Annotated in this window: 169 protein-coding genes, 1 tRNA gene and 3 other annotated features (1 of these 173 only partly in view); of the genes, 118 read left to right on the plus strand and 52 right to left on the minus strand. The window is 35.4% G+C overall.

From position 1 onward, the window contains the following. The 3 genes in view from ACZYT4_RS00295 to ACZYT4_RS00305 are tightly spaced (at most 11 nt apart) and all read right to left on the minus strand, a layout consistent with a single transcriptional unit that may run on beyond the window. A protein-coding gene (locus ACZYT4_RS00295; protein ID WP_303829217.1) for a DUF6361 family protein crosses the window boundary here: on the minus strand, nucleotides 1-889 show its 5' portion. It extends 329 nt beyond the left edge of the window; only the first 889 of its 1,218 coding nucleotides appear in the window; it begins with the start codon at nucleotides 887-889; the stop codon falls past the left edge of the window. Between the two features lie 11 nt (nucleotides 890-900). Then, on the minus strand, nucleotides 901-4,041 hold the full coding sequence (locus ACZYT4_RS00300; RefSeq protein ID WP_463781645.1) for a type I restriction endonuclease subunit R: 3,141 nt from the start codon (nucleotides 4,039-4,041) through the stop codon (nucleotides 901-903). Between the two features lie 5 nt (nucleotides 4,042-4,046). Then, the gene (locus ACZYT4_RS00305; protein WP_303829214.1) at nucleotides 4,047-4,877 is read right to left on the minus strand and encodes an AbiU2 domain-containing protein; all 831 of its coding nucleotides are present in this window, start codon (nucleotides 4,875-4,877) and stop codon (nucleotides 4,047-4,049) included. Nucleotides 4,878-4,939: 62 nt separating this feature from the next. Between ACZYT4_RS00305 and ACZYT4_RS00310 the strand changes: the two genes are divergently transcribed. Beyond that, complete coding sequence (locus ACZYT4_RS00310; RefSeq protein ID WP_303829208.1) at nucleotides 4,940-5,536, plus strand: restriction endonuclease subunit S; 597 nt, start codon at nucleotides 4,940-4,942, stop codon at nucleotides 5,534-5,536. Here ACZYT4_RS00310 and ACZYT4_RS00315 read toward each other — a convergent pair. From ACZYT4_RS00315 to ACZYT4_RS00345, 7 genes are all read right to left on the minus strand, one after another. Continuing rightward, the gene (locus ACZYT4_RS00315; protein WP_463781647.1) at nucleotides 5,525-6,046 is read right to left on the minus strand and encodes a restriction endonuclease subunit S; all 522 of its coding nucleotides are present in this window, start codon (nucleotides 6,044-6,046) and stop codon (nucleotides 5,525-5,527) included. The genes ACZYT4_RS00310 and ACZYT4_RS00315 overlap by 12 nt on opposite strands. A gap of 11 nt (nucleotides 6,047-6,057) precedes the next feature. After that, nucleotides 6,058-7,041, minus strand: coding sequence for a site-specific tyrosine recombinase/integron integrase (gene xerA / locus ACZYT4_RS00320; RefSeq protein WP_303829210.1), 984 nt, complete (start codon nucleotides 7,039-7,041; stop codon nucleotides 6,058-6,060). A gap of 105 nt (nucleotides 7,042-7,146) precedes the next feature. Continuing rightward, nucleotides 7,147-8,274, minus strand: coding sequence for a restriction endonuclease subunit S (locus tag ACZYT4_RS00325; RefSeq protein WP_463781648.1), 1,128 nt, complete (start codon nucleotides 8,272-8,274; stop codon nucleotides 7,147-7,149). Next, complete coding sequence (locus tag ACZYT4_RS00330; protein WP_303829205.1) at nucleotides 8,258-9,829, minus strand: type I restriction-modification system subunit M; 1,572 nt, start codon at nucleotides 9,827-9,829, stop codon at nucleotides 8,258-8,260. The genes ACZYT4_RS00325 and ACZYT4_RS00330 overlap by 17 nt, the downstream gene beginning before the upstream one ends. A gap of 19 nt (nucleotides 9,830-9,848) precedes the next feature. Further along, nucleotides 9,849-10,058 carry a helix-turn-helix domain-containing protein gene (locus ACZYT4_RS00335; protein ID WP_002587820.1) on the minus strand — a complete coding sequence of 70 codons (210 nt, stop codon included), beginning with the start codon at nucleotides 10,056-10,058 and terminating at the stop codon, nucleotides 9,849-9,851. A 186-nt stretch (nucleotides 10,059-10,244) separates the two neighbouring features. Then, entirely contained in the window at nucleotides 10,245-10,460 is a 216-nt protein-coding gene (locus tag ACZYT4_RS00340) for a hypothetical protein (RefSeq protein WP_303829200.1), read from the minus strand. Between the two features lie 155 nt (nucleotides 10,461-10,615). Beyond that, nucleotides 10,616-10,951, minus strand: a complete 336-nt coding sequence (locus ACZYT4_RS00345; protein ID WP_178309776.1) for a helix-turn-helix domain-containing protein — start codon at nucleotides 10,949-10,951, stop codon at nucleotides 10,616-10,618. Nucleotides 10,952-11,177: 226 nt separating this feature from the next. Between ACZYT4_RS00345 and ACZYT4_RS00350 the strand changes: the two genes are divergently transcribed. Beyond that, on the plus strand, nucleotides 11,178-11,630 hold the full coding sequence (locus ACZYT4_RS00350) for a hypothetical protein (protein ID WP_303829198.1): 453 nt from the start codon (nucleotides 11,178-11,180) through the stop codon (nucleotides 11,628-11,630). 64 nt (nucleotides 11,631-11,694) lie between these two features. On the opposite strand, the gene ACZYT4_RS00355 is transcribed toward ACZYT4_RS00350, so the two are convergent. The 26 genes from ACZYT4_RS00355 to ACZYT4_RS00480 all read right to left on the minus strand — a co-directional run bounded on the left by ACZYT4_RS00355 (nucleotide 11,695) and on the right by ACZYT4_RS00480 (nucleotide 42,350). After that, nucleotides 11,695-13,434, minus strand: a complete 1,740-nt coding sequence (locus ACZYT4_RS00355; protein WP_303829196.1) for a lysozyme family protein — start codon at nucleotides 13,432-13,434, stop codon at nucleotides 11,695-11,697. Between the two features lie 14 nt (nucleotides 13,435-13,448). Then, the gene (locus ACZYT4_RS00360) at nucleotides 13,449-13,943 is read right to left on the minus strand and encodes a hypothetical protein (RefSeq protein WP_055288760.1); all 495 of its coding nucleotides are present in this window, start codon (nucleotides 13,941-13,943) and stop codon (nucleotides 13,449-13,451) included. 17 nt (nucleotides 13,944-13,960) lie between these two features. After that, entirely contained in the window at nucleotides 13,961-14,728 is a 768-nt protein-coding gene (gene srtB / locus ACZYT4_RS00365) for a class B sortase (RefSeq protein ID WP_303829194.1), read from the minus strand. Nucleotides 14,729-14,740: 12 nt separating this feature from the next. Further along, nucleotides 14,741-15,142, minus strand: a complete 402-nt coding sequence (locus ACZYT4_RS00370) for a DUF6075 family protein (RefSeq protein WP_303829193.1) — start codon at nucleotides 15,140-15,142, stop codon at nucleotides 14,741-14,743. A 13-nt stretch (nucleotides 15,143-15,155) separates the two neighbouring features. Then, nucleotides 15,156-17,489 carry a VirB4-like conjugal transfer ATPase, CD1110 family gene (locus ACZYT4_RS00375; protein WP_055288757.1) on the minus strand — a complete coding sequence of 778 codons (2,334 nt, stop codon included), beginning with the start codon at nucleotides 17,487-17,489 and terminating at the stop codon, nucleotides 15,156-15,158. After that, complete coding sequence (locus ACZYT4_RS00380; protein ID WP_002587811.1) at nucleotides 17,482-17,847, minus strand: PrgI family protein; 366 nt, start codon at nucleotides 17,845-17,847, stop codon at nucleotides 17,482-17,484. Before ACZYT4_RS00380 ends, ACZYT4_RS00375 begins: the two co-directional genes overlap by 8 nt. Further along, complete coding sequence (locus ACZYT4_RS00385; protein WP_089135569.1) at nucleotides 17,831-18,118, minus strand: hypothetical protein; 288 nt, start codon at nucleotides 18,116-18,118, stop codon at nucleotides 17,831-17,833. The genes ACZYT4_RS00380 and ACZYT4_RS00385 overlap by 17 nt, the downstream gene beginning before the upstream one ends. Before the next feature lie 182 nt (nucleotides 18,119-18,300). Then, nucleotides 18,301-19,137: a VirB6/TrbL-like conjugal transfer protein, CD1112 family gene (locus tag ACZYT4_RS00390; protein WP_303829191.1), complete on the minus strand. Its 837-nt coding sequence runs from the start codon at nucleotides 19,135-19,137 to the stop codon at nucleotides 18,301-18,303. Between the two features lie 72 nt (nucleotides 19,138-19,209). Further along, entirely contained in the window at nucleotides 19,210-19,575 is a 366-nt protein-coding gene (locus tag ACZYT4_RS00395; protein WP_463781650.1) for a glutamyl-tRNA amidotransferase, read from the minus strand. Nucleotides 19,576-19,587: 12 nt separating this feature from the next. Next, a complete protein-coding gene (locus tag ACZYT4_RS00400; RefSeq protein WP_303829189.1) occupies nucleotides 19,588-21,378 on the minus strand; it encodes a VirD4-like conjugal transfer protein, CD1115 family in 1,791 nt (596 codons plus the stop codon). Then, nucleotides 21,368-21,571, minus strand: coding sequence for a hypothetical protein (locus ACZYT4_RS00405; protein ID WP_002587806.1), 204 nt, complete (start codon nucleotides 21,569-21,571; stop codon nucleotides 21,368-21,370). Before ACZYT4_RS00405 ends, ACZYT4_RS00400 begins: the two co-directional genes overlap by 11 nt. Before the next feature lie 11 nt (nucleotides 21,572-21,582). Then, on the minus strand, nucleotides 21,583-22,467 hold the full coding sequence (locus ACZYT4_RS00410; protein WP_303829187.1) for an LtrC-like protein: 885 nt from the start codon (nucleotides 22,465-22,467) through the stop codon (nucleotides 21,583-21,585). A gap of 5 nt (nucleotides 22,468-22,472) precedes the next feature. After that, on the minus strand, nucleotides 22,473-23,279 hold the full coding sequence (locus tag ACZYT4_RS00415; protein ID WP_303829185.1) for a PcfB family protein: 807 nt from the start codon (nucleotides 23,277-23,279) through the stop codon (nucleotides 22,473-22,475). Next, nucleotides 23,263-24,627: a relaxase/mobilization nuclease domain-containing protein gene (locus ACZYT4_RS00420; protein ID WP_303829183.1), complete on the minus strand. Its 1,365-nt coding sequence runs from the start codon at nucleotides 24,625-24,627 to the stop codon at nucleotides 23,263-23,265. The genes ACZYT4_RS00415 and ACZYT4_RS00420 overlap by 17 nt, the downstream gene beginning before the upstream one ends. Continuing rightward, a complete protein-coding gene (locus ACZYT4_RS00425; protein WP_002587802.1) occupies nucleotides 24,618-24,959 on the minus strand; it encodes a plasmid mobilization protein in 342 nt (113 codons plus the stop codon). Before ACZYT4_RS00425 ends, ACZYT4_RS00420 begins: the two co-directional genes overlap by 10 nt. Beyond that, complete coding sequence (locus ACZYT4_RS00430) at nucleotides 24,928-25,086, minus strand: DUF3789 domain-containing protein (protein ID WP_002587801.1); 159 nt, start codon at nucleotides 25,084-25,086, stop codon at nucleotides 24,928-24,930. Before ACZYT4_RS00430 ends, ACZYT4_RS00425 begins: the two co-directional genes overlap by 32 nt. A 124-nt stretch (nucleotides 25,087-25,210) precedes the next feature. Next, complete coding sequence (locus ACZYT4_RS00435; RefSeq protein ID WP_055288748.1) at nucleotides 25,211-25,615, minus strand: DUF3846 domain-containing protein; 405 nt, start codon at nucleotides 25,613-25,615, stop codon at nucleotides 25,211-25,213. Continuing rightward, entirely contained in the window at nucleotides 25,612-26,568 is a 957-nt protein-coding gene (locus ACZYT4_RS00440) for a DUF3991 domain-containing protein (RefSeq protein WP_463781651.1), read from the minus strand. The genes ACZYT4_RS00435 and ACZYT4_RS00440 overlap by 4 nt, the downstream gene beginning before the upstream one ends. 23 nt (nucleotides 26,569-26,591) lie before the next feature. Beyond that, nucleotides 26,592-34,433 carry a DEAD/DEAH box helicase family protein gene (locus ACZYT4_RS00445; protein WP_303829178.1) on the minus strand — a complete coding sequence of 2,614 codons (7,842 nt, stop codon included), beginning with the start codon at nucleotides 34,431-34,433 and terminating at the stop codon, nucleotides 26,592-26,594. Nucleotides 34,434-34,447: 14 nt separating this feature from the next. Beyond that, the gene (locus tag ACZYT4_RS00450) at nucleotides 34,448-34,729 is read right to left on the minus strand and encodes a hypothetical protein (RefSeq protein ID WP_055288745.1); all 282 of its coding nucleotides are present in this window, start codon (nucleotides 34,727-34,729) and stop codon (nucleotides 34,448-34,450) included. Next, nucleotides 34,710-34,937: a hypothetical protein gene (locus ACZYT4_RS00455; RefSeq protein ID WP_055288744.1), complete on the minus strand. Its 228-nt coding sequence runs from the start codon at nucleotides 34,935-34,937 to the stop codon at nucleotides 34,710-34,712. The genes ACZYT4_RS00450 and ACZYT4_RS00455 overlap by 20 nt, the downstream gene beginning before the upstream one ends. Nucleotides 34,938-34,950: 13 nt before the next feature. Next, nucleotides 34,951-35,241: a hypothetical protein gene (locus ACZYT4_RS00460; RefSeq protein ID WP_101069770.1), complete on the minus strand. Its 291-nt coding sequence runs from the start codon at nucleotides 35,239-35,241 to the stop codon at nucleotides 34,951-34,953. 149 nt (nucleotides 35,242-35,390) lie between these two features. Then, complete coding sequence (locus tag ACZYT4_RS00465; RefSeq protein WP_463781652.1) at nucleotides 35,391-39,641, minus strand: SpaA isopeptide-forming pilin-related protein; 4,251 nt, start codon at nucleotides 39,639-39,641, stop codon at nucleotides 35,391-35,393. Nucleotides 39,642-39,715: 74 nt separating this feature from the next. Then, on the minus strand, nucleotides 39,716-40,396 hold the full coding sequence (locus tag ACZYT4_RS00470; RefSeq protein ID WP_101069772.1) for a hypothetical protein: 681 nt from the start codon (nucleotides 40,394-40,396) through the stop codon (nucleotides 39,716-39,718). Nucleotides 40,397-40,636: 240 nt separating this feature from the next. Continuing rightward, nucleotides 40,637-41,569: a ParB/RepB/Spo0J family partition protein gene (locus ACZYT4_RS00475; RefSeq protein WP_417115279.1), complete on the minus strand. Its 933-nt coding sequence runs from the start codon at nucleotides 41,567-41,569 to the stop codon at nucleotides 40,637-40,639. Next, nucleotides 41,526-42,350, minus strand: coding sequence for a ParA family protein (locus ACZYT4_RS00480; RefSeq protein ID WP_055157031.1), 825 nt, complete (start codon nucleotides 42,348-42,350; stop codon nucleotides 41,526-41,528). Before ACZYT4_RS00480 ends, ACZYT4_RS00475 begins: the two co-directional genes overlap by 44 nt. 626 nt (nucleotides 42,351-42,976) lie before the next feature. On the opposite strand from ACZYT4_RS00480, the gene ACZYT4_RS00485 reads away from it, so the two are divergent. Together ACZYT4_RS00485 and ACZYT4_RS00490 are read left to right on the plus strand one after the other, a co-directional pair. Then, nucleotides 42,977-43,600 (plus strand): class I SAM-dependent methyltransferase, encoded by a 624-nt coding sequence (locus ACZYT4_RS00485; RefSeq protein ID WP_055157033.1) that lies wholly within the window; start codon nucleotides 42,977-42,979, stop codon nucleotides 43,598-43,600. Nucleotides 43,601-43,691: 91 nt separating this feature from the next. Beyond that, nucleotides 43,692-44,501, plus strand: coding sequence for a class I SAM-dependent methyltransferase (locus tag ACZYT4_RS00490; protein ID WP_055233345.1), 810 nt, complete (start codon nucleotides 43,692-43,694; stop codon nucleotides 44,499-44,501). A gap of 87 nt (nucleotides 44,502-44,588) precedes the next feature. Here ACZYT4_RS00490 and ACZYT4_RS00495 read toward each other — a convergent pair whose 3' ends face one another. From ACZYT4_RS00495 to lysS, 4 genes are all read right to left on the minus strand, one after another. Next, nucleotides 44,589-44,759 (minus strand): hypothetical protein, encoded by a 171-nt coding sequence (locus tag ACZYT4_RS00495; RefSeq protein ID WP_463781653.1) that lies wholly within the window; start codon nucleotides 44,757-44,759, stop codon nucleotides 44,589-44,591. Continuing rightward, nucleotides 44,756-46,144 (minus strand): zinc-ribbon domain-containing protein, encoded by a 1,389-nt coding sequence (locus ACZYT4_RS00500; RefSeq protein ID WP_329965654.1) that lies wholly within the window; start codon nucleotides 46,142-46,144, stop codon nucleotides 44,756-44,758. Before ACZYT4_RS00500 ends, ACZYT4_RS00495 begins: the two co-directional genes overlap by 4 nt. A 137-nt stretch (nucleotides 46,145-46,281) precedes the next feature. After that, complete coding sequence (locus ACZYT4_RS00505) at nucleotides 46,282-46,725, minus strand: GNAT family N-acetyltransferase (RefSeq protein ID WP_446489453.1); 444 nt, start codon at nucleotides 46,723-46,725, stop codon at nucleotides 46,282-46,284. A 217-nt stretch (nucleotides 46,726-46,942) separates the two neighbouring features. Next, a complete protein-coding gene (gene lysS / locus ACZYT4_RS00510; RefSeq protein ID WP_463781654.1) occupies nucleotides 46,943-48,871 on the minus strand; it encodes a lysine--tRNA ligase in 1,929 nt (642 codons plus the stop codon). Between the two features lie 33 nt (nucleotides 48,872-48,904). Next, nucleotides 48,905-49,137, minus strand: a binding site (T-box leader). A gap of 161 nt (nucleotides 49,138-49,298) precedes the next feature. Here lysS and ACZYT4_RS00515 point away from each other — a divergent pair. The 11 genes from ACZYT4_RS00515 (at nucleotide 49,299) to ACZYT4_RS00565 (ending at nucleotide 60,108) form a co-directional block, all read left to right on the plus strand. Continuing rightward, nucleotides 49,299-49,829: a methylated-DNA--[protein]-cysteine S-methyltransferase gene (locus tag ACZYT4_RS00515; protein WP_463781655.1), complete on the plus strand. Its 531-nt coding sequence runs from the start codon at nucleotides 49,299-49,301 to the stop codon at nucleotides 49,827-49,829. 161 nt (nucleotides 49,830-49,990) lie between these two features. Then, a complete protein-coding gene (locus tag ACZYT4_RS00520; RefSeq protein ID WP_463781656.1) occupies nucleotides 49,991-53,065 on the plus strand; it encodes an ABC transporter ATP-binding protein/permease in 3,075 nt (1,024 codons plus the stop codon). A gap of 105 nt (nucleotides 53,066-53,170) precedes the next feature. Next, nucleotides 53,171-53,980 (plus strand): HAD family hydrolase, encoded by an 810-nt coding sequence (locus tag ACZYT4_RS00525; RefSeq protein ID WP_463781657.1) that lies wholly within the window; start codon nucleotides 53,171-53,173, stop codon nucleotides 53,978-53,980. A 2-nt stretch (nucleotides 53,981-53,982) separates the two neighbouring features. Then, nucleotides 53,983-54,927, plus strand: a complete 945-nt coding sequence (locus ACZYT4_RS00530; RefSeq protein ID WP_463781658.1) for an AEC family transporter — start codon at nucleotides 53,983-53,985, stop codon at nucleotides 54,925-54,927. A 39-nt stretch (nucleotides 54,928-54,966) separates the two neighbouring features. After that, entirely contained in the window at nucleotides 54,967-55,512 is a 546-nt protein-coding gene (locus ACZYT4_RS00535; RefSeq protein WP_463781659.1) for an NUDIX hydrolase, read from the plus strand. After that, nucleotides 55,509-56,240 (plus strand): HAD-IIB family hydrolase, encoded by a 732-nt coding sequence (locus ACZYT4_RS00540; protein ID WP_463781660.1) that lies wholly within the window; start codon nucleotides 55,509-55,511, stop codon nucleotides 56,238-56,240. Before ACZYT4_RS00535 ends, ACZYT4_RS00540 begins: the two co-directional genes overlap by 4 nt. Before the next feature lies 1 nt (nucleotide 56,241). Further along, nucleotides 56,242-56,604, plus strand: coding sequence for a VOC family protein (locus ACZYT4_RS00545; RefSeq protein ID WP_463781661.1), 363 nt, complete (start codon nucleotides 56,242-56,244; stop codon nucleotides 56,602-56,604). Then, entirely contained in the window at nucleotides 56,601-57,587 is a 987-nt protein-coding gene (locus tag ACZYT4_RS00550) for an ROK family transcriptional regulator (protein WP_463781662.1), read from the plus strand. Before ACZYT4_RS00545 ends, ACZYT4_RS00550 begins: the two co-directional genes overlap by 4 nt. A 73-nt stretch (nucleotides 57,588-57,660) precedes the next feature. Then, the gene (locus ACZYT4_RS00555) at nucleotides 57,661-58,131 is read left to right on the plus strand and encodes an RbsD/FucU domain-containing protein (RefSeq protein ID WP_463781664.1); all 471 of its coding nucleotides are present in this window, start codon (nucleotides 57,661-57,663) and stop codon (nucleotides 58,129-58,131) included. Next, entirely contained in the window at nucleotides 58,128-58,706 is a 579-nt protein-coding gene (locus ACZYT4_RS00560; RefSeq protein WP_463781665.1) for a sugar O-acetyltransferase, read from the plus strand. Before ACZYT4_RS00555 ends, ACZYT4_RS00560 begins: the two co-directional genes overlap by 4 nt. Before the next feature lie 73 nt (nucleotides 58,707-58,779). Further along, entirely contained in the window at nucleotides 58,780-60,108 is a 1,329-nt protein-coding gene (locus ACZYT4_RS00565) for a putative ABC transporter permease (RefSeq protein WP_463781666.1), read from the plus strand. Nucleotides 60,109-60,220: 112 nt separating this feature from the next. On the opposite strand, the gene pdxR is transcribed toward ACZYT4_RS00565, so the two are convergent. Further along, nucleotides 60,221-61,600 (minus strand): MocR-like pyridoxine biosynthesis transcription factor PdxR, encoded by a 1,380-nt coding sequence (pdxR, locus tag ACZYT4_RS00570; protein WP_463781667.1) that lies wholly within the window; start codon nucleotides 61,598-61,600, stop codon nucleotides 60,221-60,223. Between the two features lie 117 nt (nucleotides 61,601-61,717). Here pdxR and ACZYT4_RS00575 point away from each other — a divergent pair, with 117 nt between their 5' ends. The 4 genes from ACZYT4_RS00575 to ACZYT4_RS00590 all read left to right on the plus strand — a co-directional run bounded on the left by ACZYT4_RS00575 (nucleotide 61,718) and on the right by ACZYT4_RS00590 (nucleotide 64,263). Continuing rightward, on the plus strand, nucleotides 61,718-62,305 hold the full coding sequence (locus ACZYT4_RS00575; RefSeq protein ID WP_463781668.1) for an ECF transporter S component: 588 nt from the start codon (nucleotides 61,718-61,720) through the stop codon (nucleotides 62,303-62,305). Nucleotides 62,306-62,345: 40 nt separating this feature from the next. Then, nucleotides 62,346-62,422: transfer RNA gene (locus ACZYT4_RS00580), tRNA-Thr, on the plus strand. Nucleotides 62,423-62,526: 104 nt separating this feature from the next. Next, a complete protein-coding gene (locus ACZYT4_RS00585) occupies nucleotides 62,527-63,396 on the plus strand; it encodes a YitT family protein (RefSeq protein ID WP_463781669.1) in 870 nt (289 codons plus the stop codon). Nucleotides 63,397-63,420: 24 nt separating this feature from the next. Then, entirely contained in the window at nucleotides 63,421-64,263 is an 843-nt protein-coding gene (locus ACZYT4_RS00590) for an HAD family hydrolase (protein WP_463781670.1), read from the plus strand. A 17-nt stretch (nucleotides 64,264-64,280) separates the two neighbouring features. Here the strand turns inward: ACZYT4_RS00590 and ACZYT4_RS00595 are convergent, their stop codons facing one another. Together ACZYT4_RS00595 and ACZYT4_RS00600 are read right to left on the minus strand one after the other, a co-directional pair. Further along, nucleotides 64,281-65,120: a MerR family transcriptional regulator gene (locus tag ACZYT4_RS00595; protein ID WP_463781671.1), complete on the minus strand. Its 840-nt coding sequence runs from the start codon at nucleotides 65,118-65,120 to the stop codon at nucleotides 64,281-64,283. A 401-nt stretch (nucleotides 65,121-65,521) separates the two neighbouring features. Then, the gene (locus ACZYT4_RS00600; RefSeq protein ID WP_463781672.1) at nucleotides 65,522-66,736 is read right to left on the minus strand and encodes an O-antigen ligase family protein; all 1,215 of its coding nucleotides are present in this window, start codon (nucleotides 66,734-66,736) and stop codon (nucleotides 65,522-65,524) included. Between the two features lie 90 nt (nucleotides 66,737-66,826). On the opposite strand from ACZYT4_RS00600, the gene ACZYT4_RS00605 reads away from it, so the two are divergent. After that, nucleotides 66,827-67,765 (plus strand): TRM11 family SAM-dependent methyltransferase, encoded by a 939-nt coding sequence (locus ACZYT4_RS00605; protein ID WP_463781673.1) that lies wholly within the window; start codon nucleotides 66,827-66,829, stop codon nucleotides 67,763-67,765. After that, nucleotides 67,762-68,631, plus strand: a complete 870-nt coding sequence (locus ACZYT4_RS00610) for a diacylglycerol/lipid kinase family protein (RefSeq protein ID WP_463781674.1) — start codon at nucleotides 67,762-67,764, stop codon at nucleotides 68,629-68,631. The genes ACZYT4_RS00605 and ACZYT4_RS00610 overlap by 4 nt, the downstream gene beginning before the upstream one ends. Here ACZYT4_RS00610 and asnB read toward each other — a convergent pair. Further along, on the minus strand, nucleotides 68,628-70,460 hold the full coding sequence (gene asnB, locus ACZYT4_RS00615) for an asparagine synthase (glutamine-hydrolyzing) (protein WP_463781675.1): 1,833 nt from the start codon (nucleotides 70,458-70,460) through the stop codon (nucleotides 68,628-68,630). The two genes, ACZYT4_RS00610 and asnB, sit on opposite strands and share 4 nt — an antisense overlap. A gap of 77 nt (nucleotides 70,461-70,537) precedes the next feature. Then, nucleotides 70,538-70,729 (minus strand): hypothetical protein, encoded by a 192-nt coding sequence (locus ACZYT4_RS00620; RefSeq protein WP_463781676.1) that lies wholly within the window; start codon nucleotides 70,727-70,729, stop codon nucleotides 70,538-70,540. A 159-nt stretch (nucleotides 70,730-70,888) separates the two neighbouring features. Here ACZYT4_RS00620 and ftsE point away from each other — a divergent pair, with 159 nt between their 5' ends. The 48 genes from ftsE (at nucleotide 70,889) to ACZYT4_RS00860 (ending at nucleotide 122,601) form a co-directional block, all read left to right on the plus strand. After that, nucleotides 70,889-71,581 (plus strand): cell division ATP-binding protein FtsE, encoded by a 693-nt coding sequence (gene ftsE / locus ACZYT4_RS00625; protein WP_463781677.1) that lies wholly within the window; start codon nucleotides 70,889-70,891, stop codon nucleotides 71,579-71,581. Then, entirely contained in the window at nucleotides 71,568-72,473 is a 906-nt protein-coding gene (gene ftsX / locus ACZYT4_RS00630) for a permease-like cell division protein FtsX (RefSeq protein ID WP_463781678.1), read from the plus strand. Before ftsE ends, ftsX begins: the two co-directional genes overlap by 14 nt. Nucleotides 72,474-72,514: 41 nt before the next feature. Continuing rightward, entirely contained in the window at nucleotides 72,515-73,018 is a 504-nt protein-coding gene (locus ACZYT4_RS00635; protein ID WP_463781679.1) for an AAA family ATPase, read from the plus strand. A gap of 65 nt (nucleotides 73,019-73,083) precedes the next feature. Then, nucleotides 73,084-73,650, plus strand: coding sequence for a CDP-alcohol phosphatidyltransferase family protein (locus tag ACZYT4_RS00640; RefSeq protein ID WP_463781680.1), 567 nt, complete (start codon nucleotides 73,084-73,086; stop codon nucleotides 73,648-73,650). Between the two features lie 60 nt (nucleotides 73,651-73,710). Then, entirely contained in the window at nucleotides 73,711-74,112 is a 402-nt protein-coding gene (locus ACZYT4_RS00645) for a hypothetical protein (protein ID WP_463781681.1), read from the plus strand. A gap of 29 nt (nucleotides 74,113-74,141) precedes the next feature. Further along, nucleotides 74,142-74,324, plus strand: a complete 183-nt coding sequence (locus ACZYT4_RS00650) for a hypothetical protein (RefSeq protein ID WP_463781682.1) — start codon at nucleotides 74,142-74,144, stop codon at nucleotides 74,322-74,324. An 81-nt stretch (nucleotides 74,325-74,405) separates the two neighbouring features. Beyond that, nucleotides 74,406-75,923, plus strand: a complete 1,518-nt coding sequence (gpmI, locus tag ACZYT4_RS00655) for a 2,3-bisphosphoglycerate-independent phosphoglycerate mutase (RefSeq protein WP_463781683.1) — start codon at nucleotides 74,406-74,408, stop codon at nucleotides 75,921-75,923. A gap of 104 nt (nucleotides 75,924-76,027) precedes the next feature. Then, complete coding sequence (locus tag ACZYT4_RS00660; protein WP_463781684.1) at nucleotides 76,028-76,639, plus strand: hypothetical protein; 612 nt, start codon at nucleotides 76,028-76,030, stop codon at nucleotides 76,637-76,639. Next, on the plus strand, nucleotides 76,636-78,030 hold the full coding sequence (locus ACZYT4_RS00665; protein WP_463781685.1) for a hypothetical protein: 1,395 nt from the start codon (nucleotides 76,636-76,638) through the stop codon (nucleotides 78,028-78,030). Before ACZYT4_RS00660 ends, ACZYT4_RS00665 begins: the two co-directional genes overlap by 4 nt. A 235-nt stretch (nucleotides 78,031-78,265) precedes the next feature. Continuing rightward, nucleotides 78,266-79,975 (plus strand): vWA domain-containing protein, encoded by a 1,710-nt coding sequence (locus tag ACZYT4_RS00670; protein WP_463781686.1) that lies wholly within the window; start codon nucleotides 78,266-78,268, stop codon nucleotides 79,973-79,975. A gap of 121 nt (nucleotides 79,976-80,096) precedes the next feature. Next, nucleotides 80,097-80,606, plus strand: coding sequence for a DUF6568 family protein (locus ACZYT4_RS00675; RefSeq protein ID WP_463781687.1), 510 nt, complete (start codon nucleotides 80,097-80,099; stop codon nucleotides 80,604-80,606). Nucleotides 80,607-80,609: 3 nt separating this feature from the next. Continuing rightward, the gene (locus ACZYT4_RS00680; RefSeq protein ID WP_463781688.1) at nucleotides 80,610-81,413 is read left to right on the plus strand and encodes a zinc ribbon domain-containing protein; all 804 of its coding nucleotides are present in this window, start codon (nucleotides 80,610-80,612) and stop codon (nucleotides 81,411-81,413) included. Between the two features lie 70 nt (nucleotides 81,414-81,483). Further along, complete coding sequence (locus ACZYT4_RS00685) at nucleotides 81,484-82,287, plus strand: HAD-IIB family hydrolase (protein ID WP_463781689.1); 804 nt, start codon at nucleotides 81,484-81,486, stop codon at nucleotides 82,285-82,287. Further along, complete coding sequence (gene hisC, locus ACZYT4_RS00690) at nucleotides 82,271-83,332, plus strand: histidinol-phosphate transaminase (protein ID WP_463781690.1); 1,062 nt, start codon at nucleotides 82,271-82,273, stop codon at nucleotides 83,330-83,332. The genes ACZYT4_RS00685 and hisC overlap by 17 nt, the downstream gene beginning before the upstream one ends. A 111-nt stretch (nucleotides 83,333-83,443) precedes the next feature. After that, nucleotides 83,444-84,757 (plus strand): PTS sugar transporter subunit IIC, encoded by a 1,314-nt coding sequence (locus ACZYT4_RS00695; RefSeq protein ID WP_463781691.1) that lies wholly within the window; start codon nucleotides 83,444-83,446, stop codon nucleotides 84,755-84,757. A gap of 136 nt (nucleotides 84,758-84,893) precedes the next feature. Continuing rightward, a complete protein-coding gene (gene ppaX / locus ACZYT4_RS00700; RefSeq protein WP_463781692.1) occupies nucleotides 84,894-85,547 on the plus strand; it encodes a pyrophosphatase PpaX in 654 nt (217 codons plus the stop codon). Continuing rightward, nucleotides 85,544-86,446, plus strand: a complete 903-nt coding sequence (gene trxB, locus ACZYT4_RS00705; protein ID WP_463781693.1) for a thioredoxin-disulfide reductase — start codon at nucleotides 85,544-85,546, stop codon at nucleotides 86,444-86,446. The genes ppaX and trxB overlap by 4 nt, the downstream gene beginning before the upstream one ends. A gap of 100 nt (nucleotides 86,447-86,546) precedes the next feature. Further along, nucleotides 86,547-87,395, plus strand: coding sequence for an RNase adapter RapZ (gene rapZ / locus ACZYT4_RS00710; RefSeq protein ID WP_463781694.1), 849 nt, complete (start codon nucleotides 86,547-86,549; stop codon nucleotides 87,393-87,395). Nucleotides 87,396-87,407: 12 nt separating this feature from the next. After that, nucleotides 87,408-88,355: a DNA-binding protein WhiA gene (gene whiA / locus ACZYT4_RS00715; RefSeq protein ID WP_463781695.1), complete on the plus strand. Its 948-nt coding sequence runs from the start codon at nucleotides 87,408-87,410 to the stop codon at nucleotides 88,353-88,355. Between the two features lie 2 nt (nucleotides 88,356-88,357). Next, nucleotides 88,358-88,594 carry a helix-turn-helix domain-containing protein gene (locus tag ACZYT4_RS00720; protein ID WP_463781696.1) on the plus strand — a complete coding sequence of 79 codons (237 nt, stop codon included), beginning with the start codon at nucleotides 88,358-88,360 and terminating at the stop codon, nucleotides 88,592-88,594. A 43-nt stretch (nucleotides 88,595-88,637) separates the two neighbouring features. Further along, the gene (locus tag ACZYT4_RS00725; RefSeq protein ID WP_463781697.1) at nucleotides 88,638-88,910 is read left to right on the plus strand and encodes a DUF4834 domain-containing protein; all 273 of its coding nucleotides are present in this window, start codon (nucleotides 88,638-88,640) and stop codon (nucleotides 88,908-88,910) included. Between the two features lie 24 nt (nucleotides 88,911-88,934). After that, on the plus strand, nucleotides 88,935-90,188 hold the full coding sequence (locus ACZYT4_RS00730) for a DUF5050 domain-containing protein (RefSeq protein WP_463781699.1): 1,254 nt from the start codon (nucleotides 88,935-88,937) through the stop codon (nucleotides 90,186-90,188). Next, a complete protein-coding gene (locus ACZYT4_RS00735; protein ID WP_463781701.1) occupies nucleotides 90,188-90,523 on the plus strand; it encodes a hypothetical protein in 336 nt (111 codons plus the stop codon). The genes ACZYT4_RS00730 and ACZYT4_RS00735 overlap by 1 nt, the downstream gene beginning before the upstream one ends. Nucleotides 90,524-90,628: 105 nt before the next feature. Further along, nucleotides 90,629-91,981 carry a UDP-N-acetylmuramoyl-tripeptide--D-alanyl-D-alanine ligase gene (locus ACZYT4_RS00740; protein ID WP_463781702.1) on the plus strand — a complete coding sequence of 451 codons (1,353 nt, stop codon included), beginning with the start codon at nucleotides 90,629-90,631 and terminating at the stop codon, nucleotides 91,979-91,981. Beyond that, nucleotides 91,978-93,015 (plus strand): D-alanine--D-alanine ligase family protein, encoded by a 1,038-nt coding sequence (locus ACZYT4_RS00745; RefSeq protein ID WP_463781703.1) that lies wholly within the window; start codon nucleotides 91,978-91,980, stop codon nucleotides 93,013-93,015. The genes ACZYT4_RS00740 and ACZYT4_RS00745 overlap by 4 nt, the downstream gene beginning before the upstream one ends. Before the next feature lie 215 nt (nucleotides 93,016-93,230). Next, nucleotides 93,231-93,483, plus strand: a binding site (T-box leader). A gap of 58 nt (nucleotides 93,484-93,541) precedes the next feature. After that, on the plus strand, nucleotides 93,542-95,227 hold the full coding sequence (gene leuA / locus ACZYT4_RS00750) for a 2-isopropylmalate synthase (protein ID WP_463781704.1): 1,686 nt from the start codon (nucleotides 93,542-93,544) through the stop codon (nucleotides 95,225-95,227). A gap of 3 nt (nucleotides 95,228-95,230) precedes the next feature. Then, complete coding sequence (ilvN, locus tag ACZYT4_RS00755) at nucleotides 95,231-95,746, plus strand: acetolactate synthase small subunit (protein ID WP_463781705.1); 516 nt, start codon at nucleotides 95,231-95,233, stop codon at nucleotides 95,744-95,746. A 5-nt stretch (nucleotides 95,747-95,751) separates the two neighbouring features. Then, nucleotides 95,752-96,768 carry a ketol-acid reductoisomerase gene (ilvC, locus tag ACZYT4_RS00760; RefSeq protein ID WP_463781706.1) on the plus strand — a complete coding sequence of 339 codons (1,017 nt, stop codon included), beginning with the start codon at nucleotides 95,752-95,754 and terminating at the stop codon, nucleotides 96,766-96,768. A gap of 84 nt (nucleotides 96,769-96,852) precedes the next feature. After that, nucleotides 96,853-98,124: a 3-isopropylmalate dehydratase large subunit gene (leuC, locus tag ACZYT4_RS00765; RefSeq protein ID WP_463781707.1), complete on the plus strand. Its 1,272-nt coding sequence runs from the start codon at nucleotides 96,853-96,855 to the stop codon at nucleotides 98,122-98,124. A gap of 1 nt (nucleotide 98,125) precedes the next feature. Beyond that, nucleotides 98,126-98,620, plus strand: a complete 495-nt coding sequence (gene leuD / locus ACZYT4_RS00770) for a 3-isopropylmalate dehydratase small subunit (RefSeq protein WP_463781708.1) — start codon at nucleotides 98,126-98,128, stop codon at nucleotides 98,618-98,620. A gap of 3 nt (nucleotides 98,621-98,623) precedes the next feature. Continuing rightward, a complete protein-coding gene (leuB, locus tag ACZYT4_RS00775) occupies nucleotides 98,624-99,706 on the plus strand; it encodes a 3-isopropylmalate dehydrogenase (RefSeq protein WP_463781709.1) in 1,083 nt (360 codons plus the stop codon). Between the two features lie 15 nt (nucleotides 99,707-99,721). After that, nucleotides 99,722-101,389, plus strand: coding sequence for a dihydroxy-acid dehydratase (ilvD, locus tag ACZYT4_RS00780; RefSeq protein ID WP_463781710.1), 1,668 nt, complete (start codon nucleotides 99,722-99,724; stop codon nucleotides 101,387-101,389). 10 nt (nucleotides 101,390-101,399) lie between these two features. Continuing rightward, entirely contained in the window at nucleotides 101,400-103,076 is a 1,677-nt protein-coding gene (gene ilvB / locus ACZYT4_RS00785) for a biosynthetic-type acetolactate synthase large subunit (RefSeq protein ID WP_463781711.1), read from the plus strand. Between the two features lie 109 nt (nucleotides 103,077-103,185). Further along, nucleotides 103,186-105,507, plus strand: a complete 2,322-nt coding sequence (locus tag ACZYT4_RS00790; protein WP_463781712.1) for an HAD-IC family P-type ATPase — start codon at nucleotides 103,186-103,188, stop codon at nucleotides 105,505-105,507. 85 nt (nucleotides 105,508-105,592) lie between these two features. Further along, nucleotides 105,593-106,288, plus strand: a complete 696-nt coding sequence (locus ACZYT4_RS00795; RefSeq protein WP_463781713.1) for a LytR/AlgR family response regulator transcription factor — start codon at nucleotides 105,593-105,595, stop codon at nucleotides 106,286-106,288. Continuing rightward, the gene (locus ACZYT4_RS00800) at nucleotides 106,276-107,484 is read left to right on the plus strand and encodes a GHKL domain-containing protein (protein ID WP_463781714.1); all 1,209 of its coding nucleotides are present in this window, start codon (nucleotides 106,276-106,278) and stop codon (nucleotides 107,482-107,484) included. The genes ACZYT4_RS00795 and ACZYT4_RS00800 overlap by 13 nt, the downstream gene beginning before the upstream one ends. Nucleotides 107,485-107,700: 216 nt before the next feature. Beyond that, a complete protein-coding gene (locus tag ACZYT4_RS00805) occupies nucleotides 107,701-108,111 on the plus strand; it encodes a hypothetical protein (RefSeq protein ID WP_463781715.1) in 411 nt (136 codons plus the stop codon). Nucleotides 108,112-108,188: 77 nt separating this feature from the next. Beyond that, nucleotides 108,189-110,183, plus strand: a complete 1,995-nt coding sequence (locus ACZYT4_RS00810; RefSeq protein WP_463781716.1) for an ATP-binding cassette domain-containing protein — start codon at nucleotides 108,189-108,191, stop codon at nucleotides 110,181-110,183. Further along, on the plus strand, nucleotides 110,180-111,994 hold the full coding sequence (locus ACZYT4_RS00815) for an ABC transporter ATP-binding protein/permease (RefSeq protein WP_463781717.1): 1,815 nt from the start codon (nucleotides 110,180-110,182) through the stop codon (nucleotides 111,992-111,994). Before ACZYT4_RS00810 ends, ACZYT4_RS00815 begins: the two co-directional genes overlap by 4 nt. A 55-nt stretch (nucleotides 111,995-112,049) precedes the next feature. Then, entirely contained in the window at nucleotides 112,050-112,943 is an 894-nt protein-coding gene (locus ACZYT4_RS00820; protein WP_463781718.1) for a DUF7916 family protein, read from the plus strand. 106 nt (nucleotides 112,944-113,049) lie between these two features. Further along, nucleotides 113,050-114,639, plus strand: a complete 1,590-nt coding sequence (pckA, locus tag ACZYT4_RS00825) for a phosphoenolpyruvate carboxykinase (ATP) (RefSeq protein WP_463781719.1) — start codon at nucleotides 113,050-113,052, stop codon at nucleotides 114,637-114,639. A 194-nt stretch (nucleotides 114,640-114,833) separates the two neighbouring features. Then, nucleotides 114,834-116,126, plus strand: a complete 1,293-nt coding sequence (gene eno, locus ACZYT4_RS00830; protein WP_463781720.1) for a phosphopyruvate hydratase — start codon at nucleotides 114,834-114,836, stop codon at nucleotides 116,124-116,126. A gap of 120 nt (nucleotides 116,127-116,246) precedes the next feature. After that, nucleotides 116,247-118,337 carry a PTS sugar transporter subunit IIABC gene (locus ACZYT4_RS00835; RefSeq protein ID WP_463781721.1) on the plus strand — a complete coding sequence of 697 codons (2,091 nt, stop codon included), beginning with the start codon at nucleotides 116,247-116,249 and terminating at the stop codon, nucleotides 118,335-118,337. Between the two features lie 12 nt (nucleotides 118,338-118,349). Further along, the gene (locus ACZYT4_RS00840) at nucleotides 118,350-119,180 is read left to right on the plus strand and encodes a PRD domain-containing protein (RefSeq protein WP_463781722.1); all 831 of its coding nucleotides are present in this window, start codon (nucleotides 118,350-118,352) and stop codon (nucleotides 119,178-119,180) included. A 211-nt stretch (nucleotides 119,181-119,391) separates the two neighbouring features. Beyond that, entirely contained in the window at nucleotides 119,392-120,381 is a 990-nt protein-coding gene (locus tag ACZYT4_RS00845; protein ID WP_129736073.1) for a PTS sugar transporter subunit IIB, read from the plus strand. An 18-nt stretch (nucleotides 120,382-120,399) separates the two neighbouring features. Further along, nucleotides 120,400-121,215, plus strand: a complete 816-nt coding sequence (locus tag ACZYT4_RS00850; protein WP_463781723.1) for a PTS mannose/fructose/sorbose transporter subunit IIC — start codon at nucleotides 120,400-120,402, stop codon at nucleotides 121,213-121,215. Between the two features lie 20 nt (nucleotides 121,216-121,235). Then, on the plus strand, nucleotides 121,236-122,153 hold the full coding sequence (locus tag ACZYT4_RS00855; protein ID WP_463781724.1) for a PTS system mannose/fructose/sorbose family transporter subunit IID: 918 nt from the start codon (nucleotides 121,236-121,238) through the stop codon (nucleotides 122,151-122,153). A gap of 67 nt (nucleotides 122,154-122,220) precedes the next feature. Beyond that, nucleotides 122,221-122,601, plus strand: a complete 381-nt coding sequence (locus tag ACZYT4_RS00860) for a DUF956 family protein (RefSeq protein ID WP_463781725.1) — start codon at nucleotides 122,221-122,223, stop codon at nucleotides 122,599-122,601. A 41-nt stretch (nucleotides 122,602-122,642) separates the two neighbouring features. Here ACZYT4_RS00860 and ACZYT4_RS00865 read toward each other — a convergent pair whose 3' ends face one another. Next, entirely contained in the window at nucleotides 122,643-122,936 is a 294-nt protein-coding gene (locus ACZYT4_RS00865; RefSeq protein WP_463781726.1) for a rhodanese-like domain-containing protein, read from the minus strand. 146 nt (nucleotides 122,937-123,082) lie between these two features. On the opposite strand from ACZYT4_RS00865, the gene ACZYT4_RS00870 reads away from it, so the two are divergent. The 5 genes from ACZYT4_RS00870 (at nucleotide 123,083) to ACZYT4_RS00890 (ending at nucleotide 130,235) form a co-directional block, all read left to right on the plus strand. Next, nucleotides 123,083-123,592 (plus strand): CarD family transcriptional regulator, encoded by a 510-nt coding sequence (locus ACZYT4_RS00870; protein ID WP_463781727.1) that lies wholly within the window; start codon nucleotides 123,083-123,085, stop codon nucleotides 123,590-123,592. Nucleotides 123,593-123,833: 241 nt separating this feature from the next. Further along, nucleotides 123,834-125,018, plus strand: a complete 1,185-nt coding sequence (locus ACZYT4_RS00875) for a phosphoglycerate kinase (protein WP_463781728.1) — start codon at nucleotides 123,834-123,836, stop codon at nucleotides 125,016-125,018. A 16-nt stretch (nucleotides 125,019-125,034) separates the two neighbouring features. Next, complete coding sequence (tpiA, locus tag ACZYT4_RS00880; protein ID WP_463781729.1) at nucleotides 125,035-125,778, plus strand: triose-phosphate isomerase; 744 nt, start codon at nucleotides 125,035-125,037, stop codon at nucleotides 125,776-125,778. A gap of 221 nt (nucleotides 125,779-125,999) precedes the next feature. Continuing rightward, nucleotides 126,000-128,675: a bifunctional acetaldehyde-CoA/alcohol dehydrogenase gene (gene adhE / locus ACZYT4_RS00885; protein WP_463781730.1), complete on the plus strand. Its 2,676-nt coding sequence runs from the start codon at nucleotides 126,000-126,002 to the stop codon at nucleotides 128,673-128,675. Between the two features lie 90 nt (nucleotides 128,676-128,765). Then, nucleotides 128,766-130,235, plus strand: coding sequence for a glycoside hydrolase family 1 protein (locus ACZYT4_RS00890; RefSeq protein WP_463781731.1), 1,470 nt, complete (start codon nucleotides 128,766-128,768; stop codon nucleotides 130,233-130,235). A gap of 36 nt (nucleotides 130,236-130,271) precedes the next feature. On the opposite strand, the gene ACZYT4_RS00895 is transcribed toward ACZYT4_RS00890, so the two are convergent. After that, complete coding sequence (locus ACZYT4_RS00895; RefSeq protein WP_463781732.1) at nucleotides 130,272-130,595, minus strand: PTS sugar transporter subunit IIB; 324 nt, start codon at nucleotides 130,593-130,595, stop codon at nucleotides 130,272-130,274. Nucleotides 130,596-130,752: 157 nt separating this feature from the next. On the opposite strand from ACZYT4_RS00895, the gene ACZYT4_RS00900 reads away from it, so the two are divergent. Further along, complete coding sequence (locus ACZYT4_RS00900) at nucleotides 130,753-131,100, plus strand: NusG domain II-containing protein (protein ID WP_463781733.1); 348 nt, start codon at nucleotides 130,753-130,755, stop codon at nucleotides 131,098-131,100. 347 nt (nucleotides 131,101-131,447) lie between these two features. Here the strand turns inward: ACZYT4_RS00900 and ACZYT4_RS00905 are convergent, their stop codons facing one another. Next, nucleotides 131,448-132,236, minus strand: coding sequence for a Cof-type HAD-IIB family hydrolase (locus ACZYT4_RS00905; RefSeq protein WP_463781734.1), 789 nt, complete (start codon nucleotides 132,234-132,236; stop codon nucleotides 131,448-131,450). 129 nt (nucleotides 132,237-132,365) lie between these two features. Between ACZYT4_RS00905 and ACZYT4_RS00910 the strand changes: the two genes are divergently transcribed. The 3 genes from ACZYT4_RS00910 to ACZYT4_RS00920 all read left to right on the plus strand — a co-directional run bounded on the left by ACZYT4_RS00910 (nucleotide 132,366) and on the right by ACZYT4_RS00920 (nucleotide 135,373). Continuing rightward, the gene (locus ACZYT4_RS00910) at nucleotides 132,366-133,214 is read left to right on the plus strand and encodes a sulfide/dihydroorotate dehydrogenase-like FAD/NAD-binding protein (protein WP_463781735.1); all 849 of its coding nucleotides are present in this window, start codon (nucleotides 132,366-132,368) and stop codon (nucleotides 133,212-133,214) included. Then, a complete protein-coding gene (gltA, locus tag ACZYT4_RS00915; protein WP_463781736.1) occupies nucleotides 133,214-134,602 on the plus strand; it encodes an NADPH-dependent glutamate synthase in 1,389 nt (462 codons plus the stop codon). The genes ACZYT4_RS00910 and gltA overlap by 1 nt, the downstream gene beginning before the upstream one ends. Before the next feature lie 153 nt (nucleotides 134,603-134,755). Further along, nucleotides 134,756-135,373, plus strand: coding sequence for a flavodoxin family protein (locus ACZYT4_RS00920; RefSeq protein WP_463781737.1), 618 nt, complete (start codon nucleotides 134,756-134,758; stop codon nucleotides 135,371-135,373). 428 nt (nucleotides 135,374-135,801) lie between these two features. Here the strand turns inward: ACZYT4_RS00920 and ACZYT4_RS00925 are convergent, their stop codons facing one another. Beyond that, entirely contained in the window at nucleotides 135,802-136,797 is a 996-nt protein-coding gene (locus tag ACZYT4_RS00925) for a LacI family DNA-binding transcriptional regulator (RefSeq protein ID WP_463781738.1), read from the minus strand. Between the two features lie 164 nt (nucleotides 136,798-136,961). Between ACZYT4_RS00925 and ACZYT4_RS00930 the strand changes: the two genes are divergently transcribed. The 5 genes from ACZYT4_RS00930 (at nucleotide 136,962) to ACZYT4_RS00950 (ending at nucleotide 143,213) form a co-directional block, all read left to right on the plus strand. Continuing rightward, on the plus strand, nucleotides 136,962-138,470 hold the full coding sequence (locus ACZYT4_RS00930) for a UDP-glucose--hexose-1-phosphate uridylyltransferase (RefSeq protein ID WP_463781739.1): 1,509 nt from the start codon (nucleotides 136,962-136,964) through the stop codon (nucleotides 138,468-138,470). Beyond that, nucleotides 138,463-139,479 (plus strand): aldose epimerase family protein, encoded by a 1,017-nt coding sequence (locus ACZYT4_RS00935; protein ID WP_463781740.1) that lies wholly within the window; start codon nucleotides 138,463-138,465, stop codon nucleotides 139,477-139,479. Before ACZYT4_RS00930 ends, ACZYT4_RS00935 begins: the two co-directional genes overlap by 8 nt. After that, nucleotides 139,476-140,756 (plus strand): galactokinase, encoded by a 1,281-nt coding sequence (locus tag ACZYT4_RS00940; protein WP_463781741.1) that lies wholly within the window; start codon nucleotides 139,476-139,478, stop codon nucleotides 140,754-140,756. Before ACZYT4_RS00935 ends, ACZYT4_RS00940 begins: the two co-directional genes overlap by 4 nt. 141 nt (nucleotides 140,757-140,897) lie before the next feature. Continuing rightward, nucleotides 140,898-141,557 carry a helix-turn-helix transcriptional regulator gene (locus tag ACZYT4_RS00945; protein ID WP_463781742.1) on the plus strand — a complete coding sequence of 220 codons (660 nt, stop codon included), beginning with the start codon at nucleotides 140,898-140,900 and terminating at the stop codon, nucleotides 141,555-141,557. 15 nt (nucleotides 141,558-141,572) lie between these two features. Then, on the plus strand, nucleotides 141,573-143,213 hold the full coding sequence (locus tag ACZYT4_RS00950; protein WP_463781743.1) for a putative manganese-dependent inorganic diphosphatase: 1,641 nt from the start codon (nucleotides 141,573-141,575) through the stop codon (nucleotides 143,211-143,213). A gap of 12 nt (nucleotides 143,214-143,225) precedes the next feature. Here the strand turns inward: ACZYT4_RS00950 and ACZYT4_RS00955 are convergent, their stop codons facing one another. Then, complete coding sequence (locus tag ACZYT4_RS00955; protein ID WP_463781744.1) at nucleotides 143,226-144,011, minus strand: Cof-type HAD-IIB family hydrolase; 786 nt, start codon at nucleotides 144,009-144,011, stop codon at nucleotides 143,226-143,228. Between the two features lie 56 nt (nucleotides 144,012-144,067). Between ACZYT4_RS00955 and ACZYT4_RS00960 the strand changes: the two genes are divergently transcribed. Genes ACZYT4_RS00960 through ACZYT4_RS01010 form a run of 11 tightly spaced genes read left to right on the plus strand, consistent with a single transcriptional unit; the run spans nucleotide 144,068 to nucleotide 150,905 of the window. Then, nucleotides 144,068-144,757 (plus strand): glycerophosphodiester phosphodiesterase, encoded by a 690-nt coding sequence (locus tag ACZYT4_RS00960; protein ID WP_463781745.1) that lies wholly within the window; start codon nucleotides 144,068-144,070, stop codon nucleotides 144,755-144,757. A 7-nt stretch (nucleotides 144,758-144,764) separates the two neighbouring features. Next, complete coding sequence (locus tag ACZYT4_RS00965) at nucleotides 144,765-145,283, plus strand: AbrB/MazE/SpoVT family DNA-binding domain-containing protein (RefSeq protein ID WP_463781746.1); 519 nt, start codon at nucleotides 144,765-144,767, stop codon at nucleotides 145,281-145,283. Next, a complete protein-coding gene (locus ACZYT4_RS00970) occupies nucleotides 145,274-145,543 on the plus strand; it encodes an RNA-binding S4 domain-containing protein (RefSeq protein WP_463781747.1) in 270 nt (89 codons plus the stop codon). The genes ACZYT4_RS00965 and ACZYT4_RS00970 overlap by 10 nt, the downstream gene beginning before the upstream one ends. Nucleotides 145,544-145,600: 57 nt before the next feature. Then, the gene (gene yabP, locus ACZYT4_RS00975; protein WP_463781748.1) at nucleotides 145,601-145,897 is read left to right on the plus strand and encodes a sporulation protein YabP; all 297 of its coding nucleotides are present in this window, start codon (nucleotides 145,601-145,603) and stop codon (nucleotides 145,895-145,897) included. Then, on the plus strand, nucleotides 145,897-146,319 hold the full coding sequence (gene yabQ / locus ACZYT4_RS00980) for a spore cortex biosynthesis protein YabQ (protein ID WP_463781749.1): 423 nt from the start codon (nucleotides 145,897-145,899) through the stop codon (nucleotides 146,317-146,319). The genes yabP and yabQ overlap by 1 nt, the downstream gene beginning before the upstream one ends. After that, the gene (locus ACZYT4_RS00985) at nucleotides 146,280-146,573 is read left to right on the plus strand and encodes an FtsB family cell division protein (RefSeq protein ID WP_463781750.1); all 294 of its coding nucleotides are present in this window, start codon (nucleotides 146,280-146,282) and stop codon (nucleotides 146,571-146,573) included. The genes yabQ and ACZYT4_RS00985 overlap by 40 nt, the downstream gene beginning before the upstream one ends. Nucleotides 146,574-146,615: 42 nt before the next feature. Next, nucleotides 146,616-147,398, plus strand: coding sequence for an alpha/beta hydrolase (locus ACZYT4_RS00990; RefSeq protein ID WP_463781751.1), 783 nt, complete (start codon nucleotides 146,616-146,618; stop codon nucleotides 147,396-147,398). A gap of 1 nt (nucleotide 147,399) precedes the next feature. Then, nucleotides 147,400-148,230, plus strand: a complete 831-nt coding sequence (locus ACZYT4_RS00995; protein WP_463781752.1) for an HAD family hydrolase — start codon at nucleotides 147,400-147,402, stop codon at nucleotides 148,228-148,230. Continuing rightward, entirely contained in the window at nucleotides 148,220-149,038 is an 819-nt protein-coding gene (locus tag ACZYT4_RS01000) for a Cof-type HAD-IIB family hydrolase (RefSeq protein ID WP_463781753.1), read from the plus strand. Before ACZYT4_RS00995 ends, ACZYT4_RS01000 begins: the two co-directional genes overlap by 11 nt. Continuing rightward, the gene (locus ACZYT4_RS01005) at nucleotides 149,038-149,691 is read left to right on the plus strand and encodes a uracil-DNA glycosylase (protein ID WP_463781754.1); all 654 of its coding nucleotides are present in this window, start codon (nucleotides 149,038-149,040) and stop codon (nucleotides 149,689-149,691) included. Before ACZYT4_RS01000 ends, ACZYT4_RS01005 begins: the two co-directional genes overlap by 1 nt. Further along, nucleotides 149,691-150,905, plus strand: coding sequence for a bifunctional folylpolyglutamate synthase/dihydrofolate synthase (locus ACZYT4_RS01010; RefSeq protein WP_463781755.1), 1,215 nt, complete (start codon nucleotides 149,691-149,693; stop codon nucleotides 150,903-150,905). Before ACZYT4_RS01005 ends, ACZYT4_RS01010 begins: the two co-directional genes overlap by 1 nt. A 31-nt stretch (nucleotides 150,906-150,936) precedes the next feature. Here ACZYT4_RS01010 and ACZYT4_RS01015 read toward each other — a convergent pair whose 3' ends face one another. Both ACZYT4_RS01015 and ACZYT4_RS01020 read right to left on the minus strand, forming a co-directional pair. Next, nucleotides 150,937-151,239, minus strand: coding sequence for a spore coat protein GerQ (locus tag ACZYT4_RS01015; RefSeq protein WP_463781756.1), 303 nt, complete (start codon nucleotides 151,237-151,239; stop codon nucleotides 150,937-150,939). Between the two features lie 9 nt (nucleotides 151,240-151,248). Next, nucleotides 151,249-151,671, minus strand: coding sequence for a cell wall hydrolase (locus tag ACZYT4_RS01020; protein WP_463781757.1), 423 nt, complete (start codon nucleotides 151,669-151,671; stop codon nucleotides 151,249-151,251). Nucleotides 151,672-151,881: 210 nt separating this feature from the next. Here ACZYT4_RS01020 and ACZYT4_RS01025 point away from each other — a divergent pair, with 210 nt between their 5' ends. From ACZYT4_RS01025 to ACZYT4_RS01140, 24 genes are all read left to right on the plus strand, one after another. Beyond that, complete coding sequence (locus ACZYT4_RS01025; RefSeq protein ID WP_463781758.1) at nucleotides 151,882-153,006, plus strand: glucose-1-phosphate adenylyltransferase; 1,125 nt, start codon at nucleotides 151,882-151,884, stop codon at nucleotides 153,004-153,006. A gap of 18 nt (nucleotides 153,007-153,024) precedes the next feature. Continuing rightward, nucleotides 153,025-154,131 carry a glucose-1-phosphate adenylyltransferase subunit GlgD gene (gene glgD, locus ACZYT4_RS01030; RefSeq protein ID WP_463781759.1) on the plus strand — a complete coding sequence of 369 codons (1,107 nt, stop codon included), beginning with the start codon at nucleotides 153,025-153,027 and terminating at the stop codon, nucleotides 154,129-154,131. After that, the gene (glgA, locus tag ACZYT4_RS01035) at nucleotides 154,131-155,558 is read left to right on the plus strand and encodes a glycogen synthase GlgA (RefSeq protein WP_463781760.1); all 1,428 of its coding nucleotides are present in this window, start codon (nucleotides 154,131-154,133) and stop codon (nucleotides 155,556-155,558) included. The genes glgD and glgA overlap by 1 nt, the downstream gene beginning before the upstream one ends. Before the next feature lie 100 nt (nucleotides 155,559-155,658). Beyond that, complete coding sequence (locus tag ACZYT4_RS01040; RefSeq protein WP_463781761.1) at nucleotides 155,659-156,174, plus strand: hypothetical protein; 516 nt, start codon at nucleotides 155,659-155,661, stop codon at nucleotides 156,172-156,174. 128 nt (nucleotides 156,175-156,302) lie between these two features. Then, nucleotides 156,303-157,640 carry a cysteine--tRNA ligase gene (cysS, locus tag ACZYT4_RS01045; protein WP_463781762.1) on the plus strand — a complete coding sequence of 446 codons (1,338 nt, stop codon included), beginning with the start codon at nucleotides 156,303-156,305 and terminating at the stop codon, nucleotides 157,638-157,640. Beyond that, the gene (locus tag ACZYT4_RS01050; protein WP_463781763.1) at nucleotides 157,640-158,050 is read left to right on the plus strand and encodes a Mini-ribonuclease 3; all 411 of its coding nucleotides are present in this window, start codon (nucleotides 157,640-157,642) and stop codon (nucleotides 158,048-158,050) included. The genes cysS and ACZYT4_RS01050 overlap by 1 nt, the downstream gene beginning before the upstream one ends. A 20-nt stretch (nucleotides 158,051-158,070) precedes the next feature. After that, nucleotides 158,071-158,802, plus strand: coding sequence for a 23S rRNA (guanosine(2251)-2'-O)-methyltransferase RlmB (gene rlmB, locus ACZYT4_RS01055; protein WP_463781764.1), 732 nt, complete (start codon nucleotides 158,071-158,073; stop codon nucleotides 158,800-158,802). Nucleotides 158,803-158,814: 12 nt separating this feature from the next. Continuing rightward, entirely contained in the window at nucleotides 158,815-159,429 is a 615-nt protein-coding gene (locus ACZYT4_RS01060; protein ID WP_463781765.1) for a sigma-70 family RNA polymerase sigma factor, read from the plus strand. Between the two features lie 37 nt (nucleotides 159,430-159,466). Beyond that, nucleotides 159,467-159,616, plus strand: coding sequence for a 50S ribosomal protein L33 (gene rpmG / locus ACZYT4_RS01065; protein WP_463781767.1), 150 nt, complete (start codon nucleotides 159,467-159,469; stop codon nucleotides 159,614-159,616). A gap of 10 nt (nucleotides 159,617-159,626) precedes the next feature. Continuing rightward, the gene (secE, locus tag ACZYT4_RS01070) at nucleotides 159,627-159,815 is read left to right on the plus strand and encodes a preprotein translocase subunit SecE (protein ID WP_463781768.1); all 189 of its coding nucleotides are present in this window, start codon (nucleotides 159,627-159,629) and stop codon (nucleotides 159,813-159,815) included. 1 nt (nucleotide 159,816) lies between these two features. Further along, nucleotides 159,817-160,374 (plus strand): transcription termination/antitermination protein NusG, encoded by a 558-nt coding sequence (nusG, locus tag ACZYT4_RS01075; protein WP_463781769.1) that lies wholly within the window; start codon nucleotides 159,817-159,819, stop codon nucleotides 160,372-160,374. Between the two features lie 180 nt (nucleotides 160,375-160,554). Then, a complete protein-coding gene (gene rplK / locus ACZYT4_RS01080; protein ID WP_087244295.1) occupies nucleotides 160,555-160,974 on the plus strand; it encodes a 50S ribosomal protein L11 in 420 nt (139 codons plus the stop codon). A 23-nt stretch (nucleotides 160,975-160,997) separates the two neighbouring features. Continuing rightward, nucleotides 160,998-161,681, plus strand: a complete 684-nt coding sequence (gene rplA / locus ACZYT4_RS01085) for a 50S ribosomal protein L1 (protein WP_463781770.1) — start codon at nucleotides 160,998-161,000, stop codon at nucleotides 161,679-161,681. 10 nt (nucleotides 161,682-161,691) lie between these two features. Next, nucleotides 161,692-161,811: a sequence feature (ribosomal protein L10 leader region), on the plus strand. Nucleotides 161,812-161,846: 35 nt separating this feature from the next. Further along, nucleotides 161,847-162,362 (plus strand): 50S ribosomal protein L10, encoded by a 516-nt coding sequence (rplJ, locus tag ACZYT4_RS01090; protein WP_463781772.1) that lies wholly within the window; start codon nucleotides 161,847-161,849, stop codon nucleotides 162,360-162,362. A gap of 25 nt (nucleotides 162,363-162,387) precedes the next feature. After that, on the plus strand, nucleotides 162,388-162,762 hold the full coding sequence (gene rplL, locus ACZYT4_RS01095) for a 50S ribosomal protein L7/L12 (RefSeq protein ID WP_463781773.1): 375 nt from the start codon (nucleotides 162,388-162,390) through the stop codon (nucleotides 162,760-162,762). Between the two features lie 57 nt (nucleotides 162,763-162,819). Then, entirely contained in the window at nucleotides 162,820-163,413 is a 594-nt protein-coding gene (locus tag ACZYT4_RS01100; protein ID WP_463781774.1) for a class I SAM-dependent methyltransferase, read from the plus strand. 166 nt (nucleotides 163,414-163,579) lie between these two features. Next, nucleotides 163,580-167,239: a DNA-directed RNA polymerase subunit beta gene (rpoB, locus tag ACZYT4_RS01105; RefSeq protein ID WP_463781775.1), complete on the plus strand. Its 3,660-nt coding sequence runs from the start codon at nucleotides 163,580-163,582 to the stop codon at nucleotides 167,237-167,239. Nucleotides 167,240-167,252: 13 nt separating this feature from the next. Next, entirely contained in the window at nucleotides 167,253-170,948 is a 3,696-nt protein-coding gene (rpoC, locus tag ACZYT4_RS01110) for a DNA-directed RNA polymerase subunit beta' (protein ID WP_463781777.1), read from the plus strand. A 190-nt stretch (nucleotides 170,949-171,138) separates the two neighbouring features. Then, entirely contained in the window at nucleotides 171,139-171,552 is a 414-nt protein-coding gene (gene rpsL / locus ACZYT4_RS01115; protein WP_087244288.1) for a 30S ribosomal protein S12, read from the plus strand. Nucleotides 171,553-171,571: 19 nt separating this feature from the next. Beyond that, a complete protein-coding gene (gene rpsG / locus ACZYT4_RS01120; RefSeq protein WP_463781778.1) occupies nucleotides 171,572-172,042 on the plus strand; it encodes a 30S ribosomal protein S7 in 471 nt (156 codons plus the stop codon). 39 nt (nucleotides 172,043-172,081) lie between these two features. Beyond that, complete coding sequence (fusA, locus tag ACZYT4_RS01125) at nucleotides 172,082-174,157, plus strand: elongation factor G (RefSeq protein WP_463781779.1); 2,076 nt, start codon at nucleotides 172,082-172,084, stop codon at nucleotides 174,155-174,157. Between the two features lie 86 nt (nucleotides 174,158-174,243). Further along, the gene (gene tuf, locus ACZYT4_RS01130) at nucleotides 174,244-175,428 is read left to right on the plus strand and encodes an elongation factor Tu (protein ID WP_463781780.1); all 1,185 of its coding nucleotides are present in this window, start codon (nucleotides 174,244-174,246) and stop codon (nucleotides 175,426-175,428) included. A gap of 86 nt (nucleotides 175,429-175,514) precedes the next feature. Then, nucleotides 175,515-176,306, plus strand: a complete 792-nt coding sequence (locus ACZYT4_RS01135; protein ID WP_463781781.1) for a Cof-type HAD-IIB family hydrolase — start codon at nucleotides 175,515-175,517, stop codon at nucleotides 176,304-176,306. A gap of 86 nt (nucleotides 176,307-176,392) precedes the next feature. Continuing rightward, on the plus strand, nucleotides 176,393-176,701 hold the full coding sequence (locus tag ACZYT4_RS01140; protein WP_463781782.1) for a PTS lactose/cellobiose transporter subunit IIA: 309 nt from the start codon (nucleotides 176,393-176,395) through the stop codon (nucleotides 176,699-176,701). Nucleotides 176,702-176,807: the final 106 nt, after the last annotated feature.

Here is a 176,807-nt window from a genome sequence, read left to right on the forward strand (position 1 = left end):
ACCTTTCCAATTCATCATTGGCTGCTTCATTCTGTCCATACGAAATGATAATGTTATAAACGGTACGAATTACATAAATGAAGTCCGAAAAGGCAAGGGCAAGCCAATAATCCTGCTGCACAGCTTCAGGGAATTTATCTATAATCGCCCCTAAATCTCTGAATGATTCACAATCAAGAAATTCAGTTATACCCATTTCAAGAACACAAGCAAGCAAACTGCCCTTGCAATTTTCTATAATCTGTTCTTGCAAGAACTCCGCTTCAGCTTTTGTGAGGTTGATAGACAGATTCTCCATCCACTTATCGGAATACAAGGGCATTTTCCAAAACTGCATTTTGAATAAGTCGCCAGCGTTTTTATCATCGCACTCATTTTCTTCTGCATTATCATTTCTGTTTCCGAGCTTTTTGAGAGTAGTCTTTTTGTCTTTCATAGCACAGGAAATCCTTATGTACTCCGAAAGTGATAAGCTACCTCCGGTAAAAATACCATACCGTTTCAGACCTGCCCAATAAATATCCGCAGGAGTTCTCTTAACCCATCCACCGGACTGTAATGAACGCTTTCCGATAATACCGTTTTCATTACTGTTCTGTTCAAGGAATGTCTGTCCGCAGGTCTTTTCAATAGCGTCCAATGCTTTGAAAACTCGGTTCGGATTTGTTTCTGAGCTTCGTTCTAACTGCTTCAAAGCATACGGAACAATAAAGAAGTATTTGGCTCTCGTTTGGATGGTAGTTGTACCCGGAAAGAAAAGGTTGGAAAAGCCATCTCTAACAGGTGCAATACCAAGCTCATCCAAAGTACCGCTTTCTGAAAGCAAATCTAAAACGCTAAGTATTTTGCTTCGTTCTGTTTTTGAAAAGTCTATCCAACCTAATTCCATATCCTTGTCTCCTAATTTGCGTATTTCTTGAAATTCTCTGCTTGCTCAAGAACTTCCTTGTAAACATCATCAATGGTTACTGGTGGATAGTCGAACTCATCAAGCAGCAATATCAAATCCACTTGCAAGTTTGCCTTAATATCATCACGGGCTGACCAATCGGTATAGCGTGACTTATCATCAACAATCAGCTTTATCCGCTTGGATAGTTCAATCATTTTATCGTCCGGATATTCAAACTCAAACTTTTTGGAAACTGCTTTCAAAATATCATAGAAAGCTTTTTCTTCATAATTTATTCCCATATTCTTGAAGGAGTTTTTTTCTGTTTTCAGCTCAGACAACAACTGTGCAAGCTGCTCCGCAACATCATCAAGGACTTCGTTGGCATACGCTTCATCACGACGTCGGTTATTATACTCATCAACAACTTTCTTGAGTCTGTCTGCAAATTCCACACCCATAATCTTATTGACTTTCTTAAACTCGTCAATCGCCTGAGAAAGAAGTCTTTGAAGTATCTTGATTTTCGTATTCGGCAACTGAATAGCATTTATTTTATCCATATACTCATCGCTGAAAATATCAACTGATATATGCTTTCCGGTTTCAAATAATTCCTCAATGCCATCAGACTGAATTGCACCCTCAAGCATTTTGCGGACACGAGCGTTCATCTGCTCAATATCCGGTGCATCGCCTTTTGTCAACTTGAAAAGGATAGAACGGACAGCACAATAAAAATGGATATAATCCTTATCTTCATCAGAGAATTTCTCACTTGAACTACAAAGATTAAATGCCTGCTTCATTCTCTTGACTGCTGCCATAAATCTTCTTTCCAGTTCTTCAGACAACTGCACATACTCAACTGCACGATTCAGGCAGGCAAGCTGTTCAGTAGGAGAACCGTTGAAGAAATCACTACTGTTAAAGTTGTGGAACATCTGACCAAGAACTTCTAACTGGTCTTTTACAATCGTGATAGACTGCTCCACACCTTCAAATTCTTCGCTCTCAAAATTCGTATATTTCTTGAGGGCAGTGTTCATATTTTTCTTAATACCTATGTAGTCAACAATTAAACCTTTATCTTTGCCCTCGCATACACGATTTACACGAGAAATCGTCTGAATAAGGGTATGCTGCTGAATAGGCTTATCAATGTAAATCGTATCAAGCTCCGGCACATCAAAACCAGTCAGCCACATATCTACAACAATGGCAATCTTAAAGTTTGATTTCGGATTTTTGAACTGACGGTCAAATTCTTTCCTATCCTCTTTTGTGCCAAGCATATCAAATAGGTCTTTTTCATCATCTTTATTACGAGTCATAACCAACTTGATTTTTTCCATTGGCTTCAACTCTTTTTTATCTTTCTCACTCAGAACAACACCATCATCACAAATCTTCTTTTCTGTCCATTTCGGTCTGAGTTCCTTTACTATCTTATAGAAATCGTATGCTATATTTCGGTTGGAACATACAAACATTGCTTTGCCTGCTACGGTTGCACCTTCTGCCACACGGGTTTCATAATGCTTGATAAAGTCCTCTGCAACAGCACGAAGTCTATCAGGGTCGCCAATAATAACTTCCATTTTGGCAACTGCTTTCTGACTTTCTTCTACTTGATGTTCATTTGCTCCCTCAAGCTCACACTGTGCATAATATTCTTCAATCTGTCTTACCTTGTCCTGATTAAGCATAACCTTAGCTGCACGACCATCGTAAACAAGATTAACTGTAATACCGTCCTTAACAGCTTCCGTCATTGTATATGCGTCTACAACACCACCAAAGACTTCGATTGTTCCATCAACCGGAGTTCCGGTAAATCCAACATAAGTTGCATTTGGTAAGGAGTCGTGCAAATACTTGGCAAAGCCATAGGTTTTCTGAACACCTGACTCTGTAATCTTAACCTTTTGGTCGAGATTGATTTGGCTTCTGTGTGCTTCATCAGAAATACAAATAACGTTCGTTCTGTCTGTAAGAAGCTGCAAATCCTCTGTGAATTTCTGAATGGTAGTCAGATAAACGCCGCCACTCTCTCGTCCTTGAAGCTCCTCACGAAGTTTCTCACGGGACTCAATACTTACAACCGTTTCATCCCCGATATATTTCTTTGAACCTACAAACTGTTTGGAAAGCTGGTCGTCAAGGTCTGTTCTGTCCGTAATAATAAGAATAGTCGGAGAAGAAAAGTATTTGCTTTTCATCAGCATACGGGTAAGAAAAAGCATTGTATAACTCTTGCCGCAGCCTGTCGCTCCAAAGTATGTACCACCTTTACCATCTCCTTCGGGGCGAAGATGAGCCTTGATATTCTCATACAATTTATTTGCCGCAAAGAACTGTGGATAACGACACACTATCTTCAAATCCTTATCTGAGTTATCCGGAAAATAAATAAAATCTTTAATAACTTCAAGCAAACGGTCTTTTCGGAAAAGTCCTTTTATCATTGTTACAAGAGAATTGATACCGTCCAGTTCTTTATCGTCTGAGTTTATCTTTCTCCACGCATAGAAGAAATCATATGGGCTGAAGAAAGAACCATATTTATTATTTGCTCCATCACTGATAACAACAAACGCATTGTATTTGAAAATCTCTGGAATATCTCTACGGTAACGGATTGTAAGTTGCTTATATGCGTCCATTATGGTCGTATTCTCTTGTACTGCACTCTTAAATTCAAGAACAACAACAGGAATACCATTTACGAACACAATGCCATCAGGAATACGCAACTGATTATTTACGCCTTCAATTTCAAACTGATTAACCGCTTTGAAAATATTGTTTTCGGGAGTGTCGAAATCAATAAGTTCAATATAGAGGTCTTTCTGCGTTCTATCCTCACGGTTAAGAATAAATCCATCGCAGAGCAACTTAAATACAGCTTTGTTTGCTTCATAAATTGTACCAGAAATATTACGCAGCATTAGAATGACACTATCCACCTCACTCGGTGTGATACCATCTTTCGCATAGCGATTATAGAGGTATTGCTTCAGGTCGTCCGTAAGCAGAACCTCCGTCCTTTCTCTGTGTATCTGGTCGCCACTGACATAGGTGTACCCCTCGTCTTTGAACAACTCCATTATTGACATTTCCAATGCGTGTTCATTAAAATTTGCCATTGCGTTCACTCCTTTTTATCAGCATATATCTCTTTCAATATTTGCCTATGTCGCTGTTCCATTTCATAATCCTGATATTTCAGTCCCAATTTTGCAAGCATTAGCGTTCCCTCAATATCATCTATGTTTCCATAACTTACTGCACGACTTACTCCAGTCAATGCCCCAAGTATTAGCCTCGTGCAATCAAGAGCAAAATCTATCAACTCCTGAATATCAGGATATGTAACCGGATTTTTATCCCATACGTTTTCTTCTGCTAAAATATGTTTCTCGTCATTATGAGCATATATTTTGTTTCTTTGAACACGAATATTCTCTTGTTTTTTGCTTAGAGAGCAAAAACGCTTTTGATACAATCCTAAAAGTTCTGAAAAAGTCAGATTAACTTGTATTGGTACTTTTTCAAAATCAGGTGTATCAAATAATTTTAAAATTTCTCTTTGGCTTTTCACTTCATTTTCATAGAAACATTCTTCTGTTGGTTTCAAATGATGCTGATATGGCACTTGGAAAGAATATTCTCTGCCATCTTCCTTAATTGTTACTATATCTCTGTATTCAGGAAATAAGTCCAAATTATCTCTGCAATACTTTAAGAGCAAACCAACTGAAACAACGTCCTTTGTTTTATCATACAATTTTGCAATTTCCATAAAACAAGCCTTTTGCAACGCCCCATACACTACTTGATAAAAAGCAGGCGAAAGATTCATTTCATTGTTATATTTCTTGCTCATTTCTCTATACTGCATCATAATTGCATAATACGCATTAGCGTCAAATGCACTTTGATATAAATCCTCTGCAAGTTTGATTAACTTTTCTTTATCCATTTTTCACACTCCTTGCAGTAAATGATAATTTAGCGGCAACCTTAGACGCTTTATTCTCTGAGTTGTATGGGCAGCTAAATGATGACGATAGTGTTTCATTAGATACCGTTTGTTCTTTAGCTTCAAGCAAGCGTGTATTTGCCGATGATTATTCTGATATGGGCGTTCCTTTTTATAGAGGTAAGGAAATAACCTTGAAACAAGCAGGACAGCCAATTATAGAACCTTTATATATTGAAAAAGAACATTTTACTTCTTTGAAGGAGAAATATGGTATCCCGATGAAAGGCGATATTCTTATTACCGCTGTCGGAACAATCGGTAACAGTTACCTTGTTCGAGATGAGGAATTCTATTTCAAAGATGGAAATATCATTTGGCTAAAAGATTTCAAGGGAAATCTAAACTACTATGTTTACGACTTTATGCAAACAAAGATTTTCAAGCAAATGCTTGATGGTATTTGTATTGGCTCAACTCAAACTGCTTTAACCATTGTGGCTTTATCAAATCTTCAAATTAAGATACCTGATAGCCGCCTTTTGAATGAATACACGAAACAAAGTATGGTAGTGAGAACTCAAATTGAACTGAATACGGATGAAATTTCACATCTGTATGAGCTTCAAGCTATTTTGCTTGCAGAATTAAGCCGCTAAATTATCATTTATCTGCTTTTTAAGTTGAATTCTGTTTTGTAGGACTTCATATTGTCTAACGATGATATTTTGTTTTTCTATACTTGGTAACTCGATTTTTAGTTTTTGAAATGTAGACCACAAAAAAACAATAGTCGAACTTCCCATTGCATAATAATTAGTTTCTCTATCCCATTCACTACGAAGAAAATACATCCACAAATACATTGGATTAACAATTTGTTTTGCTTCTTCTTTGACTTTGAAAGCCACATTATTCCACGAAGTAATATAGGTACACTCGGTATCGTTATATCCCATACCTATGCGAACACCGTGTGTACGGGGATTATATATGAAGGTCCCTGGCTTTACAATATAAAATTTATCAAGTGCAGTTTGGGATAAATTAGCTATTGTAGGAATTATCCCTTTCTCTATTGTTACGCCGACTATATCCTCTATTCCATATTTGAGACTCGTGTTTTTTTCGTTGACTTCTTCAATCAGTTCCGAAAAACTGTATTGCATATTCGCTCACCTCATCCTATATATTTTCTATGAGCAATTTTCACATTGCTCTGCTTAACCATTGCATATTGCAATGTCGTATCTATTCTTCTATGCCCCAAGAGCTGCTGAAGCTGTTCTATCGGCATCCCTTTGTCTATTGCCATTGTTGCAAGTGTTCGCCTGAATTTATGAGGGTGTACCTTATTTAGTCCCAATCGTTTTCCAAGCTGCCGTAATCTTACTTCAATACCTCCGATATTCATTCGATTATACGGAGATTGCAATGATACAAAAAGTGCCGGATTATCGTCCTTGCGACTATTCAAGTAATTCTGCAAATGTATCTTTGTTCTTGCATCAAAATATACTATTCGCTCCTTATCGCCTTTGCCGAAAACAACACATTCTCTTTCGTTAAAATCTATGTCCTCACGATTGAGTAACACCATTTCTCCGACACGCATACCCGTTGAAGCAAGCATATCAATCATTGCCAAGTCCCGAAGTTCTGTGCAGCTATCTCTCATCAACTCAAGAGCTTCATCTGAGTAAGTTTCTTTGATATTCGTTCCGGTCTTAACCTTATGTATTCGCCTGACCGGACTTTTCAAAATATAATCCTCGTCCTCAAGCCAAGAGAAAAAACTGGAAAGTATTCGTCTTATATTATCTATCGTAACTTTACTGGATTTTTTCTTAGCCTGATACTCGGTCAAATAGCAACGAATATCGTCGGTCACAATATATTTGATACTCTTTCCAATGCCATCAAGCATTGCCTGTATCGTTGCATTATAGTATTTCAAGGTTTTCTCAGAACAGCCCTCAATACGCTTTGCCGATAGGAACAGATCTACTAAGTTCTGTTCTGAAAGTTTCTTCTCTTTTTCTGTCTTTGTTACCTCATAATCAAAAAGTGTATGTTGCAACACCTCTTGCAATCTTTCTGTCTGTGCATTATTCAAGTAAGGTAACATTCCTTGAATAACATCTGTAATTAGGTTCTGTTTCATAGTCAATTCTCCTTTTGTTTTTTAAGAGAACGACTACCAGTGGCAGTCCCTTGTTTTAACTCCCGCCACTGATGGGAGTTCTATTGTAAATGATAATTTAACGGCTTAGATTGCTAATTGTGATAAAAGCATTCTCTGTAATACTAAAAGATGGTCAATCTCCTTTGCGTTTTGAGAAATTAGTTGGGAAATAGTGTATCCCTTCTCTCCAAACTTCTCTAAAGTCGATGTATCAGGAACGACAATCTGAAAGTTATTAAGTAAGTCTTTTCCGACGTTAGGGAATGTAGAGCCAGTAGCAGCAGAAAGGATTTCCTGCAAGCTATTATCAATGATTGCCTTAATGAACCAGTTCAAATTAGTATCGGATATATGACGAATTGCGGCTAATCCTCTGCCAATTACATAGCGTTGGTTTGCCCAATTCATTCTTCCGGTTGTTGAACCACGAACGCAGAATAAAATATCTCCATTGTCACAGTATTTTTTCCCGTTTGTTGTCCATTGAGCAGGGGTAGGCGAATAAAAACCAAACTCGGTTGGTCCATTTAATAATGGTTCTCCTATTCCATCGTTGTTACAGTCATCTCCTTCAGGTGACTGCCCCATTACCACGGTAGCTATTTTGGAAAAAGGAGCTATCTGCCAGCCGGATGGTAGTTCAGAACCTTTATCAAAAGAAAAGTATTCCTTATACAGAGTTCCCAAAGTGGCTTCTAAATTATCATTTATCTTCTGCTTTAAAGCAATTCTCTCCGTAATTGCCTTATAACAGTTCACTATTTCAAGCTGTTTTTCAATAGGTGGGATAGGCAATTCCAGTCTGCAAATATCGTCCCAAGTAATTCCACCACGAACACTTCCGTCAGTATGTAACCAACAAATACGGTCAAATTCCGGTCTGCGAAACCACATCATCAGATAATCTTCATTCAAAATGCTGTTATCTACTACCTCAAACATAAAATACGCCGGAGAAACAATAGCAGGTTCTTCTTCATCATACAATGCAACCGGAAGTCGTTCATCACGACCAACGTGCATTGGATTACACGCAAACTTTCCTTTTGTTATCAGTTTATATTTACTCAAATCCGTACCAATGACATTTGCAACCGACGGCATAAAGAACTTGTCTATGTTAATTCCCAAAACTCTGTCTGTTATGCTTTCTCTGTTCCGAGTATCAATCAGTCGGATATGGTTTCCTAAAATATCATAATTCGATTTCATATCCCAACTCCTTAAATACAGAAAGCAAATCTGATTTAGATTTTTCCTCTTGAGCAAGAAGTTCTTTGAGTTCTCCCTGCAATGATTTCATTTTGGTATCAAAGTCGATGTTCTCATCACGGTTGACAAACTCAATATATCTGCTCGGTACAAGAGTAAATCCTTTTTCTTTTACTTCTTCAAAAGAAGCAGAATAACAAAACTCCGGTACATTCTCATAAGTTTCCTCATAGCCTTCCTGCTGCCAGTTATGATATACACTTGTAACTTTGGCTCTATCCTCCTCTGTCAATTCAATGTACTTCTTCTCATAAGGACTACCCATCTGTCGTAAATCCATAAAAAGTATTTCATCTTCTCGGTCACGATAGCGTTTGAGCTTTCCGTTCTGTTCAACAACACGAGCCTTTTTATTCTTATTGAGTATCCAAAGGGTAACGCTGATGTCAGTGGTGTAGAAAAGGTTTCTCGGAAGAATAATAATCGCTTCTACCAAGTGATTTTCTATAAGCTGCTGCCTGATTTTCAGCTCTGTACCATCATCAGATAATGCACCATTGGCAAGCAGGAAACCTGCCACACCGTTTTGTGAAAGTTTAGAAACAATATTCAGTATCCAACCATAGTTTGCGTTGCTTGTTGGTGGAACTTCATATCCATTCCAACGAGGGTCGTCTACAAGCTCGTTCTCGGCTCTCCACTGCTTCTGATTGAAAGGTGGGTTTGCCATAATGAAATCTGCTTTAAGGTCTTTGTGTTGGTCGTTGGTAAATGTATTGGCTGCCATCTCTCCAAGATTTGCAGAAATACCACGGATAGCTAAGTTCATTTTTGCCAGTTTGAAAGTGGTATTTGTGTATTCCTGACCGTAAATAGACACTTTCTTTTTATTACCGCTATGTGCTTCTACGAACTTGATGGACTGCACAAACATGCCGCCCGAACCGCAACAAGGGTCATAAAGTATTCCATCGTAAGGCTCAAGCATTTCGGCAATCAGGTTTACAATACACTTTGGTGTGTAGAACTCTCCTTTACCTTTTCCTTCTGCAAGAGCGAACTTACTAAGGAAATACTCATATATACGACCTATAATGTCGTTCTCTTTATCATCGGTGTTGATACGATTGATTTCATCAAGCAAAGAAGCCAACTTTGCCGTATCAATATGTAAGCGGGAGTAATAGTTATCCGGCAAAGCACCTTTCAATGATGGGTTGTTTTTTTCAATCGTATAAAGTGCTGTATCTATCTTCAGGGCAATATCGTCCTGCTTTGCGTTTTCAATAATGTACTTCCAACGGCTTTCTTCAGGAAGATAGAATACATTTTCCTGAGTATAAAACGGTTTCATATCCGCATACTTTTCGCCGTGTGTAGCAATAATCTTATTACGGCATTCCTCAAACTTGTCACTAGCAAATTTAAGGAAGAATAAACTCAGAACAACGTGCTTATACTCCGCAGGCTCAACAGAACCTCTCAGTTTATCAGCACTTTTCCAAAGTGCTTCTTCCATTGATATTTCTTTTTTTGGTTTAGCAGCCCTTGCCATCTATAATTACCTCCGTGTTTTAATCTTCGTCTAAAATAACTTCGCATATATCTCCGATGTCACAGTGAAACACCTGACATATCCTCATCAGTACTTCAAGAGATACTGGCTCATTCTTATTTATCTTCGTTGCAGCGTATGATGTGATTTCGGCTGCACGCATTAAATCCTGTCTTTTCATCTGATTATCAATCATAAGTTTTTGAAGTTTGTTATAGCATATCTTCATCAGTAACACCTCTTCATCTTATAATTCTTCTTCGTTACAGTTAGTCATTTAACATTATATATTAAATTTTCAGGCATTTCAAGATTTCGAACAGAAATGTAACCTTTCAGGCACTAAGGTGTCACTTTTTACAAACACCTAATACAACTCTTTTAAAGAATAATAAAAAAGAGATGCCGAAGCACCTCAATTATACATTCTATTATTAACATTCAATGAAATCATTGCTATGACCTTTTCTATCGGCGGCTCTTTTCCATCCGGTGCAACTGCTTTCCAAAAAGCGATTGCTTCCGGTTCAGCACTTTTCATTGCTTCCCGAATGGCAAACTGCATTTCCTCTTTTACTGCTTTTTCGGTTGTTCCATTTTCTTTTGCTATTTTTCTGAAAATGTCGTTCACTTCTACTTCCTCCTATATCTATTAGTATGTGTCTATCACTGACAGTTGTTGTTATAGCATATTCTCTCTGTCGAAGTCCCGAAAAATTTGTCGATAGCAGAAATTTTTTATACTGAAAAAAAGAAAGCTCGTCGATTAGGACGAACTTCTGTGTTTTATGGAAGTATTTGCTTTGATTGCTTTACAAGTGTATCTATGACTTCATAAATTCTGTTTCTATCTTCAGGAGCAAGCTTTTCAAGCTTCTCATTCAGCATAGAGTTCTTGACTGTATATCCCGTTTCCAGGACATCTGTAAGAACCATATCCGATGATACACCTAAAGCATTTAGTATCTTTATGAAAGTTTCGAGTGACGGAATTTTCTCTCCACGCTCAACCATACCAATATAATTTGTTGTCAAATCTGTTTTCTCAGCCAAATCTTCTTGGCGTAATTTCCTCGCAAGTCGGAACTTTCTTATATTCTTGCCGATTGTATCGAGCTTCATCACATCACCTCCCTTAGTGTGTTTTCATAACTGATAGTATAGATTAAGTAGATTCCAAATCACACGCACCAAAAGGAAGTTAAACCAACCATCAGTAATGATTTCCAACTATTTTTATGTTATACTATAAAAGAAGTAATTCACGATTGTTAATGGCGAAAGACAAATCACAACCCAAGAGCCAAGTTAAACAATCTCCATAGAATAAACTTAGGGGTAAAAAAGAATGTACGAACAAAAGATAATATTCAGTAATCGGTTTGAAAAAGAGAAATTTGAGGATTACAAAACAGATTTGGGAACTGGCAACGCAATCACTCCTGACTTTACGGAAGCTGATGATTTTTTGAAATTTATACAGAAGAACCGCAGAAGTGTTCCAAGTAAAGAGCGAGTTGCTGACAAAGATAAATTTATCAAGACAGTTTACGAGTTATCCAACAGCTTTGAAATTGACGCTGACCTGATAGAATTTGCCGAGGGATATATCGCCAACATCTATGTAGATTATGCCTGCTACACTGGATATATCAAGAAGTTATTAGCAATTCTTTTTATCCTTGCCGATGATATTTCCTTTTTAGACGGCAGTAAAGAAAATGCCGATATGCTTTTCAGTTTTACTTATCACACACATCATATTTTCTTGAATAACAGAGAAACAACCGATTTCTCATAATGTACCCGATGGCTACTCAACTGAGCAGCCATCTTTTCGATTTTCCAGACATCGTCTGAAATTTTTAATATGCCGGGATACCGTATCCATAGATATTGCTGCTTCCGACTGCGTACTGTCTTTGCTTGCAGGCATCGCCTGAGTTACCCTCTACGGTATAAACTGTGCCATTCTCGCATTTCTCTACGATACCAACGTGGTCTGTTGTACCGTCGCCTTCCCAATCAAAGAAGATAATATCTCCTGCCTTTGGTTCATAAGTGCGGTTTTGCCATTTTCCATTTGACTTAAACCAATTTGCACCGTCCACACAACCTGCAAATTTCGGAACAAGTCCGCTTTCAATATACCCGCATTGGTCAGCACACCAAGATACAAAGCAGGCACACCATTCCACACGACTGTCAAAACCGTACCAACTCCAGTAAGGTTGTCCGCCCTGATTGCCTACCTGCGTCAAGGCAACCTCAACAATCGCCTGATTACCTCCGGCAGTAAAGGCTCGCCCATACGGATAGTACCTCAGAACGTGAGCCGGGTATTGGGTATCTCCATAACTGTCCCAACCAAGCCTTTGTGCCTGCTGAGTGGAAAACTCCACTGCATTGGCATAGGAATAACCGCCATACTTTGCTTTTGCCCAAGATATATACCCATTACCGAAGTTGTAGCCTTGTAGGGCAAGTTTGATATGCTCCATATCTATCGGACTTTCCACCTCTGCCGAGGTAAGAGCCGCTTTCAATTCCTGAACACCACACTGGATAGAATATTCAGGGTCTTTAATTCCATTAGGTTCGTGCGGATACTTCGTATTGAAACTTCCTTCTGCTGCCTGCATAGGGTCAAGTCCTCTGCCCCCACTTTCCTGCATCATAACCGCCTTGATAAGTTCTACATACTCAGGAATGCCGTACTCCTTGGCATATTTCTGTATGATGGGTTCATAGGCTTCTACCTCTGCACTTACCGGAGTATAGGAATTACTGTCACTTCCTCCTCCAAACATTGCTACGGCAGCACCAAATAATACGACAATCATAATAATCAACACCGCTATCCAACCGCCTGCGGCGATTGCTGCTACAAGTGCTTTTGTCCCTGCAATAATCGCTTTGACTGTAGCAACGGTAGCTTTCGCTGTGGCTTTGACGGTATCTGCTGTAGCTTTTGCCGCTTTCTTTGCCGCCTGAGCTGCTTTCTGTGAAGCCTTAACCGTCGCCTGAGCGGTTTTCTGTGCGGCTTTTGCCGTCTGCTGACTGGTCTTAATGCTTGCCCTTGCGGTATGCTCGGCAGTCTTAACAGACCTCTGCGTTGTTTTTGCCGCTTCCTTACCTGCAAGTTTAATATTCTTCTTTCCTGCGGAAGCCGCAGATTGTTTAACCATTTTCTCCGGCTTTTCAAGTGTCCTGATTGCCGATGTTGTTTGCGTCTGTGCTGAAGAACTACCAACCGTTGTAGGTCTACCTTGCGTTTTCTGAGCGTTCATTGCCTTTTCTGCTCTCTGCTGTTTGAAACGCTGTATGCCCTCTTTGGCAGATTGAATATTCTGCTTTGTTTCCTGAACGCCTTTTCGTCCGGCTTTATCAAAAGCATACGCACCTTTATGTGCGATTTCATCAATTCCGGCTTCCGTCTTATCGGCAGCATATTCCTCCGCAGTATTCTCATTTGTATTTACCGAATGTTCTGCTTTGTCCTTTGTGGCGATATATGCCTGTTTCATTTTCTGACCGGCAATGGCAGCTTTATCCAAGGTCTTTATCGTGCCTTTGACTGTTTCTCTTGTTTTAATATCAGCCACATCAAACCTCCTTCCTAAGCCGGTTGAATAACTCTCTTGAATTTTGTCGAACTGTCGGCAATATACTCGTTAATCAATCGGCTTTCTGCTTTTGTTTCAGGATAAGCAGTAATAGAGATTGTCTTTGCGTTCCAGTCAAGAGTGTAGCTGTCGCTTGCAACATTTGTGATGTGGTGCTGTGCTAGGAAATCTCGTAAATGCTTCATTTCTTCAAGGTCATCGGACATAATCACATTCACATATGTTCTGTCCTTTGACATTTTCTCATTGATAAAGCAGGCGAGAGAACAACCCACACCACCTGCAACGGCAACAACAAGCATTGCAATCTCGTTATTCGCAGAAACAACTCTTTTCGTTATCCAAAAATAAATGAAGTCGGATATGATAACCGCAATGCCTGCAAGTATCCACCGACTTCTTTGTACTAATATTGTTTTTGTGGTACTTAGGGCATTGTCCGCAACTTTCGCTGTGAACAACACCGCTAAATTTATTAAACTAATCATACAAGGCTTATCCCTCCTTACTCAGCCACTTTCTTTGCCACGACAACCATTCTTCCGTTGTTACGGGAATACTCACAGGTAGAAAGCGTAATCAATTTATCTCCATATTCTGCATTGACTCCTGTATCATATATAGCAAGTTCCTTGCACTTGGCAATATACGCATTGAAATCATCTGCCGTATCTGCATTGACAAAATCATAGTATCTGAAGCTATTTGGACTGTCTGTATATACTTCTGTCTTGAAAGCAGCCACTACTTCGTATTTGCCTTTCTCGGTCAGCGAATCAAACTGAATGGTTTTGTGCTTTTTCCAAAAGGATTTATCGGCGTACTTCATCAATCCGGCGAACATCGACTTATCGTTCATATGATGACCGTAGATAACAAGGTTGTCTGACGGAGCATCCACATCGCAGTTTTCCTGCACATACGGGCAACCATAAACTGTGTAGCCTTTATCAAATCCGTGTCTTAGATAGAAATTCGGATTGTCTTTTGACTGCATAACCGGATAGTTGATTTTTGTATCCTCAACTTTTATCCAACCGACCATATCGTTGTTCTGCATATACGGTTCCTGATAGTCTGGCAGAAAGTTCTTTTCTCCGGAATATGACATCGTATCCTTCGTATCGTCTGTATCCTCAACGGTTTCAATCAGGTTATCATAGAGTTCTGCCTGTTTTTTTGAGTCGCAGTAGTCTTTGACCAAGAAGCCAACACTCACAGCAAGTACAACGCTTAATAGCGATATAACCGCAATTCTTAATTTCTTATTCATCGTTTTATACCTTTACCTTTCCATATCTTTTCGTTTGGACGGAGTCAAATCTCTACAATATTCGGGATACCTGAGTTTGATACCCTCCATAAAGTAGGGAGCATATCCGCAACAGAATAATTCATCCGGTGTGAAAAGGTTTTCTTTTCCATCCTCCGTAAAACCGTTCCAAAGATTAAAGGCAAGGTGGCAGACCTTGACTGTTCCACTGGTCTGCCAGCCACCATACATCCCCTCCGGCACAATGCAATCGTTCTTAAAATCAAACATTTTTCCGATATTCATTCTGGTTTCTTCTGAAATGCCCATCACATAGAAAAACGCCTGATGATAGCAGTCATTGTGTCTGCACTTTTCGAGATTTTCAAAGACGAAATCTCTGTGTGCTTTGTTTCTGAATTGAATTTTAGCCATAGAAAACACCTCCTTATAAGCCTTCACCGGGCTTCGTTGTCATCAAGCGGTACAACTTCGTATTCTTCGGGAACTTGTTTGCAAACGGAACAAGAGAACTGCCCACCTTGATAAGTCCGTGTCCTGCGTCAACATTTGTGATATACGAAAGCTGAAGGTCGGAAATATTCAGAAGTTTTGCAAGTTCCAGTCTGTCGGTAGAAGCCTGATTGAGCATAATGATAAACTCGCTGTTCGCAAGCATTGTTCTTGCAGTATGGCTCTGCAAAAGGTCGTCCACATTCTGCGTGATACCGGTTGCGTATGCACCGTACTTTCTTACACGCTTCCAGAGTGTAAAGAGGAAGTTTGCAGAATACTCGTGCTGGAACAAGAGGTAAATCTCATCAATGAAGATAAAGGTATGCTTACCCTTTGCTCGGTTCTGTGTGATTCGGTTCAAAATGCTATCGAGGACGACAAGCATACCGATTGGCATAAGCTGCTTACCAAGGTCGAGAATGTCATAACAGATAAGTCGATTGTGAGTGTCTACATTTGTCTGCTTTGCAAATGTGTTCAGCGAACCGTGGGTAAACAACTCAATAGCAAGAGCGATTTCCTTTGCTTCCGGCTCATCCTGTTTGAGAAGTTCATCTCTGAAATCCTGCAAGGTCGGAACCTGACCGGTGTAATCATTCTGCTGATATGTGCGGTAAACGCTTGCAGTGCAACGGTCAATAATGGACTTCTGCTTTGCTCCGAGATTTGTACCGCCGATAAGCTGTTCGCAAAGGGACATAATAAACTCGGATTTCAAGATAACAGGATTTGCTCCGTCGCCATAGTCCTTGTTCATATCCATTGCATTGATATGGTTATTCGATGTTGCGGAGATATTGATAATCTCGCCACCAAGTGCATTTACAAGATGGGAATACTCCCTCTCAGGGTCGATGATGATTACATCGGCGTCGGAAGAAAGGATAATATTTTCAATCTCCCCCTTAGCCGCAAAAGACTTACCGCCACCGGATACACCGAGGATAAAGGAATTACCGTTAAGAAGCTGTTTTCGGTCGGCAATTATCATATTTTTACTGATAACATTCTGACCGTAGTAAATACCGTTTTCGTGGTAAATATCCTGAACTCTGAACGGAATAAACACTGCAAGGCTCTCGGTTGTAAGGGTTCTGAAAGTATCAATTTTCCTTGTACCGTATGGCATAACGGTATTGAGTCCGTCCATCTGCTGAAATTTAAGAACCGCAAACTGACAAAGATGCTTTCTCGCTGTTGTGAGCAACGCTTCTGTATCATTATCAAGTTGTTCTTTACTATCCGCCGTATGCACCATCGTAAGCACTGCAAACATCATTCTCTGGTCACGAGTAGTAAGGTCGTCAAGGAATTCCTTCATTTCCTTTTTCTGCTGTTCCATATCATAGGGAACGGTAGCCGAAAAGTTGTTGTTCATATTCTGCTTTCTCTGCCAGTTCGTGATGTTGGTTTCTACACCGAGCAATCTGTTTTCGGCTTCTCTGACTGCTTCATCGGTAGGAACAGGTACAATATCAATGGACATCATCAGATTTCGGTTCATATCCGTAAGTTCCGCCACCATACTGTCCTTGATATAGGACGCATATTCACGTAAAAAGATAACTCTGCCATAACGATTGCCGATTTTGAAATAATCACTTTCAAATTCTAAAGAGTCCGGGCAAATATAGTCCTTGAAATCGTGTCCTTTCTTTCGGGTTTCCTTAACATCAAAGTGATACGAGGTTTCCTCTCCCACACGGAAGAAATCGTGAATAATGCGAAGTCGCTCATCTGTTTCAAGTTCCACGCACTTACTGCCAAGTCGTGAAAAGTGTGAAATCAAATCCGCACCTACACGGGCAAAATAAGTTCTTGCGTCGTCTACATTCTTTTTGTTGATGGAAATGGTCACATACTTATCCTGCACCGTTGAATTTGCTCCCGTCGCCTTATCAAGAAGCATTTTATTGTATTCCTCTCGATACTCATCAAGCTCATCTCCGGTTTCAGGAATAAGGATTGTTTTCTCAAAGTCCAAACGGTTCAGTCGTCTGTTGTTGATAGTGAGCTTTGTTGTTGCTCCACTGTCAAGAGAGTTAAGCAGTTCCGAATACTCAAGGAACATCGCTTCCTTATCTTCTCGACTGGCAACCGCATAGTTAATATCCGTAAACTTAAAAGATTTGGAATACTTATCTTTGCCCACTCTGAAGACACCGTCGTCATAGATGGCAGTAACCGGAATACAGTCCTGCACACCCTTCGGCACAACGAATTTTTCCTTATCCTGCTTAAAGATGTTGTTTAATGTCTTAATCATTATTTTTGTAAGCCTCCTTTGTCTTTTTCTCAATGCTCGGTTTCATCAACTCTAAATAGGTGTTTGTGGAGTGAAAGACCAACTTCTTGGGCATAAGAAATTCGGACTTAATCCACGCCCAAATGAATTTCTCTGCTGTCATTCCGTTGTATTTCACAAAACCGAGAGCTGCAAATGGTGCTGCTCCCAAAATACACACCCACGATACTGTTTCTGTTCCAAGATGCGGTTTGAGTAAGAAGTACAACCCTACTGCCACACCACACGCAAGTACAGAAAAAATGAACTGTCTGAGCGACAGTCCGAAAAACATTGATTCTGTGTAATTTCGTATTTCTCTGTTAATCTTCACTTCCACAGTTCTTCACTCTCCTTAACAAGCAAGTATTTGTTTTAAATCGGTCAGGTTCGGCATCAACTCTGACATCTCCGGTTGCAATATACGCAATATTCTTTTTGGGGATATAGCAAGAACCTAAGAGCAAATCGGTAATGAGAAAAATATCCTCATCATCTGCTCTTTGAAAAAGGCTGACGATTGTTTTCTTCCCTTTAAGTTCATAATCTTCAGCCGCCTGAACAACCTCGCCGGTAACGAGGTGTAAGTTATATATCTGTACTGTTTTCATTTGTTTTTCCTTTCTCTGCGAATCGGTCGAATTTTAGAAGGCACGACACAAATATCCGTAAGACAAATACGCTCGCCCCTTCTTTTACCGCCGTTATACACGCAGGCTTTGCATCTACGGTCAGCAGAGAAATATTTCTGCCGACCTGTCCTGTTTCTGTTTTTCATTTTCTTGAACCTCCGTTATAAGCCCATCATTTCTCTGATAATACGGTCACTCATCTTTACTGCACCGACAAGAACAAGCATATTAAATACAAGTTCTCCGATATATGACCATACCTGTGTAACTGCCGCAGCGTCTGGGTTTACCACCGGCGGACTTGACGCAAACAGTGAGAAGATTATGCAGGCAAGTACGATAACCGCACCCTCAAGCAGTACCGCACAGTAACTTTTAATAAAACTCTTTCCCACATTCTGCGTTGGTTCTCCGGCAAAGGTAGATAGCGGTATCGGTGCTAATGCCGTATACATATACAGTTTGAAAAATCTGCCGTAAACCGTCATTATCAGAATGAATGACAACACCGTAATAAAAAGACCGCCTATCAGAGTCACTGCCCATAGCGGAATGCTTTCAAAGAATCCGCAGTCCTCAATGGTTGTTACCATTGAGGATGGGAGCGTCGTTTGATTCGGTGTCCCAAATCCCGATGATGTCATAATGGTTGAAATGATACCTTGAACGATATTGAATAAAGCAAGCATAAGCTCCATACCGTAGGTTATGACACCTTTGGCAATGGCAAAGCGAACAAACAATTTCAATGCGTGTTCCGGCTTTTTCACATCGGTAAAGCTGCCGCAGGTACGGACAACGCCTACCACAAAGAACAGCACTAATAGTGCAAGCCCGATTGCCTGAACTGCTCCGTTAATTGTTACCATCACATTCCATATGCTTCCGCCTTTGAAATCCTGCGGTGTTGTGGTTAAAAGCTGCCATATCTCGCTTAATTTATCGTTCCAAGTTTCAAGAGCGTTTTCGAGGTTTTGAACTACCCAGTTATCGCTCATTCATTCGCACCTCCTTGTAAAAATGGGGGCATACCCGTTTTGGCGAGTATGCCCCGTGATAACTGTTGCTTCTTAGCCTGTGATAAGAGTAAGGATTTCTTTTGCGAAAGTAATGATGATACCTCCGGCAAGAGTAAGAAAACCGTTTGCTCTCTGGGACGGGTCGTGGGACTTCAAAGAAAGTCCGACCTGCACGATACCGAAGCCGAGCAGGATAAGTCCGATTGCACGGATAAGTCCGAAAATGAAATCGGACAGATTGTTTACTACCGTGATAGGGTCGTTTGCCGCAAATGCGGTTACACCTGTGCCGAGTACAATGGTCATTGCCAGTACCGCCACACAATATGCACGGTAGCCTTTCTTAACCTTTCCGGTCATAGGCAGTTTAGAGGTTGCTTTGTTTTCTGTGTTTCTCTTAAAAAATCTCATTGTCATTTCCTCCTGTGATTAAAAATTGTTATCTACTTCAAAATCCTCATCGGACAGAAGTTCATAAGTGGTTTCTCCGTAATTGCTTTCCTCAACCTCATCAGGGTCAATGGCAAGAACGGAAATAGATGAGTGCGGTATCGTTACTTCTCCGTGCTTGTACGGTTTCTCTTTTCCGTCTGTGGTCAGTGCCACATTAGGGTGCTTCAAGATGTCGTACTTAAAATCCATAATTGGTCGCTCCCCTCGGATAAATAAAATCGCATATTGGTTATCCAGCATACGCACTTCATCCGGTGTGAGAAGTTCTCGACCGCTTATCTGATAGTTGGTGGAGTAGTTACCGCTTCGACCGGAACTCTTACCGTAAGTGTTCGTGTCGATAGTTTCTTTGCCGAGTAGTTCCGACACATATTTGTGTGTACTTTGCTCGTTGCCGCCAAGATACAGAAATTCATCGCAGTTGCCCACGATACTTTCCCATTGCTTTTCAAACAAGGCTTTAAGCTGTGCCAAGTTCTGTAATATGATACTGACTGACACACCTCTGGAACGCATTACCGAAAGTATCTTGTCAAAGTCATCCGGCAATGAAACATTGGCAAATTCGTCCATCAGAAAATGGACGGGAACGGGAAGCGAACCTCTGTGGATATGGTCGGCGGCATAGAATAACTGCTGAAACAGTTGGGTATATAAAATCGACACCAGAAAATTGAAACTGGAGTCGTTATCGGGTATCAGGGCAAACAAGGCGACTTTTTTCTCGCCCATAGAGGGCAGGTCTAACTCGTCTGCCGAAGTTAAAGAAGCAAGACTTTCAAGATTGAATTTCTCAAGCCTTGCGGCAAGCGTTATCTGAATGGATTTCAGTGTCTTTGCCGAACCGGAATGATAGGAACGGTAATACTTGAGAGCAATATGGTCGGGATTGTTCATCTCAAGCTCTGCAAATAATTCATCGAGAGGAGATGGTCTTGTATCTTCCTCATCCTCAATCGAACCGGCTCTGAGCATTTCCATAACCATTGCAAAGTTCTGTTCTTCCTCCGGTGCTTCATAGCGTAAATAAAACACCAACGCCAAAAGGAGCATAGAAGCTGAAGTGTCCCAAAACGGGTCTTGGGACTGACTGCCCTTTGGTGTGGTGCTTTTGAATAAGTTAGTTACAAGTTTCTGCACATCGTTGTCGTTCTGAAGATACACAAAAGGATTGTAACAGTGGCTCTTTTCCATAGAGATAAGGTCAAGAACTCTGACCTCATATCCTTTTTTCTCAAGAAGTTTTCCCGTATCTCTCAAGATTTCGCCTTTCGGGTCAAGGATTACAAAAGAGGTATTGCACTGCATAAGGTTGGGCTTACAGTAAAATCTTGTTTTACCTGCACCGGAACCGCCGCATACCAGTGTATTCAGATTTCGTCTGTGCTTTTTCGCATTCAATCCGATACGGACATTCTGCGTCATCAGCTTGTTATCGGAATACGGAGACTGTCTGTACTTCTTATCCACGGCTCTTGCATTGCCCCATTTTGCAGAACCGTGTTCCTCCCGCCTGCGGTAGTTTCTCTGTGTGGAGAAATATATCCCGATACCCATTCCATAGCACAAAAGCAAAATGAGGACAGTTTTTACACTGTCCTCACAAACTTCTATATGAAACGGATTGTTAAATACATTCATCAGGCTCGGCAATATCTCCGGCAATCCGCCTTTAACTGACGGAGCTAAGAGAAGTGCCAGCCACACAACCGGAACAATACCGATGACAGAAAGAATAATCGCAGACTGTCTTTCGTTATCTCGCATCGCCGGAGCGTTCCTTTTCGATAACCTTGAATTTTTTCTTTGGGGCAGTCCCGACCTTGATAATCAGGTCGTCCACAGCATCGGTTGATTTCCCCTCGTTCATTAAATCTGTTTTCTCATCATTAAGAGAACGGATAACGATACCGTGTTCATAATCATCCAACGCTATATGGTAAAGTTCTTCTTTTGCCATATCAGTACCTCTTATCTTTCATAATCTTTTGAGCGTGCCTGCTTTTTCTTATACAGTTCATCTGACACACGGGAATGAATATCTGTCATCGCATTTCTCGTCTTGGATAGTTCAAAACGAATGTCCTTCGGCTCTTTGTTTGCCAACTTATCCGGAATACGGTTGATGGCAAAATTCTGTGTATCAATACCGTACTTTTTGCAAAGCATATATCCGATACATACCGCCTGAAAGCCCATATCGGAACGACTGTAACTGTCGCTGTTGATGGAAAGCTGTGCGTGTCCAAGTTCTTGTGCTACGCACTGAGCAACCGCTACGCTGTCTCCGACATCACGTTTTACATACAAGGTTTGCTCCTCATTGTTGTAAAACGCTGCCATATTCGGATAGGGCAGGTCGTTTGTCGCTTCCACATTCACAGGCGAAGAATCAAGCATTGTGGTAATCAGTGCTTTCGGGTCACGATTAGCTGTCGGTGCCGGCGGTCGTTTCCCATTGGTCTGTGCCACATCAAACACTTTCTTCACATTGTAGGAAATGCCTGTTGTACCGTCACGCTTTGCATATTCTACCGGTTCAAGAATGGATATGCTCTTAGCACCTTTTGTAATTTTAATGTTGTCTTTGCTCCAGTCATCAAAATCTTTAAGCTGTACCGCCTGCGGATACTGCTTGTAAATCAAAAGTGCGTTGACTGCCGAATATCTGTCAAGTCGGCTCTGTGTATCAAGGAACGCTTTGAATTTTTCCGGCGAAGATACAATCTCTTTCGCCGCTTCATCCGCAAGTTGATACACAGCGTCTTTCTCGGCTCGTTTCTTCTCAGCATATTCCTCTTTGGAAAGTCTCGGTCGCTGACCGCCTGCTTTTGCAGGAGTAAAATTTTCTGTCATTGTAATTACCTCTCTTTCGGTTTCTTGGATTTTGTTTTTGGCTGTTGGTGTACCGTCTGCTTCGGTACAGAAGAATGCTTTGCCTTATCTGTTTCCGGCTCTTTGCGTTCTGCTTCTTTTTGCTGTTTTGCCTGAGCCTTATAGCGGTCAAGTTTCTCTTTAACCGATGGCTTCTTCTGCTTGTCAACAGCAATACCCTTATCAGTTTGCATATCTTCCGGCTCTGAGTTTTGCCTTGACGGAGGGTTTTTGTCCGTTTTGGCGGTTGTGGGGTTTGACTGTGCGTTTTCCTCTTTCTGAAGTGGTTTTCGTACAGCTTCCTCCGTGATGATTTCATTCTTGGATTTTGTCGGCTTATCTTTTTCCACGGCTTCTCGTTTTTCAACCGCCTTCTGCGATTCTGTTACGATTGCCGCCTTATCCACCTTACCGAGTTCAAATCTCTCAACGATTCTCTGAATTTTAGAAGCGTCCTCCGCACGTGCGATAATATCAATCGGGACATTATCTCCCCTTGTATTCTTATCTCGGAGAACACAATAGAGAACACCGTAGCGTTTTGCCTGTTCGGTGAATTTCTTCAAGTCCTTATTCGGAATAGAAAACACTTTCAATTCTTTGCCCGATTTAATCATATTGGTAAGACGGGCTTTTCCTCTGGTCTTGTTCGCCTGCGTTGCTTCCTGTTTTAATACGGAAGCAAGAAGAATTGCGATATTCTTTGCAGCTGAACCGGTAAGTCTTGCAGCAACTTCAAAGCCTTCAAGGGATAACCTGACGACCTGTTCGGCTGCGTCACCTGAATTTGTCATTTCGCTTTTGCTCCTTTCGCTGTTGTTTTTCTTCTTCGGCTCTGATTGTTTCAAGGTTCTGCTCCATAACCTTTGACCTCTCGGCAATGTCGTTACAGAGTCGAACCTCTTTGTTCAGTTCCCGAATTTTGTCGCTTACTGTCGAAATCTGTTCTTTGACCTTAGACAGCTCATCGTCACTCATCTTTGTTTTTGCTTTTTTTCGCAGGTGCGTTCTGTCGTCATTCAAAGTTTTAATTTGACCTTTCAGCGACTCTTTATATGAGAAAAGCTGCTCGTCCGTAGAAATATTTTCTCGTCCGAGCAGCCTTGTCTCTGCTGTGATTTTATCCAGCTTCAATAAATCCTCTTTCAAAAGATAGTGAAGCCTTGCTGTATTCTGTTTTTTATATTTTGGCAGATAACCGAGCCTGTAACAGTAATGCAGATACAAGCCATACAGTCCGCCCACTTTTTTGATTTTATTTTCTCTTGTAGGCAATCGGTACTGCCTGATAACCACCGTCTGCTTTGCAAACGGAACTATGCGTACTCTCTGATTTTCCATAAGCCTACGCCTGATTGCTTCCTCGGTATAATCTTCTCCGAGATTTTTAAGTCGTATGGGTTTCGTGTACCCTTTCGGTACAATCGTCCAATACTTCCTGCTCTCGCTTAAACAATGCTCATATCCCATCTGCGTAAGTGCGTAGTCAAGACTTCTGATATTTGTGCTGTGGGCAATCGCTTCATCTATGGCTTCTCGCACCATAGAATATCTGGTCGGCATTCCCGCCTGTTCCTGCTTATAGTAGTAAGAGGATTGCTTACTGCGATTCGGATTCGGATTGTAATATAATCCATATTTCTCACAAATACGGTCGGCAACTTTTCTGAACTTAAACCACGAGGTATCTTGACATCGCTTGCCGTCTTTGAATGAAACAGAGTTAATTACATAGTGGCAATGCAGGTGTTTGGTGTTCAGGTGCGTTGTAACAACAACTTGAAATCTTTTCCCCCACACTTCGTTTGCAAACTCCATTCCAATTTTCTGTGCAAGCTCCGGTGTGATATTTTGTTCCTTAAAACTCAAATATCCGTGATAGGCTTGTATGCCGTCCTCTTTCCCATATGCCTGCTTGACTGAAACAAATTGGTCACGGGCAGTGGTCGGATTACAGTTGATACCTTCCACGAAATATTCCCGTTCGGTTTTTTCTTCGTCCTTTGCATAGGAGAGAACATCTGCAAGTGCCTGATATTGTTCATCGGTATAAATATCTGCCGATGTCTTTTCAGGATTAGCGGCATAATCAATAACCTGACCAAGCCTTGAATTGACTACCCACAACTTGCTTACTGCCATTTCATTTCACTCTTATCGGGTCTTAAATAAGTACGCTCAATATCTGCCTGAAACTTATGCCAACGCTCCGCTTCCTTTTTAAGCTGCGGTGCGTCAACAAAGCCAAGAGCGTTTGCTTTAACTGCAAGTTGATTGATGTTGTTGCCAATAGAAGAAAGCTCACGCATCACATCATAAAATCTTTCATCCGGCTTTTCCCTCGGCTCATATCCTCGAAGAAGCAAACGGATAAGTCCCGCTTCACTCAGGCAAGCCTTTTTTGCCTTCTTCTGCAAATCCTGTGCTTCGTCTCTACTGAACCTAACAATCTTCTGAATGTTTCTTTTCCTCATTTTCTGTGCCATCCTTTCTTGTGATGATATAATGTCTGTCCTTATTTATCTGAAACAGACACATAAAAGTGACTCCGATAAAGCCGCCGGCAATTACACCGACGGCTACCAATGCTATCTCACGCATAGCGTTCTCCTTTCTCTTGGGGTATTAGGGGCAACCCCTAACGAGGTATTTGGTAGTGTGCTATCCAAATACACTGCTCGCTAAGAATATACAGACTCTCCGGGTTGCCCCATCGTCTGTCTTTTTATCGCTCCATATCTTTTGAAATTGGTTTATATGCTTTCGCTTCAATGCCCTTGTCTGTCTGATAAAAACGCTCCGGATACCGGAACTTATCCTCATACTTTTTCATCAAATCCTTTGGCATACTGAGAAAACTCTCCGACTCAATCGGTGCGTATGCGATAAAGAATTTTCCTGCAATAATGTCGAGGATTTCTTTATCATCGGAGTAAATTGCACGGTTTAACTCAGCACCGTTCATCTTCCCTTCCTCGTTACATACGATTGCAATCTCATCGTCAAAAGGCATATATTCCTCAATATACCCGCCTACGGTTTCCTGCATTGCTTCCAGCGTATCCTCAATCTCAATCTGTTTCGGATACTTGCCCGGTTCAATGAGAAGTACATTTATTTTTTCGCTCATCTCTCAAAACTCCTTTCATTTTTTTTGGAAATTCCTAATTTGATACACAAAAAGTCGTTGACATCTTTCCCGCACTTGGGGGGATCGTCAACGACTTCGTATCTGTCTTTTAATTTTATTTTCAGTGCATTTGCCGCCTTTCTTCCGGCAATATCATTGTCAAAATGAAGCACGATACGGTTAATGTTCTTATTCTTTTCAAGCAGATTTTTAAGTGTAACCGGCACTTTGGATTTCTCTGTTTCTCTGTTAGGCGAATACACGCCGGAGAGAGAAACAAGGTTTAATTTGTGCCAATCCCTGCCCGTCATCTTCGCTAATGTGGCATAGGATAGCAGGTCGATAGCACATTCAAATAGGTGTACCTCTGTGCTTTCTTCATTTGTCAGCCTGAAAGAAAACTGCTTCTTGCTACCGGTGCAATCGCCCATAATACGACTGCTGTTTGTTGCCCGAAATGCGGCATACTTTGCTTCTTTTTTCTCGTCATAACCGATAAAAACAACATTGTGATATGGCAGTGATTCAATGATAAGTTCCTTATCAAGGCAGTAATTTATGATTTCATAATCAATCCCTCGACTGAAAAGATACTGCGTAACCACATCGTTATTCGGACTTTTTTGCGGTAAAAGAAGCGGCTGATTTTCATAACTCCGGCTTTCTTTTTCATAGACCGGAGCAGAAACAGCACACTGTCCCATAATGGTTTCAACCGCTTCTACAAAATCAAGTCCTTTGACTTTGATAAGATAGTCAAGGGCAGATTTGCCGCCGATACCTCTCGACCACCACATCCATTTCCCGTTTGAAATTTTCAAACTGTCGTGTTCTCTGGTACAGTAAGTGTTACCACTATAACGGACAAGTTCGCCCGGTTCATAGGTGCGAAGATAGGTCAGCAAATCCATTCTCTTTGCTTCGGTTATGACTTCCGGTGCTATATATGGCATACTGACCACCTCACATTTCTTTCTTATCTTTCATACGACTTCTCCTTTCGCTTCTCGGTCGATTCGCCCTCATCAGGCTCGCCGCCCACAATTTCATTTTCCTTTTTATCCATATTGAGCAGGATATTCAATTCGTCCAAACGGGCAAGTTTTGACTTCAATTCTTCTTCCTGCACAAACGGTTTTTGGACTTCTTTTTGTGCGGTTTCAAACTGATTTTTCGTATCAGCAAGACTGTCCTTTGCTTTTTCAAGGTCGTCTGCAAAACGCTCAACCACATTATCAATACGAGTGATATTACCGAAAACATCATCGCCAAGCGATACCTGTTTGCCGGTTTCTCCTTTGACCGTTACGCAATAAGAACGCTCCGTCGTATCAAAAGAAAGTTCTGTTTCAAATCCTCTATACCTGCCCAGAGGAACAGGTGCAGGACTTGTCATCTCCTTGCAGGCTGCAATGATTGCTTTGCCGGCTTCTGCTTTTTCGGAATAAAAAATACCCTTAACCTCCATCCCGACAAAGCGGTCATCTGTTGGTTTCGGGTGTTGTTTTGCAGTTTCCACATCTGCCGTCAAACCGTTAATTCGGTTTTCAAGAGAAGTGATACGCTGCGGATAATATTTAATTATCTTGTCCTCAAGGCTGTACTTTTCGGATAAGAAATTGGATTTTAAAAGCTTCAATTTCTGTACCTGAATGTCCAAATCCATCTTTTCCTTGATATATGGATTGCCTGTTGCAAGCATTTTAATCTCGGCATAAGACAGTGCGGTTTCATCAATATCTTCTGCACTCCTAACAGGAGATTTGCTCGTCATAATTTGACTTGCAAACTTCTGCTTACCCTCAACAAGCTGATACAAATATGCGTCAAAGGTCTGCTTTGTAACATAACGATAGATTTCCACCTTTGGATTTGAATTGCCCTGACGGATAATTCTACCACTGCGTTGCTCCAAGTCTGCCGGTCTCCAAGGACAATCAACATCGTGAAGTGCGATAAGCCTGTCCTGAACATTCGTACCGGCACCCATCTTTTGTGTTGAACCCATTAGCACTCTGACCTCTCCTTTACGAACTTTCTGAAACAGTTCCTTCTTTTTCACATCGGTTTCTGCTTCGTGGATAAATCGGACTTCGCTTTCGGGAACACCTCGCTCTATGAGCTTCTTTCTGATGTCATTGTAGACAGAAAATGTTCCGTCATTCTTTGGTGTCGATAAGTCGCAGAACACTAATTGTGCTGACTTTTTATCTTTGTTTTCTTCCCATATGCGGTACACATTATCAACGCAGGCATTGATTTTGCTGTTCTCGAAGTCCGGCAGCATAGCATTTAGCATACGCTGGTCAAGTGCAAGTTTTCTTCCATCGTTTGTGATTTTAAGCATATTATCTACGCTTGAATCTACACCTCCGCCACGAACTTTCTCGGCTCGCTCTGCAAGGGAGGCAACCATTTCTTTCTGCATTTCGGACGGTTCAACCGACACATTATGATACTCTGCTTCCGGTACAGGAAGATTAAGCATATCGGCTGTTTTAATGTCTGCAACCTCTTTGAACATCGCCATAAGTTCGGGCAGATTATAGAATTTAGCAAAGCGTGTTTTCGCTCTGTAACCCGTTCCTTCCGGCGTAAGTTCTATTGCTGTTACCGTTTCTCCAAATGTGGAAGCCCAAGCGTCGAAGTGCTGTAATCCGTTTTTTACAAGGGCATTATATTGCAAGTATCGTTGAATGGTGTAAAGTTCTACCATACTGTTTGAGATAGGCGTACCTGTCGCAAATACAGTTCCTCGCCCGCCGGTAATCTCATCAAGGTATCGGCACTTCATAAAGAGGTCGGAAGATTTCTGTGCTTCCGTCTGTGCGATACCTCCTACATTACGCATTTTTGTGTAAAGATAAAGGTTCTTGTAGTAATGGCTTTCGTCAATAAAAAGCCTGTCCACACCTAATTCTTCAAAGGTTACAACATCATCCTTTCTGCTTTGGTCGTTGAGTTTTTGTAGCTTTTGCTTGACGGATTTTCTTGATTTTTCAAGCTGTTTGACAGAGAAGTTTTCCCCTCGATTACGCTTTAGTTCTGCAATTCCTTCCGTCAATTCATTCAACTGCTGTTCAAGAATTGCCCTCTGCCTTTCAATGGACATCGGAATTTTCTCAAATTGAGAATGCCCGATGATAACTGCGTCATAATCTCCTGTTGCAATTCTGCCACAGAACTTTTTACGGTTCTTTGTTTCAAAATCTTTCTTCGTTGCAACCAGTATATTTGCCGACGGATAAAGTTGCAAGTATTCCGCCGCCCACTGTTCCGTCAGATGATTCGGTACAACAAACAGCGATTTATTACATAGTCCGAGTCTTTTCGACTCCTGCGATGCCGCTACCATCTCGAACGTCTTGCCTGCCCCGACTGCGTGTGCAAGCAAGGTATTTCCACCGTAAAGAATGTGAGCTACAGCATTTCTCTGGTGTTCCCTTAATGTGATTTCCGGATTCATACCACTAAATGTGATGTGACTTCCGTCATACTCACGAGGTCTTATGCTGTTGAATTTTTCGTTATACATCTTCGTCAGCTTTTCTCTGCGGTCAGGGTCTGCCCATATCCAATCCTGAAAACCTTGCTTGATAAGTTCCTGCTTTGCCTGTGCGATTGCCGTCTCCTTTTTATTAAGGACAGCCTTTTTCCTGCCCTCATCATCTTCGATATAGTCAAAGATACGGACATCTTTCAGGTTCAGCGTTTCCTCAATTATCTTGTAGGCATTGATACGACCTGTGCCGTATGTGCTATATGCTTTGACATTGGAACGGTCATAGGATTTACCCTCGATATTCCACTCGCCCGTATAGGGAGAGAAGTGAACTTTTATATTCCACTGTGCATATCTCGGTGTATCAAGGAACTCAAACATAAACTGCTGGATTACTTCCTGCGGTAGCCAAGTAGCACCGAGCCTTACAGATATTTCACTTGCAGTCAAGTCTTTCGGCTGAACCTTTTCCAATGCTTCCACATTGATTTTATAATCTTCAGGATACACCTCGGCAGATTTTTTTGCTGTGATAAGTTTCTCCCTGACATTACCAGAGAGATATTCATCTGCCATCAAATACTTTGCCTCGGTTACATTCCCGTACCCGTGAAGAGGATTTAAGAAGATAACACCTTTCAAATCCTGATAGAGTGTTTCTTCATTTTTACCTGTGAGCTTTGACATATATTCCATATCAATTCCGGCTTTTTCTCCCATAGAAACAGCAAGTGCTTCACTGGCGGTATCTACCTTTTCTACCGGCTTATGCGGCTTAATTGTACGCTTGAAGAACATATCTGCCTTGCGTTCCAGTTCTCCGTTTTCGTTAATGACTTCAAGTGCAGAAAGCAAGGCAAAGGAACTGTCATCACTGAAAGCAGAGATATTTGCTCTGCTGTTAATCAGTCCATATTTCTTGGTATAACTGTCATAAAGACTGTTGAGTTTTGACTGCTCGGCTTTGATTTCTTCGTCCGGATAGTCCTCGGTTTGAAGTTCAATCAGATTGCGAACGCTGTCACGAACCGCAATCATACCCTTGATTCTGTTCTCGGCGGTTGCCGACACCTCCACCGGAGTCATACGAGAATTCTCACGGAAATAGATTTTATCGTCCACCACTGTGTAAGAAAAATTCCTTACCGTAGGGTCGGCAGGGATAGAATTATCTTCTTCCTCCAACTCGTCGGTTACTTCGTAATCGTTTATTTCTCCGTGGATATTTGCTACCGCTTCCGATAACAATTCGGATAAATCGGCATTTTCAAACGGTACACAAGTTACTTCTTCTCCAAAGCGTCCACTTACTGTTTTCATCTCGCCCAGTATCATTTCGGAATGTTCCACAAAGTACGAGTTCATCGTGATACCGTCATCGGTTGTGCCAAGTTGTACCCAATTAGGCTCTATATCTATGAGCCTGTCACGCTTTTGCAGGAACAAAATATCCGATACAACCTCTGTACCGGCATTGCCTTTGAAAGTATCATTTGGAAGTCTAATTGCTCCCAACAGGTCGGCTCTTTGTGCGATATATTTTCTGACCGACGAATTGGTTTTATCCATCGTGCCTTTGCTCGTAACAAGTGCCATCACACCGCCGGGTCTTAATTTATCCAAAGACTTGGCAAAGAAATAATCGTGAATAAGGAAGTTATACTTATCGTACCTCTTATCAAGCACCTTGAAATCGCCAAACGGAACATTCCCCACAACTCCGTCAAAGAAACTATCCGGCACATTGACTTCTTCAAATCCCTGTGCTGCTATGGATGATTTCTGATAAAGTTGCTGAGCAATCCCTGCCGAAATCTTATCAAGTTCCACGCCGTAAATCTTTGTGTTTTCCATTGAATTCGGCAGCATACCGATAAAATTACCGATACCGCAGGACGGTTCTAACAGATTGCCCTCACGAAAGCCCATCTGTTCCATTGCCTTGTATATAGCGTCGATAACTTCGGGTGGAGTATAAAAGGCGGTTAATGTGCTTTCTCTTGCGGCGGCATATTCATCGGAAGACAGTGCTGTATATAGCTCAACAAATTCATCTGCCCAAGCAGAATTGTTCTCGTCAAAGGCTTCGGACAAACCTCCCCAGCCGACATATTTAGACAAGATAAGTTGTTCTTCCGGTGTGGCAAATCTGTTTTCAAACTCACACTCTTTCAAAACTTTTATCGCTTCCATATTTCTGCGGAAGCGTTCTTTCTTGCCTGCCGGTTCTACCGGATTGGAACGCAAATCAAAAGTATTTCTCTCTGCCATCGGAATATCCGGGTGCAAATCAAAACTCTTGACCTTGCTCTTTTTATTCTCCCACTGCGGTTTTATCGGTTCAGGCTCTTTATCATAGCCGTTGCCGATACGAATGCCCTCGTTATACATTTCAACGTAGCTGTCGAAGCCATTCTGATTTGCAATGATTTCTCTGTAATCCTCAATCGGAACATTGCCGATATTGGTTACTACCATATCACTTCTTTCGGCATTTTCAATGAGTGCTTCCATTGTGGCTGAAGTACAGTCGGTAAAATCCGGTGTCTGTCTAAAAGCATTATCTGCTTCTTCAAACCATTCTGTACCTACATCGGCAAGAGTTTGATTTGCGATACTGCCGAGGTAATCAAAGAACTCATCTGCCGACTTATTGTCTTGTGCCGCTTTTCTGATTTCATCAAAAGAAAGCGTATTTGTAACATACTGACCGCCGGCATTACTGTCCGGATTAAAGTACATCCAAGTAACGCTTTCCTGTTCTCTGTTAATGAAAAACGCATCCTCATAATCTGTTTTCTGTTCGGTTTCGGTATCACTATGCGTGATATTTTCGTCTGTATCGGCTTTTTCTGCTGCTGGTAATACCGTTACTCTCAAATGGTCATTAAGCGGATTTTCCTGCACCTTACGGTCAAATTCAGCACGCTCAAACTCCTTGTTGAACAATGGCATTTCGGTATCATAAAGCATTACTCTCTCATCATCAAAAGATAAGATTTCATACTCCGCTGCACCGATATATACCGTGTCTCCAAGATGATATTCATATCGGGTATCAGGTAATTGCTGTTCCTGTGTTTGCACTGCAAGCAGACTGCGGACATAATCAATCTTCTCCACACGGTTAATCGGTAAGCCTACGCTGTCCTCAAAAGTGACATCACGCATAGAAACATCGCCACTGATTTTACCGACGCTTTCAATAACAAATCGGCGGTCATCAATCACAATTTTCTTACCGATAATATCGTCATCATTTGCCTGCTCAGCTTCTTCCGGTGGTGCAGTAGAAAGAATTTCCCGATTTCTTTTCTGCTCCTCGATTTCTGCCCGTCTTGCTTCCTGCTTCTCAAGCCACTGCGGATACTGCTCCTTTTCCTTTGGATTTAAGTATCTATCTGCACGGATAAGCTCCCCGATACGCTTTTCCACCTGTGTCCATTTAAGAGTGAGTTTCGGTGCGTCGTTTCCAAATCCTCTTGAAAGAGTTATGCCTTTCCCATCGTGGTTTTCATCAATACCTGCACCGATAATGACAGGATATGAACCTCCCCAACCGTATTCGTTTTTGAGAAAGTCTGCATTTTCTTTTGAAGATAAACTCTTTTGAAACTGCTCGTAGATACGCATTTTACCTTCGTGAATACCGCTTCCACGAGTCAAAACTGCGTCGATAATCTCCTGAGAAAAAGTAAAGGCAGAGGTTTTGTTTTCCTCTGCCTGACCGTCTAATATGAAGCTCATCTGTCCGTCTGCCGACGGTAGTGGTTTCATTCTATCATTTAATTCTCCCAAAAGACGCATTGCTTCAAAGTGCTGTGCAATCACGCTCCAGTTATAGAAACTCTGTGCAGTTCTGCTGTCATAATGACCTTCCCAAAGGTGCAAAACATTTTGAAATGTCTTGTAACCTACGGTTCTGCCATCCTCTAATGTGAGTTCCGTATAGTCGTTATTGAAGATGCTCTTGATATATTCGGTACGGGTATCGCTATCGGTATTTCTCTCATAGAAGTCTTTAATATCTTCGAGAGAAGCCAACAAATGCGGTGTAGTACCGAGTATTTCTCTTATAGTATCATCTCTGCCGAAAAACGGCAGGCTCTTGTCCTCGTTGCTTCTGTCATAATACTCTAAATGAATATTACCTGTGCTTTCACGACTTCCTGTGCCGAGTTCCTGATGTTGTTCATCAAGCGAATCCAATTCATCATATCGTCCGCTTTCATCTGCTCCGTCAGCCCCTCTTGCTGTGCCATCTGCCTGATAAGCGTCTCCTCCAACTCGGTCGCCCTCTGCTGGACTTCCGACAGATGACTGCTCAGTATCCCTTTCGTCAGGAGATTGTAATACTGAACCTTGTGGTGTTCTTTCAGATAAGTTCTCCTCATCTGCGACCATTTGCCCTGAATGACCTCCGGCTGTTCGGGCAGAGTCAGGTTCGGAAGATTGTAATCCCCGACCATCGTGTATGTTATCTCGTTCATAATCGCTGCTCCTTTCGTCTTTGATGTCTTTATTGTATTCCGGTTGCCTGTTTGCTTCAATTATGCGATTTTGACGGTTCAGTGCCATCACTGTTTTTGAGATTTCCGAAAGCCCCATCTCTGCAATATCGCTTGTGGCAAATCCCAGAGCGTTCATCGTATCCTGCGTATTGAAATTGGTAACATCTCGAAAATCATCGGCTTCAAAATATTCGCCGGTATCAATTCCAAGCCTTGTCATCATCATATATGCCACGCTGTTTGTTACAACTTTTTTATACAGACTTGCAATCATCGTTTCGTCAAGTCCTTCAAGGAAACTGTCCTCGGAAGCATAGATGAGGTCATTAAGATAATCCGGCAAATTATCTTCGGCGGCATTTTGTGCGGCACTCATAACTGCTTCGCCCAAAGTGACTTTGTTATCCAGTTCTCCGAATGTGCTTTCAAGCGTTTCAATAACATCGTCAGTGTATTCGTCCCTCATATCCCAAAGCGGAACAGGACGGGAATATCTGCTCTCGTGAGTATCGGAAATATCGAAGTAGTGGGTAAGTCTTTGTCTTGCTCTGTTTTCATCGGCAAATACCGCAATGCCTCTTGCACCTTTATTTACCCATCGTCCAAAACTCCTGTTCCAACGCTCGATTTCAAGAACCGCCGTAGCGTCCGGTCGCTGTGCATAGATAAGCAACTGCTCATCATATCGCAGCTTGTAGTTTCTGCACGCAGACCGCAAGAAATTCTGCCAGTTCTGCGGATTGGAAACAACCGTCTTACAGGTTCTGTCATAGAGTTCGGATATGAGTTCATATTTTCTTGACACTACTTTGCACCTCCTTATCGTTCTTTTTCTTTGCTTTTTGCCGGTTTTATCTTTTCCTTTCCGGCTGGTTCAACGGTATGACCGTTTCTTTCACACAGCTCTGCAAATTCACAGATATGGAAAACATCCGAGCCGATTTGTGTGTGATAGTCGTCGATATATTTACACTCACGCTCCAGTGTTGTTCCGTTTCTTGTGTGAATCAGGATTTTCTCTCCGTCATTTACACGAAATTTTTCGTTGTATCCACTGTCAATAAAGCGGATACTGTTTTCTTTATGTTCCTGACTGCTCATCCGTTCCACCTCCCAAATACGAGAACAACTTGTTGGCTTTGGTTTCTTTCTGAAGTTCGATGATGAGTGCCATATCCGGTATCGTGATACCCGGAATCTTCAAAATACTCTCCATATCAAGCTGTTGTAGTTTCTTTTCTGTATTACAGCCGGAATCAAACAATTTCGCCATTAGCTTTGTTTTCTGTTGAAATGTCGGTTTGCTCATCTTTCCGTCCTCCTTATTCAATTTCTATGACTACACGAATACTGCTGTCGCAGCCACTGCACTGTCTGGAAAGTTCCGGGAACAAAGACTGCACCCTCTGTCTTGACCTGCGGATAGTTTCAAAGCACGGTAAACCGTAGCCCTTATAGTTGTTGACTATATTCTCAAGAGATAAGTCGCCGACTTTCAAATAACTGTATCGGTTGTAATAGCAGAGGATAAGCTGCATATCGTCATACCTTGTTTCAGGGCATTCTCTGAGGATTGCAAGCACCTTGCTGTCAACCGTTCTCTGCTTATTCATAAAGCACCTCCATAAAGTAAATGGACGGAGTTTTTTACGCTCCGCCCACCATTTTGTTTCTTATTTCTTTCTGTTTTTAATCTGTAAGAAGATAAAGCCGCCGATAATAAAGGCGACCAAAACAACTGCTACGATTGTCTTTGCGTCCATTATTCATTGCCCTCCTTTTTCTTCTTTCTCTTGGAAGCAACAACCGTTGCAACAATACCGAGTGCAGAAGCACCTGCAAGTGCTACCCAAAGACCGGTCTTTTTGTCATCACCGGTTTTCGGTGTGTCACGAAGTTCGTTATGCATCTCGATTTCTACCGTTTCGCCGACCTTTACGGTCACTTTCTTATCGGCAGGTAAAATATATCCGGCAGATACATTGTCGCTGACCTCGGACACTGTGTATTCTCCGATACGAAGTCCATCTATGGAGATTTCGCCATTCTTATCGGTTGTAAAGGTGCTGTCATAACCGTTTACACCTGTCACTCTGAAAGTAAATCCTTCCACATTACCGTCGGAAGATGTCTTTTTGATTTTCAGGCTGCCTTTCATCGCTTCGTTGATAAAGCCGACTCCCGCTTTGTTTTCTACCTTGTAGGTGGTTTCATCTTTTTCAATGAATACGGAGTAAACGCCCTTATCAAGCACAAATCCCTCCGGTGCTTTGGTTTCTTGTACAAGATATTTACCGTAGAGAATTTCTTTCATCTCATAGATACCGGTTGCGGTTTCTTCAAGATTTCCGATAAGTTCATCGCCATCGTCCAGTTTACCGTCGCCATTAACATCCTTATACACATCAAAAGTTGCACCTGTCAGTTTGTTATCCGGATAATCAGCGTCCACTTTGGTAAGTTCAATATTACCGTAAATATACTCGTCGGTAATTTCCACTTCGATGACCTGCTCATTCTCCCCGATATTTACTTCGTAAGAAGTATCATCAAGCACAAAGCCTTCAGGAGCTTCAATCTCTCTTACAATCCATTTTCCGTAAGGAACTTTGGCAAAAGAAAAACTGCCGTCCTTTTCAGATGTGGCAGTCATAATAGCGTGTTCTTTTGTATACTCGGTTTCATCTGCTTTGAAAATGCCGATTAAAGCACCGCCCAGTGCTTCTCCGTTCTCGTCAATCTTCTTACCAGATACAGAACCGTAAATGAGTTTGTTCTCAATCGGCTTACCGTCATTTACCTTGATTTCAACCGTTTCGGTATCCTGACCAGCATACTCGAATGTGAACGGGTACTGTGTGTCGGAGAGGATATAATGTTCGTCCGTAGCAATTTCCTTGATATAGTAACTGCCAAACGGAAGGTCTGTATTTGCAGTCGCTGTTCCGTTTTCATCAAGCGTGATAATCTCAATCAAACCGTCAGCCGGAATTACTGTACCGCTCGAAGATACAATGTCTTCTTTTGCGTAAAGACCGAAGCTGATGTTTTTGATTTTATCATTCTTGCCGATACCAAAGGTTTCATTCTGTTCAAGCACCTTTTCAAGGGAAATCTTCACTTTCTGTCGCTCGTTTACGAAGCTGGTTGCGGTTTCTGTTACCGCTACATCCTGTCCAGCATAAGTGAGTTCTACTGAATGTTTTTCTTTATTGATAACCATACCGTTTGGTGCTTTGGTTTCAACAACAGTATATTTACCAAGATAGAGTTCCTTGCTCTTGGCTTTGCCATCCTCATTTGTTGTTACGGTATCTACCACATCGCCCTTGTGATAACGAAGTGTACCGTCCGGTGTGATAACATCTTCGTCGGCAGTGATTTCATAAACCGCACCTGCAAGTCCTTTGACCTTATACACCGGCTGATAAATCACATCTTTATCTTCCTCGCCGGATACATTGACACCAAAGAATACTTCGCCGGTTTTCTCAACGGAAATCGTACCTTTCTGTGCCATATTCGGCTTATCCACCTTAATCAATGTGATACCGCCTTCCTGTGTGGAATTTTCTTCTGTCACATCAAAAGAAACAGGAGTACTGTCGAGTACATATCCATACGGAGCCTGAACCTCAACAAGTGAATATCCCTTGCCATAGTCCAGTTTTTCAGGTGTAACAAGCTGACCGTCTGCGTCGGTATAGAATGTGTCGATGGTTGTCGGTGTAGGATAAGTAAATGTCATACTTACTTTGTTACCGGCAGGGTCATAGATTTGGAAGCCTGCACCTGCATACGGAATTGTCTTGCCTGTTTCTGCATCAACCTTTACGACCTTGATATATGACTCAAAGTTGGCATTGTTGATGAGATAACGGTAAGTCTGACCGTCCTGAGAAATGAAAACATCAAAGTCTTTCATAAGCTCACGACCTTCCCAACCTTTGGTCTGATGAACGGTATATACACCATACGGCATATCCTTTGTCTGAGCAAATCCGTTTTCATCGCAAACAATAGTATCTCTTTCATCTTTGTCGGCTTTTTCAAATGAGCCGGAAGATTTCAGATACACTTCAAATTCAGCACCATTTTCCGGTGTCTCAATCTTGGTTTCCCCATCATCGGTATGTTTGATGATAGCGATATTGCCTTTCATAACCTGCTCTGTCACATCATTTGCCACAAGATTGTGTTCAATCGTAAAGAGTTTTGGCTCTGCACCTACCTTGTGGATTGTCTTATCAAGGAGATAACCCTCGGACGGTGTGATTTCTCTGATTGTCCAATCGCTGTCGCAGACATATTCCTTTGTTGTGAACTGCCCCTCGCTGTCTGTCACATACTTATCCACAAGTGTGTCGCCTTTATAAATTCCGTAAACAGCACCGGAGAGTTTTGCGTCGCCCTGAGCAGTGCCTTCTTCTCGGTCACTCTTTGTTACTGTAACGCTGAACTTTTTAAGAATATTGGTAAAGTCTCGATTTGTAACCTCGTTCCATTTAATCGGTGCAGTCTGCTTTTCAGGAACGACATAACGGATTTCTGTATCCACTTCTTCGAGCGTATATGGTGTGCTTCCGCTGATAAGCACATCTTTGAATGTTGCTACACCATTTTTGTCAGTAACCGCATATTCATCAACGGCAATACCTGCAAGGGAAGTACCGTAAAGGTGGAATTTCACACCCTCAACAAGATTATCTTCCGATGATTTAATGACCTGAAGATTACCTCTTTTGAGAACATTATTGAAGTTTACTGTTGCTACCTGACCGGCAACAACGGTTACTCTGTGAACCTCTTGCGGTACATATTTGTCGATAGATTGCTCTGTTACCGTATATACGCCCGGCATAAGGTTGTCAATCTGGAACTTACCACCGTTTGCTGTGGTAACTGTCTGATTTACTCCGTTGCCTGAAATAGTGAAATTGATACCGTCAACCTTTCCGTCCTCAGATGTTTTCACAATCTGACAAGAACCGTAGCTGACTTTCATCTTTACATATCCGCTTACAGGGTCGCTGACTTCCTGTGCGTAAGTAACAACATCCTGCACACTTGAATTTTGACCGTGCTTTCCCTCAGACCATACGATGACACCTCTGCGGACACCGTTTTTCTTACTTGCGGTAATAGTAAATTCCTTACTCGGTGCTTTATCCATTGACACCGTAAGTTTGTTTCCGCTTGTGGAAAATGTTACACCACTGATATTCGCCTTGAAATCATAATTGGAGAGTACACCGTTTGAGTCTGTAAGAGTCGCAACATATTTGCTTCCGTTCCATTCAAGTTCATTTACTTTCGCTGAACCGCTTGATTTAGTACAGAAGCTCGGCACAACTGTATGATTCTGCACACTGCTGACCATACTGTTGTAGTAATTCATAATCTTACTGCGAAGCGGATGTTTGGCATTGATAACATCTTTCACATTGCTGCAACCACTGGCTGCTTTGTGATTAAAGTTTGCGTCACGCTCTCCTACGACTGTTTCCCAAATAAGAAGCTGTGTTGCATAAGCGTGAGCAATACTGTTTGCCGCACTTTCGTTCTGCGACCTCCAGCTTGTTGAAATCGTTCCTCGATAGCCGTGCTGCAAGATACGACCGATAAAGAGTCTGATTTCATCGCCGGAGATAACTCCGTTTGCTGTGATATTGTTAAAATAATTTTCATCGTATTTGTTCATACTCTGACCGGAGCTGAGTGAAACACCCGGCTCGATACAATAGGCAATATTACCGGAATATGAACCGATTGCCTTTAAGTTAGTGTGGGTAGAACTGCCGGTATGCCAACCGTTCTTCAAAGTAAGGTTACTGTGTCCCCACACACCGTCGTAATTTGCGTCGCCGTCACGAGGAAAATCAACCATATACACTTTGGTCTTTTCTCCGCTTGCAGCAAACGCTGTGCTTGTCCCAATACTCATAAAAGCACTGAGACTGAGAACCGTCGCCATAACAAACGATACGGCTCTCTTGATTTTCGTCTTTACCATCTAAGTTTCCTCCTTAAAATGAAAGAACGCACCGATTATCTCAGTGCGTCCGATACTGTATTTTATTTTGTTTTTTAGCAGTAGCCGATATAGATTTCATATTCCGTATCGGATACCTTTTCTGCCCATACCCACACTGCGGTAAATCCTTCCACATTTTTGTATCTCTTCAGCCTGCTTTGAATATCGTCCTTAATGCCTGTGCGTTTGGCATTGGCGGTTATCGGATTATCCCAACAATCCGTTGCGGTACTGTCCAACTCCAAACCGATACTTTGAGCATAACTCTTGGCGTAACTCAAATAAGGATTAACATCAAAGCTCGGCTTCGCTTCTTCCGTCGGTTTTGGCTTTGTGGGTTTCACTTCTTCCTTAACTGGCGGTGTTTCCGGCTCTGGCTTCGGTTGTTGCTGTGGCTGCTCCTGTTCTTGAATACTGTCAGGCTTTTTCGTTACCTGAACGGATTCATAGCTTTTTGCAGTTTCCGCCCTACTACCTGCCGTAGAAGAAACATCCGACTTTTCCTGCTGACTTGGCTCTGTTGTTGCTTCACTTGATACTGGTTGCTCCGTTTCAGGAACAACACTTGTATCCTCTGCTTTTTCTGTTCCGTTCGTTGTTTCGGTATTACCAGCCGTAAAAGAAATCCTTTTATCCGTGTCATTTCGTGCGGTTTCTTTGGCTGTGTTACCGTTACATCCGGCAAACAAAATCATCAAGCAGGCAATCATACAAACCATCCATTTCTTTCTCATAAGCTATCGCTCCTTTCGCCTTAATCGTAATCAATCAGACAAAAAACAGCAAAGGTGCGAATATCCTAACTTTTTATCGTATCAGACACTTTGTTTACACTTCAAATGTGCGAACCCTTTATTAGACAGCTATAAGTTATGAGAGATAGGTATATTCAAGTGAGATAGAATATATCTTTTCAGCAAGTAAACAGTAGGTATTAGGGGGTAGAGTGTGAGAAGGGGGAGTAACAAAATCGGCTATCTGCTATCACGGTCTGCCCGTTGCCTGAGATACTTGTTGTAATGCTCCAATGCCTTGCACACGAAGTCCTCCGTTTGGCTGATTGGGATATTTTTCGGGATGAGTTGTCGCACTCTGTCGCCCCTTAGCACAATCTTCTCTTTCTGGTTTGGCTTTTCCTCCGACATAATGGCTTGGATAGCTTCGGTTGTCAGTTTGCCCTCATCGAAAAACTTTCGCATACGGATAGTCTGGTCGTGAGAGGGAGTTGCGTCGTTCATATCAATCTCATCAACCACATCACGCTGACAATCTTCGTCAAGATACGAAAGCTCTACCGCCGGTCGCATTTTAATTCGCCCTTCATCGACAAATTCAAGCAGTTCGGGAACAAGGTTTGTAAGGCGAACATAACGCTGGATTTGCGTTTTACTATCAGCAGAATTTTCTGCAATTTGTTCCACCGAGAACTTCTGACCCACTGGGGCAGAAGTTAAATCAGAACGAAATCCTTGCCTTTTCATAGCGTCCAAACGCATTTTGTAGGCAAAGGCTTTTTCAGAGGGAAGTATCTGCGACCTTTGGAAATTACTTTCCACCATTAGAATTGTGGCTTCATCTCGATTAAGGTCAACAACCTCACATCTTAACGTTTCAAAACCGGCAAGTTCGCTTGCTCGTTTTCGTCTGTGACCGGATACGAGTTCATATCTTCCGTCCTCTTTCTGCCTTACCGTTGCCGGAGTAATTACTCCACGTTCCTTGATACTCTCGACAAGCTGCTGCATATCTTCATCGTCCCTGACCTTGAACGGGTGGTCTGGGAAATCGTCAATCAGCTCTAATGGAATATCTCGGATTTTAGAAAGTCTTTCTTCCTCTCTCTGTGCCTGCGTTGTAAAAAGGTCATCGAGCCTCGTGAGAGTGAAGTCGCTCTTTCTTCCTGCCATCGGCTAACACCTCCTTCGTAAATTCGGTGTATGCCTTAGACACCGTACTGTTTGGCTCATATGCAAAAATGCTCTTCCCTTTGGAAGAAGTTTCTGCGGCTTTTACAGCAATCGGAATAGATGTGCGATACAGCTTAATCTGATTTCCGAAATTCTCCCGCAACGCTTCCACCGTACTTTTGGCGAGGTTTGTGCGGTTATCCACCAAAGTAAGAAGCATACCGTCTATCTTAATATCCTGATTGATATACTTCTTGACTTTTGAAATGGTCTGCACAAGCTGGGTCATACCTTTAGCCGGCAAATACTGTGCCTGCACCGGAATAATCACGCTGTCTGCCGCAGATAGAGCATTGAGTGTTACCATACTCAGAGAAGGCATACAGTCAATCAAGACAAAATCGTATCTGTCTTTGACCTGACTCAAATAATTCCTCAAAGTGGTTTCTCTGCTCATAGCGTTCATCAGGTTATATTCCATCGCCGAAAGTTCAAGGTTCGCCGGTAAAAGGTCAACACCTTCCTCGTGGTGCAGAATACCGTCTGTCGGGTCATTCATCGTTTCACTAATCACATCTGTAAGTTTCGTTGCAAGCGTGATACCCAAGTTGTCTGTATCTCTCCAACCGAGACAAGTAGTTAAATCTCCCTGTGGGTCTGCGTCTATGAGCAACACTTTCTTACCCTGCATTGCAAGACCAACACCAAGATTAACCGTTGTCGTTGTCTTTCCGACTCCGCCTTTTTGATTGCATATGGCAATCGTTTTGCAGTTTGACACCCCTTGCGTCCTCCTTTCAATTTATTCATAGCCAATAAAATATGACTATGTACTTGACCGTTTCATTTCCTAAACGGTCGTGGCAATATTTATTCTCAATATCCCTTGCCAAGCATATCGCTTTCGGGAAGTCGTTAAGGAACAGACTGCTTATCTGTATCATAGGAATCTAACCTCTGCCGGGTACTCCGCCAGCTCCGTAGAGAAGTATCATTATCTTTCTGACCGTCATCGCCATATCGGTTGCAATCCGATACTCATAGCAGGAGTTCTCGCTGTTCTGAAATTTTCAGAAGTTTCGGCGTACCTGCTAAAGTGGCTATCATCAGAATTAAAGTCTTAACGACCTGTGTATTCAATTGTCAAAGAACAATTGAAAAGGCTTCCGTTTTCATCATCAGGAATTAACCCCTTCACTCATTGCACAAAAGGCTTCATTTTGGACACCCAAAATCGCTGCTTTTCCGAAAAAATTTCAAAAAATTTTTAGGCGACAAAAAAAGCCGCCTATTTTCCTCACAATCAAGGTCAATAGACGTCGGGTAGAAATTTTAACATTTATGATGTATAATAAAACACAGAGGAATATTTGAAGTTGTATTATTGAATAAAATGGAGATTTTGATATGAAAGACAAGGCAAACAAGGGTTATTGGCAACGACTTGCAAAAATATATGCACCTTTGATGGAGTCAGATAAGAAATTTTATAATGCAATCTGCGGATATATTAGAGATTATCTCAAATCTGATATGAATGTATTAGAATTAGCTTGTGGAACAGGGCAGCTATCTTTCCCATTGTCTGATTGTACTAATAGCTGGACGGCAACCGATTTTTCGGAAAATATGATTAAGCAAGCGAAAAGGAGAGGTACAACAGAAAAACTTAGTTTTTGCGTAGCCGATGCAACGGCACTTTCATATGAGAATGAAAATTTTGATTGTGTAGTAATTTCAAATGCACTGCACATTATGCCAGAGCCTGAAAAAGCAATGCAGGAAATTCGTAGAGTATTAAAAAAAGATGGTATTTTGTACGCACCAACCTTCTTATGGGCAGAGAAAAAATCAAGTGGTTTACGAAAGCGATTGATGTCTATTACAGGATTTAAAGCATACAAAGAATGGAACAAGGAAAATTTTTGTGAGTTTATTGCGGATTATGGCTTTACAGTCGTCAAAGTGAATTTGGTGGATGGCGGTTTAGCTCCTGTTGGAGTTTTGATTGCGAAAAAAACTAATTATTAAATTTGAATTTTTCTAAGTGATAGATACTTTACAAAATAAACTTCATATGTTAGATTGGTCAGCAAAAACTAACTAAAGAAAGAGGTAGATTATGAATAAATTTGATGGTGTTGCAAATACGTTATTTGTTCCGTTAGTGGCAAGAATCAATATCTCTAAAAAATTTCCAGAATATTTTATGGATGAAAAGGCTCTTGAGTTGGAGAAGTATTTACCACAAGGTGTAGATAAAGGTTCTTCTGAATATAGCAATATGGCATCGGTAGCACGTTATTACAATATGGACAAAACAGTTATTGCGTTTGCAAAAAGTTACGCAGAAAGTAATATTGTATATCTTGGTGCAGGATTAGAGACTGCTTATGACCGTTTAAGTGATAAGATTGAAAACAGAACTGTACATTGGTATGAGACTGATTTGCCAGAAGTAATAGAGGCAAGAAAAAAAGTATTTGGTCAGCGAAAAAATGAAACGCTCATTGCAGGCGATATGTTTAAATTGGAATGGGTAAAGGAAATAGACAATTCGCTTCCTACACTGCTAATTGTGTCAGGTGTGTTCCAATATTTCCATGAAGAAGAAATCATAGCATTTATTAAGGGGTGTGGAAAAGCATTTCCAAAAGGTGAGATGTTGTTTGACGCTACAAGTGAGAGTGGATTAAAGTTTACGAACTGGTTTATCAAACGTACAGGAAATGCAAGTGCTATTATGTATTTTGGTATTAACGATAGCAAAGAATTTGCAAACAAATGTAGTATGGAATTATTGGAAGAAAAGACATTCTTTCCAGAAGCATTGAAGATGTTAGGGAAGAAACTTTCTTTTGTTACAAAAGTATCTATGAAGGTTGCAGAGAAGAAGAAACAGGTAATAATTCTTCGTTTGAAATTGAATTAACTACCGTAAAATTTCAGTTTCACGAAGCATAATTAAAGACCGCTTACATTATAAAGGTGTAGGCGGTCTTTTGTGTGTTTAGATATATTAGATTTTGACTTTCTTTTTCTTGGCTGTCAGCACCTTGCAAAGGACATCGTCAACTGCATCAGTGTATCTTCCTTGTACTATGAGGTTATTTTTCAGATTGATAAGCGACTGTATCACTCTGCTTTGCTCATCATCGGTTAGGTAAATGTGATATTTCTTTTCTCTCATCGGCTGTTCCTCCAGTTCTTAAATATTTTCCTGATTATCTTAACATCTTCTTCTGTATCGGAAGATATAAATATATGTACGCTCTGAAATGCCGCTTTGATACGCTGGGCATATTCGGGTTCCACTTCGTTTGGCTTCATCGGCAACTTAATGAGTTTGATTCCACGTTGTTTACAGAGATGTTCCTTTAGTATATCTATCTTCTCCGAGTCCGTATTCACTTGAATGGCAACCTGCTCCAGTGGAATATATACATCAAGTGGAATGCCGAATAACCTATCAGAGCCAAGTTCAACTTTCAATCCTTTCAAATTGGCATAATAACTGATTGCAAGAGCCGGGAACAATGACAGATACTCCTGCTCACATATTCTGCATCCTTTATTGAGAACAGTACGCTCGTTTATCTTCATACTCCAAGAATGACCGTATCTGCATTTCCACCACGCTCTCTTTGCCGAATTTCTTGAAACTTCTGTGGGCTTCAACTTATTTAATTCATAATCCCATTCTTCTAAAACCTGCTTATCTGTCGTTGCAAGGTCATTGTATCCGGCAAGCACTTCTCGCTCTGCACAGACAGGGCAAACCGTTCCTTTCACACGGGCATTGATAACTGATTTCCACTCGTTTCCACATTTTCTGCAATGCCACCATACATTTTTCCTCGACTTTGCATTGACTTCATCCGGTTGCAGAGGATAGTTTTTCTCTGACCATTCTTTGGCTATCTGTGGGTGTGTACTTTTTAGGTCATTCTTGCCTTTTATAAATGTATAGCCACTGCAACAGGGACATTTACTGCCGCCTGAGCGTGTAGAGATAAGAGTATTCCATTCATAACCGCAGGTTCTGCACTTCCACCAAGCCTTGCTGTTTGCAAACGCCATAACTTCTGTTGGGCTATTTTCGTTTCTATCAGACCATTCGTCTGCAACTTCCGGGAACAGGGTTGCAAGGTCATTAAATCCGACAAGCACTTTATTATGAGAGCAATACGGACAGCCTGTTTTGTTGATGGTTCTGCTTTTTACAGTGGCTATCCATTTGTGTCCCAATTTACATTTCCATATCACTTTCTTGTGTGAACCAATAGATACCTCTGTCGGTTTAATTTTATTTTTCTCAGACCATTCAGAAGCCAATTCCGGCTTCAATGTACTTAAATCATTAATGCCAGTGACTACTCTTGCACCTGAACATATCGGGCATTTCTCGCCGTTGGAACGAGCCTTTACGCTTGTTTCCCACTCGTGACCGCAAGCACCTTTCCACCATACTTTCTTATTCGAGCCGAAAGTTATGCTGTCCGGTGTCAGCGGTAAATTCCTATCCGACCACTCGGCAACTAATTCGGGATGTACTGCCGATAAACTGTTACTCATATCAAAACCTCCACTTCCTCTGTGATTAGAGTATATGAGGTTTTGGCTTTTACTTGTAGTTTGCGAATATCTGTATAAATAGAAAAAGCCCTTTGAGAAAAGATTTCTCCTCTCTCAAAGGGCTTGAATGCATTAGTTTATAGGTTTCTTTGAAAAATCACCATATCCACCAACCTGACGCCACATTCAAATATTGGGTGGTCATAATAATCTGTAAAAAAGTTCGGTATGATATAAGAACGAACAAAACCGCACTTTTCATAGAATGGAACTGTCAAAGGACTATCGCCGGTTCCGACCTGTAAAACGGAATAATTGTCGGCATACTCTTTAACAATAAAATCTATCAAGGCTTTGGCATAGCCTTTACCTTGATATTCTGGAACGGTCGCAATATTCTTTATTTCAAGAATACCGTTGCCCTCATCCGTAACAACACATTCAGCTTTCACACCGTTATCATTAAGCACATACATAGTGCCTCTTTCAAGATAGCGGTCTATCATATTTTCCTGTTCATCTGCCAATAGCAGTAATGAAAGGAATTGTTTTTTATTTTCTTTGATTTCCCGAATCTTCATAATTAACCACTCTGTTAAATTTCATTTTAGACTTTTATCATACTTTTGAAAATGGGCAATCCCGATTGGGACTGCCCATATATTTTGAAAATTATGCGATTTTTAAGGCTCTGCACCGTTTCAAGCACCATTTGGTGTAAATTTGGTGTATTTGTGTATTTTCAGAGCTTTTTCACAAATGAAGTACATCTCGTTTTGTAGGGTAAAACGGTACTTCTTAGTAGAGCTTTGCACCTGCCGGAATATGGTCATCTACCATAAGCAGATGGAGCTTTTCTTCGCCTTCTTCTTCGTGTACTGCACTCAGGAGCATACCGCAAGAGTCAATGCCCATCATTGCTCTCGGAGGAAGATTTGTGATTGCAATAAGTGTCTTACCGACAAGTTCTTCCGGCTCATAATATGCGTGAATACCGCTTAAAATGGTTCTATCTGTGCCTGTTCCGTCATCAAGAGTAAACTGCAACAGCTTCTTTGATTTCGGTACTGCTACGCACTCTTTAACCTTAACGGCTCTGAAATCAGACTTTGAGAATGTATCAAAATCAACATCTTCTTCAAACAAAGGCTCAATCTTTACCTTAGAGAAATCAATCTTTTCAGGCTCTGAATTTGGTGTAGAAACTTCTTTATCCTTTACACCATTTTCGGATTTTACACCACCGAGGGTCTTCATTTGTGGGAATAAGATAACTTCCTGGATAGATTCTTGTCCAGTTAATAACATAACAAGTCTATCAATACCCATACCCATTCCACCTGTTGGAGGTAATCCGTATTCCAAAGCTTCTACATAATCTAAATCCATTTCGTTAGCTTCATCATTTCCAAGTTCTTTTTCTTTTAACTGATTTGCAAATCTTTCATATTGATCATCAGGATCATTTAATTCATTGAATGCATTTGCATATTCATTACCACAGATAAATAATTCAAATCTCTGTGTGAAACGAGGATCTTGAGGATTCTTTCTTGCTAGTGGAGAAATTTCTACAGGATGTCCATAAACAAATGTAGGATCAACAATTGTTTCTTCTACATATTTTTCAAAGAATTCGTTAATGATATGACCATATTCAAAATGTGGCTGTAATTCAATACCATGTTCTTCAGCTAATTTTTTGGCATCTTCAAAAGTCATATCTCCCGCAAAATCAATACCAGTTTTTTCTTTAATAGCATCAGTCATGGAAATACGTTTAAATCCAGGTGCTAAAGAGATTTGATGACCTTTATATTCGATATCATATGTACCACAAACATCTTTAGCAACATGAGAAATGATACCTTCAGTTAAGTCCATCATTCCTTCTAAATCGCTGAATGCTTTATAAACTTCAATTGTTGTAAATTCTGGATTATGTGTTCTATCCATACCTTCATTTCTAAATAAACGTCCAATTTCATAAACAGCATCCATACCACCAACAATCAATCTCTTTAAAGATAATTCAGTCGCAATTCTTAAATAATAATTAATATCTAAAGTATTATGATGTGTAATAAATGGACGAGCAGAAGCACCACCTAAGATAGGATTTAAGACAGGTGTTTCTACTTCAGTATATCCTAAACCATCAAGATAATGTTGAATAGAACGAATAATCTTTGGTCTTGTAAAAGCAATCTTTCTTGCTTCTTCATTCATAATTAAATCAACATATCTTCTTCTATATCTTTCTTCAACGTCACTTAAACCATGATATTTTTCAGGTAAAGGACGTAATGCTTTTGTTAAGTGAATATACTCAGAAGCTTTGACAGATAATTCACCAGTATTTGTCACAAAAACAGTTCCAACAATACCGACAATATCTCCAATATCACTTTTTGTTAAAACTTCATAACTGTCTTCACCAATAACATCTTTTCTGACATAAATTTGGATTTGCCCTTCTTTATCTTGAATATGCATGAAACATACTTTACCTTTACGACGTTTTGTCATAATTCTTCCAGCAACTTTGACTTCAATCGCAGCTTCTTCTAATTCTTCATGTGTTTTTCCTGCATATTTTTCTTTGATTTCTGTTGAAAAAGCAGTGACATCAAATCTTTGTCCAAATGGATCAATACCTTTTTCTCTTAAAAAATTTAACTTTTCACGTCTTACTAATTCTTGTTCACTAAAATGTCTTTCTTCCATAATATCTCCTTTCCAATAAAAAAACTCCCATCCGCAAGGGACGAGAGATTATCGTGTTACCACCCTCATTCATTTATGCATCACTGCATAAACCTTTTCAACTCCTATCAGAGTCTAGCCTGTAACGCGGCACACGTTATTTTATCACATACGATCCAAAATACGGCTCCTAGTCTTTATTCATTGTTACTATGATTATCCATTTCCACCATCAGGACTCTCTTGTTATCAATCATAACAATTACTCTTCTATTCATCGCCTTTTTTCTATACGCCTGTATTATATAAATAAACTTTCTTGTTGTCAAGTCCGACATTTTTCATTTTATTCTACATATGATAGACACGAAGAATTTGATTTATACATCAAAAGGAAAGTTGTATAGAAAAATAAGGAATGATAAAATAATAGCAAGGAGTGAGCTTTATGCATTATCAGACATATTATCAATCACCTTTAGGGAAGCTTTTATTGGTAAGTAATGAAGATACCCTCATTGGATTATGGATTGAAGGACAGAAATACTTTTTAGGAAATATCAAAGAAAATATCCTTAAGAAGGATGATCTTCCTATATTGATACAAACAAAAAAATGGTTAGATGATTACTTTCATCAAAAACAACCTTCAATCAATAATTTAAAATTAGCACCCAAAGGCACACATTTCCAGCAGGTGGTATGGAAAATATTGTGTGAGATTCCTTATGGTCAAACAATGACTTATGGGGAAATTGCTAAAAAGGTGGCAAAAGCATTAAATAAAAAAACAATGTCAGCTCAGGCAGTAGGTGGAGCTGTTGGGCATAATCCCATATCTATTATTATTCCATGTCATCGTGTTGTAGGAAAAGATGGAAGCTTAACAGGATATGCGGGTGGTATTGATAATAAAATCAAGCTATTAAAATTAGAAAATGTTGATATGACACGTTTATATGAACCTCGCCAGAGATAAAGAATATATAAGTATGTATATTCTTTTTTTGTGGGAATATATAAAAAGAGGACTATTTCCGGGGAAATATGTCGATATACGATAGAAATATATAAATGTTCATTTTCAATTCAAATAAAAAGGATTTAATAGTATATATTCTATATAAAGGGGATAAGAGAATGCTACAAATTAAAAATATATATAAACAATATAGAACAGGAGATTTGGTTCAAAAAGCATTGGATGGCGTGAGTCTTAATCTCAGAGATAATGAATTTGTTGCGATATTAGGACCAAGTGGAAGTGGAAAGACAACACTTCTTAATATTATTGGTGGATTAGATCGTTATGATAAGGGAGATTTAATCATTAATGGGATTTCTACGAAAAAATATAAAGATAGAGATTGGGATTCCTATCGTAATCATACCATAGGTTTTGTCTTTCAAAGCTATAATCTGATTCCTCATCAGACTGTCCTGGCTAATGTTGAATTGGCTTTGACGATATCTGGTATTTCTAAAGCAGAACGTAAGAAGAGAGCAAAACAGGCTTTGGAACAGGTAGGATTAGGTAATCAAGGGCATAAGAAACCAAATCAGATGTCTGGTGGACAAATGCAGCGTGTCGCTATTGCGAGAGCTTTGGTTAATGATCCAGATATTTTACTGGCAGATGAACCCACTGGTGCATTAGATAGTGATACCAGTGTTCAGGTTATGGAACTGTTAAAAGAAGTTGCAAAAGATCGTCTTGTTGTGATGGTTACACATAATCCAGAACTAGCTGAAGCTTATGCTACACGTATTGTGGAATTAAGAGATGGAACAATCCGTAGTGATTCTGATCCATATGAAGTCAGTGAAAATGAACTGGAGAAACCAAGACATGAAAACATGGGGAAATCTTCAATGTCTTTTTTAACGGCTTTATCTTTGAGTTTTAATAATTTACGTACGAAAAAAGCTCGTACGATTTTAACTTCTTTTGCAGGATCAATTGGTATTATTGGGATTGCGTTGATATTATCGCTTTCTAATGGTGTCAATCAATATATTCAATCGATTGAAGAGGAAACATTATCTGAATATCCACTGCAAATACAAAGCACAGGTTTTGATATGACATCTATGATGGTAGATGTTCAGGATAGTCAAAGTGAGAATAAGAAAGATGGACAGATACAAGTTGTTCAAATGATTACCAATATGTTTTCAAAGATTGGCTCTAATGATTTGGCTTCTTTAAAGGAATATTTAGATAGCCATGATAGCCATATTCAGGATTATACAAATGCAGTAGAATATACGTACAATGTCTCTCCACAAATCTATAGTACAGATACCGAAAACGTTAGACAGGTTCATCCTGATAAATCATTCCAGTCATTAGGTTTAGGTTCTTCAAGTAGTGGTAATAGTATGATGTCAACAATTATGAGCACTGATGTCTTTTATGAAATGCCTAGTGATGAAAGTTTATATACAGATCAATATGATGTGAAAGCAGGACGTTGGCCTAAGGCTTATAATGAGTGTGTTCTGGTTTTAACACAAAATGGGAAAATTAATGATTTGATGTCTTATACTTTGGGATTAAGAGATTTTTCTGAGCTTGATGAGATGGTAGATAAATTCTCTAAAGAAGAAGAGGTTGAAACTCCAGAGAATAATACGACTTATTCATATGATGATGTTCTAGGAAAAGAATTTAAGCTTGTTAATGCTACTGATTATTATGAATATGATGAAGAATATAATCTTTATCGAGATAAGACAGATAATGAAGCCTATATGAAAAAGCTAGTTGAAGATGGTGAAACTATAAAAATTGTGGGGATTGTTCAACCAACAGAAGGAACAACAGCGACAATGCTTCAAACAGGTATTGGTTATCCGCATTCTTTAACAACGCATGTTATTGAACAGGCACAAAATAGTGAAATTGTAAAAAAACAATTAGAAAATAAGACTATTGATGTTTTTACTGGTAATGCCTTTAATGAAGCAAATAATAAGAATTTTGATATGAATTCATTATTTACAATTGATGCTAATAAATTAAAGAGTGCTTTTTCTGTGGATGAAAGCCAATTAACAAAAGGAATGGGAAATCTGGATTTAAGCCAGATTCAATTAGATATGTCTGATATGCCATCTATTGATATGGATGCTATTTTATCACAATTGAAAGTTGAGTTTACTAGAGAACAGATTGAAGCTTTAAGTCAAAGTATAACGACAGACTTTCAAAATTATATGGTTGAAAATCAGCTAATGGATCCAACCCAGATGCAAACATATTTTATGAGCTACATTGAAACATCTCGTGCTCAAAGCTTGATTCAACAAAATGTTATTCAATTACTTCAAGATAGTGGTTTAACAGAGCAGTTTGAAACATTATTAACCAATCAAATTCAAACTATGATGAGTCAATATACAGCTCAAATCACTCAATCTTTGGAAAAACAAATCAGTGCTCAAATGTCTAAACAAATGGGAACTTTAGCACAAAATATGCAATCAGCGATACGAATTGATCCAACTGCATTTGCTGAAGCAATACAAATGAATATGAGTGAAGAAGAATTATCTGAATTGATGGTATCACTCATGACAACAGAAACTTCAACTTATGAAAATAATTTAAAAACATTGGGTTATGCTGATTTTGATCAACCTAGTGGTATTAATATTTATCCAAAAGATTTTGAAACAAAACAAAATGTCATTGATATTTTGGATAATTATAATGAAAAAATGGAAAAAACAGATGAAGATAAAGTGATTTCATATACGGATTATGTTGGAACTTTAATGTCATCAGTAACAGATATTATTAATGTAATTAGTTATGTATTGATTGCCTTTGTTGCGATTTCTTTAGTTGTATCTTCTATTATGATTGGTGTTATTACGTATATCAGTGTCTTAGAACGTCAAAAAGAGATTGGAATTTTACGTGCAATAGGTGCATCAAAACGTAATATTTCACAAGTTTTCAATGCCGAAACATTTATTATAGGATTGCTTGCAGGGGTTTTAGGTATAGTGATTACATTGTTATTGCTGATACCAGGAAACATGATTATTCATTCGATTGCTGGTAACGTGGATGTTAGTGCTTCTTTACCAGTTGCCGGTGGAATTATCTTAGTTGTACTGAGCGTTGTTCTGACTTTGATTGGGGGTATCATTCCTTCCAGCAAAGCAGCTAAGAGTGACCCTGTTTCAGCGTTGCGTAGTGAATAGAGACAAACGACAAGTTTGTCTTTTTCTATTTCCATTCTTGAAAAAAGAAAGCAAAATTTTGAAAAAACCTATATAATAGATATCAAATATGTGAGGGGTGATCATATGCAATCAAGAATATTATTTTTTGACGTTGATGGTACATTATTGGATGCAACGAGAGGTATTTTTCAAATACCTCAGGGGGCTCTTGATCAATTGAAAAGGATTCAGTCTCAAGGACATAAAATTTTGATATCTAGTGGCAGGCCCAAAGCCATGATGAATCAGAATTTATTAAGTGTTGGTTTTGATGGATATATATTAGCTAATGGAGGATATGTGGAAATTGATGGGCAATCCATTTATGAAGATAGAATGGATTATCAGCTATGTGTCAAAACTGTTCAAATGCTGGAGGAATTACAATGTGACTATATGTTAGAAACAGCCGATGCGATTTATATTGATCCCAGTTATCATGAACTTTATGATTTCTTTTCCAAAGCAGGTATGAAAGAGATGTTCCAGTTGGATTTTGATAAAGATGAAGTCTTAAAAAGAACAATCAAGATAGAAGCTAATGTTTTAAATAAAGATAAGGCGAAGATAGAAAATTATATACAGGATAAATTTGGCAGTGTGATTCATCATGATGAACATGGTAGTGAAAATGCTTTTGAATTCTTTTCACCAACGATTTCTAAAGCTGTGGGTATTCAAAAAGTATTGAATTACTATCATGCAAGTCGTCAACAGACATATGCTTTTGGAGATGGCTTGAATGATTTGGAAATGATTGAATATTGTGAAGTGGGTGTTGCAATGGGAAATGCAGTTGAAACACTAAAACAAAAAGCAGATTTAATTTGTTGTTCTATAGAAAATCAAGGCTTAGAACGTATTTTAAAAATATTATTTCCAGAAGAGGTTTAAACATGGATCAGTTATTATTTAGTTTAAATGCAACAGTTCCTGTATTTTTGATGATGGTTTTAGGAATGGTTTTAAAAAAGTTGGGTTGGATCAGTGAAGCATTTGCCAGCCAATTAAATCGTTTTGTTTTTATGCTTCCTTTACCAGTTCTTTTGTTTCAAGATCTGGCAACAGTTGATTTTTTAAAGGTATGGAATTTTTCTTTTGTCGCTTTTTGTTTTGTTGTGACACTTATCAGTATTTTGATTGCGATAATGATGTCAAAACTTTTAAAAGATAAGAGTATTCAAGGTGAATTTATTCAGGCAACTTATCGTAGTAGTGCTGCACTCCTTGGTGTGGCATTGATTCAGAATATATATGGCAGTTCAACAATGGGACCTTTAATGATTATTGGCAGTGTGCCTTTATATAATATATTTGCAGTCATCATACTGTCTTTCTATCAGCCTCAATCGAAAGGAATGAATCGTGAATTATTAAAACAGACATGTTTAGGAATACTCAAGAATCCGATTATTATTGGAATTGCCGTAGGGATTTTATGGTCTTTATGCTCTTTACCAATGCCAGCTATTCTTTCTAAGAGTGTATCCTATGTTGCTAATATGGCGACACCATTAGGTCTGATAGCTATGGGAGCATCATTTCATTTAGATAAAGCCATCAGTCAAATCAAACCGGCCTGTGCAGCTTCTTTCTTTAAGCTCTTTGGATTTTGTCTCCTGTTTTTACCATTTGCGATTATGTTAGGTTTCCGTCAGGAACAGTTAATTGCTATATTGGTTATGTTAGGTTCTGCGTCAACAGTAACATGTTATGTTATGGCAAAGAATATGGGGCATGTTGGTGTTTTAAGCAGTAATGTTGTCATGTTAACAACGTTACTGAGTGGTTTTTCTTTAACGTTTTGGATATGGGTTTTAAGAATTTTATCTTTTATTTAAAATAGGAATTGTAGTAGAATAAAAAGAGGTGATGTGTCAATGGAATATTTAGATGTTGTTGATGAAAATGGAAATCCAACGGGACAAATTGTTGAAAGAGAATATGCTCATCGTCATGGTATTCGTCATCGTACAAGCCATGTCTGGTTATTAAGAAAAAAACAGGATGTAGAAATTCTTTTACAGAAACGAAGCCTTAATAAAGATTCTTATCCAGGATGTTATGATATTTCAAGTGCTGGACATATCCCAGCAGGAAGTGACTTTGAAACGTCGGCATTACGTGAATTAAAAGAAGAATTAGGGGTTACAGCTACAAAAAGTGAACTGCATTATATTGGCACAAGTTACAGCAATAGTCACAATGTATTTCATGAAAAACCATTTCATAATGTCCAAGTTTCACATGTTTATGTCTTGTGGTATGATGGTGATTTTGTCTTACAAAAAGAAGAAGTGGATGAAGTGAGATGGATGCCACTTACCAAATGCCAACAACTTGTTTTACATAAACAAATTCCTCATTGCATTAAAATAGAAGAATTACAAATGATAGATCATTATTTAAAAGGAGATACACAATGAAAGCATTAGCCAGTGATTTTGATGGAACATTATATTTTGAAGATGGCATTAAAGATAGTGATCAACAAGCCATTATTGATTTTCAAAAAGATCATTTATTTGGATTATGTACAGGTAGACCATTGATTGGTGTACAACATTATCTCAAAGATTGTATTCAACCAGATTTTTATATTGTCAGCAGTGGAGCCTGTATTTTAGATAAAGAATGTCATGTGTTATATGAACAGACAATATCCAAAGATATTATGAAAGCTATTTATCAGCAATATCATAATAAAGCTGAAGTTTCTATTCAGGCAGATTTTCGTATTTATACATTAGTGAAAGATTCAAAAATTCCTATTGCACAAACCTATGTAGAATCTGTTGATTGTATAGGAGATGAACATATTTTTGGACTTTCAATCAATGCTATGAGTGAATCACAGGCTAAACAGTGGACACAAGATTTAAATGAAACATATCCAGATATTATGGCTTTTCAAAACAAAGAATATATAGATATTGTCAAAAGAGGATGTTCTAAAGGAGAAGCTATTAAAAAATTAAAGGAATTGCTGCATTTAGATATGGTATATGGCATCGGTGATTCCTATAATGATATTCCTATGTTAGAAAGCGCTGATTGTTCATTTACATTTCATGAGTCACCACAAATTGTTCAAGAAAAGGCTACGCATATTGTTTCATCTATTAGTGAAGCAATTACAATGATTGAGGATTAATATGTTTTGTCGTATCTATTCCATGTATTTATGTGTACATGATATGGCACGTGCTATATCTTTTTATGAACAGTTTTTACAACAATCAGTCACAATTCGTGATGATATTTATAGCATATTTGATATTGGTGGATTTCGTTTAGGTTTATTTGCTTATCAAAAAGTTAACGAAGAACATATTTTTGGAAGTAATTGTCTGCCAAGTTTTGAATTTGAATCATTGGAAGTTTTAAAAAAACAGATGGAAGGAAAAACAATCTGTTTTCCTTTAACACAGATTAAAGATAACTGGGTAGCTGAAATTATAGACAGTGAGGGAAATCCTATTGAATGTAGCACCCCAGTAATAAGGAGTCTATCATGACAAGAATAGGAACAGGAAAATTAAGACAACAAAATGATCATACGCTTTTAAGGTTGTTGATTGAAAATCCACATATGACTAAAAAAGAATTGGCACAGCTTTCTTCTTTGACGGTTGCGACAGTAGGGACTATTTTGAATGATTTTGTTCATAAAGGTATCGTTCAAGTCAGTGATGAAGTTCATTTAGCAATGGGAAGACCTACACAAAGATTTATGATTCATGAAGATTTTTTTCATATTTTGGCTATTTCTATTCAAAGACGAAATCATCAGGACTATCTTTGTTATGAAATCAAAAATACTTTATCACAAACTCTTCAAAAAGATACAATCAAGCTTGATTCACTCAAACATGATATTATCATTCAAGAGATAGTAGATATATATCATCGAGATCCACATATTCAAATGATGGGAATAGGAGTCCCTGCTATTGTCTCTAATGGTGTACTTATTGAATCTGATATTCCCGAACTCAAAGGCTGGACTCTTAAAGAGCAATTAGAACAGAAAGTATCTTGTTCTATCATGATCAAAAATGATATGAATTATACAGCATATGGTTATTATGCTTCACATCAGCTTCATGAAGATATTTGTTTTTTGACTTATCCATTCAATAGTGGACCAGGATGTGGCAGTATTATCAATGGTCAGTTGCTAGAAGGAAGAAATGAAATTGCAGGAGAAATTCTTTATTTGCCTTTTTTTCATTTTCTCTCACAAAAACAACATATTGATTATTCTGTTGAAAATGTGGCTTTATCACTGTGTTGTCTTGCTTCTATTTTAAATCCTTCTATTGTTGTTTTAACAGGTGAAGCTATTTTGGCGAGTGATATAGAGTCTATTGAGAAAATTTGTCTGGAATATATACCAGAAGCTTTTATGCCGAAAATATATTATCAACACAATTATCATGAATATTATATGCAAGGTATTTATTTGTTAAGTTTAAAGGTTTTATTAGATCAAGTTTAGAAAACTTGATTTTTTTATAAGAAGATGGCATAATATACTTATTAAAAGACTTTTAATAAGTGAGGGTGAAATGATGAAAAAAAGAATTTTGAATGCTGAATTAGCTACTATTGTTGCGAAAATACGTCACGGAGAAATGTTGTTTATTGCGGATGCAGGAAGTGGGACAACAAACAAGTCCTTATATCCATTGAGTGAAGATGTTGAATATCTGGATTTAGGTGTTGTCGCTGGTTCTCCATCTTTTCAGGATGTTATTGAAACATTGGTGGAATGTGGTGATTTTGAAGGGGCTATTGTCACAGAAGATATGCTCCAACAAAATCCTCAAGATTATCATGTTGTTGAAAATCTATTTGATGCCAAAAATATTCATGTGATGCATTATATTCCTGAATATTATCAGATGAGAGATCGCTGTAAAGCTGTTGTACAGACAGGAGATTATGGTATTCATGCACAAGCTATTTTGATAGCAGGTTATCCAAGTGCGGATATTCCAATGGAATGGTTAAAAAATGGTTTAAAAGGAGAGAAGTCATGAGTAGTGAATTAGAAAAAATGGAACGTGGAGAATGGTATGATGCTAATAATGATTCGCAATTATTAGAAATGCGTATCCAAGCAAAAGATTTATGTTTTGATTTGGATCATACAAGACCAGGCGATATTGAAAAAAGAAAAGAGATTATAACACAGTTATTAGGTTACTATCCTGATAATCTAGAAATCGTCAGTCCTTTTATGTGTGATTATGGAAATCGTATTCAGTTAGGTCGAAATGTTTTTATTAATAGTAACTGTTATTTTATGGATGGTGGAAGGATTACAATGGGTGACTATGTTTTTGTGGGGCCTTATTGTGGTTTTTATACAGCTAATCACCCTATAGATTATCAAAAACGTAATCAGGGATTAGAAATTGCATTGCCTATACGTGTAGGAAACAATGTCTGGTTTGGTGCTCATGTTTCTGTCATGCCAGGAGTCACGATTGGTGATGATTGCGTGATTGGAGCGGGTAGTGTCGTGACCAAAGATATACCACCACATAGTCTTGCCTATGGGAATCCATGTCGAGTTGTGAAACAATGGGATGAAAATCAGAAATCTTTCTGATTTTTTTCTTTTTTCTTCATGTATTATTCATATATCTATGATAGTATCATATAGACTATGTTGGAGGGAAATGATGGAAAAGTTAATTTATGATCAATTATGGATATTTTTTGTTTATTCTTTTGCCGGTTGGGTCATAGGAACAATTCTTGCGGCATATCGTCGTAAAAAATTTATTGATGTTGGTTTTTTATATGGACCTTATTGTCCATCTTATGGGATTTGTGGAGTTTTATTTTTTATTTTGTTATATGAACTTCATGATCAGTGGTTTTTTATGTTCTTAGGAGGAGCGATTATTTCTTCCTTTGTTGTATATATGACAGGCTTTTTCTTACAGAAAATCTTTCGCCATAAATGGTGGGATTATTCAAGAAAAAGATTTCAGTTTGGTAGTTATGTACACATGCCTTATACAATTCTTTGGGGTTTGATGGCTATTATTTGTGTTGAATTTATTCAACCAACACTTTTAAATGCCATTCATTTCATTCCTTCATCCATTGGAGAAATACTTCTTATTATCATGAGTGGTATTATGGCAGTGGATTTTGTTGGAACAGTCACAGGTATTTTGAGTACACGTTCACGTGTCAAAAGAGGTGTCATTAAAGGGGTATCAGAAAATATGCAAAGAACAGCTGACCGTTTAGGTATGATGATATCTGAATGGACGCTTAAACATTTTGTGAATGCATTTCCTCATCTCGATAAAAAAGAAATTCTTACTGAAGAAAAAGTTAAAAAATCAACTGTTTTTGCTGAGGGATGTTCTTTTTATAAGTTGTTATGGTTATTTTTGATTGGTTCGTTTTTAGGAGACATCGTTGAAACATTATGGTGTCGTTATACAACAGGTATATGGATGAGTCGTAGCAGTGTTATTTATGGGCCTTTTTCAATTGTTTGGGGAATTGGATGTGCTTTATTAACCTTACTATTATATCAATACCGACATAAAAGCGATCGCTTTATTTTCCTTTTTGGAACAGTTGTAGGTGGAGCCTATGAATATGCATGTAGTGTTTTTACAGAAGTCTTTTTTGGAACAGTTTTTTGGGATTATAGCCATCTTCCTTTTAATTTAGGAGGACGTATTAATTTATTATTCTGTTTCTTCTGGGGCATTGTAGCTGTTATTTGGATTAAGGTCATTTATCCAAAATTATCAGATTTGATTGAGAAAATACCAAAGAAAACAGGGACTATTCTTTCATGGTGTTTTGTTGTTTTTATGTCAGTGAATATTGTTCTATCAGGGCTGGCTATTCAAAGATATTCAGAAAGACAAAAAGGATTCGTCAATGCACAAAATTCTGTTGAAGCTTTTATTGATCAGCATTATCCAAACCAGAGAATGGAACGCATTTATCCTAATGCTAAATTTCCACAGAGAAAATAAAAAAGTGAAAGCAATAGATAATAAATATCTTGACTTTCCCTTCTATAAAAATAAATGATTTTTTAAAAATCATATATGGAGATGTTTTCTATATCATAGGAGAACATCTTTTTTATATGATCAATAATTGACATAACAATTGAACAGCTAAAGGAATGTCTTCAATGGAAAGACCAGAATAGTTGATTACAATGGTATGCGAATCAAAAGAATGATCATAAAATTGTGAAAGCATGCTCATGTTAATTCCTAAATCTTGAGCACGTTTTAAAATCAATTCATCGCTATATGGCAAAGAAAAATGAAGCAGGAAATGTAAACCAGAATTTTCTTCAGTTATTCTAATTTGAGGAAAAAGAGGACTTTGTGAAAGTTGCAGAAGAAATTCGTCACGGATTGATTTGTAATTGTTACGCATACGATTAATATGTTTTTCAAAGTGATGTTTTTGAATAAATTCAGCAAGAATCATTTGTTCAAAACTTGAGACACTGCAAGTATAGAAACCTAATTTCTGTTGAAAGATATGAACAAGGTGAGGTGGTAAAATCATATAGCTGATACGAAATGATGGTGCTAATGTTTTAGAAAATGTATTCATATAAATAACATGCTCATTTTGATCAATTTGAAAAAGTGGAGAAAGTGGTTTTCCTCGCATACGAAATTCACTATCATAATCATCTTCAATAATATAACCATGTGACTCTTCGGCCCATTGAAGTAATTCTAAGCGTCTTCGAATAGGCATGGTTATACCAGTTGGAAAATGGTGTGCAGGAGAGATATGGACAATGCGTGCTTGACTTTTTTTTAAAGCGTACATATCAATCCCTTGCTGGTCTAATGGAATATAATGATATTTCACCTGATTGATATAATAGACTTGTGAAATGCTATGATGACCAGGGTTTTCTAAGCCATAAATCTGCTCTCTTCCCAGTAACTGTATAACTAAATTGTAAAGATATTCGCTCCCAGCACCAATAATCACTTGTTCAGGAGAGACATTCATTCCACAAAAGGCATAGAGATGTGAGCAGATAGCACGTCTTAAAGATTCACAACCTTGATTTGGGGAACGAGAAAGGAGTTCTGGTGATTGAGATGACAGCACCTGACGGGCTATTTTAGACCATGTTGAAAATGGAAAATGTGTGGGAGATATAGAATTTGATTTTAAGTCTATGCGATAGTGAGGTTGTTTTGATTTTGTTATAAGAGAAGGATGATTTTTGATATAATGCGGATAATGCAAATCACTGACAAAGTATCCTTTTCTTTCCTGAGAATAGATAAATCCTTCAATCAAAAGCTGATGATAAGCATTTTCAATAGTAATTAGACTGACATTCTGATTTTTTGCAAAGGCACGTTTGGAAGGTAATTTTTCATGTGGTTTGAGTTTTTGATGAATGATATCATTTTTAATGCATTGATATAAATACTCGTACATGGGCATATTTTGATCTTTGAATGTATAAGTTAACATATTTTTCACTCCTTGAGATTATTATACTCAATCTGGTTATATAAAAAAATACAAAACTGGATATTTTCATATGACCAATAGTATTTTATACTTATAAATCATAAGGAAGGGATTTATATGAATAAGAAAATTTTAAAAATCGTGATAGTGGGGTTGATGGCTGGTCTTTGTTATATATCATTTATGTTTTTACAGGTAAAAATACCAACACCTGGAGGATTTACATCTTTTCATTTAGGAAATACTTTTTGTGTTTTGGCAGCTTTATTATTAGGTGGATTACCAGGAGGTGCTGCGGGTGCGATTGGTATGGGGATAGCTGATTTGATGGATCCTACATATGTTGTCGTTGCACCTAAGACAATGATTTTAAAGTTAGGAATGGGGATTGTAACTGGATATGTTGCTCATCGTATTTTTCATATTCAACATTTAAAAGGAAAAGACTTAATGAAAGCTGTGATTCTTTCAACAACGGCAGGTATGTTATTTAATGTTGTCGGTGAACCTATCTTTTCATATTTTTATACAGCATTTATTTTAGGTGCTCCAGAAAATGCGGCTATGACATTGGCTTCATGGAATGCCATAACAACTTGTGTCAATGCTATTTTAGCCATTATCATTGCTTCAGCTATTTATATGAGTATTGCGCCAAGACTACAGAATAATGGTGTTTTAAAGAAAATTGCTCCAAAGGAATAGTAGAAATCTATTCCTTTTTGTATTATAATAATAACATGATGCCGACATAGCTCTAATCGGTAGAGCAGGCCACTCGTAATGGTCAGGTTGCAGGTTCAAGTCCTGTTGTCGGCACCATTTGAATAGAACGCCTTGGGGCGTTTTTTCTTTTTGATCAATAAAATAGATATTTTCAAGATGATTTAATAAATGTATAATAGGAAAAGATGGGGAGTGAAAATATGATAGTTAGGGAAGAAGCAAAGCGATATGGTTTGATTATACTCGGCGCGTTTTTGTTTGCGTTAGGTGTGAATTTGTTTGTTGTGCCAGTGAATCTATATAGTAATGGTGTTTTGGGGATTGCACAGATTTTAAGAACATTGCTTGATCAGTTATCAGGAGGCTATTTATCTCAATATTTAGATATTTCAGGGGTTATTAATTTTCTTATTAATATTCCTTTGTTTATGTTGGCTTATCGTACAATCTCAAAGAAGTTTTTTGTGAGAACGTTGTTGTCAGTTTTATCACAGACAGTCTTTCTAACTTTCATCATGATTCCAGTATCACCTATTATTGATGATATTTTAACGAATTGTATTATTGGTGGTATGATGACTGGTTTTGGTATGGGATTGACTTTACGTTGTTCTGGCAGTGGTGGAGGTTTGGATATATTAGGTGTTTATTTCACTAAAAAACTTCCTCATTTTTCAGTTGGGAAGCTATCTTTGTTGATTAACTTATGTATTTATGTCATTTGTGCAATTTTATTTCGTTTAGAAATAGCGATTTATTCTGCTATTTATACAGCATGTTTTACTCTGGTTCTTGATAAGACACATTATCAGAATATTAATGTGACATGTATTATTTTTACAAAACACTTAGATATTCAAAATAAGGTTTTATCTGAAATGGGTAGAGGTATGACGTTCTGGCAGGGAAAAGGTGCCTATACAAAAGAGGATACATATGTGATGGTCAGTGTTATTAGTAAATATGAAATTAATCAGCTTAAACACATTATTAAGAGTGTCGATCCACAAGCTTTTACAATCTTTTTTGAAGGTATGTCGGTGGATGGACATTTTGAGAAACGTTTATAAACAGTTTTTTAAAGGGGTGACAGTATGGAAAAGAAGATTATTTTTTTAGATGTAGATGGAACGTTGACATTACCTAGTGGAGACGTTTCGCCAAGAGTTGAAAAGGCTATTCAATTGGTGAGAAAACAGGGACATCTTGTTTTTCTATGTACGGGTCGAAGTTATGCAGGTGCAAGACCGTTATTTTCAATCGGATTTGATGGATTGATTTGTAGTGCAGGAGGATATATTGAAGTTCAAGGCCAAAAGATTTTTGAATCAAGCCTTGATGAAGAGGATATTCAACTTGCGAGAGATGTTTTTGATAGAAATCATGTGCTTTATAATTTGGAAACAAATTATATGACTTTTCAGGATGAAAAGATGAATTATGAATTTGTCAGACATCGTGTTAAGGATGGAGAGAATTTCAACTCAGAGTTACAGAGACTATTAAATGAGCAGAAAGAACATTTTAATATCCATCCATTAAAAGAATATGATGAACATCCCATCCCTGTACAAAAAATATGTTTTGTGACAGAAGATGAAAAAAATCTTGAAGAACCTAAAAAGGTTTTACAAGATAAATTCCATTTTATCATTCATGAAATCTTTTCAAAGGATGTTATCAATGGAGAAATCATTATCAAAGGAACAGATAAAGGAACAGCTGTTGAAAAAGTATGTGAATATCTCGATATGCCTTTATCTCAAACGATTGGCTTTGGTGATAGCATGAATGATTATGAAATGATCAAAACTTGTGAGATTGGTGTGGCTATGGGCAATGCTTCTCAGGAATTGAAAGATCATGCTGATGTTATCTGTGAAAGTGTACAGGATGATGGTATCTATCATGAATTAAAACGTTTAGGATTATTTTAAAAACCATAGATCTTTTTCTATGGTTTTGTTTTTTCTTGTGTTTTATGAATTAATTCATCTATTTCATATCCTTCTGGACTATCTATAAGATGATCTTTTTCCCATTGTTTAATATGATAATCTATATATTTAGAAAATTCATAATAATTCTTCTTTGTATCAAATATTGATATGAGATTGATTGCATCATCAATAGGAATATCTTGATTTTGTAATAAATGAAAAATATCAATAAATTGTGAGAAAGATGACTTTAATATAGTTGTGCTTTCAAATTGATAAGTATTATGCTTTGTTATAATATCTATATTGATTGAATATTTATTTGATAATCCTATTCCTCTTATACCAAATAATCCAATAAATCCATAAGTTATAAAGTTGTCAGAAATTTGATTATATAATCTTGAACATAATCTAAGTTTTATACGAAGAATCTGGTTATAGGGAATGGTTTCGTTGTGTGGTACTATTTTGATACAATCATCTAAAAAGAGAAGGCATGCTTCATTTGTGTTTTGGGATTGATATATAAAATCTAACTTTTTTCTTGAAGTCATGTTTTGAATTAATTGAAGCTGCTGATCAAGTTCTTTCATTTTAGCTTGAATATATTTTTCTTTATTTTTTAGACAATCATAAATAGATAGTTCTCCTGCTAAAATATTTTTAATATCTGCAATTGAAATGTCCATTTTGCGATATTCCTGAATTAACATAATTGTTTCTAAATCTTTTTCACTATAATTTCTATAACCATTATCTTCTTTAATAGGATGAATTAAACCTTCTTTTTCATAATATCTTAAAGCATCACGTGTAATAACTGTTTTCTTTTGAATATCATTTGTTTTCATAAACATTTTCCTTTCCTCATTTGATAAATGTTATTATTGTTTTGTGTGCAATCTTATCTTCTACTTTTAATATAAACTATGGTCTAAGACACAAGTCAATATTTTTATGAAAAAAATCTTTTTTATTCCATATAAAATGAAAAAGTTCCTGAATACAAACTTCTATATAGAACAAAGATGCAGATGTAAAAGAGTATAAAATAATGATATTGACATTCAATTGTATTATGAAGGATTATGTTAGAAAAACAATCATAAAAATGGTTATAAAGTCTTTCGATAATATTTTTATGCTTAGCTTTTCTTTAAAAATGTTTATAACGTTGAAATTTTTCTTCAGGGTTTAAAGAATACCAGAATCATTTGCGTATATATTAGATTTTTTTATAACATAAAAAAACCTACTGACGTAGGCTCTTATAAGATTTTAAAGTATGTTTATGAACATCAAAAGAACTTGCTATTAATAGATATAGAAAACCTGTTTGAACAAAGAAGATTGTATAATCCAATAAGCCATGTATGAAAATCATAACTGTAAAGGAAACAATCAAAGCGACTAAAGTTTTATCAATTTTAAGTTTCCATAAATGATAAAGCTGTTTAATATTAGAATAAATATAAGGTAGAATTGTTAAAATACCAATGATTCCAAAGCATAGCAGTGGATCCAAATAAATGCTATGAGCATGTTCAGTTGGATGTCCATGATATAATGGATAAATATGCATATATGTCATAGGCCCTTCTCCAAATAAAGGATGTGTAATAATATTTTGAATAGCAACATCCCAGATATTAGCACGGGTCATAAAATAATCAATAATATTATCAACACGTGGGAACTTTGAAGGGTTAAACAAGAAATAAATACATATACAAATGACTAATGCTAAAATAGTTCCACATGTTTTATAATGTTTATCAACAATCAGCATAATTAATATACCACCCGCTAAAGCAGGCCATGCTGTACGACATCCTGTTAACAATAAGACAAATAAATTTAATCCAATAACTGCAATATAATATAAAAATTTTTTCCATTCTAATTTTATATTTCGAATTTTTAATATTTTATAAAAAGTCATACAGACAAAGAATTCAATCATCATTGCATAATAATTGGCATTGAAAAAAACAGAATTAATACGATCTTGAGGGCGATTGAAAATAAGGATTTCAAACTGATCAATATCATAGGAATTCAAAACACCAATATATTCAATCAAAGCATATAAAGCTGCAAAAATACTTAAAACAATAATACAATTTGAGATGTATTCAAATAATCGTGAATCAATATGAATACGATAATACAAGACAAAAGATAAGATCACCAAAATCCCAATACTACAAACAAAACCATAATAGTTTTGATAAAACAAGGAAACAATAGCGCTTAATAAACAAAAATAAATAATAAAACGACTTTGAGGAATTTGTTTATAAGCTTCTTGAATTTCACCTTTCCATAATAAACGAAGTGTTAAAAAAATTAAAATTCCTCCACACATATAAAAAGGCAAAAACATTGAAAAGATAGCTACAATGATATACCTTTGATGATGTGTAAAATGTGTTTTTAAATACTGAATCCCAAAAATAAAAAACACCTCCCAAACGTATCTCTATTTTACAACATTTCTAAATTTATGTATACTATAAATAATCAAGATAACAAAAATGTAAGAAATGAGGAAACCATGTACAATTATTTATATATTTATAATTATTCACCCCACGAAAAAGACTTATGTGAAATGGAATTTCGACATATCTTTCATCAAGAAATGACTGATAAGTATTATTTGACAACACAAGATTTTGATTACACCAGAAGTGCTTATATACGTGGAAAGTTAACAATATTTTATCAAAGTTCTTCTTTTTTAGAACTTGTTGATTTTGTAAGACAGCAAGATTATTGCTACTATGATTTTAAGGTGATTTATTTAAAAAATGAAATCACTCATGTTCCTTACCAGGAATCAATTGATAAATGTAAACAGATTGCTTTACCAATTGCTGGTTCTGTTAATATGCATCATCCAAAGACAGTGTTTGCAATAACAAAGTTAAAGGATATATGGTACTTTGGGATTTATGAAAATGATATGTGTTGGAACAAGCACTATGATAAGCCATATTCCTACTCACATTCCTTAGCTTTAAGAGATGCCAGAGCAGTTGTGAATATTGCATTAGGTTTAGGTTTATCTAAACGTATTGTTGATCCCTGCTGTGGGATTGGTACAGTTGTTTTAGAAGGACTGGGCATGGGAACCAATATTGTTGGTTATGATATGAATCGTTATGTGGCCTATCAGGCTCGTTTAAATCTTGAGCATTATGGCTATGATCCACTATTGATTCAAAAGAAAGATATGAAAACAATTGAAGAAAGCTATGATGTTTGTATTTTAGATATTCCTTATGGTGTTTATAGTCCTTTCACACATCAGCAACAAGTGGAACTGCTGGAAAAAACAAGAGAACTTGCTAGTGAACTGGTGCTGGTGTCACATCGTTTAATGGATAAAGAACTGAAAACAGTAGAATATCAAATCAAAGATCAGGCAATGATTCAAAAAGGAAGTTTTCAAAGATATATCACACATTGTGTACAGGAGAAGGAAAAATGAAACATATTTTTATGATGCATGATACAAAAAAACATCATGACTTAGAAGAGATGATTCATGAAGTCATGAAAGATTATCAATATGAAATCATCTATACAACATCTATGCTTGATAGTCAAAAATATATTCGTCAATGTTTCAAACCATCTCGTTTTTATGCAGTTGGAGGAGATGGAACGATCAATGGTTTGTTGCAGGCATTGGTACATAGTGATCATGAGTTGGTTATTTTACCTTATGGAACAGGCAATGATTTTTGTAGAAGCATGACAAAAGAAAAAGACCTTCGCAAATTGCTTATCCAATCATTAAATCAACACAGTCAAAAAGTAGATACGATTCAATTGAATGAATATTATTATTTGAATGCAGCATGTTTTGGTTTGGATAGCGTCATTGCTAATAAAGTTCATGATACACCAGATATTCCTTTTATTCCTGAATCACAAAGTTATCTAATTTCTGTTTTACAGCAGGTTTTTCGTTATCATCAACATGTTGTGAAAGTGATGTCTCAAGGGCAATGCCTTTATCAAGGAAAGGTCACATTATGTACATTCAATAATGCCCAATATTATGGTGGGGGATTCCAGATTGTTCCACAGGCCAATATTCAAGATGGATATTTAGATATCTGTATTGTAGATCCTGTATCTAAAATCAAAATTCCTTATTTAGTGACTTATCTTTTATCACATCAATTGCATAAACGTCATGAAGTTCATTATTATAAAGTCAAAGAAGCGACAGTTTATTGTCAACAAAGCTGTAATATGGATGGCGAAGAGATGAAGGCAGAAGAATATCATTTTCAAGTTGTGCCTCAATCATTAAACTTAATCATCTATGAAAAAAATCAAGCCTAGGCTTGATTTTCATATTCTTCCGCAAAGAAAACTTGGTGCCATAAAGAGAAACAATAAACAGTCCATATTTTTTTATAATAGTCATGTTTATGATTTTTATGGTCTTCTAACATTTCTAATAATTTTTGGTGATCAAATAATTGTTTGATAATAGGTGTCTGTAATCCTTCAGATACTTTTTGATAAAGATCATCTTCACGCATCCATTCACGTAAAGGAACTGGGAAACCTAGTTTCTTTTTCTTATACGCTTCATTAGGAATGACTTTTTTAGCAGCCTGTCTTAATAAGACTTTTGTATTTTCTTTTGTGACTTTTTGGTTATCTTTTAATTGACTGGCAACTTTAAAAACTTCTTTATCAGTAAAAGGAACACGGCTTTCGATAGAGTGAGCCATTGTCATCTTATCACCTTTTTGAAGGATATCTTTGATAAACCATGTCTGTAAATCAAAAGCTTGACGTTTTTGAATGTTTGTTGCATTCTTCACATGATCAAAGACATTTCCAACAATATCTTTATGACTATGTAAATGACTTGTATCTTTTAATAAATGTTTACAGTCATTATCAGAGAAGACAGGGTTCACCCCAACATAATAATCTTCAATACGTTCACCATTTCTAATCAGGAATGGAACACCTTTAAAAGTAGGAAGGTGTTTACAGATAGAGGCAATCAAGTGTCTTAGGGCAAATGGCAGTTTTCCATAGAAACCACTATCGATATCACCACGATAAGTATTATAACCACCAAAGAATTCATCAGCACCTTCACCTGATAACACAACTTTCACATCCTGACTGGCAAGCTGACTGACAAAATATAAAGCGACAGCTGCTGGATCAGCAGTTGGTTCATCCAAATGATACATAATCTTTGGTAAAACTTCTAAATATTCTTCTTTGGTAATAATCTTACTTTTGTTTTCAATACCTAATTGTTGTGTTAAGTCTTTAGCATAATTGATTTCATTATATCTTTCATCATTATATCCAACCGTATATGTATGTTGTGGTCTGGCAAGAGAAACAAGATATGAAGAATCAATACCACTACTTAAGAATGATCCAACTTCTACATCAGCAATCAAATGGTGTTGAATAGAATCTTTCATAATCTGATCAATGGCTTGAATCATTTCCTGATCAGTTTTATATTGATCCTTGAATTCAATGTTGTAATAACGTTGGATTTGGATTTTCTGATCTTTATAGATTAAATAATGACCAGGTAATAATTGTTTGACATTTTTAAAGAATGTATCTTCTCCAGCGACATAATTCATCTTTAAATAAATATCTAAAACATCAGTGTTTAATTCCTTTTGAAAATCGGGATGATCAAGAAAACCTTTGATTTCACTGGCAAATAAGAAGTGTTCAGGATTATTATAGTAATAAAAAGGTTTAATACCATAATGATCTCTAGCACAGAATAATTCATGTGTTTTTGTATCATATAAAGCAAAAGCAAACATTCCTCTTAAATAATTCACAACTTCATAATGATATTCTTTAAAACCATGTAAGATGACTTCAGTATCACTATGTGTTTGAAAAACATGTCCTTTTGCTTCTAAATCTTTTTTTAATTCCAAATAATTATATATTTCACCATTAAAAACAATCACCAGATGATCAGAGTGCATTGGTTGCTGACCACCAGCTAAATCTATAATAGATAAACGACGATGACCTAAAGCTACATATTCATCAATGAACTGACCTTCACCATCAGGACCTCTATGAGCAATACGATCCATCATCTTTTTTAATATTTCACTAGCATTTTTATGAGTTGGTGCGAATCCAACAATTCCACACATTTTAATCACTTCCTTCGTGAATGCATTATATCATGCTTTTTATCATAAAAAAATAAAAAAGTATAGAAAAAGAGGAGTTAATCCTCTTTGATATCTACATATAATTCCACATAACCACATGACTTACATAATGCAGCTTTTAATGAATGTTCTTTCTTTTTTAAATTTTCATTCTTTTCAATAATCACAAAATCACTGATTGGTTGTGCTGTATCCTTGATATAGCAATCTTCTTTCATTTCACTATGACATCTTGGACATTTTCTCATGTATACCACCTCTCTCTTTATTATAGCGAATTTTAAATGGAAAACAAAGAGAAAACGAAGAGAATAAAAAGTTTTTAAAAAACGATTTTATAAGAAAACCATTATTTCCCATTTTTTTCAGTAAAATATATGTTATAATATGTCGAGGAGCGTGATAAGATGATAAAACTTGAAAATGTAACCAAAGTTTATAAAACCGGCGTAAGAGCTGTTAATAATATGAATATAGATATTGGAGAAGGAGAATTTGTTTATGTCATAGGACCTACAGGCGCAGGGAAATCAACTTTTATTAAGTTGTTATACCGTGAAGAAAAAGCAAGCTCTGGAAAAGTGATTGTGGCAGGACAGGATGTTTCAAAAATCAAAAACAGAAAAGTTCCCTATTTTAGAAGAAATATTGGTGTTGTTTTCCAAAACTTTAGATTGTTACCAAAGAAAACAGTTTTTGAAAATGTCGCTTTTACATTAGAAGTTACTGATACACCGAAAGTACAGATTCGTAAAAAAGTTAGAAGAACTCTGGAACTTGTTGGTCTGGAAGATAAAGCCAATGCTTTCCCACATGAATTGTCAGGTGGTCAACAGCAGCGTGTTGCGATTGCCAGAGCCATTGTCAATAGTCCTAAAGTTTTGATTGCAGATGAACCAACAGGAAATCTTGATCCTGATACTTCTAATGAAATCATTGCTTTACTAGAAAGAATTAATGAAGTCAATCATACAACGATTCTGGTTGTTACTCATGATAAAGAAATTGTACAGAAACATAAGAAAAGAACAATCTTGATTGAAGATGGTTGTATCAAAACGGACACAAGTGTAGGAGGTTATGTTGATGGAATTCATTAGTTGTATAAGAAACTTACCGAAACATTGTAAAACAGCTTTTCAGAATATCTGGCGAAATGGGGTTATGTCCGTTTCTTCTATTTTTGCTGTAACGATTACTTTATTGTTGATTTCAGTGATTGGAGTTATTGCAATTAATATTCAGGATATGACATATAGTATTGAAGATAGTTTGACAATTTATGTTCAAATGGATCGTGAAATCAGTGATGAAGAAGCTCAAAAACTCTTGCCTGAAATTGAAGCGATTGATGGTGTCAAGACAGCGACTTTTTCATCAAAAGAAGAAGAATTAGATAAACTGATTGAAATGCAGGATGAAGATGGTAAAGCTTTATTTGAAAGTTATCGTGAAAACAATCCTTTAGGTGCTGCTTATGTTGTAGAAGTGAACGATGCACAACAGATTGATGCTGTTACTGAACAAATCAGTACACTAGATCATGTCAATCAGGCAACATCTGGTGGAGAATCTACACATGCCTTGGTGAATAGTTTAGAAACGATTCGAAATGGCGGTGCTATATTTGTTGTTGGATTAACGATTATTGCTTTATTTATGATTGCGAATACTATTAAAATGACAATTACTTCTCGTCAAACAGAAATCGGTATTATGCGTATGGTTGGAGCTAGTAACTGGTATATCCGTTTACCATATATGTTAGAAGGTATTTTCATTGGACTTTTAGGATCTCTTATTCCTATTTTGGTTATCTACTTTGGATATACTTGGCTTTATAGTGGAGCAGTAGATTTATTGCCTGGCATGTTATCATTACGTGAACCATTCCCATTTATTTGGCAATGTTCAGGAATTATGGTTGCCTTAGGATGTGGTGTTGGATTGATTGGAAGTTTTGTTTCAGTTAGAAAATTTTTGAAATTTTAAGAGCTTTGGGATTTTTCCTAAGGCTTTTTTTGGAGGGTCAAATGAAGAAACTTATCATGATTGGTGGAACGATGGGCGTTGGGAAAACAACTATGAGTTCCCTTCTTAAAAAAGAATTGAATGAAAGTGTGATGCTGGATGGAGACTGGTGTTGGGATATGCATCCATTTGTTGTTAATGAGGAAACAAAAACAATGGTGATGAATCATATTGTTTATCAGCTGCAATCTTTTTTGAATTGTTCAGTGATTCAAAATGTGATTTTCTGCTGGGTGATGCATGAACAGTCCATTATTGATGAAATCTGTTCTCGCTTAGACCTTCAGGATTGTCAGGTATATCCCATTTCTCTGATTTGTGATGAGAAAACGTTGAAAGAGCATTTGGAAAAAGATATTGCTTTAGGGTTGAGAGATGAAAGTGTTATAGAAAGAAGTATGGAACGTATGCAACATTATCATCAGCTGATGACACATCACATTGATATTTCTCATAAAAGTCAAAAAGAAATTATTCAGGAGATTATTCAATATATTCAATCATAACATACGTTTGACTTCATTATTTATTTTCCTTATAATAAGGATTATAAAAAAGGCAGGGACATATGATGTTTACAAAAAAAGAAATTTTTAGCATTCCAAATATATTATGTTATTTTCGAATAATATTAGTACCAGTATTTTTATATACATATTTTAACGCAGAAACACAACAGGGTCATATGGCAGCAGCAGGGATATTGATTCTTTCCAGTTTAAGTGATTTCTTTGATGGATTGATTGCCAGAAAATGTCATATGATTACCGAACTTGGAAAACTGATTGATCCTGTGGCTGATAAGTTAACACAATTTGTGGTGGCCTGTACATTGATGTATACTTATCGACCATATATTTGGCTGGTCATTATCATTTTATTAAAAGATGGTATGCTGTTGTTTGGTGGATATTATGTTTATCATAAAACAGGGAAACATTTAGCTCAGGCTGAAATGCCTGGTAAGATTGCGACAGCAGTATTTTTTGTCGTTTCTATTTTGCTGGTGGCTTTCTATATTCCTCATACAATGATTTCATCAATTTTCATTTATTCAACTTTGGTTTTAATGATTATTGCGATGATTTATTATGGTCGAGGATTATATTGTTTATATCATGAAGATGAGTCAGTGTAAGCTGACTTTTTTTGTACAAAGATATGGATTTCATGTATAATGAAATTAAGGTGAGATATTATGGGAAGCAAGAGAGATTTAAAGCGTTTATGTTATTTAGAAGCATTGGAGGATAATGTTGTTGGAGTTGAAATGATTTTAAATCGTTTTAATCAAATTGAGAATCAAAAAGGAGTCTTTGATTCTTATATTCTGACACATGATCGCACGAAAGCAACCTTGGATTTAGAATTGTCATTGGCGACATTATGTATATTATTAAGGAAGATGTCTGAGAATTTAATGATTGTGACACCCTCAGAGCTACGTAAAGATATGAATAGCATTATTCATTCTAATCGTTTTGAATTTAATCGTTTTGAAGTCATTGTTTATTCACAAAAAGGAAGAGAACCGATTGATTTAAAAGGCTTATTGCGTTTTTGTCATTCTATTCTTGATAGTGACAAAGTTCGTAAATAGGGGATGTTAGAATATTCATGGTGATAAACATGGATATAAAAAGGAATATAGGCATTATTCTGATGATGTTGGGAGTCTTGTTGACAATTAATCAAAATGGACAGCAAAATGAGTTTTTAAAACAGATTGAAACAAGCATCAGAGCCTACTGGCCATTAATCATTAGCTTTGTCGGGATTTATCTGATTTCAATGCCAAGAAAAAGAAAGTAGAAATAGCTTATAAAATGTATTTATAACTTTATTTTTTATGATAAATTTTGTATAATGAACGCGTATGGAGGTATAGAGAAAATGAAAAAGAGACCTATAGTTTTATGTATTTTAGATGGGTATGGTTTAACAGATCGTGTTGATGGAAATGCTGTTAAATTAGCAAATACACCTAATTTAGATGATTTGATGGCTATGTATCCAACAACAACTTTAAAAGCTTGTGGAAATGCTGTTGGATTACCTGAAGGACAAATGGGAAATAGTGAAGTTGGACATTTAAATATTGGTGCTGGAAGAATTGTTTATCAATCATTAACATTAATTAATAAAGCTGTTGAAGATGGAACTTTCTTTACCAATGAAGCTTTCTTAAAAGCTATTCAACATGCTAAAGATCATAATTCAAAATTACATATTTGGGGATTGTTATCAAATGGTGGGGTACACTCTTCAAATGAACATATTTACGCATTATTAAAACTTGCTAAAGATCAGGGATTAGAAAAAGTTTACGTTCATGCTTTCTTAGATGGTAGAGATGTGGCACCTGATAGTGGAGCAGATTTTGTAAAAGAATTACAAGATCAGATGAATGAAATCGGTGTTGGACAGATTGCTTCTATTTCTGGTAGATATTATGCTATGGACAGAGATAAGAGAATGGATCGTATTGAGTTAGCTTATAATGCATTAATTGGAAAATCTGGTGAAACATATAGTGATCCAGTTCAATATGTCAAAGATTCATATGCGAAAGAAGTATATGATGAATTCGTCATTCCTGGATATAATCCAGATACAAATGGAGCAATCGAAGATAATGATGCGATTATCTTTGCAAACTTTAGACCAGATAGAGCAATTCAAATGTCTAATGTTTTCACTGCTGATGTTTATGATGATTTCAAACCAGCTGATAAACCAAAAAATATTCACTTTGTTTGTATGATGAGATATGCTGATACTGTTAATGGAGATATCGCATTTCATTCATTAGATTTATCTAATACTTTAGGTGATTATTTATCAGCTCAAGGATTAAAACAATTAAGAATTGCTGAAACTGAAAAATATGCTCACGTTACATTCTTTATGGATGGTGGTGTTGATAAAGAAATTGAAGGAGCAACTCGTGTTTTAATTAATTCACCAAAAGTTGCAACTTACGATTTACAACCAGAAATGAGTGCATATGAAGTGAAAGATGCATTGATTGCTGAATTAGATAAAGATATTTATGATGTTGTAATTGTCAACTTTGCAAACTGTGATATGGTTGGACATACTGGAATTATTCCAGCAGCTATCAAAGCAGTCAGTGTTGTTGATGAATGTGTTGGTGAAGTTTATGAAAAAGTTCTTGAACTTGGTGGGACAATGTTAATCACTGCTGACCATGGAAACAGTGAAAAATTATTGGATGAAGATGGAAATCCATTTACAGCACATACAACAAATCCTGTACCTTTAATTCTTACAAATACACATTTAGAATTAAAAGAAGGTGGAAAATTAGGAGATTTAGCTCCAACAATCTTACAATTATTAGGATTACCAATTCCTAAAGAAATGACAGGAGAAAGTCTTTTAAAATAATAATTATATGAAGAAAGTAACATTTTGTTGCTTTCTTTTCTTTTATGTCAATGTGAGTCTTTTTTTAATAAATATGATATAATAAGTAAAAAAGGGAGGGATTTATGATGAAATCAAAAATGAAATATGCGCCTTTAGCGATTGCTACCTTGATTGTCAGTATCATATCGCTTATTGGAACATATATGATTTATTCACCATTAAGTCGTTTGGCTGGAGGATCAGGTTCATATGATACTTCTGCTTTAACAGGCTTAACAACAGAGTCTATGTCAACAATCTCACTTATCTTTTGTCTGGGTATTGTGGCAACAGCTGTTATTGTTATTTTCTTAGCCGTTTATTTTATTTATGAAGAAAGAAAACTGGCGATTATCATCAGTTGTATTTTAGCGGTTATAGAATTTATCTTGTTTTTAAGATTTTTTGACACCATTGTATCTACGTTGATGAGTGGAATGAGTTCTTTATTTTTAGGAACGAGTGAAGTGGGAGATATCACTGGTTCTATTATGGGAAGTTTACAGCTTGTTTTACTTGTTGCAATTATTGGTGTTATCTTTAATGCCTTGATTCTTTTACAGATGTATCATGTGCTTCATCTTTCTTTTTTACAGCCTTATATGCCAGATATGTCTTATGGAAAGGTTACTGAAACGCCAAAAGAAACAAATTCATCATCTGACAATCATGAAGAAGGAGGGGAATCATCATGAAAAAAACATATGCATTTAAACCTTTATGTTTATTGGTAGTGATCTTTGACTTCATTTTATCAATCAGTTTATGGAGAATCCTCTCTATGTCATCTGATATTTTCAGTTTAATGAGTTCTCTTTCTGGTCTTTTCAATACAATCATTTTCTTTATGGTAGGAATTTTAGGAACTATTATTGTGACAGTGCTTTTATATCTTTACTATTTGAAAAAGGAAAAAGTTCAAAGTCTTTTATGGGATGCTATTTTGCATACGGTTATCTCTGTTTATTTTGTTGTTCAATTAGTGGGGTTGGGAGACTCATTACAGAATTTGACTGGCAGTGATGTTATCGTCACTATCATGGGAATTATTGTTTTTGCTTCTGCACTACTTCATGTCTTTGTCATGTTGCGTTTAGATGGTCTTGTGAAAGTGACGACGTTAGATGCCTATTTGCCTGCTGGAAATGGGGAAGTTTTCCAAAACGAAACACTTCATCAAACACAAGATAATGTGAGTGAGACAACAACGAATGATGAGGCAAAAACTTCACAGACACCTACTGAACCTGTAATAACAAAAGAAAAGACAGTGGCCTTTTTCAAAACTAAAAATGGTAAAATTGTATTTGGTGTTATCGCTGCGATTATTGTCATTTTTGCAGGTTACAAAATCTGGGATACTTTTTTTAATAAGATAGAAATAGATGCTTTTCAAAATATGGTTTTATCTTATGATGGCTATAATGGAGCAGGAGAAGCTTATATTGAAGAATATAATATTGATTATGATATGACAAATGAAAATCTAGCAAGTTTTGTAAATACAATCTCTTTTGATATCGAAAATAATGGTCAGCTTTCTAATGGAGATAAAGTCACTGTGAGAGCCAATTATTCTCAAGAAACAGCAAAACAGTTAAAAGTTGTTTTGAAGGAAGAAACAAAGGAATTTGATGTTTCAGGATTAACAGTGAAATATCAAAGTGCTTCTGAAATAGATCAGGATATTTATAAGAAAGCCTATGATGAAGCTATCTCAGAGGCGACGAATACTTATAACGGTGACCAGACACAACGTCAATTCTATAAAGCCTATTATATTAAGGAGAATAGTGAACAGATCACTTATCAAAGAAATTATCTTGTCTTTGTTTTCCAGGAAACTTATCAGGATTATGATTTTTCATCTCATCAATACGTAGACAGTACAAGATATATGTATTATTATACAAACTTTGATTCAAGTTATGATCCCGATAGTGATTATATGGGACAATCACGTTTATATACTGACTCTTTTGAATATGTAGAAAATGCAGATGATGTTCAATCTACACTTCAAAATTCATCAATAGCTGATTATGGTCAAGCTACTATAGAAGAAGTAAATATATCAGTATCATAAGAAATTCAACATTTTCTTTCATTATAGAGGAAGTAACTGATGTGACTTCCTCTGTTTTGGAAAGAGTCTATTGAAAATTGAAGAATCAATTATATGGTTTATTATTGATATCTTGGTATAGCATCTTTGAATTTAACGTATTTAGGTACGTTTTTTTGTTTGTAAAAATAGCAGTTGAATGATGTTTGATTTATAGAAAAGTGGAAAGACTTGTATATAGGAAAGGAGAAAAGAAATGAAATATACAAGGAAAATGATAACAGCTGCTATGTCATTGATGTTGATATGTTCATCATTGATGAATGTTTATGCTGCAAATTCTATCCAAGATATTAAACTTGATAAAACAGCGACACAACTCAATGAAGATGATGAAACAACTGTTCAATTGAGGATGAGTGGAAATGAAGAAAAGACTTATTCAGATGTTGTCTTTGTATTAGATAAATCAACAAGTGTTGATGTAAGAAACGAAGCTAAAAAGATGCTTGATGAATTATTAGTGCAGGCCAATAAAGGCAATATCATTCAAGTAGGTGTTGTTCTTTTTAATAAGAATGCGACTGATAGTACGAGTCTTGCTTTAACAAAATTGACAGCAGACAATATTGATCGCATGAAAAAAGCAATTGACCAGAAACTGGAAAGTGGGACAAATATTTATGCTGGGCTTAAAAAAGGTGAAGCAATGCTGGATGCAGATACACAGACTTCTTCCAACAATAAACATCTTGTTTTGGTGACGGATGGTGTGACTTATCTGTGGGGTGATGGGCAAAATGAAAATGATATTATGTCTATCTATAGTGAAAGTGCTTTTCCGGGCAATGGTGTCAATACACAGGGCCAGATTCTTGCTGGTAATGATATGATGTCAGCACATCATGCAGGTCGTGATTATATGAATATGACAGAAGCGCAACGAAAAGAAGCAGCTCAGACATATTATGAAGAATTTCAGAACATTGCAACGTGGTATCAGACATATGGTGAAAGCATCACATCAGATATAAAGCAGTATCAGCATGTCTATCAGTTAGGGGCATATACATCGGATGCAGGAACGGTATATACTAACAGCACTTATCAAGAAGCGGGCTTTGAAGAAGGAGAGTATGTCGCAGTTGAAGATTTAAATCAACATGCTTCTGCAAATGATGCAGCCGTTTATCAGGCTGTCACAGCATGGCGTGATATTACAACAAAATATCATGGGTATGCCTATGCCAATACAAGATATTATGATAGTTACGCATGGTGCCGATATGTAGAAAACTTGAGTCAGATTGGAGGACAGTCAGAAGTTATTCCAACAGATGTATCAGGTATGTTTGATAATGTGAAAAGTGATATTTTATATGCTATGAAAGCTGGTAGTATCACAGACATCATTGGTGATGATTTTGATTTAAAGAATTTAAGTACAGTGACATTAAGCGTTGGCGAAAAAGTATTAAAAGGAACAATTCAGGGAAATACAATATCTTTTGAAGACCAATATCAGATTCACTATCAAAGTCATGATCAGGAACAACTTGTTTTAGATATTCAAACACCTCTTCAAAAAGGGCAGGCTCTTGAATTGTCATATGTTTTATCTTTGACTCACAAAGAAACGAATGCAGGCATATATGAAACATATACCAATGAAAAAGCAACCTTGGCTTATGAGTCAAGTGATGGTACCCAGGGAGAAATGGAATTTCCTAAACCTATTGTGTCTTATGAAGTCAAAGAAGAGGTAGAAATAACACCTCCTCATCAGTCAACAGATGATCAGACACCAGAAAATAATCAGGAATCACAACAGACACCTCCTACTTCATCTGTACAATCACAACCTGTTCAAACAGATGATTTGACAGTGATGTGGCCATATCTGGTTCTTTCTCTATTTGCTTTATTGACTTTAGGAATTATGTTCAAAAAGAAAAAAACTTTATAAAAGCTTTTTACGCACTCAGGTGCGTTTTTTTGATGAGAAAATAGGTTCTTTATGTGAGACAAGCATTGTTTCTTTTCATTTGATGAGCTTTATGTTATATTAAACGAAAGTGGTGATGATAATGAAAAAATGGATTTGTTTTTTGATGACATGCTTTTTATTAGTAGGATGTCAAAATACAAAGACAGAAAAATTGAAAATTGAAGGAATTCAGCCTATTGCATATGAAGAGTTAACACAGAATTTAAATTCAGATGTTACATTTTTATTGTATATTGGTAGACCTGACTGTGGAGATTGTCAGGAGTTTTATCCTATTTTAGAGGAATATATCAATCAACATGAGGGAACAGGTATTTATTATCTGAATATTAAGGAATATAGGGATCGTGCACGTGATGAGGATGCCTCACAGGAAGAGAAGGATTTTTATGAAAATCTTTATCAGCGATTGGAGTTTGATTGGACACCTACCATTCATGTTGTGAGAAATGGCGATATGGTCAAAACTTATCAGTATCTTGATGAGGCTTATTTTGAAATAGAAGATAGAGAGAAACAATTAGAAAGAAAGCAAGAATTTTTAGATGAATTTGAACAGTTCATGGATGATTATTTTGAGGAGGAGTAATATATGAGAAAATGCCCAAGATGTGGACATGAGTTAAAGGAGAATGAGAATTTTTGTTCTCATTGTGGATTGGATTTAAGGCAGGGTTATTCAAATAAGAAGCCTAATAATAAGGCAATGACATATTTATTATATGTGATTATCTTTTTTTCCTTTATTACGATACCATTATTATATAGTCGTGTTTTAAATCAAATGGTTAATCGTGAACCTGTGCAACAGGAGACAAAAATAGAACTTCCAGATGTTGTGGATAGTGAAGCAACAGCTTTGATTGATAGTTATGAGACTTTAGCTGATTTTCAGAATCAATTTACAAATGTAGATGATATTGTTGAAGATATTGAAAATTATGAAAAGACATTATCCCAAAAAAATGGTACATGGGAAAAAGAATATCAGATTCAAATTGCTGATAATTATAATATTTATTATGATTTGACTTATCGTTTAGCAATCAATGATGATTTCAGTGTAGAAATTCAACGCTCTTATGATCGTGCTCATACTTATAATGATGAAACAGTTGTATTTGTTAAAAATCATGCAACAACGTTTGATGAACTGTTTTTCACAGAAGAACAACAACAGATTATTCAAACATATACAGGAAATCAGACAACAACAACTCAGCTGATGAATGATTTTAAAGAAAGAAAAGATGAGTTTGAACAAAAGAAAAAAACTTTAGGTCATTATGGTATGGGAAATTATGATGGTCAGTCTTCATTTGTTGTGTATCGTCAAGATCAGACTTATTATTCCAAACTGACTTATACGCATACCCCACAAGATTATATTAGCTAAGAGGCAAGTGCCTCTTTTTTTCTTTGCTTTTGAGAAGAGATTAGATATAATAGGACAAAGGAGTTCAAATATGAAAATACTTATCAGTGATGTAGATGGAACATTGATTCATGATGGTGACAATATCAGTGTATACAATATTGTGAAAATGAAAGAATTACAGGCTCAAGGGCATTTAATTGCATTATGTACAGGTAGACAGTTTTTTGAAATCAAATGGGTACTTGATCAATATCATTTTCCTTTTGATTATCTGATACTTAACAATGGTGCTCAGATTCTAGATAAGCATTATCAAAAAATATATGATTGTGTAATTTCTAGAGATGTTGGACAAGCTATTTTAGATTATACGACTAAGTTTTCTGGGTTATGGTCTTATTATAGTGATGGGAAGTTGAGCTATGGTTACAAAAATGGACAATGTGTTGAACATATGAGCCAACAGGAAAAGGTAGTAAGTGGTTCTTTTCAAGACTGTTATCAAAGTGCCCAACAGTTTGAAATTATTTCTTTTCATCAGGATGATCAAAATATGGATATCACAAAAATGTGTTATGAGTATATTCAGAAGCATTTTCATCAAGAGGTTGAGGCTTATTATAATCTTCATTATGTGGATGTCGTCGCTAAAGGCTGCTCCAAGGGTCAAGGATTGAATACGCTTTGTGAAATGCTGAAAATTCCACGTCACCATATTTATGCCATTGGTGATTCATATAATGATTTATCCATGTTGCAAGAAGTGCAGAATAGTTATACTTTTGTATATGCTCAAGATGAGATTCGAAAGATGATACCACGTCATGTTCGCTATGTTTATGAAGTGATTGAAGAAATGTTAGGAGGAGAAACAAATGAGCTGGCAAGATAAATTAAGACAAGTTCAACCTTATATTGCAGGAGAACAACCACGTATTCAAAATCTGATTAAATTAAATACAAATGAAAATCCTTATCATCCAGGAATAAAAGTCAAAGAAGCCATTCAACGTTTTGATGCTTCAAAACTCTCATTATATCCACGTCCAGATGCTGATGAATTAAGACAGGCCTTAGCGGATTATCATCATGTTTCTGAGCAACAGATATTCATTGGAAATGGTTCCGATGAAGTACTGGCACTCCTTTTTTTAACATGTTTTAATGGTGAAGCACCTGTCTTATTTCCAGATATCAGTTATTCCTTTTATCCTGTTTATTGTGATTTATATCAAATTCCTTATCAAAAAATACCATTAAATGAACAATTTGAAATTGTCAAAGAAGATTACTATCAGGAAAATTCAGGAATTATCTTCCCTAATCCTAATGCACCTACAGGATTGTGTGTTTCATTGCATATGATTGAAGATATCTTAAAACATAATCAGGAAAGTATTGTGGTGATTGATGAGGCTTATGTTGATTTTGGAGGAGAGAGTGCAGTTTCATTAATTGAGCAGTATCCTAATCTTTTGATTACTCAGACATTTTCTAAATTCAGATCATTGGCAGGGATTCGTTTAGGAGTGGCCATTGGTAGTCAGGAAGTGATTGCTAGATTATATGATGTGAAAAATTCTTTTAATTCTTATCCTATTGATAGTCTTGCGCAAGTTATTGGGCTAGCAAGTATGCAGGATAGTGATTATATTCAGGACAATGCTCAAAAGATTATAGCAACCAGAGAATATACAAAAAAGCAATTAAAAAAATTAAGATTTGAAATGCCTGATTCAAAAGCTAACTTTCTTTTTATTAAGCATCCTCATTATGATGCTCAAACACTTTTTGAAAAGTTAAGAGAAAGAGGCATTCTTGTTCGCTATTTTCATCAGCCAAGAATTGAACAGTATCTAAGAGTGACGATTGGAACCCAACAACAGATGGAAATCTTTATTGAAGAAATAAAAAAAATACTTGAAGAAGAGATTTAAAGAATTTCTTCTTTTTTTTACCCAAAGAGAATGTCTTATATTATGTCAAATATCTCGATGGAAAGGGACTTTTTTCAAATATATAATAAAGATAAGATGAGGAGGGAAATTATGAAAAATGCGATGTTTATGAATCATATCATGGAAAAAGTTGATAAAATTGCGCAACCAATGAATCGTTTTTCTAAAATACCCTTTATCAAAGCAATCACCAATGGTATGGTCGCAGCTATTGGTGTGACGATGATTGGGTCCATTTTTTTGATTTTTTATCTTTTGTGTTCTGATGGAAATCTGACAGAAACAGCATTGCTTCCTTTTTTGAAACCTTTTGCGGATGAGATATCCCTTGTCAATAGCTTATCTATGAATATTATGGCTGTTTATATGGTCATTTCCATTGGTAGTGAATATGCCGAAATCAAAGGGATAAATAAAACGACAGGAGCTGTTGGCTCATTCTTTGCATTTATATTGTTAAACTATGCATCTATTGGACAGCTGTTTGTAGAGAGAGTGGAAGCAACGGCTTTACCAAGTGCTGTGCCCATTAATTATTGGGGCGGTGCTGGGGTGATTACAGCACTGGTTGCTTGTGCAATTTCTATCCAAGTGATACAGCTGTGCTATCATTATCATATTCGTATTGCTTTGCCTGATTCTGTTCCGCCAGCAATTGCAGATAGTTTCTCAGCTATTATCCCTTACCTTTTTATCACATTGATCTGTTGGGGAGTCAGGACAATCATGAATATGAATCTTCCTGAACTTGTTGGAGAGATGTTATTGCCAGTCTTATCAGGAGCTGATAATATCTTTGTGTTTAGTTTCGCCCATTTTTTGGCAACGCTTTTTTGGGCGGCTGGATTAAATGGAGATAATATTGTGAATGCTGTGATTACACCATTTACAACTTCCTGGATTATTGAAAATAATGAAGCTTTTCTTAGTGGACAAGCTATTCCTCATGTATGGGTTCCTAGCTTTAATCGTTTATTTTTCTGGGTATCTACCTGCTGGCCTGTATTGTTTTATATGTATAAATCTCAAAATCAATTACCACATTTAAAAACACTCGCAACTGTCTGTTTGCCTTCTTCTATTTTTTGTATCGTAGAGCCCGTCATGTATGGTTTGCCCATTGTTTTAAACTCATTCCTCGTTATCCCATTTGTTTTATCACATACGATTACTGGTGTTTTAACCTATGCTTTAACAGATATGGGAATCATTGGAAAAATGTATCTCAATTTACCATGGGCGACACCATCACCGATATTAGGTTATTTGGCAACAGGGGGATCCATTATGGCAGTAGTCATAGTCTTTGTGAATTTTATGATTGGGATTGTGATTTTTTATCCATTTTGGAAGGCCTATGAAAAATCTGAAGTAGAAAGAATTCAAAGTCAGGAAAATATATAATGTTGAATAAGTCAAAAGAATCATTGTGTTTTTTTGGCTTTTTTTGTGGGATGAGAAAATTGCACATTGCTTTTTTTTGAACTATGTTTATGTTATAATACAAGCGTCTAAAATAATAATATGAAATAGGAGATTTATGAAAAAAGATTTTGCAGTTATTTTTGATTTAGATGGTACATTATTAAATACTGATTTGTTGATTAGGAAGTCGTTTGAACATGTTTTTAAACGCTATAAGCCAGATTATCAAATCAGTGATGAGGAACATCTTTCATTTTTAGGACCAACATTAAAATATACTTTTTCTAGATGTTTTCCAGAATATATGATTGATGAACTGATTGATTATTATCGAGAATATAATCATTCTCATCATCAGGATTATGTAACAATTTATCCACATGTACAGGAAACATTAGCATATTTACATGCTCAGAATTATCCAATGGCTGTTGTCACAACAAAATATTGTCATGCAGCATATATTGGTTTGGATTTATTTAAGATAACACCTTATTTTGATATGGTTTTAGGAATGGACGATGTGAAAGAGGTCAAACCTTCACCGGAAGGAATTCTTCGTGTGATGGAAACGTATCATTGTTCAAAAGGATTATATATAGGTGATAATGTGACAGATATTCAGGCCGGACAAAATGCCGGTATATATACAGCGGGAGTCAAATGGACACCGAAAGGATATCAGAAGATGGAAAGTCTTCATCCGGATATAATGATTGATGATATGTCACAGATTATACCATTTATAGAAAGGATGGAAGAAAAATGATTGATTTGATTGTGATTGGAGCAGGTCCAGCTGGATTAACTGCTGCTTTATATGCAAGTCGAGCAGGAGCCAGTGTTCATGTTTTAGATGGAGGAGCACCAGGCGGAAAAATGAACTTAACGGCTGAGATTGAAAACTACCCAGGTTTAATTACAAAAGGACCGGAATTGGCTTATGCAATGTATGAACAATGCTTGTCTTTTGGGGCTCAATATGAATTTGGTGAAGTTGAACGCATTGAACACTTTGATGACCATCAGGTTGTGCATGTGGGAGACAAAACATATGAAGCACGCTATGTGTTTATTGCGACAGGGACAAAAGAACGTCACATGGGTATTCCTCATGAAGAAGAAATGAGTGGAAGAGGTGTCTCTTATTGTGCAGTTTGCGATGGACCTTTCTTTAAAAACAAAGATGTTTGTGTTGTTGGTGGTGGAAACAGTGCCATTGAAGAAGCGATTTATTTAAGTGATATTGTCAGTCATGTTCATGTTGTTGTGAGACGTGATGTTTTGCGTGCTGATCAATATTTGGCTGATAAACTCCAACAAAAAGAAAATGTCGTAATGCATTATTTAAAGAAACCTCATGCGATTGAAGTGACGGATCAGAAAGTCAGTGGTTTGATTGTTGAGGATTCTCAAACAGGAGAACTTTCAACCATTCAGGCACAGGGAATCTTCCCATTTATTGGGTTGGATCCAATTACAGAATTTGTGAAAGATTTGGGTATTGTTAATGAAAAAGGATATATAGAAGTTGATGAAAATCAACAAACAGCAGTTGCAGGTATTTTTGCTGGGGGAGATGTAACTGAAAAACATTTACGACAGGTTGTCACAGCAGCAAATGATGGAGCAGTTGCTGGACAGTATATTGCATCATTATTGAAATAGAAGGGAAAAGGAAAACTTTTCTCTTTTTCTATAAAGTCATGAGAAAAAGAGTACACTTATAATGTGATTTTTGATATAGTATAAAGAAGAGGGTGAGTTTATGAATAAAATTGAAGTGGTTGTTGTAACAGGAATGTCTGGGGCCGGAAAGACACAGGCAATGGCTATTTTTGAGAACATGGAATATAGCTGTATTGATAATTATCCGATACCTTTGTTGAAAGAATTTGGGGATTTGATGCGTACTTCTACAAAGTATTCGAAAGTGGCTATGGCTATATCTTTGGGAGATGCGATTTTGGCAGTGAGAATTTTATCTAATATGGATTGGGTGGATCTGACAGTTATCTTTTTAGATTGTGAAGATAAAGTTTTACTTTCACGTTATAAACAAACAAGACGTTCTCATCCATTAATGATTAGTAATGTCGCATCATCATTGGTTGAAGCTATAGAATTTGAAAGAGAAATGGCTGATCCAATCAGTCAGCTGGCTAATATTGTTATTGATACGACACTTTTAAAACCATCTAAGCTGCAGGATAAACTTGAAAGTTACTTCCATAAAGGAAACCGAGATACTTTTAGAGTCTCATTTATTTCTTTTGGTTATAAACATGGCATTCCTCGTGATGCGGATTTATTATTGGATGTGCGTTTTTTACCTAATCCTTTCTATATTGAAAGCTTAAGAAAATTGACAGGTAATGATAAAGAGGTTTATGATTATGTGATGTCACAAAGTGAGACACAGGAATTTGTGAAAAGAACGATTGAATACTATGATTATTTGTTGAAGAAATATGAAGAAGAAGGAAAAATGCAAATGATTATTGGAATTGGATGTACCGGAGGTCAACATCGTTCTGTGACATTAACGAATTATTTTGCAGATTATTATTCAAAATATTATCAGGTTTATAAATGGCATCGTGATGCCGATCATTAAGGAGGGTGTGTGATGATTTCTTTTTCAAGAATCGTCAAGGAGGAAATTGTTTTTAATGATTTTGATCAACCATGTGAGAAAGCGATCCTCTGTGCTATGATTAAAATTATTGGAACTTTATCATTAAATCAGTCAGGTTTAACTTTAACATTAAGAACAGAAAATGCAAAAATTGCATCTAAATTACACAAGTTTTTAAAGGATTTATATCAACCACATATAGAGTTTCGTGTTTCACGAAAGATGAAACTCAAGAAGAATAATATTTATACTTTAATGGTATCAAAAGCAAGAGAAATTTTAGAAGATTTGCATTTGATGGAAGGAATAGGCATTCAAAGTTTCCCAGATGATAGAATTCTTGAAACAGATGCCCAAAAGAGGGCTTATCTGGCAGGAGTATTTTTATCTTGTGGAAGTGTTAATAATCCAGATACCTCAAACTATCATCTGGAAATGAGTGTGAATGAACAGGATTATGCGATGTTTATTATGGAGTTGATGAATCGTTATGAGCTAAATGCCAAGATGATTAAACGTCGTAATAAATATGTTGTTTATTTAAAATCAGCAGAAAAAATTGGTGATTTCTTACGTGCGATTGGCGCATCACAGTCAGTTATGAATTTTGAAATGACACGTATTGATCGTTCTATGGCAAATACTGTCAACAGATGGAATAACTGTGATATCGCCAATGAAGTCAAGGCATTGAGTGCTTCATCAGCACAGATTGAAGATATCGCCTATATTATTGATAAAGCCGGTATTGAAATATTAGATGATAAAACACGTACTGTTGCTTTATTGCGCCTAGAAAATCCAGAGTTAACTTTAAATGAATTAGCAAATGCCTATGTCGAACAGACAGGACAGACAATCAGTAAGTCAGGGTTACATCATCGTTTTAAGAAAATCAAAGAAGAGGCTCAAAAGATACGTCAAATGGAGAAGGATTAGTCATGGAAAATATCAATGTCAAATTTGGCAGAAGAATCAAAGAATTGCGTTTAATGCAAAATGTTTCACAGGAAGAACTGGGATTTCGTTGTCAGTTATCTAAAAACTATGTTTCAGATGTGGAAAGAGGACGTCGTAATGTATCTTTAAAAGTTATTGAGAAATTTGCTTTGGGTTTGAAAGTCCCTGTTTATTATTTGTTTGTCTGGCACGAAGAAGATCAGTCAGTTCATTTATAGTTTATATTTATCATATAGACTAAATGGCAAAAGGAGACGTGTTATGGGATATCATTTTATCTATTTATTATGTGTATTAGTATTGATTATGTTGGCATTAAGATTGTTTTTACCAATTCTTGTTGTCCTCATTGGTGTTATTATAGTGATTTGGGGTATAAGAAAACTTTTTTCTTCACGCCATAAACAAACACAGGTCAATGATGATGAAGATCGTCGTTATTATGAATCATACTATCAGGAAACTCAAAATCAGGATAGTGATGTTATAGATGTTGATTATAAAGTTGTTGATGAGGAAGAAAATCCTCGTTAATTCAATCATTGAGGGGGTTGAGACATGTTTTGTCCAAATTGTCAAAACGAAATAAACGAGGATATGAATTATTGTCCTCATTGTGGATATCAGATCAAAAGATGCCCACATTGTCATAGTATCATTAAAGAAGGAGAACAGTATTGTTCAACTTGTGGACATTTGCTTCATCCAAATGAACAGATAGGTGGATATTATCAGCCACTTTTTTATGATGAGGATCCGATTCAAGATGAAAAACCTACATCTTCATTTAAAGATATACCAGTCAATAAAAAAGTGAATAAGATTTTTGTTTTAATTTGTGCTGTTGTGTTGGCTATATTAACAGCTATATCTTATGAATATATTTATCATGGACCATCTTTGAATGCTACCAATTATCAGACTGATTTACCACAGGCGGATATGGTTATATCACAAGAAACAAATACATCAAGTCAAATAGGAAATATCAATCAGAATGGTTTGGCTTATTTTGATGGTGAAAACCTTTATATGAGTAATGATCAGGGTTATCTGGTATCCATGGATAAAAATCTGGATAATCGTCAAACATTAATGACACAGGTTAGTGAGTATATTCAGGTTTATGATAATCATCTTTATTATACTGACAAAAATCATTATCTCTGTCAGGCGTCTTTAAATGGTGAAGATCAGCAGACACTTATCTCTCAAGCTGTTTATTATGTTTATATTGTCAATGACCATATTTATTATCAACGAGATGATGATAATGAATCTATCTATGTCTATGATTTACAAACCAAACAGGAAACCAAACTCAATGATAGAAAGTCTTATCGTCTGAATGTTGTTGATCAAGTTATTTATTATACAAGTACAGATGGTATATATCGTGTACAGACAGATGGAAAAAACGATGAGAAAGTCTTAAGTGGTTCTTATCATAATCTGATTTATCAAAATGGATGGCTTTATTATATGGATGATGAGGGAACAATTTCTTGTTTAGATGTTGAAAATCTTCAAACAGATATTCTTAAAGAAAGAGCAGTCCAATTCCTTAATATCAATGATCAGTATCTTTTCTATCAGTCTATGGATGGTAGTGTTGTGAGATACGAATTATCAACAAAACAGGAGAAAACTGTTTATAATGGACTTGTTGAATCAGGATTTATAGTTGGTGATAAATTGATTTTGAAGACATATACTTCTACATATCAACAGGATAGTTATTTTGTGATAATGGATTTTGATGGTGCACAGCAACAAAGATTGTTTTTTGATGGATCAGGAGATTATATATAATGGTTGTTGTATTGGTTGCAGCCAGATATCAAAAAATATTAGAATGGTTAAAGCAGGCACCTATTCAAGGTATTCAATCCATCACAATAATTAAACAAAAAGGTCCAAAGATATTCTTATATGTCGAAACATCTTTCGATTATCATCAAGTGGTGCAGAGTTTTAAAAAACGTATTCGAGATTGTGGTGGCATTATGTATGTCTATCAGTTTTATGGCATTTTTCAGGGCATGATTGATTATCATGATTATTTATCTGATGAAACAAAATTATCTATGCCATATTATCAATCTTCAAATAGAGATATTTTAGAATCTGAATATTGTAAGAAATAGTTGTTTTCAACAGCTATTTTTTATTATGTGCAATCAAGAAAATTTCATAGCATTCCAAGTCAACTGGTGCTATAATAGTGCATATATTAAAAATGAGGTAAAAATATGTTAATAAAAGAGATTATAGAAGCCACTGGTGGAATGTTATTAAGTGGGAATATCAATGAGGATATCCATGGTTTTACACAGGATACGAGACAGATTCAGCAAGGAGATATGTATATTCCTCTGATTGGTGAAAACAACGATGGGCATCAGTTTATTGAACAGGCTTTTGAAAAAGGTGCTAGGGCAGTCATAACATCACAGGTGATAGATTATCCTAAGAAAAATGTGATCTTGGTTCCAGATACTTTGCAGGCGTTGACAGATATGGCTGCTTATTTAAGAGAGCATCGTCATGTTAAGGTTGTTGGTATTACTGGCAGTGTTGGCAAGACTAGTACGAAAGATATGATTTATGCTGTGGTCTCAACACAGTATCATGCTTTAAAGACTTTAGGAAATTATAATAATCATATTGGATTGCCACTTACGATTTTGAGACATCGTGATGAAGAAGTTATGGTTTTGGAAATGGGGATGAATCATCTTGGAGAGATTCGTCATTTGACAAAAATCGCAAAGCCCGATGTTGCTGTGATCACCAATGTAGGAACAGCGCATATTGGTGAATTGGGATCGCGTGAGAATATCTTAAAGGCCAAGATGGAAATTGTTGAAGGGTTGTCTTCTCAAGGTGTATTGATTATCAATGATGACAATGATCTTTTACATGGTGTAGAAGAAAATGGTTATCGTATGATACGCGTTGGTAAAAATGAAGACTGTCAGTTAAGAGCCCACCATATTCAATTACTTTTGGAAGAATCTTATTTTGATTTGGATTATCAGAATCAGACATATCATGTTCATGTCCCTGTTTCTGGAGAACACTTTGTGACGAATGCTTTGCTGGCGATTGCAGTGGGCTTAAGTTTAAAGATAGATATTAAAAAATGTATTGCGGGTATTGAACAGTTTGAACTGACACAAAAGCGTATGGATGTGATTGAACTTGCGCAGGATATAAAAGTTATTGATGGCACATACAATGCAAATTTAGATTCGATGAAATCAAGTCTTGATGTTTTGGCACAATATCCTCAAAGAAAAATAGCGATTTTAGCTGATATGCTGGAACTGGGAGAATATACTCAAGCCTTTCATGAAGAAGTTGGAGAGTATGTGGCTAAAAAACATATTGATCAATTATGGTGTGTTGGACAGGCCAGTCAGTGGATGGCTTTAAAGGCTCAAGAACATGGCGTAGAGACATATCATTTTGAAAATAATCAACAGTTAATAGATGCATTAAAAAATCATCTTCAAGATCATGATGTGATTCTTTTAAAAGGATCAAATGGTATGCATCTTCAAGAAATTGTAGAGTATTTAAAGGAGACATATAAAAAATGAAAAAATTAATGATTATATGTGGAGGACAATCTACAGAAAATCTGGTATCAAGAATGTCTTGTACATCTGTATTAAAAAATCTTCATAGAGACTATTATGATTTAACTTTGGTTGGTATTGATCAGGATGGTCAATGGTATCTTTTAGATGATACGCAAGATGATCTTGCGACAAAAGGTTGGCTTGATTTGGCAACACCTGTTAAAGATGTCTATCAGCTTATTCAACAACAAGATGTTATTTTCCCAGTTTTACATGGTAAATATGGTGAAGATGGAACCATCCAAGGTTTATTTGAATTGGCTCAGGTGCCTTATGTTGGTTGCCATACTTTAGCTTCAAGTGTTGCGATGGATAAAATATATACGAAAAAAATCTTACAAACAGTAGGGATTCCACAAGTCAAATCTCTCTATGTGAAGAAAAGATATGATGGAAAATATGTTGTTGTCAATCAACAGTTTGAAGAAACAGAAGACGTTTTAAAAACAGTGAAAGAAACACTAGGTTTTCCATGCTTTGTGAAAGCAAGTCGTTCTGGATCAAGTGTAGGATGCTTCCGTGTAGATAGAGAAGAGGACTTTTTAGATATTCTTGAACAGACAGGACAATATGATAGTCATATTGTTGTAGAGGAATATATTGACTGTATTGAATTAGAAACGGCAGTCTTAGGTAATGATGATCCAGTTGTTTCACGTGTAGGACAAATTATGCCTCATGGTGAATTTTATACATTTGAATCAAAATATGAAGATGAAGAAAGTAAGACATGTATTCCAGCTTTGGTTGATGCTGATATTCAGGAAAAGATTAGAGAATATGCATTGAAGGTGTTTAAAGCTATTGATGGACATGGTCTTTCACGTGTTGATTTCTTTTTGGATAAGAAAACAAATCAGGTTTATTTGAATGAAATTAACACAATGCCTGGTTTTACAAAAATTTCGATGTATCCACAATTAATGGCTGATTATGGTCTTTCTTATAGTGATCTTATCGATCGATTAATTGAATTAGCATTTGAACGATAGAATAACTCTTAGTAGTTATTCTTTTTTTGCATATAAAGCGAAAAAAATGCTTTTAAAGCGATGTAGATATAGTTTGTAAAATGCACTTTATTTTTTGAAAAACACTAAAAATAATATATTTATTTTCATAAAAGTGAAAAAAAGAGAACTGAAAAAAAGAAATTATGGTTGACTATGTTTGAGAAAAGGTATATGATATATCCAACAACTCTATAATAAATACAGTGATAGGAAATAGTAAATAATAGGGGAAGCGTAGAGAAATTCTGGCTGGTGAAAAGAATTGTGAGAATATTATTGAACTCGTCCTTGAGTAGAGCACTGAAAGTATAGTAAGCTGCTACGGAATGCGACCGTTATCACGCTAGAGTATGAACTTATAAGATAAGCGTACTTGATAAGGTTATTGTCGTGAGGCAATAATGAATATGAGGTGGAACCACGAAGTCATGAACTCTCGTCCTCTATTATGAATTTTTTCATAATGAGAACGAGATTTTTTATTATAGGAAAGGGGAGGAAGAAGATGAATTATAAAAAATATAAAAAGTTTGAAACAATCAAATTAACAGATCGTACATGGCCAGATCATGAAATTGAACATGCACCTATCTGGTGTTCAGTTGATTTACGTGATGGAAATCAGGCATTGATTACACCAATGAGTATTGATGAAAAAGTAGAAATGTTTCAGCTCCTTGTTCGTTTGGGATTTAAAGAAATTGAAGTTGGTTTTCCATCATCATCACAGATTGAGTATGATTTTTTAAGATTATTAATAGAAAAGAATTTAATACCTGATGATGTTACTGTTCAAGTCTTAACACAGGCTAGAGAACATTTAATTAAAAGAACTTTTGAATCATTAAAGGGATTAAAAAAAGCTGTTGTGCATATTTATAATTCAACATCTATTTTACAAAGGGATGTTGTCTTTCATAAAAGTAAGGAAGAAATTAAACAGATTGCTGTTGATGGGACAAAATTAGTCAAAGATTTATCACAGGATTTTGATGGTGAAGTCATTTTGGAATATTCACCAGAAAGCTTTACTGGAACAGAAGTTGATTATGCGATGGAAGTCTGTGAAGCTGTTTTGGATACATGGGGAGCTTCAAAAGAACGTAAAGTGATTATCAATTTGCCATCTACAGTGGAAATGGATACGCCAAATGTATATGCTGATCAGATTGAATGGATGTGTCGTCATTTCAAAGATCGTGAAAGAGTCATTGTCAGTGTACATCCACATAATGATAGAGGATGTGGCGTTGCAGCGACAGAATTGGCTTTATTGGCTGGTGCTGATCGTGTTGAAGGAACTCTCTTTGGAAATGGAGAAAGAACAGGAAATGTTGATATTATCACATTGGCTTTAAATATGTTTACACATGGTATTGATCCAGAATTGGAACTTGGACAAATGAATCAAATTAAGAATGTTTATGAAAAATGTACCAAAATGGAAGTTCCACCTAGACAACCATACGCTGGAGAACTTGTCTTTACAGCTTTCTCTGGCAGCCATCAGGATGCCATCAATAAAGGTATGTATGCTTATCATCAACGTGGTGATGGTATTTGGGAAGTGCCATATTTGCCAATTGATCCAGCTGATTTAAATCGTCAGTATGAACCAATTGTACGTATTAATTCACAGTCTGGAAAAGGTGGCGTTGCCTTTGTTATGGAAACTGTTTTTGGTTATCATTTACCAAAAGCATTGCAGGTAGATTTTGCGAAATCTATTCAAAATATCAGTGAATTAGAGGGAGAAGTATCTCCAGAACGTATCTATGATACATTTAAGAAAGAATATATTGATATTGAATATCCATACAAATTTATTAAACAAAGACTGATTGATATTAGTGATGAAGATAATGAATATGAAAGACGTGCTGAAGTGACAATCGAAGATCATGGAGAATTAAAAACTTTAATTGGATATGGTAATGGACCAATCGATGCTGTAAAGAATGCATTTAACTCAACAGATGATTTCTTATATACAGAATTGGTTAATTATAGTGAACATGCTTTGACATCAGGTTCTAATTCTAAGGCTGCTGCTTATGTTCAGCTACGCCCATTAGGTGTTGAAGAATGTGAATATGGTGTGGGTGTTCATTTGAATATCACAACGGCAACAATTAAAGCTATGATTTCAGCCATGAATCGTATATATAAAAATATTAAAAAGGAAGGATAGATTATGGAAGAACTCATTTTATCAATACTTGTACACAACAGTGCAGGGGTACTGACACGTGTGAGTAGTCTTTTCTCAAGACGTGGCTACAACATTGATAGTTTAACAGTTGGACCGACAAGCATTGAAGGAATTTCAAGAATGACAGTTGTAGCTCAAGGCAATCAGCAGATCTTAGAACAGATTGAAAAACAGTTAAGAAAACTTGAAGATGTCATTGAAATTTTTGCTTTGCCAAGTGAATCATCTGTTTATCGTGAACTTGTGCTAATCAAAGTAGAGGCAGATCGCAGTACACGTGCTGATATTGTGTCAATTGTTGATATCTTTAGAGCAAAGATTGTGGATGTGTCACCTGATTCAATGGTCATTGAAGTGACAGGAACACATAGTAAAATTAATGGCTTATTGGCTATGTTAGATGGCTTCAATATTGTTGAGATCGTACGTACTGGTTTGGCTGGTATTTCAAGAGGTCTTAATGATTTTGAAATAAATAAAAAAGAAAACAGGGGGTAAAAAAAATGTCAAAAATTTATTATGAATCAGATTGTAATTTAGCTTTGTTGGATGGAAAGACAGTAGCGATTATTGGTTATGGGTCTCAAGGACATGCTCATGCATTGAACTTAAAAGAATCAGGAGTTCATGTTATTGTTGGTTTATACGAAGGGTCTAAATCTTGGGCAAAAGCAGAAGCTCAGGGATTTGAAGTTTATACTTCTGCTGAAGCTGCTAAAAAAGCAGATATCATCATGATTCTTATTAATGATGAATTACAGGCAAAATTATATAAAGAATCTATTGAACCAAACTTGGAAGAAGGAAACATGTTGATGTTTGCTCATGGATTTAATATTCATTTTGGTCAAATTGTTCCACCAAAAAATGTTGATGTGACAATGATTGCACCAAAAGCACCAGGACATACAGTACGTAGTGAATATCAGGCAGGAAAAGGAACACCATGTTTAGTAGCAGTTGAACAAGATGCAACAGGTAGAGCTTTAGACATCGCTTTAGCATATGGTTTAGCTATTGGTGGAGCAAGAGCAGGTATCTTGGAAACAACATTCAGAACTGAAACTGAAACTGACTTATTTGGTGAACAAGCTGTATTATGCGGTGGTGTTTGTGCTTTAATGCAAGCTGGTTTTGAAACTTTGGTAGAAGCAGGATATGATCCAAAGAATGCATACTTTGAATGTATTCATGAAATGAAATTGATTGTTGATTTGATCTATCAATCAGGATTTGAAGGTATGAGATATTCTATTTCAAATACTGCAGAATATGGTGATTATATTACAGGACCAAAGATTATCACTGAAGATACAAAGAAAGCTATGCGTCAAATCTTACAAGATATTCAAGATGGAACATTTGCGAAAGATTTCTTATTGGATATGTCACCAGCTGGAGGACAAGCTCATTTCAAAGCTATGCGTAAATTAGCTAAAGAACATCAAAGTGAAAAAGTTGGAAAAGAAATTAGAAGCTTATATAGCTGGTCTGATGAAGATAAATTAATTAATAATTAAGACACACACACTTTGTGTGTGCTCAGTAAAGAGTGAGAAAGCTCTTTAGTGAGGACATACAAAGTGATAAGGGGGATTAAAAACATGTCAATGACGATGACACAAAAAATATTAGCTGATCATGCTGGATTAAAAGAAGTCACAGCTGGGCAGTTAATTGAAGCAAAATTAGATGTTGTAATGGCGAATGATATTACAGGACCAATGGCTTTGCCAATCTTTAAGCAAATGGCTGACCATGTTTTTGATAAGGATAAGGTTGTTTTGGTTCCTGATCATTTTACGCCTAATAAAGATATGAAATCAGCAGAAAATTCTAAGGCTATTAGAGAATTTTCTAGAGAACAATGTTTAACACATCATATGGAACAGGGAAAATGTGGTGTTGAACATGCGATTTTACCAGAACAGGGAATTGTTGTGGCTGGAGAGTGTATCATTGGAGCTGATTCTCATACTTGTACTTATGGAGCGTTAGGGGCATTTTCAACAGGTGTTGGAACAACAGATATTGCGACAGGTATGGCGACAGGAGAACTATGGTTCAAGGTACCTAGTGCTATCAAGTTTGTATTAAAAGGAAAACTACAGCCTTATGTTAGTGGTAAGGATGTGATTTTACATATTATTGGTCGTATTGGTGTTGATGGGGCTTTATATAAATCAATGGAATTTACTGGCGATGGTGTCGCTTCTTTAACGATGGATGATCGTTTTACCATTTGTAATATGGCCATTGAAGCTGGAGCGAAAAATGGTATTTTCCCAGTAGATGACAAGACTAGAGAATATATGAAAAAACATTCAAAGAAAAGCTATAAAGAATACCAGGCAGATGAAGATGCTGAATATGATGAAGTCATTGAAGTTGATTTGTCAAAGATTACACCAACTGTTGCTTTCCCTCATTTACCAGGAAATGCACATACAATGGAAGAAATCAATGAAAGTGAAAAGATTTATATCGATCAGGTTGTGATTGGTTCATGTACGAATGGTCGCTTAAGTGATTTGCGTAAAGCAGCTGCTATCTTAAAAGGAAAGAAAGTTGCTGATACGCTCAGAGTCATGGTCATTCCTGCAACACAGAAAATCTTTGTGGAATGTATTCGTGAAGGTTTGGCTGAAATCTTTGTTGAAGCAGGATGTGCATTCAATACACCAAGCTGTGGTCCATGTATGGGTGGTCATATGGGTGTTATGGCCAAAGGTGAAAAATGTGTTTCCACAACAAATCGTAACTTTGTAGGAAGAATGGGAGATACAGAATCTTTAATTTATTTAGCGTCTCCTGAAGTTGCGGCAGCGAGTGCAATTGCCGGATATATAGCTGATCCAAGAAAGGTGGGAGAATAACATGAAAGCCAAAGGAAAAGTTTTAAAATATGGGGATAATGTGGATACTGATGTTATTATCCCAGCACGTTATTTAAATTCATTTGATGCACAGGAATTAGCCAGTCATGCGATGGTGGATATTGATCCAACATTTGTGGAAAGATTAAATCCGGGAGATATTATGGTAGCAGGAAAGAACTTTGGATGTGGTTCTTCACGTGAACATGCGCCATTAGCTTTAAAAACAGCTGGAGTCAGCTGCGTGATTGCCCAGTCTTTTGCTCGTATTTTTTATCGTAATTCTATTAATATTGGCTTTGCCATCTTAGAATGTCCTGAAGCTGCTCAAGATATTGATGAAGGAGATCAGGTGGAAGTTGATTTTGATACAGGAATTATTAAGAATCTTACAAAAAATAGAGAGTATCAGGCACAACCATTCCCTGAATTTTTACAAAAAATGATTCAGGCCAATGGATTAGTGAATTATGTGAATGAAAAGAAGAGGGGATAAGTCATGGAAAAAACAATAGCAGTCATTAAAGGTGATGGGATTGGCCCAGAAATTGTGGATGCTTCGTTGCATGTCTTGAATGCTATAGCAGAAAAATGCCATCATACTTTTCATTATCAATATATTTTAATGGGTGGAGCTTCTATCGATGCATATGGTGTTCCATTGACAGATGAAGCTATTCAAGTTGCTCAAAACAGTGATGCTGTTTTGTTAGGGTCTATCGGTGGAGATACGAATACTTCACCATGGTATCAGTTAGAACCATCACTAAGACCAGAAGCTGGTTTATTAAAAATGCGTAAAGCTCTAGGCTTATTTGCAAATTTAAGACCTGCTTATCTGTATAAAGAATTAAAAGGGACCTGTCCTTTAAAAGAAGAATTAAGCCAACAAGGCTTTGATATGATCATTGTTCGTGAATTAACAGGTGGACTTTATTTTGGTGAAAGAGAAACCAAAGAGATTGATGGTCAAATAGTAGCTCATGATAATTTAATTTATAGTGAAGCAGAAATTCGCCGTATTGCCAAACGAGCTTTTGACATTGCCATGAAACGTCGTCATAAAGTGACAAGTGTCGATAAGGCCAATGTTTTGGATACATCACGTTTATGGCGAAAAGTTGTCAATGAAGTCGCCAAAGATTATCCAGATGTTGAATTAGAACATATGCTTGTGGATAACTGTGCGATGCAGTTAGTCAAAGATCCATGTCAGTTTGATGTTATTCTAACAGAAAATATGTTTGGAGATATTTTAAGTGACGAAGCCAGCATGATTACAGGATCTATTGGTATGTTATCTAGTGCATCACTAAGAGAAGATAAACTGGGTATGTATGAACCAAGTCATGGAAGTGCACCGGATATTGCAGGAAAGAATTTAGCCAATCCAATCGCAACGATTCTTTCTGCAGCCATGATGCTTCGTTATTCATTTGATATGGATGCAGAAGCAGATATGATTGAAAAAGCTGTTGAAAAAGTCTTGGAAAAAGGTTATCGAACAGTTGATATTATGTCTCAAGGAAAAACACAAGTCTCTTGTGAAGAGATGGGACAATATATTGTAGAAAACTTGTAATGGGGAGGTATGAACATGAAAAGTGATCAAGTCAAAAAAGGTGTGGAAAGAGCTCCACATCGTTCATTATTTAATGCGTTAGGTATGACTGAAGAGGAATTAGATAGACCACTTATTGGGGTGGTGAATTCTTATAATGAAATTGTTCCAGGTCATATGAATCTAGATAAAATTGCGGAGGCAGTGAAAAAAGGAATTTATTTAGCAGGAGGAACACCTGTTGAAATTCCTGCCATTGCAGTTTGTGATGGTATTGCGATGAATCATACAGGAATGAAATATTCTTTAGTGACAAGAGAATTGATTTGCGATAGCACAGAATGCTTAGCTAATGCTCATCAATTTGATGGTTTGGTTATGATTCCAAACTGTGATAAAAATGTTCCTGGTTTGTTGATGGCAGCAGCAAGAATTAACATCCCAACCATTTTTGTCAGTGGGGGACCAATGCTGGCAGGAAGAAGATTGGATGGTAAACAAACATGTTTATCATCATTATTTGAAGCTGTTGGGCAATTTAATGCAGGAAAAATTACAGCTGAAAAACTCAAAGAATTTGAAGAAAAAGCATGTCCAACATGTGGATCATGTTCTGGTATGTATACAGCAAATTCAATGAACTGTTTAACTGAAGTTTTAGGAATGGGGTTAAAAGGTAATGGAACAATTCCAGCTGTTTATAGTGAAAGAATTAGATTGGCTAAACATGCAGGTATGCAAATTATGGAATTAGTCAAAAAGGATATCAAACCAAGAGATATTATGACAAAAGAAGCTTTCTTAAATGCCTTAACTGTTGATATGGCTTTAGGATGTTCAACAAACTCTATGTTGCATTTACCAGCGATAGCTTATGAAGCAGGCGTTGAGTTAAATTTAGAGATTGCTAATGAAATCAGTCAACATACACCAAACTTATGTCATTTAGCTCCAGCTGGAGATACTTTTATGGAAGATTTAAATGAAGCTGGTGGCGTGTATGCGGTGATGAATGAATTAGATAAATTAGGTATTTTACACACTGATGTTTTGACTTGTACAACAAAAACATTAAAAGAAAATATTGAAGGATGTGTCAATTTAGATCCAAATATTATCCGTCCTGTCGAAAATCCATATATGAAAACAGGTGGTATTGCTGTATTGAAAGGAAATTTAGCACCTGATAGCTGTGTTGTTAAACAAAGTGCAGTGGCACCAGAAATGTTACAACACAAAGGACCAGCTAGAGTCTTTGATTGTGAAGAAGATGCAATAGCTGCTATTCGTGCTGGTAAGATTGTGGCAGGAGATGTTGTTGTCATTCGTTATGAAGGACCAAAAGGTGGACCAGGTATGAGAGAAATGTTATCACCAACATCTGAAATCGCAGGTATGGGATTAGATAAGGATGTGGCTTTAATTACGGATGGTCGTTTCTCTGGCGCAACACGTGGAGCTTCTATTGGACATGTTTCACCAGAAGCAGCAGTAGGAGGACCAATTGGTCTTGTAGAAGAAGGAGATATGATTGATATTGATATTATCAATCATCGTATTGAATTGTTAGTTAGTGATGAAGAGTTAGCAGAAAGAAGAAAGAATTTTAAACCAAAATTACCAGTTGTGAAAGGATATTTGAAAAAATATGCTTCTATGGTGACATCTGCCAATACTGGAGCTGTTTTAAAAGTCAAAGAATAGGAGGAATCATATGTTATTAACAGGAGCCGATATTGTTATTGAATGTTTACTGGAACAGGGTGTTGATACAGTCTTTGGTTATCCAGGAGGAACAATATTGAATGTCTATGATAGTTTATATAATTATCGTGATAAGATTAACCATGTTCTGACATCCCATGAACAGGGTGCCTCACATGCAGCAGATGGCTATGCCAGAGCGACTGGTAAAGTAGGTGTCTGTATGGCAACAAGTGGACCTGGTGCAACAAATCTTGTGACAGGAATTGCGACAGCACATATGGATTCTGTTCCTCTTGTGGCTATTACTGCTAATGTTGCTGTGCCATTACTAGGAAAGGATAGTTTCCAGGAAGTTGATATTGCAGGTGTGACAATGCCCATTACAAAACATAATTATATTGTCAAAAACGTGGAAGATTTGGCACCAACCATTCGCAAAGCTTTTCAAATTGCACAGGAAGGAAGACCTGGACCAGTTTTAGTTGATATTACGAAAGATGTGACAGCCAATAAATGTGAGTATCATCGTCAGAAACCAGAAAAAATTGAAAGACGCAGTTATACTTATCCAACTTCAACATTAAAACAGGCCATTGAAATGATTGAAAAAAGTCAAAAACCATTCGTTTTTGTTGGTGGAGGAGTTGTGCGTTCAAATGCGACTGACGAGTTACGTGAATTTGTAGAAAAAATTGATGCTCCTGTCACTGATTCATTAATGGGAAAAGGAGCTTTTGATGGAACGAATCCACGTTATACAGGAATGTTAGGTATGCATGGAACAAAGACAAGTAATCTAGGAGTTTCCCAATGTGATTTGTTGATTGCAATTGGAGCGAGATTTAGTGATCGTGTCATTGGAAATGCTGCACAATTTGCTAGACATGCTCAAATTATTCATATTGATGTTGATGAAGCAGAAATCAATAAAAATGTGAATGTGGATTTAGGTATTGTTGGAGATGCAAAGAGTGTCTTAAATGCATTGAATCTTTTGTTAAAACAACAAAACCATGCACAATGGCTCAAAGAAATCAGAGCTTTAAAAGAACAATATCCATTATCTTATGATACTGATAAATTAACAGGGCCATATGTTATAGAACAAATTGAAGCCTTAACGGATAATAATGCTATTATCTGCACAGAAGTTGGACAAAATCAGATGTGGGCAGCCCAATACTATCACTTTAAAAGACCACGTCAACTGATTACAAGTGGTGGACTTGGAACAATGGGTTATGGCTTGGGTGCTTCAATTGGCGCAAAATATGGAAAACCTGATCAATATGTTTTTAATATAGCTGGAGATGGATGCTTTAGAATGAATATGAATGAATTAGCTACAGCATCACGTTATAATGTCCCTATTATTGAAGTCATTTTAAATAATCATGTTTTAGGAATGGTACGTCAATGGCAGACATTATTTTATGGAAAACGTTATTCAGCAACAGTGTTGGATGATAAAGTTGATTTCTGTAAAACTGCTGAGGGACTTGGATGTAAAGCTATCAAAGTCACAAAGAAAGAAGAAGTTGCTCCTGCTATTTTGGAAGCTATGGATAGTCAAGGACCAGTAGTGATTGAGTGTATGATTGAAGAAGATGATAAAGTCTTCCCAATGGTTGCTCCAGGAGCACCAATTGATGATGTTTTTGATCAAAATGATATTCAGGAATAGAGAAAGAACTCTATTCTTTTTTTTAGAAAAACTTTAGAAAAAATTCATGGTTTTTCCATATAAATATGATAGAATTAAAAATAGCTATATATGAATAATGGGTGATGAAATGAACGAAGTGAAGGGATTAACGAGTCAACAAGTGAAAGAACAAGTCCGATTAGGACATGTCAATATATCACCAAAACCATTGGTGAAAACAAATTTTCAGATTTTTTGTGAACATGTGTTCACACTTTTTAATGCATATAATTTTGTGATTGCATGTGCTTTGATCTATGTTCAGGCATGGTCAAGCTTATTTTTTGTGCTGATAGTCACTATGAATATAGTCATTCATATTTATCAGGATATACGTTCACGTAATATGGTTGCACGTTTGAATTTGATTATTTCGCCAAAAACAAAGGTTTTACGTGATGGACAGATTCAGGAAATTGAAAACGAGGATATTGTTTTAAATGATGTTGTCTTTTTAGAAACAGGGCAGCAGATTTCATCGGATTGTATTGTTTTAGATACTCAAGTAGAAGTGGATGAATCATTGCTAACAGGGGAAGCTGATCCTGTTTTAAAAGATGTAGGTGATCATTTACTATCAGGAAGTTTTATTGTCTCAGGGGCTTGTCATGCCTGTGTTGAACATGTCGGAATAGATAATTATGCAACTAAAATTGCCAATGAAGCGAGAAACAGAAAACCTGTTACTTCTGAACTGGTGAAAGTCTTTAAAAAAGTCACACGTTTTACGAGTATGCTTGTAATACCGATTAGTATTTGTATGCTTTATCAGGCTATGGGTATAAGAGATGAATCATTAAAAACAACTGTTGTGAACACTTCAACAGCATTGCTAGGAATGTTGCCAGTAGGACTTGTTTTACTAACAAGTGTTTCTCTTGCAACTAGTGTTGTTAGGTTAGGAAAACGTAAAGTTCTTGTACAGGAAATGTATAGTATTGAAACGCTATCTCGTGTTGATGTCTTATGTCTGGATAAAACAGGAACATTAACGCAAGGAAAAATGCAGGTTCAAGATGTTTATACTTTTGATAATCCATGGAACGAACAGTTTTCTTGGATTATGAATTCTTTTGTGAAAGGAAGTCTAGACAACAATGCGACATTTTTAACTTTAAATGATTATTTTCAAGGTGATGCACCTTATTCAACATTAAGAAGAGTTTCTTTTTCTTCGGCTAGAAAATGGAGTGCTTTAGAATTAGAAAATGTAGGAACCATTATTGTTGGTGCACCTGAAGTGATTTTACCTGACTTCGTTTTACCGGAAGCTGTAGAAGAAGCAAAACATCATGGTGCAAGAGTTCTTATGGTTGCTAGACATGATGATTTTGAGACTTTTCAACAAACTCTTAATCAATCTGTTGCTTTAGCGGTTATTGTGATTTTAGATCCATTAAGAGTGGATGCTAGAGAAACCATTCAATTCTTTAAAGATAATGATGTTGATGTCAAAGTTATATCTGGTGATAATCCTATTACAGTGAGTGCACTGGCTATGCAGGCAGGTATCGAAAATGCTGATCATTATATTGATGCATCGACAATCTCTACACCTGAAGAAATAGAGAATGCAATTTTAAATTATCATGTTATTGGTCGAGCTTCACCTTCACAAAAACATGAAATGATACTGTGTTTACAAAAACATAAACAGAAAGTAGCAATGACAGGTGATGGTGTAAATGACGTTTTAGCTTTGAAAGATGCAGATGTGTCTATTGCCATGGGTTCAGGGTCAGATGCAGCTAAACAAATTTCTCAATTTGTTGTTATCAATGGTGAATTATCTACAATGGTAGATGTTGTAAAAGAAGGACGTTTAGATATTAATAATGTGACGCGTTCTGCTTCGATGTACTATTTAAAAACAATTTATACGATTCTGATATCTATCATATGTATTCTTTTAAACATGCCTTATCCATTTATTCCTTTTCAAATGACATTGCTAGATAACTTCGTTGAAGGTTTTCCATCATTTATGATTTTATTTGAAAAGAATATTTCTAAACAAAAAGAAACAATTGGTCGCTATACACTTCGTTATTCATTTCCTAATGCTATAGCGATTGTCCTATGTGTCATCACATTAAGACTCTTAACTCCAAGTTTGTCACTTTCATTAAATCAAATGTTTACAATTCTTTATTATACAACTGCAATTCTTTCAATCCATATGATCTATCGTATCTATAGTCCAATTAATCTTTATCGTAGCGTTGTCTTAATTGTTGATATTGCAGCCTTTGTATTGGTTTCTTATATCACATATGACTTATTACAATTAGCTCCAGTCACAACAATGCTATTCCAATATATTATTATGTCACTTATCTTTGGACTGATTGTTTCAACATGTCTCTCAAAGATTGTGATACATTATTTAGATACACATCCTCAAGACTAGGCTTTATGCCTAGTTTTTCTATGAAAATTATTGTTTTTTGATAATGGGAAACTATGATACAATAAGAATATTAGGAGGATTGTTTATGAAGTGTGTTATTGTAGATGATGATCATATATTTATAGAACAATTAAAAGCACATTTAAATCATACATTTCAAGATATACAAATTGATATGTATGATTCTTTTTGTGATGATATTTACACTAAAGAATATCAATGTATATTTCTTGACGTTATGTTGAAGGAAGGAGAGAGCTTTGAATATGGAATGAATATATCAAAGTTATATCCCCATGCAATCATTGTTTATATATCTAGTGTTGATCACTTTGTTTATGAAAGTTTTCAACAAAATACATTCTTCTTTATCAGAAAATCACATTTTGATGAAGATTATGATCATTTTGTGAATAAATATAAAAAGATAATACTTCAAGACGGAGAACATATTTCTGTAGTTGTGAATGGAATGAGTGTTTCTATCAAGCAGAAAGATATTATTTATATTGAATCATCACGTAATCAAATTCGCATATTGACTCCAACAAAAAGTTATACAACATATCAAACACTCAAACAAACCTATCAACAACTTAATCATTGTAGATTCTATAAATTAAATAGTCACATAATCATTAATTTGGATTCTGTAGTAAAAGTGGAAAAGAAGGATATAATGCTCTCGTATAATATAATCATTCCGTTTACACGTGGCAGCAAGAAACCATTTATGCAAAGATATATGCAACATAGGAGTCAATATATATGGCATGGTTAGGGTTAAATATTATAAGTTCATTATTACAGACATGGTTTATTACTTATTTGTTAGATATTAGGAAAAATATGTGTTGGCTTTATAGAATTTTAATGGTCATGATTAATGTTGGTATTGTTACAATATATGGATTCATTGATTTTTCTGGTATTTCATTGTCGTACATATTTATTTTTCTAAACTTTGTGTTAGGATGCATCTTTACTCATAATAGAAAAAGTGAAATATTATTTGTTGTGATTTTGGAAAGTGTTTATAGCTTAACAATGAATATACTGTTGTTGTTTATTGATGAATTATTTTTAGTAGAATTAAATGACTATTATACAAAGATTTTCTATTTATTATTTGGTTTATTATTTTTGAAAAAATTAAAAACAATCCGTCTTTCTTTTCAACAAATGAATTATTATATTTTGACTGTTGTTTTATTAGGTTTATATTGTGTGTCATTACAATTTACACAGGAGTATCTTGTTTTTAAATCTCATACTCCTGAATTGATGAAAATGTTTGGAATACTGTTATTTTGTGTATTTGGTGTATTTATACTCCTGTTTTATCTTTTTGATTTAAACAATAAAAAAGAAAAATATGAAAAATTAAAACAAGAACAAAAGAATGAACAGGCTTTGCTTCATATATATGAACAATTAAAGATGACAAAACATGATTTGAAACATGACTATCAATTAATTAATTATTATTTGAATCAGAAAGATTATCCGAAAATTAAAGAATTAATCAATAATCATAATAATCTTATTTCATCAATACCTGTATTAGTTAAAACAAGAAATCAACTGATTAATACCATTATCAATAATAAAATCATTAATGCTGATATGAAACATATAAGAGTGGAGTGTTTGATTAATGTTCCTCAACAATTATCTATTCAAGATTATGTTTTAAATGATTTGTTATCTAATATACTAGATAATGCGATAGAAAATTGTCCCCAAAACGGATTGATAAAAGTGAATATCGTTTATGAACAACAAATATTACATGTTCAAGTGGAAAATGATATAGACCAATCATTTGATCAAACTTTAAAAACCAAAAAAGATAAAAAATACCATGGGTATGGACTCAAAAGTATTCGTAGAATTGTTAATCAATATCATGGAACTTTAGATATTGATTATGATGATAAAACTTTTATTATCAAAACTTCTTTATTAGGGGAGTGATGCGATTTATCCTTGAAATAAACGCTTTGTCCTTAATTGATATAAAAATTGTCTCCTTTATTATATAATTACCACAAGATGAAAAAGACATTATATAGACAGTTGTTAGAATAAATTATATATTTAATTACTAAAAGTTTAAGTATTATAAATATTCGATATTTGCTAAATTTTGTCTATGTACATCATTAAAATAATTTGGGAAAGGAGAACATTATGAAAAAATTATTAACTAGTTTTTTGACGGCAGTGTTAGTTTTGGGAGGTGTTTGTGCAAATGCTCATGCTTTATCGACAGAAAATATTGTAGAACCAAGAGCACAGATTTTTGAAGAGGAAATAACTAAAGCTATTCCTGTAAAAAATGCATCAGGGAAACAAATTGGAACTCTAAATACGAAATGTACAGCTACTCTTAGATATGTTAATGGAAAATATACCATTGATTCATACAAATTGACTGCTACAAGTAAGTCCATTGGTACAACAAAAGTGAGTGCAACAGTGGTAAACAAAGCTTCTAGTGGTTTGGTGATTTCTGTGAATTGGAAAGCAAAAGCCCAATTTGCTACTATCCCACCTCAAATTGTATACACTACTTCTTTAGTGATGTATGATTTCAATTAACCTAAAAAGATGAATTTTATTCATCTTTTTTCCATATTTATTAGACGTGATATTTTTAGGGGTAGTAGGTGAGATTAATGTTAGAAATGAAGAATATTTGTGTTTATTATAATGAACATGTTGTTTATAATCATGCATATTTTTGTGCTCAAGATCATGAATTAACAGTAGTTATAGGTAAGAGTGGTAGTGGAAAATCCACGCTGCATGAGTTGTTGACTTTTCAAAGAACAGGAACCTATGAATATTATTATAATAATGAAAATATAACTGATTTAAATATGAATCAACAACAGGAATTTATTCTAACACATATGGGAATTGTGGATCAGATTCCTGCATTTATTAATGATTTAAAAATAAAGGATCATATAGGATTATGTCAATCGTTATCTCATGGATATGATATTGATGAAATAGCAGAGCAGTTAGAAATAAAGCATACTTATTCACTTTATCCTCAACAGCTGTCGGGTGGAGAGAAAATCAGGGTGAGTATTTTATTAGCCTTAATTCATCAACCTGAAATACTTGTTTTTGATGAACCAACGGCATCATTAGATAAACATCATACACAGTTAATTGTAGAATTATTAAAGGATTATGCTCATCAGGGCCATACAGTCATTATTTTTACTCATGATGCCTTAATTAAAAAAGAAGCTGATATTGTTTATCAGATTGAGAATCAGAAGTTAACACAATATGTGATAAATTCTCCACAAATTATAGAAAAGAAAGGAATATCATCAATAGCTTCTCCAAAACACTATACTCAATATTTATATAAAATGTTTGAGCATAGAAAATTGTTAAAAATCATCATGGTTTGTTTGACTTCGTTATCTATTGGTTTATGTAGTTTTTCTGTTTTATATGGACAATCAGTTATTCAAAAATATATAGATCAATTAGCATTATTAGATAAGGGTGGAGTGTTCTATCGTGAATATATTCAATTAACTCCAATTCCACCTTCTATTGGTGAAGAAATTAAAAGTGTTAAGAAGCTATCTCATGTCAAAACATGGCCATTTATTCTAGATGAATATTTGACAGAACATCTAGATGAGAATTTGGATGATTTAAATTTAAAGTTATATCAAGATGGTCAAATAGAAGATCGTCGAGAAATGACACTAGGAACATTTGGATGGGCAACATATAATGAAAACTTTCAATATAAAATGGATTATGTTGAGAAAACCATAGATAATGAAGAGGGAATTTATATTTCGTTACCACTTTTATATTACTTAAAAACTGGAAATTTATTTGAAGATCGTACTCTTATAGGTGAGGAAACTTTAAAAAATATTTGCCAAGAGGTCAATGAAAATACAGAAATAGAATTTCCAGTGACGATACCAGTGTATCGTACAATAGAAAATGAAATGGAAGAAATTCATTATCAGACAATTATTTTAAAAATGAAAATTAAAGGAATTGTAGATTCTACATATCCTTTGAAAATGGCACCAATCAATAATATGAATGTGGACCTATTTTGTCCATTAGGTGTTATAGAAAAATATCAAACGACACTCATGCATTCTATTCCCGAAGATGCTCAACCTTATTATCCTAATTACTATCAGTTTGTTGTTGAAGATGGATATGATTTTAATGAGGCAAAAGAAGATATTGAAGCCCAAGGATTTAAAGTATCATCTGACTATTATGATATTTATACAAAAGTAGATGTTGTGAAACAATTAAATGAAAGTATTTTTATGATTTCAGGTTTGATTATGTTTGTTGTGTTAATGTTGTTTTTTGGAGTTAAGTATAATCAAAGACAAGATGATGTTGATTTTATTCATTTTTTTACAAGACGTGGTTTTACAGTTTCTTTTGCAAAAAAAATACTAGGTATTTATTTTTTATATGAAAGTTTCATATGTATGGTTTTATCTATTGTTTTTATGTTTGTTATTGCATATGTATTTTTTGCTTTGATGTATAATGAAGTCTTTATTATTCGACCATCATTCTTTGTCTTTTGTATTGTACTCAGTTTATGTATAGAAGTAGGTATACCAATGATTGTGTTAGGGAGGGTAAAAAGATGATTGAACTAACGCATGTGTCGACACGTTATACATCAAAGAAAGTAAAAAAACAAAGTTTATTGATTCCTGAACATCATTTAACCTTTATTCAAGGTTTAAGTGGAAGTGGGAAAACAACTTTATTATATAAATTAGGCTTGATTTCATATGACCAAGATTATCATTATATGTATCATAAACAGGATTTCATAACTCTTAGTCGTCGTCAACAGACAAAATTAAGAAGATATTCTATTGGATATGTTTTTCAGGATTATGGATTGCTTGAAAACATGACTGTAACTGAATGTTTAAAATATTATAGTTATTTAAGTGGTGAACCTTTTGAGCAAGCTGCAATGAGGCCGTTGTTAGATAAGGTGCATCTTTATCATGATTTTAATCAAAAGGTTATGACTTTATCAGGAGGTGAAAAACAAAGATTAGCGATTGCCTGTGCTTTGCTGAAAAAACCAGAAATTTTGATTTTAGACGAACCGACAAGTGCTTTAGATGAAATAAATGAAAGAGAAATTTTTCAGTTATTAAAAGACTTATTAAAAACAGAAAATTGTACGATTATTGTAGCAAGTCATAGCTATATAGCTAAAGAATACGCCGATTGTATTTATGAAATGAATGAGCAAGGAATAGTATTAAAAAAAGAATGTCAAGATGACCCGATAATGTTCATACAAAAGTCAAAACATCAGCAAGTACGTTTTCTTTTGTATTATTTAAAACATTGTTTTCAAAATGAAAGATTGATAAATATTTTTATGATTATTGTTTTGACTTTAGGAAGTTTAGGGACATTCATTATTCAAAAATCTATAGATCAGGCACAGGTTGGAATTGATTATCAGATGAGTCGTTTATCAGATTTTCAAATCATGATTGAAAGTAATGATGTAGCACAGAAATTAGGAGTTTATAATAAAGCGTCCCCTTTATCACAAGATTTCATAGAAGGTATTCAAAATCACTTAGGAGTGAAAAGGGTTTATCCTTTCTATGATTTATCAGTTCAAGTAGATAGTCGTCAAATTCCTGTTTATCCTCTATATCCTGAAAATCAGTTAAATGGGAAATTATTTCAAACAATTCAGGAAGATAGACACCTTTATCCTTCTTATCACAGTATTTATCAATTACTTAATGATAAAAATGATTATCATTTATCAGAATTTATTTTTAATAATGAAACAAAGGTTATTCAACAAATTCCAGTTAGTGGAATTCTATCAATAGGAATGAATGTAGCCTACGATCGTTCATTGGATTATATGTTGATGAATTATGAGGATATGGAAATTTTGGCAACACAGGGAGGAGTACAACCAGTAAAAAGTGCCTATGTGATATTTTGTGAGAATATCGACTCGCTTGTTTCAGTTGAAGAGTATATCAAGAATTATAGTGAAAATGTGAATATTAATGATGCATTTCAAGATGTTAATTTATTAATGAATACGAAAAGTGACACAATTCGTATGTACACAATGGAAAAATACATTACCATTATATTGTTTGCTTTGATTTTTGCTTATATGTGTTATTGGTCATTGAAAAGACGTGAAAAGGAATTAACTATTCTTAAAGCAAATGGGGTTATGTTTAATGAATTTATATATATTTTAAATATCGATCAATTGTTGAAGATGGTTTTATCTTTGATATTGGTATTGCTACTATCTTGGATTCTTAACATACAATCGTTAGAGATGATTAGGATTTTATGTTTCATTTATGGATTATCTTTATTAAGTTCTTGTCTTCTATCCTGTGTTATAGTGAAGAATTTAAATCCTGAAAAAATCTTTAGGAATTAATATGTTGAAAGCGTTATAATATAGCGATATAATATTTCACAGGAGGATACGGGAAATGAAAAGATTATTAAATTGTACAACAAGTGAAATGTTATCAATGAATAAAGATGAATTGAAACAATCTATTTTAGCGAGTGAAGGAAGAACAATTATGACAGAAACTGTTGTTGCTTGTCCACCTTTACTTGGTGATTTAACAAATGCTGAATTGGCAGTTTCTTTTGGAAGTGATATGGTTTTATTAAATGTTTTTGATTGTAATCATCCTCATATCAATGGATTACCTGAAACAGATGAACCTGTGAAATTATTAAAGAAATTAATTGGTAGACCAGTGGGATGTAATCTTGAACCAATTGATGAAAATGCAAAAATGATGGAAAACAGATTAGAAATTTCTAGTGGACGTCATGCAACAAAAGAAACGTTCATAAAAGCTAAGGAATTAGGTTTTGATTTTATTTGTTTAACTGGAAATCCAGGAACTGGTGTAAGTAATGCATCTATTGAAAATGCTATTAAACTTGCGAAAGAATACTTTGGTGGAATGATTATTGCTGGTAAGATGCATTCTTCAGGAATTGATGAGGCTTTAGTTGATTTAGATAGCATTGAAAGATTTATTGATGCAGGTGCTGATATTATTTTAATGCCTGCTGTTTATACGGTACCTGGTTTATCAGAAGAAGAAGTCACTGCTGCTTGTAAATTAATTAAATCGAAAGGTGCTTTATCATTAAGTTCTATTGGAACTTCTCAAGAAGGTAGTGATGAAGGAACAATTAGACAAATTGCTTTGGTTAATAAACGTTGTGGTATTGATATTCAACATATTGGTGATGCTGGTTGGTGTGGTATTGCTTTACCTGAAAATATTATGGCATTATCTGTTGCGATTAGAGGTAAACGTTGGACATATCATAAAATTGCATCTTCAGTGAATAGATAAGGATTCTCAGGAATCCTTTTTTTGTTGGAGAAACGAGTTTTCTTGTGGTAGTTCATTATTTTTTATAAAATAAAAGAAAGGAGACTTGAAGGAAAGGAGAGATTATATGGAAAGCTATGGTATTGAAAAATATGGTATCCATACAAATGGGCAAGTGTTTAGAAATATTCCTGCTGGCTCACTTATAGAAAAAGCGTTGATTAAAAAAGAAGGACGTCTAAGTCGAGCAGGATGTCTATGTGTGGAAACAGGAGAAAGAACAGGACGTTCGCCTCAGGATAAATATGTTGTTGATACACCTGCTGTTCATAATAAAATTGCCTGGGGTAAAGTGAATCAACCAGCTACGAGAGAACAGTTTGATAAGGTTTATCAAGCGATTATTGAACATTTTCAAGATAAAGACTTATATATTTTTGATGGTTATGCTGGGGCTAATCCTAAATATTCTTATGGTTTTAGAATTATTAATGAAAAAGCCAGTCAGAACTTATTTATTTCTAATTTATTAATTAAACCAACACCTCGAGAATTACAGCATTTTCAGGAAGATTATCTGGTGTTGGTTGCGCCAGATTGTCATATTGATGCAACAGTCGGTTTAAATAGTGATGTCGCAGTTATGATTGACTATGAAAAGCAAATTGTATTGATTGCAGGGACAGGATATTCTGGAGAAATCAAAAAGAGTATTTTCTGTGTCATGAATTACATGTTGCCACAACGCAATGTCTTTACAATGCACTGTTCAGCAAATATTGGAGAAGATGGAAATACAGCTTTGTTTTTTGGTTTATCAGGGACAGGAAAAACAACGTTATCAACTGATCCAAATAGAAAATTAATAGGTGATGATGAACATGGCTGGTCACGTACATCGGTCTTTAATTTTGAAGGTGGATGTTATGCAAAATGTATTAATCTTTCACAAAAAAATGAACCTGATATATGGGATGCTGTTAGATTTGGAGCTATGGCAGAAAATGTCTGTTTATTTGAAGATACGAGAATCATTGATTTTGATGATGATTCTATTACTGAAAATACACGTGTCGGTTATCCACTTGAATTTATTAAGAATATTGAACCAAGTGGGATGGGACCCATTCCTAAGACAATCTTCTTTTTAGCAGCTGATGCCTTTGGTGTTTTACCACCTATTTCTAAACTGGATCAAAATTCAGCTGTTTATCACTTTGTATCAGGTTATACAAGTAAACTGGCGGGTACAGAAAATGGCATTACGGAACCACAGGCCACTTTTTCAACATGTTTTGGAGAACCATTTTTACCAATGGATCCCTTACTTTATGCGAAACAATTTCAAAAGCGTATGACAAAAGCAGGTTCTAATGTTTTCTTAATTAATACTGGATGGGTTGGTGGATCTTATGGAGTAGGACGCCGTATTCCTTTAAAATATACCAGAGCGATGATTGATGCAGCGATTAATGGAGAATTGGATTATGTCAGCTATGAAGTTGATCCATTCTTCAATTTGAACATTCCACTCTTTTGTCCAGGTGTTCCTCAAGAACTATTAAATCCTCGAACAACGTGGGTGAGTAAAGATGCTTATGATGTGACTGCGCAAAAGCTTGTAGAAATGTTTCAGGAAAATTTTAAACAATATACAAATTTCCCGGAAAACATCATTCATGCAGGACCTGGAGGAAAAATTAATAATACGTTTTAATGGCAACAAAAATGTTGTCATTTTTTCTTTGGAATGTATAGAAATGATAAGAAGAGTTATACTAATGATGAATTGTAAATTTTTGATTTATTAAAGTTGAATAGAAATCAAAAATATGTTATTCTATTAATGGTTAGAGATAACTAACTATTTGTGCAAATAGATATGTTAAAACTTATCAGGAGGAAAATAAAATGAGTAAGATAGTCAGTGTCTATGCAAGAGAAGTGTTGGATTCACGTGGTAATCCAACAGTAGAAGTAGAAGTTAAAAGTGAAAGTGGTGCTTTTGGTAGAGCCATTGTTCCTAGTGGTGCTTCAACAGGTGTTCATGAAGCTGTTGAATTAAGAGATAGAGATGCAAACAGATATTTAGGATTAGGTGTATTAAATGCTGTTCAAAATGTCAATGATGAAATTGCGAAAGCAGTTGTCGGTGAAGAAGTGACAGCACAAAGAAAAATTGATCAGATGATGATTGATTTAGATGGAACGCCAAATAAAGGACGTTTAGGTGCCAATGCGATTTTAGGTGTATCATTAGCTGTTGCAAAATGTGCTGCTGATGAATTACATGTCCCATTATATCGTTATATTGGTGGAGCGAATGCGCATGTATTACCTACTCCAATGATGAATATTATTAATGGTGGAGCACATGCTGATAATAATGTGGATTTCCAGGAATTTATGATTATGCCAGTGAATGCACCATCATTTAAAGAAGCTATTCGTATGGGAGCTGAAGTTTTCCATGCTTTAAAGAAAGTTTTAAAGGGAAAAGGATTAAACACAGCTGTTGGTGATGAAGGTGGTTTTGCACCTAACTTAGCATCTAATGAAGAAGCGATTCAAACAATCTTAGAAGCTATTGAAACAGCTGGATATCAACCAGGTGTTGATGTGAAGTTAGCTATGGATGTCGCAAGTAGTGAATTCTACAAAGATGGAAAATATACATTACCAGGAGAAAATAATAAATCATTTACTTCTCAAGAACTTGTTGATTTTTATGTTGAACTTTGTGATAAATATCCAATCATTTCTATTGAAGATGGATTAGATCAGGATGATTGGGAAGGATGGGATTACTTAACTGAAAAATTAGGTGATCGTGTTCAATTAGTTGGTGATGACTTCTTTGTTACAAATACAAAACGTTTACAACAAGGTATTGAAAGAGGTGTTGCTAACTCTATCCTTATTAAAGTCAACCAAATTGGAACTTTAACAGAAACATTAGAAGCTATTGAAATGGCTCAAAAAGCAAACTATACAGCTGTTGTTTCACATCGTTCTGGAGAAACAGAAGATACAACAATTGCTGATATTGCTGTAGCAACAAATGCTGGTCAAATTAAAACAGGTTCTGCTTCTCGTACTGATCGTATTGCTAAATACAATCAATTAATGAGAATTGAAGATGAATTAAAGAATCAATCTTGCTATGCATCAACAGAAGCTTTTTATCAATTAAATCATAAATAATAACAAATGAAGTGGAAAGGCTGATATATAAGTCTTTCCTTTTTTTGAAAGTTTTATAGACATTTCTTTGTATATTCTTTACAATATCAAAAGAGAATAGTGAAGAAAGGGTTAGGAAATATGAAAAAAGGCATTTTTAGTCTATTACAAAGAATTGGTCGTTGTTTGATGTTACCTATTGCTGTATTGCCGATCGCAGGATTGTTTTTAGGAGTAGGAAGTTCACTCACCAATCCTACAACAATAGCTTCATTACATTTAGAATGGATCTTAGGTGATGGCACATTTCTTCACGGTTTCTTATTATTGTTAAAAGGTGTAGGGAATGTTTTATTTGAAAATATTCCATTACTGTTTGCAGCATCCGTTGCTTTGGGAATGGCGAAAAAGGCCAAAGAAGTTGCTGCCTTATCATCTATTATCGCTTTCTTTGTGATGCATGCCAGTATTAATGGGATGTTAACTTTAACAGGTGTTATCGAAAATAATCAGATTGTACAAAATGTTCTAACTGGAAGTATTGCCAATGTTTGTGGAATTCTTTCTTTACAGATGGGAGTCTTCGGTGGCATTATTGTTGGATTGGGAGTAAGTTTTTTGCATAATCGTTTTTATAATATTCAATTACCTGATATTTTTTCATTTTTTGAGGGTGAAAGATTTGTCCCTATTATTGCAGCTATTGTCTATTTACTTGTTGGGGTTATGATGTTTTATATCTGGCCCATCATTCAATCAGGTATATTTAGTTTAGGACAGTTCATAGCAAATTCAGGATATTTCGGGACTTTTATTTATGGTATTTTCAAAAGAGCTTTGGTACCATTTGGATTGCATCATGTTTTTTATATGCCATTTTATCAGACCGCTATTGGTGGTTCCATGATGGTCAATGGCACGCTGGTTGAAGGGGCACAAAATATCTTCTTTGCCCAGTTATCTGATCCAACATTAACACATTTCAGTAGTGAAGCGACAAGATATTTTTCTGGTGAATTTATTTTGATGATGTTTGGTTTGCCTGGGGCTGCCTTAGCTATGTATCATTGTGCTAAGCCTGAATCTAAAAAGGTTGTTGGGAGTCTTTTGCTTTCAGGTGCTTTAACAAGTTTTTTGACAGGAATTACAGAACCGATTGAATTCACATTTGTCTTTGCGGCACCACTCTTATTTGGATTACATGTCTTTTTAGCGGCCACAACCTTTGTTGTTGCGCATGTTTTTAAGATTGCGATTGGATTTACTTTTTCTGCCAGCAGCATTGATTTTCTTGTTTTTGGTGTTTTACAGGGTAATGATAAAACACATTGGATATTGGTTATTGTCTTTGGTGTGGTTTATTTTTTATTGTATTATTTGAGTTTTCGTTTTTGTATTTTGAAATTTGATTTAAAAACACCTGGACGTGAAGATAATCAAAAATTAACAATCTTCAAAAAGCCTCAATATGATTATTCTTTTGATAAATCATATCTTGATTCACAATGTCAGCAAATCATTAAAGGATTAGGTGGTCGACATAATTTTGAGGATTTGGATTGTTGTATTACACGTTTAAGAGCAACCATTTATGATCGTGATAAGGTCAATGAAGCATTGTTAAAACAGGCAGGAGCAGCGGCTGTGATGTTACAGGGAGATAGTATTCAGATTATTTATGGACCTAAGGCTTCTTCCATCAAGACCAAACTTGATGAATATCTGGCACATGTCCCTGAAAAATATGATTATGAAGAAAAGAGTATTTCTTATTCTCAAAATAAGATAGAATTAAAAAATGTTGTTGACGGCGAAGTCTTACCAATAGAAGAGGCGGCTGATGATATTTTTTCACATAAACTTTTAGGTGATGGCATTATGATTCAACCAGATAATGGGACAATTGTGGCACCTTGTGATGGTGAAATATCAATGATTTATCCAACAAAGCATGCTATCGGCATAAAAAGAGATGATGATATTGAAATTTTATTGCATTTTGGTACGAATACCGTTAACTTAAAAGGTGAAGGATATCAAGTGATGGTCGAACTGCATCAAAAAGTCAAAACAGGAGATGTTTTGTGGCAGGCAGATTTAGCATATATTCAAGCTCATGCGACTGATGCCAATATTATGCTGGTTGTGACCCAATCACCTGAAGAAACGACTTTGAAAAAGTCTTATGGGTATATGCAACAAGGAACAAAAGTTCTAGAGATTTACGATTAGGGGAAGAGAAGGATGTATACAATTATAAAAGTGCTGAATAATAACACTGTTTTAGCCAAGCATGATCATGAAGAAATCATTGTCATGTTTAAGGGAATTGGTTTTGGTAAAAAGGCTGGTGAATGTTTGGAAATACCACCACAGGCTAAAAAATATCTGATGCAAAAAACTTATCAGTCAAAAGATCATTTTCAAAATATTATTGAATATATTGATCCGATATATTTAGAAATAGCAGATGAAATTTTAAAAAAAGCTGAAGCCAGATTTGCAAAAATAGATTACAATATTTTATTACCACTAGCAGACCATATCTTTTTTACAATGAAACGTATGAAAGAGAATATTTTACCATCCAATCCATTTCATTACGATATTCAGTTGTTATTCCCTGATGAATATGAAGTTGCACAAGAAGCAAGAGACATTATTTTTCAATATACATCTCAAATGATTAATGATGATGAAGTAGGATTTATTACATTACATGTGCATTCTGCGGTATCAACAAATAAAGTTGTTGAATCCATGGAAGCAACACGTATTATTCACGAACAAATCTTACAATTACAAAAAGATTTAAATATTGTCATAGATGTTCATTCTATTTCTTATGCCAGATTGATGAATCATATCAAGTTCTTGATTGTGCGTATTAATACAGGTGAGAAACTCCAAATGGATATTAGTGAATTTACGAAAGACAAGTTTCCTTTTGCCTATCAGCAGGCACAACATATGTGTCATTCATTATCAAAAATACTCAAAAAAGAGATGCCAGAAACAGAAGTTGGATATTTAGCATTGCATTTAGAAAGAATTTTATCAAGTACAGTTCAGTAGTGTTTTGATAAAAATATTCAAATTCTTGACAAGGGTTTGAGAATATGGTAGCCTATAACTAGAAAAAAGAATATTTAATAGTGTGTTACTGTTAGGCAGGCATGAACTATTTTGATTGAGAATATAACAGGATGATTGTATTCTCAATGAAGATAGACATGTCTGCCTTTTTTGCATCTATTAAGTAGAAAGAAAGGGAGGAAAAACAAAAATGGTAGGAATTATTCTTGCTAGCCATGGTGAATTCGCTAATGGTATTTTACAGTCAGGATCTATGATTTTTGGAGAACAGCCCGATGTGAAAGCTGTGACATTACAGCCTAGCGAAGGTCCTGATGACTTAAAGGCTAAAATTCAAGAAGCTATTGCTACATTTGAAAATCCTGATGAAGTATTATTCATGGTTGATTTATGGGGTGGAACACCATTCAATCAATCTAATGGACTTCTTGATGGTCATGAAGACAAATGGGCAATTGTGACTGGCTTGAATTTGCCAATGCTGATTGAAGCTTATGCTTCACGTATGTCTATGCAGACTGCACATGAAATTGCTAAACACATTGTAGAGGTTGCAAGAGAAGGGGTTAAGGTTCGTCCAGAAACATTAGAACCAGAAAAGAAAGAAGCAACTGTTCAGCAGCCAACACAGCCTCAAGGAGCTATTCCTGAAGGAACAGTGTTAGGAGATGGACACATTAAATATGTTTTAGCACGTGTGGATACACGTTTATTACATGGGCAAGTCGCTACAACTTGGACAAAAACAACACAACCAAATCGTATTATTGTTGTTTCTGATTCTGTTGCTCATGATGATTTACGTAAGAAAATGATTGAACAGGCTGCGCCACCAGGTGTCAAAGCCAATGTCGTTCCAATTGATAAAATGATTCAGGTTGCGAAAGATCCACGTTTTGGTGCAACAAAAGCTATGTTATTATTTGAAACACCTCAAGATGCCCTTCGTGCAATTGAAGGTGGAGTCGATATTAAAGAATTAAATATTGGATCTATGGCACATTCACTTGGAAAAGTTGTTGTCAATAAGGCAATTGCTATGGGAGAAGATGATGTCAAAACAATTGAAAAATTAAAATCAATGGGTATCACTTTTGATGTTCGTAAAGTTCCATCTGATTCTAATGAAAATATAGATAATCTTCTTAAAAAAGCAAAAGCAGAATTAGCAAAATCTTAAAATAGGGAGGAAAACATAATGTCTTTTATTACAATAGTATTGATTATTATCGTTGCCCTACTTGCTGGTATGGAAGGGATTCTTGATGAATTTCAGTTCCATCAACCATTAGTAGCGTGTACGTTAATTGGATTAGTCAGTGGACACCTTACAGAAGGAATTGTTTTAGGTGGTTCATTACAGATGATTGCTCTTGGATGGGCAAATGTTGGGGCAGCCGTTGCACCAGATGCAGCTTTGGCTTCAGTTGCTTCAGCGATTATTATGGTTTTAGGTTTAGAAGGTGGAACAACTGATGTTCAAACAGCTATTTCAACTTCAATTGCTGTTGCTGTACCACTTTCAGTAGCTGGTTTATTCTTAACAATGATTTGTCGTACAATTGCTATTCCTATGGTTCACTTTATGGATGGTGCTGCTGAAAAAGGAAATATTCGTGCAATTGAAACATGGCATATTTTAGCTATTCTTTTACAAGGTGTGAGAATTGCTATTCCTGCTGCAGCATTATGCTTCGTGCCTGCACAAGTGGTAACAGATGCATTAAATCAAATGCCTGCATGGTTATCAGGTGGTATGACTGTTGGTGGAGGAATGGTTGCTGCTGTTGGTTATGCAATGGTTATCAACATGATGTCAACAAAAGAAACTTGGCCATTCTTTGCCTTAGGATTCGTTCTTGCAGCTATTGGTGAATTAACATTAATTGCTTTAGGAGCTATTGGTGTTGCATTAGCATTAATTTACTTAGGATTAAAAGAAAATGGTGGTTCTTCTAATGGTGGAACTGGTGGTTCTGGAGATCCATTAGGTGATATATTAAATGATTATTAATCTTGAAGGAGGAATAGAAAATGGCAGAAAAAATAAAATTAACTAAAAAAGATCGAATTTCCGTTGCTATGCGTCATCAGTTCCTTCAAGGATCATGGAACTATGAACGTATGCAAAATGGTGGTTGGTGTTTCTCAATTATCCCAGCTATCAAAAGATTATATCCTCAAAAGGAAGATCGTATTGCAGCATTAAAAAGACATATGGAATTCTACAATACGCATCCATATGTTTCAGCACCAGTTATGGGTGTTACATTAGCTTTAGAAGAAGAACGTGCTAATGGAGCAGATATCAATGATCAGGCTATTCAAGGGGTTAAAGTTGGTATGATGGGACCTCTTGCCGGAGTTGGAGATCCAGTGTTCTGGTTTACTTTAAGACCAATCTTAGGAGCATTAGGTGCCTCTTTAGCGTTAAGTGGTAACATTGTTGGACCATTATTATTCTTCTTTGCATGGAATATTATTCGTATTGCTTTTATTTGGTATACTCAAGAATTTGGTTACAAAGTTGGAACTTCAATTGCGCAAGACTTATCTGGTGGATTGATTGGAAAAATCACTCAAGGTGCTTCTATTTTAGGTATGTTTATTATTGGAGCATTAGTTCAACGTTGGGTAACAATTTCATTTACACCTGTTGTCTCTAAAGTTACACAATCAGCAGGAGCTTATATTGACTGGTCACAAATCTCAGGTACTGCTGAAGGTATTAAATCAGCATTAGAACAATATTCAACTTTAGGAGCAGCTGGATTAAATGTTGAAAAAGTAACAACTTTACAACAGAACTTAGACCAATTAATTCCAGGTTTAGCAGCTTTATTATTAACATTATTATGCTGCTGGTTATTGAAAAAGAAAGTTTCACCTATCGTTATTATCATCGCATTATTTGCTGTTGGTATTCTTGCACGTTTAGCTGGAATTATGTAAAATAATGAAGAATGATGAAAAGCTCAGCTTTCATGCTGAGCTTTTCATAAATAATAGGAGGAAAACAATGGTACAGTCTTTAAATGCCAAAGTTGATTTCACAATCAAAGCAACATCATATTTAGGAATGGCTAATTATGGTCAGGTGATGATTGGAGATCATGCTTTTGAATTTTATAATGAAAGAAATGTAAGAGATTATATCCAGATTCCATGGGAAGAAGTTGATTATGTGATGGCTTCTGTCATATTGAAAGGAAAATGGATTCCACGTTTTGCTATCTATACAAAAAAGAATGGTTATTTTACTTTTTCAACACGTGATAATAAAGCGACTTTAAGAGCCATTAATCAATATATACCAGGGGAAAGAATGGTGCGTTCTTTAAGCTTTTTTCAGGTTCTTAAGCGTGGATTAAGCAATCTTTTTCATAGAAAGTCAAAATAGATGATTTGAATGCTATATGTTTTCAATCATCTTTTTTATTTTTAAAAATAGTGTTGATTGTCTAAGTTTGACAATGATTGAAAACCATAAGGAAAATATTGACATTGATAACCTGCATCTTGGCATTTTTCTGCCAGTTCCTTAGCTGTTTGCCCAGTATGGCAAATCAGATAAAGAAGTTTATCATGGGAAAGATACGGGAGTTGTGAAAGAAAATCATCCGCAGGAATATTGATGGCGTTTTTGAGATGCTGCTGATGGAAAGAGTATTCATCACGCAAGTCGATAATCAGAACATGGGGATCATTGATGTATTGAAGGATATCATTATTCATAAAATCACCATGATAGTATACGCTTATTTTTCAAAATTTGTGCTGACATTTTGAATTCAAAATGTGGTAAAATAATTATATATCAACGAGCTGTTTGCCATGAACGTAAGTCCAGTTGTGCAAGCAGTTTTTTTATGGAGGTTCATATGTATAAAGTCAATGATACTGTTTTATATGGAAATGAAGGTATTTGCCAAATTGAAAATATTATTGAAAGAAAATTGACAAATCAATCTATTGAGTATTATGTTTTAAAGCCTGTTTATAAAGATAATGCAACAGTTTATGTACCAACGCAAAATCAGGATTTGGTTAAAAAGATGAAAAAATTATTATCATATGATGAAATCATGGATTTAATTCAAAATATGCCTGATTGTCCAGTGGATTGGATTGAAAATGATAATCAGCGTAAAGAAAAATATCGTGAAATTATCAGGAGTGGAGATCATAAACAACTCATTCAAATGGTTAAGACGCTGTATCATCATAAAAAGAGCTTAGAGAAAACAGGAAAGAAGTTTCATGTTTCTGATGAGAAATTTATGAAGGAAGCAGAAAATATATTGTATGAGGAGTTTGCTTATGTTTTAAACATCAAGAAAGAAGAAGTGATTCCATTTATTTGTCAATGTATTGAAGAAAAAGCATCCTAAATCATGAGTGTGATTTGGGATGTTTTTTGTAAAAGCACTTTTATTTTAACAATGTGACAGAGTCTTGTTGGAGTATGATGATTTGGATAAGAAGGAGCTTTTGTTTTTTTAATATCGGAAAATAAAAGCGTGTTATCTTATTTTGATAAAAAATGACAATTGTTATTGTTTTAACAGCTATAAAAGCAATTGAAAATCAGTTATAAGAATGTTATAATTTGCACATGGAGGGTTGAGAAAAATGGATAAAAAAACAATTAAAGATATTGATGTCACTGGAAAAACTGTCTTAGTTCGTGTTGACTTCAATGTACCTAGAAACAAAGAAACTGGAGAAATTACAAATGACAACAGAATTGTTGCCGCATTACCTACTTTAAAATACTTGTTAGAACAAAAACCAAAAGCTATTGTATTGTTCTCACATTTAGGTAAAGTGAAAACAGAAGAAGACAAAGCTAAAAATGATTTGTCAGTTGTTGCTCCTAGATTATCTGAATTATTAGGAGTAGATGTTAAATTTGTGAACTGTACAAGAGGACCTGAACTTGAAAATGCTGTTAAAGAAGCTAATAATGCTCAAGTGATCTTAGTACAAAATACACGTTATGAAAAAGGTGAAAGCAAAAATGATCCTGAATTAGGTAAATATTGGGCTTCATTAGGAGATGTATTCGTAGAAGATGCATTCGGTTCAGTACATAGAGCACATGCTTCTACTGCTGGAATTCCTGCTCATTTACCATCTGCTGCTGGGTTCTTAGTTGAAAAAGAAATTGCTTATATTGGAAAAGCTGTAAGTAATCCTGAAAGACCAATGGTTGCTATCTTAGGTGGAGCTAAAGTTTCTGATAAGATTTTAGTTATTGAAAACTTATTAAAGATTGCTGATAAAGTTATCGTTGGTGGAGGTATGACTTATACTTTCATGAAAGCTATGGGTCATAAAATTGGTAACTCTTTAGTTGAAGATGATCGTCTGGATGTAGCTAAAGAAATTATTGAAAAAGGTGGAGATAAATTAATCTTACCTGTTGACTCAGTTATCAATAATGCTTTCGCTGCTGAAGGAGATATTAAAGTTTGTGGTGAAGATGTTCCTGATGGATATATGGGATTGGACATTGGACCTAAATCAGTTGAAAATATCAAAGCTGCCTTAGAAGGAGCTAAAACAGTTGTATGGAATGGACCAATGGGTGTATTTGAAATGGAACCATTCGCTAAAGGAACTATCGCAGTATGCGAAGCTTTAGCAAATTTACCAGATGCTAATACAATCATCGGTGGTGGAGATAGTGCTGCTGCTGTTATGCAATTAGGATATGCTGATAAAGTTTCTCATATCTCAACTGGTGGAGGAGCTTCATTAGAATATATGGAAGGTAAAGTATTACCTGGTATTGCTGCAATTGATGATAAATAATAAGGGGATTATGACAATGAGAAAACCAATTATCGTAGGAAACTGGAAAATGAATAAAACAATTGCCCAAACGAAAGCTTTTGTTGAAGCAGTTGATGGAGCATGTACTGATAAAGCTGATTGGGGAATTGCGACTCCATATTTAGCTTTACAGACTGCAAAAGGTGCAGCTAAAAACTTAATCGTTGCTGCTCAAAACTGTCATTTTAAAGACAGTGGTGCTTACACTGGAGAAGTGAGTGTAGGTATGTTAAAAGAAATTGGAGTGGAATGGGTTATCTTAGGTCACTCTGAAAGAAGACAATACTTTGGTGAAACTGATGAAACAGTGAATGCTAAGATGCGTCAAGTTTTATCAAATGATTTAACTCCAATTGTATGTGTTGGTGAAACATTAGAAGAATATGAAGCAGGAACAACAAAAGATGTTGTGAAAACTCAAACAGTTGCTGCATTTAAAGATGTATGTCCAAACTGTGCAAGCCGTGTTGTCATTGCTTATGAACCAGTATGGGCTATTGGTACTGGAAAAACTGCAACTAATGAAATTGCTCAAGATGTTTGTGCATATATTAGAAGTGTTGTTGCTGAATTATACGGTCAGGAAGTTGCAGATAAAGTGAGAATTCAATATGGTGGATCTGTAAAACCAGAAGGATTAAAAGCTTTATTAGAACAACCTGATATTGATGGAGCATTAGTAGGTGGAGCTTCTTTACAAGAAGATTCATATAAAGCTATGATTGCTGCATTAGATTAATAGTTTATAAAGTCAGTCTTACTTATTGGACTGACTTTTTTCTAGCTAAAAACTATAATAAAACGAGATGTTTTATTCAAAAAACAATTCTATATTTTGAAAAGGTTTACATTGATTTTTTGGCTTTTTTCTTATGAAAATTGTATAGTCTTGCTTGTTTTTTCACAAGGAATATAGTATATTAAACCTGTAAATAAAATTAAGATGTCGGAGGAAATGTTATGGCAGAAAAAAAAGCTGTAAAAAAAGAAGCCCCAAAGGCTGAATGGACTAATGAACAGATTGATGCTCATATTGATGAGTTAGTTCAAAAAGCATTAGTTGCATTAGACAAATTTGAATCTTTTGATCAAGATGCTGTAGATTACATCGTTGCAAAATGCTCTGTTGCTGGATTAGATCAACATGGTGTTTTAGCTGAAGCAGCTGTCAAAGAAACAGGTAGAGGTGTTTTCGAAGATAAAGCTGTTAAAAACTTATTCGCTTGCGAATATGTCACAAGTAATCTTCGTCACTTGAAAACTGTAGGAATTATCAATGAAGATCCATTAACTGGAATCACTGAAATCGCTGAACCAGTTGGTGTTATCTGTGGTATTGTTCCAACAACAAACCCAACTTCTACAGTTATTTTCAAATCTTTAATTTCTTTAAAGACAAGAAACCCAATTATCTTCTCATTCCATCCATCAGCATATGAATGTTCAGTTCAAGCTGCAAAAGTTATCAGAGATGCTGCAATTGCTGCTGGAGCTCCAGAAGATTGTATTCAATGGATTGGTGTACGTGGATCAATGTATGCAACTAACGCATTAATGAACCATCCAGGTGTTGCAACTATCTTAGCAACTGGTGGTAACGCAATGGTTAAAGCTGCTTACTCTTGTGGTAAACCTGCTTTAGGTGTTGGTGCTGGTAACGTACCTGCATATGTTGAAAAAACATGTGTATTAAAGAGAGCTGTTAATGATATCGTATTATCAAAATCATTTGATAATGGTATGATTTGTGCTTCTGAACAAGCTGCAATCGTTGACCAGGAAATCTATAATGAATTTAAAGAAGAAATTTCTCGTTTCAAAGTTTACTGGGTTAACGCAGAAGAAAAAGCAAAACTTGAAAAATATATGTTCGGTGCTGAAGCATATAGTGACAAAGTTAACGAAGTTGGAACTGTTAATGCTGCTGTTGTTGGTAAACCAGCAACTTGGATTGCTGAACAAGCTGGATTCAAAGTACCAGAAGATACTCAAATCTTACTTGCTGAATGTAAGGAAGTTGGTCCAAATGAACCATTAACAAGAGAAAAATTATCTCCAGTATTAGCTGTATTAAAAGCAACTTCAACTGAAGATGGTATTGCTAAATCTGCTGCTATGGTAGCATTCAATGGTTTAGGACACTCTGCTGCTATTCATACACAAAATCATGATATTTCAGTAGAATTCGGTTTAAAATGTAAAGCAATTCGTGTTATCGAAAATGCACCATCTACATTCGGTGGAATTGGTTCAGTTTACAATGCCTTCATTCCATCATTAACATTAGGATGTGGATCTTACGGTCACAACTCAGTATCTAATAATGTTAGTGCTGTAAACTTATTAAATATTAAGAGAATAGGGAGACGTAACAACAATATGCAATGGGTTAAACTTCCTCCAAAAATCTACTTTGAAAGAAATTCAATTAGATATTTAAGAGATATGAAATACATGGAAAAAGCCATGATTGTTACAGACAGAGGTATGTACAATCTTGGATATGTTGAAAAGATTGAAGATGTTATCAGAAGAAGACGTAACAAAGTTGACTTAGAATTATACTTCGATGTAGAACCAGATCCAAGTATTGATACAGTTAACGAAGGTGTTGAATTAATGAGAAAATTCCAACCTGATGTTATCATTGCATTAGGTGGAGGATCCTCAATGGATGCTGCAAAAGTTATGTGGTTAATGTATGAACATCCAGAAGTAAACTTCGATGATATCAAACAAAAATTCATGGATATCAGAAAACGTGCATTCAAATTCCCTGAATTAGGTAAGAAAGCAAGATTAATCTGTATCCCAACAACTTCTGGAACAGGTTCAGAAGTTACACCATTCGCAGTTATTACTGATAAGAAAGCTAATAAGAAATATCCATTAACTGACTACGCATTAACTCCAACTGTAGCTATCGTAGATCCAGAATTTGTTATGAGTTTACCACCAGCAATTGCTGCTGATACTGGTATTGACGTTTTAACTCATGCAATTGAAGCATATGTATCAATTTTAGCTTCTGACTTTACTGATGGATGGGCTAAACAAGCTGTTAAGATGGTATTTGATTACTTAGAAGAATCAGTGAAGAAAGGAACTCCATTAGCTAGAGAAAAAATGCATAATGCTGCAACAATCGCAGGTATGGCATTCGCTAATGCATTCTTAGGTATGAACCACTCTATGGCTCATAAGATTGGTGGAGAATGGCATATTCCTCATGGACGTACAAATGGTATCTTATTACCACATGTTATTAGATACAATGGTACTGTTCCAACTAAATTAAATATCTGGCCAAAAATTGAAAACTATAAAGCAGATGTTAAATACATGGAATTAGCTCAATTAATTGGATTAAAACCAAAAACTCCTGCTGAAGGTGTAGAAATGTTCGCTGAAGCAGTTGAAAAATTATGGGTAAGCGTTGGTGGAGCATATAACGTTAAATCTCAAGGTATTGATAAAGATGCTTGGGAAGAATCAGTTCATAGAATTGCTATGAATGCTTACGAAGATCAATGTACTCCAGCTAACCCAAGAATGCCTATCGTTAAAGATATGGAAGAAATCTTACACACTATTTATGATTATGAATCTAAATATGCTGTAAAAAATGAAAAATAATTTGAAAAAGGCATAACTTTCGAGTTATGCTTTTTTCGTTCGTGAAAATATTGTATAATGAGCTTATATTGAGGAATGGAGGTAATAAAAATGAGTTTTCCAAAAGATTTTTTATGGGGAGGAGCAGTTGCTGCTAACCAGTGTGAAGGAGCTTATCTGGAAGATGGAAAAGGTTTATGCGTTCCTGATATGCTTTTAGGTGGAGATGTCAATACCCCAAGAACCTTTCTGCCTAAAACTGATTCTACAGCTTTTTATCCTAGTCATGAAGCAATAGATTTTTATCATCATTATAAAGAAGATATTGCTTTATTTGCTGAAATGGGATGGAATGTTTTTAGATTTTCAATTAACTGGGGTCGTATTTTCCCTAATGGGGATGATGAAGAACCTAATGAAGCAGGTTTAGAGTTCTATGATCATGTTATTGATGAATGTCATAAACATGGTATTGAACCATTAATTACTTTATGTCATTATGAAATTCCATGGAATATTGTCACAAAATATAATGGATTTACAGATCGTAGAGTGATTGATTTATTTGTCAAATATGCCACAACATGCTTCAAGCGTTATAAAGACAAAGTTAAATATTGGTTGACTTTCAACGAAATTAATATTGCATGTATGGGAGAAGGTGGAATTGGAAACCTTTATGGATTAGGAATGATGGATCCTGATGATGTTCATTCAGATCATCGTATTCCTTTAACAGAGTTGAAAAGCGATCCACAAAAAATGTTTGAAGCATTGCACAATGAATTTGTTGCAAGCGCATTAACTGTGAAAGCTGGACATGAAATTAACCCTGATTTTATGATTGGAAACATGATTGCCCATACAACTGTATATCCATTAACACCAAACCCTAAAGATATTTTAGCTGCATATGATGAAGATGACTTCAAGAATAATTTCTGTGGTGATGTACAGGTACGTGGAGAATATCCATCATATATATGGCGTTATTTTAAAGAACACGGTATTGATACTTCTTATATTACTGAAGAAGATAAGAAAATTTTAAAAGAAGGAACTGTTGACTTCTATACATTCTCATATTATCAATCTAATTGTATCACTGTAAGCAAGGATGTAGAAATGGCTCAAGGTAATATGACAGTAGGAGCAAAAAACCCTTACTTAAAAGCGAGTGATTGGGGATGGCAAATTGATCCTGATGGATTGCGCTATACATTAAAATTGTTGAATGGACGTTATCCACATACACCATTAATGATTGTTGAAAATGGCTTGGGAGCATTTGATAAAGTTGAAGAAGATGGTTCTATTCATGATGATTATCGTATTGCATACTTAAGACCACATATTGCTGCAATGAAAGAAGCCATTGAAGATGGTGTTCCTCTTATTGGTTATACAACTTGGGGACCAATTGATTTAGTATCTGCTGGAACAGGACAATATGCAAAACGTTATGGATTTATTTATGTAGATCGTCATGATGATGGAACTGGTGACTTCTCAAGAAAGAAGAAAGATTCTTTTTACTGGTATAAGAAAGTCATTGCTTCTAATGGTGAAGATTTAGACTAAAAAGAAAAAGGACGACTGTCCTTTTTTTGTATCATTCTATTTGTTTTTCCAATCTTCTAGCATTTTTAAAGCTTGATCTAGAACTTTTCCACCATCCATCATACCATAAGTACGCATGTCAATAACATCAACAGGGATAGCATTTTTAACTTGTTCTTTAATAGAGTTTAAACGGAAACGGACTTGAGGTCCAATCAGTAATACGTCACATGGTTCATTAGCGTATTCAGTTGTTAATGCTGATTCACTAACAGCCCAAATTTTTGTGTCTAAACCTCTTTCTTGAGCAGCTTTTTCCATTCTTGTTACAAGTAAGCTTGTTGACATTCCTGCACTACATGCTAACATGATTTTAATCATATGATTATTCCTCCTTGTTTATTATATTCTTCATATAAATATTATACACCTAACTCTCAATTTGTGAAATATCAAAGATAGAAATTTATAAATTTATTGACTTATGCGTGACTCTTGATTAACATAGATAAGAGAATAAATGTAAAGGAATTTGTATATGAAAAAGAAAGATATGATTTTTATTATAGGCTTATGTATAGTGATTGGAATAGCTTATGCTATCTATCAGTTTATGCAGGGAGATAAAGGGGATATAGAAGTTTATTATCATAATGAAGTGATTGCAACCATTGATATTTCAAAAGATCAAACATATACTTTTGAAGGCGATTATGGACAATTTCATTTGGAAGTGAAAGATCATCAATATCATGCTGTTGAGGTTGAATGTCCAAATCATGATTGTGAAAAAATGGGATGGATTCAAGAAGGAAGTTCCAAAGCTATTATTTGTGTTCCTAATGATATTTATGTTATACAGGCTGATGTAGAACCTCAATATTAAAAAGATATTAAGCAATTGTTCACAGAAAATTCACACCCTATGGTTATGATGATAATGTCTTAAGACAAGACATATAATAATAATAATAGAAAATATAGACGACCCTCTCCCTATACATCAATTCGTCTATAAAATCAAAAAGAACGTCTCCCCACGTTCTTTTTTTGATGATGAATAAAAAGTTCACATAAAGTTCTCATGAAATTCACAATGAATTCATATGGCTGGGTTAATATATAAGTGTCTTAAGACAAGACATATAATAATAATAGAAAATATAGACGACCCCTCTCCCTATACATAAATTCGTCTATAAAGTAAAAAAGAACGTCTCCCCACGTTCTTTTTTATATGATATGAAAATGTTTTAATGCATGATATATACCATCTTGATCAACGGCAGTCGTTATATAAGAGACTTTTTCAAAAAGGTCAGGATGACTATTTCCCATCGCAATAGATTCATGTGTGTAACTGAGCATGGATAAATCATTCATAGAGTCACCAAGACTTATTGTATCTTCAATAGAATAACCTAACTGATCAATGAGATATTGAATACCAGTTGCTTTAGAGAAAGGCTTAGGAACAATTTCTAAAAAATCGACATCACGTTGAATGATTTGAAAATCATCTTTAAGAAGGTCCTTAAAGGCTTCAATAGGTGTGCTGGATTGATACCATACTGTAAATTTATCAAATGTGATATCATCATGATATGAGAAAGTGTGGACAGAAAAACCGATGTCCTGATATCTTTTTTTGATTTTTTGAATAAAAGGATGTTTTAAATCTTGTGAAAAATAGACACCATCTTTTCCTTCCAGCATAGCATCTACCTGATATTGTTTAATGCCATGAATAACTTTTTTTCTGAATTCAATATCTAATTGATTATGAAATAGAACTTGTTGGTGATACTGAATATATGTACCACAACCACAAATATATCCATCAAAAGGAATATCTGTAATGATGGAATCAATTGTTGAAATAGGACGTCCTGTGTTAATGAAACAGAGGTGTCCGTTTTTTTGTGCCATTTTGATAGCTTCTATCGTTGATTGAGGAACAGTCATTGTTTTTTCATCTAGTAATGTTCCATCAATATCAAAAAATATCATTTTTTTATGCATAAGAATCCTCCCTGCTTATTATCATAATCTATAAGAGAGAAAATGGTCAAGAGATAATGCTGATGTTATATTGTAAAAAAATTATCCCTATGATATAATTTTTTAAACTATGAAGAGGGGTTGATAGAAATGTATAAGATTTTACACAAAGAAAAACTCAATGACGTTGTAGAGTTAATGGTTGTTCATGCACCCCATGTATCAAGAAAATGTGAACCTGGACAGTTTATTATTTTAAGAGTTGGAGAAGATGGAGAAAGAATACCATTAACGATTGCAGATTTTGATAGAGAAAAAGAGACAATAACGATTATATATCAGATTGTTGGATATTCGACAAAAGCTTTATCATTATTAAATGAAGGTGATGAGATTACTGATTTCGTTGGACCATTAGGAGAACCAACAAAATTACATGCATCTAAACATGTTGTCGGTGTTGCTGGTGGTGTTGGAAGTGCACCATTATATCCACAGTTACGTGCTTTAGCCCAAATGGGTGTTGATGTTGATGTGATTATTGGTGGTCGAGAAGCGCAATATGTTTTATGGGCTGATGAATTTAGAAAATTCTGTAAGAATGTTTATATTACAACTGATGATGGATCACTTGGAAGAAAAGGCTTTGTCACACAAGTTTTAGCTGATTTGATTGATCAAGGTGAAGACATTGATGAAGTGATTGCGATTGGACCAGTGCCAATGATGAAAGCAGTTGTTGGTGTGACAAAACCTCACAACATCAAAACATCTGTGTCTTTAAACCCAATTATGATTGATGGAACAGGAATGTGTGGATGCTGTCGTGTCAGCGTTGATGGTAAAATCAAGTTTGCCTGTGTTGATGGACCAGACTTTGATGGATTACAAGTTGATTTTGATGAATTGATGGCACGTCAAAGAATGTTTAAGGAAGAAGAACATCAAATGGATGAGAAAGCCAATCGTATGTGTAATTTAATGGGAGGTGTTCAATAATGCCTAATATGTCATTAGAAAAAGTCAAAATGCCTGAACAGGAACCACAGGTCAGAAATCATAATTTTAAGGAAGTCGCTTTAGGATATACCAAAGAACAGGCAATGGAAGAAGCAACAAGATGTCTCCATTGTAAACACAGCCCTTGTAAAAATGGTTGCCCAGTTGGTGTACCTATTCCAGAATTTATTGCTGAAGTGGCTAACGGTGATTTTGAAAAAGCTTATGAAATTATTACAAGTGAAAATGCCTTGCCAGCTATTTGTGGACGTGTCTGCCCACAGGAAAATCAATGTGAAGGAAAATGTGTTCGTGGCATCAAGGGTGAATCAGTAGGAATTGGACGATTAGAAAGATTTGTTGCTGATTATCATAGAGAACATGGGCAGAAAAAAGATAATCACATTGAAAAGAATGGGAAAAAGGTCGCTGTTGTCGGAAGTGGACCAGCTGGTATGACATGTGCTGGAGAATTAGCAAAGAAAGGTTATGATGTCACTGTTTTTGAAGCTTTACATAAAACAGGTGGTGTCTTATCATATGGAATTCCAGAATTCCGTTTACCTAAAGATCTGGTTCAAAAAGAAATTGATGGTGTTGCCGATTTAGGTGTACGTTTTGAAACAAATGTTGTTGTGGGACGTTCTATTACAATCGATGAATTGCAGGAAGAAGGTTATGAAGCTATCTTTGTTGGTAGCGGTGCAGGACTTCCTCGTTTTCAGGGAATTCCTGGAGAAAATCTCAATGGTGTCTATGCAGCAAATGAATTTTTAACACGTGTGAATTTGATGAAAGGATATGAATTCCCTAAGCATCCAACACCAGTGAAAATTACGGATACAGTTTGTGTCATTGGCGCAGGAAATGTTGCTATGGATGCAGCAAGAACTGCAAAACGATTAGGTGCAAAGAATGTCTATATTGTCTATCGTCGTGGTGAACAGGAAATCCCTGCCAGAGCAGAAGAAGTGCATCATGCAAAAGAAGAAGGTATTATCTTTAAGCTGCTGACAAATCCGGTTAAAATTGAAGGTGAAGACGGATGGGTAAAATCTATGGAATGTGTAGAAATGGAACTTGGAGAACCTGATGAAAGTGGTAGAAGAAGACCAGTTGTAAAAGAAGGTTCAAACTTTGTGATTGAAACAGGAACTGTTATTGTTTCTATTGGACAGAGTCCAAATCCATTAATTAGACAGACAACACCTGGTTTAGATACTCAAAAATGGGGTGGAATTATTGTAGATGAAGAAACAATGAAAACATCTAAGGATGGTGTCTATGCAGGTGGAGACGTTGTTACAGGTGCAGCGACTGTTATTTTAGCAATGGGTGCAGGTAAAAAGGCAGCTCATGCCATTGATGAGGCATTAAAACAAAAATAAAACAGGACATAGAGCCTCATGATTCATTGAAATCATGAGGCTTTTCGCAATCCTTCTTGAATTTTCTATATTGTGGAGATATCATTTAAGATGGAAGGTTTAATAAAATGTGATATGTCTGATTGATAAAAGTAGACAGAAATGGAGGCAAAAATGAAAGTATTAATGATTAATGGAAGCCCACGTGTAAAAGGAAATACACAAACGGCTCTTGATGAAATGATTAAAATTTTTAAACAGGAAGATATTGAAGTGGAACTTATCCATGTGGGTCAAAAACCAATAAGAAGTTGTATAGCGTGTTTGTCATGTAAGAAAACTGGTCAATGTGTTTTTGATGATATGGTGAATGAAGTGGCTACAAAATTTGAAGAGTGCGATGCCCTTGTGGTAGGAACGCCAGTTTATTATGGATCTGCCAATGCAACATTAATAGCCTTTTTAACAAGATTGTTTTATAGCACATCTTTTGATAAAACAATGAAAGTTGGAGCTAGTGTTGTTGTAGCGAGACGTGGTGGTATTTCTGCAACATATGATGAAATCAATAAATTCTTTGCTATTTCTGGTATGCCTATCGCTTCAAGCCAATATTGGAATGCTATTCATGGAAGAGAGATTGGAGAGGTTCAAGAAGATCTTGAAGGTTTACAGACAATGCGTGTTCTTGCAAGAAATGTTGCTTTTTTAGTGAAAAGTATTCATGATGGAAAAGAAAAATATGGATTGCCTGATAAAGAGCCATTCCATGCAACGAATTTTATTCGATAGAATATTTAAAGAGGTCATAATGAAGTCATTTTTTGATGGTGATTCATTACGACCTTTTTTGTTGTTTATCTACCGGTTCAATTGCTTGATGTAAGATTTTATTCTGATTGGTTTTACAAAGCTGGAATATTTTAAATAATACATTGACTTGGTATGTGGGATTGTGACTTTAAAGATAGAAAAATTATAAAATTATTTTACTGATTAGGTATCTTTGAATGCTCATTTATAGCAAGATATTGTTGGGATTCAAAATGATTTCCAAGCCTACTTTATTCTTAGCTTTCATTGGATATGTTTATAACTTTGAAGATGAATTTCATTTGTCTTATTTAACTGATATTCATCAATCAGATAACAAAAAAAGATAACTGAATCATATTGAAATCATACGATAAAGTAGATATCAACATGATGGTTATCTTTATTTATAAAATAGCCTGGCATGATTCTCTTTCTATAAGATAGCAAGGCAGTTGAATACGCATTGGTAAAAGCTTTGTGTGATCCTTGATAGCCTGATGTAGTAATCTAGCTCCAAATTGCCCCATATCAAATGATGGTGCATAAAATGTTGTGAGTGGTGGATAAGTATAATTGCTGGCATCAATATTATCAAAACCAATAATAGAAATATCAGTAGGAACACGATAGCCATAATCATTCAAAGCCTTCATGGCTCCTATCGCAATAGGATCGCTTGCTGCAAAAATTGCCGTTGGCAGTTGTTGAGAATGGATCATATGAGACATCATGGCATATCCTGATTCACTTGTGAATTCACCTTCTAAAAGATAATTTTCATAGTCAATATGATATTCTTGAGCATATTTGATAAAAGACTTTTTACGTATATCATCATAAGGTTGACCATCATCAAGATATTCAACAGCGCCCAAATAACCAATTTTTTGATGACCTAAGCCATGAAGATATGTTATCGCTTGTTTAAGGGCTAAATCAAAATCAAGAATAATCGAACATTCTTTAATATTTTCATAATCCATATCTAATAAAATAATAGCATCATTGTATTTTTTGAGAGTTTCTATATGATTTTTACTGAATTTTCCTAAGCAAATGATGCCATCAATACCTTTTAAAGATTGTTCAATATCTACATCATCTTTAAAAATGCGTTTCAATATAACACCATTTTTTGCACAATAATCCTCAACACCATGACGCAATGTTAAATAATAAGGGTCATTAATTTCCTGTTGCAGGGAATACCATTGAATCAGACAAATATGAATGCCAGGATCACTCTTTTTTTTCTTTTGATATTGAAGTGTCTTGGCTGCATTCAATACATTATCGCGCGTTTGAGCAGGAACGCTTAATGTAGGATCGTTATTTAAAATTCTTGAAACTGTTGCTATGGAAACTTGAGCCATTTCAGCGATATCTTTTAATGTTGCCATAAGAGACCTCCTTATTGCTTTATTATATCGAAAATGGAATGAAAAAGCTACGATTATTCATGATATTCATTATCAATAAAAATTTACTAAAAATTAAGTAAAAAACATTTGAAGTTTTTGAGTGAGCGTGGTATGGTATAGGTAGTAATGAGGAGGATAGATATATGAATCATGAAGTGAACTTGTTAATTCAATTTGGACTGGATCATCACTTGTTGTATCAGGACGATGTTGATTATGCAGTCAATTTGATTTTGGATTTGTTGAAACTGGATGATTTTGAAAAAGAAGATATTCAGGAATTTATTGTTGATAGTACACCGATTTTAGAAGGAATGCTGAATTATGCAGTAGACAATCATCTCATTGAAGACAGTATCGTAGAAAAAGATTTGTTTGATACACGTTTAATGAACTGTCTTATGCCAAGACCAAGTGAAGTGGTCAGGGAATTTCAGCAGCGTTATATGCAAAGTCCTCAAAAGGCAACGGATTATTTTTATCATCTTTCTATAGCGTCGCATTATATCCGTAAAAATCGTACTGATCAAAATATTAGATTTCAAAAATATTACAAATATGGGCTGATGGATATGACGATTAATTTATCAAAGCCAGAAAAAGATCCTAAAGATATTGCAAAAGCAAAATTAATCAAAACAAGTGGTTATCCAAAATGCTTATTATGTAAAGAAAATGTTGGATTTAGTGGTGACTTGAATCGACCTGCAAGACAGAATCATCGTATTATTCCTTTAAAACTTGATGGGGCAGATTATTATTTACAGTATTCGCCTTATGTTTATTATAATGAGCATTGCATTGTTTTTAATAAAGAGCATATTCCAATGACAATCAATCATGAGACTTTTCAACGTCTGTTATCCTTTGTTGAACAGTTTCCGCATTATATGTTAGGATCCAATGCTGATTTACCAATTGTTGGTGGATCGATTTTAACACATGATCATTTCCAAGGTGGCAGATATACATTTCCAATGGATAATGCTGATGTTGTGAAGACTTTTGATCTCAAACACTTTCCAGATTTAAAAGTAGAAATTTTAAAATGGCCTCTTTCAACAATTAGAGTCACTTCAGATAACCCACAACAAATCATTGCCTTTGCAGATCAGACATTGCAGGCATGGAAGAATTATACAAATATGGATTTGGATATTTTATCTCATAGTGGTCAAACACCACATAATACGATAACACCAATTGCCAGAATGAAACATCAACAATATCAGATGGATCTGGTTTTGCGAAATAATCGTACTTCTGAACAATATCCAGATGGTATTTTTCATCCACATGCTTCTTTGCATCATATTAAAAAGGAAAATATTGGCTTAATTGAAGTGATGGGTCTGGCAGTATTACCAGCGAGATTGAAAAATGAATTGGAATTATTGAAAGATTGTTTATTGGATAAAAAAGAGATTACACAATATCCTGAACTGAAGAAACATGAATTATGGTATAATGAAATAAAAGATCATTATGAGATTACAGCAGAAACAGTGGATGATACCTTAAAAACAGCATTAACTATAAAATTTGTGCAGGTTTTAGAAGATGCTGGGGTTTTTAAAATGAATGAGGAAGGTATTGAAGCGTTCTGTAATTTTGTAGAATCATTGGATAAGGAGGGAATATATAATGATTGAAGTGGTGAAACATATTGATGATTCTATTCATCTCATTTCTATGAAAAATGAGCAACTAGAAATTGTGGTTTCTAATTATGGATGTACAATTGTCAAAGTTTTCATGGCAGATCGCCATGGCCATGTTGATGATGTGGTTTTAGGCTATGATGACTTTAACCAATATCAGACATTGGATGCCTATTTAGGTGCTTTGGTAGGAAGAGTTGCCAATAGAATTAAAAAAGGTGAATTTACACTTAATGGACAAACTTATCACTTGGCTGTGAATAATGGACCTAATCATTTGCATGGGGGTATCAAAGGATTTAGTTATCAGGTTTTTGATTATGAAATCAAGGATGAGAAGACAGTACAGTTTCATTATCTATCAAAAGATGGAGAAGAAGGATATCCTGGAAATTTGGATTTGACAGTCACATATACCCTTGATGGAGATTGTCTGAAAGTGCATTATCATGCGACAACATCAGCTGATACTCTTATTAATATTACAAATCATTCTTACTTTAATTTATCTGGACACAAAGAAAATATCAATCATCATACATTACAGATTCATGCTTCAAAACATGCCTGTGTAGACGCAGATGGATTAACGACAGGAGAATTCCGTGATGTTACAGGGACACCTTTTGATTTTAGACAACCCGCTTTGATTGGCGAAAGAGTTGATCAGGATGATGATCAATTAAAGATTGGTAAAGGTTTTGATCATCCTTTTGTTTTTGATACTCAAGAGAATCAAGTGATTTTGACGCATCAGGATAGTGGTAGACAACTGATTGTTTCAACAACATTACCACAGGCACAAATCTATACTGCCAATTATCTGGATGGCAGAGTTGGAAAATATGGAGAACACTATTATGCACGTGATGCAATATGTATTGAAACACAAAATATGCCAGATGCTATTCATTTAGAAGAACATCCAAGTACAATTTTAAAGAAAGGAGAAACATATGATGAAATAACATCATATCAGTTTAAAGTCATCAAATCATGAAAAAAGCAAGTTTAATTATTCAAGACATTCAAAATAATGTTTATCAGGATATTTTATTAGATATTTATGTTGATCAGGAGCAGCTTGAACATCAAAAGACAAGATATATTCAGGCTATTGAAAAGTTTATTTCTTTATATGGAGATCAAGATGTGACGATTTATAGTACACCAGGAAGAAGTGAAGTCTGTGGAAATCATACAGATCATCAACACGGTGAAGTTTTAGCTGCAGCGATTAACCTGGATATGATTGCGGTCGTGGCAAAAGATGATGAAAAAGTGAAAATTTTATCAGATGATTATGATATTGAAGCTATTGATATTCACGATTTAAAATTGAGAGATCATGAGAAAGAATCTTCTGAAGGATTGATTCGTGGTATTCTTGCAAGATTTCAAGAATTGCATTATACCATCGGTGGATTTGTTGGTTTTATGACAAGTGATGTTTTACAAGGATCAGGTTTATCCTCATCAGCTGCTTTTGAAGTGATGATTGGAACGATATTATCAGGAATGTATAATGATATGAAAGTTGATCCTGTCACAATTGCGAAAATTGGACAATATAGTGAAAATGTTTATTTTGGAAAGCCATGTGGCTTAATGGATCAATGTGCCTGTTCAGTAGGAAGTTTGATTCATATCGATTTCAAAGATAATGACAATCCTGTGGTAGAGAAAATTGATGTTGATTTTCCACATTTCCATCATAGTTTATGTATTGTGGATGTTCATGCTTCACATGCTGATTTGACACAGGATTATGCCTCTATTCCTGCAGAAATGAAACAGGTAGCACAATTCTTCCATCAGGATTATTTAAGAGATGTTGATGAAAAAGAATTTTATGCACATTTACCAGAAGTCAGAGAGGCAACAAACGATCGTGCTGTTTTAAGAGCTATTCATCTTTTTAAAGAAAATAAACGTGTTCAACAGGCCGTTGAGGCTTTAAAACAAGATGATTTTGAAACGTTTAAAGATGTTGTTAAAGCTTCTGGAGAAAGTTCATTTAAATATTTGCAAAATATTTATTCTAATCATTATGTTGAACAGCAGGCTGTGTCTTTAGCCTTAGCTTTATCTGAAGATATATTAAAAACACATGGCGTTTGCCGTGTTCATGGTGGTGGTTTTGCAGGAACTATCCAGGCTTTTGTTGAGGATGATTATGTCGCAACTTATAAAGCTGATATTGAAAAATACTTTGGAGAAGGAAGCTGTCATATCTTAAAGATTAGAAAATATGGTGGTATAAAAGTCATTGATTAAGTTGGTGTTATGCCAACTTTTTTTCATTTATAAAAGGTGTTTATGGGAATGATCAAAAGCCTTTATAAATTTTTTTATCATGATAAAAAAAGCTATCTCTTTTTGGCAATATAGTGTATAATTTCTCTGGAGGCGAAATTCATGTATAAATTATTAGAACCTTATGCAAAATTGGTTGAATTTTTAGGAGAGGCATTAGGTGACAATGTCGAAGTTGCACTTCATGATCTCACTTCCAAAGAGCAGGAAATTGTTGCTATCGCAAATAGTCATATTTCTGGTAGGGAAATAGGTGCGAAGCTATCTAATTTATCCATTCATTATTTAGAAACACAACAGTATAAGGATCACGATTATGTGATGAATTATAAGACAACAGGTAGTGATGGCAAATTGCTTCGTTCAGCAACATATTTTATCAAAGAAGATGGAAAAGACATGCCAATAGGTATGCTTTGCATTAATGTCAACATTTCTGATTATGAATATATTCAAAGTACTTTGAAAAGAATTTTAGGTATTAAAGAACAAAAAGATGTTGAATTTAAACTTGATAATCCTATTGAAATTTTATCATCTCCTCTAGATGAGATGATTGATAAATACATTAAGGAATGTTTAGAAAAAATGGGATTTCCAAGTTATTTTTTAGTCGAAAGACTGAATGTTGAAGAAAAGATAAAAGTTGTTAAATATTTACAGGAAAAAGGAACTTTTAAGGTGAAGGGTGCTATTGTTCTGGTGGCTGAAAAATTAGCTGTCAGTGAGCCGACAATTTATCGATATCTAAAGAAAATGTAAGGAAAGGGGATAGACATGAAAGATATTGTTTTTGTAAGTGGTCATAAAAATCCGGATAGTGATTCTATCTGTAGTGCTATTGCTTATGCCAATTTTTTGTTTACAATAGGGCGCTACAATGCTGTACCAGTCAGACTGGGAGAAATTAATAAAGAAACGGAATACATTTTAAAAAGATTCCATACGGAAATACCAGTTTTATTAAAAACTGTTAAACAGACAGTGGAAGATTTAGAATATGATAAAGTCACAGTGTTTTCTAAAGAACTGACTTTAAAAACAGCTTGGTCATTAATGAAGCAACAGAATTTAAAAAGTGCACCTGTTTTGGATGATCATAGTCAATTGTTAGGACTGTTATCAACATCTAATATCATTGAAGGATATATGGATCAATGGGATAGCCAGATTTTAAAAGAAGCGAATACACCGATTGAAAATGTTATTGATACATTAGATGCGAGCATTCTTTATTTAGATGAACAGTTAAAGACAATCAAAGGTGAAATTCATATTGCAGCAATGACAGGAGAAGAAGCAGGGAAACGTGTTCATGAAAATGATGTTGTTATTGTTGGTGGAGATCGTGATGAAGCGATAGAACATTTAATGAATGCGAAGATATCATTGATTATTTTAACTGGATCATTGAGTATATCTAAGGAATTATTACAACAATGTATTGATAGACATATTAGTATTATTTCAACACCATTTAATACATTTATGACATCACAACAGATTATCCAGGCTGTACCTGTTGAATATGTTATGCAAAAAGGTGGTTTAACAACATTCTCAACTGATGATACAGTGGATTATGTCAGAGAAGTCATGAGTGAAACGCGTTATCGTAGTTATCCAGTTCTTGACTTTATGGGAAGAGTTGTAGGTTCTATTTCACGCTATCAGGTTTTAAATGGTATGAAAAAGAAAGTGATTCAAGTCGACCACAATGAAAGAAGTCAAGCGATTGATGGTATCGAAGAAGCGGAGATTTTAGAGATCATCGATCATCATAGAGTTGCTGATATTCAGACTGTCGGACCTGTTTTATTTAGAGCTGAACCAGTTGGATGTACAGCAACAATTGTTGCTAAATGTTATAAGGAACATGGGGTAGAAATACCAGCTGATATGGCAGGTTTAATGTTAGGAGCTATTATCAGTGATACATTATTGTTTAAATCTCCTACATGTACACCAACAGATACAAAAATTGCGAAAGAATTAGCTCAAATTGCAGGCGTTGATATCGTTGAATTTGGTATGAGCATGTTCAAGGCAGGAACTTCATTGGCTGGTAAAACAGTGGAAGAAATCTTCAATCAGGATTACAAGAAGTTCACATTTGGAGATTTATCAGTTGGTGTTGCTCAAGTCAATACGATGGATATTGAAGGTTTTGCACCATATAAGAAAGATATGCTGGATTATATGGAACAAGTTGCTAAAGATAATCATATGGAATTCACAATGTTGCTTTTAACAGATGTTATTAATGCAACAAGTGAAGTGCTTGTCGCAGGTCCACGTAAAGACTATGTTGAAACAGCATTTGGAGTGGAACTGGTTGATCAACAGGCAAGTTTACCAGGTGTTATTTCAAGAAAGAAACAGGTTGTTCCAGTTATTACAGAAGTTTTAACACAATAAAAAAAGAAAGCATCACTCATCTATTAAGTGATGCTTTTTGAGTGCCTTATAGATACCATCATGATCAATATCTTCAGTAATTTCATCGGCTTTCTGTTTTACTTCATCTTGTGCATTGCCCATCGCAATGCCAATGTTGACGAGTTCCAGCATATCAATATCATTGAAACCATCACCAAAAGCCATTGTTTCATCTAAAGAGATATGATAGTATTTCAAGACTTCTAAAATACCATTTTGTTTTCCACCATTTTGAGGAATGATATCAATAGCTAAATCATGCCAGCGTGTCCATTTACAATGAGGCATTTGTTTGAGGATATCCTGTTCTATTTGTGAAGTGATACCATAGGGAATAACCTGATAAATGGGATGAGTCAGACCACGTTTTAAATCACCTAAGTCAGGCAATGGTGTCGATATAGCTTTTTGAACAGTTTCCACATCCTGATTATGATAATTGATATACATTTGCTGATCTTCTACGAAAATACATGGGAAAGGATGCTGTTCCATATAGAATAAAATATTTTCAATATCATGAGAATCAATTGGTAAATCATATATGACTCCGTGCTGGTTATAACAATATTGACCATTTAATGTGATATATCCTTCAAATTCCAAATCATCTAATGGTAAATCTCTCATTTCAGAAATATGTCTGCCTGTCGCAATAAAAGTATAAATTCCTTTTTCTTTAAGTTGATGAAGCGCTTTTTTGGTAGATAAAGGAACGCTTTGACTCTGATGTGACAAAAGAGTTCCATCAATATCAAAAAATATAGCTTTAATCATTTCTAACACCTCGCAATTGTTGTATAATATTATAACATATGTAAGGGGAGAAAGATATGAAATTATTTGCACACAGAGGTTATAGTGCCAGGTATCCTGAAAATACAATGGAAGCTTTTCAAAAAGCTTATGAAAAAGGATTTGATGGTATAGAGACAGATGTTCATATGACAAAAGATGGAAGACTGGTTCTGATTCATGATGAGACAATTGATCGTACCAGCAATGGACAGGGATATATTTATGATTATACTTATGAAGAATTGAAAGAATTTTCGTTTGGAAATGGTCAACCGGGATTTTATGCTTTACCATTATTAGAGGATTTACTATCTTTTATGCAAAATCATCCTATCAAAGTCAATATTGAATTAAAGACAGATGTGATTCATTATGAAAATATTGAAAAGAAAGTTTGGGAATTGGTCAATCAATATGGAGTGGCTCAAGATATATATTATTCATCATTTTATCTACCATCATTGTTGCGTATGAAAGAATTGGATTCAAATGCTTATCTTGGTTATTTGATTGAAGATCAGTATACTCAAAAATATCAGGAACTGATGAAATATCAGATTGCTGCTTTTCATCCTGAGTATACATTATTGAATGAAAAGAGAATGGCAGAATTAAAAAAGAATCATATTTTTGTTGTATCATGGACAGCGCCGGATTTTCATGAATATCAGCGATTAAAAGAGCTGGGAGTGGATATAATAATATCAAATGAATATTTGAGGTGAAAGAGTCATGAAAACAACAGGAATGGTACGAAGAATTGATGATTTGGGAAGAATCGTGATTCCTAAAGAAATTAGAAAGCAGTTGATGCTTAAAGAAGGTGAGAGTGTTTCTTTTACAGTGGAACATCATCATATTATTTTGACGAAATTTTCAATGTTGCATAAATTAAGTCCAACGATTCAGATTTTATTGGAACGTCTACATACAAAATATCATAATACTTTTTTGTTATGTGACCAAAATTGTATTGTTGTTTGTTCGTCTGATGGATTGGCTAAATATCAAAGAAGAGAATTGACAAAGGATTTAATGTTATTGTTGAAGCAAAAGAAAGAACAGATTGAATTGACAATGGATTTTTATGGAAAACAGGAAACTGTGACTCTTTATCCATTGTGTTATGAACAGGAAGTTCAAGGGGCACTACTGATGTTAAGTCATCAGACACCATATTATCAGATGGATCAGACTTTATTGGAGTTTGTGAAAGATATTATCGAGGAGGAAATAGAAGCATGCGTTTAGATAAATTTTTAAAAGTATCACGTATTATTAAAAGAAGAACTTTATCAAAAGAAATGAGTGAAGCTTCAAGGGTGAAAGTCAATGGAAAGATTGCAAAACCATCTACAAAGCTTAAAATTGGAGATATTATTGAAGTGGAATTTGGTCGCAGTGTTTTGACAGTGAAAGTATTAGAATTAAGAGAACATGTTTTGAAAGATGATAGTCATATGTTATATGAAATTATTGATGAACAAAGAAAGGAAGAGGTTATATTGTAATCTCTTTTTTTGCATAAATGAGAAAAATAAGCATATGTTGATGTAGGAGGGTTGGATATGGATAATAGTTTACATTTTGAACAGACACCTTATCATCATGTATGTTTAAAGGATCGTAAGACTTTAGAATTAACAGGTGTTAAGAAGATTGAAAGTTTTGATGCTTATGAATTCCTGATTGAAACATCGCTAGGTTATCTCAATATCACAGGAAGTGAACTTACGCTGGTACGATTAGATCAGGATCAAAATGAAGTCAGTATCAAAGGAAATATTGATAGTATCAGTTATGTCTCTGATCATAAAAAGAAAGTTCATCCTAAAGAAAAAGTCTTTAATAAATTGTTGAAATAATGTCATTAATAACACAGTTTCAATGCCTGTTTTACTCTTTTCTGTTTGGTTTTGTGATGACAGGTGTTTATCATATTGTGAATCGATTATTGTATAAAATACCATCGTTGATTAGATGTATCTTGCAGGTTTTTATTGCTATGGCATTTGGTGTTCTTTATTTTTATGGATTGGTTTTCTTTAATGAAGGTATTTTGAGGTTGTATTTTTTTATTTTTGTTTTTTTAGGATATGTGTTTTATTGTCATTATTATGCCTATTATGTTTTGTGGTATTTAGAAAAAATGATTCGTATTTTCAAAAGAATATTCTCACCTTTTATCTTCTTTTTTCGTTATATTAATGGTATAATACAAAAAAGAATAGGAAGGATGAAGAAAAAATGGCAAAAAAGAAAACACCAAGATATAAAAAATTTTTAGGATTCATCTATATTGGTATTTCTGCATTGCTTATCTATACACTTGGGATGAATGCTTATCGCGTAGTTGGACAAAAGCAACAGTTGACACAATTACAAGAAAGAAAAGCAGAACTAGAGAAAGAAAAGCAGGAATTGTCAGAAGAAGTAGAGTTGCTTAGTGATGACGATTATGTTGCCAGATACGCTAGAGAACAGTATATCTTTCCTGAGGATGGAGAAGAAGTTGTGAAATTACCAGAAACAGAGAAATAAGCTTGCGCTTATTTTTTTGTCTTATACAAAGGAGGTTGTTCAATGTTTATTTCGTTTAGTTTTCCGATAAAGGCATTAGAAAGAAAACGAGAAATTACGGTCTATTTGCCAGATGATTATTATCAACAAAATAAAGATTATCCAGTCTTGTATATTCAGGATGGACAAAATGCTTTTTTTGATGCAACATCATACAGTGGTATCAGCTGGGGCTTTTTAGAATATGTCAAAAAAACGAAGATGGATATTATTTTGGTGGCTATTCCCTGTAATGAAGAAGGTTTTAAACGTATGGATGAATATGGACCATGGCCTATTAATGAAGAACTTTCGTTTCAAGAAACTGGACAAAAGGGTTTCATTATTGGTGGGGAAGGTCAAGTTTATATTGACTGGCTTAAAGATGAACTCAAGCCTTACATTGATCGTCGCTTTCGTACGCAAAAGAATAATACCGGGATTGTTGGAAGCTCTATGGGAGGAGTTATTAGTGCTTATGCTGCCTTTCAATATCCTGAAGTTTTCGTAAAGTGTGCTGCTTTATCAACGGCTTTCTGGTTTTATGTTGATGAATTTAAAGATGTGATTCAACATCATGAATATCAGAGCCAAAATCGTTTCTATCTAGATTTAGGAGAATTTGAAAGTGGAGACGATGAAGTGATTAATCAATGGTACATAGAAAGTAATCAGATGGTTTATGAACAACTGCTTCCTAAAGTTCAAAACTTAGAGATGCACTATTTTGCAGGTGCCCATCATAATGAAAGTGAATGGCGTCAAAGAGTGCCTTTATTCATGACGTTTTTATATGGGGAGGAATAGTATGTATCGTATGATTTTATCCGATTTAGATGAAACCTTATTGGTTCATCATCATGTTCCTAAGTTTAATCAGGAAGCTATCAAACAACTTCAGAATGTCAAGTTTGTTCCAGCGACAGGACGTTCATTTCCTATGATTGAAGAGATTCTCAAAGAAATAGGAACGTCTCAAAAAGCGCATGAATATTCAATATGTTTTAATGGTGGTTTGATTGTAGAGAATCAGAATGCGAAAATATTATCTTTTCAGGGGTTGACTTTTGCGCAGGCACAACAACTTTTTGATTTAGGGAAAAATTATGATGTATGTATTATGATTTTTACATTAGATCATTGTTATTTATTTAAAGCAGATCCCACAGAGATTGCAAGAAAAACAGCTCAAAAAGCGGCGTTTTCAGTGATAGATGATGATCATATGGATTTTTTAAAAAATGAAAAGATTGCGAAGTTTTTATATGTTAAACCTGATATGGATTATTTAAAGCGTGTTGAAAAAGATTTACCAGAAGATATTAAAAAGCAATTTTCAATCAGCTATTCATCTTATCGTTATTTAGAGTTTAATCCTTTAGGGGTTAGCAAAGGTGCAGCGCTCAAATGGCTGGCTGATTATTTACATATTAATTGTCAAGATGTGATTGCGATTGGAGATAATTATAATGATATTTCTATGCTTCAGGAAGCTGGTTTAGGTGTTTGTGTTGCAGGAGCGCATGATGATATTAAAGCGCAGGCTGATTATGTGACTGAAGTGGATTATGATCAGGGAGCGGTCAAGGAAGTTATTGAAAAGTTTATTTTGAGAGGAGATAGTCATGATGAAATATAAGGTAATCGCAAGTGATATGGATGAGACTCTATTGAATGATCAGCATGTAATTTGTCAAAGAAATATTGATTTGATTAAAAAAGCAAAAGAAAAAGGTGTGAAATTTGTACCAGCAACAGGACGTGGGTTTATGTCTATCCAACGTGATTTAAAATTGCTGGGATTATATGATGTTGAAAAAGAATATGTTTTGTCTTTTAATGGTGGAGCTTTAACAGAAAATAAAAATAATCAACTTTTATATTTTGAAGGATTATCTTTTGAAAAAACAAAAGAGATTTTTGAATTTGGATTACATCAGGATGTTTGTCAGCACATTTATACAAAGGATAAAGTTTATGTTTTTAATTTATCTGAATCTGAAGCACAGAGAATTCATGATCAAAAGGTTGAATGTGAAATTATGGAAGAGAATTCTATGGACTTTTTAAAGGATGTTCCTATTTCTAAAATTCTCTACCAAAATGTTGATGTGCCTTATTTGATGAGTCTTGAACCTCAGATGCAGGATATTGTGAAGGGAACATGTGCTGTTAGCTATTCATCAAATCGTTATATGGAGTTTAATAAGATTGGTGTGGATAAAGGACAAGGATTGAAGCATTTGGCGGAAATTATTGGTGTTGATTTGTCTGAATGTATTGCTGTGGGAGATAATTATAATGATTTACCGATGTTAAAAGTAGCTGGTTTATCAGTGGCTGCGGCAAATGCGGTGGATGATGTGAAAAAAGCATGTGATATCGTTACGGAAGCTGATAATAATCAAGGGGTTATTGCTGAAATTGTAGAAAGGTTTATTTTATAATGGATTTTAAAACAATTATTAACCATGAACGAGAGCTTCCGTATTATAAACAGCTGGAAGCATTTGTGAATCATGAATATCAGATACATACAGTCTATCCACCACGCAATCGTATTTTTCATTGCTTTAACTTTCAGGATTATGATGATATTAAGGTTGTTATTATTGGACAAGATCCTTATCATGAAGAAAATCAGGCAAATGGTTTGGCATTTAGTGTTGCCAAGGGAGTTCAGATTCCTCCAAGTCTTGTGAACATATATAAAGAAGCTCATGATGATGTGGGTATTGATATTCCATCGCATGGCGATTTATCAGCTTGGGCACATCAAGGTGTTCTTTTATTGAATACGGTTTTAACAGTGCAGGCACATCGTGCTAATTCTCATAAAGAAAAAGGATGGGAAATATTTACTAATCATATTATTGAAGCATTAAATCAAAGAGAAAAACCTTTAGTTTTTATTTTATGGGGAAGACAGGCTATTGATAAAGCAAAAATGATTGATTCATCAAAGCATTGTATTATTACAAGTCCTCATCCTTCACCTTTATCTGCTTATCGTGGCTTTTTTGGCTCTAAACCATTCTCACGCACAAATCAGTTTTTAATCAGCCAAGGAATTGAACCTATAGATTGGAGGATTCGCTAATGTTTACTGATATTGATGAAGCTATTGCATATATTGAATCAAAAAGAAGCAAAAGAACAATTGATCAGTTTAGAGAAACTTTAAATAAATGCCATATTCTTATGAAACAAAAGAATATGATTCATATTGCTGGAACAAATGGAAAAGGTTCAACTGTTAATTATTTAAGAAGTATTTTAAATGCTCATGGATATAAAGTTGGGACTTTTACTTCACCTTATTTGATTTGTCATAATGATCGTATTCGTGTGGATGATGTTCCTATCAGTGATGAAGATTTACTGAAATATCTGAATCAGTACTATACCGTTATTGAAGAAGATCAGTTATCTATGTTTGAGATTGATGTCTTGATTATGCTGGCTTATTTCCAGTCTTTGGATTTAGATTATCGTATTATTGAAACAGGAATTGGTGGTCAAAATGACAAGACAAATGTGATTGATCCTATTGTCAGTGCTATCACAAATATTGGTCTTGACCATCAAAAACAGCTGGGAGATATTTATGATATCATTAATGAAAAGATGGGAATTATCAAACCTAATCAGATGTTTATTACTAGTGAAACCAAAGGAACGATTTTAGCACGTTTTCAAGAACAATGCGATGCAATGGGAGCCATTATGTATGTTGTGCCAGAATATCAGGTCTCTCGTTATCCATTCCATTTTAGATATCGTGATATGGCTTTTACACTGGAAAATCAAGGTATCTATCAGGTGACGAATGCACGATTGGCTTTAACGATTGCTTCTAAACTGATTAAACTGGATCCTTTAGTTACAACGCCTGCAGTTGAACATGCTGCATGGAAGGGGCGCTATGAAACATTGCCTTATCATGATGTGCAGGTTGATATAGATGGTGCCCATAATATGCCTGGTATTCAGGCTTTGTTGCAGACGTTAAGAGTCAAAAAAGAAAAGAATGTGGCTATTGTGTTCTCATGTCTTAATGATCGTGATGTTGATGAAATGCTGGATGAAATGTTAAAAGCAGGTTATCATGTCTATATAACAACATTCCAGGATGAAAGAGCAATTGATCTTGCGACAATTCAGCCACGACCTCATATGACGATTGTCAAAAGCTATACAGAAGCACTGCAGACAGCTTATATTAAAAAACAGCATATTGTGGTGACAGGATCACTTCATTTTATTTCGAAAGTGCGAAAACATTTGATTGAATTACAAAAAGAAGAAAAATAGATTATAAAAGGGAAATGCGTATGTTTCCCTTTTATCGTGTATTGAAGTTAATCGGTTCATCAAATTCTGCCCAAACGAAATAAACAAATTGAAAAATATAATACTTTTGATTTTTAGGATCTCTCACAACAAAATGATCTCTACCTACCTGTTCAATGATACCTTTGTAGACACGATCACGCCAGTCATCACTGCCAGTATAAGTAAAATAAAAAGTACCTAGTTTACCAACATTTAAACGTAAAATATTTTCCAGATAAGTCTGTTCAGAGATAGGTGTTGGTAAAGATGAAGTCTGAGATCCGGGAACGGGTGTTTGATTATTTGTATCCATATACTCCTCCTATAAGTCACAATTTAATTTTGCACCTGGGGCATAAAAACAATGATTTTTATAACGTCCACTTAATTCACCATAGAATTGTTGAGGACAGGAGACATTGCTGCCGGGATTTTTAAACCAGAGAGCGTTTGTTGCTGGCTCAATACGATAGCCATCAATATTACGTAATGCTAACTCTTTTTCTTTGGCGTTGACAGGTTGGTTAAATAAAGGCTGCCCAACACCGGAGAAGGCATTTTTTTGATAAACAACTTCAGAAATGGTACGTGTGTTTCTAAAGACATCACAGTTTGCAACAACACGATTAACGACGACATTGCCAACCATCAGCATGCCTTCTTCGCCTTCACCAAGGGCTTCTGCTTTCATAATGCGAGCCAGTAAATCAACATCAGAATCGTTGTGTATGATTCTCGGAGACATTGTAATCACCTCTGTTTAATATATGAAAAAAAATAAAAAAGTTGCTTCAATTTAAAAAATATTGATGAGTTCAAGCATATTTGAAATGGCTAAAAATTTAATAAAAAATTTTAATTAAATTGACATGAAATAGTATTTTTTTAAAAAAGATTGTGATAAAATAAAAGCATAGGTAAGCACTTTCATAATCACAATTGAGGAGGAAAAAATATGGGAAAAGAAATTGTTGCGATGATTTTAGCTGGAGGGCGTGGTACACGTCTAGAAGCATTAACTGCAAAAGTAGCGAAACCTGCTGTACATTTTGGAGGAAAATATAGAATTATAGACTTTCCTTTAAGTAACTGTGCAAATTCAGGAATTGATGTTGTAGGTGTTTTAACACAATATGAATCAGTCCTACTTGGAACATATGTTGGTGCTGGAACAAAGTGGGGTCTTGATGGAAATAATTCGTTAGCGGCTATCTTACCAGCTCGTGAAAGAGGGGGTGTAGGAGCAACTTGGTATGCAGGAACTGCTGATGCTATTTATCAAAATATCAGCTTCTTGGATCAATATGATCCTGAATATGTTTTGATTTTATCAGGTGACCATATCTATAAAATGGATTATGCTGAAATGTTGGCAGCGCATAAAGAAAAAGGTGCTGATTTAACAGTCGCTGTTTTAAATGTTTCTTTAAAAGAAGCAAGCCGTTTTGGTATTATGAATACAAATAAAGATGGTTCTATTTATGAATTTGAAGAAAAACCTGAAAAACCAAAATCAACATTAGCATCTATGGGTATCTATATTTTTACTTATAAGGAATTAAGAAAATACTTAATTGAAGATGCAAAAGATGAAAACAGTAAACATGACTTTGGTATGAATATCATTCCAATGATGTTAGAGGATAAGAAAAAATTATATGCTTACGAATTCTCTGGTTATTGGAAAGATGTCGGAACTGTTGAAAGTTTATGGCAAGCCAATATGGACTTGTTAGATGATAAAGAGTTAGATCTTTATAATGTTAAGAAAGATTGGAAAATCTATACTGAAGATACATTGAGTAAACCTCAGATTATTGGAGAAGAAGCGACAGTGAAACATTCGCTTGTAACTCAAGGTTGTATCGTTAATGGTGATGTAGAAGGTTCTGTTTTATTCAACAATGTATATATTGGTGAAGGTGCTAAGGTTGTTGATTCTGTCTTAATGCCAGGTGTATTGGTAGAAGAAGGCGCAGAAATCTACAAAGCTATTGTTGATGAAGGTGTTGTCATTAAATCAACTGACGTCATCAATAAAGAAGCTAAAGAAGTGGAACTTGTCAGTGACAATGCATAATAGAGGGGGGTTAACGAGATGGCAAAAGTAGTTGGATATATAAATTTACACTCTGATGTTTCATATAAAGGTTTAACAGAAAGAAGACCGGTAGCTTCTGTAAGCTTCTTAGGTCGTTATGGAATTATTGACTTTGTTTTATCAAACATGTCAAATTCTAATGTGGATAATGTTGGGATTTTGATTAAGGAAAAACCAAGATCATTGTTTAAACACTTGGGAAATGGAAACTCTTGGAATTTTAACTCTAAATCAGGGGGAGTTTCACTCTTATATAATGAAAAATATGCTAATAGTCCAATGTATAATCATGATATCAATAATATTGTGGAAAATATTGCATTTCTTGAAAAATCAAAGGCTGATTATGTTATCATTGCACCAGCACATATTATTACAACAATGAATTATGCTGATGTTGTAGATGCACATGCAAAATCTGGTGCAGAAATTACAATGGTCTATCAAAAAATCGATAATGCTGATGAAGCTTTTGTTGGATCTGATTTCTTACGTTTAAAAGGTAAACAAGTTATGGAAATCAAAAATAATAAAGGAAATAGAAAAGAAAGAAATATTTCTTTGGAAACATATGTTATTAATAAAAAGACTTTGTTGAAATTAATTAATTTTGCTCAAAAAATTAGTTCATTCTTTAATTTAAGAGATACGCTTGCATACTTATGTGATGAGAAAAAGATTATGGCATATGAATATAAAGGATTTGCAAGATGTATTGATTCTTATGAAGCTTATTATAAAGTGAGTATGGAATTCCTTGATATGGATATTTCTACTCAAGTCTTCAAGAGTACATGGCCAATCTTTACCAATACAAATGATACTCCACCAACAAAATATTTGAAAAATGCTGTTGTTAAAAAATCATTTGTGGCTAATGGAGCTATCATTGATGGAGAAGTTGATGGATGTATCTTGTCACGTAATGTCACTATTGGTAAAAATGCAGTTGTGAAAAATTGTATTATTTTAAATGGATCTAAAGTTTGTGCTGGTGCTCATTTGGAAAACGTGGTTATTGATAAGGATGCTCGTGTTGAGAAGAAAAAAGAACTTATTGGAGAAGGAGAACCACTTTACGTTAAAGAAGGGGATGTTGTTTAATGAGAATTGTATTTGCGACAAGTGAGGCAAACCCTTACATTAAATCAGGTGGTTTGGCTGATGTTTTAGGTTCACTTCCTAAAGCTCTTGTTCAAAAGGGACATGAATGTATTGTTGTGTTACCTAAGTATCAGGATATGAAATTAGCTGATACGATTGAGTATGTGACAAACTATGATATCTGGGTAGGATGGAGAAAATGCTATTGTGGTGTTTTCAAAGCTGAATATGATGGTGTGACTTATTATTTCATTGATAATGAACAATATTTCAGAAGACCGGGATTATATGGTTATGATGATGATAATGAAAGATTTGCTTATTTTGATTTTGCGGTTTTGGAATTATTATCACATATTGATATCAAACCTGATATCTTGCATTTACATGATTGGCAGACTGCCATGATTGCAACACTTTACAAAGAAAGATATGCTTATTATGAATATTATCAAGGTATAAAAATTGTCTTTACAATCCATAATATTGCATATCAGGGAAAATGCGATCCTGCTTTGTTGAGCGACCATTTTGGATTAGATAATTATTTATATTATAATGGAAACTGTCGAAATGATGGATGTTTCAATATGATGAAAGCAGCTATTTTCTATAGTGATATTATTACAACTGTTTCACCAACATATGCCCAAGAAATCTTAACAGATAGTTTTGGTGAAGGATTACAAAATATTTTACAAATGCGTCGACATGATTTGTATGGTATTTTAAATGGTATTGATTATGAAACAATCAATCCAGCAACGGATCCTGAAATTGTGGAACATTTTGATATTACAAATGTTGATGAAAAGAAAGTTATCAATAAACTGGCTTTACAAAAAGAATGTGGATTGCCAGAAGATAAAGATGTTCCATTGATTGGTATTGTCACAAGATTAACTTGGCAAAAGGGATTGGATTTAATTATTAATCGTATGGATGAATTGATGAAGCGTGATGTCCAGGTTGTGATTTTGGGTGCTGGTGATCAAAAATATGAAGAACCACTCAAAGCTATAGCGGCTTATCATAATCAGAAATTATCATTAAATCTGAAATATGATTTTGGATTATCATGCCGTATCTATGCGGGGTGCGATATGTTCTTAATGCCGTCATTATTTGAACCTTGTGGTTTATCACAGATGATGTCTTTGCGTTATGGAACAATTCCAATTGTCAGAGAAACTGGTGGACTCAAAGATAGTGTTGAACCTTATAATGAATATGAAAATACTGGTGATGGATTTAGTTTTAAAAACTATAATGCTCACGAAATGATGGATATTATTGATTATGCATTAAAGGTTTATCAGGATAAAGAAAAATGGCAAGGATTAGTTCATCGTGCAATGGAAGCGAAACTTGATTGGGATAAAAGTGCTGATGCCTATTTGAAAGTTTTCAATTCATTGTTAGATTAATAAAGGGGATAGGGAAACCTGTCTCTTTTATTTACTTAAGAAATTTTATTTGATTTTCATGATTGAGTTTAGTACAATGTTTTGGTAAGGAGGGAAGAAAATGAACACTTCAATGAAGATTTTTATCGTCATTATGATGATTTTCGGTCTTTTTGCATGTGGAAAAAAGGATGAAAAAATCGCTATCGAACGCGATGGAACTTTATATGAAGTTGCTAATCAGGTTTCTTTTTACTACCCTAAAGATTTCGAATTAGATATCAATAATGAGAATCAGAAAGATGTACGTTTTGTAAAAAATAATGAGATGTATTCTTATGCAACCGTTATTGATGATACAGATAATATATTAGATGAATTACCTCAGTTATATGAAGGGCAACTAGAAGAAGATGGGGCTATTCATGTTCAGTATGCTCAAAGAACCATTCCTAGTGGTATAGAGTGCTATGAATTTACAGGAGTCTATCAGGCTTCAGGGATGAAATTTATGCAGATGGTCTATTTCACAGATGAAGCCAGTTATATTTATGCCTACCAGGCTCCAGAAAATATCTATGATGAAAATAAGACGGTGGTATCACAATATTTACAATCGTTGACAGTTCATCATTAATCTTGATTAACAAAAGTGAATTTGTTATAGTATAATAAGATATATGATAAAGCATTTATAAAGCATATGATAAAGTAAATCGATATCAAGTCTTTATCATTTGCTTTTTTATTTAAGGAGGACAGAAAATGAGACTGTTTAATTCATTAACGAACCAAAAAGAAGAGTTTGTGCCAATTAAAGAAGGAGAAGTCAGTATTTATGTATGTGGACCGACAGTCTATAATTATGTGCATATTGGAAATACGCGTCCAATGATTGTTTTTGATGTTTTAAGAAGAACTTTTGAATATTTAGGTTATAAAGTCACTTTTGTTTCTAATTTTACAGATGTTGATGATAAAATCATCAAAGCTGCAAAAGAAGAAGGCATTACAGAAAAAGAATTAACTGATAAGTATATCAAAGCTTATGAAGATGTCAGACGTGGATTAAATTTACTGTTTCCAACTTATGCACCACGTGTTACAGAAACAATGCAACCGATTATTGATTTTATTGCAGACTTGGTTAAGCAGGGCTATGCTTATGAAGTCGATGGAGATGTTTATTTTAGAGTCACAAAGATTAAGGAGTATGGGATGCTTTCAGGAATCAAGATTGAAGATCTGATTGCAGGAGCGAGTGAACGTGTTGATGATAATGATAAAAAAGAAAGCCCAACTGATTTTGCTTTGTGGAAAAAGACGGATGAAGGTATTCAGTTTGATAGTCCCTGGTCAAAAGGAAGACCTGGATGGCATACTGAATGTGTTGTGATGATTAATGATATTTTTGAAAATGGACGTATTGATATTCATGGGGGTGGACAGGATTTAAAATTCCCTCATCATGAAAATGAAATTGCTCAATCTATGGCTTGTCATCACCATCCTATTGCCCATATTTGGATGCATAATCAAATGATTAATATTAATAATCAGAAGATGTCAAAATCTTTAGGAAATGTTTTATGGGCAAAGGATTTATTAGAACAATTAGGATGTAATGTGTATAAATGGTTAATGTTATCTACGCATTATCGTAATCCCTTAAATTTTACAGATGAAGTTTTGACAAATGTGAAAAAAGAAGTAGAAAAAGTAGAAAATATTTTGAAGCAGGCTTCTTTGTATTTGCAGGTTCATCATTGTTTAGAACAAAGTTATTGTAAAGAATCGGTTGATGAAATGGTGGCTGCCTTAAGTGATGATTTAAATACATCTTTAGCTTTAACACAGATTTTAGGACAGGTGAAAGTCTTAAATCAGTTGATGCGTGTAAAAGATAAAGATAATCATCAGATTTCTGAAGGTTATCAGACATTGATTCATATGTTGGATACAATGGGATTTGTTCATCAGACAAAACAGTTGAGTGATGAAGATATCGCATTATATCAACAATGGCAAAAAGAAAAAAGCGAAAAGAATTTTGAAAAAGCTGATCTTTTAAGAAAAGAGTTACAGGACAAAGGAATTATATAATGAAACCAGAGTTGATGAATGTTTTAGCTTTAGCGTATTTAGGAGATAGTGTTTTTGAAGTTTATGTCAGAGAGTATTTATTGATAGAAAAGGGAATTATGAAACCTGACTGGCTTCAAAAGGAATCAAAATTGTTTGTAAGTGCGAAGGCACAGGCAGCGTTTATGCAAAAAGCAATAGAAAATCAATGGTTGAATGAGGAAGAAATTCGTATTTATAAAAGAGGAAGAAATGCCAAGAGTCGACATGTTCCTAAAAATACATCTGTATTGGTTTATAATCAATCAACTGGATTTGAAGCATTGATTGGACATTTGTATTTAGAAAAAAAACAAGAAAGAATCAAAGAAATATTTGAGATGTTTAAACAATTTGTTTATGAATATGAGAAAAAATCGAGACAAATCTGAGACGCATGGAGTGAAAAATTATGAGACAATATATTTATGGAAAAAACACAGTTATAGAATCTTTAAAGGGAAATAAACCGGTTTATGAGGTTTATGTATTGAAGAATGCTAAAGATGATAAAGTGATGGCTTTGGCGAAAGCTAAAAAAGTAAAAGTTCATATGGTGTCTCATAAAGATGAGTTAGAACAAATGGTCGGACATGTTGTTCATCAGGGAGTTGTGGCACAGGTTGAAAGTTATCGTTATTACACACTAGATGAAATGATTGAGGCCATTCCTGCTCACAAACAGCCATTATTACTCATGCTGGATGGTCTGGAAGATCCACATAATTTAGGGGCTATCTTGCGTACTTGTGATGCGATTGAAGTAGACGGTGTTATTATTGGTAAAAATCGTAGTGTAGGTTTGTCTCCAACGGTTGCGAAAGTATCTACGGGAGCTATTGATCATGTCAAAGTTGCCCAAGTTACAAATCTTTCGAGAACACTAGATGACTTGAAAAAAAGAGGTTATTGGGTTGTAGGATGCGATTTAGATGAATCGCAGGATTATCGTGCTATTGATTATAATATGCCTCTTGTTGTTGTGATTGGTTCTGAAGGTTTTGGAATTTCACGTCTGGTTAAGAAACATTGTGATATGAATGTTGTCTTACCGATGAAGGGACATGTGACTTCTTTAAATGCATCTGTCGCAACGGCAGTTATCCTTTATCAGATTTACAATTCACGTCATCCTTTAAAGTAGAAAGGAGGTAGCATGAAAAGCTACATCTGTGATGATGAATTGGTATATTTGATGCGATGTGGAAGTATGGCAGCACAGGAACTGTTATATCAACGCTATTATCGTCTAGTAGGAAAATGGGTGCTGGCTTTTAGACGTTATTTTGTCAGTGGATACGAGTATGAAGATTTTATTCAAATGGCAATGATGGGATTTGATGATATACTGGATAGTTATCGAGATGATCAAAAGGCCAGCTTGATGACATTTATGAAAACAGCTATCACAAAACGCTTGTTTAGTCTGATGCGTGTTAATAAAGATATCTGTTATCGTATGGGTCAAAGTATTATGTCATTGGATAGTTATATAAATAGTGATAAAGAAACACGTTATATTGATATGGTGGCTGATTTACATGAGCGCTATCAGCCTGAAGCTCATCTGATGATTAAGGAAACAACAACATATTATTCGACGCAAATTGAAGCTAAAATATCATTACGTGAAAAACAAGTTATGGAATATAAGAAAGCAGGTTATAAAGAGATAGAAATTGCTGAAAAGCTTCATATTTCGGTTAAAAGTGTCTATAATGCGGCTTATCGCTATTCAAAGAAAATAGTAGGCATTGACGAGCTAAAATAAATGTGTTAAATTATAAAAACGTAAAGGAGTGATGGACATGAAACAAAAAGTTATTTTGGTATGTAGTGAATGTTTATCACGTAATTATTCAATTACTAAAAATAAAAGATTAAATGTTGAAAGACTTGAGTTAAGAAAATATTGTAAAAAATGTGGAAAACATACAATCCACAGAGAAACAAAATAGGAGGGTAAACATGAAGTTCAGAGAATGGTGTACACTAAAAGGTATTCGTGCAGAAATTAAGAATATTCATTGGTTAACAAAAAAAGAGTTAGCTTATAATTCAGTTGTTGTATTAGTTTTTTGTTTTTTATTTGGAGTATATTTTTATGCGAGTGATGCAGTCATTGCGTTAATCTTAAGAGCATTGGGGATGAATTAGTATGTCAGGAATGAATGATGAAGGAAGACGCTGGTATGTTGTCAACACATATTCAGGTCATGAAAATAAAGTTAAAGAAAATTTAGAAAAACGTGTTGAATCAATGGGACTTCAGGATTGCTTATTTAATATAGTGATTCCTGAACATGTAGAAACTGAAATTAAAGATGGTAAAAAAATTAATAAAACAAAGAATATGTTTCCTGGTTACGTTTTAGTGGAAATGATTATGACTGATGAAGCCTGGTATATTGTTCGTAATACTTCAGGTGTTACAGGGTTTATTGGGTCTTCTGGTGGTGGAGCAAAACCATTCCCATTACCTGAAGAGGAAATTAATCCTATTTTAAAACGTATGGGTATCAAAACATCTCAAGTCGAAGTTGATTTTGGTGTTGGAGATGAAGTGAGAGTCATTTCTGGGCCATTTGCTGGAAAACAGGGAAAAGTTGAATCTATTGATTATGAAAAAGAAGAAGCAAGCGTTTTGATTGATTTCTTAGGAAATGAAAATTCTATGGAGATTGGACTTGTCCAGCTAGAAAAAGTAGAATTATAATGAAAAGGCCACTAAGTTGGTCTTTTTTTGTAAAAAAGTTGATATAATCAATAAAAAAACTATTGCAATCCTGATTTGTTTGTGTATAATAAATAAACGACGCAATATGTGTTACTATGCGTGGGAGGATTGACTGTCCTATACCACAGCACGGACAAATTTTTATAGGAGGTGTGTCGCGTGAGTAAGAAAGTCACTAGAGTTATGAAAATTCAATTCCCTGCAGGGGGAGCTAAACCAGGTCCAGCTTTAGCAGGTGCTGGTATTCAAATGCCAAAATTCTGTACAGCTTTTAATGATCAGACAAAAGATCGTATGGGTGAAACTGTACCAGTTGTTTTGACAATTTATGAAGACAAAAGCTTTGACTTCGTATTAAAAACTGCTCCAACTGCTGAAATGATTAAAAAGGCATGTGGAATTAAAAAAGCTGCTTCTGATTCTAAACAAACAGTTGCAACTTTATCAGCTGAAAAATTAAAAGAAATCGCTGAATACAAAATGCCTGATTTAAACGCTAACGATTTAGAAGGAGCAATGAAAATCGTAGCTGGTACTGCTCGTAATATGGGTGTAAAAGTTGAAGGCTTAGATGCTTAATTTAATGAAGAGGAGAATAGAAAATGGCTAAAAGAAGTAAGAAATATCAAGAAGCCGCTGCTCTTATTGAAAAAGGTAAAGCATACCCTATTGATGAAGCAGTTGCTTTAGTAAAGAAAACAAGTAAAGTCAATTTTGATGCAAGTGTAGATGTTGTATTTAAATTAGGATTAGATACAAGACATGCTGATCAGCAATTACGTGGTGCAGTTGTATTACCACATGGAACAGGTAAAACTAAAAAAGTTTTAGTTGTCACTCAAGGAGCTAAGCTTGATGAAGCAAAAGCTGCTGGAGCTGATGTTGTAGGTGGAAAAGAAATCTTAGAAGAAATCCAAAAAGGATGGCTTGATTTCGAAGTTATGATTGCTACACCTGATATGATGGCTGAATTAGGAAAATTAGGACGTATCTTAGGTCCTAAAGGTTTAATGCCTAACCCTAAAACTGGAACTGTAACTATGGATGTTGCTAAAGCAGTTCAAGAAACAAAAGCTGGTAAAGTAACTTACCGTACTGATAAAGATGGTAATGTTCATATGCCAATCGGAAGAGTATCTTTTGATGATGAAAAAATTGCAGAAAACTTCAAAACAGTTTACGACTTATTATTAAGATCTAAACCATCTTCTGCAAAAGGGACTTATATGAAGAATATTGTGATTTCATCAACTATGGGTCCTTCAGTTAAAGTTGCTTCTTTATAGAAGCTATAAAAAAGTCGCAATCAATATACCGTAGACAGCAACGGGGAAACCTTAATGAAGTTGCCGAGGTGATATTGTCAAAGAATTGACAACTCCCTCGACTATGTCTTGGGAGTTTTTCGCGGATATATTGTTGCATATATAAAATCAATAGGAGGTGTAACAATGTCAAAAGAAATCTTAGAAGCAAAACAACAGATTGTTGCTGAAATTAGTGAACAGTTAAAAGCTTCACAATCAACAGTTGTTGTTGAATATCGTGGATTAACAGTGGCTGAAGTTACTGAATTACGTAGAGCTTTAAGAGCTGAAAATGTGGGATTTAAAGTTTATAAAAACACATTGGTTCAAAGAGCTGTTGAACAAGAAGGTATGAACGAATTAGAAGAATACCTTGTTGGTCCAAATGCTTTAGCGTTTGGTAAAGATGATGCAGTGGCTCCTGCAAGAATCTTAGCTGATTTTGCAAAAGACCATGAAGCATTACAAATCAAAGCTGCTTATATCGAAGGTAAATTCTTACCAAAAGAAGAAGTTATGGCAGTAGCAAAATTACCTAATCGTGAAGGTATGTACTCAATGTTACTTGCATGTATGAAAGAACCTGTTGCAAAAGTGGCAAGAGTTATTCAAGCCGTTGCTGATGCAAAAGGTGGAGATGCAGCTGAAGCTGCTGAATAGTTAAAAATGAACGGAGGAAAATAAAATGGCAAAATTAACACATGAAGATATCTTAGCTTATTTAGAAGAAGCTACAATTTTAGAATTAAATGATTTAGTAAAAGCGATCGAAGAAAAATTTGATGTAACTGCTGCTGCTCCTGTAGCTGTTGTTGCTGGTGGAGATGCTGCTGGTGCAGATGCTGCTCCTGCTAACGTAACTGTAACATTAACTGATGTTGGTGCTACTAAAGTTGCAGTTATCAAAGCTGTAAGAGAAATCACTGGATTAGGATTAGTTGATGCTAAAGGATTAGTTGACAAAGTTCCAGCTGAAATTAAGAAAGATATTCCTGCAGAAGAAGGAGCTAAGATTAAAGAACAATTAGAAGCTGCTGGTGCAACTGTAGAAGTTAAATAATTTCTAATTTCAAGATAAAAGCCCTGTTCAGGGCTTTTTTTACTAGGAGAATCAGATATGCCACATTATTATACAAATAATACAGATTTAAAATCAGAAAAAACAAAGATTCCTTTTCAATATCGTGATCATCATCTTGTTTTTGTCAGTGATATTGGTGTTTTTTCAAAAACACGTGTTGACTATGGTTCACGTGTGCTACTGGATAGCATGGATGTTCAAAAAACACAAAAGACATTATTGGATGTGGGATGTGGATATGGAACTTTAGGTTTGTCACTCAAAAAAGAATATCCGTGGTTAAATGTTGAAATGGTTGATGTGAATGAACGAGCTGTTGCTTTAGCTAATGAATCTATTCAATTAAATCATGAAGATCATATTAGAGCTTATAAAAGTGATATTTATCAAGACGTTCATTCTAAGTTTGATATTATTGTTTCCAATCCTCCTATTAGAGCTGGGAAAAAAGTTGTTTTTGAAATTTTAGAAAAAGCTTATGATTATTTAAATGATCATGGTGAATTGATTGTTGTCATTCAAAAGAAACAGGGAGCACCTTCGGCTAAGAAAAAAATGGAGGAAGTTTTTGGAAATTGTGAAATCATCAGACGCGATAAAGGATATTTTATATTGAAATCAGTCAAATAACACTGCTTTTGGAGTTTAAAAAACTTATTTTGAAATTTTTGATTTGGTATTGACTTCAATTAGCCTCTATGCTAGTATAATAAAATGCCTACTCATATATAAAAAGCAGTGTTTTTGCTTGCTTTAAAAAAGGAGATAGAGATAATTGATAAGGAGTGAAGCGGGCTTGGAAAAAAATGTAACTCAGGCAAAAAGTCGTATTAATCGTCGTAATTATTCAAGAATTAGTGGGTCTTTGGAACTACCTAATTTAGTAGAAATCCAGACAAATTCTTATGAATGGTTTAAGAACGAAGGTATTAAAGAAGTTTTTAACGATGTTTATCCTATTAGCAATTTTAACGAAACTCTGACATTAGAGTTTGTTGATTGCCGTTTTGATGAGCCAAAGTATTCAGTAGATGAAGCAAAGGATAGAGATGCAAATTATTCTGCTCCTATTCGTGCAACTTTACGTTTAGTGAATAACGGAACTGGTGAAATCAAAGAAAATGAAGTGTTTATGGGAGATTTTCCATTAATGACAGATGCTGGAACTTTTATCATTAATGGGGCTGAACGTGTTATTGTTTCTCAGTTAGTACGTTCTCCAGGTGCATATTTTGCAGATGCAATGGATAAAAGTGGAAAGACAGTATTTACAGGAAGTATGATTCCTTCAAGAGGAACTTGGCTTGAATTTGAAAATGATGCCAAGGATGTTTTAAATGTGCGTATTGATCGTACACGTAAAATTCCTGGAACTATTTTATTGCGTGCATTGGGATTAAGTAGCGATGAAGATATCATTGAAGTGTTAGGGGATCATGAGTTTATTAGAAATACCTTAGCAAAAGATACAACTCATAATACCGATGAGGCTTTGATTGAGATTTACAATAAATTAAGACCAGGAGAGCCTGCAACGTTAGAGGGAGCTAACACTTTACTGTATACAAGATTTTTTGATGCAAAGAGATATGATCTTGCGCGTGCAGGACGTTTTAAACTTGGAAAAAAATTGAGTTTATTAGATAGAATTACAAACCGTGTTTTAGCTCAGGATGTTATAGATGTTGATGGAAATGTTGTGATGAAAGAAGGAACTTTATTAACGAAGGATAAAGTGGATCTTTTAGCGCCTGTTTTCCAAGCCGGAGCTCACACAGTAGAAATCAAAACAAATGATTTTTTAAGATCACATGGACGTGTACAAGTATTGGAAGTTTATGTTGATGAAACAAAATCAAAAAAGATGAAAGTTGTCGGAACTGATTTATCATTAGATTGTAAATATATTACAATTTCTGATATGATTGCAGCTTATTCATATATGTTGAATCTTGTGGATATCTATAATTCATTAGATTTAGCAAGTGACGATAGAGTCAACTTAATGAGTCGTATTGGTTTATTAGATGATATTGATCATTTAGGAAATAGACGTGTCCGTTCAGTAGGTGAATTGATTCAAAATCAGTTTAGAATTGGTTTATCAAGAATGGAAAGAGTCGTGAAAGAAAGAATGTCATTGTCTGAAATTGATAGTGTCACACCACAGTCACTGACAAATATTCGTCCATTAACTGCCGCTATGAAAGAATTTTTCTCATCATCTCAGCTTTCTCAGTTCATGGATCAGATTAACCCATTAGCCGAATTGACAAATAAACGTCGTTTATCAGCATTAGGACCAGGTGGTTTATCAAGAGACCGTGCTGGATACGAAGTGCGTGACGTCCATGCATCTCACTATGGTCGTATCTGTCCAATCGAAACACCTGAAGGTCCAAATATCGGGTTAATTTCTACACTTGCTTCTTATGCAAAAATAAACAAATATGGATTTATTGAAACACCATATCGTAAAGTCAATCATAGTGTTATTGATGAAAATGATGTGCGTTATTTAACAGCTGATGAAGAAAAGAATTATGTTATTGCGCAAGCTAAAGTACAACAGGATGAAAATGGAAAAATCCTTGATGAACAGGTTATTGCCCGTCATTTAGGTGAAAATATTATGGCCAAACCAGAAGAAGTTGATTTCATTGATATTTCTCCAAAACAGATTGTCTCTGTTGCAACTTCATGTATTCCATTCCTGGAAAACGACGATGCCACTCGTGCCTTGATGGGTGCCAACATGCAACGTCAGGCCGTACCTTTATTAAATCCACATACCCCATTTGTTGGAACTGGTATGGAATATCAGGCTGCTAGAGACTCTGGAGCTGCAGTTGTCGCTAAAAAAGATGGTATTGTCACTTATGTAGATGCTAAGAAAATTATTGTGGAAGAAGATACAGGGCCACATAAATATCGTTTAACAAAATTCGCGATTTCAAATGCGGGAACTTGTATTAATCATAAACCAATTGTGAAAGTTGGAGATAAAGTTGTTAAAGGTGAAATTTTAGCTGATGGTCCTTCTATGGAACAAGGTGAATTAGCCTTAGGACAAAACGTATTGGTTGGTTTCATGACATGGAATGGATATAACTATGAAGATGCCGTTATTATGTCTGAAAGATTAGTCAAAGAAGATGTTTATACATCTATCCATATTGAAGAATATAGTATTGAATGTCGTGATACAAAATTAGGCCCTGAAGAAATTACAAGAGATATTCCAAACGTTGGAGAAGATGCCCGTAAAAACTTAAATAGCGAAGGTATCATTATGATTGGTGCTGAAGTGAAAGAAGGGGATATCTTAGTTGGAAAAGTCACACCTAAGGGACAAGCTGAATTATCTGCTGAAGAAAAACTTTTATTAGCTATCTTTGGTGAAAAATCAAGAGAAGTTAAAGATAATTCATTAAGAGTTCCTCATGGTGGTGCTGGTATTGTTCATGATATTAAAGTTTTCTCTAGAAAAAATGGAGATGAATTACAACCTGGTGTTAATAAAGTAGTCAAAGTTTATATCGTTCAAAAACGTAAGATTTCTGAAGGAGATAAAATGGCAGGACGCCATGGTAACAAAGGGGTTATTTCTAAAATCTTACCAATTGAAGATATGCCACACTTAGAAGATGGAACAATTCTTGATATCATGTTGAATCCATTAGGGGTTCCATCTCGTATGAATATCGGACAGGTATTGGAATTACATTTAGGTTATGCTGCTAGAGAATTAGGATTGTACTTTGCAACACCTGCCTTTGATGGTATTAATTCAAAAGATCTAGAAGATATTATGAAAGAAGCAGGAATGTCAGTAGATGGTAAACAACCTGTTATTTCTGGAAAAACTGGTGAATATTTTGATTCAAATATTTCAGTTGGTGTTATGTACATGATCAAATTAGCTCACATGGTTGATGACAAATTACATGCGAGATCAGTTGGACCATATTCATTAGTCACACAACAGCCTCTTGGTGGTAAGGCTCAAAATGGTGGACAAAGATTTGGTGAAATGGAAGTTTGGGCACTTGAAGCTTATGGTGCTGCATATACATTAAGAGAAATCTTAACTGTGAAGTCTGATGATGTTGTTGGACGTGTCAAAACTTATGAAGCCATTGTCAAAGGACAAAAATTACCTGAACCTGGATTGCCTGAATCATTTAGAGTTTTAACAAAAGAATTACAGGCTTTAGCCTTAGATATTCGTATGTTAGATAAAGATGGTCATGAAATTGACGCAAGAAAGATTGAAGATGAAGAACGTCGTTTCCCAACTTCAATTGATACAACTCCTGAAAAGCCAGAAGTGACTCAAGAAGAAGTAGCTGAGGCAGAAGGTGATTTCTCAGAAGATGAAGAATCATTTGATGATTTGGATTCTGCAATTGATGAACTCTTCACTGATGATGAAGAAGAAAGTAACGAAGAATAGGAGGAAACAATGAATGGCAGATGTCAATAACTTTTCAGCAATCCAAATTGGATTAGCTTCTCCAGAAAAAATTCGTGAATGGTCTTATGGTGAAGTTAAAAAACCTGAAACTATTAATTATCGTTCTCAAAAACCTGAAAAAGATGGTCTATTCTGTGAAAGAATCTTTGGGCCATCTAAGGATTGGGAATGTAGCTGTGGTAAATATAAGAAAGTCAGATATAAAGGCGTAATCTGTGATCGTTGTGGTGTTGAAGTTACAAAATCATCTGTACGTCGTGAACGTATGGGACATATTGAACTTGCGACTCCAGTTGCTCATATCTGGTACTTAAAGGGTATTCCATCAAGAATGGGTCTGATTCTTGATATGTCACCAAAACAACTTGAAGAAATCATTTATTTCGTTTCTTATGTTGTTACTGATAAAGGAAGTACACCTTTAGAATATAAACAAGTTTTATCTGAAAGAGATTATCGTAACTGTTATGAAAAATTTGGTCATCAGTTTGAAGCAAAAACTGGGGCAGAAGCAATTAAAATCTTACTTCAAAAAGTTGATTTAGATGAAGAATTTGAATCAGTGACTAAAGATTTAAAAGAAGCACAAGGACAAAGACGTTCTAAATTGTTGAAGAGACTAGAAGCTATTGAAGCTTTTAGAACTTCACATAATCAGCCTGAATGGATGATTCTAGATGTGCTTCCAGTTATTCCACCTGATTTAAGACCAATGCTTCAATTGGATGGTGGACGTTTTGCGACAAGTGATTTGAATGATTTATATCGTCGTGTCATCACACGTAATAATCGTTTAAAGAAATTATTAGAACTTGGAACACCATCAATCATTGTACAAAATGAAAAACGTATGTTACAGGAAGCAGTTGATGCCTTGATTGATAATGGACGCCGTTCTAAACCAATTACTGGTGCTGGAGGAAGACCATTAAAATCATTAAGCCATACGTTAAAAGGTAAACAAGGACGTTTCCGTCAAAACTTACTTGGAAAACGTGTTGACTATTCAGGACGTTCAGTTATCGCTGTTGGTCCAGACTTAAAAATGTACCAATGTGGAATTCCACGTGAAATGGCTCTAAACTTATTTAAACCATTTGTTATTAGTGGATTAGTCAGAGAGCAGATTGCGACAAATATCAAAGCTGCTGAAAGACTCATTGATAAGATGGATGATGTGATTTGGCCAATCGTTGAAGAAGTCATTAAAGAACATCCAGTCTTATTGAACCGTGCCCCTACATTGCATAGATTAGGGATTCAGGCTTTCGAACCAAAATTGGTTGAAGGACGTGCTATTCGTTTGCACCCATTAGTATGTCCAGCGTTCAACGCTGACTTTGATGGTGACCAGATGGCAGTTCACGTTCCATTAGGAGAAGAAGCTATTCAGGAAGCAAGACAGTTAATGTTAGGTTCTCACAACATCCTTGGTCCAAAAGATGGAAAACCAATCGTTACACCATCTCAGGACATGGTGTTAGGTAACTATTACTTAACATTGGAAGATGAAGGAGCTGTTGGAGAAGGAACTGTATTTGCTGATGTAAATGAAGTTTTAATGGCTTATGATGCAAAGACTGTTCATTTGCATACAAGGGTTGCTATTAGAGGAAAATCTTTAAAGAACAAAACATTTACAGAAGAACAAAACAATAGTTATTTGATTACAAGTGTTGGTAAAATTATTTTCAATCAGATCTTTGATGGAGCTTTCCCATTCATTAATGATTCTAGTAAAGAAAATTTAGATGGAACACCTGATAAATATTTTGTGCCAATGGGAACTGATATTAAGGCACATATTAAAGCTCAACCACTAATTAAGCCTTTAGGTAAAAAAGCTTTAGGAAATATTATCAATGCTATGTTCGATCCAACAAAAATTAGTGATACAACAGCTATGTTGGATAAATTGAAAGATCAAGGATTCTATTATTCTACAATTGCTGGTATTACTGTATCAGTTTATGATATTCAGGTTCCTCAAAGCAAATATGTTTTATTTGATGAAGCTGATGAAAAACTTGAAGTGATTAAGAAATTATATCGTAAAGGAAAAATCACTGATGAAGAAAGACATAATATCGTTATTAAGTTATGGGAATCTGTTAAAGATCAGGTTCAAGCTGTCGTTAAAGATGAGTTCGAAGCTGATGATCGTAACCCAATCTTCATTATGTCTGATTCAGGTGCCCGTGGTAATATTTCTAACTTTACACAGCTTGTTGGTATGCGTGGATTGATGTCAAATCCAAAAGGTGAAACAATTGAGTTGCCTATCAAATCTTCATTTAGAGAAGGTTTAACAGCATCTGAATTCTTCATCTCTACACATGGTGCCCGTAAAGGATCTACCGATACAGCGTTAAAGACAGCCGATTCAGGATACTTAACAAGACGTTTGGTTGACGTTGCGCAAGAAGTCATTGTCACTGAAGATGATTGTGGTACGGATCAGGGATTTGTTGTTACAGAATTATACAATACTTCTGACAACTCTGTTATTGTTCCATTATATGACCGTCTTGTGGGACGTTATTCACAAAAAGATATTTCTCATCCAGAAACAGGAGAAGTTCTTGTGCGCGCTGGTGAAATGATTGATGAACCAATTGCCAAAGCTATCACTGATGCTGGAATTAAAGAAGTAGAAATCAGATCTATTTTCGGATGTAAAGCGAAAAATGGAATCTGTAGAAAATGTTATGGTCGTAACTTAGCGACTGGAGAACAGGTTGAACTTGGTGAAGCTATTGGTATTATGGCAGCACAATCTATCGGTGAACCTGGTACACAGTTAACAATGCGTACATTCCACATGGGTGGAGTTGCTGGTGGAGCAGATATCACTCAGGGGTTACCACGTATTCAAGAGTTATTTGAAGCAAGAAATCCAAAAGCAAAATCTATCATTTCTGAAATTGATGGTGAAGTTTCTAACATCATTGATAACAATGGTAGAGCAGAAGTTGTTGTTTCAAACTTATTAGAAACAAAGAGCTATTTAACACCTTATGGAGCAAAATTAAGAGTTTCTGTTGGTGATGAAGTAGGTATTGGTTCTAAGATTACTGAAGGATCTATTGATCCAAAAGAATTATTAGCTGTTGCTGATGTGAAAGCAGTTGAAAACTATATCTTAAAAGAAGTTCAGAAAGTCTATCGTTTACAAGGTATCGAAATTTCTGATAAACATATCGAAGTTATCATTCATCAGATGTTAAAGAAGATGAGAATTGTTGAAGGTGGAGATACTGGAGCATTACCTGGAACACATATCAATGTTCAGAGATTTACTGAATTAAATAAAGAAGTTCTAAAACAAGGTAAACATCCTGCAGTTGCAAGACCAATTCTTTTAGGAATTACAAAAGCATCACTTGAAACAGAATCATTCTTATCTGCAGCTTCATTCCAGGAAACAACAAAAATCTTAACTGATGCTGCAATCAAAGGAAAAGTGGATGAATTAAGAGGACTTAAAGAAAATGTTATCATTGGTAAGTTAATACCAGCAGGTACAGGTTTAAGAGGACCTTTAAAATCACCTGAAACGATTGCGAGAGAATTAGAAGAAGCACGTAAAGAAAAAGAATTAGAAGAAGCTGAAAAATTAGAAGCTGAAACTTTATCTGAAAGCTTATTAAGCACTGATACTGATGAAGAATTCTTAAGTGCAGAATAAAATAAAAAACAAGATTCTTAAATATTTGAGAATCTTGTTTTTCTTATGTTTATATTTGCAAAAAAAGTGTTGACTTTATGGAATTTGTCATATATAATTGCTTTCGGTACTCAGTGATGAGTGCATTTTATCTCATTGAAAAATGAAACACCCGGAATTGTGTGTTAAGAAGAAAGGAAAGGAGAAAAACATGCCTACAATTAATCAATTAGTCAGAAAAGGACGTAGTGAAAAAACATCTAAATCAAAATCACCTGCGTTAAATAGAGGTTACAACTCATTATTAAAAAAACCAACTAATATTAGTTCACCTCAAAAACGTGGAGTTTGTACTCGTGTTGCCACTATGACACCAAAGAAACCTAACTCGGCTTTACGTAAATATGCCCGTGTTCGTTTATCAAACGGAATGGAAGTTACAGCATATATTCCAGGAATTGGGCACAACTTACAGGAACACAGCGTTGTGTTAATTCGTGGAGGACGTGTTAAGGACTTGCCAGGGGTTCGTTATCATATTATTCGTGGTACTATGGACTGTGCTGGTGTAAAAGATCGTATGCAAGGACGCTCTCGTTATGGAGCTAAAAAACCTAAAAAATAAGAGATAGGAGGAAAAACTGATGTCAAGAAGAGGACGTGTAGCAAAAAGAGATGTACTACCAGATCCAATTTATAACTCTAAGGTAGTAACAAAATTAATTAACAATATTATGCTTGATGGTAAAAAAGGTGTTGCACAAAACATCTTATATGAAGCATTTAAAAAAGTTGAAGCAAAAACTGGAAATCCTGCAATGGAAGTATTTGATCAAGCAATCAACAATATTATGCCTGTACTTGAATTAAAAGTAAGACGTATTGGAGGAGCTAACTATCAGGTACCTGTTGAAGTATCTCCAGAAAGAAGAATGACATTAGGTTTAAGATGGTTAGTTAACTATTCTCGTTTAAGAAACGAAAAAAGTATGATCGATCGTCTAGCTAATGAAATTATTGATGCCTCTAATGGAACAGGTGCTTCTGTGAAAAAGAAAGAAGATACTCATAAGATGGCTGAAGCTAATAAAGCATTTGCACATTTCCGTTGGTAATATTATATTAGATAGAGGAACATTTGAAAGGAGAAAAATATGGCTCGTGAATTTTCGTTAGAAAAAACTCGTAATATAGGAATCATGGCTCATATCGATGCTGGTAAAACAACAACGACTGAACGTGTTCTTTATTACACTGGAAAAATTCATAAAATTGGTGAAACACATGATGGTGCTTCACAAATGGACTGGATGGAACAAGAGCAAGAACGTGGTATCACAATTACATCTGCAGCAACAACTGCACAATGGAAAGGATATCGTGTTAATATTATTGATACTCCAGGCCATGTAGACTTTACTGTTGAAGTAGAACGTTCATTACGTGTACTTGATGGTGCTGTCACTGTATTGGATTCAAAAGCTGGTGTTGAACCACAAACTGAAACTGTTTGGCATCAAGCAACAACTTATGGAGTTCCAAGAATTGTATTTTGTAATAAAATGGATGCAACTGGTGCAGATTTCTTAATGTCTGTAGATTCTATTGGGAAAAGATTAAATGCAAATGCAGTGGCTATCCAATTACCAATTGGAGCTGAAGACACTTTTGAAGGTGTTATTGACTTAATTAAAATGAAAGCTGTTCATTTTGAAGGAGCTAAAGGAGAAAACGTTGTTTATTCTGAAATTCCTGAAAACATGAAAGCTCAGGCAGAAGAATATCGTCAAAAGATGATTGATTCTGCAGCATCATTTGATGATGATTTAATGATGAAGGTCTTAGAAGAAGAACCAGTAACTGAAGAAGAAATTAAAGCTGCTCTTCGTAAAGGAACATTGGCAGTTGAATTATTCCCTGTATTATGTGGTTCTGCTTATAAAGATAAAGGTGTACAGTTAATGTTAGATGCTGTTATTGACTTTTTACCTTCACCAATTGATGTTCCATCAATTAAAGGTGAAGATGAAGATGGTAACGAAATCGAAAGACATCCAAGTGATGATGAACCTTTCTCAGCATTAGCATTTAAGATTATGGCTGACCCATTTGTTGGAAAATTAACTTTCTTCCGTGTATATTCAGGACACATTGCTTCTGGATCATATGTTTTAAACTCTTCTAAAGATAAAAAAGAACGTTTAGGACGTATCTTACAGATGCATGCCAATACACGTAAAGAAATTAGTGAAGTTTATGCTGGAGATATTGCTGCAGCTGTTGGATTTAAAAATACAACAACTGGGGATACTATCTGTGATGAAAAGAATTTCATTATCTTAGAAAAAATGGAATTCCCTGAACCAGTTATCGAATTAGCAATTGAACCAAAAACAAAACAAGACCAAGATAAATTAAGTAATGGTTTAGCAAGATTAGCTGAAGAAGACCCAACATTTAGAGTGACTACAAATCCTGAAACAGGAGACACTATTATTGCTGGGGTTGGAGAATTACACTTAGACGTTATTGTTGATCGTTTAAAGAGAGAATATAAAGTAGAAGCTAATGTTGGTGCACCACAAGTTGCTTATCGTGAAACAATCAGAAAAGCTGCTGACTGTGAAGGTAAATTCGTACGTCAGTCAGGTGGACGTGGACAATACGGACACGTATGGATTAAATTTGAACCTAATGAAGGTAAAGGATTTGAATTCGTTGATGCCGTTGTAGGTGGAACTGTCCCTAGAGAATATATTGGTTCAGTTAAAGCCGGACTTGAAGAAGCATTAGAAAATGGTATGATTGCTGGATATCCAGTATTAGATATTAAAGCAACATTATTTGATGGTTCTTACCATGATGTCGATTCATCAGAAATGGCATACAAGGTTGCTGCAAGTTTAGCTTTAAAAGAAGCTGGTAAAAAATGTGATCCAGTAATTTTGGAACCAATTATGGCTGTAGAAGTCACTGCGCCTTCTGAATACTTAGGAAGCGTTATGGGAGATATTTCTTCAAGACGTGGTATGATTGAAGGACAAGAAGATAGAGGAAACCTTGTTGTTGTACAAGCAAGTGTACCATTATCTGAAATGTTTGGATATGTTACTGACTTAAGATCATTCACACAAGGTCGTGGAAATTATACTATGCAATTCGATCGTTATGAACCAGTTCCTAAATCAATTGCAGAAAATATTATTAAGAAAAATGGTGGAAATAATTAATCCACTAAAAGTATTGCATTTTTAAGATAAATCATTTAGAATGTATATGTAAAAATTTAATGAAATTTATATAGGAGGAAGCTTAAATGGCTAAAGAAAAATTTGACCGCTCTAAAGCGCATGTTAATATTGGAACAATTGGTCACGTTGACCATGGTAAAACAACTTTAACTGCAGCTATTACTACTGTTTTAGCACAAGAAGGAAATGCTAAAGCAATGGATTATGCTGCAATCGATGCTGCACCTGAAGAAAAAGAACGTGGAATTACAATCAACACTGCACACGTTGAATATCAAACAGCAACTCGTCACTATGCACACGTTGACTGTCCAGGTCATGCTGACTACATCAAAAACATGATTACTGGTGCTGCTCAAATGGATGGTGCTATCTTAGTAGTTGCAGCTACTGATGGACCTATGCCACAAACAAGAGAACATATCTTATTATCTCGTCAGGTAGGTGTACCTTACATCATCGTATTCTTAAATAAATGCGATATGGTTGATGACGAAGAATTAATCGAATTAGTTGAAATGGAAGTTCGTGAATTATTAAATGAATATGGATTCCCAGGAGATGACACTCCAATTATCCGTGGATCAGCTTTAAAAGCATTAGAAGGAGATCCAAAATGGGTACCAGCTATTCATGAATTAATGGATGCTGTAGATACTTATATTCCAACTCCAACTCGTGATACTGATAAACCATTCTTAATGCCAGTTGAAGACGTATTTACAATCACTGGACGTGGAACAGTTGCTACAGGACGTGTTGAAAGAGGACAATTAAAATTAAATGACCCAATCGAAATCGTTGGTATTCATGAAACTCAAAATACAGTTGCTACTGGTATCGAAATGTTCCGTAAATTATTAGATTACGCTGAAGCAGGAGATAACGTAGGTGTATTATTAAGAGGTATCAACAGAGATCAAATTCAACGTGGACAAGTATTAGCTAAACCAGGATCAGTACATCCACACAAAAAATTCGTATGCCAAGTTTACGTTTTATCAAAAGATGAAGGTGGACGTCATACACCATTCTTCTCTAACTATAGACCACAATTCTATTTCAGAACTACTGACATCACTGGTGTTATTGAATTACCAGATGGTGTAGAAATGGTTATGCCAGGAGATAACGTAGAATTAACAGTTGAATTAATTCACCCAATCGCAATTGAAAATGGTACTAAATTCTCAATTCGTGAAGGTGGTAGAACTGTTGCTTCTGGAACAGTTACTGAAGTTATTGAATAATTATAAACAAAAGGTATCTTCGTGATACCTTTTTTGTTTACACCTTTTTATAAAAAGGTTATGATGTTAAGGTATGGAGGTGGAATATGAAAAAGTTATTTTTCTTTGATATAGATGGAACACTTATAGAATGTCATCAGGGAATATATCGTATTCCGGATGATGTTCGTCATGGTATGGATCAACTAAAGAAACAAGGGCATGATGTATTTTTGGCTACTGGAAGATGTAAATGCTTTATTGTGGATGGTGTTATGGATTATCCTTTTAGCGGTTATATCACTTGTAATGGAGCTTATGTTGAGTATCAGGGAAAAGAAATTTATAAGAAAGTTGTTCCTGTGGAAGCTATTGAGAAAACACATCAGTTATGTGTTGAAAGAAATCTTGCCTATTATTTTGAAGGTAATGAACATATCTATGTTTTAAATAAACAAAATCCTAGACATCTTGAATTTAAAGAAACATGGGGAATGAAAGATGAAGTGATTATAGATCAATATAATGTACGAGATATTGAGACTTATATTGGGATGATTGTCTTGAATAGTGAAGATGACAGAACAGCTATGTATCAGGCGTTATCTCCTTATTTCCATATTCAGCAGCATCAGGAAGGTTTATCATTTGATTTGACGTTAAAAAATGAATCGAAAGCAAAAGGAATACAGGAATTGGTTCATGGCTTAGGAAGAAGCATGGATGAGACAGTTGCTTTTGGTGATGGACGCAATGATATTGAAATGTTATCAGCTGTTCATCTAGGTATTGCAATGGGAAATGCAGCAGCTGAAACGAAAGCTGTGGCTGACTATATTACGGATAATGTAGAGTGTCATGGAATTATGAAAGCACTTAAACATTTTTTGTTTCTTTAATGTTTATAGTTGAAATTATAGGGTCGATTTGATAAAATAAATATACAGAGTAATTCTGAATTTGTTTGTTAAAGGAGAAATTGAAAATGGATGAACAAGAACAAGTAGTAATTAACCTTATCGTAAACAGTGGTAGTGCTCGTAGCTCTGCTATCGAAGCTATTCAATATGCAAAAGCTGGTGATTTAGATAAGGCTGATGAATCATTACAAAACGCTAAAGAAACAGTAAATGAAGCACATCATGCACAAACTGAGTTAATTCAGGCTGAAATCAGAGGAGAAAAAGCTCCATTAAACTTATTAATGGTACATGCACAGGATCATTTAATGACTGCATTAGTTGTTATTGATTTAGCACAAGAATTTATTGATCTTTATAAAAAAGTTCAATAATTTTGGGATTGTTAAATAGAAAGAAACCTTAATGACAGAGATAGAACTCAGTTGTTAAGGTTTTTTTGTAAAAAAATGGAAAGAAAAAACAGCGATGAAAAGGGCG

It is taken from the genome of Massilimicrobiota sp. mt181 (assembly GCF_055420065.1).

Bases quoted from the DNA above. Each gene is read 5' to 3' on its own strand.
- ACZYT4_RS01010 (WP_463781755.1), top strand. From the start codon at position 149,691: ATGTTTACTGATATTGATGAAGCTATTGCATATATTGAATCAAAAAGA.
- ACZYT4_RS00860 (WP_463781725.1), top strand. From the start codon at position 122,221: ATGGTACAGTCTTTAAATGCCAAAGTTGATTTCACAATCAAAGCAACA.
- ACZYT4_RS00800 (WP_463781714.1), top strand. From the start codon at position 106,276: ATGGCATGGTTAGGGTTAAATATTATAAGTTCATTATTACAGACATGG.
- rpsG (WP_463781778.1), top strand. From the start codon at position 171,572: ATGTCAAGAAGAGGACGTGTAGCAAAAAGAGATGTACTACCAGATCCA.
- ACZYT4_RS00575 (WP_463781668.1), top strand. From the start codon at position 61,718: ATGAATAAGAAAATTTTAAAAATCGTGATAGTGGGGTTGATGGCTGGT.
- ACZYT4_RS00925 (WP_463781738.1), bottom strand. From the start codon at position 136,797: ATGGCAACATTAAAAGATATCGCTGAAATGGCTCAAGTTTCCATAGCA.
- ACZYT4_RS00300 (WP_463781645.1), bottom strand. From the start codon at position 4,041: ATGGCAAATTTTAATGAACACGCATTGGAAATGTCAATAATGGAGTTG.
- ACZYT4_RS00950 (WP_463781743.1), top strand. From the start codon at position 141,573: ATGAAAGATATTGTTTTTGTAAGTGGTCATAAAAATCCGGATAGTGAT.
- ACZYT4_RS00910 (WP_463781735.1), top strand. From the start codon at position 132,366: ATGTATAAGATTTTACACAAAGAAAAACTCAATGACGTTGTAGAGTTA.
- ACZYT4_RS00395 (WP_463781650.1), bottom strand. From the start codon at position 19,575: ATGACAATGAGATTTTTTAAGAGAAACACAGAAAACAAAGCAACCTCT.
- ACZYT4_RS00900 (WP_463781733.1), top strand. From the start codon at position 130,753: ATGAAAAAGAAAGATATGATTTTTATTATAGGCTTATGTATAGTGATT.
- ACZYT4_RS00855 (WP_463781724.1), top strand. From the start codon at position 121,236: ATGGCAGAAAAAATAAAATTAACTAAAAAAGATCGAATTTCCGTTGCT.
- ACZYT4_RS00670 (WP_463781686.1), top strand. From the start codon at position 78,266: ATGAAATATACAAGGAAAATGATAACAGCTGCTATGTCATTGATGTTG.
- ACZYT4_RS00420 (WP_303829183.1), bottom strand. From the start codon at position 24,627: ATGGCAGTAAGCAAGTTGTGGGTAGTCAATTCAAGGCTTGGTCAGGTT.
- ACZYT4_RS00425 (WP_002587802.1), bottom strand. From the start codon at position 24,959: ATGAGGAAAAGAAACATTCAGAAGATTGTTAGGTTCAGTAGAGACGAA.
- ACZYT4_RS00520 (WP_463781656.1), top strand. From the start codon at position 49,991: ATGCTACAAATTAAAAATATATATAAACAATATAGAACAGGAGATTTG.
- ACZYT4_RS00370 (WP_303829193.1), bottom strand. From the start codon at position 15,142: ATGGCTAAAATTCAATTCAGAAACAAAGCACACAGAGATTTCGTCTTT.
- rpsL (WP_087244288.1), top strand. From the start codon at position 171,139: ATGCCTACAATTAATCAATTAGTCAGAAAAGGACGTAGTGAAAAAACA.
- ACZYT4_RS00610 (WP_463781674.1), top strand. From the start codon at position 67,762: ATGAAACATATTTTTATGATGCATGATACAAAAAAACATCATGACTTA.
- ACZYT4_RS00405 (WP_002587806.1), bottom strand. From the start codon at position 21,571: ATGGCAAAAGAAGAACTTTACCATATAGCGTTGGATGATTATGAACAC.
- rpmG (WP_463781767.1), top strand. From the start codon at position 159,467: ATGAAACAAAAAGTTATTTTGGTATGTAGTGAATGTTTATCACGTAAT.
- rlmB (WP_463781764.1), top strand. From the start codon at position 158,071: ATGAGACAATATATTTATGGAAAAAACACAGTTATAGAATCTTTAAAG.
- hisC (WP_463781690.1), top strand. From the start codon at position 82,271: ATGAGCTGGCAAGATAAATTAAGACAAGTTCAACCTTATATTGCAGGA.
- ACZYT4_RS00325 (WP_463781648.1), bottom strand. From the start codon at position 8,274: ATGAAATCGAATTATGATATTTTAGGAAACCATATCCGACTGATTGAT.
- ACZYT4_RS00720 (WP_463781696.1), top strand. From the start codon at position 88,358: ATGGAAAATATCAATGTCAAATTTGGCAGAAGAATCAAAGAATTGCGT.
- ACZYT4_RS00725 (WP_463781697.1), top strand. From the start codon at position 88,638: ATGGGATATCATTTTATCTATTTATTATGTGTATTAGTATTGATTATG.
- ACZYT4_RS00545 (WP_463781661.1), top strand. From the start codon at position 56,242: ATGTTTTGTCGTATCTATTCCATGTATTTATGTGTACATGATATGGCA.
- ACZYT4_RS00460 (WP_101069770.1), bottom strand. From the start codon at position 35,241: ATGAATAAGCAGAGAACGGTTGACAGCAAGGTGCTTGCAATCCTCAGA.
- ACZYT4_RS00875 (WP_463781728.1), top strand. From the start codon at position 123,834: ATGGATAAAAAAACAATTAAAGATATTGATGTCACTGGAAAAACTGTC.
- ACZYT4_RS01025 (WP_463781758.1), top strand. From the start codon at position 151,882: ATGGGAAAAGAAATTGTTGCGATGATTTTAGCTGGAGGGCGTGGTACA.
- rapZ (WP_463781694.1), top strand. From the start codon at position 86,547: ATGAATAAAATTGAAGTGGTTGTTGTAACAGGAATGTCTGGGGCCGGA.
- ACZYT4_RS00450 (WP_055288745.1), bottom strand. From the start codon at position 34,729: ATGAGCAGTCAGGAACATAAAGAAAACAGTATCCGCTTTATTGACAGT.
- ACZYT4_RS00905 (WP_463781734.1), bottom strand. From the start codon at position 132,236: ATGCATAAAAAAATGATATTTTTTGATATTGATGGAACATTACTAGAT.
- ACZYT4_RS00620 (WP_463781676.1), bottom strand. From the start codon at position 70,729: ATGAGAAAATGTCCAAGATGTCATAGTGAAATGAAAGAAGATTGCTAT.
- xerA (WP_303829210.1), bottom strand. From the start codon at position 7,041: ATGAAACAGAACCTAATTACAGATGTTATTCAAGGAATGTTACCTTAC.
- ACZYT4_RS00315 (WP_463781647.1), bottom strand. From the start codon at position 6,046: ATGCAATACAGTTTTTCGGAACTGATTGAAGAAGTCAACGAAAAAAAC.
- cysS (WP_463781762.1), top strand. From the start codon at position 156,303: ATGAGACTGTTTAATTCATTAACGAACCAAAAAGAAGAGTTTGTGCCA.
- ACZYT4_RS00430 (WP_002587801.1), bottom strand. From the start codon at position 25,086: ATGCGTGAGATAGCATTGGTAGCCGTCGGTGTAATTGCCGGCGGCTTT.
- ACZYT4_RS00490 (WP_055233345.1), top strand. From the start codon at position 43,692: ATGAATAAATTTGATGGTGTTGCAAATACGTTATTTGTTCCGTTAGTG.
- ACZYT4_RS00595 (WP_463781671.1), bottom strand. From the start codon at position 65,120: ATGAAAACAAATGATATTCAAAAGAAAACAGTTATTACACGTGATGCT.
- ACZYT4_RS00495 (WP_463781653.1), bottom strand. From the start codon at position 44,759: ATGAGAGAAAAGAAATATCACATTTACCTAACCGATGATGAGCAAAGC.
- ACZYT4_RS00870 (WP_463781727.1), top strand. From the start codon at position 123,083: ATGTATAAAGTCAATGATACTGTTTTATATGGAAATGAAGGTATTTGC.
- ACZYT4_RS00820 (WP_463781718.1), top strand. From the start codon at position 112,050: ATGAAAAGATTATTAAATTGTACAACAAGTGAAATGTTATCAATGAAT.
- ftsE (WP_463781677.1), top strand. From the start codon at position 70,889: ATGATAAAACTTGAAAATGTAACCAAAGTTTATAAAACCGGCGTAAGA.
- ACZYT4_RS00730 (WP_463781699.1), top strand. From the start codon at position 88,935: ATGTTTTGTCCAAATTGTCAAAACGAAATAAACGAGGATATGAATTAT.
- ACZYT4_RS01015 (WP_463781756.1), bottom strand. From the start codon at position 151,239: ATGGATACAAATAATCAAACACCCGTTCCCGGATCTCAGACTTCATCT.
- ACZYT4_RS00815 (WP_463781717.1), top strand. From the start codon at position 110,180: ATGATTGAACTAACGCATGTGTCGACACGTTATACATCAAAGAAAGTA.
- ACZYT4_RS00840 (WP_463781722.1), top strand. From the start codon at position 118,350: ATGTATACAATTATAAAAGTGCTGAATAATAACACTGTTTTAGCCAAG.
- ACZYT4_RS00865 (WP_463781726.1), bottom strand. From the start codon at position 122,936: ATGAATAATGATATCCTTCAATACATCAATGATCCCCATGTTCTGATT.
- ACZYT4_RS00335 (WP_002587820.1), bottom strand. From the start codon at position 10,058: ATGAAGATATGCTATAACAAACTTCAAAAACTTATGATTGATAATCAG.
- ACZYT4_RS01060 (WP_463781765.1), top strand. From the start codon at position 158,815: ATGAAAAGCTACATCTGTGATGATGAATTGGTATATTTGATGCGATGT.
- ACZYT4_RS00590 (WP_463781670.1), top strand. From the start codon at position 63,421: ATGGAAAAGAAGATTATTTTTTTAGATGTAGATGGAACGTTGACATTA.
- ACZYT4_RS00645 (WP_463781681.1), top strand. From the start codon at position 73,711: ATGGGAAGCAAGAGAGATTTAAAGCGTTTATGTTATTTAGAAGCATTG.
- ACZYT4_RS01020 (WP_463781757.1), bottom strand. From the start codon at position 151,671: ATGTCTCCGAGAATCATACACAACGATTCTGATGTTGATTTACTGGCT.
- ACZYT4_RS00680 (WP_463781688.1), top strand. From the start codon at position 80,610: ATGAGAAAATGCCCAAGATGTGGACATGAGTTAAAGGAGAATGAGAAT.
- trxB (WP_463781693.1), top strand. From the start codon at position 85,544: ATGATTGATTTGATTGTGATTGGAGCAGGTCCAGCTGGATTAACTGCT.
- ACZYT4_RS00635 (WP_463781679.1), top strand. From the start codon at position 72,515: ATGAAGAAACTTATCATGATTGGTGGAACGATGGGCGTTGGGAAAACA.
- ACZYT4_RS00385 (WP_089135569.1), bottom strand. From the start codon at position 18,118: ATGAAAACAGTACAGATATATAACTTACACCTCGTTACCGGCGAGGTT.
- fusA (WP_463781779.1), top strand. From the start codon at position 172,082: ATGGCTCGTGAATTTTCGTTAGAAAAAACTCGTAATATAGGAATCATG.
- leuB (WP_463781709.1), top strand. From the start codon at position 98,624: ATGGAAAAAACAATAGCAGTCATTAAAGGTGATGGGATTGGCCCAGAA.
- whiA (WP_463781695.1), top strand. From the start codon at position 87,408: ATGATTTCTTTTTCAAGAATCGTCAAGGAGGAAATTGTTTTTAATGAT.
- ACZYT4_RS00990 (WP_463781751.1), top strand. From the start codon at position 146,616: ATGTTTATTTCGTTTAGTTTTCCGATAAAGGCATTAGAAAGAAAACGA.
- ACZYT4_RS00345 (WP_178309776.1), bottom strand. From the start codon at position 10,951: ATGAAGCTCGATACAATCGGCAAGAATATAAGAAAGTTCCGACTTGCG.
- ACZYT4_RS00945 (WP_463781742.1), top strand. From the start codon at position 140,898: ATGTATAAATTATTAGAACCTTATGCAAAATTGGTTGAATTTTTAGGA.
- pdxR (WP_463781667.1), bottom strand. From the start codon at position 61,600: ATGTTAACTTATACATTCAAAGATCAAAATATGCCCATGTACGAGTAT.
- ACZYT4_RS00375 (WP_055288757.1), bottom strand. From the start codon at position 17,489: ATGATTAAGACATTAAACAACATCTTTAAGCAGGATAAGGAAAAATTC.
- ACZYT4_RS00955 (WP_463781744.1), bottom strand. From the start codon at position 144,011: ATGATTAAAGCTATATTTTTTGATATTGATGGAACTCTTTTGTCACAT.
- ACZYT4_RS00475 (WP_417115279.1), bottom strand. From the start codon at position 41,569: ATGGCAGGAAGAAAGAGCGACTTCACTCTCACGAGGCTCGATGACCTT.
- ACZYT4_RS01040 (WP_463781761.1), top strand. From the start codon at position 155,659: ATGAACACTTCAATGAAGATTTTTATCGTCATTATGATGATTTTCGGT.
- ACZYT4_RS00605 (WP_463781673.1), top strand. From the start codon at position 66,827: ATGTACAATTATTTATATATTTATAATTATTCACCCCACGAAAAAGAC.
- glgA (WP_463781760.1), top strand. From the start codon at position 154,131: ATGAGAATTGTATTTGCGACAAGTGAGGCAAACCCTTACATTAAATCA.
- ACZYT4_RS00935 (WP_463781740.1), top strand. From the start codon at position 138,463: ATGATTGAAGTGGTGAAACATATTGATGATTCTATTCATCTCATTTCT.
- ACZYT4_RS00485 (WP_055157033.1), top strand. From the start codon at position 42,977: ATGAAAGACAAGGCAAACAAGGGTTATTGGCAACGACTTGCAAAAATA.
- ACZYT4_RS00660 (WP_463781684.1), top strand. From the start codon at position 76,028: ATGATGAAATCAAAAATGAAATATGCGCCTTTAGCGATTGCTACCTTG.
- ACZYT4_RS00810 (WP_463781716.1), top strand. From the start codon at position 108,189: ATGTTAGAAATGAAGAATATTTGTGTTTATTATAATGAACATGTTGTT.
- ACZYT4_RS00435 (WP_055288748.1), bottom strand. From the start codon at position 25,615: ATGAGCGAAAAAATAAATGTACTTCTCATTGAACCGGGCAAGTATCCG.
- ACZYT4_RS00965 (WP_463781746.1), top strand. From the start codon at position 144,765: ATGAAAACAACAGGAATGGTACGAAGAATTGATGATTTGGGAAGAATC.
- ACZYT4_RS00805 (WP_463781715.1), top strand. From the start codon at position 107,701: ATGAAAAAATTATTAACTAGTTTTTTGACGGCAGTGTTAGTTTTGGGA.
- ACZYT4_RS00360 (WP_055288760.1), bottom strand. From the start codon at position 13,943: ATGATTAGTTTAATAAATTTAGCGGTGTTGTTCACAGCGAAAGTTGCG.
- ACZYT4_RS00530 (WP_463781658.1), top strand. From the start codon at position 53,983: ATGGATCAGTTATTATTTAGTTTAAATGCAACAGTTCCTGTATTTTTG.
- ACZYT4_RS00330 (WP_303829205.1), bottom strand. From the start codon at position 9,829: ATGGCAAGGGCTGCTAAACCAAAAAAAGAAATATCAATGGAAGAAGCA.
- ACZYT4_RS00555 (WP_463781664.1), top strand. From the start codon at position 57,661: ATGAAAAAAAGAATTTTGAATGCTGAATTAGCTACTATTGTTGCGAAA.
- ilvN (WP_463781705.1), top strand. From the start codon at position 95,231: ATGGAAGAACTCATTTTATCAATACTTGTACACAACAGTGCAGGGGTA.
- lysS (WP_463781654.1), bottom strand. From the start codon at position 48,871: ATGGAAGAAAGACATTTTAGTGAACAAGAATTAGTAAGACGTGAAAAG.
- gltA (WP_463781736.1), top strand. From the start codon at position 133,214: ATGCCTAATATGTCATTAGAAAAAGTCAAAATGCCTGAACAGGAACCA.
- rpoC (WP_463781777.1), top strand. From the start codon at position 167,253: ATGGCAGATGTCAATAACTTTTCAGCAATCCAAATTGGATTAGCTTCT.
- ACZYT4_RS00465 (WP_463781652.1), bottom strand. From the start codon at position 39,641: ATGGTAAAGACGAAAATCAAGAGAGCCGTATCGTTTGTTATGGCGACG.
- adhE (WP_463781730.1), top strand. From the start codon at position 126,000: ATGGCAGAAAAAAAAGCTGTAAAAAAAGAAGCCCCAAAGGCTGAATGG.
- ACZYT4_RS01135 (WP_463781781.1), top strand. From the start codon at position 175,515: ATGAAAAAGTTATTTTTCTTTGATATAGATGGAACACTTATAGAATGT.
- ilvB (WP_463781711.1), top strand. From the start codon at position 101,400: ATGTTATTAACAGGAGCCGATATTGTTATTGAATGTTTACTGGAACAG.
- ACZYT4_RS00540 (WP_463781660.1), top strand. From the start codon at position 55,509: ATGAAAGCATTAGCCAGTGATTTTGATGGAACATTATATTTTGAAGAT.
- leuD (WP_463781708.1), top strand. From the start codon at position 98,126: ATGAAAGCCAAAGGAAAAGTTTTAAAATATGGGGATAATGTGGATACT.
- yabP (WP_463781748.1), top strand. From the start codon at position 145,601: ATGGATAATAGTTTACATTTTGAACAGACACCTTATCATCATGTATGT.
- ACZYT4_RS00525 (WP_463781657.1), top strand. From the start codon at position 53,171: ATGCAATCAAGAATATTATTTTTTGACGTTGATGGTACATTATTGGAT.
- ACZYT4_RS00940 (WP_463781741.1), top strand. From the start codon at position 139,476: ATGAAAAAAGCAAGTTTAATTATTCAAGACATTCAAAATAATGTTTAT.
- ACZYT4_RS01100 (WP_463781774.1), top strand. From the start codon at position 162,820: ATGCCACATTATTATACAAATAATACAGATTTAAAATCAGAAAAAACA.
- ACZYT4_RS00850 (WP_463781723.1), top strand. From the start codon at position 120,400: ATGTCTTTTATTACAATAGTATTGATTATTATCGTTGCCCTACTTGCT.
- ACZYT4_RS00695 (WP_463781691.1), top strand. From the start codon at position 83,444: ATGAAAAATGCGATGTTTATGAATCATATCATGGAAAAAGTTGATAAA.
- ilvD (WP_463781710.1), top strand. From the start codon at position 99,722: ATGAAAAGTGATCAAGTCAAAAAAGGTGTGGAAAGAGCTCCACATCGT.
- ACZYT4_RS00745 (WP_463781703.1), top strand. From the start codon at position 91,978: ATGAAAAAATTAATGATTATATGTGGAGGACAATCTACAGAAAATCTG.
- rplA (WP_463781770.1), top strand. From the start codon at position 160,998: ATGGCTAAAAGAAGTAAGAAATATCAAGAAGCCGCTGCTCTTATTGAA.
- ACZYT4_RS00565 (WP_463781666.1), top strand. From the start codon at position 58,780: ATGGAAAAGTTAATTTATGATCAATTATGGATATTTTTTGTTTATTCT.
- ACZYT4_RS00410 (WP_303829187.1), bottom strand. From the start codon at position 22,467: ATGACAGAAAATTTTACTCCTGCAAAAGCAGGCGGTCAGCGACCGAGA.
- ftsX (WP_463781678.1), top strand. From the start codon at position 71,568: ATGGAATTCATTAGTTGTATAAGAAACTTACCGAAACATTGTAAAACA.
- ACZYT4_RS00960 (WP_463781745.1), top strand. From the start codon at position 144,068: ATGAAATTATTTGCACACAGAGGTTATAGTGCCAGGTATCCTGAAAAT.
- ACZYT4_RS00500 (WP_329965654.1), bottom strand. From the start codon at position 46,144: ATGAGTAACAGTTTATCGGCAGTACATCCCGAATTAGTTGCCGAGTGG.
- rplJ (WP_463781772.1), top strand. From the start codon at position 161,847: ATGTCAAAAGAAATCTTAGAAGCAAAACAACAGATTGTTGCTGAAATT.
- ACZYT4_RS00835 (WP_463781721.1), top strand. From the start codon at position 116,247: ATGAAAAAAGGCATTTTTAGTCTATTACAAAGAATTGGTCGTTGTTTG.
- ACZYT4_RS00740 (WP_463781702.1), top strand. From the start codon at position 90,629: ATGTTAATAAAAGAGATTATAGAAGCCACTGGTGGAATGTTATTAAGT.
- ACZYT4_RS00845 (WP_129736073.1), top strand. From the start codon at position 119,392: ATGGTAGGAATTATTCTTGCTAGCCATGGTGAATTCGCTAATGGTATT.
- ACZYT4_RS00790 (WP_463781712.1), top strand. From the start codon at position 103,186: ATGAACGAAGTGAAGGGATTAACGAGTCAACAAGTGAAAGAACAAGTC.
- ACZYT4_RS00895 (WP_463781732.1), bottom strand. From the start codon at position 130,595: ATGATTAAAATCATGTTAGCATGTAGTGCAGGAATGTCAACAAGCTTA.
- pckA (WP_463781719.1), top strand. From the start codon at position 113,050: ATGGAAAGCTATGGTATTGAAAAATATGGTATCCATACAAATGGGCAA.
- ACZYT4_RS00550 (WP_463781662.1), top strand. From the start codon at position 56,601: ATGACAAGAATAGGAACAGGAAAATTAAGACAACAAAATGATCATACG.
- ACZYT4_RS00440 (WP_463781651.1), bottom strand. From the start codon at position 26,568: ATGCCATATATAGCACCGGAAGTCATAACCGAAGCAAAGAGAATGGAT.
- ACZYT4_RS00560 (WP_463781665.1), top strand. From the start codon at position 58,128: ATGAGTAGTGAATTAGAAAAAATGGAACGTGGAGAATGGTATGATGCT.
- glgD (WP_463781759.1), top strand. From the start codon at position 153,025: ATGGCAAAAGTAGTTGGATATATAAATTTACACTCTGATGTTTCATAT.
- gpmI (WP_463781683.1), top strand. From the start codon at position 74,406: ATGAAAAAGAGACCTATAGTTTTATGTATTTTAGATGGGTATGGTTTA.
- ACZYT4_RS00650 (WP_463781682.1), top strand. From the start codon at position 74,142: ATGGATATAAAAAGGAATATAGGCATTATTCTGATGATGTTGGGAGTC.
- ACZYT4_RS00985 (WP_463781750.1), top strand. From the start codon at position 146,280: ATGGCAAAAAAGAAAACACCAAGATATAAAAAATTTTTAGGATTCATC.
- ACZYT4_RS00665 (WP_463781685.1), top strand. From the start codon at position 76,636: ATGAAAAAAACATATGCATTTAAACCTTTATGTTTATTGGTAGTGATC.
- ACZYT4_RS00400 (WP_303829189.1), bottom strand. From the start codon at position 21,378: ATGCGAGATAACGAAAGACAGTCTGCGATTATTCTTTCTGTCATCGGT.
- ACZYT4_RS00685 (WP_463781689.1), top strand. From the start codon at position 81,484: ATGAAAATACTTATCAGTGATGTAGATGGAACATTGATTCATGATGGT.
- ACZYT4_RS00920 (WP_463781737.1), top strand. From the start codon at position 134,756: ATGAAAGTATTAATGATTAATGGAAGCCCACGTGTAAAAGGAAATACA.
- ACZYT4_RS00930 (WP_463781739.1), top strand. From the start codon at position 136,962: ATGAATCATGAAGTGAACTTGTTAATTCAATTTGGACTGGATCATCAC.
- nusG (WP_463781769.1), top strand. From the start codon at position 159,817: ATGTCAGGAATGAATGATGAAGGAAGACGCTGGTATGTTGTCAACACA.
- ACZYT4_RS00970 (WP_463781747.1), top strand. From the start codon at position 145,274: ATGCGTTTAGATAAATTTTTAAAAGTATCACGTATTATTAAAAGAAGA.
- ACZYT4_RS01140 (WP_463781782.1), top strand. From the start codon at position 176,393: ATGGATGAACAAGAACAAGTAGTAATTAACCTTATCGTAAACAGTGGT.
- tpiA (WP_463781729.1), top strand. From the start codon at position 125,035: ATGAGAAAACCAATTATCGTAGGAAACTGGAAAATGAATAAAACAATT.
- ACZYT4_RS00505 (WP_446489453.1), bottom strand. From the start codon at position 46,725: ATGAAGATTCGGGAAATCAAAGAAAATAAAAAACAATTCCTTTCATTA.
- ACZYT4_RS00470 (WP_101069772.1), bottom strand. From the start codon at position 40,396: ATGAGAAAGAAATGGATGGTTTGTATGATTGCCTGCTTGATGATTTTG.
- tuf (WP_463781780.1), top strand. From the start codon at position 174,244: ATGGCTAAAGAAAAATTTGACCGCTCTAAAGCGCATGTTAATATTGGA.
- ACZYT4_RS00455 (WP_055288744.1), bottom strand. From the start codon at position 34,937: ATGAGCAAACCGACATTTCAACAGAAAACAAAGCTAATGGCGAAATTG.
- yabQ (WP_463781749.1), top strand. From the start codon at position 145,897: ATGTCATTAATAACACAGTTTCAATGCCTGTTTTACTCTTTTCTGTTT.
- ppaX (WP_463781692.1), top strand. From the start codon at position 84,894: ATGAAAAAAGATTTTGCAGTTATTTTTGATTTAGATGGTACATTATTA.
- ACZYT4_RS01005 (WP_463781754.1), top strand. From the start codon at position 149,038: ATGGATTTTAAAACAATTATTAACCATGAACGAGAGCTTCCGTATTAT.
- ACZYT4_RS00350 (WP_303829198.1), top strand. From the start codon at position 11,178: ATGTACGAACAAAAGATAATATTCAGTAATCGGTTTGAAAAAGAGAAA.
- ACZYT4_RS01000 (WP_463781753.1), top strand. From the start codon at position 148,220: ATGAAATATAAGGTAATCGCAAGTGATATGGATGAGACTCTATTGAAT.
- ACZYT4_RS01050 (WP_463781763.1), top strand. From the start codon at position 157,640: ATGAAACCAGAGTTGATGAATGTTTTAGCTTTAGCGTATTTAGGAGAT.
- ACZYT4_RS00305 (WP_303829214.1), bottom strand. From the start codon at position 4,877: ATGGATAAAGAAAAGTTAATCAAACTTGCAGAGGATTTATATCAAAGT.
- ACZYT4_RS00390 (WP_303829191.1), bottom strand. From the start codon at position 19,137: ATGAGCGATAACTGGGTAGTTCAAAACCTCGAAAACGCTCTTGAAACT.
- leuC (WP_463781707.1), top strand. From the start codon at position 96,853: ATGTCAATGACGATGACACAAAAAATATTAGCTGATCATGCTGGATTA.
- ilvC (WP_463781706.1), top strand. From the start codon at position 95,752: ATGTCAAAAATTTATTATGAATCAGATTGTAATTTAGCTTTGTTGGAT.
- rplL (WP_463781773.1), top strand. From the start codon at position 162,388: ATGGCAAAATTAACACATGAAGATATCTTAGCTTATTTAGAAGAAGCT.
- asnB (WP_463781675.1), bottom strand. From the start codon at position 70,460: ATGTGTGGAATTGTTGGATTCGCACCAACTCATAAAAATGCTAGTGAA.
- ACZYT4_RS00535 (WP_463781659.1), top strand. From the start codon at position 54,967: ATGGAATATTTAGATGTTGTTGATGAAAATGGAAATCCAACGGGACAA.
- ACZYT4_RS00515 (WP_463781655.1), top strand. From the start codon at position 49,299: ATGCATTATCAGACATATTATCAATCACCTTTAGGGAAGCTTTTATTG.
- srtB (WP_303829194.1), bottom strand. From the start codon at position 14,728: ATGAATAAGAAATTAAGAATTGCGGTTATATCGCTATTAAGCGTTGTA.
- ACZYT4_RS00995 (WP_463781752.1), top strand. From the start codon at position 147,400: ATGTATCGTATGATTTTATCCGATTTAGATGAAACCTTATTGGTTCAT.
- secE (WP_463781768.1), top strand. From the start codon at position 159,627: ATGAAGTTCAGAGAATGGTGTACACTAAAAGGTATTCGTGCAGAAATT.
- ACZYT4_RS00640 (WP_463781680.1), top strand. From the start codon at position 73,084: ATGTTTACAAAAAAAGAAATTTTTAGCATTCCAAATATATTATGTTAT.
- eno (WP_463781720.1), top strand. From the start codon at position 114,834: ATGAGTAAGATAGTCAGTGTCTATGCAAGAGAAGTGTTGGATTCACGT.
- ACZYT4_RS00675 (WP_463781687.1), top strand. From the start codon at position 80,097: ATGAAAAAATGGATTTGTTTTTTGATGACATGCTTTTTATTAGTAGGA.
- ACZYT4_RS00585 (WP_463781669.1), top strand. From the start codon at position 62,527: ATGATAGTTAGGGAAGAAGCAAAGCGATATGGTTTGATTATACTCGGC.
- ACZYT4_RS00890 (WP_463781731.1), top strand. From the start codon at position 128,766: ATGAGTTTTCCAAAAGATTTTTTATGGGGAGGAGCAGTTGCTGCTAAC.
- ACZYT4_RS00795 (WP_463781713.1), top strand. From the start codon at position 105,593: ATGAAGTGTGTTATTGTAGATGATGATCATATATTTATAGAACAATTA.
- leuA (WP_463781704.1), top strand. From the start codon at position 93,542: ATGAATTATAAAAAATATAAAAAGTTTGAAACAATCAAATTAACAGAT.
- ACZYT4_RS00735 (WP_463781701.1), top strand. From the start codon at position 90,188: ATGGTTGTTGTATTGGTTGCAGCCAGATATCAAAAAATATTAGAATGG.
- ACZYT4_RS00415 (WP_303829185.1), bottom strand. From the start codon at position 23,279: ATGACAAATTCAGGTGACGCAGCCGAACAGGTCGTCAGGTTATCCCTT.